Origin of the sequence: Streptomyces sp. NBC_01268, from assembly GCF_036240795.1 — a bacterium.
Lineage (GTDB): Bacteria > Actinomycetota > Actinomycetes > Streptomycetales > Streptomycetaceae > Streptomyces.
The window spans coordinates 1720444-1947620 of sequence record NZ_CP108454.1; the positions used below are offsets into that span (position 1 = coordinate 1720444).

General features: G+C 72.9%; 206 protein-coding genes, 1 tRNA gene and 2 pseudogenes (2 of these 209 only partly in view). 79 read left to right on the forward strand and 130 right to left on the reverse strand.

Features of this window, described 5'->3' with window-relative positions:
- From pheT to infC, 7 genes are all read right to left on the reverse strand, one after another.
- A protein-coding gene (pheT, locus tag OG309_RS07380; RefSeq protein WP_329419120.1) for a phenylalanine--tRNA ligase subunit beta crosses the window boundary here: on the reverse strand, positions 1 to 86 show its 5' portion. 2446 nt of this gene lie to the left of the window's left edge; 86 of the gene's 2532 nt are visible here — the first part of the coding sequence; the start codon lies at positions 84 to 86; its stop codon lies beyond the left edge, outside the window.
- The gene (pheS, locus tag OG309_RS07385) at positions 86 to 1228 is read right to left on the reverse strand and encodes a phenylalanine--tRNA ligase subunit alpha (protein WP_329419122.1); all 1143 of its coding nucleotides are present in this window, start codon (positions 1226 to 1228) and stop codon (positions 86 to 88) included. Before pheS ends, pheT begins: the two co-directional genes overlap by 1 nt.
- 167 nt (positions 1229 to 1395) lie before the next feature.
- Entirely contained in the window at positions 1396 to 2634 is a 1239-nt protein-coding gene (locus tag OG309_RS07390) for a sensor histidine kinase (protein WP_329428195.1), read from the reverse strand.
- Between the two features lie 81 nt (positions 2635 to 2715).
- The gene (locus OG309_RS07395; protein WP_329419123.1) at positions 2716 to 3555 is read right to left on the reverse strand and encodes a TrmH family RNA methyltransferase; all 840 of its coding nucleotides are present in this window, start codon (positions 3553 to 3555) and stop codon (positions 2716 to 2718) included.
- A 124-nt stretch (positions 3556 to 3679) separates the two neighbouring features.
- Complete coding sequence (gene rplT, locus OG309_RS07400) at positions 3680 to 4066, reverse strand: 50S ribosomal protein L20 (protein ID WP_043227974.1); 387 nt, start codon at positions 4064 to 4066, stop codon at positions 3680 to 3682.
- 106 nt (positions 4067 to 4172) lie between these two features.
- On the reverse strand, positions 4173 to 4367 hold the full coding sequence (rpmI, locus tag OG309_RS07405; protein WP_041128339.1) for a 50S ribosomal protein L35: 195 nt from the start codon (positions 4365 to 4367) through the stop codon (positions 4173 to 4175).
- A 127-nt stretch (positions 4368 to 4494) separates the two neighbouring features.
- Entirely contained in the window at positions 4495 to 5196 is a 702-nt protein-coding gene (infC, locus tag OG309_RS07410) for a translation initiation factor IF-3 (RefSeq protein ID WP_329428197.1), read from the reverse strand.
- Between the two features lie 357 nt (positions 5197 to 5553).
- Here infC and OG309_RS07415 point away from each other — a divergent pair, with 357 nt between their 5' ends.
- Positions 5554 to 5922, forward strand: a complete 369-nt coding sequence (locus OG309_RS07415; RefSeq protein WP_132914599.1) for a DUF1844 domain-containing protein — start codon at positions 5554 to 5556, stop codon at positions 5920 to 5922.
- A gap of 36 nt (positions 5923 to 5958) precedes the next feature.
- On the opposite strand, the gene OG309_RS07420 is transcribed toward OG309_RS07415, so the two are convergent.
- From OG309_RS07420 to OG309_RS07430, 3 genes are read right to left on the reverse strand one after another with little or no spacing between them, the layout of a single operon-like run.
- On the reverse strand, positions 5959 to 6693 hold the full coding sequence (locus OG309_RS07420; RefSeq protein ID WP_329419129.1) for an SseB family protein: 735 nt from the start codon (positions 6691 to 6693) through the stop codon (positions 5959 to 5961).
- Positions 6694 to 6717: 24 nt separating this feature from the next.
- Entirely contained in the window at positions 6718 to 7884 is a 1167-nt protein-coding gene (mycP, locus tag OG309_RS07425; RefSeq protein ID WP_329428199.1) for a type VII secretion-associated serine protease mycosin, read from the reverse strand.
- The gene (locus OG309_RS07430; protein WP_329419131.1) at positions 7884 to 9083 is read right to left on the reverse strand and encodes a hypothetical protein; all 1200 of its coding nucleotides are present in this window, start codon (positions 9081 to 9083) and stop codon (positions 7884 to 7886) included. Before OG309_RS07430 ends, mycP begins: the two co-directional genes overlap by 1 nt.
- A gap of 122 nt (positions 9084 to 9205) precedes the next feature.
- Here OG309_RS07430 and OG309_RS07435 point away from each other — a divergent pair, with 122 nt between their 5' ends.
- Positions 9206 to 10408 (forward strand): amino acid deaminase/aldolase, encoded by a 1203-nt coding sequence (locus OG309_RS07435; protein ID WP_329419133.1) that lies wholly within the window; start codon positions 9206 to 9208, stop codon positions 10406 to 10408.
- 12 nt (positions 10409 to 10420) lie between these two features.
- Here OG309_RS07435 and OG309_RS07440 read toward each other — a convergent pair whose 3' ends face one another.
- The 4 genes from OG309_RS07440 to OG309_RS07455 all read right to left on the reverse strand — a co-directional run bounded on the left by OG309_RS07440 (position 10421) and on the right by OG309_RS07455 (position 15314).
- On the reverse strand, positions 10421 to 11689 hold the full coding sequence (locus tag OG309_RS07440; RefSeq protein WP_329419135.1) for a haloacid dehalogenase-like hydrolase: 1269 nt from the start codon (positions 11687 to 11689) through the stop codon (positions 10421 to 10423).
- A gap of 81 nt (positions 11690 to 11770) precedes the next feature.
- Positions 11771 to 12556: a 3-oxoacyl-ACP reductase gene (locus tag OG309_RS07445; RefSeq protein ID WP_329419137.1), complete on the reverse strand. Its 786-nt coding sequence runs from the start codon at positions 12554 to 12556 to the stop codon at positions 11771 to 11773.
- Positions 12553 to 13935, reverse strand: coding sequence for an aldehyde dehydrogenase family protein (locus tag OG309_RS07450; RefSeq protein WP_329419139.1), 1383 nt, complete (start codon positions 13933 to 13935; stop codon positions 12553 to 12555). Before OG309_RS07450 ends, OG309_RS07445 begins: the two co-directional genes overlap by 4 nt.
- 8 nt (positions 13936 to 13943) lie before the next feature.
- Complete coding sequence (locus OG309_RS07455; protein ID WP_329419141.1) at positions 13944 to 15314, reverse strand: glutamine synthetase family protein; 1371 nt, start codon at positions 15312 to 15314, stop codon at positions 13944 to 13946.
- A 78-nt stretch (positions 15315 to 15392) separates the two neighbouring features.
- On the opposite strand from OG309_RS07455, the gene OG309_RS07460 reads away from it, so the two are divergent.
- The 3 genes from OG309_RS07460 (at position 15393) to OG309_RS07470 (ending at position 18490) form a co-directional block, all read left to right on the forward strand.
- Complete coding sequence (locus OG309_RS07460; protein ID WP_329419143.1) at positions 15393 to 16121, forward strand: FadR/GntR family transcriptional regulator; 729 nt, start codon at positions 15393 to 15395, stop codon at positions 16119 to 16121.
- A gap of 125 nt (positions 16122 to 16246) precedes the next feature.
- The gene (gene eat, locus OG309_RS07465; RefSeq protein ID WP_329419144.1) at positions 16247 to 17722 is read left to right on the forward strand and encodes an ethanolamine permease; all 1476 of its coding nucleotides are present in this window, start codon (positions 16247 to 16249) and stop codon (positions 17720 to 17722) included.
- Positions 17723 to 17797: 75 nt separating this feature from the next.
- Positions 17798 to 18490: a gamma-glutamyl-gamma-aminobutyrate hydrolase family protein gene (locus tag OG309_RS07470; protein ID WP_329419145.1), complete on the forward strand. Its 693-nt coding sequence runs from the start codon at positions 17798 to 17800 to the stop codon at positions 18488 to 18490.
- On the opposite strand, the gene OG309_RS07475 is transcribed toward OG309_RS07470, so the two are convergent.
- Positions 18474 to 19949 (reverse strand): purine-cytosine permease family protein, encoded by a 1476-nt coding sequence (locus OG309_RS07475; RefSeq protein ID WP_329419147.1) that lies wholly within the window; start codon positions 19947 to 19949, stop codon positions 18474 to 18476. The genes OG309_RS07470 and OG309_RS07475 overlap by 17 nt on opposite strands.
- Before the next feature lie 70 nt (positions 19950 to 20019).
- Here OG309_RS07475 and OG309_RS07480 point away from each other — a divergent pair, with 70 nt between their 5' ends.
- Both OG309_RS07480 and OG309_RS07485 read left to right on the forward strand, forming a co-directional pair.
- Positions 20020 to 20718, forward strand: coding sequence for a TetR/AcrR family transcriptional regulator (locus OG309_RS07480; RefSeq protein WP_329419148.1), 699 nt, complete (start codon positions 20020 to 20022; stop codon positions 20716 to 20718).
- A 169-nt stretch (positions 20719 to 20887) separates the two neighbouring features.
- The gene (locus tag OG309_RS07485; protein WP_329419150.1) at positions 20888 to 22519 is read left to right on the forward strand and encodes an amidohydrolase; all 1632 of its coding nucleotides are present in this window, start codon (positions 20888 to 20890) and stop codon (positions 22517 to 22519) included.
- A gap of 70 nt (positions 22520 to 22589) precedes the next feature.
- Here OG309_RS07485 and OG309_RS07490 read toward each other — a convergent pair whose 3' ends face one another.
- Positions 22590 to 23528, reverse strand: coding sequence for a LysR family transcriptional regulator (locus tag OG309_RS07490; protein WP_329419152.1), 939 nt, complete (start codon positions 23526 to 23528; stop codon positions 22590 to 22592).
- Positions 23529 to 23598: 70 nt separating this feature from the next.
- On the opposite strand from OG309_RS07490, the gene OG309_RS07495 reads away from it, so the two are divergent.
- The gene (locus tag OG309_RS07495; protein WP_329419154.1) at positions 23599 to 24744 is read left to right on the forward strand and encodes a TDT family transporter; all 1146 of its coding nucleotides are present in this window, start codon (positions 23599 to 23601) and stop codon (positions 24742 to 24744) included.
- On the opposite strand, the gene OG309_RS07500 is transcribed toward OG309_RS07495, so the two are convergent.
- The 4 genes from OG309_RS07500 to OG309_RS07515 all read right to left on the reverse strand — a co-directional run bounded on the left by OG309_RS07500 (position 24683) and on the right by OG309_RS07515 (position 28976).
- Positions 24683 to 25405: a helical backbone metal receptor gene (locus OG309_RS07500; RefSeq protein ID WP_329419156.1), complete on the reverse strand. Its 723-nt coding sequence runs from the start codon at positions 25403 to 25405 to the stop codon at positions 24683 to 24685. The genes OG309_RS07495 and OG309_RS07500 overlap by 62 nt on opposite strands.
- A complete protein-coding gene (locus tag OG309_RS07505; protein WP_329419158.1) occupies positions 25402 to 25953 on the reverse strand; it encodes a helix-turn-helix domain-containing protein in 552 nt (183 codons plus the stop codon). The genes OG309_RS07500 and OG309_RS07505 overlap by 4 nt, the downstream gene beginning before the upstream one ends.
- Positions 25954 to 26110: 157 nt before the next feature.
- Entirely contained in the window at positions 26111 to 27919 is a 1809-nt protein-coding gene (locus OG309_RS07510; RefSeq protein ID WP_329419160.1) for an ABC transporter permease/substrate binding protein, read from the reverse strand.
- Entirely contained in the window at positions 27912 to 28976 is a 1065-nt protein-coding gene (locus OG309_RS07515; protein WP_329419162.1) for a quaternary amine ABC transporter ATP-binding protein, read from the reverse strand. Before OG309_RS07515 ends, OG309_RS07510 begins: the two co-directional genes overlap by 8 nt.
- Before the next feature lie 299 nt (positions 28977 to 29275).
- Here OG309_RS07515 and OG309_RS07520 point away from each other — a divergent pair, with 299 nt between their 5' ends.
- Positions 29276 to 30187: a 5'-3' exonuclease gene (locus tag OG309_RS07520; protein WP_329428201.1), complete on the forward strand. Its 912-nt coding sequence runs from the start codon at positions 29276 to 29278 to the stop codon at positions 30185 to 30187.
- 81 nt (positions 30188 to 30268) lie between these two features.
- Positions 30269 to 31105 carry a siderophore-interacting protein gene (locus OG309_RS07525; RefSeq protein ID WP_329419164.1) on the forward strand — a complete coding sequence of 279 codons (837 nt, stop codon included), beginning with the start codon at positions 30269 to 30271 and terminating at the stop codon, positions 31103 to 31105.
- A gap of 84 nt (positions 31106 to 31189) precedes the next feature.
- Here the strand turns inward: OG309_RS07525 and OG309_RS07530 are convergent, their stop codons facing one another.
- On the reverse strand, positions 31190 to 31822 hold the full coding sequence (locus OG309_RS07530; protein WP_329419166.1) for a MerR family transcriptional regulator: 633 nt from the start codon (positions 31820 to 31822) through the stop codon (positions 31190 to 31192).
- 225 nt (positions 31823 to 32047) lie between these two features.
- Here OG309_RS07530 and OG309_RS07535 point away from each other — a divergent pair, with 225 nt between their 5' ends.
- The 3 genes and pseudogenes from OG309_RS07535 to OG309_RS07545 form a co-directional block, all read left to right on the forward strand.
- Positions 32048 to 32944 (forward strand): hypothetical protein, encoded by an 897-nt coding sequence (locus tag OG309_RS07535; RefSeq protein WP_329428203.1) that lies wholly within the window; start codon positions 32048 to 32050, stop codon positions 32942 to 32944.
- Entirely contained in the window at positions 32941 to 33381 is a 441-nt protein-coding gene (locus OG309_RS07540) for an ABA4-like family protein (RefSeq protein ID WP_329419167.1), read from the forward strand. Before OG309_RS07535 ends, OG309_RS07540 begins: the two co-directional genes overlap by 4 nt.
- 14 nt (positions 33382 to 33395) lie before the next feature.
- A pseudogene (locus OG309_RS07545) lies at positions 33396 to 33569 on the forward strand (ADP-ribosylglycohydrolase family protein); the annotation flags it as partial.
- A 106-nt stretch (positions 33570 to 33675) separates the two neighbouring features.
- On the opposite strand, the gene OG309_RS07550 reads toward OG309_RS07545, so the two are convergent.
- From OG309_RS07550 to OG309_RS07610, 13 genes are all read right to left on the reverse strand, one after another.
- On the reverse strand, positions 33676 to 35058 hold the full coding sequence (locus tag OG309_RS07550) for a cytochrome P450 (protein ID WP_329419169.1): 1383 nt from the start codon (positions 35056 to 35058) through the stop codon (positions 33676 to 33678).
- 168 nt (positions 35059 to 35226) lie between these two features.
- Complete coding sequence (locus OG309_RS07555) at positions 35227 to 38055, reverse strand: DEAD/DEAH box helicase (RefSeq protein ID WP_329419171.1); 2829 nt, start codon at positions 38053 to 38055, stop codon at positions 35227 to 35229.
- A 44-nt stretch (positions 38056 to 38099) separates the two neighbouring features.
- Positions 38100 to 39071 carry a diacylglycerol kinase gene (locus OG309_RS07560; protein ID WP_329419173.1) on the reverse strand — a complete coding sequence of 324 codons (972 nt, stop codon included), beginning with the start codon at positions 39069 to 39071 and terminating at the stop codon, positions 38100 to 38102.
- Positions 39072 to 39112: 41 nt separating this feature from the next.
- On the reverse strand, positions 39113 to 40015 hold the full coding sequence (gene tatC, locus OG309_RS07565) for a twin-arginine translocase subunit TatC (RefSeq protein WP_402545902.1): 903 nt from the start codon (positions 40013 to 40015) through the stop codon (positions 39113 to 39115).
- Between the two features lie 105 nt (positions 40016 to 40120).
- Complete coding sequence (gene tatA / locus OG309_RS07570; RefSeq protein WP_329419177.1) at positions 40121 to 40408, reverse strand: Sec-independent protein translocase subunit TatA; 288 nt, start codon at positions 40406 to 40408, stop codon at positions 40121 to 40123.
- A gap of 186 nt (positions 40409 to 40594) precedes the next feature.
- The gene (locus OG309_RS07575) at positions 40595 to 40792 is read right to left on the reverse strand and encodes a hypothetical protein (protein WP_046910663.1); all 198 of its coding nucleotides are present in this window, start codon (positions 40790 to 40792) and stop codon (positions 40595 to 40597) included.
- 34 nt (positions 40793 to 40826) lie between these two features.
- Entirely contained in the window at positions 40827 to 41090 is a 264-nt protein-coding gene (locus OG309_RS07580) for a hypothetical protein (protein WP_329419180.1), read from the reverse strand.
- Between the two features lie 87 nt (positions 41091 to 41177).
- On the reverse strand, positions 41178 to 42128 hold the full coding sequence (locus tag OG309_RS07585) for a helix-turn-helix transcriptional regulator (RefSeq protein ID WP_329419182.1): 951 nt from the start codon (positions 42126 to 42128) through the stop codon (positions 41178 to 41180).
- A gap of 13 nt (positions 42129 to 42141) precedes the next feature.
- Complete coding sequence (locus OG309_RS07590) at positions 42142 to 43098, reverse strand: helix-turn-helix transcriptional regulator (protein ID WP_329419183.1); 957 nt, start codon at positions 43096 to 43098, stop codon at positions 42142 to 42144.
- 129 nt (positions 43099 to 43227) lie between these two features.
- Positions 43228 to 43608: an FKBP-type peptidyl-prolyl cis-trans isomerase gene (locus tag OG309_RS07595; protein ID WP_329419184.1), complete on the reverse strand. Its 381-nt coding sequence runs from the start codon at positions 43606 to 43608 to the stop codon at positions 43228 to 43230.
- A 63-nt stretch (positions 43609 to 43671) separates the two neighbouring features.
- The gene (locus OG309_RS07600) at positions 43672 to 44610 is read right to left on the reverse strand and encodes an FKBP-type peptidyl-prolyl cis-trans isomerase (protein ID WP_329419185.1); all 939 of its coding nucleotides are present in this window, start codon (positions 44608 to 44610) and stop codon (positions 43672 to 43674) included.
- Between the two features lie 118 nt (positions 44611 to 44728).
- The gene (gene pafA, locus OG309_RS07605; protein WP_329419186.1) at positions 44729 to 46090 is read right to left on the reverse strand and encodes a Pup--protein ligase; all 1362 of its coding nucleotides are present in this window, start codon (positions 46088 to 46090) and stop codon (positions 44729 to 44731) included.
- A 9-nt stretch (positions 46091 to 46099) separates the two neighbouring features.
- Positions 46100 to 47440 carry an MFS transporter gene (locus tag OG309_RS07610; protein WP_329419188.1) on the reverse strand — a complete coding sequence of 447 codons (1341 nt, stop codon included), beginning with the start codon at positions 47438 to 47440 and terminating at the stop codon, positions 46100 to 46102.
- A gap of 124 nt (positions 47441 to 47564) precedes the next feature.
- Here OG309_RS07610 and OG309_RS07615 point away from each other — a divergent pair, with 124 nt between their 5' ends.
- Complete coding sequence (locus tag OG309_RS07615) at positions 47565 to 48584, forward strand: LacI family DNA-binding transcriptional regulator (protein ID WP_329419190.1); 1020 nt, start codon at positions 47565 to 47567, stop codon at positions 48582 to 48584.
- Positions 48585 to 48652: 68 nt separating this feature from the next.
- Here OG309_RS07615 and prcA read toward each other — a convergent pair whose 3' ends face one another.
- The 5 genes from prcA to arc all read right to left on the reverse strand — a co-directional run bounded on the left by prcA (position 48653) and on the right by arc (position 54303).
- Positions 48653 to 49423 (reverse strand): proteasome subunit alpha, encoded by a 771-nt coding sequence (prcA, locus tag OG309_RS07620; RefSeq protein ID WP_329419192.1) that lies wholly within the window; start codon positions 49421 to 49423, stop codon positions 48653 to 48655.
- 49 nt (positions 49424 to 49472) lie between these two features.
- Positions 49473 to 50312 carry a proteasome subunit beta gene (gene prcB, locus OG309_RS07625; protein WP_329419193.1) on the reverse strand — a complete coding sequence of 280 codons (840 nt, stop codon included), beginning with the start codon at positions 50310 to 50312 and terminating at the stop codon, positions 49473 to 49475.
- Between the two features lie 159 nt (positions 50313 to 50471).
- Positions 50472 to 50684 carry a ubiquitin-like protein Pup gene (locus OG309_RS07630; protein ID WP_015032443.1) on the reverse strand — a complete coding sequence of 71 codons (213 nt, stop codon included), beginning with the start codon at positions 50682 to 50684 and terminating at the stop codon, positions 50472 to 50474.
- A 176-nt stretch (positions 50685 to 50860) separates the two neighbouring features.
- On the reverse strand, positions 50861 to 52372 hold the full coding sequence (gene dop, locus OG309_RS07635; protein WP_329419196.1) for a depupylase/deamidase Dop: 1512 nt from the start codon (positions 52370 to 52372) through the stop codon (positions 50861 to 50863).
- A 164-nt stretch (positions 52373 to 52536) separates the two neighbouring features.
- Positions 52537 to 54303: a proteasome ATPase gene (gene arc, locus OG309_RS07640; protein ID WP_329419197.1), complete on the reverse strand. Its 1767-nt coding sequence runs from the start codon at positions 54301 to 54303 to the stop codon at positions 52537 to 52539.
- Between the two features lie 253 nt (positions 54304 to 54556).
- On the opposite strand from arc, the gene OG309_RS07645 reads away from it, so the two are divergent.
- Complete coding sequence (locus OG309_RS07645) at positions 54557 to 54868, forward strand: ferredoxin (protein WP_329419198.1); 312 nt, start codon at positions 54557 to 54559, stop codon at positions 54866 to 54868.
- A 33-nt stretch (positions 54869 to 54901) separates the two neighbouring features.
- Here OG309_RS07645 and OG309_RS07650 read toward each other — a convergent pair whose 3' ends face one another.
- The 3 genes from OG309_RS07650 to OG309_RS07660 all read right to left on the reverse strand — a co-directional run bounded on the left by OG309_RS07650 (position 54902) and on the right by OG309_RS07660 (position 57702).
- Positions 54902 to 55462, reverse strand: a complete 561-nt coding sequence (locus tag OG309_RS07650; protein ID WP_329419200.1) for a hypothetical protein — start codon at positions 55460 to 55462, stop codon at positions 54902 to 54904.
- Positions 55463 to 55662: 200 nt separating this feature from the next.
- A complete protein-coding gene (locus OG309_RS07655; protein WP_329419202.1) occupies positions 55663 to 56550 on the reverse strand; it encodes a tRNA (adenine-N1)-methyltransferase in 888 nt (295 codons plus the stop codon).
- A gap of 18 nt (positions 56551 to 56568) precedes the next feature.
- Entirely contained in the window at positions 56569 to 57702 is a 1134-nt protein-coding gene (locus tag OG309_RS07660; RefSeq protein ID WP_329428205.1) for a site-2 protease family protein, read from the reverse strand.
- A gap of 183 nt (positions 57703 to 57885) precedes the next feature.
- Between OG309_RS07660 and OG309_RS07665 the strand changes: the two genes are divergently transcribed.
- On the forward strand, positions 57886 to 58815 hold the full coding sequence (locus tag OG309_RS07665; RefSeq protein WP_329419203.1) for a RecB family exonuclease: 930 nt from the start codon (positions 57886 to 57888) through the stop codon (positions 58813 to 58815).
- An 11-nt stretch (positions 58816 to 58826) separates the two neighbouring features.
- A complete protein-coding gene (locus OG309_RS07670) occupies positions 58827 to 59498 on the forward strand; it encodes a response regulator transcription factor (protein ID WP_329419205.1) in 672 nt (223 codons plus the stop codon).
- Positions 59499 to 59571: 73 nt separating this feature from the next.
- Here the strand turns inward: OG309_RS07670 and OG309_RS07675 are convergent, their stop codons facing one another.
- The 4 genes from OG309_RS07675 to metH form a co-directional block, all read right to left on the reverse strand.
- Complete coding sequence (locus tag OG309_RS07675; protein ID WP_329419207.1) at positions 59572 to 61155, reverse strand: ABC transporter substrate-binding protein; 1584 nt, start codon at positions 61153 to 61155, stop codon at positions 59572 to 59574.
- A 68-nt stretch (positions 61156 to 61223) separates the two neighbouring features.
- Positions 61224 to 62813 carry an ABC transporter substrate-binding protein gene (locus tag OG309_RS07680; RefSeq protein ID WP_329419208.1) on the reverse strand — a complete coding sequence of 530 codons (1590 nt, stop codon included), beginning with the start codon at positions 62811 to 62813 and terminating at the stop codon, positions 61224 to 61226.
- Between the two features lie 474 nt (positions 62814 to 63287).
- Positions 63288 to 63995 carry an HAD family hydrolase gene (locus OG309_RS07685; protein ID WP_329419210.1) on the reverse strand — a complete coding sequence of 236 codons (708 nt, stop codon included), beginning with the start codon at positions 63993 to 63995 and terminating at the stop codon, positions 63288 to 63290.
- A 132-nt stretch (positions 63996 to 64127) separates the two neighbouring features.
- Complete coding sequence (gene metH, locus OG309_RS07690) at positions 64128 to 67646, reverse strand: methionine synthase (protein ID WP_329419212.1); 3519 nt, start codon at positions 67644 to 67646, stop codon at positions 64128 to 64130.
- Between the two features lie 242 nt (positions 67647 to 67888).
- On the opposite strand from metH, the gene OG309_RS07695 reads away from it, so the two are divergent.
- The 6 genes from OG309_RS07695 (at position 67889) to OG309_RS07720 (ending at position 75403) form a co-directional block, all read left to right on the forward strand.
- Positions 67889 to 68653: an IclR family transcriptional regulator gene (locus OG309_RS07695; RefSeq protein WP_329419214.1), complete on the forward strand. Its 765-nt coding sequence runs from the start codon at positions 67889 to 67891 to the stop codon at positions 68651 to 68653.
- Between the two features lie 267 nt (positions 68654 to 68920).
- Complete coding sequence (locus tag OG309_RS07700; RefSeq protein WP_329419215.1) at positions 68921 to 69706, forward strand: MIP/aquaporin family protein; 786 nt, start codon at positions 68921 to 68923, stop codon at positions 69704 to 69706.
- Between the two features lie 35 nt (positions 69707 to 69741).
- On the forward strand, positions 69742 to 71292 hold the full coding sequence (gene glpK / locus OG309_RS07705) for a glycerol kinase GlpK (protein ID WP_329419217.1): 1551 nt from the start codon (positions 69742 to 69744) through the stop codon (positions 71290 to 71292).
- 16 nt (positions 71293 to 71308) lie between these two features.
- Positions 71309 to 72913 (forward strand): glycerol-3-phosphate dehydrogenase/oxidase, encoded by a 1605-nt coding sequence (locus OG309_RS07710; protein WP_329419218.1) that lies wholly within the window; start codon positions 71309 to 71311, stop codon positions 72911 to 72913.
- Between the two features lie 118 nt (positions 72914 to 73031).
- A complete protein-coding gene (locus OG309_RS07715) occupies positions 73032 to 74093 on the forward strand; it encodes an LLM class flavin-dependent oxidoreductase (RefSeq protein ID WP_329419219.1) in 1062 nt (353 codons plus the stop codon).
- A 143-nt stretch (positions 74094 to 74236) separates the two neighbouring features.
- A complete protein-coding gene (locus tag OG309_RS07720) occupies positions 74237 to 75403 on the forward strand; it encodes a PAC2 family protein (protein ID WP_329419221.1) in 1167 nt (388 codons plus the stop codon).
- A 77-nt stretch (positions 75404 to 75480) separates the two neighbouring features.
- Here the strand turns inward: OG309_RS07720 and OG309_RS07725 are convergent, their stop codons facing one another.
- The 5 genes from OG309_RS07725 to OG309_RS07745 all read right to left on the reverse strand — a co-directional run bounded on the left by OG309_RS07725 (position 75481) and on the right by OG309_RS07745 (position 82240).
- A complete protein-coding gene (locus OG309_RS07725) occupies positions 75481 to 78555 on the reverse strand; it encodes an NPCBM/NEW2 domain-containing protein (RefSeq protein WP_329419222.1) in 3075 nt (1024 codons plus the stop codon).
- Between the two features lie 115 nt (positions 78556 to 78670).
- Positions 78671 to 79900: a cysteine--1-D-myo-inosityl 2-amino-2-deoxy-alpha-D-glucopyranoside ligase gene (gene mshC, locus OG309_RS07730; RefSeq protein WP_329419224.1), complete on the reverse strand. Its 1230-nt coding sequence runs from the start codon at positions 79898 to 79900 to the stop codon at positions 78671 to 78673.
- 158 nt (positions 79901 to 80058) lie between these two features.
- A complete protein-coding gene (locus tag OG309_RS07735) occupies positions 80059 to 80895 on the reverse strand; it encodes an SCO1664 family protein (RefSeq protein WP_443067628.1) in 837 nt (278 codons plus the stop codon).
- Positions 80859 to 81449, reverse strand: coding sequence for a DUF3090 domain-containing protein (locus tag OG309_RS07740; RefSeq protein ID WP_123955225.1), 591 nt, complete (start codon positions 81447 to 81449; stop codon positions 80859 to 80861). Before OG309_RS07740 ends, OG309_RS07735 begins: the two co-directional genes overlap by 37 nt.
- Positions 81450 to 81550: 101 nt before the next feature.
- Positions 81551 to 82240: a histidine phosphatase family protein gene (locus OG309_RS07745; RefSeq protein WP_329419229.1), complete on the reverse strand. Its 690-nt coding sequence runs from the start codon at positions 82238 to 82240 to the stop codon at positions 81551 to 81553.
- Positions 82241 to 82301: 61 nt separating this feature from the next.
- Here OG309_RS07745 and corA point away from each other — a divergent pair, with 61 nt between their 5' ends.
- Positions 82302 to 83294, forward strand: coding sequence for a magnesium/cobalt transporter CorA (gene corA, locus OG309_RS07750; RefSeq protein ID WP_329428206.1), 993 nt, complete (start codon positions 82302 to 82304; stop codon positions 83292 to 83294).
- 71 nt (positions 83295 to 83365) lie between these two features.
- Here corA and OG309_RS07755 read toward each other — a convergent pair whose 3' ends face one another.
- Positions 83366 to 84151 (reverse strand): ferritin-like domain-containing protein, encoded by a 786-nt coding sequence (locus OG309_RS07755; RefSeq protein WP_329419231.1) that lies wholly within the window; start codon positions 84149 to 84151, stop codon positions 83366 to 83368.
- A gap of 204 nt (positions 84152 to 84355) precedes the next feature.
- Positions 84356 to 85405: an LLM class F420-dependent oxidoreductase gene (locus tag OG309_RS07760; protein WP_132914659.1), complete on the reverse strand. Its 1050-nt coding sequence runs from the start codon at positions 85403 to 85405 to the stop codon at positions 84356 to 84358.
- Positions 85406 to 85578: 173 nt separating this feature from the next.
- On the opposite strand from OG309_RS07760, the gene OG309_RS07765 reads away from it, so the two are divergent.
- Entirely contained in the window at positions 85579 to 86556 is a 978-nt protein-coding gene (locus OG309_RS07765) for an aldo/keto reductase (RefSeq protein WP_329419234.1), read from the forward strand.
- Positions 86553 to 88943, forward strand: coding sequence for a helix-hairpin-helix domain-containing protein (locus OG309_RS07770; protein ID WP_329419235.1), 2391 nt, complete (start codon positions 86553 to 86555; stop codon positions 88941 to 88943). Before OG309_RS07765 ends, OG309_RS07770 begins: the two co-directional genes overlap by 4 nt.
- Before the next feature lie 113 nt (positions 88944 to 89056).
- Here the strand turns inward: OG309_RS07770 and OG309_RS07775 are convergent, their stop codons facing one another.
- The gene (locus OG309_RS07775) at positions 89057 to 89689 is read right to left on the reverse strand and encodes a hypothetical protein (protein WP_329419237.1); all 633 of its coding nucleotides are present in this window, start codon (positions 89687 to 89689) and stop codon (positions 89057 to 89059) included.
- Between the two features lie 47 nt (positions 89690 to 89736).
- Here OG309_RS07775 and OG309_RS07780 point away from each other — a divergent pair, with 47 nt between their 5' ends.
- The gene (locus OG309_RS07780) at positions 89737 to 89925 is read left to right on the forward strand and encodes a DUF5703 family protein (protein ID WP_125749393.1); all 189 of its coding nucleotides are present in this window, start codon (positions 89737 to 89739) and stop codon (positions 89923 to 89925) included.
- 49 nt (positions 89926 to 89974) lie between these two features.
- Here OG309_RS07780 and OG309_RS07785 read toward each other — a convergent pair whose 3' ends face one another.
- The 3 genes from OG309_RS07785 to OG309_RS07795 all read right to left on the reverse strand — a co-directional run bounded on the left by OG309_RS07785 (position 89975) and on the right by OG309_RS07795 (position 92707).
- On the reverse strand, positions 89975 to 90874 hold the full coding sequence (locus OG309_RS07785; protein ID WP_329419240.1) for a chaplin: 900 nt from the start codon (positions 90872 to 90874) through the stop codon (positions 89975 to 89977).
- Between the two features lie 120 nt (positions 90875 to 90994).
- On the reverse strand, positions 90995 to 91228 hold the full coding sequence (gene chpH, locus OG309_RS07790) for a chaplin ChpH (RefSeq protein ID WP_132914664.1): 234 nt from the start codon (positions 91226 to 91228) through the stop codon (positions 90995 to 90997).
- A gap of 153 nt (positions 91229 to 91381) precedes the next feature.
- Positions 91382 to 92707, reverse strand: a complete 1326-nt coding sequence (locus OG309_RS07795; protein ID WP_329419242.1) for a M20/M25/M40 family metallo-hydrolase — start codon at positions 92705 to 92707, stop codon at positions 91382 to 91384.
- A gap of 208 nt (positions 92708 to 92915) precedes the next feature.
- On the opposite strand from OG309_RS07795, the gene OG309_RS07800 reads away from it, so the two are divergent.
- Both OG309_RS07800 and OG309_RS07805 read left to right on the forward strand, forming a co-directional pair.
- Positions 92916 to 93003 (forward strand) — tRNA-Leu (locus tag OG309_RS07800).
- Between the two features lie 75 nt (positions 93004 to 93078).
- Positions 93079 to 94008 (forward strand): RluA family pseudouridine synthase, encoded by a 930-nt coding sequence (locus tag OG309_RS07805; protein WP_329419244.1) that lies wholly within the window; start codon positions 93079 to 93081, stop codon positions 94006 to 94008.
- Here OG309_RS07805 and OG309_RS07810 read toward each other — a convergent pair.
- Together OG309_RS07810 and OG309_RS07815 are read right to left on the reverse strand one after the other, a co-directional pair.
- The gene (locus tag OG309_RS07810) at positions 93992 to 94621 is read right to left on the reverse strand and encodes an MBL fold metallo-hydrolase (protein ID WP_329419245.1); all 630 of its coding nucleotides are present in this window, start codon (positions 94619 to 94621) and stop codon (positions 93992 to 93994) included. The genes OG309_RS07805 and OG309_RS07810 overlap by 17 nt on opposite strands.
- The gene (locus OG309_RS07815; protein WP_329419246.1) at positions 94621 to 95706 is read right to left on the reverse strand and encodes an S-(hydroxymethyl)mycothiol dehydrogenase; all 1086 of its coding nucleotides are present in this window, start codon (positions 95704 to 95706) and stop codon (positions 94621 to 94623) included. Before OG309_RS07815 ends, OG309_RS07810 begins: the two co-directional genes overlap by 1 nt.
- 141 nt (positions 95707 to 95847) lie before the next feature.
- Between OG309_RS07815 and phsA the strand changes: the two genes are divergently transcribed.
- A complete protein-coding gene (phsA, locus tag OG309_RS07820; protein WP_329419248.1) occupies positions 95848 to 97701 on the forward strand; it encodes an O-aminophenol oxidase PhsA in 1854 nt (617 codons plus the stop codon).
- 77 nt (positions 97702 to 97778) lie between these two features.
- On the opposite strand, the gene OG309_RS07825 is transcribed toward phsA, so the two are convergent.
- Positions 97779 to 99245, reverse strand: coding sequence for an amino acid permease (locus OG309_RS07825; RefSeq protein ID WP_329419250.1), 1467 nt, complete (start codon positions 99243 to 99245; stop codon positions 97779 to 97781).
- A 165-nt stretch (positions 99246 to 99410) separates the two neighbouring features.
- A complete protein-coding gene (locus OG309_RS07830; protein WP_329419252.1) occupies positions 99411 to 100112 on the reverse strand; it encodes a FadR/GntR family transcriptional regulator in 702 nt (233 codons plus the stop codon).
- A gap of 146 nt (positions 100113 to 100258) precedes the next feature.
- Here OG309_RS07830 and OG309_RS07835 point away from each other — a divergent pair, with 146 nt between their 5' ends.
- Positions 100259 to 100792, forward strand: a complete 534-nt coding sequence (locus OG309_RS07835; RefSeq protein ID WP_329419253.1) for a gluconokinase — start codon at positions 100259 to 100261, stop codon at positions 100790 to 100792.
- Positions 100793 to 100898: 106 nt separating this feature from the next.
- Positions 100899 to 102296 (forward strand): GntT/GntP/DsdX family permease, encoded by a 1398-nt coding sequence (locus OG309_RS07840; RefSeq protein ID WP_329419254.1) that lies wholly within the window; start codon positions 100899 to 100901, stop codon positions 102294 to 102296.
- Between the two features lie 190 nt (positions 102297 to 102486).
- Here OG309_RS07840 and OG309_RS07845 read toward each other — a convergent pair whose 3' ends face one another.
- Entirely contained in the window at positions 102487 to 104148 is a 1662-nt protein-coding gene (locus OG309_RS07845) for an FAD-binding dehydrogenase (RefSeq protein ID WP_329419256.1), read from the reverse strand.
- A 115-nt stretch (positions 104149 to 104263) separates the two neighbouring features.
- Here OG309_RS07845 and OG309_RS07850 point away from each other — a divergent pair, with 115 nt between their 5' ends.
- The 7 genes from OG309_RS07850 to OG309_RS07880 all read left to right on the forward strand — a co-directional run bounded on the left by OG309_RS07850 (position 104264) and on the right by OG309_RS07880 (position 108443).
- The gene (locus OG309_RS07850; RefSeq protein WP_329419257.1) at positions 104264 to 104926 is read left to right on the forward strand and encodes a TetR/AcrR family transcriptional regulator; all 663 of its coding nucleotides are present in this window, start codon (positions 104264 to 104266) and stop codon (positions 104924 to 104926) included.
- Entirely contained in the window at positions 104923 to 105711 is a 789-nt protein-coding gene (locus tag OG309_RS07855) for a glucose 1-dehydrogenase (RefSeq protein WP_329419259.1), read from the forward strand. The genes OG309_RS07850 and OG309_RS07855 overlap by 4 nt, the downstream gene beginning before the upstream one ends.
- A gap of 41 nt (positions 105712 to 105752) precedes the next feature.
- Positions 105753 to 106268 carry an NUDIX hydrolase gene (locus OG309_RS07860; protein ID WP_329419261.1) on the forward strand — a complete coding sequence of 172 codons (516 nt, stop codon included), beginning with the start codon at positions 105753 to 105755 and terminating at the stop codon, positions 106266 to 106268.
- Positions 106269 to 106330: 62 nt separating this feature from the next.
- Positions 106331 to 106726 (forward strand): YidH family protein, encoded by a 396-nt coding sequence (locus OG309_RS07865; protein WP_132914678.1) that lies wholly within the window; start codon positions 106331 to 106333, stop codon positions 106724 to 106726.
- Positions 106723 to 107055, forward strand: coding sequence for a DUF202 domain-containing protein (locus OG309_RS07870; RefSeq protein ID WP_329419263.1), 333 nt, complete (start codon positions 106723 to 106725; stop codon positions 107053 to 107055). Before OG309_RS07865 ends, OG309_RS07870 begins: the two co-directional genes overlap by 4 nt.
- An 83-nt stretch (positions 107056 to 107138) precedes the next feature.
- Positions 107139 to 107435 (forward strand): hypothetical protein, encoded by a 297-nt coding sequence (locus OG309_RS07875; protein WP_329419264.1) that lies wholly within the window; start codon positions 107139 to 107141, stop codon positions 107433 to 107435.
- 96 nt (positions 107436 to 107531) lie between these two features.
- Positions 107532 to 108443: an MBL fold metallo-hydrolase gene (locus OG309_RS07880; RefSeq protein ID WP_329419266.1), complete on the forward strand. Its 912-nt coding sequence runs from the start codon at positions 107532 to 107534 to the stop codon at positions 108441 to 108443.
- Positions 108444 to 108469: 26 nt separating this feature from the next.
- On the opposite strand, the gene OG309_RS07885 is transcribed toward OG309_RS07880, so the two are convergent.
- Positions 108470 to 109735 carry an enolase C-terminal domain-like protein gene (locus tag OG309_RS07885; protein WP_329419268.1) on the reverse strand — a complete coding sequence of 422 codons (1266 nt, stop codon included), beginning with the start codon at positions 109733 to 109735 and terminating at the stop codon, positions 108470 to 108472.
- A 132-nt stretch (positions 109736 to 109867) separates the two neighbouring features.
- Between OG309_RS07885 and OG309_RS07890 the strand changes: the two genes are divergently transcribed.
- Both OG309_RS07890 and OG309_RS07895 read left to right on the forward strand, forming a co-directional pair.
- Complete coding sequence (locus OG309_RS07890; RefSeq protein WP_329419270.1) at positions 109868 to 110905, forward strand: phosphotransferase family protein; 1038 nt, start codon at positions 109868 to 109870, stop codon at positions 110903 to 110905.
- A 6-nt stretch (positions 110906 to 110911) separates the two neighbouring features.
- On the forward strand, positions 110912 to 112126 hold the full coding sequence (locus tag OG309_RS07895; RefSeq protein WP_329419271.1) for an acyl-CoA dehydrogenase family protein: 1215 nt from the start codon (positions 110912 to 110914) through the stop codon (positions 112124 to 112126).
- 15 nt (positions 112127 to 112141) lie between these two features.
- On the opposite strand, the gene OG309_RS07900 is transcribed toward OG309_RS07895, so the two are convergent.
- From OG309_RS07900 to OG309_RS07910, 3 genes are read right to left on the reverse strand one after another with little or no spacing between them, the layout of a single operon-like run.
- Positions 112142 to 112735 (reverse strand): TetR/AcrR family transcriptional regulator, encoded by a 594-nt coding sequence (locus OG309_RS07900; RefSeq protein WP_329419273.1) that lies wholly within the window; start codon positions 112733 to 112735, stop codon positions 112142 to 112144.
- A 29-nt stretch (positions 112736 to 112764) separates the two neighbouring features.
- On the reverse strand, positions 112765 to 114474 hold the full coding sequence (locus OG309_RS07905; protein ID WP_329419275.1) for an AMP-binding protein: 1710 nt from the start codon (positions 114472 to 114474) through the stop codon (positions 112765 to 112767).
- A complete protein-coding gene (locus OG309_RS07910; protein WP_329419276.1) occupies positions 114471 to 115244 on the reverse strand; it encodes an SDR family oxidoreductase in 774 nt (257 codons plus the stop codon). The genes OG309_RS07905 and OG309_RS07910 overlap by 4 nt, the downstream gene beginning before the upstream one ends.
- Positions 115245 to 115397: 153 nt before the next feature.
- Here OG309_RS07910 and OG309_RS07915 point away from each other — a divergent pair, with 153 nt between their 5' ends.
- The 6 genes from OG309_RS07915 (at position 115398) to OG309_RS07940 (ending at position 122172) form a co-directional block, all read left to right on the forward strand.
- Entirely contained in the window at positions 115398 to 116672 is a 1275-nt protein-coding gene (locus tag OG309_RS07915) for an exo-beta-N-acetylmuramidase NamZ family protein (protein ID WP_329419277.1), read from the forward strand.
- Positions 116673 to 116749: 77 nt separating this feature from the next.
- Complete coding sequence (locus OG309_RS07920; RefSeq protein ID WP_329419279.1) at positions 116750 to 118114, forward strand: erythromycin esterase family protein; 1365 nt, start codon at positions 116750 to 116752, stop codon at positions 118112 to 118114.
- Between the two features lie 71 nt (positions 118115 to 118185).
- Positions 118186 to 119466 carry a serine-threonine protein kinase gene (locus tag OG309_RS07925; RefSeq protein WP_329419281.1) on the forward strand — a complete coding sequence of 427 codons (1281 nt, stop codon included), beginning with the start codon at positions 118186 to 118188 and terminating at the stop codon, positions 119464 to 119466.
- Between the two features lie 148 nt (positions 119467 to 119614).
- The gene (locus OG309_RS07930; RefSeq protein ID WP_329419282.1) at positions 119615 to 120226 is read left to right on the forward strand and encodes a hypothetical protein; all 612 of its coding nucleotides are present in this window, start codon (positions 119615 to 119617) and stop codon (positions 120224 to 120226) included.
- Positions 120226 to 120966 (forward strand): 3-keto-5-aminohexanoate cleavage protein, encoded by a 741-nt coding sequence (locus OG309_RS07935; protein ID WP_329419284.1) that lies wholly within the window; start codon positions 120226 to 120228, stop codon positions 120964 to 120966. The genes OG309_RS07930 and OG309_RS07935 overlap by 1 nt, the downstream gene beginning before the upstream one ends.
- Before the next feature lie 132 nt (positions 120967 to 121098).
- A complete protein-coding gene (locus tag OG309_RS07940) occupies positions 121099 to 122172 on the forward strand; it encodes an RNA ligase (ATP) (RefSeq protein ID WP_329419285.1) in 1074 nt (357 codons plus the stop codon).
- A 111-nt stretch (positions 122173 to 122283) separates the two neighbouring features.
- Here OG309_RS07940 and soxR read toward each other — a convergent pair whose 3' ends face one another.
- Positions 122284 to 122745 (reverse strand): redox-sensitive transcriptional activator SoxR, encoded by a 462-nt coding sequence (gene soxR / locus OG309_RS07945; protein ID WP_329419287.1) that lies wholly within the window; start codon positions 122743 to 122745, stop codon positions 122284 to 122286.
- Between the two features lie 139 nt (positions 122746 to 122884).
- On the opposite strand from soxR, the gene OG309_RS07950 reads away from it, so the two are divergent.
- A complete protein-coding gene (locus OG309_RS07950; RefSeq protein ID WP_329419288.1) occupies positions 122885 to 123346 on the forward strand; it encodes a MaoC family dehydratase in 462 nt (153 codons plus the stop codon).
- Here the strand turns inward: OG309_RS07950 and OG309_RS07955 are convergent.
- The 3 genes and pseudogenes from OG309_RS07955 to OG309_RS07965 all read right to left on the reverse strand — a co-directional run bounded on the left by OG309_RS07955 (position 123337) and on the right by OG309_RS07965 (position 125519).
- Positions 123337 to 123963 (reverse strand): TetR/AcrR family transcriptional regulator, encoded by a 627-nt coding sequence (locus OG309_RS07955; RefSeq protein WP_329419289.1) that lies wholly within the window; start codon positions 123961 to 123963, stop codon positions 123337 to 123339. The genes OG309_RS07950 and OG309_RS07955 overlap by 10 nt on opposite strands.
- Positions 123964 to 124039: 76 nt before the next feature.
- Positions 124040 to 124252, reverse strand: a pseudogene (locus OG309_RS07960) (YiaA/YiaB family inner membrane protein); the annotation flags it as partial.
- A 103-nt stretch (positions 124253 to 124355) separates the two neighbouring features.
- Positions 124356 to 125519 (reverse strand): acyl-CoA dehydrogenase family protein, encoded by a 1164-nt coding sequence (locus tag OG309_RS07965; protein ID WP_329419290.1) that lies wholly within the window; start codon positions 125517 to 125519, stop codon positions 124356 to 124358.
- 52 nt (positions 125520 to 125571) lie between these two features.
- Here OG309_RS07965 and OG309_RS07970 point away from each other — a divergent pair, with 52 nt between their 5' ends.
- From OG309_RS07970 to OG309_RS07980, 3 genes are all read left to right on the forward strand, one after another.
- Complete coding sequence (locus OG309_RS07970) at positions 125572 to 126228, forward strand: TetR/AcrR family transcriptional regulator (RefSeq protein ID WP_329419292.1); 657 nt, start codon at positions 125572 to 125574, stop codon at positions 126226 to 126228.
- Positions 126229 to 126377: 149 nt separating this feature from the next.
- Positions 126378 to 127073 (forward strand): ArsR/SmtB family transcription factor, encoded by a 696-nt coding sequence (locus OG309_RS07975; RefSeq protein ID WP_329419293.1) that lies wholly within the window; start codon positions 126378 to 126380, stop codon positions 127071 to 127073.
- 101 nt (positions 127074 to 127174) lie between these two features.
- A complete protein-coding gene (locus tag OG309_RS07980; protein ID WP_329419295.1) occupies positions 127175 to 128083 on the forward strand; it encodes a DMT family transporter in 909 nt (302 codons plus the stop codon).
- A 109-nt stretch (positions 128084 to 128192) separates the two neighbouring features.
- On the opposite strand, the gene OG309_RS07985 is transcribed toward OG309_RS07980, so the two are convergent.
- From OG309_RS07985 to OG309_RS08035, 11 genes are all read right to left on the reverse strand, one after another.
- Entirely contained in the window at positions 128193 to 129272 is a 1080-nt protein-coding gene (locus OG309_RS07985) for a Zn-dependent alcohol dehydrogenase (RefSeq protein WP_329419297.1), read from the reverse strand.
- 29 nt (positions 129273 to 129301) lie between these two features.
- Positions 129302 to 130693 (reverse strand): aldehyde dehydrogenase family protein, encoded by a 1392-nt coding sequence (locus OG309_RS07990; protein WP_329419299.1) that lies wholly within the window; start codon positions 130691 to 130693, stop codon positions 129302 to 129304.
- Between the two features lie 551 nt (positions 130694 to 131244).
- Positions 131245 to 131508 (reverse strand): hypothetical protein, encoded by a 264-nt coding sequence (locus OG309_RS07995; RefSeq protein ID WP_329419300.1) that lies wholly within the window; start codon positions 131506 to 131508, stop codon positions 131245 to 131247.
- Between the two features lie 130 nt (positions 131509 to 131638).
- Positions 131639 to 132298, reverse strand: a complete 660-nt coding sequence (locus OG309_RS08000) for a class F sortase (RefSeq protein ID WP_329419302.1) — start codon at positions 132296 to 132298, stop codon at positions 131639 to 131641.
- A 157-nt stretch (positions 132299 to 132455) separates the two neighbouring features.
- Positions 132456 to 133136, reverse strand: a complete 681-nt coding sequence (locus tag OG309_RS08005; RefSeq protein WP_329419303.1) for a hypothetical protein — start codon at positions 133134 to 133136, stop codon at positions 132456 to 132458.
- A 153-nt stretch (positions 133137 to 133289) separates the two neighbouring features.
- The gene (locus OG309_RS08010; RefSeq protein WP_329419304.1) at positions 133290 to 134747 is read right to left on the reverse strand and encodes a CitMHS family transporter; all 1458 of its coding nucleotides are present in this window, start codon (positions 134745 to 134747) and stop codon (positions 133290 to 133292) included.
- Positions 134748 to 134869: 122 nt separating this feature from the next.
- Entirely contained in the window at positions 134870 to 137083 is a 2214-nt protein-coding gene (locus OG309_RS08015) for a molybdopterin oxidoreductase family protein (RefSeq protein ID WP_329419305.1), read from the reverse strand.
- A gap of 102 nt (positions 137084 to 137185) precedes the next feature.
- Complete coding sequence (locus OG309_RS08020; protein ID WP_329428208.1) at positions 137186 to 137869, reverse strand: TetR/AcrR family transcriptional regulator; 684 nt, start codon at positions 137867 to 137869, stop codon at positions 137186 to 137188.
- 19 nt (positions 137870 to 137888) lie between these two features.
- Positions 137889 to 139163, reverse strand: a complete 1275-nt coding sequence (locus OG309_RS08025) for a hypothetical protein (RefSeq protein WP_329428210.1) — start codon at positions 139161 to 139163, stop codon at positions 137889 to 137891.
- Positions 139164 to 139252: 89 nt separating this feature from the next.
- The gene (locus tag OG309_RS08030; RefSeq protein ID WP_329419306.1) at positions 139253 to 140062 is read right to left on the reverse strand and encodes a hypothetical protein; all 810 of its coding nucleotides are present in this window, start codon (positions 140060 to 140062) and stop codon (positions 139253 to 139255) included.
- Positions 140059 to 142140, reverse strand: a complete 2082-nt coding sequence (locus OG309_RS08035) for a right-handed parallel beta-helix repeat-containing protein (protein ID WP_329419308.1) — start codon at positions 142138 to 142140, stop codon at positions 140059 to 140061. Before OG309_RS08035 ends, OG309_RS08030 begins: the two co-directional genes overlap by 4 nt.
- A gap of 150 nt (positions 142141 to 142290) precedes the next feature.
- Here OG309_RS08035 and hmgA point away from each other — a divergent pair, with 150 nt between their 5' ends.
- From hmgA to OG309_RS08050, 3 genes are read left to right on the forward strand one after another with little or no spacing between them, the layout of a single operon-like run.
- Complete coding sequence (hmgA, locus tag OG309_RS08040; RefSeq protein ID WP_329419309.1) at positions 142291 to 143604, forward strand: homogentisate 1,2-dioxygenase; 1314 nt, start codon at positions 142291 to 142293, stop codon at positions 143602 to 143604.
- 42 nt (positions 143605 to 143646) lie between these two features.
- Complete coding sequence (locus tag OG309_RS08045) at positions 143647 to 144396, forward strand: GntR family transcriptional regulator (RefSeq protein ID WP_329419311.1); 750 nt, start codon at positions 143647 to 143649, stop codon at positions 144394 to 144396.
- Between the two features lie 14 nt (positions 144397 to 144410).
- Positions 144411 to 145631 carry a type ISP restriction/modification enzyme gene (locus OG309_RS08050; RefSeq protein ID WP_329419313.1) on the forward strand — a complete coding sequence of 407 codons (1221 nt, stop codon included), beginning with the start codon at positions 144411 to 144413 and terminating at the stop codon, positions 145629 to 145631.
- A 110-nt stretch (positions 145632 to 145741) separates the two neighbouring features.
- Here the strand turns inward: OG309_RS08050 and OG309_RS08055 are convergent, their stop codons facing one another.
- Positions 145742 to 146461 carry a TetR/AcrR family transcriptional regulator gene (locus OG309_RS08055; RefSeq protein ID WP_329419315.1) on the reverse strand — a complete coding sequence of 240 codons (720 nt, stop codon included), beginning with the start codon at positions 146459 to 146461 and terminating at the stop codon, positions 145742 to 145744.
- Between the two features lie 87 nt (positions 146462 to 146548).
- On the opposite strand from OG309_RS08055, the gene OG309_RS08060 reads away from it, so the two are divergent.
- Positions 146549 to 147505, forward strand: a complete 957-nt coding sequence (locus tag OG309_RS08060) for an ATP-binding cassette domain-containing protein (protein WP_329419317.1) — start codon at positions 146549 to 146551, stop codon at positions 147503 to 147505.
- Positions 147502 to 148278, forward strand: a complete 777-nt coding sequence (locus OG309_RS08065; RefSeq protein WP_329419318.1) for an ABC transporter permease — start codon at positions 147502 to 147504, stop codon at positions 148276 to 148278. The genes OG309_RS08060 and OG309_RS08065 overlap by 4 nt, the downstream gene beginning before the upstream one ends.
- 159 nt (positions 148279 to 148437) lie before the next feature.
- Here the strand turns inward: OG309_RS08065 and OG309_RS08070 are convergent, their stop codons facing one another.
- A complete protein-coding gene (locus tag OG309_RS08070) occupies positions 148438 to 148704 on the reverse strand; it encodes a hypothetical protein (RefSeq protein ID WP_123955266.1) in 267 nt (88 codons plus the stop codon).
- Between the two features lie 276 nt (positions 148705 to 148980).
- On the opposite strand from OG309_RS08070, the gene OG309_RS08075 reads away from it, so the two are divergent.
- The gene (locus OG309_RS08075; RefSeq protein WP_329419321.1) at positions 148981 to 150621 is read left to right on the forward strand and encodes a serine/threonine-protein kinase; all 1641 of its coding nucleotides are present in this window, start codon (positions 148981 to 148983) and stop codon (positions 150619 to 150621) included.
- Here OG309_RS08075 and OG309_RS08080 read toward each other — a convergent pair.
- A complete protein-coding gene (locus OG309_RS08080) occupies positions 150605 to 151414 on the reverse strand; it encodes an SGNH/GDSL hydrolase family protein (RefSeq protein ID WP_329419323.1) in 810 nt (269 codons plus the stop codon). The two genes, OG309_RS08075 and OG309_RS08080, sit on opposite strands and share 17 nt — an antisense overlap.
- 209 nt (positions 151415 to 151623) lie before the next feature.
- Here OG309_RS08080 and OG309_RS08085 point away from each other — a divergent pair, with 209 nt between their 5' ends.
- Entirely contained in the window at positions 151624 to 152760 is a 1137-nt protein-coding gene (locus tag OG309_RS08085; RefSeq protein WP_329419325.1) for a DUF5925 domain-containing protein, read from the forward strand.
- A gap of 90 nt (positions 152761 to 152850) precedes the next feature.
- Here OG309_RS08085 and OG309_RS08090 read toward each other — a convergent pair whose 3' ends face one another.
- The gene (locus tag OG309_RS08090) at positions 152851 to 153225 is read right to left on the reverse strand and encodes a GntR family transcriptional regulator (protein ID WP_329419327.1); all 375 of its coding nucleotides are present in this window, start codon (positions 153223 to 153225) and stop codon (positions 152851 to 152853) included.
- Positions 153226 to 153299: 74 nt separating this feature from the next.
- On the opposite strand from OG309_RS08090, the gene OG309_RS08095 reads away from it, so the two are divergent.
- On the forward strand, positions 153300 to 154229 hold the full coding sequence (locus tag OG309_RS08095) for a GNAT family N-acetyltransferase (protein WP_329419329.1): 930 nt from the start codon (positions 153300 to 153302) through the stop codon (positions 154227 to 154229).
- Entirely contained in the window at positions 154210 to 154704 is a 495-nt protein-coding gene (locus tag OG309_RS08100) for a DUF402 domain-containing protein (RefSeq protein WP_329419331.1), read from the forward strand. The genes OG309_RS08095 and OG309_RS08100 overlap by 20 nt, the downstream gene beginning before the upstream one ends.
- A 76-nt stretch (positions 154705 to 154780) precedes the next feature.
- Here OG309_RS08100 and OG309_RS08105 read toward each other — a convergent pair whose 3' ends face one another.
- The 5 genes from OG309_RS08105 to OG309_RS08125 form a co-directional block, all read right to left on the reverse strand.
- Positions 154781 to 155197: a DUF6299 family protein gene (locus OG309_RS08105; protein WP_329419332.1), complete on the reverse strand. Its 417-nt coding sequence runs from the start codon at positions 155195 to 155197 to the stop codon at positions 154781 to 154783.
- 77 nt (positions 155198 to 155274) lie between these two features.
- A complete protein-coding gene (locus OG309_RS08110) occupies positions 155275 to 155802 on the reverse strand; it encodes a GNAT family N-acetyltransferase (RefSeq protein WP_329419333.1) in 528 nt (175 codons plus the stop codon).
- Positions 155799 to 157295, reverse strand: coding sequence for a tripartite tricarboxylate transporter permease (locus OG309_RS08115; RefSeq protein ID WP_329419335.1), 1497 nt, complete (start codon positions 157293 to 157295; stop codon positions 155799 to 155801). The genes OG309_RS08110 and OG309_RS08115 overlap by 4 nt, the downstream gene beginning before the upstream one ends.
- Positions 157296 to 157297: 2 nt before the next feature.
- Positions 157298 to 157843 carry a tripartite tricarboxylate transporter TctB family protein gene (locus tag OG309_RS08120; protein ID WP_329419337.1) on the reverse strand — a complete coding sequence of 182 codons (546 nt, stop codon included), beginning with the start codon at positions 157841 to 157843 and terminating at the stop codon, positions 157298 to 157300.
- Complete coding sequence (locus tag OG309_RS08125; protein ID WP_329419339.1) at positions 157840 to 158823, reverse strand: Bug family tripartite tricarboxylate transporter substrate binding protein; 984 nt, start codon at positions 158821 to 158823, stop codon at positions 157840 to 157842. The genes OG309_RS08120 and OG309_RS08125 overlap by 4 nt, the downstream gene beginning before the upstream one ends.
- 131 nt (positions 158824 to 158954) lie before the next feature.
- Between OG309_RS08125 and OG309_RS08130 the strand changes: the two genes are divergently transcribed.
- Together OG309_RS08130 and OG309_RS08135 are read left to right on the forward strand one after the other, a co-directional pair.
- Positions 158955 to 159629, forward strand: coding sequence for a response regulator (locus tag OG309_RS08130; protein WP_329419340.1), 675 nt, complete (start codon positions 158955 to 158957; stop codon positions 159627 to 159629).
- A gap of 148 nt (positions 159630 to 159777) precedes the next feature.
- Complete coding sequence (locus tag OG309_RS08135; RefSeq protein ID WP_329419341.1) at positions 159778 to 160740, forward strand: lytic polysaccharide monooxygenase; 963 nt, start codon at positions 159778 to 159780, stop codon at positions 160738 to 160740.
- On the opposite strand, the gene OG309_RS08140 is transcribed toward OG309_RS08135, so the two are convergent.
- From OG309_RS08140 to OG309_RS08150, 3 genes are all read right to left on the reverse strand, one after another.
- Positions 160737 to 161615, reverse strand: a complete 879-nt coding sequence (locus tag OG309_RS08140) for an esterase/lipase family protein (RefSeq protein WP_329419343.1) — start codon at positions 161613 to 161615, stop codon at positions 160737 to 160739. The genes OG309_RS08135 and OG309_RS08140 overlap by 4 nt on opposite strands.
- 229 nt (positions 161616 to 161844) lie before the next feature.
- Positions 161845 to 162804, reverse strand: a complete 960-nt coding sequence (locus OG309_RS08145; RefSeq protein ID WP_329419344.1) for a DNA polymerase Y family protein — start codon at positions 162802 to 162804, stop codon at positions 161845 to 161847.
- Positions 162801 to 166337 carry a DNA polymerase III subunit alpha gene (locus OG309_RS08150; RefSeq protein ID WP_329419346.1) on the reverse strand — a complete coding sequence of 1179 codons (3537 nt, stop codon included), beginning with the start codon at positions 166335 to 166337 and terminating at the stop codon, positions 162801 to 162803. Before OG309_RS08150 ends, OG309_RS08145 begins: the two co-directional genes overlap by 4 nt.
- Positions 166338 to 166478: 141 nt before the next feature.
- Between OG309_RS08150 and OG309_RS08155 the strand changes: the two genes are divergently transcribed.
- Entirely contained in the window at positions 166479 to 167516 is a 1038-nt protein-coding gene (locus OG309_RS08155; RefSeq protein WP_329419348.1) for a DUF3533 domain-containing protein, read from the forward strand.
- 112 nt (positions 167517 to 167628) lie between these two features.
- Here OG309_RS08155 and adhE read toward each other — a convergent pair whose 3' ends face one another.
- The 9 genes from adhE to OG309_RS08200 form a co-directional block, all read right to left on the reverse strand.
- On the reverse strand, positions 167629 to 170223 hold the full coding sequence (gene adhE, locus OG309_RS08160; RefSeq protein ID WP_443067548.1) for a bifunctional acetaldehyde-CoA/alcohol dehydrogenase: 2595 nt from the start codon (positions 170221 to 170223) through the stop codon (positions 167629 to 167631).
- 232 nt (positions 170224 to 170455) lie between these two features.
- A complete protein-coding gene (locus OG309_RS08165) occupies positions 170456 to 171355 on the reverse strand; it encodes a S1 family peptidase (RefSeq protein WP_329419350.1) in 900 nt (299 codons plus the stop codon).
- 173 nt (positions 171356 to 171528) lie between these two features.
- Positions 171529 to 172395 (reverse strand): S1 family peptidase, encoded by an 867-nt coding sequence (locus OG309_RS08170; protein WP_329419352.1) that lies wholly within the window; start codon positions 172393 to 172395, stop codon positions 171529 to 171531.
- A 204-nt stretch (positions 172396 to 172599) separates the two neighbouring features.
- A complete protein-coding gene (locus OG309_RS08175; protein ID WP_329419353.1) occupies positions 172600 to 173388 on the reverse strand; it encodes a DUF1684 domain-containing protein in 789 nt (262 codons plus the stop codon).
- 24 nt (positions 173389 to 173412) lie between these two features.
- Positions 173413 to 174396, reverse strand: a complete 984-nt coding sequence (locus OG309_RS08180) for an ABC transporter substrate-binding protein (RefSeq protein WP_329419355.1) — start codon at positions 174394 to 174396, stop codon at positions 173413 to 173415.
- Between the two features lie 152 nt (positions 174397 to 174548).
- Positions 174549 to 175340 carry an amino acid ABC transporter ATP-binding protein gene (locus tag OG309_RS08185; RefSeq protein WP_329419356.1) on the reverse strand — a complete coding sequence of 264 codons (792 nt, stop codon included), beginning with the start codon at positions 175338 to 175340 and terminating at the stop codon, positions 174549 to 174551.
- Complete coding sequence (locus tag OG309_RS08190; RefSeq protein ID WP_329419358.1) at positions 175337 to 176233, reverse strand: amino acid ABC transporter permease; 897 nt, start codon at positions 176231 to 176233, stop codon at positions 175337 to 175339. Before OG309_RS08190 ends, OG309_RS08185 begins: the two co-directional genes overlap by 4 nt.
- Positions 176234 to 176405: 172 nt before the next feature.
- Positions 176406 to 178250, reverse strand: coding sequence for an FAD/NAD(P)-binding protein (locus OG309_RS08195; protein ID WP_329419360.1), 1845 nt, complete (start codon positions 178248 to 178250; stop codon positions 176406 to 176408).
- Complete coding sequence (locus OG309_RS08200) at positions 178247 to 179098, reverse strand: amino acid ABC transporter permease (RefSeq protein ID WP_329419362.1); 852 nt, start codon at positions 179096 to 179098, stop codon at positions 178247 to 178249. The genes OG309_RS08195 and OG309_RS08200 overlap by 4 nt, the downstream gene beginning before the upstream one ends.
- A 414-nt stretch (positions 179099 to 179512) precedes the next feature.
- Between OG309_RS08200 and OG309_RS08205 the strand changes: the two genes are divergently transcribed.
- A complete protein-coding gene (locus tag OG309_RS08205; RefSeq protein WP_329419364.1) occupies positions 179513 to 179992 on the forward strand; it encodes a GNAT family N-acetyltransferase in 480 nt (159 codons plus the stop codon).
- Positions 179989 to 180972, forward strand: a complete 984-nt coding sequence (locus tag OG309_RS08210) for an ABC transporter substrate-binding protein (RefSeq protein ID WP_329419366.1) — start codon at positions 179989 to 179991, stop codon at positions 180970 to 180972. The genes OG309_RS08205 and OG309_RS08210 overlap by 4 nt, the downstream gene beginning before the upstream one ends.
- A 42-nt stretch (positions 180973 to 181014) precedes the next feature.
- On the opposite strand, the gene OG309_RS08215 is transcribed toward OG309_RS08210, so the two are convergent.
- A complete protein-coding gene (locus tag OG309_RS08215; protein WP_329419367.1) occupies positions 181015 to 182247 on the reverse strand; it encodes a DUF5685 family protein in 1233 nt (410 codons plus the stop codon).
- Positions 182248 to 182534: 287 nt separating this feature from the next.
- On the opposite strand from OG309_RS08215, the gene OG309_RS08220 reads away from it, so the two are divergent.
- Positions 182535 to 182972, forward strand: coding sequence for a cell division protein SepF (locus OG309_RS08220; protein WP_329419368.1), 438 nt, complete (start codon positions 182535 to 182537; stop codon positions 182970 to 182972).
- 40 nt (positions 182973 to 183012) lie between these two features.
- Here the strand turns inward: OG309_RS08220 and OG309_RS08225 are convergent, their stop codons facing one another.
- Positions 183013 to 184686, reverse strand: coding sequence for an MFS transporter (locus OG309_RS08225; protein WP_329419370.1), 1674 nt, complete (start codon positions 184684 to 184686; stop codon positions 183013 to 183015).
- A gap of 414 nt (positions 184687 to 185100) precedes the next feature.
- Here OG309_RS08225 and OG309_RS08230 point away from each other — a divergent pair, with 414 nt between their 5' ends.
- Positions 185101 to 186105, forward strand: a complete 1005-nt coding sequence (locus tag OG309_RS08230; RefSeq protein WP_329419372.1) for a phosphatase PAP2 family protein — start codon at positions 185101 to 185103, stop codon at positions 186103 to 186105.
- A 74-nt stretch (positions 186106 to 186179) separates the two neighbouring features.
- Here the strand turns inward: OG309_RS08230 and OG309_RS08235 are convergent, their stop codons facing one another.
- Entirely contained in the window at positions 186180 to 186371 is a 192-nt protein-coding gene (locus tag OG309_RS08235) for an I78 family peptidase inhibitor (RefSeq protein ID WP_329419374.1), read from the reverse strand.
- Positions 186372 to 186657: 286 nt separating this feature from the next.
- Between OG309_RS08235 and ctaD the strand changes: the two genes are divergently transcribed.
- The gene (gene ctaD, locus OG309_RS08240; protein ID WP_329419375.1) at positions 186658 to 188370 is read left to right on the forward strand and encodes an aa3-type cytochrome oxidase subunit I; all 1713 of its coding nucleotides are present in this window, start codon (positions 186658 to 186660) and stop codon (positions 188368 to 188370) included.
- A gap of 39 nt (positions 188371 to 188409) precedes the next feature.
- Here ctaD and OG309_RS08245 read toward each other — a convergent pair whose 3' ends face one another.
- The 3 genes from OG309_RS08245 to OG309_RS08255 form a co-directional block, all read right to left on the reverse strand.
- A complete protein-coding gene (locus OG309_RS08245; RefSeq protein WP_329419376.1) occupies positions 188410 to 189693 on the reverse strand; it encodes a glycosyltransferase in 1284 nt (427 codons plus the stop codon).
- A gap of 70 nt (positions 189694 to 189763) precedes the next feature.
- Positions 189764 to 191074, reverse strand: a complete 1311-nt coding sequence (locus OG309_RS08250; protein ID WP_329419378.1) for an ABC transporter substrate-binding protein — start codon at positions 191072 to 191074, stop codon at positions 189764 to 189766.
- Positions 191052 to 191546 carry a hypothetical protein gene (locus tag OG309_RS08255; RefSeq protein ID WP_329419379.1) on the reverse strand — a complete coding sequence of 165 codons (495 nt, stop codon included), beginning with the start codon at positions 191544 to 191546 and terminating at the stop codon, positions 191052 to 191054. The genes OG309_RS08250 and OG309_RS08255 overlap by 23 nt, the downstream gene beginning before the upstream one ends.
- Positions 191547 to 191681: 135 nt before the next feature.
- On the opposite strand from OG309_RS08255, the gene OG309_RS08260 reads away from it, so the two are divergent.
- The 3 genes from OG309_RS08260 to OG309_RS08270 are packed head-to-tail and all read left to right on the forward strand — an operon-like array spanning position 191682 to position 195420.
- Positions 191682 to 192083: a hypothetical protein gene (locus OG309_RS08260; RefSeq protein ID WP_329428213.1), complete on the forward strand. Its 402-nt coding sequence runs from the start codon at positions 191682 to 191684 to the stop codon at positions 192081 to 192083.
- Positions 192071 to 194752: an ABC transporter permease subunit gene (locus OG309_RS08265; protein WP_329419381.1), complete on the forward strand. Its 2682-nt coding sequence runs from the start codon at positions 192071 to 192073 to the stop codon at positions 194750 to 194752. Before OG309_RS08260 ends, OG309_RS08265 begins: the two co-directional genes overlap by 13 nt.
- Positions 194749 to 195420: an ATP-binding cassette domain-containing protein gene (locus OG309_RS08270; RefSeq protein WP_329419383.1), complete on the forward strand. Its 672-nt coding sequence runs from the start codon at positions 194749 to 194751 to the stop codon at positions 195418 to 195420. Before OG309_RS08265 ends, OG309_RS08270 begins: the two co-directional genes overlap by 4 nt.
- Here the strand turns inward: OG309_RS08270 and OG309_RS08275 are convergent.
- Positions 195417 to 195935, reverse strand: a complete 519-nt coding sequence (locus tag OG309_RS08275; RefSeq protein ID WP_329419384.1) for a LysM peptidoglycan-binding domain-containing protein — start codon at positions 195933 to 195935, stop codon at positions 195417 to 195419. The two genes, OG309_RS08270 and OG309_RS08275, sit on opposite strands and share 4 nt — an antisense overlap.
- A gap of 194 nt (positions 195936 to 196129) precedes the next feature.
- Here OG309_RS08275 and OG309_RS08280 point away from each other — a divergent pair, with 194 nt between their 5' ends.
- Both OG309_RS08280 and OG309_RS08285 read left to right on the forward strand, forming a co-directional pair.
- Entirely contained in the window at positions 196130 to 196912 is a 783-nt protein-coding gene (locus OG309_RS08280) for a hypothetical protein (RefSeq protein ID WP_329419386.1), read from the forward strand.
- A 173-nt stretch (positions 196913 to 197085) separates the two neighbouring features.
- Positions 197086 to 197328, forward strand: coding sequence for a hypothetical protein (locus tag OG309_RS08285; protein ID WP_329419388.1), 243 nt, complete (start codon positions 197086 to 197088; stop codon positions 197326 to 197328).
- Positions 197329 to 197474: 146 nt separating this feature from the next.
- Here the strand turns inward: OG309_RS08285 and der are convergent, their stop codons facing one another.
- The 6 genes from der to OG309_RS08315 form a co-directional block, all read right to left on the reverse strand.
- Entirely contained in the window at positions 197475 to 198923 is a 1449-nt protein-coding gene (gene der / locus OG309_RS08290; protein WP_329419389.1) for a ribosome biogenesis GTPase Der, read from the reverse strand.
- A gap of 70 nt (positions 198924 to 198993) precedes the next feature.
- Entirely contained in the window at positions 198994 to 199581 is a 588-nt protein-coding gene (locus OG309_RS08295; RefSeq protein WP_402545899.1) for a lysophospholipid acyltransferase family protein, read from the reverse strand.
- 53 nt (positions 199582 to 199634) lie between these two features.
- The gene (cmk, locus tag OG309_RS08300) at positions 199635 to 200354 is read right to left on the reverse strand and encodes a (d)CMP kinase (RefSeq protein WP_329419393.1); all 720 of its coding nucleotides are present in this window, start codon (positions 200352 to 200354) and stop codon (positions 199635 to 199637) included.
- Between the two features lie 89 nt (positions 200355 to 200443).
- Positions 200444 to 201532: a prephenate dehydrogenase gene (locus OG309_RS08305; protein ID WP_329419394.1), complete on the reverse strand. Its 1089-nt coding sequence runs from the start codon at positions 201530 to 201532 to the stop codon at positions 200444 to 200446.
- Positions 201529 to 201891, reverse strand: coding sequence for a chorismate mutase (gene aroH / locus OG309_RS08310; RefSeq protein WP_329419396.1), 363 nt, complete (start codon positions 201889 to 201891; stop codon positions 201529 to 201531). Before aroH ends, OG309_RS08305 begins: the two co-directional genes overlap by 4 nt.
- Before the next feature lie 123 nt (positions 201892 to 202014).
- The gene (locus tag OG309_RS08315) at positions 202015 to 202452 is read right to left on the reverse strand and encodes a YidB family protein (protein WP_329419397.1); all 438 of its coding nucleotides are present in this window, start codon (positions 202450 to 202452) and stop codon (positions 202015 to 202017) included.
- Between the two features lie 98 nt (positions 202453 to 202550).
- On the opposite strand from OG309_RS08315, the gene OG309_RS08320 reads away from it, so the two are divergent.
- The 3 genes from OG309_RS08320 to OG309_RS08330 are packed head-to-tail and all read left to right on the forward strand — an operon-like array spanning position 202551 to position 204036.
- The gene (locus OG309_RS08320) at positions 202551 to 202886 is read left to right on the forward strand and encodes a DUF952 domain-containing protein (protein ID WP_329419398.1); all 336 of its coding nucleotides are present in this window, start codon (positions 202551 to 202553) and stop codon (positions 202884 to 202886) included.
- Positions 202887 to 202931: 45 nt separating this feature from the next.
- Positions 202932 to 203348, forward strand: coding sequence for a Rieske (2Fe-2S) protein (locus tag OG309_RS08325; RefSeq protein ID WP_329419400.1), 417 nt, complete (start codon positions 202932 to 202934; stop codon positions 203346 to 203348).
- A 10-nt stretch (positions 203349 to 203358) separates the two neighbouring features.
- Entirely contained in the window at positions 203359 to 204036 is a 678-nt protein-coding gene (locus tag OG309_RS08330; RefSeq protein ID WP_329419402.1) for a nucleotidyltransferase domain-containing protein, read from the forward strand.
- Here OG309_RS08330 and OG309_RS08335 read toward each other — a convergent pair.
- The 12 genes from OG309_RS08335 to OG309_RS08390 form a co-directional block, all read right to left on the reverse strand.
- Positions 204033 to 205070: an ADP-ribosylglycohydrolase family protein gene (locus tag OG309_RS08335; protein ID WP_329419403.1), complete on the reverse strand. Its 1038-nt coding sequence runs from the start codon at positions 205068 to 205070 to the stop codon at positions 204033 to 204035. The genes OG309_RS08330 and OG309_RS08335 overlap by 4 nt on opposite strands.
- Positions 205067 to 205807, reverse strand: coding sequence for an NUDIX hydrolase (locus tag OG309_RS08340; protein WP_329419404.1), 741 nt, complete (start codon positions 205805 to 205807; stop codon positions 205067 to 205069). Before OG309_RS08340 ends, OG309_RS08335 begins: the two co-directional genes overlap by 4 nt.
- Positions 205804 to 206712 (reverse strand): AAA family ATPase, encoded by a 909-nt coding sequence (locus tag OG309_RS08345; RefSeq protein ID WP_329419406.1) that lies wholly within the window; start codon positions 206710 to 206712, stop codon positions 205804 to 205806. The genes OG309_RS08340 and OG309_RS08345 overlap by 4 nt, the downstream gene beginning before the upstream one ends.
- 141 nt (positions 206713 to 206853) lie before the next feature.
- Complete coding sequence (locus OG309_RS08350; RefSeq protein ID WP_329419409.1) at positions 206854 to 208089, reverse strand: pseudouridine synthase; 1236 nt, start codon at positions 208087 to 208089, stop codon at positions 206854 to 206856.
- A gap of 18 nt (positions 208090 to 208107) precedes the next feature.
- Positions 208108 to 208692: an SMC-Scp complex subunit ScpB gene (scpB, locus tag OG309_RS08355; RefSeq protein ID WP_329419410.1), complete on the reverse strand. Its 585-nt coding sequence runs from the start codon at positions 208690 to 208692 to the stop codon at positions 208108 to 208110.
- The gene (locus OG309_RS08360; protein ID WP_329419411.1) at positions 208689 to 210020 is read right to left on the reverse strand and encodes a segregation and condensation protein A; all 1332 of its coding nucleotides are present in this window, start codon (positions 210018 to 210020) and stop codon (positions 208689 to 208691) included. Before OG309_RS08360 ends, scpB begins: the two co-directional genes overlap by 4 nt.
- Before the next feature lie 44 nt (positions 210021 to 210064).
- Entirely contained in the window at positions 210065 to 210547 is a 483-nt protein-coding gene (locus tag OG309_RS08365; RefSeq protein ID WP_329428215.1) for a hypothetical protein, read from the reverse strand.
- Positions 210544 to 211569, reverse strand: coding sequence for a ParA family protein (locus OG309_RS08370; protein ID WP_046909525.1), 1026 nt, complete (start codon positions 211567 to 211569; stop codon positions 210544 to 210546). Before OG309_RS08370 ends, OG309_RS08365 begins: the two co-directional genes overlap by 4 nt.
- A 469-nt stretch (positions 211570 to 212038) precedes the next feature.
- Complete coding sequence (gene ald, locus OG309_RS08375; protein ID WP_329419415.1) at positions 212039 to 213154, reverse strand: alanine dehydrogenase; 1116 nt, start codon at positions 213152 to 213154, stop codon at positions 212039 to 212041.
- A 180-nt stretch (positions 213155 to 213334) separates the two neighbouring features.
- Positions 213335 to 215350, reverse strand: a complete 2016-nt coding sequence (locus OG309_RS08380; protein ID WP_329419417.1) for a tetratricopeptide repeat protein — start codon at positions 215348 to 215350, stop codon at positions 213335 to 213337.
- Positions 215351 to 215563: 213 nt separating this feature from the next.
- Positions 215564 to 216190, reverse strand: a complete 627-nt coding sequence (locus tag OG309_RS08385; RefSeq protein ID WP_329419419.1) for an NUDIX hydrolase — start codon at positions 216188 to 216190, stop codon at positions 215564 to 215566.
- Between the two features lie 97 nt (positions 216191 to 216287).
- Positions 216288 to 217946 (reverse strand): CTP synthase, encoded by a 1659-nt coding sequence (locus OG309_RS08390; protein WP_329428217.1) that lies wholly within the window; start codon positions 217944 to 217946, stop codon positions 216288 to 216290.
- Between the two features lie 485 nt (positions 217947 to 218431).
- Here OG309_RS08390 and OG309_RS08395 point away from each other — a divergent pair, with 485 nt between their 5' ends.
- Together OG309_RS08395 and OG309_RS08400 are read left to right on the forward strand one after the other, a co-directional pair.
- Complete coding sequence (locus OG309_RS08395) at positions 218432 to 220234, forward strand: glycoside hydrolase family 15 protein (protein ID WP_329419420.1); 1803 nt, start codon at positions 218432 to 218434, stop codon at positions 220232 to 220234.
- 86 nt (positions 220235 to 220320) lie between these two features.
- Positions 220321 to 221712 carry an FAD-binding oxidoreductase gene (locus tag OG309_RS08400; protein ID WP_329419422.1) on the forward strand — a complete coding sequence of 464 codons (1392 nt, stop codon included), beginning with the start codon at positions 220321 to 220323 and terminating at the stop codon, positions 221710 to 221712.
- Between the two features lie 4 nt (positions 221713 to 221716).
- Here OG309_RS08400 and OG309_RS08405 read toward each other — a convergent pair whose 3' ends face one another.
- Entirely contained in the window at positions 221717 to 223351 is a 1635-nt protein-coding gene (locus OG309_RS08405; RefSeq protein WP_329419424.1) for a flavin monoamine oxidase family protein, read from the reverse strand.
- 34 nt (positions 223352 to 223385) lie between these two features.
- Positions 223386 to 224903, reverse strand: coding sequence for an APC family permease (locus OG309_RS08410; protein ID WP_329419426.1), 1518 nt, complete (start codon positions 224901 to 224903; stop codon positions 223386 to 223388).
- Between the two features lie 161 nt (positions 224904 to 225064).
- On the opposite strand from OG309_RS08410, the gene OG309_RS08415 reads away from it, so the two are divergent.
- Positions 225065 to 226687 (forward strand): PucR family transcriptional regulator, encoded by a 1623-nt coding sequence (locus tag OG309_RS08415; protein ID WP_329419427.1) that lies wholly within the window; start codon positions 225065 to 225067, stop codon positions 226685 to 226687.
- Between the two features lie 342 nt (positions 226688 to 227029).
- On the opposite strand, the gene OG309_RS08420 is transcribed toward OG309_RS08415, so the two are convergent.
- Positions 227030 to 227177: the 3' end of a glycosyltransferase family 4 protein gene (locus OG309_RS08420; protein ID WP_329419428.1), read on the reverse strand. 935 nt of this gene lie beyond the right edge of the window; the window shows 148 of its 1083 coding nt (coding positions 936-1083); its start codon lies off the right edge, out of view; its stop codon occupies positions 227030 to 227032.

Below are 227177 nucleotides of genomic sequence, written 5' to 3' on the forward strand. Positions count from 1 at the left end.
GAAATGAGCTTGGCCTGCACGTCACGGCCGGTCTCCGTGACCGGCAGGTCGACGTACTCCCGCAGCCAAGAAAGCGGGACCCGCATCAGATCTCCATCCCGAACGGCCGGGTGAACCGGACGTCACCCTCGACCATGTCTCGCATGTCTTCGACGTTGTGGCGGAACATCAGCATCCGCTCGATGCCGAACCCGAAGGCGAATCCGCTGTACTTCTCGGGGTCCACGCCACAGGCGACGAGCACCTTCGGGTTGACCATGCCGCAGCCGCCGAGCTCGATCCAGCCCTCGCTGCCGCAGGTGCGGCAGGGCCGGTCCGGGTTGCCGACGGACTCGCCGCGGCAGACGTAGCAGAGCATGTCCATCTCGGCGGACGGCTCGGTGAAGGGGAAGAAGTTCGGGCGGAGCCGGGTCTTCATGTCGGCCCCGAAGAGCGCCTGGACCATGTGGTCCAGGGTGCCCTTGAGGTCGGCCATGGTCAGGCCCTCGTCGACGGCCAGCAGCTCGATCTGGTGGAAGACCGGGGTGTGCGTGGCGTCGAGCTCGTCGGTGCGGTAGACGCGGCCGGGGCACACCACGTAGACCGGGGGCTCCCGGTCGATGAGGGTGCGGGCCTGGACCGGCGAGGTGTGGGTACGGAGCACGACACCGGACTCGTCACCCGTGGTGACACCCGTTCCCTCCGGGGTGGTTCCCTGGACGAAGAAGGTGTCCTGCATCTGGCGCGCCGGGTGGTCCGGCACGAAGTTCAGGGCGTCGAAGTTGAACCACTCCGCCTCGACCTCGGGGCCCTCGGCGACCTCGTAGCCCATCGACACGAAGACGTCGGCGACGCGCTCCATGAGGGTGGTCAGCGGGTGGCGGGCGCCGCCGGGGACACGGTCGTACGGCAGGGTGACGTCGACGGCCTCCTCGACGAGGACCCGCGCGTCGCGGTCGGCCTCCAGCTCGGTCTGGCGGGTGGCCAGCGCCTTGGAGACGACGCCGCGGGCCTGGCCCACCAGCTTGCCGGCGGCGGCCTTGGCCTGCGGGGGCAGGGCGCCGATCTCGCGGTTGGCGAGCGCCAGCGGCGAGGTGCCGCCGGTGTGCGCGGTCTTCGCGTGGGCGAGCGCGTCGAGGTCGCCTGCGGCGGCGAAGGCGGCGAGCGCCTCGTCCCGCATGCGCTCGATCTCTTCCGGTTTCAAGGCCTCGACCTCGACCGGGTCGTACGACTTATTGGGTGCCGACATCTCTTCCCGTGCTTCCGTTGGCTGGCTGGGCGGCCCCGCTCGACGTCAAGGGCGCAAACGTGCCAAAGGACGAGTCTAACGGGGCGCGGGGACGCGAATGAGCCCGTGGGCGGCCCGGGCGGCTCCTGATTCCGTGCGATCTCGCCTGGTGAGACCGGACGGCGACCTCAGAGGAGGTGGGCCGGGGTGCCGACGGGCAGGATAAATCGGAACTCGGCCCCGCCCCGGGGGCCCCGTCCGACGGTGATCGTGCCGCCGTGGGCCTCGACGACGCCCTTGACGATGTAGAGGCCGAGTCCGGTGCCGCCGCGCTTGCTGCCCCGCCAGAAGCGGGTGAAGACGCGGCCCATCGACTCCTCGGGGATGCCGGGTCCTTCGTCGCTCACGGTGACCTCCGTCCCCTTCTCTCCGTCGGTGGTGTCCGTGGTGGGTGCCACCTCGATGGTGACGGTTCCCTCGCCGTGGCGCACCGCGTTTTCCAGGAGGTTGCCGAGGATCTGGTCGATCTTGTCGGGATCGGCCCACAGTTCGGGCAGGTCGGGGCGGACCCGGACGAAGAAACGGTCCGGGGACTGGCCGCCGGTCGTGTGGGCCTGGATGTGGCGGCCGACCGCGGCGGCGATGTCGACGGGCTGGCGGCGGACCTCCAGACGGCCGGAGTCGATCCGGGAGATGTCGAGGAGCTCGGCGATCAGCCGCTTGATGCGGCCGGCGTCGGCGTCGACCGTCTCCAGCATCAGCCGCTTCTGGTCGTCGGTGAACCGCTCCCACTTGTCGAGCAGGGTCGCGGTGAAGCCCTTGACGGAGGTGAGCGGCGAGCGGAGCTCGTGGGCGACGGTCGCGATGAGCTCGGCGTGGCTGCGCTCGCTGCGCCGCCGGGCCTCGGTGCCGCGCAGGGAGACGATCACCCGGCGGACGGGTCCGGTGGGGTGGGCGCGGAGGTAGCGGGCGGAGACCAGGACCTCGCGTCCTCCGGGCAGCAGCAGGTTGCGCTCGGGCTGGCCGCGGCGGGTGGCGAGCCCGCCGTACGGGTCGGTGAGCGCCCACCAGCGGCGGCCCTTGAGGTCCTCCAGGGGCAGCGCCTGGTCGAGCGGGCGGCCGAGGGCCTCGCGGCCGGGCAGGGCGGTGATACGGGCGGCGGCGGCGTTGAAGCAGACGATCCGGCCGGCTTCGTCGGCGACGACCAGGCCGTCGGGCAGGTCGTCGGGGTCGATGCCGAGCCCCCCGGCGATGCCGGTGGCCGTATCGGTACCGGGGCCCGCGCCGATGCCGGTGACCGCGTCGATGCCCGGGCCCTCCTCCATGCCGGTGGCCGCGTCGGTACCGGGGTCGGGCGGGGGCGGCGGTTGCGAGGCGTGCGGCGCGTTGCTCCGTGCCTGTGCGGGACTGTCCGTGCCGACCGTCATCCCCGTCATCCCACCCCTCCGTGTCACGCAGTGGGCCCCGAGTGCGTCACCCTACTAGGCGCGACGGCTCCGGTGGACCCCTCAGGCGGTGGTTCGGGGGCGCTGGGCGCGCGCGGAGGCGTAGAGGCACACCGCGGCGGCGGTCGCGAGGTTGAGGCTCTCGGCCTTGCCGTGGATCGGGACCCGGACGACGGCGTCGGCGAGCGCCCTGGTCTCCTCGGGCAGCCCCCAGGCCTCGTTGCCGAAGACCCAGGCGGTGGGGCCGCCCATGGTGCCGGCGTCGAGCTCGGCGTCGAGGTCGTCCTCGCCCGCCCCGTCGGCGGCGAGGATGCGCACGCCGACGCCCTTGAGGCCGGCGACGGCCTGCTCGACCGGGACGCCGACGGCGACCGGGAGGTGGAAGAGGGAGCCGACGGAGGCGCGGACGGACTTGGGGTTGTACAGGTCCACGGAGGCGTCGGTGAGGATCACCGCGTCGGCGCCGGCGGCGTCGGCGCAGCGGAGCACGGTGCCGGCGTTCCCGGGGTCGCGGACGTGCGCGAGGACGGCGACCAGCTTGGGCCGGGCGGCCAGGATGTCCTCGAAGGGGGAGTCGAGGAAGCGGCAGACGCCGACGATGCCCTGCGGGGTGACCGTCTGGGAGACCTCGGCGAGCACGGCGTCGGAGGCGTGGTGGACGCGGGCTCCGGAGGCGAGGGCGGCGTCGATGATCGGCGCGTAGCGCTCGGCGGCCTCGACGGTGGTGAAGAGCTCCACGAGGGTGGGCTGTCCGGTGGCGCCGCGGTGCTCGACGGCCTCGCGGACGGCCTGCGGGCCCTCGGCGATGAAGAGGCGGTCCTTGCCCCGGAAGTTGCGCTTGGCGAGCCGCCGGGCGGCGACGACGCGCGGGGAACGCGGGGAGATCAGCTCGGGGGTGGACATGGTGCCTGCGGCTCTCTGACTCGTCGGGCTCGGCGGCGGAAAGGCCGGGGGGAACGGGGGGCAACGCACCGGACCCGCAGGCGCGAGGCCTGCGGGTCCGGCGGAAGTACTGCGGCCTGGAAGATCAGGCGGCGGCCTTCGGGGCGTTGACGTCGGCCGGGAGGGCCTTCTGCGCGACCTCGACCAGCGCGGCGAACGCGTTGGAGTCGTTGACGGCCAGCTCGGCGAGGATCTTGCGGTCCACCTCGATGTTGGCGGCCTTCAGACCCTGGATGAGGCGGTTGTACGTCATGCCGTTCTGGCGGGCAGCGGCGTTGATGCGCTGGATCCACAGCTGACGGAAGTCGCCCTTGCGCTTCTTGCGGTCGTTGTAGTTGTAGACCAGCGAGTGGGTGACCTGCTCCTTGGCCTTGCGGTACAGGCGCGAACGCTGACCGCGGTAGCCGGAGGCCGCCTCGAGGATCGCCCGGCGCTTCTTGTGGGCGTTGACTGCCCGCTTGACGCGTGCCACTTCTTAACTCCTTGTAGCGGGGCCGTGGTGGTGCTCACACGACCCGGAAATCGGATGGGTCCCGGTCTCGACCGGAAGCCCTCGTCGCCGAGGGCGGGAGATCAGATCAGATGCCCAGCATCTTCTTGATCTTGGCGGAGTCACCCGGGGCCATCTCGGCGTTGCCGGTGAGGCGACGCGTCAGCTTGGACGACTTGTGCTCGAGCAGGTGGCGCTTGCCGGCGCGCTCGCGCAGGATCTTGCCGGAGCCGGTGACCTTGAAGCGCTTCTTGGCACCGGAGTGCGTCTTGTTCTTCGGCATAGCGCCGTTATCTCCTCGTCAGTGGCGCTCCCCCGGTGCGGGCACCGGACAACCGGGAGCGTCAATTCTTCGTTTGAGTGGTTCCGGGCGGAACCCCTGGGGCTGCCGGAGCGGCAGCCCCGCGGGATCACGCCTCGGCGTTCCCGGCCGACGTGTCGACCGGAGCCTGCTCGACCGGGGCCTCCTCGGCGGCGGGCGCCTCGGCCTCGACCGTCTCGGCCTCGACCGGAGCGGCCTCGACCGCGTCGGGCGAGATGCCCTGGCGCTCGGCCTTGCGCGCGGCCTGGGCCTCGCGGGCCTCGGCCATGGCCTCGGTCTTCTTCTTGTGCGGGCCCAGAACCATGATCATGTTCCGGCCGTCCTGCTTCGGGTTGGACTCGATGAAGCCAAGCTCCTGCACGTCCTCGGCAAGGCGCTGCAGCAGTCGGTACCCGAGCTCCGGGCGGGACTGCTCACGACCACGGAACATGATCGTGATCTTGACCTTGTCGCCCTGCTTGAGGAACCGGACGACGTGACCCTTCTTGGTGTCATAGTCGTGCGGGTCGATCTTCGGCCGGAGCTTCATCTCCTTGATGACCGTGTGCGCCTGGTTCTTGCGCGCCTCACGGGCCTTCATGGCCGACTCGTACTTGAACTTCCCGTAGTCCATGAGCTTGCACACGGGCGGACGGGCGTTCGCGGCGACCTCAACCAGGTCGAGGTCGTACTCCTGCGCGAGCTCCAGGGCCTTGGCAAGCGGCACAATGCCGACCTGCTCGCCACTGGGGCCGACAAGACGCACCTCGGGGACGCGAATCCGCTCGTTGATGCGGGGCTCGGCGCTGATGGATCCTCCTCGGTTAGCACCACGCGACCGCCTGGCGGACGGACACGTTCACGGTAGAACTGTTGAGACCAACCGAGCCGGTACGTGAAAAACGCCCCGGACGGGACACAGGCGGGGCTCCATGGAAAACCGGAACACCGCCGCGGTCAACCGCGGGGCGTGCATCGGGTGGCTTCCATCGTCCGTACGGAACGATGGGCGCCACCTGACCGGTGACCCGCCACCCGTGAGGGTGGTCAGGTGGGAGAACGGAGCCTCCACTTGTGGGCCGGGCACATAGGTGTCCGGCCGGTCGTTACACAAGGTTAGCAGGACCCGCCGGTCGGCGCGAACCGTACGTCCGCTTATCGTGTGGGCATGAGCGAAACGCCCGACACCGAGTCTCCCGAGACCCCCGACTTCGAAGCCATGACCCGCGACATCGCCGAGGTCCCCGCGGTGGAGGTCATCGTGACCGTCGCCGTCAACCTGATGAGCGCCGCCGCGGTGAAGCTGGGGCTCACCGAGGACGGCGACGAGCACAAGGACCTCGACGAGGCCCGCAAGCTGATCCACGCCCTCGCGGGCCTGCTGGACGCCGGCGTGACCGAGATCTCCTCGTTCCACGCGGCTCCGCTGCGGGACGGCCTGAAGTCCCTGCAGCTGGCCTTCCGCGAGGCCTCGTTCGTCCCGGACGAGCCGGGCCAGGGCCCGGGCGAGAAGTACACGGGGCCCGTGTACGGCTAGGGCGTCGGCCCGTCGGGGCCGAACGGCCGCGAGACGTCAGTTCTTTACGTAGAAGGGCTCGCCGGGAGGCGTGGCCGAGGCCGGCAGGAGTGCCAGGTCGAGGCCCCGCACCAGGCGGGCCCTCAGCGTTTCGTCGGCGGCCAGCAGGCGGGCGACGCGCTGGGCGGCCTCCGCGGGGGCCGCGTCGTCGGCGAGGACCAGGGCCAGGGTGCCGTCGGCGGTGCCGGGGCCCAGGTGGGCGCGGAGGACGGCGGGCTCGGCGGCGACGGCGGCTCGGACCGCGTCCCGGACCGCCGGGTCGTCGAGCGGGTCGGCGCTGCTGCGGCCCTCGGCGAGGGCGAGCAGGGCGGAGCCGGTCACCTGGTAGGGCACCGGCCCGGCCATGTCGAGGACGAGGGTGTCGGCCTTCTCGTGGGCGAGGGCCTGGAGCGCCTGGTGGAGGGGGACGGCGACCGGCCGGGCGGCCGGGTCCCACAGCGCCAGCGAGGCGATCGAGGTGAAGGCGGGCAGGGCCCGCCGGTCGCCCGCGGTCAGCGTCGGGACGGCCATGTCGCTGGTCTTCTCCTGCTTGAGCCCCGTCACGGGGTCCACCTCGACCTCGCCGAGGACGGCGACGACGGGGACGAGCAGCCGGGCGTCCTTGAGGGCGGTCAGGACCGGGCCGTGTGCGGTCCGGTCCTGGGCCCAGGCGGCCAGGGCCGCGCTGAGCCGCGGGTCGGCGGTGCCGTCGTCGTCGGAGAAACCGGGGTCCGGGATGTTCTTGAGCGCCACCCCACGAGCCTAACCGCCGGGCCGTCAGCGACTGCGGCTGCCCCGCCACAGGGTGACGGCGGCGGCGAGCAGCAGGACGCCGACGCCTCCGGCGATGGGGGCGAGCAGGCCGATGGGGCGGCTCTCCTCGGGCTCCGCCTGGGGCCCCGGGCCGAAGTACTGCCCGCGGTATCCGGCGACGGCGGCCTTGGGGTCGGCGCCCTTGAGCGCGCCGCCGGCCTCGATGGCGGCGGCCGGGTCGACCGTCCCGTACCCCTTCTGGTCGGTGCGGCCGGCCTTGGGGCGGTTGCGGGCGGTGTCGACGAGGAGCCGCTTGACCTGGGCCGGGGTGAGGTCGGGGTGGGCGCCGCGGACGAGGGCGACGGCACCGGAGACGAACGCGGCGGCGGCGCTGGTGCCCCAGCCCTCGTAGTAGCGCCGGTCGGGGTCGGCGATGACGATGTCGACGCCGGGGGCGCTGACGGTGGCGTACCAGCGGCTGGTGGAGAAGGCGGCGTGGGTGCCGTAGCGGTCGACGGCGGTCACGGCGATGACGCCGGGGTAGGCGGCGGGGTACGAGATGTGGTCGCCCTTCTCGCCGCCGTTTCCGGCGGAGGCGACGACGGAGACGCCCTTGGCGAGGGCGTACTGGACCGCTGCGTCCTCGCCCGCGTCGGGGTGGGCGGACTCGGAGTCGTCGCCGAGGGAGAGGTTGATGACGTCGGCGCCGTGGTCGGCGGCCCAGCGGATGCCTTCCGCGAGGGCGGTGCCGCGGGTCTTGCGGGCCTTGTCGCGGGCCTTGTCGGCGCCTTCCAGGATCACCCGCACGGGCAGGATCCGTACCTTCGGCGCGACGCCGAGGACGCCGTCCTGGGCGCCGGTCCCGTGGCCGTGTCCGGCGATGATGCCGGCCATGGCGGTGCCGTGGCGGGCCCAGGCGCGGTCGCCGCGGGAGGCGCCGAAGCCGACGAGGTCGGTGCCGGTGAGGACGGAGCCCTCCAGGTCGGGGTGGGTGGCGTCGACGCCGGTGTCGAGGACGGCGACGGTGACGCCCTCGCCGCGGGTGGTCTGCCAGGCGCGGGAGGTGTGCAGCGCGTCGAGGCCCCACTGGCGGGCGCGGATGGTGTCGGCGTACGCGGGGGTCGTGGTCGCGGGCAGGACGGCGAAGGCGGCGGCGAGGAGGGCGGCGGCCGCGGTGCGGGGGCGGCGGATCACCGGGCGCCTTCCTCGAGGGTGGCGGCGACGGCGGTGCGCAGGGCGCGTTCGACGCCGTCGCCGACGCCCTTCGCCTCGTGGCCGAGGCCGGCCTGGGCGACGGCGGTGGTGCGCTTGGCCGTCATGGCGCGGGGGGCGGGCTCGGCCTCGGCGACGGCACGGCCGTCGGCGAAGCCGGAGACGGAGGTGACGACGACGGGGAGGTCGGTCAGGACGTGCCGCCACCAGCTGGCCCGCTGGCGGTCGCCGAACCCGGCGGCGACGGTCGCGGGGGCGGCGAGGGCGGGCGGCGGGTCGTCGTCGGCGCGGGAGCCGAGGGTGCGCATGGTGGCGGGGTCGGCCTGGGTGAAGACGAGGGCCACGGTGGTGAGGTGGGAGGAGGTGGCGTCGGTGTACGTGGCGCGCAGCACGCGTTCGCAGCCGGGCACCTTCAGGGCGGTGAGCAGGCCCTTGGGGAGGACGGCCGCGGTGCAGGGCGTGTCGGGGGCGACGACGATCCGGGTCCAGGTGCGGGCCGCGCCGCCGGGGCCCGCGGTGGGGCCGGACAGGGTGCGCGGGAAGAGGGCGTCGACGGGGGCGTCGTGCCAGATGCCCTTGGCCTGGGCGTAGCCGGGCGGTTCGGCGGCCTCGCCCGCCCCGCTCTCGGCGAGGAGCGCGCCCGCGGCGGCGCCGCCGATGAGGCCGAGCCCGAGGACGGCGCAGCCGGCGGCGGCCAGGACCCGCCCGGGGCGCCGGTCCTGGACGGGCCGCAGCCGGGTGGTGGTCTCGGCGGGCGTCTCCGCGGGCACCTCGTCGGGCAGGGCCCAGCGGTCGACGCCGTACGGGTGCGGGGACACGACCGGGCGGGCGGGGGCCGGGAGGGGCCCGGCGTCACGGATCGGCCGCAGCCGGGTGGTGGTCTCGACGGCCGGGAGCGGCTGCGCGGAGGCGGCCGGGGAGCGCGGCGGAGCCGGGGGCGGTGCGGCGGCCGAGGGGCGCGGGGCGGCGGGGGCCGGGGAGCGCGGGGCGGACGCGGGCGCCTGGGAGCGCGATGCGGACGCGGGCGGCGCCGTGGGCGCCGACGGGCGCGGGGCGGCGGGCGCCTGGGGGCGGGCCGGGGGTGCGGTGGGGGCCGGGGGTGGCGGTGCGGTGGGTCGGTCCGGGGGCAGGAGGGCGTCGGTGATGCGGGACGCGGGACGCTGCGGCTCGGTGCTCATCCCCGTCCCCCTGGTCCCCCTGCTCGTTCCTCACAGCGATGGCGGCCACTCTACGGGCTGTTCCCCCTGGTGCGGGAACTCAGGGGCTACCCACCCGTAAACCCGTCTGGCAAGCTCGGCCCATGATTCCCCGTGCGGCCGACCGCGCCCGGTACGACCGGGCCACCGCCCTGCTCGACGCGCCCCTCGCCCTCGTCGACCTGGACGCCTTCGACGCCAACGCCGAGGACCTCGTGCGCCGGGCCGGCGGGAAGCCGGTCCGGGTGGCGAGCAAGTCGGTGCGGTGCCGGGCGCTGCTGGAGCGGGTGCTCGCGCGGGACGGTTTCGCCGGGGTCATGTCGTTCACGCTGGCCGAGTCGCTGTGGCTGGCCAGGGCCGGGGTCGAGGACGTGCTGCTCGCCTATCCGTCGGCGGACCGGGCGGGGTTCGGGGAGCTGGCGGGCGACGCGAAGCTGGCCGGGGCCGTGACGGTGATGGTCGACGACGTGGCGCAGCTCGATCTGATCGACGCGGCGCGGGCCGGCGGCACCGAGGAGGTGCGGGTCTGTCTGGAGCTGGACACCTCCCTGCGGCTGCTGGGCGGCCGGATACGGGTCGGTGCGCGCCGCTCGCCGCTGCGGCAGCCCGCCGAACTGGCCGAGCTGGCCCGGTCGGTGGCGCGCCGCCCCGGGTTCCGGCTGGTGGGTCTGATGGCGTACGAGGGGCATGTGGCGGGAGTCGGGGACGCGGTGGCCGGGCGGCCGCTGCGCTCGCGCGCGGTCCGGCTGATGCAGTCGGCGGCCCGCAAGGAGCTGGCGGCCCGCCGCGCGGCGGTGGTCCGGGCGGTGCGGGCGGTGGCGCCGGAGCTGGAGTTCGTCAACGGCGGCGGCACGGGCAGTGTGCAGCACACGGCGGCGGAGGAGGCGGTGACGGAGATCGCGGCGGGTTCGGGGCTGTTCCAGCCGCGCCTGTTCGACAACTACTCGTCGTTCTCGGGGCGCCCGGCGGCGCTGTTCGCCCTGCCGGTGGTGCGTCGTCCGGGCGTGGGTGTGGTGACGGTGCTCGGTGGCGGCTACCCGGCGTCGGGGGTCGCGGGCCCGGACCGGCTGCCCGTCCCGTACCTGCCGGAGGGGCTGCGCTACGACCCGCAGGAGGGTCCGGGCGAGGTGCAGACGCCGCTGCTCGGCTCGCCGGCCGACGATCTGCGGATCGGCGACAAGGTCTGGTTCCGGCACGCGAAGGCCGGCGAGCTGTGCGAGCGGTTCGACACCCTGCACCTGGTGGAGGGCGACCGGGTCACGGCCGCCGTCCCGACGTACCGGGGCGAGGGCCGGACCTTCCTCTGATCGGCCGGCCGGTCAGTACACGCTGTCCTGCTGGTCGGGCACGACGCTCCCGTCGGCGCGGCGGACCGGTTCGGCGGTGCCGTCGGGGGCGGTGTAGCCGGTGGTGGCGCAGGGGTACGCGCTCGACTTCTGCTTCTTCGGCTCGATGAACATCGGGTTGACGAGCCAGCGGCCGTCGCCGTTGTCGTAGGCGCGGCACATCAGTTCGTTCTTGTTGCGGTTGAGGACGAGCCGGAGGCCGGTGGCGTCGCGCAGGAAGGAGATGTCCGTGTCGGAGTCCCCGGCGGCGAGGACCTGGCGGCGGGCGGCGGGCTGGACGCGTTCGGCGGCCGGGCCGCGGACGCCGAAGATCTCCTGGTTGATCCAGCAGCGCTTGCCGTCGATGTAGGTGATCATCCGGTCCTCGCCGTCACGGACGCTCCCGCAGCCCTTGAGGTGGCTGGTGAGGCGCCCGTGCTCGGTGGTGTTGCGGATGCCGACGGCGTGGTCGGGGGCGACGCCGACGCCCCGGGCCCACACGTCGACGACGGGCTCGGGCGAGGCGGAGACGATCCACACGTCGAAGCCGGACGCCTTGAGGGCGCGGATCAGGTCGCGCTGCTGGGTGTAGTAGCGGACCCAGCCGGTGACCTTCGCGGTGCCGACCCGCTGGGTGGCGCCCTGCGGGGCGGCGAGGTTCTCGGCGCGGGCGGCGGCGGCGAAGGAGCTCACCTGGCGGGTGGTCCAGCCGTGCAGGAGCTGGGCGAGCCAGGCGTACTGGGGCTCGATGCGGCGGTGGTCGTACCCGTCGAACGCCTTCTTCCCGGCGGTGGTGGTGCCGTTGCCGTAGACGGAGAGCAGTTCGTCGGCGCAGCCCGTGTCCGTGGCGGTGGGCAGGGTGCGGACGTCGGCGGGGCAGGCCTCGCCGAGGGCGGCGGCGGCCTCGGGGGTGAGGTAGCGGCTGGTGGTGGACCAGTCGCCGTGGCGCGGGGGCCGGACGCGGTCGTTGCGGAGCAGCCAGTAGAAGGTGGCGTCGCCGACGTCGTTCTTGATGACGGTGTTGTCCCAGTCGAAGACGGCGACCGGCTTGTCGCCCTTCTGCCGGCAGTGGTCGGCCATCAGGCGTTCGAGGCGCGCCTTGTTGTCGCCGTACCAGCCCTCGGCGACGGTGAGGCCGGCGCAGTCGCGGGTCGGGCGGGGCTCGCGGGGGGTGGCCTGGGCGGTGCCCGCGGCGGGCAGCAGTCCGGTCGCGGCGAGGGCGAGGGCGGCCGCGACGGCGGGGGTGCGGAGCTTGTTGGTCATGAACACTCTCCTGGATGTACGCACGACAGCCGGGCGCCTCGCGACGCCCGGCTGTCGGGGGGATGGACGGGGGGTGAATGCTTAGAGCGGGGTCACGTACGCGCCGGAGATGCCGCCGTCGACGAGGAAGTCGGTGGCGTTGACGAAGGAGGAGTCGTCGCTGGCGAGGAAGGCGACCGCGGCCGCGATCTCCTCGGCCTCGGCGAAGCGGCCGACCGGGATGTGCACCAGGCGGCGCGCGGCGCGCTCCGGGTCCTTGGCGAACAGCTCCTGGAGCAGCGGGGTGTTGACGGGTCCCGGGCACAGCGCGTTGACGCGGATGCCCTCGCGGGCGAACTGGACGCCGAGTTCGCGGGACATCGCGAGCACGCCGCCCTTGGAGGCGGTGTACGAGATCTGGCTGGTGGCCGCGCCCATGATGGCGACGAAGGAGGCGGTGTTGATGATGGAGCCCTTGCCCTGGCGCCGCATGTACGGGAGGGCGGCCTTGCAGCAGAGGTAGACCGAGGTGAGGTTGACGTCCTGGACGCGCTTCCAGGCCTCCAGGCCGGTCTCCAGGATGGAGTCGTCGTCGGGGGGCGAGATGCCGGCGTTGTTGAAGGCGATGTCGACGGATCCGTAGGTGTCGAAGGCGGTCTTGAACAGCGCCTCGACCTCCTCGGGGTCGGTGACGTCGACCTTGACGAAGGTGCCGCCGACCTCTTCGGCGGCGGCCTTGCCGGCCCGCTCGTCGATGTCGCCGCAGACCACGTTCGCGCCCTCGGCGGCGAGGCGGCGGGCGGTGGCGAGGCCGATGCCGCTGCCGGCTCCGGTGATGACGGCGGTACGGCCGACGAGGCGGCGGCAGATGCTCTCTTCGGTGCTCACAGTGCGGGGCCCTCCGTGCTGATGAAGACGTTCTTGGTTTCGGTGAAGGCGGTCAGGGCGTCGGGTCCCAGTTCACGGCCGAGCCCGGACTGGCGGAAGCCGCCGAACGGGGTCCAGTAGCGGACGCTGGAGTGGGAGTTGACGGAGAGGTTGCCGGCCCGGACGGCGCGGGAGGCGCGCAGGGCGCGGCCGACGTCGCGGGTCCAGATCGAGCCGGACAGGCCGTACTCGGTGGCGTTGGCGAGGCGGATCGCGTCGGCCTCGTCCTCGAAGGGGAGGACGACGGCGACCGGGCCGAAGACCTCCTCGACGGCGCAGGGCGCGTCCTCGGGGAGGCCGGTGAGGACGGTGGGCGGGAACCAGAAGCCCGGGCCCTCGGGGGCCTTGCCGCGGATGACCTCGGCGTGCCCGGCGGCCCCGACCGCGCCTTCGACGTAGCCGCGTACCCGGTCGAGCTGGGCGCGGGAGATGAGCGGGCCCATCTGGGTGCGCTCGTCGAGGGGGTCGCCGACGACGATCTCCTCGATGGCGGGGGCCAGGAGCTCCAGGAAGCGGTCGTGGACGCTGCGCTGGACGAGGACGCGGGTGCGGGCGCAGCAGTCCTGGCCGCTGTTGTCGAGGAAGGACATCGGGGTGGCCGCCGCGGCGGCCTCCAGGTCCGCGTCGGCGAAGACGATGTTGGGGCTCTTGCCGCCGAGTTCGAGGGTGAGGCGCTTCACCTGGTCGGCGCAGCTGGCCATGATGGACTTGCCGACCCGGGTGGAGCCGGTGAAGACGATCTTGGCGATGCCGGGGTGTTGGACGAGCGCGTTCCCGGCGACCGGGCCCTCGCCCGGGAGGACCTGGAAGAGTCCTTCGGGGACGCCCGCCTCCAGGGCGAGTTCGGCGAGCCGCAGCGCGGTCAGCGGGGTGGTCTCGGCGGGCTTGAGGATCACGGCGTTGCCCGCGGCGAGGGCGGGGGCGGTGGCCCAGGCGGCGATCGGCATGGGGAAGTTCCAGGGCGCGATGACGCCGACGACCCCGAGGGGTTCGAGGATCGTGACGTCGAGGCCGCCGGGGACGGGGATCTGGCGCCCGTTCAGGCGCTCCACTCCCCCGGCCGCGTAGTCGAGCAGGTCGCGGACGTTGCCGGCCTCCCAGCGGGCGTTGCCGAGGGTGTGGCCGGCCTCGCGGACCTCCAGGAGGGCGAGTTCCTCGACGTGGGCGTCGACGGCGGAGGCGAAGCGGCGCAGGATCCGGGCCCGCTCGGCGGGGGCTGCGGCGGCCCAGGAGCGCTGGGCGGCGGTGGCGCGGGTGACGGCGGCGTCCACGTCGGCCGGGGTGGCGGCGGGGACGGTGGCGACGACCTCCTCGGTCGCCGGGTTCAGTACCTGGAGCAAGTCTTTCCTCACATGCGTTCGAAGGAGCGGCGCAGTTCCCAGTCGGTGATGGCGGCGTCGTACGCGTCGAGTTCGACGCGGGCCATGTTGCGGTAGTGGGCGACGACCTCCGGGCCGAAGGCGGCCTTGGCGATCGCGCTGTTCTCCCAGAGTTCGGCGGCCTCGCGCAGGGTGGAGGGGACGTGCTCGTAGTCGCCGGTGTACGCGTTGCCCGTACAGGCGTCCGGGAGCTCCAGGCCCTGCTCGATGCCGTGCAGTCCGGCGGCGATGAGTCCGGCGACGGCGAGGTAGGGGTTGACGTCGCCGCCGGGGAGGCGGTTCTCGAAGCGGGTGGAGCGGCCGTGGCCGACGACGCGCAGGGCGCAGGTGCGGTTGTCGTGGCCCCAGGCGACGGCGGTGGGGGCGAAGGAGCCCGGCTGGAACCGCTTGTAGGAGTTGATGTTGGGGGCGTAGAGGAGGGAGAAGTCGCGCAGGGCGGCGAGCTGTCCGGCGAGGAAGTGGCGCATCACCTCGGACATGCCGTCGGGTCCGTCGCCCGCCATGACGTTGCGGCCCGGCTCGTCGACGGCCTGGAGCGAGAGGTGGATGTGGCAGGAGTTGCCCTCGCGCTCGTTGTACTTGGCCATGAAGGTGAGCGAGCAGCCCTCCTGCGCGGCGATCTCCTTGGCGCCGGTCTTGTAGACGGCGTGCTGATCGCAGGTGACCAGGGCCTCGTCGTACTTGAAGGCGATCTCGTGCTGACCGGGGTTGCACTCGCCCTTGGCGGACTCGACGGTGAGTCCGGCGCCGGCCATCTCGTTGCGGATGCGGCGCAGGAGGGGTTCGACGCGGCCGGTGCCGAGGACGGAGTAGTCGATGTTGTACTGGTTGACCGGGGTGAGGCCGCGGTAGTTCGCGTCCCAGGCCTGCTCGTAGGTGTCCTTGAAGACGATGAACTCGAGCTCGGTTCCGACGTGGGCGGTGAAGCCGTGGGCGGCGAGGCGGTCGAGCTGGCGGCGGAGGATCTGCCGGGGGGCGGCGACGACCGGGCTGCGGTCGTTCCAGGCGAGGTCGGCCATGACCATCGCGGTGCCCTCGTTCCAGGGGACGCGGCGCAGGGTGGAGAGGTCGGGGTGCATGGCGAAGTCGCCGTAGCCGCGGTCCCAGGAGGACATCTCGTAGCCGTCGACGGTGTTCATTTCGGTGTCGACGGCCAGAAGATAGTTGCAGCCCTCGGTGCCGTGGCCGAGGACCTCGTCCAGGAAGAACGGTGCGGCGAACCGCTTGCCCTGGAGGCGTCCCTGCATGTCGGGGAAGGCCAGGACGACGGTGTCGATCTCGCCGCTCGCGACGAGGGCACGGAGCTCGTCGACGGCGAGCGGGGGTTTGCGGTCTGCCACGGGATTACTCCTCCTTGGGCCTGCCGGGAGCCATAAGGTATTGCTCAGGACCATTGCTTGGGAAGGGGAAACGGCGAGGTGGCGCAGACGAATGAATCCGCTGACCGGTTGACGCCGGTGCTGCGGCCGGTACGCGCGGGCAACGGCTTCGAGGAGGCGCTGGAGCAGATCCTGCAGATCGTCCGGCTCGGCCTGGTGCCCGGCGGGGAGCGCCTCCCGGCCGAGCGGGAGCTGGCGGACCGGATGGGGATCAGCCGGGTCACCCTGCGCGAGGTGCTGAAGGTGCTGCAGGAGCAGGGCCTGGTGGAGAGCCGGCGCGGGCGGTACGGCGGCACCTTCGTGCTCCAGCGCCCGCACACGGCGGACGAGGCGGAGCTGCGGCGCCGGATCGCGGCCGTCGACGTGGAGGACACGCTGCGCTTCCGGGAGGTCCTGGAGGTCGGCGCGGCCGGTCTCTGCGCGGCCCACGGCCTGGACGACGAGGGCGCCGAGCGGCTGCGCACGGCGCTGACCGCCACCCACGACGCCCCGCTCGACGCCTACCGGCGGCAGGACACGCTGCTCCACCTCACGCTCGCCGAGCTCTCCGGTTCGCCGACGCTGACGGCGCAGTACGCGGCGGTGCGCGCGACCGTCAACGACCTGCTCGACTGCATCCCGCTGCTCGTGCGCAACCTGGAGCACTCGCAGCACCAGCACACCGCACTGGTGGAGGCGGTGCTCGACGGGGACGCGGACGCGGCGCGCGAGGTGATGCGGGAGCACTGCGGGGGGACGGCGGCGCTGCTGCGGGGCTTCCTGACCTGACGACCCGCCGCGCCACCCCCTTCACGTAACCCGAAAGTAACGCAGAGGGCTTGCGCTGCCCATCCGGGCGACGCAAAGGTATGGGACCAATCCATTGGGACCCTTGCGGGGAGCTGACCGCTGCCATGACGTTGGACGACACCTCAGGCACTCCAGGCACCACCAGCACGACCGGCACCACAGGAAAGAACACCGCGCCCGACGACTACCTGGAGCGGCGCACCCTGCGCCGCGGCAGCGCCGGCTGGCTGCTGCTCACCGGGCTCGGCGTCGCCTACGTCGTCTCCGGCGACTTCTCCGGCTGGAACATCGGCCTGTCCAAGGGCGGCTTCGGCGGCCTCGCGATCGCGACCGTCCTGATGGGCGCGATGTACGCGTGCCTCGTCTTCTCGCTCGCCGAACTCTCCGCCATCCTGCCCACCGCCGGCGGCGGCTACGGCTTCGCCCGCCGGGCGCTCGGCACCTGGGGCGGCTTCCTCACCGGCACGGCCATCCTCATCGAGTACGTCCTGGCGCCCGCCGCCATCTCGATCTTCATCGGCGACTACGTCGAGTCCCTCGGGCTCTTCGGCCTGGAGTCGGGGTGGCCGGTCTACCTCGTCTGCTTCGCGCTCTTCATCGGCATCCACCTGTGGGGCGTCGGTGAGGCGCTGCGCTTCAGTCTGATCGTGACCGCGGTCGCGGTCGCGGCGCTGCTGGTCTTCGCGCTCGGCGCGCTCAGCGACTTCCACGTCGACGGCCTGAACGACATCCCCGTCGACAAGGGAGCCGTCGGCGCCTCCTCCTGGCTGCCGTTCGGGCTGCTCGGGATCTGGGCCGCGTTCCCCTTCGGCATGTGGTTCTTCCTCGGCGTCGAGGGCGTGCCGCTGGCCGCCGAGGAGGCCAAGGACCCGGTGCGCTCGATGCCGAGGGCGCTCGCCCTGTCGATGGGCATCCTGGTGCTGCTCGCGGTGGTGACCTTCTTCGCGGCCACCGGAGCGCGCGGCTCCGCCGCCATCCAGGAGGCGGGCAACCCGCTGGTGGTCGCGCTGCAGGGCGACGGGGAGCCGACCGCGCTCAGCCGCTTCGTCAACTACGCGGGGCTCGCGGGCCTGGTGGCCTCCTTCTTCTCGCTGATCTACGCGGGCTCCCGTCAGCTCTTCGCCCTGTCCCGGGCCGGCTACCTGCCCCGCTTCCTCTCCCTCACCAGCCGCCGCAAGTCGCCCTACCTGGGGCTGCTCATCCCGGGCGCCCTCGGCTTCGCGCTCGCCGCGGGCACCGGGAACGGGGCCCGGATGCTGAACATCGCGGTGTTCGGCGCCACCATCTCGTACGCCCTGATGGCGCTCTCGCACATCGTGCTGCGCCGCCGCGAACCGGGGCTCGCCCGGCCGTACCGCACCCCGGGCGGGGTGGTCACCTCCTCGGTGGCCTTCGTCCTGGCGCTCTCGGCGCTCGTGGCGACCTTCCTGGTCGACAAGGACGCGGCCCTCATCGCCCTCGGGGTCTATGTGATCGCCCTCGCCTACTTCGCGTTCTACAGTCGCCACCACCTGGTGGCGAAGGCGCCGGAGGAGGAGTTCGCCGCGCTCGCGGCGGCCGAGGCGGAACTCGAACGCTGAGGCGGCGGCAGCGGTCCCGGCCGTCGCCGGGGCCACTGCCGCCGCCACCTGGAATCCGTACCGGAGGAGAAGCCCATGCCCGCGCCCAAGCCGCTCATCGGTGTGACGACCTATCTGGACCAGGCCCGTTGGGGGGTGTGGGACCTGCCCGCCGCGCTGCTCCCGGCCGCGTACCCGCGGCTCGTCCAGGCGAGCGGCGGTCTCGCCGCGCTGCTGCCGCCGGACGATCCGGCGGCCGCGGCGGAGGCGGTGGCCCGGCTCGACGGCCTGGTGGTCGCGGGCGGCGCCGATGTGGAGCCGGTACGGTACGGGGCCGCGCCCGACCCCCGGACCGGGCCGCCCGCCCGGGCCCGGGACGGCTGGGAACTGGCCCTGATCGAGGCCGCCCTGGCCGCCGGCACCCCGGTGCTCGGCATCTGCCGGGGCATGCAGCTCCTCAACGTGGCCCTCGGCGGCACGCTCGTCCAGCACCTGGACGGGCACACGGAGGCGGTGGGCGTCATGGGCCGCCACCCGGTCGAGCCGGTCCCCGGCACGCTGTACGCGTCCCTCGTCCCCGAGCGGGCCGAGGTGCCGACCTACCACCACCAGTGCGTCGACGTCCTCGGCAAGGGCCTGACCGCCTCCGCGCACGCGCTGGACGGCACCGTCGAGGCGATCGAACTCGCCGGCCCCGCCTGGGCGCTCGGGGTGCAGTGGCACCCCGAGATGGGCGAGGACCTGCGGGTGACGCGGGCGCTGGTGGCGGCGGCTAGCCGGCGGGGGTGACGGCCCCGGCGGGTGTCCGGCCGCGCATGAGGACGCCGCGCATGAGGACGGCGCGCACGAGGACGGTGTAGAGGAGCGCCGACACCGCCATGCCGGCGGGCAGGGCCAGGTCCACTCCCCCGAGGGCGCGGGCGACGGGGCCGGTGTAGGCGGTGTCGACGCACAGCGCCGCCGCGGCGGCCCCGCCGACCACGGCCAGGGCGCCCGCCGGGTTGACGCCCGCCACGTACCAGAACGCGCTGTCCCGGGTCTCGTCCATGAGCGCGCGCCCGTCGTAGCGGTTGCGGCGCAGCAGGATGTCGGCCGCGTAGACGGTCATGGCGGGGCCGAGCAGGATGACGGTGAGCTCCAGGACGTTGCTGACGGTGTCCAGGAAGTTGGAGACGAGCAGCGCGTACAGGGTGAGGGCGACCGCGACGGTGCCGTCGGCGAGCACGCTGAGCGAGCGCCGGACGCGGAGCCCGACCGCCTGCAGGGCCAGGCCCGCGCTGTAGGCGGTCATGGCGTTGATGGCGATCGTGCCGAGGACCAGGGAGAGCAGGAACACCGGGGTGAACCAGCCCGGCAGCATGGCCTCCAGGGCGGTCTGCGGGTCGGTCATGTCGACGACCGTCGCGGCGAGGGCGCCGAGCGAACAGACCACGATGCTGGGCAGGAAGCCGCCGAGCGCGGTCCACCCGACGACCGCGCGCTTCGAGGTGCCGGCCGGCAGGTAGCGGGAGAAGTCGGCGCTGGTCGTGTACGAGAGCGGACCCGAGGCGATGAGGGTGACTCCCCCGAGCACGGTGGCCCACAGGTCGACGCCCGTCAGCGGGGCCTCGGGCGTGTAGCCGAAGTCGGCGTGCCGCAGCACCGCGTAGCCGACGACGCCGAAGGCGGCGGTCAGCGCGATGGTGATCGGCAGGTAGAGCCGGACGATGAGGGCGTGCCCGTAGACGCCGATGGTGAGCGTGGCGGCGGCGATGACCAGGACCACGACGACCTTGACGCCGGTGCTCGCGTGGAGGCCGGTCTTCTCGACGAGGGCGAAGGCGGCGCCGGCCGCGGCCGCCAGGTTCAGGGCGAAGTAGCAGACCGAGATCATCCAGCCGGTGACGGCGTTGTTCACGCGGTTGCCGCGCACGCCGTACATGGCCCGGGTGATGACCTCGCTGGGCGCTCCGGCGGCCGGTCCCGAGACCGCGAGCACCCCGGTGAGCAGCCAGAACAGATTGCCCACGACGATCACCGCGAGGGCCTGCCCGAGGCTGAGCCCCATCAGGACGAGGGCGCCGCCGACGACCAGGCTGAGGTAGTTCACGTTGGCCGCGGCCCAGACGGAGAAGAGCTCGCGGGGACGTCCGTGGCGCTCGTCGTCGGGGATGTGGTCGATGCCGTGGGACTCGATGCGGGTGGGCCGGTCCGTGGCCGGCCGCGCGGCGGGGGCGCTGGCGGCCGGGTCGGGGAACGTCGAAGCCATGCGGCCCTCCGATGAACGTGTCGTGCACACCTGGTTGCTTATTGGTCGCACACTCAATAGCATCGCCGGTATGTCGTCAAGCGTCCAGCGCAAACGAGTTCGCAAATCCCCGGAGGCCCGGCGGGCCGAGATCGTGGAGACCGCGGCCCGCGTGGCCCTGACCGAGGGCCTCGAATGCGTCACCCTGCGGCGCATCGCCGAGGAGCTCGCCGTACGGCCCGGCCTGATCAGCCACTACTTCCCCTCCGCGGAGGATCTGGTGGCCGAGGCCTTCGCGGTCGCGGCCCTCGGCGAGCTCGACTCCCTGCTGCCCGCCGACCGCCCCGACGGGTCGCCCACGGGGTACCTCGCGCGCTACTTCGCCCTCTCGACGGGCGAGGCCTACGACGACATCAGCCGCCTGTGGATCAACGCCCGCCACCTCAGCCGCTACCGCCCCGCCCTGCGCGACCGGGTCGCCGAGATGGAACTCGCCTCCGACGAGCGCCTGGAGACCCTCATCCGCGAGGGCGTCGAGCGCGGCGAGTTCCGCACGGACGACCCGCGGGCCACCGCCATCCAGATCCTGGTGGTCCTGGACGGCCTCGGCGCCCACGCCAACACCGACCGCACCGACCGCCCGGCGGCGGTGACCCGCATGGCCGTCACGACGGCGGAGCGGGAGCTCGGGCTGGAGCGGGGGGCGCTGGAACGGGAGGCGGAGGCCGAGGCGCTGGAGGCGGAGGCCGAGGCGCTGGAGCCGGAGGCTCAGGACGGGGAGGCGGGCTGACCCGGCCCGTCAGGCCGTCCGACCGCCGGCCGGCCCCGCGGGCCGGGTCCCCGGCCGCCCTCCAGCTGACTGTCCACACGCACACCCGTCCACACGCCCCCCGTCCCCCCGCCCCGCCCTCCCGGCCCTCCCGGCCGTCCCCTCCCCCCCTCCCCTCCCTGGAGCCCCTGTGCGCACCCGTCTCGTCCTGTCCTCCGCCCGGCTGCTCGACCCGGGCACCGGCACGTTCCTGCCGCAGACCGCGCTCGCCGTGGCGGAGGACGGACGGATCTCGGCGCTCGGCGACGACCAGGAGATCCGCGGCCTCGCGGACGCAGGGACCGAAGTGGTCGACCTGAAGGGCGCCGTGGTCACGGCCGGCCTCGTCGACGGACACCTGCACCCGGTCAGCGGAGCCGAACTGACCGACGGGCTCGACCTGTCGCGCTGCGCGGACGTGGCCGACGTGCGGGAGGCGCTCGCGGCGGCCGTACGCGCACTCGGACGCGGTGACTGGCTGTTCGGATGGGGCCTCGACCCGAACGTCTTCGGCGAGGTCCCCGTGGGCATCGCGCCGTTCGACGCCGTGCTCGACGGGATCCCGGCCTTCCTGCTGCTCTTCGACGCGCACTCGGCGCTGGCGAGCCGCCGGGCGCTGGAGCTCGCCGGGGTGGACGGACCGCGCGCGTTCGACCAGGCCTCCGCGGAGGTCGTCTGCGACGCGCAAGGGCGCCCCACCGGGCTCCTCCAGGAGGACGCCGCGTGCGAGCTGGTCGAGCGGGTCGCGCCGCAGCCCACGCGGGAGGAGCGGCGGGACCGGCTCGCGGCGGCGCTGCGCGCGATGGCGGCGACCGGGCTGACCGGCGGGCACGTGATGGACGCGAACGGCGAGAGCCTCGCGCTGCTGGCCGAGCTCGACGCGGCGGGCGAGCTGCCGCTGCGGCTGCGGGTGGCGCCGTGGTGCCAGCCGGGTACGGACGCGGAGGGCGTGCGGGAGCTGATCGCCCAGCAGGGGACGGGCGGTGCGCTGTGGCGGGTGGACGGCGTGAAGCTGTTCATGGACGGCACGATCGACAACGGCACGGCGTGGCTGGAACGTCCCGACTGCCACGGGGAGTCCACGCACGCGTTCTGGCCTGATCCGGCCGCGTACACGCACGTCATCGGCGAGCTGCACCGGGCCGGGGTGCCGACGGCGACGCACGCGATCGGCGACGCGGCGGTACGGCACGCGCTGGACGCGGTGGAGAAGGCGGCGGCCTCGGGCGGGCGGGCGGTGCGCCACCGCGTCGAGCACATCGAGACGGTGCCGGACGACACGCTGCACCGCTTCGCGGAGCTGGGCGTGCTGGCCTCGATGCAGCCCACGCACTGCTGCGACTTCACGCGGGCGGACCACACCGACAACTGGTCGCGGCGACTCGGCGAGGAGCGCGCGTCACGGGCGTGGCGCTGCCGCGACCTGTGGGACTCGGGGGCCACGGTCGTCCTGGGCTCGGACTGGCCGATCGCCCCGTTCCCCCCGCTGGGCGTGATGGCCGGCGCCCGCCACCGCCGCCCGAGCCGCGACCTGACCCAGCCCCCGCACGGCCCGGAGCAGGCGCTGACGGGGCTGGAGGCGCTGCGCGCGATGACGGTGAACCCTGCCTACGCGTCGAACGAGGAGCACGAGGCCGGCCGCCTCACGGTGGGCCACCGCGCCGACCTCACGGTCCTGGCGGCCGACCCCCTGACGACCGAGCCGACCGACCTGCCGGACCTGCCGGTGCTCCTGACGACGGTGGACGGGCGGGTGACCTTCCGGTCGGAGCAGGCGGGCTGAGGCGAAGCCGCCGAGCGCCCCGACGGACCACCCCGCCGAGCGCCGGGCCGACGGGCCGCCGCCGCGCCCCCTACCCCCCCGGCCGCGCCCGCGTCAGCGACAGCAGGTCCCGGGCCGGGCCCGTGGGGCGGTGGCCCGTGGGCCAGACGGCGCGGAGGTCGCGGCGGAGGAGGACGCCGGCGACGGGGATGGCGACCAGGCGGCGCGAGGCGAGTTCCTCGGTGAGGGCGAGTTCGCTCAGGACCGCGGGGCCCGCGCCCGAGACAGCCGCCGCCTTCACCGCGGTCGTGGAGGCGAGTTCGAGGAGCGGCTGGGCCAGGCCGCCGTGGCCGGCGAGGGCCGCGTCGAGGACCTGGCGGGTGCCGGAGCCGCGCTCGCGCAGCACGAGCGGGGTCACGGCGAGCTCCGCCGGGTCGAGGGCCTTGCGGCGCCGGGCCCACGGGTGGGAGGGCGCGGCGACGACGGTCAGCCGGTCGTGCGCGATGACCGCCCCGTCCAGGCCCTCCGGTATCGCCAGGCCCTCCACGAAGCCCAGGTCCGCCTCCCCCGAGAGCAGCTGCTCGGCGACGGCCGCGGAGTTGCCGGCCTGGAGGGACACGGCGGTGTCGGGCCGGTCGGCGCGCAGGGCGATGAGCCAGCCGGGCAGCAGGTACTCGGCGATCGTCATGGACGCGGCGACCCGCAGCCGCGAGTCCCGGCGCCCCCGCAGCGCCTGCACGCCCGCGTCGAAGGCCTCCGCCGCCTCGACGATCCGCCGCGCCCAGTCCGTCACGAGCGCCCCCGCGTCCGTGAGCCGCGACCCGCGCGGGGAACGGTCGACGAGCGCGACGCCGAGCTGGCGCTCCATCGAGCGGATGCGGCTGCTGGCGGCGGGCTGCGTGATGCCGACGTCCCGGGCGGCGCGGCCGAGGCTGCCGTGCCGGGCCACCGCGAGGAGCAGTTCGAGCGCGCCGAGGTCGGGGACCCGGTGGGACAGGGGGTGCGGGATGTCGCTCGGCTCGCTGCTCATAAAATCAGCTTATGGGCTCATAGTCACGATGTCCCTGGTGGGGGGCGTGCGCCGGGGGGAAGGTCGAGACATGGCAACAATCGCTCCCTCTCGGTCGGTCCCCACCGCCGCCACCCCCGGCACCCGGTGGACCTCGGTCCGTCACCTCGGCCCCAACTGGTACGCCGCGGTCATGGGCACCTCCATCGTCGGCACCGCGGGAGCGACCCTCCCGGTGGACGTCCCAGGGCTGCGGACCGTCTGCACCGCGGTGTGGGCGCTGTCCCTGGTGATGCTGGTGACGCTGCTCGGCGCCCGGACGCTGCACTGGATCCACCACCGCGACCAGGCCCGCGCCCACCTCCTCGACCCTGCCGTGGCCCCGTTCTACGGCTGCCTGTCGATGGCGCTGCTCGCGGTCGGCGGCGGCGCGCTCGTCGTCGGCAAGGACTGGACGGGGCTGACGGCGGCCGTCGCCCTCGACAGCGTGCTGTTCGTCGTCGGCACGGTGATCGGCCTGGCGGCCGCGGCGGGGATCCCCTACCTGATGGTCGCCCGTCATCGCATCGAGACCGCGTCGCCCGCCTGGCTGCTGCCCGTCGTCGCCCCCATGGTCTCGGCCGCCGTCGGCCCGCTGCTCGTGCCCCACGTGGCCACCGGGCAGGCCCAGGAGACCCTGCTGCTCCTCTGCTACGCGATGTTCGGCGTCAGCCTGCTGGCCACCCTGGTCATGCTGCCCCTGGTCTTCGGGCGGCTGGTCACCGGCGGTCCCCTGCCCCTGGCGCTGACCCCCACGCTGTTCCTGGTCCTCGGGCCCCTGGGCCAGTCGACGACCGCCGCGAACAAGTTCGCCGACGCCGCCCAGGGCGTGCTGCCCGCCTCGTACGCCCACGGCTTCACCGCCTTCGCGGTCCTGTACGGCGTCCCCGTGATGGGCTTCGCGCTGCTGTGGCTGGTGTTCGCGAGCGCTCTGGTGGCCCGGGCGCGGCGCCAGGGCATGGGCTTCGCGATGACCTTCTGGGCCTTCACCTTCCCCATCGGCACCTGCGTGACCGGCGCCGAGGGCCTGGCCCAGCACACCGGGCTGGCCCTCTTCCGCTGGCTGGCGGTCGGGCTGTACGTGCTCCTGGTCGCCGCCTGGCTGGTGGCCGCGACCCACACCCTGCGCGGGCTGTTCAGCGGAGCGCTGCTCGCAGCACCCGGGGCGCCTCGGCCAGTGACGGCCCGTACCAGGTGAGATGACGCCCGTCGACGAGCGCGGCGACGGCCCCGGGGAACGCCTCGGGACCGTCCTCGCGGGTGAAGCGGTACGGCTCGTCGGGCAGGACGACCAGCTCGGGCGCCAGGGCGTTCAGCTCGTCGACCGGAACGCGCGGGTAGCGCTCGGGGTGCCCGGCGCAGAGGTTGCGGACGCCGAGGCGGGCGAGGAGGTCGCCGGCGAAGGTGTCGCGGCCGAGCACCATCCAGGGGCGCCGCCAGATCGGCACGACGGCGGTGCGGGGCGGCCCGTCCGGGGTCACGGCGGCCCACGCGGCCTCGGCCGCGTCCAGCCAGCCGGGCCGGGTGCGCACCCCGCAGGCCACGAGGACCCGGTCGAGCTCGGCGAGGGCCTGGTCGAGGGTGCGGATCTCGGTGACGAGGACGTCGAGCCCGGCGGCGCGCAGGACGTCGAGGTCCTGGGCCCGGTTCTCCTCCTCGTTGGCGATCACCAGGTCGGGGCGCAGGGCGGCGACGGCGGCCGTGTCCGGGTTCTTGGTGCCGCCGATCCGCACGGCGCCGCCCAGGTCCGCGGGGTGCGTGCACCAGTCGGTGACGCCGGCCAGCGTGCCGGGCGGCGCGGAGACGGCGACGGCCTCGGTGAGCGAGGGGACGAGCGAGACCACCCGCGGCCCGCTCATGCCTCCGCGGCCTCGATGTGGTCGGCGACGGAGACGAAGACCAGCCGGGTGCCGGGAAGGGTGGCACGCCAGCGGTGGCGCACCCCGCCGGAGAGGTAGAGCGTGTCGCCGCGCCCCAGGCGGTAGGCGCGGCCCTCGGCCTCGATCTCGGCGGCGCCGTCGGCCACGTACAGCAACTCGTCGTTGCGGTGCAGGAATTCGCGGCCCGCGTCCTGCTCGCCGGTGAACTCCAGGGCCTGCAGCTGGTGTCGGCCGCGGACCAGCGGCCGGACGCCGGGCGGCATCTCCCACAGCTCCTCGTCGGAGCGGACGACGTCCACGGTACGGGCGGCCTCGGCGGCGGCGAGGAGCTCGGCGGCGGTGGTCTCCAGGGCCACGGCGACCAGCTGGAGCGAGCGGTCGCTGGGGCGGGCCCGCTCGTTCTCGACCTGGCTGAGGAAGGGTACGGACAGGCCGCTGCGCTGCGCGACGACGGCCAGCGTGAGCTGGAGCGCCCTGCGGCGCCTTTTGACGGCCGCGCCCACGCGCAGCGACTCCTTGTCGTCCATGTCGGCCCCCTCCCTCGTGTCTCGTGCCTTACGCGTACTGGTCGGTTAACTGAACCTTACGCAGCTTTGGGCCGGGGTTTCGCGTCGTGGCGAAAAGGGGTGGTCGCCGAACACACTCGGCGACCACCCCTTTTCGGACAGGAGTCGTTTCGGCGGGTTACTGCGGCGCGAGCCGCTGCGCGACACCCGGGTTCCGGTCGAGCCAGGTGCGCACGGCCTCCTGCTCCTTGCCCTTGCCGGTCTCCTGGATGACGGCCTCCAGGCCGGTGAGCTCCTTCTCGCTCAGCTTGAAGTTCTTCAGCCAGGCGGCGACCTCGGGGTTCTCCGCGCCGAAGCCCTTGCGGGCCAGGGTGTGGACGCCGTCACCCTTGCCCCAGGCACCCTGGGGGTCCTCGAGCTTCTTGAGGTCGTAGGTGGAGTAGGCCCAGTGCGGCGACCAGAGGGTGACCGCGATCGGCTCCTTCTTGGCGTACGCGCGCTTGAGTTCGGCCAGCATGCCGGACGTCGAGCCGTCGACGACCTTGTACTCGCCCTCCAGGCCGTACTGCTTGAGCACCTTGTCGTTGAGGATGCCCATCATTCCGGCGCTCGGCTCGATGCCGACGATCCGGCCCTTGAACCGGTCGCCCTTGCCCTTGAGATCGGCGAGGGAGTTCACGTCCTTCATGTACGACGGGACGGTGAGCTCCAGGGAGGTGGGGCCGTACCAGGAGCCGAGGTCCTCCAGCTTGTCGTGGTACTTCGCCCAGTACTGGGAGTGGGTCACGGGCAGCCAGGCGTCGGTCTGGAAGTCGATCTGGCCGCCGGCGAGGCCGGTGTAGAGCGCGCCGGCCTCCAGCTGCTTGGTGTCGACCTCGTAGCCGCGCCGCTCCAGGAGCTCCTTCCAGAGGAAGGTGGAGGCGATGCCCTCGTCCCACGGGATGTAGCCGAGGCTGATCTTCTTGCCGTGGCCGGTGTTCGCCCCGGACGCGGTGGTGGAGGAGGCGCCGCCGGAGCCGAGGAAGCCCATGCCGCCGGCGACGAGCGCGAGGACGACGACGCCGACGAGGGCGGTGACGGGCTGCGGGCGGTGGTCCCAGAGGCGGGCCCCGGCGCGGGCGGCGCTCGCGGCGCGGGCCTTGGCGAGGGCGCGGCGGCCCAGCGGGGAGACCTGGCGGCCCAGCGCGCCGGTCATCCGGTCGAGGTACATGGCCAGGATGACGATGGAGATGCCGGCCTCGAAGCCGAGACCGATGTCGACGTTGCCGATGGCCCGGTAGACGGCGCCGCCGAGCCCGCCGCCGCCGACCATGCCGGCGATGACGACCATGGACAGGCCGAGCATGATGACCTGGTTGACGCCGGCCATGATCGTGGGCAGCGCGAGCGGCAGCTGGACCCGCAGCAGCGTGTTGCGGGGGGTGGTGCCGAAGGCCTCGGCCGCCTCGACGAGCTCGCCGTCGACCTGGCGGATGCCGAGCTCGGTCATGCGGACGCCGGGCGGCAGCGCGAAGACGATGGTGGCGATGATGCCGGGGACGACGCCGACGCCGAAGAAGATGATGCCGGGGATGAGGTAGACCATCGCCGGCATGGTCTGCATGAAGTCCAGGACCGGACGCAGCACGGCGCTGACGGTCTTGGAGCGGGCCGCCCAGATGCCGAGCGGCACGGCGATCACGAGCGTGACGAGGGTGGCGACGAGCACCAGCGAGAGGGTCGACATGGCGTCGTCCCACAGCTCGATGGAGTCGACGAGGGCGAAGCCCGCGAAGGCGAGGGCGCCCGCGGTCAGCCCGCGCAGCCACCAGGCGACGATCGCGAGGATGCCCGCGAAGAGCAGCGGCTGGGGGGCCGAGAGGACGGCGTCGATGCCGTCGTAGAGACCGGTGACGACGGTGGTGACGGCGTCGAAGAGCCAGGACAGCTGGGCCTGGAGCCAGTCGACGGTGCTGTCGACCCACTCGCCGAGGGGGAGCCTAGGCATGGGCGGTCACCTCCTGACCGGTGAGGCTTCCCATGGCGGCGAGGAGCCGTTCCTGCCGTACGACTCCGAGGGCGTGGCCCTCGGCGTCCTCGACGACCACGGGGTGCGGGGCCAGCGCGGAGACGGCGCACAGGTCGGCGAGGAGCGTGTCGGGCGTCACGGCGCGGCAGGAGCAGTCGGCCGGGCAGTCGCCGGGGGCGAGGACGCCGTCGGTCATGACGGCGGAGGCGGTGAGCACCCGGGTGCGGTCGACGTCCTGGATGAAGGAGGCGACGTAGTCGTCGGAGGGGCGGACCAGGATGTCCTCGGCGGTGCCGAGCTGGACGATCCGGCCGTCGCGCATGACGGCGATGCGATCGCCGAGGCGCATGGCCTCGTTGAGGTCGTGGGTGATGAAGACGATGGTCTTCTTCAGCTTCTGCTGGAGCACGAGCAGCTGGTCCTGCATGTCGCGGCGGATCAGCGGGTCGAGCGCGCTGAACGACTCGTCCATGAGCAGCAGGTCGGCGTCGGTCGCGAGGGCGCGGGCCAGGCCGACGCGCTGCTGCATGCCGCCGGAGAGCTCGTCGGGCCAGGAGGTCTCCCAGCCGCCGAGCCCGCACAGTTCGAGGGCCTCGGCGGCGCGCTTCTCGCGCTCGGCGCGCGCGACGCCCTGGACCTCCAGGCCGTAGGCGGCGTTCTCGAGGACGCTGCGGTGCGGGAAGAGCGCGAAGTGCTGGAAGACCATGCTGATCTTCCTGGAGCGGACGGCGCGCAGCTCCCGGGGGGACAGCGCCGTCAGGTCGGCACCGTCGTACAGGACGCGGCCCGCGGTGGGTTCGAGCAGGCCGTTGAGCATGCGGAGGAGGGTGGACTTGCCCGACCCCGAAAGACCCATGACCACGAAGATCTGACCGGGTTCGACGACGAAGGAGGCGTCGACGACGGCAGCTGTGGTCCCGTCGGCACGCAGGGCCTCGCGGTCGGCGGCGCCCTCCGCGGCGGCCAGCTTGCGGACGGCTTCATCGGGTCGTCTGCCGAACACCTTGTACAGGTGGTCGGCTTGGAGCCTGGACACATACACCTCACGGGTAGCAACGAAAAACGGCCCGCCACCCCCGCAGCAGCCGGGCCGTGGAGCGGGGCGGGTTCTGTCCGCTCGGCCCGTCGCGTACGGCATCCGTCGCCTTGCGGCGTCGCATCCCGCACCGGGTCCGCTCCGGGCTCGCGCCTGCCCCGGCCTTCGGGGGGCAAACGCAAAGGTGACGGGGGTCACGCCGGGGTCCTGGAACCAGAGCACGGGGATGCCTGGGGCGGGGGCGGCGCCGGGGCGTTGTCGGTGGGGTGCGGCATGATCGGGGGGTGACGCGACGCCTGATGCTCCTCGACACCGCCAGCCTCTACTTCCGCGCGTACTTCGGCGTGCCGGACTCGGTCCGCGCGCCCGACGGGACGCCGGTCAACGCCGTGCGGGGGCTGCTCGACTTCATCACCCGGCTCGTCCAGGACCACCACCCGGACGACCTGGTGGCCTGCTGGGACGAGGACTGGCGGCCGCAGTGGCGGGTGGACCTCATCCCCTCCTACAAGGCGCACCGGGTGGCCGAGGTGACGGAGTCGGGGCCGGACGAGGAGGAGATCCCGGACACGCTGTCGCCGCAGGTCCCGGTGATCGAGGAGGTGCTCGCGGCGCTGGGCATCGCCCGGGTGGGCGCCGAGGGCTTCGAGGCCGACGACGTGATCGGCACGCTGACCGCGCGGGCCGAGGGCCCGGTGGACATCGTCACGGGCGACCGGGACCTGTTCCAGCTGGTCGACGACGGGCGCGGGGTGCGGGTCCTGTATCCGCGGAAGGGCGTCGGCGACTGCGACCTGGTGGACGACGAGCTGATCCTGACGAAGTACGGGGTGCGGGCCGGCCAGTACGCGGACTTCGCGGCGCTGCGCGGGGACGCGAGCGACGGACTGCCCGGAGTGAAGGGCATCGGCGAGAAGACGGCGGCGCAGCTGATCACGGAGTACGGCGACCTGGCGGGCGTCCGGGCGGCGGCGGCCGACCGGACCTCGAAGCTGACACCGGCGAAGCGGCGCGGCATCGTGGAGGCGGCGGAGTACCTGGACGTGGCGCCGACGGTGGTCCGGGTCGCGCAGGACGCCCCGCTGCCGGACTTCTCCCCCGCGCTGCCGTCCGCGCCGCGGGACCCGGCCGCGCTGGCCGCGCTGGTGGAGCGGTGGGGGCTGGGCGGGGCGGTGGGACGCCTGCTGCCGGTCCTGGCGGCGGGGCGCTGACGAAAGCCCCCTGGAGCGGGTCCGACCGGGGTGCTAACTTAGGCAAACCTAAGTTTTTGGATCGGGAACGGGGAGACCGTCGTGGCAGAACAGCCCGCACGCAAGGCACCGAAGGCCCACGAGGCCCAGGTGGTGCGCACCGAGCGGATCACCCCGCACATGGTGCGCCTGGTCCTCGGAGGCCCGGGGCTCGCCGCGTTCGAGCTCGGTGAGTACACCGACCACTATGTGAAGCTGCTCTTCGCACCGGAGGGCGTGAGCTACCCCGAGCCGTTCGACATGGAGCGGATCCGCGCGGAGTTCCCGCGCGAGCAGTGGCCGACGACGCGGACCTACACGGTACGGGCCTGGGACCCGGTGCAGCGCGAGCTCACCGTCGACTTCGTGGTCCACGGCGACGAGGGCCTGGCGGGCCCGTGGGCGGCGCGGGCGCAGACCGGCGACACGGTGCGCCTGCTCGGCCCCGGCGGCGGCTACGCTCCGGACGAGGCCGCCGACTGGCACCTGCTCGTCGGTGACGAGAGCGCCCTGCCGGCCGTGGCGGTGGCCCTGGAGCGGCTGCCCGAGGGCGCCGTGGTGCACGCCTTCCTGGAGGTCTCGGACGCCTCGGAGGAGCAGAAGTTCACGACCGCGGCGGGTGTCGAGGTCACCTGGCTGCACCGTGGCGAGCGCCCCACGGGCGAGGCCCTGCTGGCGGCCGTCCGCGGCCTCGACTTCCCGGCCGGCGACGTCCACGCCTTCGTGCACGGCGAGGCCGGCTTCGTGAAGGACCTGCGCCGCCACCTCCGCATGGACCGCGCGGTCCCGCGCGAGCGCCTCTCCATCTCGGGCTACTGGCGCATGGGCAAGACGGACGAGGCCTGGCGCGCGATCAAGCGCGACTGGAACGACCAGGTGGAGCGCGAGCAGGAAGACTGACGCGCACCGGATGACCACGCCGAAGGGGCGGGAGCCGAGAGCTCCCGCCCCTTCGGCGTGCCGCGGCACCCCCGGGCTCCGCGCCTACGTCCCCGAGCCGAAGACCCGCCCCGAGGCGTCCACATGGGCCATCCGGCGCAGGGCGGCGAACATGGCCTCCCCGAGCACGGTGCCGACGACCACGCTCTCGACGATCTCCTCGCGGACCACGTTGCGCGCGACGTAGTCGACGTCGACGCGGGCCACCTGCTCCGCCGCGTCGGCGTAGGCGTCGAGGACCTCGGCGAAGGCGCCGTGCCCGACGCTCTCCAGGGCGGCGAGGGCGACCGCGAGGGCCTCGGCGGCGGGGCCGCGGGCGTGGGTGCGCCAGCCCCGGCGGGCGATCAGGTCCGCGACCGCCGTGCGGGCGGCGTCCAGGTCGTCGTCCTGTTCGCCCTCGTAGCGCGGCACCAGCCGGTCCGCGGCCGCGCCGAGCACCTTGTGCACCGGCCGCTCGGGGTCGTCGATCGCCCCGATGACCTCCCGGATGCCCGCGACGGACAGCCCACCCACGTCCAGCAGCGCGCGGATCAGGCGGAGACGCTGGACGTGCGCCTCCTCGTACGAGGCCTGGTTCGGGCTCGTGAGCCGCCCGGCGGGCAGCAGCCCCTCCCGTACGTAGTACTTGATCGTCGGCACGGACACACCGGCCCTGCGACTCAACTCTCCAATGCGCACCGCGCGTTCACCTTCCAGATCGCACTCCGGCCTTGCCACCGGCCCCACCATCATAGATAGTGGCGCTATCGGATAGTGGAAAGCGCCACTATCCATTCCGTTTGCAACGGGGGATTCCACATGCCATCCACACCGACACGGATACCGACCTCGCCGGCCTCGCCCGCGAACTCGGCGCCACAGCTGCGCACCCTCCACCGCCCCCTGGTCTGGTTCACCGCCTCCATGGGCCTCCTGGCCCTCGTGTGCGTCGGCGGGCTCCTGTTCGACGAGCGGGTTCTCGTCGGTGCCCCGATATGGGCCAAGCCGTTCAAGTTCTCGGTCTCGTTCGTCGCGTACGGCCTGACGCTCGCCTGGATGCTCTCCCTGCTGCCGGGCCGCCGGGCCCACCGGGTCGGATGGTGGGCGGGGACCGTCCTCACCGTCGCGAGCCTCCTGGAGATGGTGCTCATCACGACGCAGGTCGTCCGGGGCGAGCAGAGCCACTTCAACCAGGCGACGCCCTTCGACGCCGCCCTCTTCCAGGTGATGGGCATGACGGTCGTCGTGCTCTGGCTGGCCGCGCTCGTCATCGCCGTCCTGCTGCTGCGCGCCCGGATCCTGGACCGTGCCACCGCCTGGGCGGTGCGGATCTCCTCGTTCGTCGCGCTCGCCGGTGCGGCCGTCGGCTTCGTGATGGTCCAGCCGACCCCCGAGCAGCTCGCCCAGGAGAACCCCGCGACGCAGGGCGCGCACAGCGTCGGCGTCCCGGACGGCGGGCCCGGCATGCCGGTGACCGGCTGGTCCACCACGGGCGGGGACCTGCGCATAGCGCACTTCTTCGGCATGCACGCGCTGCAGCTGATCCCGCTGGTCCTGCTGGTGCTCTCCGCGCTCGCCCCGCGCTTCGTCCGGCTCGCCGACGACCGGCTCCGGCTGCGGGTGGTGCTGGTGGCGTCGGTCGCGTACGTGGCGGCCTTCGCCGTACTGGTCTGGCAGGCGCTCCGCGGCCAGCCGCTCCTCTCCCCCGACGGCCCGACCCTCGCCGCGGCCGGCGCCATAGCGGCCTTCGCCCTGGCGGGCACCGCGCTGGCCCTCCGCACCCCGTCGTCACCCGCCCCGACCCAGGAGCTCGCGGCATGACCGGCTTCCTCTTCGAGCTGACCTTCGTGCTCGCGGCACCGGTCTGGCTGCTCATGATCGTCGCGCCGGGCCGGCGTCTCACCGAACGGGTGGCGGCCTCGCCCCTGACCGTGCTGCCCGTACTCGCGGTCTACCTGGTCCTCGTCGCCCCCGTGGTGCCCGAGCTCTGGGCGGCGGTCAGCTCGCCCGACCTCGACGTCTTCCGCGACCTGACGGCGTCACCGAACGGCGCGGCCACCGTGTGGGCCCAGATCATCGCCTGGGACCTCCTGCTCGGCCAGTGGATCTACCGCGAGGGCCGCCGCCTCGGCTTCTCCCCCTTCCTCATGAGCCCCCTCCTCGTCCTCACGATCCTGCTCTCGCCGATCGCCTTGCTGGTGTTCCTGCCGATCCGAGCCACCGCGCTCCACAAGCACCCCCGGGAACGGCCGGCCTGACGCCCATGCAGCGCGGCGACACCGACACCGTCGCCGCCGTCACGGGCACCCTCGCGCTCGCCGTCCACGGCCCCGACGCGATCCCCGCCCGCTGGACGTCCGCTCTTCACGTCCCGCTGCCGGGCTTCGGCGACCGCGCCCTCGGGGCCGCCGACCTCCGTGACCTCGCGACCGGGCCGGCCGCCTGAAGTCCTCGACGGGCCGGGCCCGGCAGTTCGCCGCCTTCCGACGGCCGCGCCGGACCGGCCCCGGCTGGGCACCGTCCGTCGGCCCCCGGTCCGACCGGACCCCCTGCTACCGCGCCCGCACCGTCGCCAGCACCTCGCGGTCGGGCTGGAGGGTCAGGCTCGGGACCGGGTGGATCTCGCCGGGGCCGAGGTCGACGCGGAAGCGGCGGGCCAGGACGGCGAGGACGAGGACGGCCTCGACCATCGCGAAGCGGGTACCGAGGCAGACGCGGGGGCCGCCGCCGAAGGGGTACCAGGCGTACTCGGGTATCTCCTCGGCCGCCTCGCCCTCCGCCGGGTCCAGCCAGCGCTCGGGGCGGAACTCCAACGGGTCCCCGTACCAGCGGGCGTCGCGGTGGGTGGCCCACTGGCTGCTCCACACGCGGGTGCCGGCGGGGACCGGGGCGCCGCCCAGCACGGCGCCCTCCTTGGCGATGCCGGTGAGCAGCCAGATGGTGGGGAAGAGGCGCAGCGTCTCCTTCACCACGGCCTGGGCGTAGGTGAGTTCGGCGTAGTCGTCGAAGCCGGGGTCCCGGTCGCCGAGGACGCGGTCGAGCTCGGCGGCGAGTGCCTCGGAGACACGGGGGTTGCGGGAGAGCAGGTACCAGGCCCAGACGAGGGTGGAGCTGGTGGTCTCGTGGCCGCCGATGTAGAGCGTGACGGTCTCGTCGCGGATCTCCCGGTCGGAGAGGCGGGCTCCGCTCTCGTCCCGGGCGGCGAGCAGGCGGCTGAGGAGGTCGGGCCGCTCGGTGTCGCCGTCGCGGTGGCGGGCGACGACCCGGGAGACCTCGGCGTCGATGACGGCCGTGGCCCGCTTGATCCTGGCCCGGCCCGGGGTCGGCACCCAGTCGGGCAGCAGGGCGCCGATGCCGCTGAACTCGGCGCCGATCTCCTGCTGGGCGATGTCCATGGCGCGGCCGATGGCCTCGGCGTCGGCCGCCGTGTCGACGCCGAAGATGGTGCGGACGGCGATGAGCTGGGTGAGGGCGGCCATCTCCTTCTTGACGTCCACCCGCTGTCCGTCGCTCCACCGCTCGGCCAGGTCGACGGCGCACTCGGCCATGGTGGCGGCGTAGGACTTGACCTGCCGGGGCCGGACGGAGGGCTGCACGAGCGAGCGCTTGCGCCGCCAGTCGGCTCCCTTGGCGACCACGACCCCGTCGCCGAGCAGGGTGCGGAAGGCGATGCCGAGGTCGGGCTGGTCGAAGGTCCGCTCGACCTCGGTGAGGAGTTCCCCGATGGTCTCCGGGTGGGCGATGAACAGGGCGGGGGTGTTCCCGAAGCGCCAGCGGACGAAGTCCCCGCGCTCACGCAGCCGTTCGAAGAAGGCGAGCGGGTCCTTGCCGAACTCCGGCAGGTTCCCGAGCAGGGGCACGCCGCGCGGCCCTGGCACTGTCTTCCGCCCGTCCGCCGTCGTGGCGACGGCGGACGGACCGGCTTGCGTGGTCACGTGCGTTTCCTTCCGCAGGAGTTGCGTGGTGGTGTGCCCCAAGTACTCGCTCTTCCGTACGAGTTCATGGAAGCGGAAGGAAGCACCCCTTCGCCACCCCTGTGGAAAACCCTTGTCAGTTCGCCGTCAGACCACGGTGGGCCGAGACCCTCGCGACGGCGCACCGGCTCAGCTCACCGAGCTGTAGGCCACGACTCCCCTCAGCAGCGACTCGACCGCCTTGCGGGCGTTCTTCGAGACGGTGCTGTTCTCCCGCGGCGCGGCCGCCGCGATCTGGCCCAGGACGTCGATGACCTGCTTGCACCAGCGGACGAAGTCGCCCGCCGGCATCTCGGCCTCGCGCAGCACCTCGTCCAGGCCCTTGTCGGAGGCCCACTGGTAGGCCGCCCAGGCGAAGCCGAGGTCCGGCTCGCGCTGCCCGACGCCTTCGGCCTGGTGCAGCTTGAACTCCTCCTCCAGCGAGTCGAGCCGCCCCCAGATCCGCACCATCTCGCCGAGCGCCGCCTTGGCCTTGCCGGTCGGCAGCTTCGGCGCGACGGCGTCGTCGGCCTGCCGGGCCTCGAAGACCAGGGCGGAGACGCACGCGGCGAGTTCGGCCGGGCTGAGCCCCTCCCACACGCCCTCGCGCAGGCACTCGCTGGCGAGCAGGTCGAGCTCGCCGTACAGCCGGGCGAGCCGCTTCCCGTTGTCGGTGACGTCGTCGCCGCGCAGGTAGTCGAGCTCGGTGAGGAGCGCGACGATCCGGTCGAAGGTGCGGGCGATGGTGTTGGTGCGGCCCTCGATGCGCCGCTCCAGCTGCTGGGTGTCGCGCTGCAGCCGGTGGAAGCGCTCGGCCCAGCGGGCGTGGTCCTCGCGCTCGTCGCAGCCGTGGCAGGGGTGGGCACGGATCTCGGTGCGCAGCCGGGCGATCTCACGGTCGTCCGCGGCGGCCGCGCGCTTCTTGTGGTGCCGCTCCGGGTTGATGTGCCCGGCCTTGGTGCGCAGCGCCGAGGCGAGGTCGCGGCGGGACTGCGGGGACCGCGGGTTGAAGGAGCGCGGGATCCGCATCCGGTCCAGTGCCTCGACCGGCACCGGGAAGTCGATCGACGCGAGCCGCTTGACCTGCCGCTCGGCGGTGAGCACCAGCGGGCGCGGCCCGTCGTGGTGCTCGAAGCCGCGGTGGCCGTTGGTCCGGCCGGCCGGCAGGCCGGGGTCGAGGACGAGGGCGAGTCCGGCGAACTTGCCGGTCGGGACGTGGATCACGTCGCCGGGCTTGAGCCGCTCCAGCGAGGCGGCGGCCTCCGCGCGGCGCTGGTTGGCGCCCTGCCGGGCCAGGTCCGTCTCGCGGTCCTTGAGGTCGCGGCGCAGCCGCGCGTACTCCTCGAAGTCGCCGAGGTGGCAGGTCATGCCCTCCCGGTAGCCCTCCAGGCCCTCCTCGTTCTTCTGGACCTGCTTGGAGATCCCGACGACCGAGCGGTCGGCCTGGAACTGCGCGAAGGAGGTCTCCAGGAGCTCACGCGAGCGGTGCCGGCCGAACTGGTCGACCAGGTTGACCGCCATGTTGTACGACGGCTTGAAGCTGGAGCGCAGCGGATAGGTGCGGGTGCCGGCGAGTCCGGCCAGGTGGGCCGGGTCGAGGCCGCGCTGCCACAGGACGACGGCGTGGCCCTCGACGTCGATGCCCCGGCGGCCGGCGCGGCCGGTGAGCTGGGTGTACTCGCCGGGGGTGATGTCGGCGTGCTGCTCGCCGTTCCACTTGACCAGCTTCTCCAAAATCACGGAGCGGGCCGGCATGTTGATGCCGAGGGCCAGGGTCTCGGTGGCGAAGACGGCCTTGACGAGGCCGCGGACGAAGAGCTCCTCGACGACCTCCTTGAAGGTCGGGAGCATGCCGGCGTGGTGGGCGGCGATGCCGCGCTCCAGCGCTTCCAGCCACTCGTAGTAGCCGAGGACGTGGAGGTCCTCGTTCGGGATGGCGGCGGTGCGCTCCTCGACGATCTCGCGGACGCGGCGGCGCCCGTCCTCGTCGTTGAGCCGCAGGCCCGCGTAGAGGCACTGCTGGACGGCGGCCTCGCAGCCGGCCCGGCTGAAGATGAAGGTGATGGCGGGCAGCAGGCCCTCGGCGTCGAGCCGCTCGATGACCTCGGGCCGGCCGGGGGTCCAGATCCGGGAGCGCTGGCGCCGCTCGCGCTCGCGGTCGGCCTCGCGGACCATCTTGCCGCGGCGCCGGTCGCGCGGGTTGTACGTGCGCGAGTTCTCGGTGCGGGCGAGGCGCAGCAGGTCGGGGTTGACCTCGCGGCGGGAGGCGCCGCGGCCGCCGTGGTCCGTCTCCTCCTCGAAGAGGTCGTACATCCGCCGGCCGGCCAGGACGTGCTGCCACAGCGGCACGGGGCGGCTCTCGGAGACGATCACCTCGGTGTCGCCGCGGACGGTGTCGAGCCAGTCGCCGAACTCCTCGGCGTTGGAGACGGTCGCGGAGAGCGACACCAGCGTCACGGACTCGGGGAGGTGGATGATCACTTCCTCCCAGACGGCGCCGCGGAAGCGGTCGGAGAGGTAGTGCACCTCGTCCATGACCACGTAGCCGAGGCCGGAGAGCGCCTGGGACCCCGCGTAGAGCATGTTGCGGAGGACCTCGGTGGTCATGACGACGATCGGGGCGTCGCCGTTGACACTGTTGTCGCCGGTGAGCAGGCCGACCTTGTCGTTGCCGTACCGCTTGACGAGGTCGGCGTACTTCTGGTTGGAGAGCGCCTTGATGGGCGTCGTGTAGAAGCACTTGCGCCCCTGGAGGAGCGCGAGGTGGACGGCGAACTCGCCGACGATGGTCTTGCCCGAGCCCGTGGGAGCGGCGACGAGCACGCCCTTGCCCGCCTCGAGGGCCTTGCACGCCTCGATCTGGAAGGGGTCCAGACCGAACTCGTACATCTCGCGGAAGGGGGCCAGCGCAGTGGCCTGCTCGACGTTGCGGGCGCGGGCGGCTGCGTACGCTTCGGCTGGTGTGAGGTCCTCTGTCATCTTGTCGTCGAGCCTACCCGCCACCTCCGACAGTGACGCGATCTTTATCGACGGGCTTGGGATCGCGGGGCTTCGGATCGAAGGTCGTCCGGCCTCGGCGCCAGCACCTTGAGCGCGCCGGGGACGCACCGGACGGTCAGCGGCAGCGGGCCGAGGGGCTCCCCGTCGGCGTACCCGGTGGTGTCCGGAGCGTCGAGGGTGACGGAGCGGACCCGGTGGACGGTGACCTTGGGGTGGTCGAGGTGGGTGCCCTTGTAGACCCGCGGGAAGACCTTGATCAGCTCGGCCCGGCCGCAGTCCCCCACGACGGTGACGTCGAGCAGCCCGTCGTCCATGACGGCGTCGGCGCAGATCCGCATCCCGCCCCCGTAGGAGGGGCCGTTGCCGACGGCGACCAGGGTGGCCTCGGTCTCCAGCGCCGTGCCGTCGTCGAGGACGAGCCGGTACGGGACGGGCCGGAAGGTGGCGAGCTCGGCGAGGATCGCGAGGTCGTACGTGAAGCGGCCGAGCGGCAGCCGCATCCGGTTGCCGCGGTCGTTGACCCGGGAGTCGAAGCCGGAGGCGAGGACCGTGCCGAACCAGCGCCCGTCGCCCTCCGCGCGGGTGCCGGGCGCCCCTGCGTCGACCCGGCCGAGGTCGAGCGGACGCCCTCCGGTGGCCGTGAGCGCCTCGGCGGCGACCCGGCCGGCCGCGGCGGGGTCGCGCAGGGGCAGTCCGAGGCTGCGGGCGAAGTCGTTGCCGGTGCCCTCCGCGATCACGCCGAGCGGGGTGCCGGTGCCGGCCACGGCCTGGAGGGCGAGGGAGACCATGCCGTCGCCGCCGACGGCGACAAGGGCCCCGGTGCCGCCCTCGACGGCCTCGCGGGCGCGCCGCAGGGCGTCGTCGGCGTCGTGGCCGAGGACGGTGCGGACGGAGAAGCCGGCGTCCCGGAACGCGCGAGCGGCCGGCTGCGCGGCGTGCGCGCCCCGGCCGCGTCCCGCGGTGGGATTGACGAAGAGCGTGATCTCGCTGGTCATGGCGGGTCCCCCCGGACGGAGTCTGGGGGGACCCTACAAGCTCAGGTGATGTCGTCGTAACCGTTCAGCCGCTGCGACCTGACGCCGTCCGACTCGCCGGTGGCCTGCTCGGGCAGGGCCCGGGCGGCTTCGACGGTCTCGGGCCCACGGACCGGCTCGGGGGTGAGGTCGAGCTGCGAGGCCTCGTCGTCGTCGAGCTCGGCGTCGGGGTTGTTGCGCGCCCGGCGCTTGTCGTTGAGGAGCGAGAAGCCGACGGCCGCCAGGTACAGGATGGTGATCGGTCCGGCGAGGGCCAGCATGCCGACCGGGTCGGTGGTCGGGGTGATGACGGCGCCGAAGACGAACACGCCCATGATCACGCCGCGCCACCAGCGGGCCATGCGGCGTCCGCTGAGGACACCGGTGAGGTTCAGCATCACCAGGACCAGCGGGAGCTCGAAGGCGAGGCCGAAGACCAGCACCATGCGCAGGGTGAAGTCGAGGACGTCGTTCAGCCCGAGGATGTTCGCGGAGCCGTCCGGCGTGAGGCTGATCAGCACCTTCACGCTCACGGGAAGGATGAGGTACGCGAGGTAGGCACCGGCCCCGAAGAGCGGGACCGCGGCGCCCACGAAGGCGTACGTGTACTTCTTCTCGTTCTTGTGCAGTCCCGGCGCGATGAAGGCCCAGAGCTGGTAGAGCCAGACGGGGCTCGCGACGACGAGACCCGCCGTGAGGGAGAGCTGGATCGTCGTGCTGAACGGCGCCATCAACGTGTTGAAGGAGACGATCGCGCAGTTTCCACCACTACTGGTGACGCCTTCGGCGCACGTGGGCACCGACTTCGTCAGGAACTGCATCAGGTCCTCGCTGTACACGAGGGCCACGACGGTGACCGCGGCGATGGCCAGGAGGCCCTTCGCGAGGCGGTTGCGAAGTTCACGCAGGTGCTCCACGAGGGGCATCCGGCCCTCGGGATCCTTCTCCTGCTTGCGGGCAGACTTGAGCAACCCACGTCCTCATCTCGTGCGGCAGCCGTCGCCCTAGTGCGACGGCCGCGGCGGACCGGGTCAGCGCTTGGTGGTGTCCGTGGGCTCGGTCACGGGACGCGAGCTGGTCACGTCGCCGGGCGCGGCCTGGATGGTGCGGGGCGCGGGCTGCTGGTCCTGGGCGCCGGCGTGGGGCGGGTCGGCGGGGGCGCTCTGCTGGTCCTCGGACTTCATGGCCTTGGCCTCGCTCTTGAGGATGCGGGCCGACTTGCCCAGCGAACGGGCCATGTCCGGCAGCTTCTTGGCGCCGAACAGCAGGATGATCACGACGAGGATGAGAATGATCTCGGTGGGGCCGAGCCTACCCATAGCTGTTTACCTTCTTCACCGAGGCGACATTGGAGTGCGTGCCCGGCGGGTCGGACATGCGTCCGGCCACCGCGCTGCAAGCGATCGTAACCCGCAGGAGTAAACGGGCGGCAATGCCTGTGCATACTCGCGATTTCCTCCCGCGGACCCGGTCCATGGAAGCTCTTCGCAGCGTACGGCACGGATTCAGCGCAGCGTCTCGCCGGTCCTCGCCAGATCGACGGCGGCCCGTTCGAGGTCCTCGGCGGCCTGGTTGATGCGCTGTGTGGTGTGGGCCACTTGACGGCCGAGGCGCTGGGCCTCCAGGAAGACCTTGATCCCGAGGACACCGAGGACGGCGATGCCGAGGAAGCCGAGGGCGATGGCGAGCATGGGCCAGAACATGTGCCGAGCCTAGACGCCCCGACGCCGGGGGACGTCAGCCGGTGGTGTGCAGCCGGAGGGTGTTCACGCCGCCGCCGGTGAGGAGTTCGATGATCCGCTCACCGGCCGGCTTGCGGACGGAGCTGCCGCACTCGGGGCAGGTGAAGGAGTAGAAGGTGGTGCGGCGGCTCGCGCCGATGGCGAGCCGCAGGGCGCCCGCGGAGAGTTCGAAGCGGGAACGGCACTCGGGGCAGGCCGCCTTGAAGTGGACCGGGGCGACCGTCGCCGCAAGACCGGACATCGCAGACATCGCGGACATTTCCCTCAACTCTCCCCACTGCGGTACGTGCGTGCGTCTCACTGGGAACAGCGCCCGGTCCCCCCGGAACGTCACGTCCCCCTGCTCTCAGCCCTCGTACGCGGCCAGTGCGGCAGCCGCCGCCGCCTGCGCGCTGTCCGCGAGCTCCTGCGGGGCGACGATCCGCCCGTCGCTGCCGAGCCGCAGCGCCAGCCGGCGCAGCGAGGCCGGGGCCGGGGTCCGCAGCGTGATCCGCAGACCGCCGTCGGGCAGTTCGTCCGCGCGGTCGTGCGGGTAGTACTCGGCGACCCAGCGCCCCCCGGGACCCACCTCGACCACGACCTCGGGGTCCTCGGCGGACGGCTGCACGAGCCCCTCCGACAGGTCCCGCAGCTCGATCTCCGGGGGCGCCGCGTGCTCGTCCAGGATCCGGATCTCGGCGACCCGGTCGAGGCGGAAGGTGCGGCGCGCCTCGGAGAGGCGGCACCACGCCTCCATGTACGTGTGGCCGACGGCGAAGAGCCGGATCGGGTCCACCTCGCGCTCGGTGAGCTCGTCGCGGGCCGGCGAGTAGTAGCGCAGCCACAGGCGCCGGCGCTCGGAGATCGCCCGGTCCACCTCGGCGAAGACCCCGCCCTCGGACTCGAAGGTCACCGAGAGCCGGGAGCTGGCACCGGCCACCTCGCCGGCCGCCGCCTCCAGCTTGGCCGTGGCGCGCAACAGCGCCTCGCGGTCGCCCTCGCGCAGGCCGGGCAGGGTGGCCACCGCCCGCGCGGCGACCAGCAGGGCGGTCGCCTCGTCGGCGGCCAGTCGCAGCGGCGCCGCGACGTCGTCGGGGTTGTGCCACCAGATCCGGTCGCCGTCGGTGTCGATGTCCAGCAGGTCGCCGCCGCGGAAGCTGGTCCCGCACATCGGCAGGACGTCGAGGTCGGAGATCAGCTCGTCCTCGGTGATCCCGAAGGCGCGGGCCACGTCGGCGACGTGCGCGCCGGGCCGCTCGCGGAGATAGGTGACGAGGGAGAGCATCCGCCTCGTCTGGTCGATCGCGTTCGCCGCCATGGTTCCTTCCCCCTCAGCCCTTGGCCACGGCGCGCAGCCGCTCCACCACGTCGGCCCGCAGATCGGCGGGCTCCAGCACGACCACGTCGGGGCCGAACTCCACGAGCCAGGCGTCGAGGCCGTGCCCGTACGGGATCTCCAGCTCGTCCCAGCCGTCCGGTCCCTCCTGCACGGACTGGGCGCGGGACCGCAGCGGGTAGCCCGCGCCGGCCCGCAGCCTGATCCGGGCCGAGCGGGTGGCGGTCTCCCCCGCCCAGCTCTCGACGGTCTCCCGGACGGTGACGACATCGGGCACCGGCGCGGTGAAGGCGCCGGCCCGGGAGCGGACCTTGCCGGTGATGCGGGAGAGGCGGAAGACCCGCTCGGCACCGCGGTCGCGGTCCCAGCCGGCCAGGTACCAGTGACCGCGCCAGCACTCCAGCGTCCACGGCTCGACGTGCCGGGTCTCGGGGCGGGCGGCGTTGGCCTTGCGGTAGTCGAAGACGACCGGGCGCCGGTCGCGGCAGGCCAGCATGAGCGGTTCGAAGGCGGCCTCGTGCACCGGGATGCGCGGCTCCAGGGCACTGGCCTGGGAGTCGTAGGAGTCCTCCGCCTCCGGCATGCCGGCGGCGCGCAGCTTCTGCAGGGCGCCGCTCGCGGCCCCGGCGAGGCGGGCCTGCTGCCAGACCTTGGCGGCGAGTCCGAGGGCGGCGGCCTCCTCGGCGTCGAGGGTGATCGCCGGCAGCCTGTTGGAGTCGCGGCGGGCCAGGTAGCCGGTGTCGCCGTCCAGGTTCTCGACGGTCTCGATGACCAGGCCGAGCTCGCGCAGGTCGTCCTTGTCGCGCTCGAACATGCGGTTGAAGGCGTCCTCGCCCGTGGCCTCCATGTACGCCTCGATGGAGCCCCGGAGCTCCCGCTTGCTCAGCGGGCGGCGGGTTCCGAGCAGGCACAGCGCTAGATTCATCAGCCGCTCGGCCTTGGCAATCGCCATCGACGCCCCGCACCTCTTCTGCCGGATCCACTTGTCGGACGTCCGACCGTACCGCCCCGGGGTGTCCGGACAAAAGCCGAGGGCCCCCGCCGTGGAGGCGGGGGCCCTGTGGTCGACCCGGTGTCCGGGTCAGCGCTTCGCGACGCCCACGAGGTCGCAGACGAAGATCAGCGTCTCGCCGGGGCCGATCTTGCCGCCGGCACCGCGGTCGCCGTAGGCGAGGTGCGCGGGGATGACCAGCTGGCGGCGGCCGCCGACCTTCATGCCCTGGACGCCCTTGTCCCAGCCCTCGATGACCTGGCGGACACCGAGCTGGAAGTCCAGCGGCGCGCCACGGTTCCAGGAGGCGTCGAACTCCTCGCCGGAGTCGAACGACACACCCACGTAGTGGACCTTGACGAAGTCGCCGGCCTCGGCGAGCTCGCCGTCGCCTTCCCAGATGTCCTTGATCTCCAGGTCGGCCGGCGGCTCGCCGCCCGGGAAGTCGACCTCGGGCTTCTCGATGCTCACTGCAGTGCGCTCCTCATACAAACGTGAACCACGCGGACGACGGTCCGCGCGAACAGGACAGTCTTACATCTTCGCCAGGATGTCGACGGCGAACACCAGGGTGGAGTTCTTCGGGATCCCCTGCTTCTCCTGGTCGCCGAAGGCCTCGGACGGCGGGGCCACGATCAGGACCCGGCTGCCGATCTTCTTGCCGGTGATGCCGTCCTTGAGGCCCTTGAGGGTCAGCTGGGACAGCGGGAAGTTGGCGGTCTTGCCCGAGGCGTACGTCGAGTCGAAGACCTTGCCGTCCTTCCACAGGGCGGCGACGTAGTTCACGACGACCGTGTCGGTGGCCGCCACGGCCTCGCCCTTGGACTCCAGGATGTAGTTGGAGACCAGCTTGGTCGGCGGGGCGACCTTGGGGACGGTCAGCGAGGGCTGTTTGCCGTCGGTGTTGGTGCCGACCTGCGGCAGGTTCTTGTCGTCCTGGGCGACCGGGGTGCCCTCGGCGGACTTCGGGATGGTGACGGCCTTCAGGATGTCGACCACGAAGACCAGGGTGGCGTTGGGCTTGATGTCGCCCTGGCCCTGCGGGCCGTAACCGAGCTCCGGCGGGATGCCGATCTCGACGCGGCTGCCGACCTTCTGCCCCTCCAGGCCCTGGTCCCAGCCCTTGATGACCTGGCCGGCGCCCAGCGTCAGGTCGAAGGGCTGCTTCCGGTCGAAGCTGTTGTCGAAGGGGGTGGTCTCGTCCCACTCCTGGCCCAGGTAGTTCACCTGGAGCGCGTCGCCCTTCTTCGTGACCGGGCCCTTGCCCTCGCTGATGACGTTGACCTTGAGGGCCTTCGGCGGGTCGCCCACGCCCTTGGCGAGGGTGGGCTTCTCCCCGAACTTCTCGCCCGCGGTGATGGCGGGAAGACCGTTCTTCATCGAACCGGAATCGGAGCCCTGGTCGTCACTGCCGCAGGCCGCTGTGGAGAGCAGCAGCAGCGGGACGACGAGCAGGCCGGCAAGTCGGCGCACTAGTTCCTCAGATCTCAGACGGCACAGTAGTTGTCCCGACACTCTAGGGGACCACCCTGTGATGCCGTCGGCCCCGCACGTGAAACGTGCGGGGCCGACGGGCACGTCAGGACCGGTGCTACATACCGGCGATCAGCTTTTCCACCCGGTCGTCGACCGAGCGGAACGGGTCCTTGCACAACACGGTGCGCTGCGCCTGGTCGTTGAGCTTGAGGTGCACCCAGTCGACCGTGAAGTCCCGGCGCTGTTCCTGGGCGCGACGGATGAAGTCGCCGCGCAGCCGGGCCCTGGTGGTCTGCGGGGGCACCGACTTGCCCTCGAAGATCTTGACGTCGTTGCAGATCCGGGCCGCCTGGCCGTTCTTCTGGAGCAGGTAGTACAGACCGCGGCGGCGGTGGATGTCGTGGTACGCGAGGTCTATCTGGGCGACCCGCGGGTGCGACATGGTCATGTTGTGCTTGGCCCGGTAGCGCTCGATGAGCCGGTACTTCATGACCCAGTCGATCTCGGTCTCGATGCGGTCGAGCTGCTCCTCCTCGATCGCGTCGAGCGTCCGGCCCCAGAGCTCCAGGACCTGGGCGACGACACCGCTGCGGATGCCCCGGCGGTCGACGAAGTCGGCGGCCTTCTCGTAGTACTCCCGCTGGACCTCCAGGGCGGAGGCCTCCCGGCCGCTGGCGAGGCGCACCTTGCGCTGGCCGGTGATGTCGTGGCTGACCTCGCGGATGGCCCGGATCGGGTTCTCCAGGGTCAGGTCGCGCATCACGGTGCCCGCCTCGATCATGCGGAGCACGAGGTCGGTGGCGCCGACCTTGAGCAGCATGGTCGTCTCGGACATGTTGGAGTCGCCCACGATGACGTGGAGCCTGCGGTAGCGCTCGGCGTCCGCGTGGGGTTCGTCGCGGGTGTTGATGATGGGGCGCGAGCGGGTGGTGGCGGAGCTGACGCCCTCCCAGATGTGCTCGGCCCGCTGGGAGACGCAGTAGACGGCACCGCGCGGGGTCTGCAGCACCTTTCCGGCGCCGCAGATCAGCTGGCGGGTGACGAGGAACGGAATGAGGATGTCCGCGAGCCGGGAGAACTCACCGTGCCGGGCGACCAGATAGTTCTCGTGGCAGCCGTAGGAGTTTCCCGCAGAGTCGGTGTTGTTCTTGAAGAGATAGACGTCGCCCGCGATTCCCTCCTCGTGCAGGCGGCGTTCCGCGTCGACGAGGAGTCCTTCGAGAATGCGCTCGCCTGCCTTGTCGTGCGTGACCAGTTCGACCACGTTGTCGCATTCGGGAGTTGCGTATTCCGGATGCGAACCCACGTCCAGGTACAGGCGGGCGCCGTTCCGCAGGAAGACATTGCTGCTGCGGCCCCATGACACGACACGGCGGAAGAGGTAGCGCGCCACTTCGTCAGGAGACAGTCGGCGCTGTCCCCTGAACGTGCACGTGACGCCGTACTCGTTCTCCAGCCCGAAAATGCGGCGGTCCATGTCTGAACATTACGCCTGATGGCCTGTGCTGAAACCGGGTTCGACAACCCCGTTTCGATCATTTTCCGATGAGCGCGTGTTGTTTTCGGCCTGTACGGCGTCGGGGCCGGCGTTCCCGGCGCCCCCGCTGACGGCGTGTCGCACCCGGGGCGCGGGCGGGTCGCCGCCGAGGACGCGGCCGGTGACGGCGAGGACCAGGAAGGCGACGAAGCCGCCGACGCCGGCCACCGCGAATCCGGCCGGGGTCCCGGCCAGTTCGACGACCGGTCCGGAGACGGCCGAGCCGAGGGCCGCGCCGACGCCGAAGGTGGTGACGAGCCAGGAGAAGGCCTCGGTGACCGTGCCGGCGGGCGCGTGGCGGTCCACCACGAGGAAGGCGCAGGCGAGGGCGGGGGCCAGGAAGACGCCGGAGAGGGCGGCCAGCGCGGTCATGGCGGCCGGGCCGGGCACCAGCATCAGCGGCAGGTAGCCGAGGGCCAGCAGCAGCACGAGGACCCGCAGCCGCCGCTCGGGCGGCCCGGCCCACTGGCGGGCGCCGTAGAAGACGCCGCCGATCAGGGCGCCGAGTCCGAGGGCGGCCATGAGCCAGCCGTAGACGGCCTCGTTGCCGCGGTCGTCCGCGTAGGCGACGCCGGCGACCGTGATGGAGCCGAGGGCGAGCCCGACGAAGAAGAACGAGGCGAGCAGCGCGAGCAGCCCCCGCGAGCGCAGCGCCCCGAGCCAGTGCGCCTCGCGGGGCTCGGAGCGCCAGCCGCGGGAGGGCTCGGAGAGGACCACCGACAGGGCGCCGAGCACGCCGAGCAGGTTGATGACGACCAGGGCGGCGGCGGGCGACCAGAGCGCGACCAGGAGGGTCAGCAGCAGCGGCCCGACGGTGAACATGACCTCCTGGGCCACGGCGTCCAGGGCGTACGCCCGGTGGACCCGGTCCTCGCGGCCCAGGACGCTCGGCCACAGGGCCCGCAGACCGCCCTCCAGGGGCGGCGTGAAGAGTCCGGCGACCAGGACGGCGGCGTAGGCCAGGAGGAGGTTGCCGATGCCGGTGACGGCCAGGGCCGCCATGCCGAGGGCGGATATCAGGGCGGCCGGGAGCTGGACGCGGGGCTGCCCCTTGAGGTCGACGGCGCGGCCCAGCAGCGGCTGACCGACGGCGGTGGCGAGGCCGTACGCGGCGATGAGGCCGCCGGCCAGGCTGTAGCTGCCGCCCTCCGCGCGCGTGAACACGGTGATGGCGATCGGCCCGGTGCCGTTGGGGAGCCGGCCGACCAGCGTGCCGGCCAGCAGGCGGGCCGCGTGCGGCGCCTTCAGGATGTCGAGATAGCCGCCGTTCGCCCCGGCCTCGGTGGCCATGTCGTCTCCCCTCCCCGGGCCGCAGCCCCAGGTTTTACGTATAACGTATCGGGTCATACGTACCATGACCGCAGCGCGCCGGTCCACCCCGCGTGCCGGACCACCAGCCGCCGCGGAGGCACGAGTGCAGAGCCCGGAACCCTTCAGCGGGAGCCGCCCCACCAGCCGGGACGTCGCCCGGGCGGCCGGGGTCTCCCAGGCCACCGTCTCCCTCGTGCTCGGCGACAAATGGCGCGGCCGTGTGTCCGAACGCACGGCGGGCGCGGTCCGCGAGGCCGCCTCCGCGCTCGGCTACCGCCCCAACCTCGCCGCCCGCAACCTGCGCCTGGGCAGCACCAGGACGGCCCTGCTGGTCGTGCCGGCCCTCACCAACGAGTTCTTCGCCCGGGTCTACACGGGCGCCGCGACCGTCGCCGCCCGGCACGGCTTCGGCGTGGTGCTCTACCCCTCCCCCGACGGCGTCGGCCCCGCGAGGGACCCCTTCGCCTCCGCCCGGGCCGCCCTGGACGGCGTCATCGCGTCCTCCATGGCCACCGACGCCCTCAAGGCCTTCCGGGGCACCGACCTGCCGCTGGTCATGCTCGACAGCGACCCCTCCGACGGCGGCGCCACCGCCCACGTGAACCTGGACGTCGCCGACGGCATGCGCCAGGTCACCGGCCACCTCCTGGCCCTCGGCCACCGCAGCTTCCTGCACCTGGCCTCGGCTGTGTCGTCCTGGACCTTCGACGTCCGGGCCGCCGCCCTCGCGGAGTCCCTGAGCGGCGCGTCGGTACGGACGGTCCGCGCCCCGCTCGACGTCCAGGGCGCCCGTGAGGCCGCCCAGCGGGCCCTCTCGGGGCCGGGGCCCCGGCCCACCGCCATCGTGTGCGACGACGACATCCTCGCCGCGGGAGCTTGCAAGGCGGCGCGGCGGCTCGGGCTGCGGGTGCCCGAGGACCTCTCCGTGACCGGCTTCGACGACCTGGCCCTGGCCACCGCCGTGGAACCCGAGCTCACCACCGTACGGCTGCCCGCCGAGCGCATCGGCGAACGGGGCATGGCCGCGCTGCTCGCCGTCCTGGACGGCCGCGAGCCGGAGCACGGCGACCTGCCCGTCACGCTGGCCACCCGGGCCTCCTCCGGCCCCGCACCGGCCCGCTGAGCCGCCCCCGGCACGCGCAGGGCCCCGGGACCGTGGCGGTCCCGGGGCCCTGCGCGTGTCCGGCGGTCCTACTCCTCGCCGCCCTCGGCGGCGTCGTCGACCTCGTCGGACGGGTCGTCCGTCTTCGCGACCGCCGCGTCGTCCGCGCCGAGCAGACGCACGAGCTGCCGGCCGACGATCCGCTTGAACTTGCGCTTCTGCGGGCGGGTACGGTCCAGGACCGCCACCTCCAGGCGCTCCGCGGGGATCTCCCGCTCGGTGCCGTTGGTGTCCCGGGAGAGCGCCTGCACGGCCAGCTTCAGCGCCTCGGCGAGGGACATCCCGTCGCGGTGCCGCTGGTCCAGGAAGGAGCTGATCTGCTCCGCGTTGCCGCCGACCGCGACCGAGCCGTGCTCGTCCACGATCGATCCGTCGTGCGGCAGCCGGTAGATCTGGTCGCCCTCGGGCTCCGCGCCGACCTCGGCGACCACCAGCTCCACCTCGTAGGGCTTCTCGCCCGCGCTGGAGAAGATGGTGCCCAGGGTCTGGGCGTAGACGTTGGCCAGACCGCGGGCCGTCACGTCGTCGCGGTCGTAGGTGTAGCCGCGCAGGTCCGCGTAGCGCACACCGCCGATCCGCAGGTTCTCGTACTCGTTGTACTTGCCGGCGGCGGCGAAGCCGATCCGGTCGTAGATCTCGCTGAACTTGTGCAGCGCGCGGGACGGGTTCTCGCCGACGAAGACGATGCCGTCGGCGTACTGGAGGACGACCAGGCTGCGGCCCCGGGCGATGCCCTTGCGGGCGTACTCCGCCCGGTCGGCCATGGCCTGCTGGGGTGAGACATAGAACGGCGTGGACACCGGCTATCCGTCCCTTTCTTCTGGGCTTCTACGGGGTGGCGACGCGTGGTCAGAGCAGGGCGGCACGCGGCCCGTCGGGCTGCTCCAGACGCCGCTCGGTGATCGCCCGGGCCAGCTCGGAGGACTCCGCCTCGGTGAGCCTGCGGAAGCCCTCGTCGGTGATCACGGTGACGATCGGGAAGATCCTGCGGGCCAGGTCGGGCCCACCGGTCGCCGAGTCGTCGTCCGCCGCGTCGTACAGCGCCTGGACGACGAGCGTGGTGGCCTGCTGCTCGGTCAGGTCGTCCCGGTAGAGCTTCTTCATCGAACCGCGGGCGAAGATCGAGCCCGAGCCGGTGGCCGCGAACCCGTGCTCCTCGGAACGGCCGCCGGTGACGTCGTAGGAGAAGATCCGGCCCTTCTCCCTGCCCTCGTCCCAGCCGGCGAAGAGCGGGACGACGGCGAGGCCCTGCATGGCCATGCCGAGGTTGCCGCGGATCATCGTGGACAGGCGGTTGGCCTTGCCCTCCAGGGAGAGGGTCGCGCCCTCCACCTTCTCGAAGTGCTCCAGCTCCAGCTGGAACAGCTTCACCATCTCCACCGCGAGCCCCGCCGTACCGGCGATGCCGACCGCGGAGTACTCGTCTGCCGGGAACACCTTCTCGATGTCCCGCTGCGCGATCATGTTCCCCATCGTCGCCCGCCGGTCACCGGCGAGCACCACGCCGCCCGGGAAGGTGGCGGCGACGATGGTCGTGCCGTGGGGCGCCTCGACGATCCCCTCGGGAAGCCTCCGGTTGCCCGGGAGCAGCTCCGGCGAGTGGTCGGCGAGGAAGTCGATGAACGAGGACGAGCCCGGCGTCAGGAAGGCCGCCGGCAGACGCCCGATACTACGAGGGTTGGCTTCCACGCGATTCCTTCCGGTGGGGACGACGGCCCGCCGTGGGACGCTCGGGCCGATCTTGCTTGCTGTGCACGGACCTTACCCGTGCCCGTGCCCGTCATCCGTCCCCGGGCCCACGGCTTTTCCGGGGCTCCGGGGACGGAGGCGACAGGCTCGCCGGAGCGGCTACTCGCCGCCCTTCTGCACGAAGGACCGCACGAAGTCCTCGGCGTTCTCTTCCAGCACGTCGTCGATTTCGTCGAGGACGGAATCCACGTCGTCGGAGAGCTTCTCCTGGCGTTCCTTGAGGTCGGAGCTCGCCTCCGTGGTGGTCTCCTCGACCTCCTCGGTGGAACGCGTCGCCTTCTGCTGTCCGCCGCCGGTGTCCTTGGTCGCCATAAACCTCACCCCGCTCGAATCGGCCCGCTCGTTCGGATCCCTACAAGATCAGACCCTACAAGCCGGGACTGACATCGGCCCCGCAGTTTCTACAACGTCCGGGCACTGCTCCCATGATTCCCAGTCCCCGGGCATTTCAGCCGCGCCCGGGGAATCCGGAAATCGCGTCCGCTTTCTCAGCCGCCGGACAGGACGCGGACCAGTTCCTCCGCCGTGCGGCAGCGGTCCAGGAGGTCCTTCACGTGTTCCCGGGTACCCCGCAGGGGTTCCAGGGTCGGGACCCGCTGGAGCGAGTCGCGCCCGGGCAGGTCGAAGATGACCGAGTCCCACGAGGCCGCGGCCACGTCGTCCGCGTACTGCTCCAGGCAGCGGCCGCGGAAATAGGCCCTGGTGTCCTCGGGAGGGCTCGTCTCCGCCCGTTCCACCGCGGGCTCGTCCAGCAGGCGCTTCATGCGCCCACGGGCCGCCAGGCGGTTGTACAGGCCCTTCTCGGGGCGCACGTCGGCGTACTGGAGGTCGACCAGGTGCAGCCGGGCGGCGTCCCAGTCCAGGCCGTCCCTTCGCCGGTAGCCCTCCATGAGCTCCCGCTTGGCGATCCAGTCCAGCTCGCCGGCCAGGCTCATCGGATCGTTCTCCAGCCGGTTGAGCGTGTCCTCCCAGCGGACCAGGACGTCCTTGGTCTGCTCGTCGGCGTCCGCCCCGTACCGCTCCTCCACGTACTTGCGCGCCAGCTCGAAGTACTCCATCTGCAGCTGCACCGCGGTGAGCGTCCGGCCGCTGCGGAGCGTGACGAGGTACTGGAGCGTCGGGTCGTGCGAGACCTGGTGGAGGGTGCGCACAGGCTGGTCGACGGCGAGGTCGACGGTGATGAAGGAGTCCTCGATCATCGAGAGGACCAGCGCCGTCGTGCCCAGCTTCAGGTAGGTCGAGATCTCGGAGAGGTTGGCGTCGCCGATGATCACGTGGAGGCGGCGGTACCTCTCCGCGTCCGCGTGCGGCTCGTCGCGGGTGTTGATGATCGGGCGCTTGAGGGTGGTCTCCAGGCCGACCTCGACCTCGAAGTAGTCCGCCCGCTGGCTGATCTGGAAGCCGTCCTTGCGTCCGTCCTGGCCGATGCCGACCCGGCCGGCGCCGGTGACCACCTGGCGGGAGACGAAGAAGGGCGTCAGGTGGCGCACGATGTCCGAGAAGGGGGTCTCCCGCTTCATCAGGTAGTTCTCGTGCGTGCCGTAGGACGCGCCCTTGTTGTCGGTGTTGTTCTTGTAGAGGTGGATGGGCTGGGCGCCGGGGAGCTGGGCGGCCCGCTCGGCGGCCTCGGCCATGATCCGCTCGCCGGCCTTGTCCCACAGGACCGCGTCGCGGGGGTTGGTGACCTCGGGCGAGCTGTACTCGGGGTGGGCGTGGTCCACGTAGAGCCGCGCGCCGTTGGTCAGGATGACGTTGGCGAGGCCGATGTCCTCGTCGGTGAGCTGGCTGGAGTCGGCGGCCTCGCGGGCGAGGTCGAAGCCGCGGGCGTCCCGCAGCGGGTTCTCCTCCTCGAAGTCCCAGCGGGCGCGGCGCGCCCGGTGCATCGCCGCCGCGTAGGCGTTGACGATCTGGGACGAGGTGAGCATGGCATTGGCGTTGGGGTGCCCGGGGACGGAGATCCCGTACTCCGTCTCGATGCCCATTACTCGCCGTACGGTCATGCGGCCCTCCTTGCCCGGCACCGCTCCCCGCATCATGCGTGTCGCGGCGGTACCCACGAGCCTAGAGCGGCCTCGCGTGTACGGGGAGATCAGAAGCGGATCGGTGAGTGGAAAACGACGGCTGCGGACGTCCGGTTCCGGACACCCGCAGCCGGTGCGCGTTCCTACAGGTACTGACCGGTGTTCGCCACCGTGTCGATCGAGCGACCGGTGTCCGCGCCCTGCTTTCCGGTGACGAGGGTGCGGATGAAGACGATCCGCTCGCCCTTCTTTCCGGAGATCCGGGCCCAGTCGTCGGGGTTGGTGGTGTTGGGAAGGTCCTCGTTCTCCTTGAACTCGTCCACGCATGCCTGGAGGAGGTGGGAGACGCGAATGCCCTTCTGGTCGTGGTCGAGGAATGCCTTGATGGCCATCTTCTTGGCCCGGTCGACGATGTTCTGGATCATCGCTCCGGAGTTGAAGTCCTTGAAGTACAGGACTTCCTTGTCGCCATTGGCGTACGTGACCTCGAGGAAGCGGTTCTCCTCGCTTTCCGCGTACATCTGCTCGACCACGGACTGGATCATCGCGTGGGCGGCCGCCACCTTCGAGCCACTGTGCTCGGAGAGGTCGTCCGCGTGCAGCGGGAGGGTGGCGGTCAGGTACTTGGCGAAGATGTCCTTGGCCGCTTCCGCGTCCGGACGCTCGATCTTGATCTTCACGTCGAGCCGGCCGGGCCGCAGGATGGCGGGGTCGATCATGTCCTCGCGGTTGGAGGCGCCGATGACGATGACGTTCTCCAGGCCTTCCACACCGTCGATCTCGGCGAGCAGCTGGGGGACGATGGTGTTCTCCACGTCCGAGCTGACACCGGATCCGCGGGTGCGGAAGAGGGATTCCATCTCGTCGAAGAAGACGATGACGGGGGTGCCCTCGCTCGCCTTCTCCCGAGCACGCTGGAAGACGAGGCGGATGTGCCGCTCGGTCTCGCCGACGTACTTGTTGAGGAGCTCGGGGCCCTTGATGTTGAGGAAGTACGACTTCCCCGCGGGCTGGCCGGTCACCTCGGCGACCTTCTTGGCAAGGGAGTTGGCGACGGCCTTGGCGATGAGCGTCTTGCCGCAGCCGGGCGGGCCGTAGAGCAGGATGCCCTTCGGGGGCCGCAGTTCGTGCTCCTTGAAGAGGTCCGGGTAGAGGTACGGGAGCTCGACGGCGTCGCGGATCAGCTCGATCTGGTTGCCCAGGCCGCCGATCTTGTCGTAGTCGACGTCCGGGACCTCTTCGAGGACGAGCTCTTCGACCTCGCTCTTGGGGACCACCTCGTAGACGTAGCCCGACCTGGGTTCCAGGAGGAGGGCGTCGCCGGGACGGATGGTGATGTCGAGCAGCGGTTCGGCGAGCCGGACCACCCGCTCCTCGTCGGTGTGCCCGACGACCAGGGCCCGCTCGCCGTCCTCGAGGATCTCCTTGAGGGTGACGATGTCCCCGGCACGCTCGAATTCCATGGCCTCGACCACGTTGAGCGCCTCGTTGAGCATGACTTCCTGGCCCCGCCTGAGCTCCTCGAGCTCGACGCTGGGGCTGACGTTCACCCGGAGCTTGCGGCCCCCGGTGAAGATGTCGCACGTGCCGTCCTCGTTGGCCTGCAGGAAGACACCGAAGCCGGCCGGCGGCTGGGCGAGCCGGTCGACCTCCTCCTTGAGGGCCACGATCTGGTCGCGGGCCTCACGGAGCGTGTTGGCGAGCCGCTCGTTCTGCGCGGACACGCCGGCCAGGTTCGTCTGCAGCTCGACGATCCGCTCCTCGAGAATCCTCGTGTGTCGCGGAGAGTCGGCGAGCTTGCGGCGCAGGACGGCGATTTCCTGCTCGAGATAGGCAACCTGGCCGGCGGGGTCCTCAGACCCCCGCCCCGGCCGGATGCCGCGGTTGATGTCGTCGTCGTGGGCTGCCACGGTCCTCACCTCCTCCAAGGGGAGCTGGACGCTTCCTGACCCTACCTGGGTGGGTGATGATTGAAACCCCTAGATCAAAAAGACTCCGGGGTGTGTCCGATCTTCACCCTTGCGCTTCCCCTCACGCCAGGGGAATACCCACCGCCGGACAATGCAAAAGCGGTCGGTTGTATCGTCGTGGGTGGTCAACACCCGTCAGGCTTGACCGGACTTACTTGCGGCTCGCCCGCGCGACGCAGAAACGGCAGGAGATATGACCGTGCAGCACGAGGCCCCGGCCACGGCCGCCGACGAGGCGCTGGAGGTCTGGATCGACCAGGACCTGTGCACCGGGGACGGGATCTGCGCGCAGTACGCTCCCGAGGTCTTCGAGCTCGACATCGACGGGCTCGCTTATGTGAAGAGCGCGGACGACGAGCTGCTCCAGGCTCCGGGGGCGACGACCCCCGTTCCGCTGACGCTGCTGACCGACGTGGTGGACTCCGCGAAGGAGTGCCCGGGCGACTGCATCCACGTGCGGCGGGTCGCGGACGGCGTCGAGGTGTACGGCCCCGACGCCGAGTGACGGCTCCCTGAGGGCCCCTCGGGGCCCGGGAGGTCAGACCGCGCGCGGCTCGCTCCGGGCGGCGCGGACGAAGGCTCCGCCCTTCCAGCGCCAGGTCACCTGCTCGCTCTGGTCGGGGCAGCAGCTGGGGACGTCCGACGACGAGTAGCCGAGCAGCGTGGCGCGCACGGCTCCGTCCCGTACCGCGAGACCGCTCACGCTCTTCAGCTCCGAGGGCTCCACGAGGGTGGCCACGACGCGCGCGGCGGAGGCGCCGGCGCCCTTGCCGTGGGTGAGCACGTAGACGCCACTGGGCGGCGTTCCGGAGCCGGCTTCGCAGTGTACGACTGCGACGGTCTCGGGATTTCCGTCGCCGTCGAGGTCCCCGCTGGCACGCTGGGCGATCTTGCTGGGCCCTCCCCCGCACTGCAGCGGGTACCGAGCCGTGGCGGCGTCCGGAGCGGGCCTCGGCGCGGGGGCCGCGGTGGCTCCGGCGGCGCCGGGCTGGAGCAGGCCCGCGAGGGCGACGACTCCGGCCATCGCGGTCGCGGTGGCCAGCCAGTGCACCGGACGGGCGTGGGTGTGCGCGAGGTCCGGGACGGCGGAGGTCTGCACGCGAGAAGTCTCCTGTGAGGTGGCGCGGAAGGAGTTGCGGGCATCGTGCCACACGTCACAGGAGGGCGGAACAGGCGGGGTCGGCTGCCGCCCGGGCCCCGTCGACGCCCCGCGCGGGGAGCCGAACATGAAGGTGCCGCCGTCGACTTCCACGCCAGGAGGCGGGAAGTCGGCGGCGGCACGCCTGCGTTGTGGGGGCGTCAGCCCTTGTTGGGACCGTCGTAGTCCTCGCCGTACGCGCCCTTGGAGGGCCGACGGCGGCGCATCGGGGGCTCGACGCCGTCCGCCAGGCGGCGGGCGGTGACGAGGAAGCCGGTGTGGCCGATCATGCGGTGATCGGGGCGCACGGCCAGACCCTCGACGTGCCAGTTGCGGATCATGGACTCCCAGGGCTGCGGCTCGGCGTAGCAGCCGAACTCGCGGATGGACTCCACGGTGCGCGCGAGCTGCGTGGTGGTGGCCACGTAGCAGCAGAGGATGCCGCCGGGGACGAGCGCCTTGGAGACGGCCTCCAGGCACTCCCAGGGGGCGAGCATGTCGAGGATGACGCGGTCGACCTCGGTGTCGGACAGGTTGTCCTGGAGGTCGCCGACGGTCAGCTGCCACGCGGGGTGCGGACCGCCGAAGTAGCGCTCGACGTTGCCCTTGGCGATCTCGGCGAAGTCCTCGCGGCGCTCGTAGGAGTGCAGCATGCCGCTGTCACCGATGGCGCGCAGCAGGAAGGAGCTGAGCGAGCCGGAGCCCACACCGGCCTCGACGACACGCGCGCCGGGGAAGATGTCGGCGAAGGCCAGGATCTGCCCCGCGTCCTTGGGGTAGACCACGGCGGCGCCGCGGGGCATGGACAGGACGTAGTCGGGGAGCAGGGGGCGCAGCGCGAGGTAGGCGACGTTTCCCGTGGTACGGACAACACTGCCCTCGGGAGCACCGATCAGCTCGTCGTGGGGGAAAGAACCCTTGTGGGTGTGGAAGTTCTTCCCGGCCTCGAGCGTGAACGTGTAGTGGCGTCCCTTGGGGTCGGTGAGCTGGACCTGGTCCCCGACCTTGAAGGGCCCGCGACGGCGGGCGGCACCGGTCGGTTCGGACATGCGAACAGAGTACCGGGATTACGAGGAGGGTCGTGCCATGGCCTTGACGAAGGCCCGCTCCACGTCGGCCGTGGAGAGCACGCCGTAGATCTCGCCGCCGTCCTCGACGACCAGGTACTCGGTCGCGGGACTGGCCCGCAGGTGGTCCAGGAGGGGCTGGCCGGCGAGCTCGGCCGGGACCCTCATGCCCTCGGAGAGGTCCTGGGCGAGGGCGCTGACCGCGACCCAGGGGCGGCGGTGCTGGGGGACGCTCGCGATGGCGGTCTCGCGGACGATGCCGGTCGGGCCGCCGTGGCCGTCGACGACGACCAGGGCGCGGGCGCCGGCCTCGTTGGCGCGGCGCAGGGCCTCGGAGAGCGGGGTGGCGGACTCCACGGGGACGGCGCGCCGGGTGAGGGTGCGGGCGCGCAGCTCGGGGAGGTGTTCGCGGAGCCGGGCCATGCGCAGGCTGTTGCCGGCGCCGGTCCAGATGATCGCGGCGAGGATGGCGGCGAGCAGCGCGTCGGTGACGGTGGTGAAGCCGGAGATGTCCTCGGTGGAGTTGCCGAGCAGGCCGGTGCGGGTGAGCAGGGGCAGGCCGATGAGGACGGTGACGGCGAGGGCGCGCCCGATCCAGGCGGCGGCGACGGTGCCGGTCATGGCGTTGCCGGTGATCTTCCACACGACGGCGCGGAGCATCCGGCCGCCGTCGAGGGGCAGGCCGGGCAGCAGGTTGAAGACGGCGACGATCAGGTTGGAGATCATCAGGCCGCCGAGGAGGACGCCGGGGACGGTGCCGGGCTCGACGGCGTACAGGCTGAGGTAGAAGACCCCGGCGAGGACGAGGGAGAGCAGTGGGCCGACGAAGGCGAGGAGGAACTCGCGGCCGGGGGTCTCGGTCTCCTTCTCGATCTCGGAGACGCCGCCGAAGAACTGGAGCTGGATGCGCCGCACCGGCAGCTTGAAGCGGAGCGCGGCGAGGGTGTGGGCCAGCTCGTGCACGAGGACGGACGCGTAGAAGGCGATCGCGAAGAACAGCGAGACCAGGTAGCGCGCGGCGCCGAGCTCGGGCAGGACGCGTTCGATCTGGTCGCCGAAGACCCAGGTGATGAGGGCGGCGACCAGGAACCAGCTGGGCGCGACGTAGACCGGCACGCCGAAGGGCCGGCCCATGAGGATGCCGCCGCCCGGCTCCTCGGTCCGCTGCGGCTTGGACTCGTCCTGGTTCACGGGTTCCTTTCGTCGCCGAGCTGCATGGCCCGCGTCACTCGGTCACGGTTCGATCATGCAGTGCGACGGGGTCCTGAGTCGATGGTATTCCGCTCGCTGTCAGTGGCGGGTCGTAGGGTCTGGGTCATGAGTACGAGCGAGCAGCCGCCGACGGGGCCCCGGACGCCCACGTCGTTGTCGCCGTCGCGGGCGAGCGACTTCATGCAGTGTCCCCTGCTGTACCGGTTCCGGGTGATCGACCGGCTGCCGGAGAAGCCGAGCCCTGCGGCGACGCGCGGCACCCTGGTGCACGCGGTGCTGGAGCGTCTCTTCGACGCGCCGGCGGTGGAGCGGACCGCGCCGCGGGCGAAGGCGCTGATCCCCGGCCAGTGGGACCGGCTGCTCGGCTCGCGGCCCGAGCTGGGCGAGCTGTTCGCGCAGGACCCGGACGGCGAGCGGCTGGCGCAGTGGCTGACGGAGGCGGAGGCGCTGGTCGAGCGGTGGTTCACGCTGGAGGACCCGACGCGTCTGGAGCCGGCCGAGCGCGAGATGTTCGTGGAGACGGAGCTGGAGTCGGGGCTGCGGCTGCGCGGGGTGATCGACCGGATCGACGTGGCGCCGACGGGCGAGGTGCGGATCGTCGACTACAAGACCGGCAAGGCGCCGCGCCCGGAGTACAGCGAGGGCGCGCTGTTCCAGATGAAGTTCTACGCCCTGGTGATCTGGCGTCTGAAGGACGTGGTGCCGCGCCGACTGCAGCTGGTCTACCTGGGCAGCGGGGACGTGCTGACGTACGACCCGGTGGAGGCGGACCTGCTGCGGGTGGAGCGCAAGCTGCTCGCCCTGTGGGAGGCGATCCGGCTGGCGACGGAGTCGGGTGACTGGCGGCCCCGGCCGACGAAGCTGTGCGGCTGGTGCGACCACCAGGCGGTGTGCCCGGAGTTCGGGGGCACTCCCCCGGTGTATCCGCTGCCGGTGGTGCCCGCGCGGCCGGCCGAGTCGGGGACGTCCGACGAGGGCGGTCGGGCCGAGGAGGACGGTCAGGGCAGAATGGGTGCGGTCCAGCCCGCCCCGTGAAGGAGTTTCCCGTGGCCATCCGCGTCCTACTGGTCGACGACCAGCCCCTGCTGCGCACCGGTTTCCGGATGATCCTGGAGGCCGAGCAGGACATCGCGGTGGTGGGCGAGGCCGGTGACGGTCTCCAGGCGCAGGACCAGGTGCGGGCGCTGCAGCCCGACGTGGTGCTGATGGACATCCGGATGCCCCGGATGGACGGCGTGGAGGCGACCCGGCAGATCACCGGCCCGGGCCGGGACGGTCCGGCGAAGGTGCTGGTGCTGACCACCTTCGACCTCGACGAGTACGTGGTGGAGGCGCTGAAGGCGGGAGCCAGCGGCTTCCTCCTGAAGGACGCCCCGGCGACGGAGCTCGTGCAGGCGATCCGGGTGGTCGCGGCGGGCGAGGCGATGCTGGCCCCGTCGATCACGCGCCGGCTCCTCGACAAGTACTCGGCGCATCTGCCCTCGGGCGAGGAGCAGGTCCCGGACACGCTGAGCACGCTGACCGACCGTGAGGTCGAGGTCCTGAAGCTGGTGGCGCGCGGTCTGTCGAACGCGGAGATCGCGGCGGACCTGTTCGTCAGCGAGACGACCGTCAAGACCCACGTGGGCCATGTGCTGACCAAGCTGGGCCTGCGCGACCGGGTGCAGGCGGCGGTGTACGCGTACGAGAGCGGTCTGGTGCGCCCCGGGGCGCAGTGACGGCCCGCGGAGCACGACGAGGGGCCCGGCACGCGTCGCGCGTGCCGGGCCCCTCGTCGTACGGGTGACGGCGTCAGCTCTTCTTGATCTCCCAGAAGCGGAAGACGGTGGACGCGTCCAGGGTCCACTCCAGGCCGGTGACGTTGTCGCGGGCGACGGCGTACTGCTTGCCCTGCCAGAGCGGGAGCAGCGGCAGCTCGTCGGCGACGATGTCCTGCAGCTTGCCGAAGTCCTGGCCGGTGGCGGAGCGGTCCGCGGCGGCGGCGGTCTTCGGGATGAGGCCGCCGGTGATGGTGGCGTTCTCGTACCGGTTGCCGAGGACGTTGCCCTCGCCGAAGAACGGCGCGGTGAAGTTGTCGGCGTCGGGGTAGTCGGGGACCCAGCCCTTGACGTAGACGCCGTACTTGCCGGCGGCGATGTCCTTCTCGTACTGCTCGTACTCGACGGACTTGACGTCGGCGTCGAAGAGGCCGCTCTCGTTGAGCTGCCCGGCTATCGCCTTGAGCTCCTGGTCGGTGGCCGGGCCGAAGCGGCTGGGGGTGGACCAGAGGGTGAGCTTGACCTTGGCGGTGATGCCGGCCGAGCGCAGGGCCTTCTTGGCCTTCGCCGGGTCGGGGCTGCCGTAGGTGTCGAAGAAGGCCGTGTTGTGGCCCGCGATGCCCGCCGGGACGATCGAGTAGAGCGGCGTGGCGGTCGACTTGTAGACGTCCTGGACGAGCGCGTCGCGGTCGACGAGGTGGGCGATGGCCTTGCGGACGCCCAGCTTGCCGACGACCGGGTCCTTGACGTTGAAGACCAGGTGCTGGACCTCGGCGCTGCTGCCCTGGACGATCTCGATGCCCTTGTCGGCCGTGGTCTCGGAGGCTTCGAGGGCGGCGATGTCGTCGGCGGCGAGGCCTCGGTAGGCGACGTCGATCTCGTTGTCGGTGAGCGCCTTGGACAGGGCCGTGCGGTCGCCGCGGAACAGCTTGAGGGTGACGCCGTCGTTCTTGGCCTTGGCGTTGCCGTGGTAGCCGGGGTTGACCGAGAAGACGGCCTCGGTGTCGCTGATCGAGTCCAGCTTGTACGGGCCGGAGCCGATCGCCTTGCCGTCGGTCCGCAGCGAGCCGTCGGCGTACTCGCGGTGGTCGACGATGGAGCCGGCGCCGGAGGCGATCTTGCTCGGGAAGGTGGCGTCGGGGACCTTCAGCTTGAAGACGACGGTCCGCGCGTCGGGGGTCTCGATCGTGTCGATGGTCGAGAGCAGCGGCGCGGGGCCGGAGGGGTCGTCGATCTTCAGGGCGCGCTCGAAGGAGAACTTGACGTCCTCGGAGGTGAGCGGGTTCCCGTTGGAGAACTTGAGGCCCTCGCGGAGGGTGCAGGTGTAGACCCTGCTGCCGGCCGCGAAGCCGCACTTGTCGGCGGCCTCGGGCTCGGGCTCGGAGCCGCCCTTCGGGAAGGCGAGCAGGGACTGGAAGACGTTGTTGAACAGCAGCCAGGAGCCGGGGTCGTAACCGGCGGCGGGGTCGGTCGCCAGGATCTCGTCCGACATGCCGACGCGGACCGAGTCACCGGAGCCGCCGGCGCCGCCGCCCTGCTCGGTTCCGCAGCCGCTGAGCAGCGCGGCCGCGAGACCCGCGGCGAGCGGGGCCGTCAGCCACTTGTTGTGTGCCTTCACAGAACTTGCCTCTTGATCTCTTGCCAGGCCGGCCGCGCAACGGCTGCGCGGCCGGTACAACGAAGGGGTCAGGCGGTGCCGCGGCCGAGCTCCCACAGGAGGAGGTCGGAGGAGGTGTTCAGCGCCCACTCGACGCCGGTGACGTCGTCGCGCGCGGCGACGTACTGCTTGCCCTGCCACAGGGGCAGGACGGGGACGTCCTTGGCGACGATCTTCTGGATCTGCTCGAAGACGGGGGCCGCGGCGGTGCGGTCGGCCTGTCGGCGCGACTGCGGGATCAGCCGGTCACGGACGGACTGGTTGACGTAGGGGGTGTTGAGGAAGTTGTCGCTGTCGAGGAACGGAGCGATGTAGTTGTCCGGGTCCGGGTAGTCCGGGAACCAGCCGAGTCCGTAGACGGCGTAGTCGCCGCGCTTCTGGGCCGGGCGGAACTTGGACCACTCGGTGCCCTGGATCCGGGAGTCGAAGAGGTGCGTGGCGTTGAGCTGGCCGCGCAGGGCCTCGAACTCCTTGGCCGTCTCGGCGCCGTAGTGGTCGGTGGTGTAGTGCAGGGTCACCTTGACCGGCGTCTTGACGCCCGCGTCGCGCAGGATCTTGGCGGCCTTGGCGGTGTCCGGCTCGCCGTAGGTGTCGATGAACGAGGTGGCGTGGCCGGTGATGCTGGAGGGGATCAGCGAGTACAGCGGCTGGGCCGTGGGGCCGTAGACCTCGTTGACCAGGGCGCCGCGGTCGATGACGGAGGCCATGGCCTGTCGTACGGCCTTGTCCTCGACCGAGGGGGCCTTGGTGTTGAAGGCGAGGTAGCGGATCTCCAGACCGGGGACCTCGGTGAGCTCGATGCCGTCCTTGGGCTTCTCGGTCAGGTCCTTGATCTGCGGCTGCGACATGGTGCGGGCCATCATGTCGATCTCGTCCTTCTCCAGCGCCGTGTCCATGCTGGAGGCGTCGGAGAAGGGGCGCAGCTCGACCCGGTCGTTGCGCAGCGTGATGTCGCCCTTGTAGGCGGCGTTCTTGGTGAAGACGAACTTCGTCACCTTGTCGCCGTCGCGCTCGGTCTTCATCGTGTACGGGCCGGAGCCGTCGACGTCGAAGCCCGCGCGCAGCTGCTTGCCGTCGTACTTGTCCTTGCTGAGGATGCCGGCGACGGGGGTGGACAGCTTGTACGGGAAGGTCGCGTCGGGCGTCCTCAGGTGGAAGACCACCTCGCGGTCGCCCTTGGTCTCGACGGTGTCGATGTTGGCCAGGAGCGCGGCGGTGCCGTTGTCCGACTTGATGGCGAGCACGCGCTCGATGGAGAACTTGACGTCCTCGGCGGTGATCGCGGTGCCGTCGGCGAAGGTGAGGCCCTCGCGCAGCTTGCAGCGGAAGCTCTCGCTCTGCTTGTCGGAGAAACCGCAGCTCTCGGCGGCCTCGGGGACCGGCTGGCCGCTGCCGCGCGGGACGTGCATGAGGGTCTGCACGGTCTGGCGCAGGACGTTCCAGGCACCGGTGTCGTAGGCGAACGCCGGGTCGAGCGGGGCGGGGGCGTCCTCGGTCGCGACGAACTGGTCCGTGGTGCCCACGACGATCGCTCTGCTCTTGTCCCCTCCACCACAGGCGGCGAGCAGGGGGGTGAGCAGTGCGGCCACGACCGGCAGCACCAGGGTCTTGCGGTTCATCTGGGACGTTCTCCTCATCCGGCCCCGGGTGACGGCCGGCACTGGGTACAGCGGCATCGTTCACTCCGCCGGGCCGCCCGGTCGGGGCGGGGCGATCGGGCCGGGATGGGGTGCGATCGGTCCTGCGTGCGCGGCGAATTGGGTGAGCGCCGGGGCACGCGGAGGGTGCGGCGGAGTACTCGCGAAAGATTAGTGGGCCGAGCCGCCGCCGAAGGACGTCGGGGGGCCGCGCGATCACCGCACAGTGATCATGAATGCGATGGCATCGATAATCATGCGTCGGCATGATTCGTGCGTCATCGATCGAAACGGGACACATGGGCACGGGTGAATCGACATGTTCCGGACACACCCTGCCCGAGAATCGCCCCTCGTCCGGCACTCTGCGTGACCAAGGTCACGCAGGGCCCTTTTCGGACATTGAACCTCAAACAAAGCTCAGATCCGGCCCCCGGGGCCGGTCTCCGAGGAGCCTCAGGAAGCGACCGGGGAGGCGATCAGCGTCCGGAGGAACGGCACGTCGACCTCCTCCAGCGAACGCACCACGACCCGGCCCGCGGAGGGCGCGATCGGGGCGACCGAGGGCACCGCGACGACCCGGCAGCCCGCCGCCTCGGCCGCCGCGACACCGGTCGCCGTGTCCTCGATGACGGCGCACAGCGCCGGATCGGCGCCCACGCCGACGGCGGCGGTCAGATAGGGCTCGGGGTGCGGCTTGGTACGGCTCACCTCGTCGCCCGCGACCGTCAGCGCGAAGTGGTCGCGCCCCAGGGAGTGGAGCACCCGGTCGATGATCCTGCGGTGCGAGGCCGACACCAGAGCGGCCGGAATGTTGTGCCGGACCAGCTCGGCGAGCAGCCGCTCGGCGCCCGGCATCAACGGCACGCCGCGGCCGATGCGCTGCTCGAACTTCTCGTTGAGCAGCACGGTGAGCTCGTCCAGGGTGATGTCGGCGCCGGTCGCCTCGATGAGGTAGCCCGCGCTGCGGGTCATCGGGCCGCCGACGACGATCTCCTTCCAGGCGACGTCGAGCCGGTGCCCGAGGTCCGCGAAGACCTCCACCTCCGCGTCCCACCAGAAGCCCTCGGTGTCCACCAGGGTGCCGTCCATGTCGAGGAAGACCGCCTGCAGGGCGGAGCTGCCGTTGGCACGGAACAAGGACGCGGGGACCGTACTGGTCACGGCACACCTCCATCAAGGGACGAGAAGGCCGGCCGCCCACCCCGGTACGGGGGTAGGGCGACCGGCCTCTGCACTGGACCGACCAGTGTACGTCTCACTCACTCACGGCGCAGGTATTTACCCGCGTACCGGTTACCGAGCGTTGAAGTACGTCGCCTCGGGGTGATGGATGACGATCGCGTCCGTGGACTGCTCCGGGTGGAGCTGGAACTCCTCGGACAGGTGCACGCCGATCCGCTCCGGCTCCAGGAGCTCGGCGATCTTCGCGCGGTCCTCCAGGTCCGGGCAGGCGCCGTAGCCCAGCGAGAAGCGGGCGCCGCGGTACTTGAGGGCGAACATGTCCTCGACGGCCGACGGGTCCTCGCCGGCGAAGCCGAGCTCGGCGCGCACCCGGGCGTGCCAGTACTCGGCCAGCGCCTCGGCCAGCTGCACGGAGAGGCCGTGCAGCTCCAGGTAGTCGCGGTAGGAGTCGGACGCGAACAGCTTGGCCGTGGCCTCGCCGATCTTGGAGCCGACGGTGACGACCTGGAGGCCGACGACGTCGGTCTCGCCGGACTCCTCCGGGCGGAAGTAGTCCGCGAGGCACAGGCGCCGGCCGCGCCGCTGGCGCGGGAAGGTGAAGCGGGTGCGCTCGTTGCCGGCGTCGTCGAGGATGATCAGGTCGTCGCCCTTGGAGACGCAGGGGAAGTAGCCGTGCACGACGGCGGCCTCCAGCAGGTTCTCCGTGTGCAGGCGGTCCAGCCAGCCGCGCAGCCGCGGGCGGCCCTCGCTCTCCACCAGCTCCTCGTACGAGGGGCCGTCACCGGCCCGGTTCTGCTTCAGGCCCCACTGGCCCTTGAAGAGCGCGCCCTCGTCGAGCCAGCTCGCGTACTCCTTGAGCTGGATGCCCTTGACGACCCGGGTGCCCCAGAACGGCGGGGTCGGCACCGGGTTGTCGACGGCGACGTCCGAGCGGCCGCCGGGCTCCGGCTCGTCCACCTGGAGGGCGGCGGCGCCCTTGGCGACCCGGCGCTGCTTGAGCTCGGGCAGGGTCGCGCCGGGCACACCGCGCTTGACCGCGATGAGGGCGTCCATCAGGCGCAGGCCCTCGAAGGCGTCGCGGGCGTAGCGGACCTCGCCCTGGTAGACCTCGTGCAGGTCCTGCTCGACGTACGCCCGGGTGAGGGCCGCGCCGCCGAGGATCACCGGGTACTTGGCCGCCAGCTCGCGCTGGTTCAGCTCCTCCAGGTTCTCCTTCATGATCACGGTGGACTTGACCAGGAGGCCGGACATGCCGATGACGTCGGCGCGGTGTTCTTCGGCGGCCTCCAGGATCGCGGAGACCGGCTGCTTGATGCCGATGTTGACGACGTTGTAGCCGTTGTTGGAGAGGATGATGTCGACGAGGTTCTTGCCGATGTCGTGGACGTCGCCGCGCACGGTGGCGAGCACGATCGTGCCCTTCCCGTCGGCGTCCGTCTTCTCCATGTGCGGCTCCAGGTAGGCCACCGCGATCTTCATGACCTCGGCCGACTGGAGCACGAACGGCAGCTGCATCTGGCCGGAGCCGAACAGCTCGCCGACCGTCTTCATGCCGTCCAGGAGGATGTCGTTGACGATCTCCAGGGCCGGACGCTCCGCGAGCGCCGCGTCGAGGTCGGCCTCCAGGCCGTTCTTCTCGCCGTCGATGATGCGGCGCTTGAGGCGCTCCTCCAGCGGCAGCGCGAGCAGCTCCTCGGTCTTGCCGGCCTTGAGGGACTTGGTGGTGGCGCCCTCGAACAGCGCCATCAGCTTCTGCAGCGGGTCGTAGCCCTCGGCGCGCCGGTCGTAGATCAGGTCGAGCGCGGTGGTGACCTGCTCCTCGTCGAAACGGGCGATCGGCAGGATCTTCGAGGCGTGGACGATCGCCGAGTCGAGGCCGGCCTTGACGCACTCGTCGAGGAAGACCGAGTTCAGCAGGATGCGCGCGGCCGGGTTGAGGCCGAAGGAGATGTTGGACAGGCCGAGCGTGGTCTGCACGTCAGGGTGGCGCCGCTTCAGCTCGCGGATCGCCTCGATCGTCGCGATGCCGTCCTTGCGGGACTCCTCCTGACCGGTGCAGATGGTGAAGGTCAGGGTGTCGATGAGGATGTCCGACTCGAGGATGCCCCAGTTGCCGGTGAGGTCGTCGATCAGCCGCTCGGCGATGGCGACCTTGTGCTCGACGGTGCGGGCCTGGCCCTCCTCGTCGATGGTGAGGGCGATCAGCGCGGCACCGTGCTCCTGGGCCAGTCGGGTGACCTTGGCGAAGCGGGACTCGGGCCCGTCGCCGTCCTCGTAGTTGACCGAGTTGATGACGGCGCGGCCGCCCAGCTTCTCCAGGCCGGCCCGGATGACCTCGACCTCGGTGGAGTCCAGGACGATCGGCAGGGTGGAGGCCGTGGCGAAGCGCCCGGCCAGCTCCTCCATGTCGGCGACGCCGTCGCGGCCCACGTAGTCCACGCAGAGGTCGAGCATGTGCGCGCCCTCGCGGATCTGGTCGCGGGCCATCTCCACGCAGTCGTCCCAGCGGCCCTCCAGCATGGCCTCGCGGAACTTCTTGGAGCCGTTGGCGTTGGTGCGCTCGCCGATCGCCATGTACGAGGTGTCCTGGCGGAACGGGACGGTCTGGTACAGCGAGGCGGCGCCCGGCTCGGGCTGCGGCCGGCGGACCGGCGGCGTGAGGCCGCGGACCCGGTCGACGACCTGGCGCAGGTGCTCGGGGGTGGTGCCGCAGCAGCCGCCGACCAGGCTGAGGCCGTACTCGCCGACGAAGGTCTCGTGGGCGTCGGCCAGCTCCTCGGCCGAGAGCGGGTAGTAGGCGCCGTCCTTGGTCAGGACGGGCAGGCCGGCGTTGGGCATGCAGGAGAGGGCGATGCCGGAGTGCCGGGCGAGGTAGCGCAGGTGCTCGCTCATCTCGGCGGGGCCGGTGGCGCAGTTCATGCCGATCATGTCGATGCCGAGCGGCTCCAGCGCGGTGAGCGCCGCGCCGATCTCGGAGCCGAGCAGCATGGTGCCCGTGGTCTCGACGGTGACCGAGGTGATCAGCGGGACCCTGTAGCCGGCGACGTCCATCGCGCGGTGGGCGGCGATGATCGCGGCCTTGGTCTGCAGGAGGTCCTGGGTGGTCTCGACGAGCAGGGCGTCGGCGCCGCCCGCGAGGAGGCCCTCGGCGTTCTGCTGGTAGGCGTCGCGGATGGTCGCGTAGTCGACGTGACCCAGGGTGGGCAGCTTGGTGCCGGGGCCCATGGAGCCGAGCACCCAGCGCTGCTGCCCGGTGCTCTCGGTGTAGGCGTCAGCCGCCTCGCGGGCGATCCGGGCGCCTGCCTCGGAGAGCTCCTGGATGCGGTGGGCGATGTCGTACTCGCCGAGCGCGGAGAAGTTGCAGTTGAAGGTGTTGGTGCCGACGCAGTCGGTGCCGACCGCCAGATAGGCGTCGTGGACCGAACGGACGATGTCCGGGCGGGAGACGTTCAGGATCTCGTTACAGCCCTCGAGCTGCTGGAAGTCCTCGAGGGAGGGGTCCTGGGCCTGGAGCATGGTGCCCATCGCGCCGTCGGAGACGACGACCCGGGAGGCGAAGGCCTCGCGGAGGGCGTCGGCCCGCTGGGCGGCGGTCGCGGCTGCGGCGGAAGGGGTCGGCGACGAGGCCATGGATGAAGCTCCCTCAGATGCGACGGCTGTCGGCTTTGCACTCCCGGTGGAGAGCGCACGGGCCCAGACTAACCGTGCGGACGCCGGGGTGGACATCGGGTTTCACAAGGTGGACTGCATCCTTTGTTCGGGGACTCCCGGTCGGACCCGTCCGTGCACGACACTGTTCATGTGACACAAGGTCGGCATCGACCGATAGTGTTCAGCATTGTCGAACAGCATGTGAGGAGAAGGGCCGGGCGATGGCGAAGAACATCCAGTCGCTTGAACGGGCGGCGGCGATGCTGCGACTGCTCGCGGGCGGCGAGCGCCGGCTCGGCCTGTCCGACATCGCCTCCTCCCTCGGGCTGGCCAAGGGGACGGCGCACGGCATCCTGCGCACCCTCCAGGCCGAGGGCTTCGTGGAGCAGGACCCCGCCTCGGGGCGCTACCAGCTGGGCGCCGAGCTGCTGCGGCTCGGCAACAGCTATCTGGACGTGCACGAGCTGCGCGCGCGGGCCCTCGTCTGGACGGACGACCTGGCCCGCTCCAGCGGCGAGAGCGTCCATCTGGGCGTGCTGCACCAGCAGGGCGTCCTGATCGTGCACCACGTCTTCCGACCGGACGACAGCCGCCAGGTCCTGGAGGTGGGGGCCATGCAGCCGCTGCACTCCACGGCCCTGGGCAAGGTGCTGTCGGCGTACGACCCGGTGGCGCACAGCGAGGTCGTGGAGGTCGCCCGGGAGCCGTTCACGCCCCGTACGGTCACCGGCCTGGCGGACTTCGAGTCGCTGCTCGACCTGACCCGGGCGCGCGGCTGGGCGGCGGACGTGGAGGAGACCTGGGAGGGGGTGGCCTCGGTGGCGGCGCCGATCCACGACCGGCGCCGGATGCCGGTGGGTGCGGTGGCCATCACGGGCGCCGTGGAGCGGGTGTGCGCCGAGGGCGAGCTGCGCTCCGAACTGATCGCGGCGGTACGGGACTGCGCGCGGGCGGTCTCCCGGGACCTCGGGGCGGGCCGCTTCTGAGCCTGGGCCGCACAGCGTACGAACACGACTGAACCCGTCGGTAACGATCGCGTTATCGGCGGGTTTTTCGCGCCCGCAACCCTTGACGCGCTGTTAACCGTGGCGCAAAACTTCCGTTCATCGGTCGGCATTGTCGAACAGCTACCGGCAATACGCGCTAAGGTGTGACAGTGCCAAGGGCCGGCAAACGCCCTCACCACGAGGGCGCGGACCACCGGAGGGACCCGGGGTTCGCCTTCCCCTGGACGAAGGACAAAGGAGTCGCGGGTGTCCAGCTCCGACATCTTCATCGGCGAGACCATCGGTACCGCCGTTCTCATTCTGCTCGGCGGCGGCGTCTGCGCCGCCGTCACGCTCAAGAGCTCCAAGGCCCGCGGCGCGGGCTGGCTCGCGATCACCTTCGGGTGGGGCTTCGCCGTCATGACGGCCGTGTACATGACCGCTTCCCTCTCCGGGGCCCATCTGAACCCCGCGGTGACGGTCGGTATCGCGATCAAGGACGGGGACTGGAGCAACGTGCCGGTCTACATCGCCGGCCAGCTGCTGGGCGCGATGATCGGCGCGGCGCTCGTCTGGGTGGCCTACTACGGCCAGTTCCGGGCCCACCTCACCGACCCGGAGCTCATCTCCACGCCGCACGAGGAGGGGATGGTCGACCAGAAGGCCGCCCCGGACGCCGGCCCGGTGCTCGGCATCTTCTCCACCGGCCCCGAGATCCGTAACACCTGGCAGAACCTGGCCACCGAGATCATCGGCACCGTCGTGCTGGTCCTCGCCGTGCTCACCCAGGGCCTCAACGACAGCGGCAAGGGCCTCGGCGTCATCGGCGCCCTGATCACCGCCTTCGTCGTCGTCTCCATCGGCCTCTCGCTCGGCGGCCCGACCGGCTACGCGATCAACCCGGCCCGTGACCTCGGCCCGCGCATCGTGCACGCCCTGCTCCCGCTCCCGAACAAGGGCGGCTCCGACTGGAGCTACGCCTGGATCCCCGTGGCCGGTCCACTGATCGGTGGAGCCATCGCAGCGGGTATCTACAACATCGCGTTCGCCTGAGCCGTCCTTCTTCCAGACTTCCCTTGGAGTACACCGTGACCGACGCCCACACCCCCGGCACCTCCTCCCACGGGCACGGCCCGTTCATCGCCGCGATCGACCAGGGCACCACCTCCTCGCGCTGCATCGTCTTCGACAAGGACGGCCGGATCGTCTCCGTCGACCAGAAGGAGCACGAGCAGATCTTCCCGAAGCCGGGCTGGGTCGAGCACGACGCCACCGAGATCTGGGCCAACGTCCAGGAGGTCGTCGCCGGCGCCATCGCCAAGGCCGGGATCACCGCCGCGGACGTCAAGGCCGTCGGCATCACCAACCAGCGCGAGACCACCGTCCTGTGGGACAAGAAGACCGGCGAGCCGGTCCACAACGCACTGGTGTGGCAGGACACCCGGACCGACGCCCTGTGCAAGGAGCTCGGCCGCAACGTCGGCCAGGACCGCTTCCGCCGCGAGACCGGCCTGCCGCTGGCGAGCTACTTCGCCGGCCCGAAGGTCCGCTGGCTGCTCGACAACGTCGAGGGCCTGCGCGAGCGCGCCGAGGCGGGCGACATCCTCTTCGGCACCATGGACTCGTGGGTCATCTGGAACCTCACCGGCGGCGCCCAGGGCGGCGTGCACGTCACCGACGTCACCAACGCCTCGCGCACCATGCTGATGAACCTGCACACCCTGGCCTGGGACGAGAAGATCGCCGAGTCCATGGACGTCCCGCTCAACGTCCTCCCGGAGATCAAGTCCTCCGCCGAGGTCTACGGCCAGGTCAAGGACGGCATCCTCGCGGGCGTCCCGGTCGCCTCCGCGCTCGGCGACCAGCAGGCCGCCCTGTTCGGCCAGACCTGCTTCGCCGAGGGCGAGGCCAAGTCCACGTACGGCACCGGCACGTTCATGCTCATGAACACCGGCGACAAGATCATCAACTCCTACAGCGGCCTGCTGACCACGGTCGGCTACCAGATCGGCGACGCGAAGCCGGTCTACGCCCTGGAGGGCTCGATCGCCGTCACCGGCTCCCTGGTGCAGTGGATGCGCGACCAGATGGGCCTCATCAAGTCCGCCGCCGAGATCGAGACGCTGGCCTCCTCCGTCGAGGACAACGGCGGCGCCTACTTCGTGCCCGCCTTCTCCGGTCTCTTCGCCCCGTACTGGCGCTCCGACGCCCGCGGTGTGATCGCCGGCCTCACCCGGTACGTCACCAAGGCGCACATCGCCCGTGCCGTCCTGGAGGCCACCGCCTGGCAGACGCGCGAGATCACCGACGCCATGACCAAGGACTCCGGCGTCGAGCTGGCCGCGCTCAAGGTCGACGGCGGCATGACCTCCAACAACCTGCTGATGCAGACCCTCTCGGACTTCCTGGACGCCCCCGTCGTGCGCCCGATGGTCGCCGAGACCACCTGCCTCGGCGCCGCCTACGCCGCCGGCCTGGCCGTCGGCTTCTGGCCCGACACCGACGCGCTGCGCGCCAACTGGCGCCGGGCCGCCGAGTGGACCCCTCGTATGGACGCCGACAAGCGCGACAGCGAGTACAAGAACTGGCTCAAGGCCGTCGAGCGCTCCATGGGCTGGCTCGAAGCAGAAGAGAACTGACGAGGAGTAATTCGCGATGACCACCCTGCAGAGCCTCCCCTCCCTGGGGATGCACCCGGCCGCCGGTTCCCTTCCGACCCGCGCCGAGACCAGAGAGCAGCTGTCCAAGGCGACGTACGACCTCCTGGTGATCGGCGGCGGCATCCTGGGCATCTCCACCGCCTGGCACGCCGCGCAGTCCGGGCTGCGGGTGGCCCTGGTGGACGCCGGCGACTTCGCCGGCGCCACCTCCTCCGCCTCCTCCAAGCTGCTCCACGGCGGTCTGCGCTACCTGCAGACCGGCGCGGTGAAGCTGGTCGCGGAGAACCACTTCGAGCGGCGGGCGGTCTCCCGTCAGGTGGCCCCCCACCTGGCCAACCCGCTCACCTTCTACCTGCCCGTCTACAAGGGCGGCCCGCACGGCGCGGCCAAGCTGGGCGCCGGCGTCTTCGCCTACAGCGCCCTGTCCGCCTTCGGTGACGGCGTCGGCCACCTGCTGAGCCCCGCCAAGGCCGCCCAGGACGTGCCGGAGCTGCGCACGGACAACCTCAAGGCCGTCGCCGTCTACGGCGACGACCAGATGAACGACTCCCGCATGGCCCTGATGACGGTCCGCGCCGCGGTCGAGTCCGGCGCGGTCGTCCTCAACCACGCCGAGGTCACCGGACTGCGCTTCACCCGGGGCCGGGTCACCGGCGCCGAGCTCAGGGACCGGCTCGACGGCGAGGAGTTCGGCGTCAGCGCCCGCCTGGTGCTCAACGCCACCGGCCCGTGGGTGGACCACCTGCGCAAGATGGAGGACCCCAACGCGGCCCCCTCCATCCGCCTCTCCAAGGGCGCGCACCTCGTCCTCAAGCGCACCTCCCCGTGGAAGGCCGCGCTCGCCACGCCGATCGACAAGTACCGGATCACCTTCGCCCTGCCCTGGGAGGACATGCTCCTGCTCGGCACCACCGACGAGGAGTACGAGGGCGACCCGGGCGAGGTCGCGGTCAACGACAAGGACATCGCCCAGATCCTGGACGAGGCCGCCTTCTCCATCCGCGACCAGCAGCTCGACCGCTCGCTGATCACCTACGCCTTCGCCGGTCTGCGGGTGCTGCCGGGTGGTCCCGGCGACACCTCCAAGGCCAAGCGCGAGACGGTCGTCACCGAGGGCCGCGGCGGCATGCTGTCGGTGGCCGGCGGCAAGTGGACCACGTTCCGCCACATCGGCCGCACCATCATGAAGAAGCTGGAGGCCCTCCCGGGCCACCCGCTCGGCGACTCCTACGAGCCGGTGTCGACGCTGCCGAAGCGGCTCCCGCTGCCCGGCATAGCCAACCCGAACGCCGTCGCCCACCGGCTGCTCGTGGACGGACCGGCGCCCGGCCCGCGCATGTCCGCCGACACCGCCAAGCACCTGGCGACGCACTACGGCTCGCTCTCCTTCGACATCGCCCGCATGGCGAACGAGAACCCCGAGCTCGCCGAGCGCATCCACCCGGACGCGCCGGAGATCTGGGCCCAGGTCGCCTACGCCCGCGACCACGAGTGGGCGGAGACCGCCGACGACGTGCTGCGCCGCCGCACCACGCTGACCATCCGCGGCCTGGCCACGGACGAGATCCGCGGCAAGGTCGAGGACATGCTGGGCAAGTAGCCCTCGCCGAACGGATGTCGTAAGGGGCGGTCTCCCGGGAGACCGCCCCTTACGCGTGCCCCGGCGCCCGCCATGCCGCCGCCATACCACCGCAACACTGGGCGCGCAGAGTTGAACCATGAAGTTTCAGGTGCTCTCTCTCATCGGGCATGCCCCGCACCCCCTCACCGGTGAACTCGACCCCGCCGCCTCCCGGTTGGAGCAGGTCCTGACGGTCGGCGAGGCCGCCGAGCGGCTCGGCTTCGACGCGTACTCGATCGGCGAACGGCACGCCGGCCCCTTCCTGTCCTCCAGCCCCTCCGTGGTGCTCGGCGCGCTCGCGGCCCGCACCTCCCGGATCCGGCTCCTCACCGGCGTCACCGTCGTCGCGATCCTCGACCCGGTGCGCGTCGCCGAGGACTACGCCACGCTCGACCTGCTCTCCCGGGGCCGGATCGAACTCGTCGTCGGCAAGGGCGCGGAGGCCGGTCATTTCGACCTCTTCGGCCTCGACGAGCAGCGGCAGTGGGACCTGCAGCGGGAGAAGTACGAGCTGCTGCGCCGGCTGTGGACGGAGGAGGGCGTGGACTGGGAGGGCGAGTTCCGCCCCCCGCTGAAGAACGTGACCACCGTCCCCCGGCCGTACGCCGGCGCGCCGCGGATCTGGCACGGCTCGGCGACCAGCCTCGACTCCCCCGAGCTCGCGGCGAAGCACGGCGACCCGCTGTTCACCGCCAACGCCGTCCAGCCGCGCGAGGCCTACGCGAAGCTGATCGCCCACTACCGCGAGAGGTTCGAGGCGTACGGCCACGACCCGAAGGACGCGCGGGTGGCGGCGGGCTCCGGCGGGCTGCTCATCGCCGACAGCCACGAGCAGGCGGTCACCCGCTACAAGGAGCTGTACGAGGCGCGGACGCGGCAGAACTTCCGGCCGCACCTGGAGGGGAAGACGGGCTACAACACGCCCTTCCGCACCATCGAGGACGCCATCGCGGGCGGGCCGCAGCTGATCGGCTCCCCGCAGCAGATCATCGACAAGGTCCTCGGCTACCACGAGGTGTACCGCCAGGACCTGCAGTCGATCACCGTCGACGCGTTCGGGCAGTCCACGGGCGAGCAGATCGAGACCCTGGAGCGCTTCGCGGAGGAGATCGCCCCGGTGCTGCGGAAGGAGGCTCCGAGCACGCTCTGGGAGGAGTGAGCCGGCACGCGTGCCGACGGGAGTTCCTGGGTAGTCGATCAAGGCCGGGACGGCTGCGGGGCGGATCCGAGGGCTGCGGGCGGGCCGCCGGAAAGCCGTAAGGTTGGTCCGTACGACAGGAACTTCGACGAAGGAGGCGCTGGGTGATCGAGCTCGAGGGCGTTCCCGAGCTGATCGACCCGGTCATGGTGGCCGCGTTCGAGGGGTGGAACGACGCCGGTGACGCCGCCTCCGCGGCGGTCGCCCATCTGGACCGGGAGTGGAAGGGCGAGGTGTTCGCGGCGCTCGACGCCGAGGACTACTACGACTTCCAGGTCAACCGGCCCACGGTGTGGCTGGACGGCGGCGTCCGGAAGATCACCTGGCCCACGACCCGGCTCTCCGTGGTGCGGATCGGCGGCGACAAGCCCCGGGACCTGGTCCTGGTGCGCGGGATCGAGCCGTCGATGCGCTGGCGTTCGTTCTGCAACGAGCTCCTGGGCTTCGCCCACGAGCTGGGCGTGGAGATGGTGGTCATCCTGGGCGCGCTGCTCGGCGACACCCCGCACACCCGTCCGGTGCCGGTCAGCGGGGTGACCTCCGACCCCGATCTGGCGCGGACGATGGACCTGGAGGAGACCCGGTACGAGGGCCCGACGGGCATCGTGGGCATCCTCCAGGAGGCGTGCACGCACGCCGGGGTGCCGGCGGTCAGCCTGTGGGCGGCGGTGCCGCACTACGTGTCGCAGCCGCCGAACCCGAAGGCGACGCTCGCGCTCCTGAACCGTCTGGAGGACCTGATCGGCCTGCGCATCCCGCTGGGCGAGCTGGCCGAGGACGCGCGGGCCTGGCAGGTGGGCGTGGACCAGCTGGCAGCCGAGGACAGCGAGGTCGCCGAGTACGTCCAGACCCTGGAGGAGGCGCGGGACACGGCCGAGCTGCCGGAGGCCTCCGGCGAGGCCATCGCCCGCGAGTTCGAGCGCTATCTGCGGCGCCGGGAGCCGGGCTCCGGCCCTGGCCCGGTCGCGACGGAGGGCGGCGACACCTCGTACCTGCGCGACGGCTCCAGCGACCGGACCCGGCCGCCCAAGCCGCAGCAGCCGGGTCCGGAGGCGGTGCCGGGCACCGAGCCGGAGCCGTCGTCGGCCGACAGCGCCGGGGGCGCCGCCGAGGGACCGGAAGGCACTGCCGGCTCAGGCGAACCTGAGGGCACGGGCGAGCCCGGGAGCACGGACGGGCCGGAAGGCACAGACGGCTCCGGCAAGCCCGGTGCATCCGGCGCAGCCGACGAATCCGGCGACCCCGGCGACCCCGGATCCCCCGAGGCCTGACCGTTCGACACTGAGGGAGGGGTGGCATCGCCGCCCCTCCCTCAGGCGTCTCCGGACGCCTCCCTACCGCGTGCCGGTCAGGCGCAGTCGAACCGCGCGCCCGCCCAGTCGCCGTGGTCGCCGCTCTTGGATCCGTTGGTGTCGGTGACCTTCAGGTGCACATGGCGCGCACCGGTCAGGTCGACGGCCACGGGGACGGTCGCGGAGGCTCCCGTCACCTTGGGCGAGGTCCACAGCACCTTGCCGTCGGCCTCGACGGAGAAGGCGACCTCCCCGTAGCCGTTGATCTCGTCGTCGATGCCGACCTCGGCGGTGAGCGCGGTGCAGCGCCCGCCGAGGTAGAGCTCGACGTCGGAGTCGGCGTGCGCCCCGATGCCCTTCGCGTAGGTCGTGCCGGCCAGGGTGAGGGGGTGGCCGTCGGCGGCGCCGGACTCGCCGTTGGAGCGGTCGCGTTCCGGCGGGCCCCAGCCGTTGGTGGACGTGAGCCAGACCAGGTCGCTCGCCCAGGCGGGCGCGGTCGGCGGCGGGGGCATCACCCCGACGGCGAACCGCTGTTGCGCGGTGCGGTCGACACCCGCGGCCCGGTGCCGGACGGTCGCGGTGAGCGTGGCCTCGCCCGGTACGGCGTCCTTGGCGGGGGTCACCGACAGCTCGACGCGCCGGGTGGTGCCGGCGGGGACGCGGGCGATCGGCGCGGTCGGGGCGACCTGCCAGCCGGCCGGGACGGTGAGGCCGACGGCGACCCCGGTGGCGTCCTTGGCGCCGGCGGTGACGTCGACGGCGACGGTGCCGGGCACGCCCGCGCCCAGCTCCTGCGCGGGCGGGGCGGCGAGGACGGCGGCGGCGCCGGGGACGGCTCCGCCGACGGCGCTGGTGCCCTTCAGGACGAGGGTGAAGCCGCGGTCGGTGCGCTGGGCGGTGGTCTTGATCCGCACCACGCCGCCGCGGTCGTCCTTGTCGTACCACCAGCCCTGGTCTGCGGCCTCGAAGGCGGCCTTGGAGGCGAGCCCCTCCAGCGCGCGTCCGCCCAGCGTGACGGCGCCGGGGGCGTCGCCGGTGTGGACGGTGAAGGCGTACGGGCGGGAGGCGGCCTTGCCCGTGTAGGAGCCCTCGCTGGGGCCGACGCGCACGCTCACGTCACCGGCGCCGCGGCGGGGTGCCCGGACGTCGGCGCGCTGGGTGGCGTACCGCCCGTCGCGGTGCGCTCGGGTGACGCCGTCGTCCTCGTACAGGGTGAAGGACGAGTCGCCCTGCGGGTAGACGTCCCAGGCCAGCGGGGAGCCCGGGGTGCGCTGGGTGTACGAGCGGATGTCGCCCGGCCACATCGGGACGGTGGCCCCGGCGCGGACGAAGAGCGGCAGGGTGTCGAGCGGGGCGCTGTAGTCGTCCAGGGTGCGGGGGCCTTCGTAGACGCGCCCGTTCCAGTAGTCGATCCAGGTGCCCTTGGGCAGGTAGATGCCGTCGCGCTCGACGGCGTCCTTGTAGACGGGGGCGACGAGGAAGTCCCGGCCGCTGAGGAACTCGTACTTCGCGGCGTCCGAGGCGGCCACCGGGTCGTCGGGGTACTCCAGGGCCAGCGGCCGGGCGAGGCCGACGCCGGTCCGGGTGGCCTGGTGGGCGTGCGAGTAGATGTAGGGCAGCAGGGCCTCGTGCAGCTTGAGGTAGGCCCGGTTGACGGAGGTGTACGGCTCGCCGTACCGGAAGGGCTGCTTGTCCTGCGCGGCCCAGCCGTCCATGGTCATGGTGACCGGCAGGAACATCTTCCACTGCAGGTCACGGGTGTACGTCTTGGCGCTGCCGCCGAAGATGCCGTCGACGTCGCCGGTGGTGTAGGCGAGGCCGGACATGGAGGCGCCGGCGTAGGTGGGGATCTGCCAGCGGATGTACTCCCAGCTGCCGGACTGGTCGCCGGACCACTGGACGCCGCAGCGCTGGGCGCCGGCCCAGCTCTCGGGGGCCCAGGTGTAGCCGCGGGCGTCGCTGTTGGCCTCGATGCCGGCGTAGGCGCCCTTGCAGCCGTCGAGGGCGAACTTGTAGCCGTCGCCGACCCAGGCGACGTCCAGCTTGGCGACCCGCTGGCCGGCCTTCACCTGCTCGCCCAGCTTGTCGATGCCGTCCTCGGTCCACAGGCCGAGTCGGGTGCCGCGCTGCTGGAGGCCCTGGGCGGTCTCGGCGAGGTTCTCGTAGCCGCAGCCGTAGCCGTCGTTGACGAGCATCCAGCCGTTGGGCATGTCGTTCTGGACGTAGCCGTCGGCGACCTTCAGGGCGTCGAGGGTGTGCCGTTCGCCGCGGTTGGCGTTGTGGAGGTAGCAGTCGGCGTCGCCGATCTCCAGGCCGTAGACCGGCGGCAGGAACGGTCTTCCGGTGAGCCGGGTGTACTGGCCGATGACGTCCTTGAGGGCGCCGGGGCCGCTGCCCGCGAAGTAGTAGGCGTCGAAGCGCTGTTCGCGGGCGGTGGTGGTGACGGGCTCGTCGAAGACGTAGGTGTTGGGGGCGTAGGTGTTGCGGTAGACGCCGTAGCCGGCGGAGGAGAGGTAGAACGGGACGGAGTTGGGGTGGCCGCCGTCGTTCCAGTTGTAGTCGACGCCGACCTCGACGGTCTTGCCGCGGTGGGAGGTGTTGCCGCGCCCGTTCTGCATGCCGGCGCCGTAGAACTGCTCGTCGGCGCCGCGGGCCAGGGTCTGGGTGGTGCGGTCCTGGTTCCAGCTGAGGCCCTGGGTCTCGGACCACAGGGGGGTGCCGTCGGCGCGGACGGCGGCGAAGCGCAGCGGCGCCTTGTAGGCGCGCAGGGTCACCCGGGCGGTGCTGAGCTCGTAGCGGTCGCCGAGGTCGGACCAGCGGGTGGCGGGCGGCGGGCCCTGCGGCAGGACGATGTCCTGGCCGGTGGGGTCGGTGAACTTTCCGTCGGGTGCCAGCTCGATGCGGAAGGTCTCGTCGGAGACGAAGCTGACCCGGGCCTCCGCGTGCCCGGCGGTCAGCCGGTAGACGGGTCCGTCGGCGGTGAATCCGGTGAGATCCCCGACGGTGGTGTCGGTGGGGCCGGTGCTGTCCGTGGGCACGGCCGCCGCGCTGCCGCCGGGTCCGGCGAAGACGGCGAGCAGACCGAGAAGTGCACCGGCGACTGCAGCTCTCATGCGCATTGATGATTGCATGAGGTCTATTTAGCGCAGATTCGAGCACCGCGACAGGACAAAACGGAACCGCCCCCGGACTTCGCGAAGAAGTCCGAGGGCGGCCGTGTGCAAGGGAGTTGCGTGGCGGTGACCGCTACAGGGCGACGCCGAGGAGCGCGTCGACGGCACGGGAGACGAGCCCGGGGGCGGAGTCGTCGGCGCCGCCCTCGGCCTCCTGGAACGCGGCCCAGCGGTCGACCGCGGCGAGCGCGGTCGGGGTGTCCAGGTCGTCGGAGAGCGCCTCGCGGAGCTCCTCGACGAGGGCGTCGGCGGACGGGCCGTCGGGGCGCGAGACGGCGGCGCGCCAGCGGCCGAGGCGCTCGACGGCGTCCTTGAGGACCTGGTCGGTCCACTCCCAGTCGTCGCGGTAGCGGTGCGAGAGCAGGGCGAGCCGGATGGCGGCCGGGTCGACGCCCTCCCTGCGCAGCGCGGAGACGAAGACCAGGTTGCCCTTGGACTTGGACATCTTCTCGCCGTGCAGACCGACCATGCCGGCGTGGACGTACGCCTTGGCCATGGGGAACTCGCCCGTGAGGGACTGGGCGTGCGAGGCGCCCATCTCGTGGTGCGGGAAGATCAGGTCGGAGCCGCCGCCCTGCACGTCGAAGCCCATGCCGAGGTGGTCCAGGGCGATGGCGACGCACTCGATGTGCCAGCCCGGGCGACCGGCGCCGAGGCTGCCGCCGTCCCAGCTCGGCTCGCCCTCGCGGGCGGCCATCCACAGCATCGGGTCGAGCGGGTTCTTCTTGCCCGGGCGGTCCGGGTCGCCGCCGCGCTCGGCGGACAGGTGGCGCATCAGCTCGGTGTCGTAGTTCGACACCTGACCGAAGTGCGGGTCGGCCTCGACCGAGAAGTAGATGTCGCCCTCGAGCTCGTAGGCGGCACCGGAGTCCCGCAGCCGCTCGACGAGCGGCACGATGCCGGGTATCGCCTCGACGGCGCCGATGTAGTCCCGCGGGGGCAGCATGCGCAGCGCGGTCATGTCCTCGCGGAACAGGGCGGTCTCGCGCTCGGCGAGCCCCACCCAGTCGATGCCGTCGCGGATGGCCCGCTCCAGGAGCGGGTCGTCCACGTCGGTCACGTTCTGGACGTAGTGAACCTGCCGCTTGGTGTCGAGCCACACGCGCTGAACGAGGTCGAACGCGTTGTAGGTCGCCGCGTGACCCATGTGGGTCGCGTCGTACGGCGTGATGCCGCACACGTAGATGCGGGCGACGGGGCCGGGGGCGAGGGTGACTCGTCCGCCGGTCGCGGTGTCGTGAATCCGGAGGTCGCGGCCCTTGCCGGGCAGGGCGGGGACCTCAGAAGCGGGCCAGGCATGCATGTCCTGAGCGTAACCGGACAGGTGTTCCGGATACGAACCGCATCCGGGATCTTGACCGATTAGGCGGTCTTGCGGGGCGGGGGCATTCATGCATACCCCCCGGGGGTCTCACCCCGCCGGACACCTTGGCCGGAAACCATCGGCCGACCGTACGGTCCTCACACCGGTGGCCAGGGGATCGCCGGCCACTGCCCGGACGGTACGGGGTGCCGTCCCGTCCTGCGCAGCAGGGCCACCCGCTCCCGCAGGGCGTCCACCTCGGCCCCGGTGAGCAGCCCCGCGAGCCGTTCGGCCAGTGGAGTGCCTGGTGCGATCCGCCCGTCGAGCCGGTCGAGGACGGCGGCGGCCTCCTCGGTCAGCTCCTCCCCCGCCCAGCCCCACAGCAGGGTGCGCAGCTTGTCGTCCACGTGGAAGGAGACGCCGTGGTCGATCCCGTAGAGCCGTCCGTCCGGCACGGGCAGCAGATGCCCGCCCTTGCGGTCGCCGTTGTTGATGACGGCGTCCAGGACGGCCATGCGGCGCAGCTGCGGGGTGTCGGCGTGGACGAGCAGGGCGGTGCGGTCCTCGGCCACCTGGGCGGGTCCGACGGCCTTCCAGCCCTCGCCCGCCTCCTCGTCGTCCACGAGCGCGAGCAGGGCGGCCGAGGGGTCGGCCTCGACCCAGAGCTGGACCATGCCCTCGCCGTACGGTCCCTCGCGCAGCACGGTCGGCGGCACCAGGCCCCAGCCGGTGGCCTCGGAGAGCTCATAGGCGGCGACCTCGCGACGGGCCAGGTTTCCGTCGGGGAAGTCCCAGAGCGGGCGCTCCCCCATGACCGGCTTGTAGACGCAGTCCCTCTGCTCGCCCTCGTACGCGACGGAGCAGAACAGCACGGCGTTGGAGGCCTCGCGGACCTGGCCGCGGACGGTCAGCTCCCCCCGGCTGAGCAGGTCCACGACATCGGGGGTCCGGTCACCGCTCATGCGCCGCGCCGGTATCCGTTCTGGCGCGGGCAGACATGGCCCTCGGGGTCCAGCGGCAGGCTGCACAGGGGGCACGGCGGACGTCCGGCGTTGACGACGTCGAGGGCCCGCTTGGCGAAGGCCCTGGCCTGGGCTCCGCTGAGCCGGACGCGCAGCATCGGCGGGCCGTTCTCCTCGTCCTGGAGCAGCCGCTCCTCGGCCGCGGCGAGGTCCTCCTCGGAGTCCGCGTCGAGTTCGACGAGCGCCTGCGCCTCGACGATCATCCGCTGCTCCTCGCCGTCCCAGGCGAGCGCCATGGTGCCGACCCTGAACTCCTCCTCGACGGGGGTGTCCAGCGGCGCGGTGTCGGCGATCTCGGCCGGGGCGACGGCGGGGACGGGCGCGTTGCCCCCGGTGCGGCGGACGACCTCGTCGAGGAGCTCGTCGATGCGCTCGGCGAGGGCCGCCACCTGGGTCTTCTCCAGGGCGACGCTGGTGACGCGGCCGGCCGCGGACGCCTGGAGGAAGAACGTACGGCGGCCAGGCAGCCCGACCGTACCGGCCACGAAACGCTCCGGTGGGTCGTAGAGGAACACCTGACGGGACACGTTCCTGACTCCCTTGAGTCTCGACTGTGGTGCTGTCGTGGGCTGCTGTGGTGCCGCGCGGTGGTGCTACGGCGGCGCGTCCACCCTACTGCGCGGAAGGATCACGGTGCGCCCGCACCGCCCCCGACCTCCGCCGCCCCGCTGTCGCCGGGCGTCTCGCGCGGGGTGAGGGCGGCGAGGTCCCCGGTGTCGCCGAGGCGGACGAGGAAGGGGCGCAGCCGGGTGTAGCGGATGACCGTCAGGGAGCAGGGGTCGACGTGGATCCGCTGGAAGAGGTCGAGGTGGAGTCCGAGGGCGTCGGCCACGATCGACTTGATGATGTCGCCGTGCGAGCACATCGCGTAGACGGCGTCCTCGCCGTGCTCGGCCTCGATCCGGGCGTTCCAGTCGCGGACGGCGTCCACGGCGCGCGCCTGCATGCCGCGCATGGACTCGCCGCCGGGGAAGGCGGCGGCCGAGGCGTGCGCCTGGACGACCTCCATCAGCGGCTCGTCGGAGAGTTCGGCCAGCTTGCGGCCCGACCAGTCGCCGTAGTCGCACTCGCTGATCCGCTCCTCGGTGTGCAGGGCGAGTCCGGGGCGGGCGTCGAGGAGCGGCTGCACGGTCTCCCGGCAGCGCTGCAGCGGGCTGGAGACGACCGCGGCGAGCGGCACGCCCGTGAGGCGCCCGGGGAGCGCGGCGGCCTGCTCGGCGCCGCGTTCGTCGAGCGCGATGCCGGGCATCCGTCCGGCGAGCACCCCGGAGGTGTTGGCGGTGGAACGTCCGTGCCGGACGAGGATCAGCGTGGCCATGTCGGCCAGCGTACGGGCGCGGAAGGGAGGACGGGTGCGCGAAGCCCGACCTCGGGGGAGAATACGGCCCGTGATCGTGGATTCAGCCATCTACCGGGACGGGCGCAGGACGGACGGCCCCGCCGACCTGTCCGACGCGCTGGACGAGGCGCGGGCGGCCGGGGACGCGTTCCTGTGGGTGGGGCTGCACGAGCCGACGGAGGCGGAGTTCGACCATGTCTCCCGGGAGTTCGCGCTGCACCCGCTGGCCGTGGAGGACGCCCTGAAGGCACATCAGCGGCCCAAGCTGGAGGTCTACGACGACTCGCTGTTCGCGGTGCTCAAGCCCGTGGTGTACGAGCCGGAGAGCGACCGGGTCAGCACGGACGAGCTGATGGTCTTCATCGGCGACTCCTTCGTGGTGACCGTGCGGCACGGCGAGGGCGCCCCGCTGGCGGCGGTCCGCAAGCGCCTGGAGGCGGAGCCGGAGGTGCTCCGGCACGGGCCGACCGCGGTGCTCTACGCGATCAGCGACGCGGTCGTGGACCACTACCTCGACGTCGCCGCGGAGCTCCAGGTCGACCTGGAGGAGCTGGAGGCCGACGTCTTCGCGCCCGCGGGCGCGAGCCCGGCGCGGACGGCGGAGCGGATCTACACCGCCAAGCGGCAGGTCCTGGAGTTCCGCCGGGCCTCCGTGCCGCTGTCGGGCCCGATGGCCCGGCTCGCGACGGGCGCGGTGCCCTTCGTCCACGACAAGGCGGTGCCGTTCTTCCGGGACGTCAACGACCACCTGCTGCGCGCCAACGAGCTCGTGGAGGGCCTCGACCGGCTGCTCTCGGACGTGCTGTCCGCGCATCTGGCGCAGATGGGCGTGCGGCAGAACGACGACATGCGGAAGATCTCCGCGTGGGCGGCGATGGCCGCGGTGCCCACGATGGTCGCGGGCGTCTACGGCATGAACTTCGACCACATGCCGGAGCTGCACTGGGTGTGGTCCTACCCGGCGGTGCTCCTCCTGATGGCGGGGATCGTGGTGGGTCTGTACCGGCTGTTCAAGCGGCGCGGCTGGATGTGAGCCGGGGCCCCGGCGGTCCGCGGAGAGCCCCCGGGATCCTCCGCGCCCTGGGGGTGCGGCTCGTCCGTGGTTCAGAGGGCGGGGACCGGGACCATGGGGCCGCCGAGGGCGTCGCGGCGCTCCGGCATCCTGAGGTCGACCATCTTGTGCCACCCGGCGGCGCGCTCGTACGCGTAGACGCCGTGGATGCCGGCGGCGAGCGTGGCGGCCTTGGCCTTCGGCCAGCCCAGGATGCGCCCCATGTGCCGCATCACCGCGAGGCTGACGTCCCGGTAGACCTGGATCTCGGCGAGCGCGGACTCGCGCAGGATGCTCTGGATGAGCCGCCCGTGCCCCTCGTAGTTGAGGCGGAGCAGCTCCTCGTGGCAGTAGGCGAGGTGGTTGTCCTCGTCGTTGCAGATCATCCTGATCGCCTTGCCGAGGTCGGGGTGGTCCCCGAAGTAGCGGACGAGCAGCTGCATCTGGGCGGCCGCGCGTTCCTCGGTGACCCGGCTGTGCGCGAGGTAGACCACGATGTCCCGCTCCGTGAGGGGTTCGTCGCGGCGCAGCTTGTCGTGGGCGAGGCCGATGCCACGGCGTTCGAGCAGCATCGTGTAGTCGGTGTCGGGCGGTACGGGGACGGGGTCGAGGCCGCGCTTCCTCATCAACGCGTGGAAGATGCGGCCGTGCTTGTCCTCGTCGGCGCCGTGCCGGGTGATCTTGGGGGCCAGCTCCCGCATCCCGGGGGCGACGAGAGCCGCGATCCGCGCGTTCTCCCAGCCTCCCTGGGCCTCGCCGCTGGCGGCGATGGAGCAGAAGAGCTGGAAGGACTCGTCGTCGTCGATGATTTCCTGGAACAGGCTCTTGGCCGTCAGCATGGCTGCCACCTCCCGTGGAGTACGAGTCAAGTGGGCCGTGCGCGGTCGGGCAACAGGAGGGCCGCGGACGCTGGGCCGAACGACGTACACGAGAGGTGCCGCCGGGCGCGTAACCCCGGGCGCGCCCGCGCGTTGTGCTGCGTGACGGCCGTGGCGGGGAAGACCCCCCGAGCCCCCACCACGGCCGCAGACTTCCTTCCGGACCTACGCGAGTCCGGCCCGCTCCAGCGCCTCCACACCCGCCCGCAGCGCCGCCAGCCGCTCGTCGAGGGTGAAGCCGGCCGGAGCGAGGGTCAGGGTGGTGACCCCGGCGGCGGCGTAGGCCTTCATCCGGTCGGCGATCCGGTCGACGGATCCGAGCAGGGTGGTCTGGTCGATCAGCTGGCGGGGTACGGCCGCCGCGGCGCCGGCCTTGTCGCCGGCGAGGTACTTGTCCTGGATCTCGGCGGCGGCCTTCTCGTAGCCCATGCGCTGGGCGAGCTGGTTGTAGAAGTTCTGCTTCCGGCTGCCCATGCCGCCGACGTACAGCGCGGTGTACGGGCGGAAGATGTCGGCCAGCGCGTCGATGTCGTCGCCGAGGGCGAGCGGCAGCGTCGGGTGGACGTCGAAGCCCTCCATGGTGAGCCCGGCCTTCTCGCGTCCCGCGCGCAGGTGGCGCAGGGCCGTCTCCTCCAGGTGCTCGGCGGCCGGGAAGATCAGCAGGGCGCCGTCCGCGATCTCGCCGGTCTGCTCCAGGTTCTTCGGGCCGATGGCCGCGATGTAGAGCGGGATGTGCGGACGGGTCGGGTGCACCGTGAGCTTGATCGGCTTGCCCGGGCCGTCGGGCAGCGGCAGGGTCCAGTGCTCGCCCTCGTAGGTGAGGCGCTCGCGGGACATGGCCCTGCGGACGATCTCCACGTACTCGCGGGTGCGGGCCAGCGGCTTGTCGAACTTGACGCCGTACCAGCCCTCCGAGACCTGCGGTCCCGAGACGCCGAGGCCGAGCCGGAAACGGCCGCCGGAGAGGGAGTCGAGGGTGGCCGCGGTCATCGCGGTCATCGCGGGCTGGCGGGCCGGGATCTGCATGATCGCCGAACCGACGTCGATCCGCTCCGTCTTGGCGGCGACCCAGGACAGCACGGTGGGCGCGTCGGAGCCGTACGCCTCCGCCGCCCAGCAGACGTCGTAGCCGAGGCGGTCCGCCTCCTGGGCCACGGCGAGGTTGTCGCCGTCCATGCCCGCGCCCCAGTAGCCGAGGTTGATGCCGAGCCGCATGCCACGTACCCCTTACCCATCGGTAACGTCCCTGTGGTCGGGACTCTAGCGCGCACCCCCGGCATTCGTCAGGAGGCGATCGGGCACCGGTGGCGGAGCGACGCGGGCCCGCCTGTGGACAGGTTGTCCACAGGCTCTCTCCCCGTGGTGCCCTGGCCAGTACTCTCGCGGCCATGGAGCAGAGGCATCTCGGACGTACCGGCCTGCGCGTGTCCCGGCTCGGGCTCGGCACCCTCACCTGGGGCCGCGACACCGACGAGCACGACGCCGCCGAGCAGTTGAAGGCGTTCTGGGACGCGGGCGGCACCCTCGTCGACACGGCGGACGTGTACGGGGGCGGCGAGGCGGAGTACCTGCTCGGACAGCTCATGGAGGGCCTGGTGCCGCGGCGGGACCTGATCGTGTCGACCAAGGCCGGCAGCGTCCCCGACCCGGACCGGCGCACGGACGGCTCGCGCGGGCACCTGCTCGCCGCCCTCGACGCCTCCCTCGCCCGGCTCGGCACGGACTACGTGGACCTGTGGCAGCTGCACGCCTTCGACCCCCACACCCCGCTGGAGGAGTCGCTGCACGCCCTCGACATCGCCGTCCGCAGCGGCCGGGCCCGCTACGTCGGCGTGTCCGACTTCTGCGGCTGGCAGCTCGCCAAGGCCGGCACCTGGCAACTGAGCGGGGACCGGACCCGGCTCGCCGGCACGCAGATGGAGTACTCACTGCTCCAGCGGGGCGTCGAGCGGGAGGTGCTGCCCGCCGCCCTCGACCTCGGGATCGGGCTGCTGCCCTCCTCGCCGCTGGGGCGCGGGGTGCTCACCGGCAAGTACCGGCACGGCACCCCGGCGGACTCCCGCGGCGGCTCGGAGGCGCTGGCCCCCTTCGTGGAGCCGTATCTGGACGAGCCGGCGAGCCGCATCGTGGACGCGGTCGCGACGGCGGCCGACGGCCTCGCGGCCACCCCGCTCCAGGTGGCCCTGGCCTGGGTCCGCGACCGCCCCGGCGTGACCGCCCCGATCATCGGCGCGCGCAACGCGCAGCAGCTCACGGCCGCGTTGTCAGTGGAGAGCCTTAGTCTTCCTGACGAGATCTTCCGGGCCCTCGACGATGTGTCGGCGCCCGTGCACCACTATCCGGATCACGACTGGAGCACCTTGTGACCGAGCCTTCCGGGGAGACCCCGCCCGAGGCAGCCGCGCCCCCCGCCGACACGCAGGGAGCGACCTCCGCGTCACCGGGCGCCCCGGACACCCCCGGCCCCGCGCACGACGAGGGGACGGCCGGCCCGGACGCGGGCGAGGAGGCGACGGCCGGGGCGGAGAGCGCGGAGGACGCGGAGAGCGCGGAGAGCGCGGAGGACGCGGAGAGCGCGGAGGACGCGGAGAGCGCGGAGGACGCGGAGAGCGCGGAGAGCGCGGAGGACGCGGAGGACGCGGAGGACGCGGAGGACGCGGAGGACGCGGAGGACGCGGAGGACGCGGAGGACGCGGAGGACGCCTCCGAGGGAGACGGCGGCACCACGGCGGCGGCCCCGGCTCCCGGGGACGGCACCACGGCGGAGACCCCCGCTTCCGGCGAGGGCACCGCGGCCGAGCTCTCCGACGCGCAGGCCGAGCTCGCCGCGCAGCGGGAGCTGCGGGCGCGGATCGAGCAGCGCAAGGCCGAGCGGGCCGCGCCCGTCGAGGCCGGCGGCAAGCTCAGCGGGACGGCCGCCGACCTGCTCGCGGCGGTGCGGGCCGTGGAGAGCGGCGCGCAGCCCGTCGCTCCGCCCCGCCCCGAGGTCCCCGCGCCCTCGCGGCCCATGCCGGCGGCCGCGCCGGAGGCGACGGTGCGCCCGCTGGCACCCGCGGCCCCGGTGGTGACCGAGGAGACGACGTCCTCGGTGCGGCAGGTGCTCGCGCGGGGCGGGGCGCCCGAGGCGCTCGCCGGGCAGGTCGCCGCCGTGCTCGGCGAGGGCGCCGCCCGGGCGCTCGACGACGACCCCTGGCAGCTGCTCGCGGTGCCGGGGGTGCGCCCCGAACAGGCCGACGGCTTCGCGCGTGCCCTGCTCGGCTCCGCGTGCGGCCCCGGCGACGAGCGACGGGCCGTGGCGCTGACCGCCTGGCTCCTGGAGCAGGCCGCCCTGAAGGGCCACACGGCCCTGGAGATCGGCAGCGTGCGGGACGGGCTCGCCCGGCTGTCGGTGCCGGAGCCGGAGAAGGCGGTCGAGCACGCGGTCTCCGAGGCCGCGGTGCTGGTCTTCCAGGAGGAGGACCCCGAGGACACCGGGGACACCGGGGACACGGAAGAGGACGAGGACGCCGGGCAGGCCGAGGCACCCGTCGCCGAGGAGCGGCCGCAGCTGCCCGTGCTGCTCGGCCTGGAGCGGTACGCGCTCGCGGAGGAGAGCCTCGCCGACGGGCTGGCCCGCCTGATCCGCACGGTCGAGGCGGCCGACTGGGAGGGCCCCGAGCTGGTCCGCGCGGCCGGCACGCACGGCCTCGTGCTGCACACCGGCGGCGAAGCCGCCCGCGCCGAACCCGCCGCCCTCGCGGAGGCGGCCCGCGAGCGGGGCCTGCGGGTCGCCCTCGCGGCCCACACGGACCGGGACGGCGCCGTGCCGGTCGCCGCGCTCCTCTCCGGTGCGGCGGGTCCGGGCCGCGACGAGGAGGGGCTGCTCGCCCTGGACCTGCTGGTCGTCCTGGACGCGCCGCAGCTGGACGTCGAGACCGCCGCACTGCTCGTGGAGGCGCTGCCGGACGGCTGCCGGCTCGTCCTGGGCGGCGACCCGCTGGTCCTCGGCGCCGCGGGACCCGGCCGGGTCTTCGCCGACCTGCTGGCCGCCCGCGTCGCCCCGGCGATCGCCTCCCGCACGCCCGACCCGGGCCCGATCGGCGAGCTGGTCTCGGGCATCGGCATCGGTGAGCTCAACCAGGTCGAGGCGCCCGGCAAGGAGGTCGTGATCGTCCCCGTCCGGGACGCGGGCGAGGCGGTGCACCGCACGGTGCAGCTGGTCGCCGACTCCATCCCGCGCGCCCTCGGCCTGCCGGCCGACAGCACCCAGGTGATCACGGTCGGCCATGGCGGCGCCGCGGGCACCCGCGCGCTGAACGCGGCCCTCAAGCAGCGGCTCAACCCGGGCCCCGGCCGCTTCGGGGGCTACGACCCGGGCGACCGGGTCGCCCACTCCCCCGCGCCGGGCCGCACCGTGCCGGGCACGGTCGTCTCGGCCGACGCCGAGGGCCTGCACCTGGACTGCGCGGGCGAGCGGGTCGTCGTACCGAAGGAGCGGGTCGAGGGCGCGCTGCGGCACGGGTGGGCGCTGACCGCGCACCAGGCGGCCGGGGCACGCTGGCCGGCCGCGGTCGTGGTGCTGCCCGGCGACGCGGCGGCGGGCCTCAGCCGGGCCTGGGTGTACACCGCCTTCGGCCGCGCCGAGCGGCACCTCTCCGTCGTCCACGGCGTGGACCAGGCGCTGCCCCGCGCGGTGGCCGAGGGCCTCACCCCGGAGCGGACGACCCGGCTCCGCCCGCTGATCGAGGCGCTGCTCCACGAGGAAGAGGCGTAGGGGCGGCGCGCACGACGGAACGGGCGGAGACGCGGTCCGGCCGGCACCCGTCCCGCGAAACCGCGGGACGGATTGCCGGCCGGACTGTCGCTCCGAGGGGCTCAGGTGGGCTCTCAGGCCCCGTGGGCCTGTTCCTCCAGCTCCTCCTCGGCCTCGTCGTCGAAGACGGCGCTGATGTCGAAGCGGCAGACGATCCGCTCCGGGTCGGCGTGGTCGAAGGGCGTGTTCAGCCACTCCCCCGGTTCGGGCAGCTCGTCGGTCGCCTCGACCCAGAGGGTGGAGTCGCCCTCCTCCAGACCGAATTCCTTGTGACGGGACGCGATTTCGTCAGGTTCGTACTCGCCGAAGAGGGTTCCGAGGGCGGCATAGGTGCTGGCGGCGCCGTTCCCCTCGCGGTCGACGTCCACGATGCGCCTGGCCTGGGCGACGAGGCGCTTCGGTTCGACCACCGCGTAGTCGCGGCGGATGAGCACGCTGACGGCGTGCGGTTCCTCGGGCCCCGCGTAGGGCGGCAGGGAGTCGTCGGCGCCGGGGATCTCGAAGGGGGTGACCTCGTCGTACCGGTCGTAGAGGACCTCGTCGTACGCCTCCGCCGCCGCCGCGAGCGCGTTGAAGGCCTCGTAGACGGCAGGGTCGTCGTCCCCGGTGCGGCTCTCGACCGCCGCGAGGTGACGGTCCAGTGCGGTTTTGACCGCCTCGGCGGCGGCGCGTACCTCGGCAGCGGTGGACTGCGCAGCATCAGACATAGGACAGACGCTATCCGTACCGGGCCCTTGGCCGCACAATAGATGCGATGCCGGAATACGAATTTGTCGACGTGTACGTGCCGCGCGGCGTCTCCCGTAAGGAGGCGACGCGGCTTCTGACCGACCATGCCGAGTACGGGCACTGGGAGTTGGACCGACTGAGCCTGCATCGGGACGGCAGCCGCAGAGTGCGGCTGCGCCGGCGCATCATCCGTCAGATCCGCGCCACCTGGTGAGACGCAGAAGGGGCCCCGCTGTGCGGGGCCCCTGCCGTTTCCGTACGCCTCAGGCGGTGCGGCGCGACCGGCGGTAGATCACGGAACCGGCCAGCAGCAGGGCCGCGCCGGCCGGGACGGCCATCCCGACCGCTCCGGCACCGGTGTGCGCGAGCTCCTCGCTGGGCGGGCTCTGGACCCCCGTGTGCGTACCGGGGTTGTTCGGCCCGTGCGGGTGCCCGGGGGTACCGGGGTGCCCTCCACCCTCGGTGCCGGGGTTGCCGGGGGTGCCGGGCGTACCGGGAGTGCCCGGGGTTCCCGGATTGCCGGGCGTACCGGGGTTCCCCGGAGTACCCGGGTTCCCGGGGTTGCCCGGGTTCCCGGGGTTGCCCGGATTCCCAGGCGTCCCCGGGTTGCCGGGGTTGCCGGGGTTGCCGGGGTTGCCCGGATTCCCGGGGTTGCCCGGATTCCCGGGGTTACCCGGATTCCCCGGCTCACCGGGGTGCCCCGGTGTCGTCGGCTCGATGCCGTTGCCGCAGCCGTTGTTCGAGGCCGCGTTGCCGAGGCCGATGGCGTTGACGCTGTTGCCGCAGACGTTGATGGGGGCGTCCACCGGCACCTGGACGACGTTGCCGGAGCCGACGCCCGGCGAGTGCGAGGCGCTGCCCTGGGCGGAGGACCCGCCGGAGCCGCCGGAGTCCCCGTAACCGCCGGGGCTGCTCGCGTTGGCGCACTTGTTGCCGGACGCCGGGTTCATGAGACCGACGGCGTTGACCGTGTTGCCGCAGAGGTTCACCGGCGCGTGGACCGGGACCTGGACGTTGTTGCCGGACGCGACGCCCGGCGAGTGGGAGGCCGTACCGCTCGCGTTCGCGTCGGCGTGGGCGTAACCGCCGCCGAGGGCGATCATGCCGCCCGCCGCGGCGACGGTGACGATGCTCTTCCGGGTGATGCGTGTGACCTGTCGCATTGCTGTGTTCCCGCTTCCCTGCATGCTCGGCTCCGTGCGAAATGCCCACCGGCCCCGGAGTGCATGGCGTGCACTCCGGGGCCGGCGTTGGCTCAAACCCTCAGGGGGTGATGCTCAACGTCAGGCGTTGATGCAGGTGTTGCCGAAGGCGGGGTTCAGCAGACCGATCACGGAGACCGTGTTGCCGCACACGTTCACGGGGATGTGGATCGGCACCTGGACGACGTTGCCCGAGAGCACGCCGGGGGAACCGATGGCGGCACCCTGGGCACCCGCGTCGGCAACGGCCATGCCCGCACCCGCGAGAACGAGACCGCCGGTGGCAGCCGCAGCAGCGACGACCTTCTTGATCATTATTCCTCCTTGTTGGCAATGCGGTCCCAGCCGCGGACCGCACCACCTGTAACGAGGGGGAACCCAGGGGGCTACGAGCCCCTTGAGGCATTCACTCTTTCCGGTCATCCGCGCACGCGCGGTCGATTTGGGGAGCGTCTGCGGCGGACGTCCTCAGGAGGCGTCGATGAAGCGGTCCAGGACCCGGACGCCGAACTTCAGGCCGTCCACCGGCACCCGCTCGTCAACGCCGTGGAACATGCCGGCGAAGTCGAGCTCCGGCGGGAGCTGGAGCGGCGCGAAGCCGAAGCAGCGGATGCCGAGGTCGTCGAAGGACTTGGCGTCGGTGCCGCCGGAGAGCATGTACGGCACGGCACGGGCGATCGGGTCCTCGGCGCGCAGGGCCAGCTGCATGGCGTCGACCAGGGCGCCGTCGAAGCTGGTCTCCAGGGCCTTGTCGCCGTGCACGTCCTCGCGCTTGACCCGCGGGCCGAGGATCCGGTCGAGGTCGGCGAGGAACTCCTCCTCGTAGCCGGGCAGGAAGCGTCCGTCGACGTGGGCGGTGGCCTGGCCGGGGATGACGTTCACCTTGTAGCCGGCGCCGAGCATCGTCGGGGCGGCGGAGTTGCGCAGGGTGGCGCCGACCATCTTGGCGATGCCGCCCAGCTTGGCGAGCGTGGCCTCCATGTCCTCGGGGTCGAGCGGGGTGCCGAGGGCGTCCGAGAGCTCGTCGAGGAAGGACCGGACGGTCTTGGTGACCCTGACGGGCCACTGGTGGCGGCCGAGCCGGCCCACGGCCTCGCACAGCTCCGTGATGGCGTTGTCGTTGTTGGTCATCGAACCGTGGCCGGCCGTGCCCTCGACGGTCAGCCGCATCCAGTGCATGCCCTTCTGGGCGGTCTCGACCAGGTAGAGCCGGAGGTTCTCGTTGACGGTGAAGGAGAAGCCGCCGACCTCGCCGATCGCCTCGGTCACCCCGTCGAAGAGGCCGCGGTGCTTGTCGACCAGGTGGCGGGCGCCGTAGGTGCCGCCCGCCTCCTCGTCGGCGAGGAAGGCCAGGACGATGTCGCGCGGGGGCTTGCGGCCGCTGCGCATGCGGTCGCGGACGACCGCGAGGGTCATCGCGTCCATGTCCTTCATGTCGACGGCGCCGCGGCCCCAGACGCAGCCGTCCGCGACCTCGCCGGAGAAGGGGTGGTGGGTCCAGTCCTCGGCGTTGGCCGGGACGACGTCGGTGTGTCCGTGGATGAGGAGGGCCGGCCTGGACGGGTCCTCGCCCTCGATGCGGGCGACCGTGGAGGCCCGCCCCTTGTGCGACTCGATGATCTTCGGCTCGAGTCCGACCTCGGCCAGCTTCTCGGCGACGTACTCCGCCGCCGCCCGCTCGCCCGGGCCGGAGTGGTCGCCGTAGTTGCTGGTGTCGATGCGGATGAGGTCACGACAGAGGTCGACGACCTCGTCCTCGCCCGTGACGGTCCGGCCGGTGTTCGACTCGCTCACGCTGCTTCCTCCCACTACGTGCCTCAATGTGCTGGCTGGTGATCTCCCCATCCTCCCGCGTGCCCCCCTCGGGACCCAAGGGCGGCCACCGGCCGACATCCGCCCGTCACACGGCGGGGGGCGCAAGGGGTGGTGATCGGCCACCCCAGATGTTTGCTATGGTTTTCCTCGTCGGAAGGGCCCAGCGGCCAGGAAGACAAGATCACCTGTCCGGGTGGCGGAATGGCAGACGCGCTAGCTTGAGGTGCTAGTGCCCTTTATCGGGCGTGGGGGTTCAAGTCCCCCCTCGGACACCAGCGAAGGACCCCACGTCATGTGGGGTCCTTCTTGTATGGGGCCCCTGCCAGGGCTCGTCGAGGGCGGTGGGACCGGTGCGACGCAGGACCAGGGCCCCCGCCTCCCCGCTTCCCCAGCGCGACGGGATCGACGCCGTGCGCCTCCGGCTGCCGGAGGATCCGGAGCGGCTCTGGGGCACGGTGCGGGCGCACCTGCTGGACCGGTACGCGGGGGCCGTCGGGGCCGGGCGGATCGAGGCGATGCTGCGCGAGGGCCGGTTCGTCGGGGCGGACGGGACGGCGGCCGACGGGGACGAGCCGTACGCCGCGGGGCGCCACCTCTGGTTCCACCGGGACTTCCCCGCCGAGGAGCGGGTGCCCTTCGAGATCGACGTGGTGTACCGGGACGAGCGGATCGTGGTGGCGGACAAGCCGCACTTCCTGGCGACGATGCCGCGGGGCCGGCATGTCACGGAGACGGCGCTCGCGCGGCTGCGCCGGGAGCTGGGGCTGCCGTCGCTGCAGCCCGCGCACCGGCTGGACCGGCTGACGGCGGGGCTCGTGCTCTTCGTCGTACGGCCGGAGGACCGGGGGGCGTACCAGACGCTGTTCCGGGACCGGGCCGTGCACAAGGCGTACGAGGCGGTCGCGCCGTACGACCCGGCGGTGGAGCTGCCGGTGACCGTGCGGAGCCGGATCGAGAAGGAGCACGGGGTGCCGGCCGCCCGGGAGGTCCCGGGCGAGCCGAACGCCGAGAGCCGGATCGAGCTCCTCGCGCACGCGCGCGGGCTGGCCCGGTACCGGCTGGTGCCGGTGACCGGGCGGACCCATCAACTGCGGGTGCACATGAACGCGCTCGGGCTGCCGATCCTCCACGATCCGCTGTACCCGGTGGTCCGTGAGGACGGGCCGGAGGACTTCGGGCGACCGCTCCAGCTGCTCGCGCGGTCGCTGGCGTTCACCGACCCGGTCTCGGGCGAGCCGCGGCGCTTCATGAGCCGCCGCCCGCTCAATGGCCTCGGTTGATCCACTCCTCCAGGTGCGGGGCCTCCGCGCCGATGGTGGTGCTGTCGCCGTGGCCGGTGCGGACCACGGTCTCGGGCGGCAGGGTGAGCAGCCGGTCCCGGATCGAGTCGACGATCGTCGGGAAGTCCGAGTAGGACCGTCCGGTCGCGCCGGGCCCGCCCTGGAAGAGGGTGTCGCCGGTGAAGACGGTGCCCAGGTCGGGGGCGTGGAGGCAGACCGCGCCAGGGGAGTGGCCGGGGGTGTGCAGGACGTGCAGGTCGGTCCCGGCGATGGTGAGGACCTGGCCGTCGGCGAGGTCGCCGTCCGGGGTGTGGTCAGGATGGGTGAGCTTCCACAGCGGCTGGTCGGCGGGGTGGAGCAGGATCCGGGCGCCGGTGGCGGCGGCGAGGGCCGGGGCCGCGTCGATGTGGTCGTCGTGGGCGTGGGTGCAGACGATGGCGCGCAGGGCGCGCCCGTCGAGGGCGGCGAGGATGGCCTCGGCGTCGTGGGCGGCGTCGATGACGACGGCCTCGGTGTCGTCGCCGACGATCCAGACGTTGTTGTCCACCTCCCAGGTGCCGCCGTCGAGGCTGAAGGTGCCGGAGGTGACCAGGTGGTCGATGCGGGTGGTCATCAGAGGATCACCACCGAGCGCAGGACGTCGCCCTCGTGCATGCGCCCGAAGGCCTTCTCGACGTCGCCGAGTCCGATGGTCTCGGTGACGAAGGCGCCGAGGTCGATGCGGCCCTGCTGGTGCAGGTCGATCAGCATCGGGAAGTCGCGGGAGGGCAGGCAGTCCCCGTACCAGGAGGACTTGAGGGCGCCGCCGCGGCCGAAGACGTCGAGGAGGGGCAGTTCGAGCTTCATCTCGGGGGTGGGGACGCCGACGAGGACGACGGTGCCGGCGAGGTCGCGGGCGTAGAAGGCCTGGCGGTAGGTCTCGGGGTGGCCGACGGCCTCGATGACGACGTCGGCGCCGAAGCCGCCGGTGAGCTCGCGGATCGCCTCGACGGGGTCGCCGGTGCGCGAGTCGACGGTGTGGGTGGCGCCCATCTCGCGGGCCTTGGCCAGCTTGCGGTCGTCGATGTCGACGGCGATGATCCGGGCCGCTCCGGCGAGCCGGGCCCCGACGATCGCCGCGTCGCCGACGCCTCCGCAGCCGATGACGGCGACGGTGTCGCCGCGTCCGACGTCGCCGGTGTTGAGGGCGGCGCCGATGCCGGCCATCACGCCGCAGCCGAGGAGTCCCGCGACCTCGGGGGCGACGGCCGGGTCGACCTTGGTGCACTGGCCGGCGGCGACCAGGGTCTTCTCGGCGAAGGCGCCGATGCCGAGCGCCGGGGAGAGCTCCGTGCCGTCGAGCAGGGTCATCTTCTGCCGGGCGTTGTGGGTGTCGAAGCAGTACCAGGGGCGGCCGCGCAGGCAGGCCCGGCACTGGCCGCACACCGCGCGCCAGTTGAGGACGACGAAGTCGCCGGGGGCGACGTCGGTGACGCCCTCGCCGACGGACTCGACGACGCCCGCCGCCTCGTGGCCGAGGAGGAAGGGGAACTCGTCGTTGATCGCGCCCTGCTTGTAGTGGAGGTCGGTGTGACAGACGCCGCAGGCCTGGATCTTCACGACGGCCTCACCTGGCCCGGGGTCGGGGATGACGATCGTCTCGACCCGGACCGGCTCGTTCCTGCCGGGGGCGACGACCCCCTGGACCTGCTGCGCCATCGTGGACTTCCCTTCCACCGAAACGGTGACCCGCGTTACGGATGTGACGATATCGGCCAGGTTACGCGGAGGCCGCAACCTGCGTCCCGTCGCTCGCCGTCTCCTCCCCACGCAGGCATGACACAGCCTCAGGGGGAATCGATGACCAGTGAACTCGAACCGTATGCGGACCCGTTGACCGTTCCGCCGGTGATCCGGCCGGAGCAGGGCGACGACACGGCCGAGATCGAGATCGCGTTACGCCCGACGTGGGTGCGGATGCACCGGCAGCTGCCGCCCACGTTGATGTGGGGGTACGAGGGGAGCGTGCCGGGTCCGACCATCGAGGTGCGGCGGGGGCAGCGGGTCCGGGTGGCGTGGCACAACCGGATCCCGCAGGGCAGCGAGTACCCGGTGACCGTGGTCGAGGTGCCGCGGACCGAGGGGCGGCCGGATCCGCACAACCGGCCGGGCCGGGAGGGCGTGGAGCCGGTCCGCGAGGCGGCGGCGCTGCCCGCCTGGTCGGTGACGCACCTGCACGGGGCGCAGACAGGCGGCGGGAACGACGGGTGGACGGACAACGCGGTCGGCTTCGGCGGCGCGCAGCTGTCGGAGTACCCGAACGAGCACCAGGCGGTGCACTGGTGGTACCACGACCATGCCATGAACATCACCCGGTGGAACGTGTACGCGGGGCTGATGGGCACCTATCTCGTGCGGGACGAGGAGGAGGACGCGCTGGGTCTGCCCTCCGGTGAGCGGGAGCTGCCGCTGGTCCTGGCGGACCGCAATCTGGACACGGACGCGGACGGGGAGCTGAACGGGCGGCTGCTGCACAAGACGACGCGTCTGGTGGCCAGTCACCCGGAGACGGGGAAGCCGGTCGGGCTGCCGTTCCTCGGCCCGTACACGACGGTGAACGGCACGGTCTGGCCGTACCTGGAGGTGCTGGACGGCTGGTACCGCTTCCGGCTGGTGAACGCGTCGAACGCGCGGACCTACGACCTGGTCCTCGTCGACGAGGACGACCGGCCGGTACCGGGGGTGGTGCATCAGATCGGCAGTGACGGCGGGCTGCTGCCGCGCCCGGTGTCCTTCGGTTTCGAGGAGGGCGACGGGGGCGCGGAGAGCGTGGCGCCGCTGACGATCGCGCCGGCCGAGCGCTTCGACCTGTTGTTCGACTTCCGGGGCTGGGCGGGGCAGCGCCTGCGGCTGGTGAACAAGGCCGTGGGGCGGGAGCCCGGGGTCCCGGACGCGACGCTGAACGTGCCGTATCCGCAGGTGATGGAGTTCCGGGTGGGCGAGGGGGCCGAGGACGGCGGCTGCGACGGCTTCACGCTGCCGCCGGTGCTCTCGGGGTCCTTCCGGCGCTACGACCACGCGCACGTCGAGCACGGGCACCGGCTGGTGGTGCTCACGCCGCCGGGGACGGTCGGGGGCGGCGGGCATCCGGAGATGTGGGAGATGGAGGAGGTCCCGGAGGGCGAGGGGGCCAGGCTGCGGCTGCCGGCGAACGGGGTGATCCAGCTCCAGTCGGCGGACGGCAAGGTGCGCACGTACCGGCGGACGGCCCGGACGTTCAACGACGGGCTCGGGTTCACGATCGGCGAGGGCTCGTACGAGCAGTGGTCGTTCCTGAACCTGGCTCCGGGGCCGCTGATGCATCCGATGCACATCCACCTGGCGGACTTCCAGGTGATGGGGCGGGAGGCGTACACGACGGACGGCTTCGACGCGGCGGTGGGCGGTTCGCGCCGGCCGGTCAGGTTCGATCCGGCGCGGCCGGTGCCGGTGCCGGCGAACGAGGCCGGCTGGAAGGACGTGTTCCGGGTGCCGGGCGGGGAGCTGGTGCGGGTGCTCGGCCGGTTCGACGGGGCGTACGGCCGGTTCATGTACCACTGCCATCTGCTGGAGCACGAGGACATGGGGATGATGCGCCCGTTCGTGGTGGCGCCTCCCGAGGTGCTGCCCTTCGACCACGGCGCCGGGCACGGCCACGGGCACGGGGGCCACTGAGGGGCCGGACCGCGGGTGAGGAAGCGGGAGGCCCCCGCGAGCGGCGTGCTCGCGGGGGCCTCCTCCCGTGGGGGGTCTCAGTCCCGGGTGTGGCCCGCGGTCGCGCGGACCCGGCGGCGGACCAGGAACCAGCCGCCGACCAGGGCCGCCGCGATGAGCGGCAGACAGGCGACGGTGGTGCGGCCGACGCCGCCGTCCATCCACATGAGGACGAGGACGGTGGCCAGGAAGGCGAGCGTCACGAGCTGGGTGTACGGGGCCCAGGGCAGGTTGTAGCCGGGGCGGGTGACCTTGCCCTGGCGGGCGGCGCGCCAGAAGAGCAGCGAGCAGACCATGATCATCGCCCAGGTGCCGATGATGCCGATCGAGGCGAAGTTGAGGACCAGCTCGAAGGCCTCGCCGGGCATCACGTAGTTGAGGGCGACGCCGAGGACGCCGAAGCCCGCGGTGAGCAGGATGCCGCCGTAGGGCACGCCGCCCTTGTTCATGACCCCGGTGAACTTGGGCGCGGAGCCGGCCAGCGACATGGAGCGCAGGATGCGGCCGGTGGAGTACAGGCCCGAGTTGAGGCTGGACAGGGCGGCGGTGAGGACGACCAGGTTCATCACGCCGGCGGCGCCGGGGATGCCCAGCTTGTCGAAGACGGTGACGAAGGGGCTCTGGTCGCCGGAGTACGCGGTGTACGGGAGGATCAGCGCCAGCAGGACGACGGAGCCGACGTAGAAGAGGCCGACGCGCCACATGATCGAGTTGATCGCCTTCGGCATGATCTTCTCGGGGTTCTCGGTCTCGCCCGCCGCGACACCGCACAGCTCGACGGAGGCGTAGGCGAAGACGACGCCCTGGATGAGCAGCAGCATCGGCATCATGCCGTTGGGGAAGATGCCGCCGTTCTCGGTGACGTTGGCCAGGCCCGGGGTGTGGCCGCCGACCTCGTGCTGGGTGGCGACGAGGAAGATGCCGACAAGCATGAAGGCGACGAGTGCGGCGACCTTGACGATCGCGAACCAGAACTCCATCTCGCCGAAGTACTTCACCGAGATGAGGTTGGCGACGAGGACGACCGCGAGGGCGATCAGGGCGAGGATCCACTGCGGGACGTCGCTGAACATCGCCCAGAAGTGGGCGTAGGTGGCCGCGGCGGTGATGTCGGCGACGGCGGTGGTCGACCAGTTGAGGAAGTAGAGCCAGCCGGCCGTGTAGGCGCCCTTCTCGCCCATGAACTCCCGCGCGTAGGAGACGAAGGCGCCGGAGGAGGGGCGGTAGAGGACGAGCTCGCCGAGGGCCCGGACGACGAAGAAGGCGAAGACGCCGCAGACCGCGTACGCGATGAAGAGCGAGGGGCCGGCGCTGGCCATGCGGCCGCCGGCGCCGAGGAAGAGGCCGGTGCCGATGGCGCCGCCGATGGCGATCATGTTGATGTGCCGGGACTTGAGGTCCTTGCGGTATCCGGCGTCGCCGGCGTCGATGTGGGGGGACGCCGTGGAGCCGGCGGCCGCCGGGGCGGCGGTCTGCGGCTCGGCCGCGGTGACGCGGTCACTCATGGAGTTGGTCGCCTTCGTGAGGGGGAGGGTCGTGCGGTACCCGGGCGTGCCTCGTGGGGGTTCTCCCCGGCACGGCCCCGCACATCCTCACGGCAACCGGCGCCACTGACTGTGGCGGATGTCACTGAACGCCCGGATTTGAGCTAGTTCAGAGGTTGGGGCGGCTCAGGGCGCGAGCACGTCCAGCTCCTTGAGCGCGCCGACCGCGATCTCCCGGGTCAGCGCCTCGGCGCGGACCGCGTCCCGCTCCCGCACGGCCTCGGCGACCTGGACGTGGAGGGTGACGGCGGCCGGGTCGGGGTCCTCGAACATCACCTGGTGGCGGGTGCGCCCGCTGAGCACCTCGGCGACCACGTCCCCGAGCCGGGCGAACATCTCGTTGCCGGAGGCGTTGAGGACGACCCGGTGGAAGGCGATGTCGTGCACCAGGTACTCCTCCAGCCGGCGCCCGCGCGAGGTGGCGACCATGCCGAGGGCCTCCTCGGTGAGCTCGCGGCACTGCTCGGGGGTGGCGTTCAGGGCGGCGAGTCCGGCGGCGACCGGCTCGATCGCGGAGCGCAGCACGGTGAGCGAGCGGAGCTGGCGGGGGCGGTCGGTGCCGGCCAGGCGCCAGCGGATGACCTGGGGGTCGTACACGTTCCAACGCTCGGTCGGCAGCACGATGACGCCGACCCGGCGGCGGGACTCGACGAGGTGCATGGACTCCAGGACGCGCACGACCTCGCGCACGACGGTCCGGGAGACCTCGAAGCGCTCGGCGAGCTCGTCGCTGCGGAGCACGGCGCCGGGCGGGTACTCCCCCGCGGTGATCGCGAGGCCCAGGGCGTTGAGGACGTGCGGGTGGAGCCCCAGGGCCGTGGTCGTCATGGTGGCCAGCCTATGCGTGATCACACAGGTGATCACGCCGGGAAGAATAAGTACGACTTATTCGTCACAGCCTCTTGAATACGTCGTACCCAAACGGTTTCATGAGCGCGACGGATCGATGTCGAAGAAGACAGCGAGGCACCCCCATGAGCACCACTCCCCAGCCCGTCCCGGCCGGCCCCCCGGTCGTCGTCGTGATGGGCGTCGCCGGGACCGGCAAGACGACCGTCGGACCCCTGGTCGCCGAGGCGCTCGGCCTTCCGTACGCGGAGGGCGACGACTTCCACCCGGCGGCCAACGTGGCCAAGATGTCCGCCGGGACCCCCCTGGACGACACGGACCGGGAACCCTGGCTCGACGCCATCGGGCAGTGGGCGCACAGCCGGGCCGGACTCGGCGGGGTGGTGAGCAGCTCCGCGCTGAAGCGGATCTACCGGGACCGGCTGCGTGCCGCGGCCCCCGGCGTGGTCTTCCTCCATCTGACCGGCGACCGGGAGCTCATCGAGCAGCGGATGGCCGCGCGCAAGGGCCACTTCATGCCGACCGCGCTCCTCGACTCGCAGTTCGCCACCCTGCAGCCGCTCCGGGAGGACGAGGCGGGCGTCGCCGTCGACGTGTCCGGCAGCCCCGAGGAGATCGCCCGGCGGGCCGTCGTCGCACTGCGCCGACTGGCTCCCTGACCCTCGTACGCCTCCCCCCTTCTCCCGCCCGCACCCGCACCCCTCTTCGCCGCTCCCCCGTCCCCCGTCCCCCGTCCTGCTTCCCCTTCCCCTCAAGGACCCCACCGTGCCCAGTCTCAGCGTCGAGATCCTGGCAGCGGACGCCGCCGAGCCCATCACCTCGGCAGGCAACGCCCAGCTCGGCATCGCCGTCCTCGCCGGCATCGCCGTCATCGTCCTGCTCATCACCCAGTTCAAGATGCACGCGTTCCTGGCGCTGACCATCGGCTCGCTGGCGCTCGGCGCGTTCGCGGGTGCCCCGCTCGCGGCCACCATCAAGTCCTTCACGGTCGGACTCGGCAGCACCGTGGCCGGTGTGGGCGTGCTCATCGCGCTCGGCGCGATCCTCGGCAAGCTGCTCGCCGACTCCGGGGGCGCCGACCAGATCGTCGACACGATCCTGGCCAGGACCGGCCGGCGCGGCATGCCGTGGGCGATGGTGCTGATCGCCTCCGTGATCGGGCTGCCGCTCTTCTTCGAGGTCGGCATCGTGCTGCTGATCCCGGTGGTGCTGCTGGTCGCCAAGCGCGGCAACTACTCGCTGATGCGGATCGGCATCCCGGCGCTCGCCGGCCTGTCCGTCATGCACGGGCTCATCCCGCCGCACCCCGGCCCGCTCGTCGCGATCGACGCGGTCGGCGCCAACCTGGGCGTCACCCTCGCCCTGGGCCTGGTCGTCGCGATCCCGACCGTGATCATCGCCGGTCCGGTCTTCTCCCGGTTCGCCGCCCGCTGGGTGGACATCCCGGCCCCCGAGAAGATGATCCCCACGCGCCCCTCCGAGGAGCTGGAGAAGCGTCCCGGTTTCGGCGCCACGGTCGCCACCGTGCTGCTGCCGGTCGTCCTCATGCTGGTGAAGGCGCTCGTCGACATCGTCGTCGACGACCCGGAGAACGGCGTGCAGAAGGTCACCGACGTCATCGGCTCCCCTCTGATCGCCCTGCTCGCCGCCGTCATAGTGGGCATGTTCACCCTGGGCCGGGCGGCCGGGTTCAGCAAGGAGCGCCTCTCCTCCACCGTCGAGAAGTCGCTCGCCCCGATCGCGGGCGTGCTGCTGATCGTCGGCGCGGGCGGCGGTTTCAAGCAGACCCTCATCGACATCGGCGTCGGCCAGATGATCCTGGAATTCTCCGAGAACTGGTCGATCCCGGCCCTGCTGCTCGCCTGGCTGATCGCGGTCGCGATCCGGCTCGCGACCGGCTCGGCCACGGTGGCGACGATCTCGGCGGCCGGCCTGGTGGCCCCGCTGGCCGAGGGCATGTCGACGGGCGAGGTCTCGCTCCTCGTCCTCGCGATCGGCGCCGGCTCGCTCTTCTTCAGCCACGTCAACGACGCGGGCTTCTGGCTGGTGAAGGAGTACTTCGGGATGAGCGTCGGCCAGACGGTCAAGACCTGGTCGGTGATGGAGACCATCATCTCGGTGGTCGGCATCGTCTTCGTGCTGCTTCTGTCGCTGGTGATCTAGCGGCGGGCCGATGAGGTGGCGCAATCCCTCTTGTCGAGGCCCTGGAGCGCGGTGATCCGCACTCCAGGGCCTCGACCGTTCCCTCGGCCGGCCTCCGTCGGCCGGCCTCCGTCGGCCGTTCCCGTCGGCCGTTCCCGTCGACCGTTCCCGTCGACCGTTCCCGTCGACCGTTCCCGTCGACCGGCCTCCGTCAGCCGACCGCCTGGGCCGCCGCCCGGCCCGCCGCGCGTCCGGAGAAGAGGCAGCCGCCCAGGAAGGTGCCTTCGAGGGAGCGGTAGCCGTGCACCCCGCCGCCGCCGAAGCCCGCCGCCTCGCCCGCCGCGTACAGGCCGGGCAACGGCTCACCGGTCTCGGTGAGGACGCGGGAGGAGAGGTCGGTCTGCAGGCCGCCGAGGGACTTGCGGGTGAGGATGTTCAGGCGGACGGCGATCAGCGGCCCGGCCTTCGGGTCGAGCAGGCGGTGCGGGGCGGCCGTACGGATCAGGCGGTCGCCCAGGTACCTGCGGGCGCCCCGGATCGCCGTGACCTGGAGGTCCTTGGTGAAGGGGTTGGCGATCTCGCGGTCGCGGGCGGTGATCTCGCGGCGCAGCGCCGCCTCGTCGATCAGGTCCTCGCCGGTGATCCGGTTCATGCCGCGGACCAGGGCGGCCAGGTCGCGCTCGACGACGAAGTCGGCGCCCTTGTCCATGAAGGCCCTCACCGGGCCGGGCACGTCCGCGCGGGCGCGGCCGATGACGTCGCGGACCGACTTGCCGGTGAGGTCGGGGTTCTGCTCGGAGCCGGAGAGCGCGAACTCCTTGCCGATGATCTTCTGGTCGAGCACGAACCAGGTGTGGTCGTGGCCGGTCCGCATGATGTGTTCGAGGGTGCCGAGGGTGTCGAAGCCGGGGAAGAGCGGGACGGGCAGCCGCTTGCCGGTCGCGTCGAGCCAGAGCGAGGACGGGCCGGGCAGGATCCGGATGCCGTGCCGGGCCCAGATGGGGTTCCAGTTCTCGATGCCCTCGGTGTAGTGCCACATCCGGTCGCGGTTGACGTGGTGCGCGCCGGCCTTCTCGGCGATGCCGAGCATCAGGCCGTCGACGTGGGCGGGGACGCCGGAGAGCATGCGGGCGGGCGGGGTGCCGAGCCGCTCCGGCCACTGCGCGCGGACCAGGTCGTGGTTGCCGCCGATGCCGCCGGAGGTGACGATCACGGCCTGGGCGCGCAGGGTGAACGCGCCGGTGGGCTCGCGGTCGCTGGCGGTGCCGCGCGGGGCGTCGGAGGGGGCCAGGACCTCGCCGGTGACGGTGTCGAGGCTGCCCGCGGTGCGGGTCAGCCCGGTCACCCGGTGGCGGAAGCGGAAGCGGACCAGGCCGCGGGCCACGCCCTCGCGGACCCGGGCCTCGAAGGGGGCGACGAGGCCGGGTCCGGTGCCCCAGGTGATGTGGAAGCGGGGTACGGAGTTGCCGTGGCCGTTGGCGTCGTAGCCGCCGCGCTCGGCCCAGCCGACCACCGGGAAGAAGCGCACGCCGAGGCCGTGCAGCCAGGAGCGCTTCTCGCCGGCCGCGAAGTCGACGTACGCCTCGGCCCAGCGGCGCGGCCACTCGTCCTCGGGGCGGTCGAAGCCGGCGGTGCCGAACCAGTCCTGGAGGGCCAGGGCGTGGCTGTCGCGGATCCGCATCCGGCGCTGCTCGGGCGAGTCGACGAGGAAGAGGCCGCCGAAGGACCAGTGGGCCTGGCCACCGATCGACTGCTCGGGTTCCTGGTCGAGCAGGATCACGGACCGGCCGGCGTCGACCAGCTCGGCGGTGGCGACGAGGCCGGCGAGACCGGCTCCGATGACGATGACGTCGGCGTCGTAGGCAGGGGGCATGGACCGCATCTTGGATACACCGATGTATCGAGTCAACGGTTCGAGGCACTTTGCCCGGCACTTTTCGGAGGCGGCCTCCCTCCCGCTTTCTAATGTCGGGCATTAATATGGACGTATGGCAAGGACGTCAGGGCCCGAGACCCGGGAGAAACTGATCCGTGCGGCGGAGCAGGTCTTCGCCGCCCAGGGCGTCGACGGCGCCCAGCTGCGGGACATCGTGGCACTGGCCGGACAGGGCAATCCGTCCGCCGTCCAGTACCACTTCGGCTCCCGGGCCGGGCTGCTCGACACCGTGATGGCCGGCCGCCAGCTGCGCACCGAGCAGGTGCTCGCCCCGCTCCTCGCCGCCGCCCCCGACGAGCCGCACGAGCTGGTCGCCGCGCTGGTCACCGCCGAGTCGAGCGAGCTGCGCACCGACCGGGGCCGGCGCTGCCTGCGCATCTCCGCGCAGCTCAGCCACGAGAGCGGGATCCGCACCCGCTCCCCCCACCCCACCCTCGCGGGCACCGGCTACTGGCGCCTGATCGAGCGCCTGGAGACCTGTCTGGCCGCCGCCGGGCTGCCCGAGCCGCTGCGCCTGGAACGCCTCGACCTGGCGCTGACCGTCGTCGGCGCGGCGATGGCCGACCGCGCCCGGCAGTACCTCGACGGCACCGAACCGCTCACCGGAGAGGCGCTCTTCCTCGCCGATCTGGTCGAGACCACCACGGCGCTCCTCCTGGCCGCACAGCCCCGGAGCGGCGCCCACCCCCGAAGGCCCCGAAAGGACCCCGCATGAGCGAGAACACCCCCGCGCACCCGCACGACCTGACCGGCCGGACCGTCATCGTCACCGGCGGCGCCCGCGGCCTGGGCGCCGAGGCCGCCCGGCAGGCCGTGGCCGCCGGCGCCAACGTCGTGATCACCGACGTGCTCGACGAGGAGGGCAGGGCCACCGCCGCCGAGCTGGGCGAGCGGGCCCGCTTCCGCCACCACGACGTGACGTCGCAGGAGGAGTGGGCCGCGGCCGTCGCATACGCCGTCGAGGAGTTCGGCGGGCTGCACGGCCTGGTGAACAACGCCGGCATATCGACCGGCGCGCTCCTGGAGACCGAGTCGGTCGAGCACTTCCGCAAGGTCCTCGACATCAACCTGACCGGCGTCTTCATCGGCATGAAGGCCGCGATCCCCGCGATGCGGGAGGCGGGCGCCGGCTCGATCGTCAACATCTCCTCGGCCGCGGGCCTGATGGGCCTCGCGCTGACCGCCGGCTACGGCGCCTCCAAGTGGGGCGTACGCGGGCTGACGAAGATCGGCGCGGTGGAGCTCGGCACCTCGCGGATCCGCGTCAACTCCGTCCACCCGGGCATGACGTACACCCCGATGACCGCCTCCGTCGGCATCGAGAAGGGTGAGGGCAGGTACCCCAACACCCCGATGGGCCGGGTCGGCGAGGCGCACGAGATCGCGGGCGCGGTCGTCTTCCTGCTCTCGGACGCCGCGTCGTACGTGACGGGCGCGGAGCTGGCGGTGGACGGCGGCTGGACGACCGGTCCGACGGTGAAGTACGTGATGGGGCAGTGAACCTGCCCGCATGACCGCGGCCCGGTGCTTTCATGGGGCGCATGAGCGCTGCCGATGAAGTCCTCGACGTCGTCGACGAGAACGACCGGGTGGTCGGACGGGCCCCGCGCGGTGAGGTGTACGCGCGGGGCCTGATCCATCGCTGCACCTTCATCCGGGTGCGGGACGCCGAGGGACGGGTCTTCGTCCACCGCAGGACCCCGACGAAGCTGGTCTTCCCTTCGCTGTACGACATGTTCGTCGGCGGGGTCGTGGGCGCGGGCGAGTCCTACGACGACGCCGCCCTGCGGGAGGCCGAGGAGGAGCTGGGCGTGTCCGGGCTGCCCCGGCCCGTGCCGCTGTTCCGCTTCCTGTACGACTCCGGGGGCGTCGCCGGCACGTGGTGGTCGGCGGTGTACGAGGTGCGCTGCGAGCTGCCCGTACGGCCGCAGGTGGAGGAGGTCGCCTGGCACGCCTTCCTGTCGGAGGAGGAACTGGAGGCGCGGCTCGCCGACTGGGAGTGGGTGCCGGACGGCCTCGCCGCGTACGAGCGGCTGCGGGGGCTCCGGGCGGGGTGAGCCCGCCCGGGGTGCGGGGCCGCCGTCGAGCGGTGTGATCATCCGACGGATAGGGTGCCCGCGTGAGCGACTTCATACAGAGCCTGCGGTTGTGGTTCGCGCCGCAGCGCCTCCGGGAGGAGGGCGAGACCCCCGACTACCGCTTCTCCCTGGCCAACGAGCGGACCTTCCTCGCCTGGATCCGGACCGCGCTCGCGCTGATCGGCGGCGGCTTCGCCGTGGACCAGTTCCTGCCGGACCTGCGCTGGGGCGTCCGGGTCGGACTCGCGCTCGCGCTGCTCGCGGCCGGCGTGCTGTGCGCGCTGCGCGCCGTGAACCACTGGGTGCGCTGCGAGCGGGCCATGCGGCGCGGCGAGGATCTGCCGACCTCCCGCTTCCCGGCGGTGCTGAGCCTGGCGGTGGCGGTGGTCGCGGTCGCGATGGTGGTGGTCGTCGTCTTCGGCTGGGCCGGACGGTGACCGGTCCGGGCGACGGGGGCGGGCCGGCCCTCCGGGACCCGGGGCTCCAGCCCGAGCGCACCCGGCTGGCCTGGCGACGCACCACCCTGTCGTGCACGGTCGCGGCGGTGCTCGCGGGCAAGCAGGCGATCCACGACGGCGTGACGGCGACCGGCCTGCTCGCGGCGGGGCTCTCGGCCCTGGTGTGGATCGGCTTCCTCGCGGTGGCGCACCGCAGGATCCAGTCGCTCGGCCCGGCCCGGCCGCGGCCGCTGTCGCTGCGGAGCGCCTGGCTCACGGCGCTGTGCACGATCGCGTTCGCCGGGTTCGCGGTGGCGGTCCTGCTGTGAGGCGGGCGCGCCCACACATCTGAAGAAACGGACATGACGGACTAGCCTGAGGTGGTCAGCCGACCCCTCGCAGAGGCGGAGTCATGACCGTCACCCACCACGAGCACGCCACCCACGCCCACAGCCACGGCCCGTCCTGCGGTCACACCGCCGTCCCCCACCGGGACCACACGGACTACGCGCACGACGGGCACCTGCACCGTGAGCACGCCGGGCACTGGGACGAGTGCGAGTCCACCGCGCACGTGGCGCACACCCATCCCGACCACACGCACGGGCCGGACTGCGGGCACGCCGCCGTCCCGCACGGCGACCACGTCGACTACGCCCACGACGGGCACCGCCACGCGCAGCACGGCAACCACTGGGACGACCACTGACCCCGGCGCCGTCCGACGTGGCCCCGGCTTCCCCCGGACCCGGCCCGACTGGCACCCTTCCCCTGTCCAGTCGGGCTCTCATCCGGGGGAACTCCTTTGCCTGCCACCGATCCTTACGTGGTCGCGCTCGCGCCGAACGTCCACGCCTTCGTCCAGCCCGACGGCGGCTGGTGCCTGAACAACGCCGGTTTCCTCGGCGACGGCGGCGAGACGCTGCTCGTCGACACGGCCGCCACCGAGCGGCGGGCGCTGCTGCTGCGCGACGCGGTCCGCGAGGCCGGGCTCGCCGCGCCGCGCACGATCGTCTCCACGCACCACCACGGCGACCACACCTACGGCAACGGGGTGTTCCAGCCGGAGGCCCGGATCATCGGGCACGAGAACTGCCGGGCCGAGCAGCTCGCCGCCGGGCACCAGCTCCATCTGCTGTGGCCGCAGACCGACTTCGGCCGGGTCGAGATCCTGCCGCCGCACCTCACGTACCGGGACTCCCTCACGCTGTACGTCGGCGAGGTGGAGGTGCGGGTGATCCACCCGGGCCCGGCGCACACGACGGGCGACTCGATCGTCCATCTCCCCGGGCACGGCGTGGTCTTCACCGGCGACCTGGTCTTCCACGGCGGCACGCCCTTCCTGCCGATGGGCTCGCTCGCCGGTTCGCTGCGCGCGCTCGACCTGCTGCGCTCGCTCGACGCGCCCACGGTGGTGCCCGGGCACGGCCGGGTGACCGACCCCTCCGCGTACGACGCGACCGAGCGGTACCTGCTGTGGGTGCGGGAGCTGGCGCGGGAGGGCCGCGCGAAGGGGGCGACGCCGCTGGAGACGGCCCGGGGCGCGGAGCTCGGCGAGTTCGCCGCGTGGCGGGAGAGCGAGCGGCTGGTGGCGAACCTGCACCGGGCGTACGCGGAGCTGGACGGCCTGCCGGAAGGGCATCCGCTGGACCCGGTGGCGGTCTTCGGCGACATGGCCGCGATGAACGGCGGGGTCCCGGTGGCCTGCCACGCGTGACGGCGCCCACCACCGCCCGGCCCCGGTCAGCCCGCGCCCGCCCTGCGCAGGGCCGCCGCGTCGTCCCGGTCCCGTAGCGTCCCGTCGTCGTCCAGCCAGCGCCGGTGGAGGTCCGCCAGGCGGTCGCGGTCCAGGTCGACACCGAGGCCGGGTGCGTCGGAGACGGCGAGGCGGCCGGCCCGGAAGCGGGGCGGGACGGTGACGACGTCGTCGGTCTGCCACGGGTAGTGGGTGTCGCAGGCGTGGGTGAGCCGTGGCAGGGTCGCGGCGACCTGGGTCATGGCGGCGAGGCTGATGCCCAGGTGCGTGTTGGAGTGCATGGAGAGCCCGACCCCGTACGTGCGGCAGAGCGCGGCGAGTTCGCGGGTGCGGTGCAGGCCGCCCCAGTAGTGGTGGTCGCAGAGGACGATCCGTACCGCCCCGCGCGCGAAGGCCTCGGGCACCTCCTCGAAGGCGGTCACGCACATGTTGGTGGCCAGCGGCACCTCGGTGCGGGCGGCGACCTCGGCCATGGCGGGGGTGCCGGTGACCGGGTCCTCCAGGTACTCCAGCACGTCCCCGAGTTCGGCGGCGACGGCGAGGGCGGTGTCGACGGACCAGGCCCCGTTGGGGTCGAGGCGCAGCGGCCGCCCGGGGAACGCGTCGGCCAGGGCGCGGATCGCCGCGCTCTCGCGCCCGGGCGGGAGGACGCCGCCCTTCAGCTTGAACGAGCCGAAGCCGTGGGCGTCCACGAAGCGGCGGGCCTGCTCGACCACGCCGGCCGGGTCGAGGGCCTCGCCCCAGGCGTCGGGGGCGCTGCCCGGGTGGGCGGCCCACTTGTGGAAGAGGTACGCGCTGTACTCGACCTCGTCGCGGACCCGGCCGCCGAGCAGCGCGTGGACGGGGACGCCGAGGGTCCTGCCGAGGGCGTCCAGGCAGGCGGTCTCGAAGGCGGAGACGACGGAGAGGCGCAGCTTGTCGGCGGTCTGGGCGCCGCGCAGTCCGCCGGCGTCGACCCTGCCGTCCACGCCCGTGGCGGGCGCCGCGCCGCACACCTCCTCCGCCAGCCGGAACAAGCCGTTCACATCCGTGACCGACCGGCCGGGCAGCGCCTCGGCCAGCGGGCGCGCGAGGGCGAGGTACTTCGTGTCGCCGTACGTCTCGCCGAGGCCGGTGATCCCACCCCTGGTCTCGACCTCGACCACCAGGCGCGGGGTGAGGGGCTGATGGACGCCCTGGGTGTTGAGGAGGGGTGGGTCCGCGATGAGGACCGGGGTCAGCCGGACGGTGTCGACGCACAGCGCTGAATCCATATGTGAACTCTATTCAGCGTCAGGGACGGAAGGCCAGAGGCGTGCAGGCCCGTCCCGTCGCCCCCCCCCTGGACGACATACCGACTGGTCGGTCATCATGAACGCCGACGCCGATCCCGGAGGTATCCCCGTATGAGCTCCACCCCACCGCCCGGTTCCCCGCCGCCCGGTCTCGACCCCGAGCGGCTGCGCGGCTTCCTCGACCGCGAGCGTCCCGGGCTCGTCACCGGCCCCCTCACGGCCCGGCTGATCGAGGGCGGCCGGTCGAACCTCACGTACCGGGTGACCGACGGGACCGGCCGCTGGGTCGTGCGACGGCCGCCGCTCGGGCACGTGCTCGCCACCGCGCACGACATGAAGCGCGAGCACCGGGTCATCAGCGCCCTGCGGAGCACCGCCGTGCCGGTGCCGGAGACGGTCGTGCTCTGCGAGGACGAGTCGGTGCTCGGAGCGCCGTTCTACGTCATGGAGTTCGTGCCCGGCACGCCGTACCGCTCGGCGGCCGAGCTCGCCCCGCTCGGCGCCGCCCGCACCCGGGAGGCCGTCCTCGGGCTCGTCGACACCCTCGTCGACCTGCACGCCGTGGAGCCCGCCGCCGTAGGGCTCGACGACTTCGGGCGCCCCGAGGGCTTCCTCGACCGGCAACTGCGCCGCTGGGGCAAGCAGCTCGCCGCATCCCGGGGCCGTGAGCTGCCGGGCATCGACGAGCTGCACGCCGCCCTCGGCCGCGGCCTGCCCACCTCGCCCGCGCCCGCCGTCGTCCACGGCGACTACCGGCTCGACAACGTCCTCATCGGTGCGGACGACCGCATCAAGGCCGTCCTCGACTGGGAGATGTCCACCCTCGGCGACCCGCTCACCGACCTCGGGCTGCTCGTCATGTACAGCGCTCCCCTGGAGCTGCCGGACTCCCCCATCTCCACCACCGCGTCCGCCGCCGGTCACCCCGCGCCCGCCGAGCTGATCGAGCGCTACGCCGCCCGCTCCGGCCGGGACACGAGCGCCGTCTCCTGGTACACGGCCTTCGCCTGGTTCAAGCTGGCCGTGATCCTGGAGGGCATCCACTACCGCTACACCCTCGGGCAGACCGTCGGCGCCGGCTTCGACCGCATCGGCGAGCTCGTCCCCGTCTTCATCGAGCACGGCCTCACCACCCTCCAGGAAGGCTGACCCGTCATGGACTTCGCGTACGACGCCCGCACCGAGGAACTGCGGGCCAGGCTCCTCGCCTTCATGGACGAGCACGTGTACCCCGCCGAGGCCGTCGCCCACGAGCAGCGCACCCGGCTCGCCTCCCCCTGGGACACCCCGGCGGTCGTCGAGGAGCTGAAGGCCGAGGCCAGGCGCCAGGGGCTGTGGAACCTCTTCCTGCCCGACGAGGAGCACGGGGCGGGGCTCACCAACCTCCAGTACGCGCCGCTCGCCGAGATCACCGGCCGCAGCCCCCAGCTGGCCCCCACCGCCCTCAACTGCGCCGCCCCCGACACCGGGAACATGGAGGTGCTCGCCCAGTTCGGCGACGAGGCGCAGAAGAAGCAGTGGCTGGAGCCGCTGCTCGCGGGCGAGATCCGCTCGGCGTTCGCCATGACCGAGCCCGAGGTGGCCTCCTCCGACGCGACCAACATCGAGACCCGGATCCGGCGGGACGGCGACTCGTACGTGATCGACGGGCGCAAGTGGTACATCTCCGGGGCGATGAACCCCGACTGCCGGATCTTCATCGTCATGGGCAAGACCGACCCGGACGGCGCCGACCCGCGCCGCCAGCAGTCGATGATCCTGGTGCCGCGCGACACCCCCGGCGTCGAGGTGCGCCGCGCGATGCAGGTGTACGGCTACGAGGACCACTCCCACGGCGGCCACGCCGAGGTGCTCTTCGACGGCGCCCGGGTCCCGGCCTCGAACCTGATCGGCGAGGAGGGCGGCGGCTTCGCCATCGCCCAGGCCCGGCTCGGCCCCGGCCGGATCCACCACTGCATGCGGCTGATCGGCATGGCCGAGCGGGCGATCGAGCTGATGTGCCGGCGCGCGGTCTCCCGTACCGCGTTCGGCAAGGCCATCGCCCAGCAGGGGGTGGTGCAGAACTGGATCGCGGACGCCCGGGTGACGGTCGAACAGCTGCGGCTGCTCGTCCTCAAGACGGCCTGGCTGATGGACACCGTCGGCAACCGGGGCGCGCACACCGAGATCCAGGCGATCAAGATCGCCACCCCGCGCGCGGTGGTCGACATCATCGACAAGGCCGTCCAGGTGCACGGTGCCGGCGGGGTCTCCCAGGACTTCCCGCTGGCCGAACTGTGGGCCGGGGCCCGCACCCTGAAGCTGGCGGACGGCCCCGACGAGGTGCACCAGCGGTCACTGGCCCGCCGGGAGCTGAGGAAGTACCTCTGATCCCGCCGGACCGGACTACGGGCGCAGCGCCCGCAGCAGGAGGTCGGCCAGCTGGTCGGCCACCTGCTGCGGGGTGAGCGGGCCGTCGGGGCGGTACCAGGTGGACAGGTGGTGGACCGAGCCGAAGTGGTAGTCGACGACCAGGTCGGCGGGGGTCGCCGCGGAGAACACCCCGGCCTGCTGGCCCTCCTCGATCAGGGCGCGGAACCGCTCGTGGTAGCGGCGCCGCTCGGCCCGCACCTGCTTGTTCTTCTCCGGGCTGAGGTGGTGCATGGAGCGGAAGAAGATCGCGGCGTCGTCGAGGTTCTCGATCGTGGTGACGACGACGTCGGCGGCGGCGTCCCGCAGCCGCCGCTCCACCGGGGCGTCGGCGCCCGCGAAGGCGTCGAGCCGCTCCTGCTGGAGGCGGAGCACCCGGGAGTACACCTCCTGGAGCAGGTCCTCCTTGGAGCCGAAGTAGTGGTAGAGGGCGCCCTTGGTGACGCCCGCCGCCTCCACGATCTCCTGGACGGAGGTCCGGTCGTAGCCCTGCTCCGCGAAGAGCCGGGTGGCGGCGGCGAGCAGCCTCTGGGGGACGGGGACCCCGTTGCCGTCCGTCGTCCTGGCCATGCTCCGCCTTCTTTCGTCCATGCCGGTGCTCACTTCCGGGACCGCAGGTCCCGCCTGAGGATCTTCCCACTTGTCGTCTTGGGGAGCTCCGCCAGGATCTCGACCTCCCGCGGGTACTTGTACGCGGCGAGGCGCTGCTCACAGTAGGCGGAGAGCTCGGCGGACCCCGCATCGGCGCCCGGCCGCAGGCTCACGTACGCCTTGACCGTCTCGCCGCGGTACGCGTCGGGCACACCGACGACGGCGGCCTCGCGGACGGCCGGGTGGGTGTAGAGGACGTCCTCCACCTCGCGCGGCCAGACCTTGAACCCGGAGGCGTTGATCATGTCCTTCTTGCGGTCGACGACGTACAGCCAGCCGTCCGCGTCCATGAAGCCGATGTCGCCGGTGCGCAGCTCGCCGTCGGAGAAGGTCGCCGCGGTGGCCTCGGGGAGGCGCCAGTAGCCGGGGACGACCTGGGGGCCGCGGACGGCGATCTCGCCCTGCTCGCCGAAGGGGACCTCGGCGCCGGTCTCGTCGAGGATCCGCACGACGGTGTCGGGGCCGGGTACGCCCACCGAGAGGGTGCCGGAGGCCGGGTCGACGGGCGCCTCGGACTGCGGCGGCACGGAGGCGCAGGGGGCGGTGCACTCGGTGAGGCCGTAGCCGTTGCGCAGGTACGGGCCGAAGCCGGCGCGGAACTTCTCGACGAGCGCGGGCGGCACGGGCGCGCCGCCCGAGGACATCACCAGGAACGAGGAGAAGTGGCCGGGGGTGGCGGCCGGGTGGGCGGCGAGCGCCATGTAGGCGGTGGAGGGGCCGACGGTGTAGGCGGGCCGGTGCTCCAGGAAGGCGTCCAGGACGACGCCGGCCTCGAAGCGGTAGGCGAGGGCGAGGGTGCCGCCGTTGGCGAAGCAGGCGCCGAGTTCGCAGACGAGTCCGGTGATGTGGAAGAGCGGGGCGAGGGCGAAGTAGACGGCGCCCTCGGGGACGGGGTGGCCGGTGCGCTGGCGTTCGGCGTTGTGGACGATGCCCCGGTGCAGGTTGAGGGCGCCCTTGGGGGTGCCGCTGGTGCCGGAGGTGTAGCTGATCAGGGCGATGTCGTCGGTGCCCGGCTCGCGCCCTTCGGGGGCCGGGTGTCCCGCGCGGGCGACCGTGAGGAGGTCCTCCGCGCCCTGGAGGGCGTCGGCGGCGACCCGGTCGAAACCGAGGACGCGGGGGTCGTCGCGGGTCTGGAGCTCGCGTTCGAAGGCGGTGAGGGCGATCCGGACGCCGGCCTCGGCGGCCGTGTCGCGGAGGTAGGCGTCCCAGGCGCGGTCGGAGCAGACCAGGGCGGTGGCGCCGGAGTCCCGCAGGGCGTGGCCGACCTCGCCCGCCTTGTACATCGGGTTGAGCGGGACGACGGTGGCGCCCGCCTTCCAGGCGCCGAGGAGGGCGAGGACGAAGTGCGGGCTGTTCTGGAGCATCACCGCGACCCGGTCGCCGCGCCCGACGCCCCGGGCGGCCAGGTGTCCGGCGACGGAGTCGGAGAGGGCGTCGGTCTCCCGGTAGGAGACGCGGCCGTCGAAGTAGGCGAGGGCCGGGTGGTCCGGGGTGCGCGCGGCGGCGGCGCGGAAGGCGTGCAGGGTGGTGGGCGGCGGGCTGACGGGGGCCCGCTGGGCCGCGCTGAGACGCCCGAGCCAGGGCTTGGCGGCGTAGATCGAGCCCGTACCGCCGACGCCGTACGGCTCCGGCCCCTGCTGCTCCTGCTGTCGGCTCACGCGCCCGCCCCTTCCCACTTCCGCTGGATGTGGTTCATATTGCCCAGCCACCGTTCGGGCTCGGCCGCCCGGGCCCGGTAGTAGTCGGCGACCTCGGGGTGCGGCAGGACGAGGAAGCGGTCGGCGGCCATGGCGTCGAAGAGGGCGTCGGCGACGTCCTCGGGCTCGATGGCGGTGGGCGCGAGGACGAGGTCGCCGGCGCTTCCGGAGGCGGTGAGCATGTCCGTGCGCACCCCCTGCGGGCAGATGGCGTGGACCTTGAGGCCGCGGTGGCGGTAGGTCAGCGAGAGCCATTCGGCGAAGGCGTACGCGCCGTGCTTGGAGACGCTGTACGGGGCGGCGCCGATCATCGTGAGCAGTCCGGCGGCGGAGACGGTGGAGACGAAGCGGCCGGTGCCGCGCTCCAGCCAGCCGGGCAGCAGCGCGCGGGCGGCGCGGACGTGGGCCATGACGTTGACGTCCCAGGCGGCGGCCCAGACCTCCTCGTCGGCGAAGGCGTCACCCGGCGAGGCGAGTCCGGCGTTGGCGCACCAGACGTCCACGGTGCCGCCGAGCGCGGCGCGGGCCTCCTCGACGATCCCGGAGGCGTCCCCGGGCACGGCGAGGGCGCCGATCTCGTCGGCGACGGCCTTGGTGCGACCGGGGTCGAGGTCGTTGACGACGACCCGGGCCCCTTCGGCGGCGAACCTGCGGGCGAGTGCGGCGCCGATGCCGCCGCCCGCTCCCGTGACGACCACCGCAGCGCCCTCGACGCCTTGCACCGTACTCATCGCCGGTCCACCTCTCCGTAGCGGTTGTGCGGGCAGACTAACCGGTCGGTATGGAGCCGGGGAAGACTCCGGCGGTACGCCTCGTTCCGCGCGGGCCGGTGGAGCGCTAGCGTGCGTGGCCATGTCAGGGAAGGCGATCAAGGAGGTTTCCGCATGAGCCTGTCCAGACGTGGCCTGCTGGCCGCGGGCGGGGCGCTCGGCGCCGCCGCGGCGGCCGGCACGGGGTCGACGGCGGCGCACGCGGCCCCGGACGGCGCCGCCGGCCAGGGTGCCCGGGGCGGCCGGGTGCGCACCGGGTTCGACCGGCTTGCCGCCGACGGGTACGCGCGGCTGGCCGGGCAGCGGGTCGGCGTGGTCACCAACCCGACCGGCATCACCGCCGAGGCCCGGCACATCGTGGACGTGATGCACGCCGACGAGCGGGTCGACCTGGTCGCCGTCTTCGGCCCCGAGCACGGCTTCCGCGGCACGGCGCAGGCCGGCGGCTCCGAGGGGCGGTACGACGACCCGGCGACCGGGCTGCCGGTCTACGACACGTACCTGAAGAGCGGCGCGCCGCTCGCCGACGTGTTCACCGCCTCGGGCGTGGACACGGTCGTCTTCGACATCCAGGACGTCGGCGCCCGCTTCTACACGTACATCTGGACGCTCTACGACTGCATGGTGGCGGCCTCGCTCGCCGGGAAGCGCTTCGTGGTCCTGGACCGCCCGAACCCGGTGACCGGCCGGTCCGCGCTCGGCCCCGTACTGGACCGGGCGTACGCGACCTTCGTCGGGCGCGAGCCCATCGCACAGGCGCACGGGATGACGGTGGCCGAGCTGGCCCGCCTCTTCAACGGGGAGTTCCTGGAGCGGCCGGTGGAGCTGGAGACGGTGACGGCGACCGGCTGGCGGCGCGGGGAGTTCTTCGGCACCACGGGGCTGCCGTGGGTGCCGCCCAGCCCCAACATTCCGACGCCCGACACGGCGCTCGTCTACGCGGGCACCTGCCTCTTCGAGGGCACCAACCTCTCCGAGGGGCGCGGCACGACCCGCCCGTTCGAGCTGCTCGGCGCGGAGGGGATCGACGGCCGGTGGGCGGCGGCGGCGAACGCGCTGGACCTGCCCGGGGTGCGCTTCCGCGAGGCGTACTTCGCGCCGACCTTCTCCAAGTTCCAGGGGAAGACGGTGGGCGGGCTCCAGCTGATGGTGCACGACCCGGCGGCCTTCGACCCGGTGCGCACCGGGATCGCGCTGCTCGTCACCGCCCGCCGGAGCTGGAGCGGTTTCGCGTGGCGGCCGGACAACTGGATCGACAAGCTGACCGGTTCGAGCCGGGTGCGCACGCTGATCGACGCGGGCGCGAGTGCGGACGAGGTGGCGGCGGACTGGGAGGCGGGGCTGGCGGCGTTCCGCGCGGTCCGGCGGGAGTACCTGCTCTACCGCTGAGGGGGGGGCTGCCCCCCGGGCGGGCGCGGGTGCGGGCCGGATGTCCCGGCCCGCGCCCCGCGGGTTGACTGAGGGTCATGAGCACTTCCCTACGACGCCGACAGACGCGTCGACGCCCGCTGACCGTCCTGCTCGCCGCCCTGTGCGTGGGCCTCCTCGCCCCCACGGCCCCGGCCCTCGCCCACGCGTCCGCGACCCCCGACCCGGTGCGCGAACTCGCCTCCACCGCACGCCCGTTGACCGACACCCGGACTCTGGAGCGGATCGTCGGCAACGCGAAGGTCGTCGGCGTCGGCGAGGCGACGCACAGCTCGGGCGAGTTCTTCCGCGTCAAGCACCGGATCTTCGAACAGCTCGTGGAGCGCCAGGGGTTCACCACCTTCGCCCTGGAGGCGAACTGGAGCACCGGCCTGCTCGTCGACGACTACGTGCGCTTCGGCAAGGGCGACATCCGGAAGATCATGCGGGACGAGTTCCAGAACGCGTACGGCTTCTGGAACACCCAGGAGTACCTCGACCTGTTCACCTGGATGCGGCGGCACAACCAGCGCCACCCCGAGCACCCGGTGCGGTTCATGGGCAACGACCTCGGCTACGCGGGCCCCGAGCTCTTCGACCGGGTCACCGACTACGTCGCCCGGACCCGGCCGGCGCTGCTCCCCCGCGTCCGGGAGCTCTACCGCGGCTCCCGGCCGACCGGCACCGTCGACACCTGGATGAACGCCTACCTGGCCAGGCCGCTGGCCGAGCGCAGGGAGATGGCGGCGGACGTCGGCCGGGTCCTCGCCCTCCTGGAGGGGCAGCAGCCGGCCGGGAAGGACCGCGCGGCCCGCGAGGCGCACGCGTGGGCGGTGCAGCACGCCCGGGCCATCGCCCAGGTCGGCACGGAGTACGCGTACGACCTGACCGGCGAGACCGGCAAGGACGAGGCCGCGCAGGCGATGCTCCACCGTGACCGGGTCATGGCCGAGAACACCGTGTGGTGGCAGCGCCGCACCGGCGACCGGATGCTGCTGTCCGCGCACGACGGGCACGTCGGCTACGAGACCACCCGGCCCGAGCACTACCCGCGCCTCCAGGGCGCCTTCCTGCGGGACGCGCTCGGCAAGGGGTACGTGAGCATCGGCGCGACCTTCGGGCGGGGCTCGTTCAACGCGCACGACACGGGGACTCCGGGCGAACCCGTACGGGAGTTCACCGTCGGCCCGCTCGGCGCCGACAGCAACGCGCACGTCCTCGACCGGGTCTCTTCCCGACCCTTCCTGCTGGACCTGCGGACCGCGACCCCGGCCGCCCGGGAGTGGCTGTCGGTGGCCCGGCCGACGCGGTCGATCGGCACCGCTTTCCCCTGGGACGGCGACGTGGTGGGGGTGCGGCTCTCGACCGCGTACGACGCCGTCGTGCACTTCCCCGAGATCTCGGCGGCGCGGTACCTCGGCTGACGACTGCCCGTCCCTCCGCGGGGGAAGGATCCCGGTGCCGACGGCACACCTCGACGCGGAGGGACGGGGCCATGACCGGGATGAGTGTCGGGCCGTATCGCGAGATCACCTTCGACAAGGACGGCGACGGGCCCGGCGGGCCGGCCGGACAGGCGGCCCGGCTCGGGGAGCTCGCCCGCCAAGGCTGCACGGATCTGCTGGTGTTCGCCCACGGCTGGAACAACTCGCCGTCCGTGGCGACCCGTTTCTACTCGTCGTTCTTCGCGCCCTTCCCCGGCCTCGAAGGGCCGGGAGTGCGGCTCGGTTACGCGGGGGCGGTCTGGCCCTCGATGATGTTCTCCGACGAGCCCGTCCCCGACTTCGCCTCGCTCGCGGCCACGGTGCCCGGGAAGACGGCGGTGGTGGCGCGGCTCGCGGAGCTGACCGGCACGGAACCGGCGCGGGAGTCGGCGTTCGCCGAGTTCGCGGCGCTGCTGCGGGAACTGACGGACACGGACCGGGTGGGGCTGCTCGACCCGGCCGACGCCGATGTGCCGGCCTTCCTCGTCGCCGATCCGCTGACGACGTACGCGGCGTTCGCCGCCGCAGGCGAGGAGGACGGGCGGAGTGGAGGAGGCGGCTCGGGCGGCAGCGGCGGCTCGGGCGGCGACGCCGGCTCGCCGGAAGTCTCCGGTGCGGGCGGTGAGGCGCTGTTCGGCGGGGACCGGGTGAAGCGGCTGTGGAAGGGGGCGAAGGAGGCGCTGCGCCAGGCCACGTACTACACGATGAAGCGCCGCGCGGGCGTGGTCGGCGCCCGGGGCCTCGGCCCCGTACTCGGCGAACTCGCCCGTACCTCCCCGAATCTGCGCGTCCACCTCGCCGGGCACAGCTTCGGCGGCCGGCTGGTCGCGCACGCGCTGCCGGGACTGCCCGACGGCACCCGCACCGTGAAGTCGGTGACCCTCCTCCAGGGCGCCTTCTCGCACTACGCGTTCGCCGCCCGCCTCCCGCACGCCCCCGGCCGCGGCGGCTCCCTCCCGGACCTCCAGCACCGGGTGGACGGCCCCCTGGTGGCCTGCCACTCGCGGCACGACACCGCGCTGCGGGTCTTCTATCCGCTGGCCTCCCGGCTGTCGCGCGACGACGACGCGCTCCTCGGGCAGGACGGGCGCCGGTGGGGTGCCCTCGGCTACGACGGCATTCAGGCCGTTCCCGGGATGTCCGCCCGCACCCTGGGAACGGTGCTGCGGGACGGGCTGCCCGCGTCGGGGTGCGTGAGCGTGGACGCGGCCGAGGTGGTGTCGGAGCACAGCGACGTCTGCCACCCGGAGCTGGCCCGGGTGGTGGCGAGGGCGGGCCGGTTCGGCGGTTGAGGGACGGTTCCACGGGCCCGCGCGGGGGGTCGGTTCCGGCCGTCTGAGGGCCTCTGACGGCCGCCATCCGATTTTCGATGGAACACGAGACGGCTCTCGTTCGTCCCTCTCATATCGCCGAAGTGCCAGCGACGGAGGTGGGCAGACGATGGCCGGGTTCCGGAGTCTTGCGAGACAGGTCCGTGATCCAGGGAGCGACACGGCCTTGCGACGGTATTCGCTGCGCAAGTGCCTTGAGCGGTTCGCGCCCTACGGTCACCGGGCGACCTGGGACCATCTGTGCCGGAGCCACGGCTTCGGCCCGGAGGACCGGGAAGCCGATCCGGGGCGGCTGGTGGCCGCCCTGGACGAGCTGGAGCAGGCGCGGGCGGTGTGGCTCGCGTACGAGGCGGAGTTCGCCGAGCGCAGGCGGCGGGAGAAACACGGCGGGCTGCGCCGGCCGGGCGCGCTCGACGAGTGGCACCGCCGGATCTGGGGCGGCAACGGGGTGGCGCGCTGCGACGATCCCGCCCGCCATCCGCAGGAGCCGCTGCCCGAGGTGGTGGGGCGGCTGGTGGCCGCGTTGAAGCGGGGGCCGGGCGACCACTGTCCGGTCTGCGCGGGGCCGCACATCGAGTGGCGGGCGGAGCTGCGGGACGAGCCGTGGTTCGGGCCGGTGTGCGAGGACTGCGGGGTGCTGATACCCCGCGCCGTCCTCACGTCCCGGGCGCTCGCCCGGACCCGTGGGGACGCGCTGCCGCGCCTGGCGTCGGTGGCGTGATGCTCCAGGTCGCTCTCAACGGGGGCCACGGGCCCGGGGATTCGGCCGCGGTGCCGATGTCCCCGGTCGCGATGGCCGAGGCGGCGGCCGCCGCCGTCGCCGCGGGCGCCGACGACGTGCACGTGCACCCCAAGACCCCCTGCGGCGGCGACACGCTCTCGCCTCGGGTCCTCGCCGACACGCTGGCCGCGATCCGCGCGGCCGTGGACGTGCCGGTGGGCGTGACGACCGGGGTCCGCTCGGAGCGCGACCCGGTGCGCCGGCTCGCCCGGGTCCGCGCCTGGACGGCGCTGCCCGACCACGCCTGCGTCAACTGGCACGAGCCGGGGGCCGAGGCCCTCGCCGCCGCCCTGCTCGGCCGGGGCGTCGCCGTCGAGGCCTGTCTGCGGTCCGGCACGGACGGTCCGGCCCGATTCCTGCGCTCCTCGCTGGCCCCGCGCGTGCTGCGCGTCCACGCCGAGGTGACGGACCCCTCCCCCGTGACGGCCGAGTCCACGGCACGCGCCCTGCTGGCGGCCCTGGCCCGCTCCCCGCACTCCCGCCCGGTCCTGCTCCACGGTTCCGGCGCCACCGCCTGGCCGCTGCTGCGGCTGGCCCGGCAGCTCGGCCTGGGCACCCGTATCGGCCTGGAGGACACCCTGCTGCTGCCCGACGGCAGCCCGGCCCGCTCCAACGCCCAGCTGGTGTCGGCGGCGCTGGCGGCGCCGATCCCGGCCCGGACGGCGGGGACTTCGGCCTGACGGCGACCCGACTCCCGCCGCAAGGGAGCGACGCTAGCAGGCGGTAAACCGGTCGCCCAGCGAATTCCCCCGGGGCACAGTGTGCGGCGATGACCACACCATCGCACCCCACCGAGCGACCGGAGTCCTGACATGTCGACCCTGCGCGTCACCGCGGAGACCCTGACCGTGCACGAGCACCCGAACGCCGACGCGCTGGAGCTCGCGCAGGTCGGTCTGTACCGGGCCATCGTGGCGAAGGGCGGGTACCGGACCGGTGACGTGGCGCTCTACATCCCTGAGCAGGCGGTGCTTCCGCTCGCGCTCGTCGACGAGCTGGGACTCACGGGGCGGCTGGCCGGCAAGGCGGGCGACCGGGTCAAGGCGGTGCGGCTGCGCGGGGAGCTGTCGCAGGGGATCGTGTGCCGGCCCCAGGCGCTCGACGGGGTGGACCTGGCCCGCGCGGCCGCCGAGGGGACGGACTTCGCCGAGCTGCTCGGGATCGTCAAGTGGGCGCCGCCGGTGCCGCCGACGATGAGCGGGGACGTCGAGTCCGCGCCGGATCTGCTGCCGTGGGTGGAGATCGAGAACCTGCACCGCTTCCCGGACGTCTTCGCGCCGGGCGAGCCGGTGGTCCTGACGGAGAAGCTGCACGGCACGGCCTGCCTGGTGACCCACCTCGCCCAGGAGGACCGGACGCTCGTCTCGTCCAAGGGCTTCGGCGCGAAGGGCCTGGCCCTGCGGGAGGACCCGCGCAATCTGTACTGGCGCGCCGTGCTGGGGCACGGGCTCCCGGCCGTCGCGGCCCGGCTCGCCGAGCGGCTCGGGGCGCGCCGGATCGGCCTGTTCGGCGAGGTGTACGGGGCGGGGGTGCAGGACCTGGCCTACGGGGCGAACGCGCGCGCCGAGGACGGGCTCGGGTTCGCGCTCTTCGACCTGTGCGCCGAGATCGACGGCCACGTCCGGTGGCTGGACCCGGCGGAGGTGCTGGAGCCGGGCGAGCTGCCGCTCGTACCGCGGCTGTACTCCGGCCCGTACGACCTCGACACCGTCCTCGCGCTGGCGAGCGGCCGGGAGACGGTCTCCGGGCGGGAACTGCACCTGCGCGAGGGGGTCGTGATCCGCGCGGCGACCGAGCGGCACAGCCCGGTCGTCGGCGGGCGGGCGATCGCGAAGGCGGTCAGCCCGGCGTATCTGACCCGCAAGGGCGGCACCGAGTACGAGTGACCGCCCGCCACAGAGCCGAGCGGGGGCCCGCCCACGGGGGTGGCGGGTCCCCGCTCGTTCCTTTTTCCGGGGCCTCGCGCGGACCCTGGTCAGGCCTCGTGCGGACCCTCGTCAGGCCTTGCGCTCGGGCATCAGGCGCGAGCCGCTCAGCTGGTCTCCGAACACGTCGTCGGGGTTGGACAGGACGCACTTCTCCAGCGAGAGGCAGCCGCAGCCGATGCAGTCGCTCAGGTGGTCCCGCAGCCGCCCGAGCTGCTTGATCCGCTCGTCCAGCTCGGTCCGCCAGGCCGCCGAGAGCAGCGCCCAGTCCTCGTGGGTGGGCGTGCGTTCCTCGGGCAGCCGGGTGAGGGCGTCGCGGACGGTCGCGAGCGGGATGCCGACCCGCTGGGCCGCCCGGATGAAGGCCACGCGGCGCAGGGTGTCCCGGCCGTAGCGGCGCTGGTTGCCGCTGGTGCGGCGGCTGCTGATCAGGCCTTTGGACTCGTAGAAGTGGAGGGCCGAGACGGCCGCTCCGCTGCGCGCGGACAGCTGACCGACGGTGAGTTCGTGGATCTTCTCGGGAATCTGCGGCACCCGGTCGAGCCTACGCGAGGGGCGTTCCGGTCCGTTGACAGGAGGCCGTCCGCCCCCACATGCTGAGCAAGCGCTTAGACATCACGGGGCTTCACCGGGACAGCACCGGCACACCGCCGGGACGAGAGGGAGCGGGAACATGGCCGAGCCGAGGATCTTCACCTCCGCCGAGGAGCTGCGCGCCGGGATCGGCGAACAGCTGGGCCACAGCGACTGGCTGGAGATCGAGCAGAAGCGGATCGACCAGTTCGCCGACGCGACGGGCGACCACCAGTGGATCCACGTCGACCCGGAGCGCGCCGCCACCGGCCCGTTCGGGCGGACGATCGCGCACGGCTACCTGACGCTGTCGCTGCTGCCGACCCTGGTCCCGCAGATCATGCGCGTCGAGGGCATGCGGATGGGCCTGAACTACGGCACCGACAAGGTGCGCTTCCCCGCCCCCGTGCCGGTCGGCTCACGGCTGCGCGCCACCGCCGTGCTCACCGAGGTGACGGAGGCCGGCGGCGGGGTGCAGGTGACGGCGAAGGTGACCGTGGAGCGCGAGGGCGGCGACAAGCCGGTGTGCGTCGCCGAGTCGGTCTCCCGCTACTACTTCTGAACCCCCGCCATCCGCAGCACGAGGTCGGCGTAGAGCGCGCCGACCTCGTCCGGCGTCCGGCGCCCCTGGGTGTTGAACCAGCGCGAGACGTCGATGCAGAGGGAGAGCACCGCGACGGTGGTGCCGGCCACGTCGGGGACGTCGAACTCCCCGGCCGCCACGCCCTCGTCGAGGATCCGGCGCACGGTGGCGTCCGACTCGCGGCGCAGCGCCACGATCTCGGCGCGGTGCTCGGGGCCGAGGGCGTCGAGCTCGTACTGCACGACGCGGGCGGTGGTGTGCCGCTCGGCGTGCCAGCGGACGAAGGACCGTACGGCGTCGGCGAGCCGCTCGGCGGCCGTGCCCTGCCCGTCGGCGGCGTTCCGCAGGATCTCCAGGGCCTTGTCGTGGCCGATCCGGCTGATCCGGTGGAGCAGCTCTTCCTTGGTCTTGTAGTGGATGTAGAGCGCGGCCGGGCTCATGCCGGCCCGGCCCGCGATGTCACGGGTCGTGGTGGCGTGGTAGCCGCGCTCGGCGAACGCCTCGACGGCGGCGACCAGCAGCCGCCGGGCCGCTTCGGGCGTGACCTCGCCCCACGGCATGTCCTCGCCGCCGGGCGTCTCCTCCGTCACGCTCATCGCACTCTCCTCGTCGGGCCTTCGGGACGAACACCATACAACGAAGGTGAGCAAGCGCTTAGAGAGTGGCGGCTCAGCTTTCCTGCCGGTCGCGGACGACCTTGGCGAGCGTGAAGGCGGAGGTGGTGAGGTAGAGGACGGCGACGGCGAGGAAGCCTCGGACCCAGGCGCTGGCGTCGAGCTGGTAGATCCCGACCGTCACGGCCAGGAGCGCGACGCCGAAGGAGAGGATCGCCTGCACGTAGTAGGCGGGGGTGTTCTGCTGCTGCTTGACCGGGTGTTCGCTCATGCCGGACAGCATCGGGCGGATGTGGCCGGCGCCACATCCGCCCGGATACTCAGGCGGCGCCCCCGGGTACTCCCCGGGTACTCCCTGGATCCCGCCCGGATACTCAGAACGCCGAGACCCCTGTCAGCGCCCGCCCGATGATCAGCTTCTGGATCTGGCTGGTGCCCTCGTAGAGGGTCATCACGCGCGCGTCCCGCAGCAGCTTGCCGACCGGGTACTCGTCGATGTAGCCGTAGCCACCGAAGACCTGGAGGGCGTTGTTGGCCGCGCGGACGGCGGCCTCCGAGGCGAACAGCTTGGCCTTCGAGGCGGCCGTGGCGAACTCCTCGCCCCGGTCGACCAGGTCCGCGACCCGCCAGGTGAGCAGCCGGGCCGCGTCCACGTCGACCGCGATGTCGCTGATCAGCTCCTGCACCAGCTGGTACGAGGCGATGGGCTTGCCGAACTGCTCGCGCTCCCCCGCGTACCGCACCGCCGCGTCGAGCGCCGCCTGCGCGATGCCCACGCAGCCCGCTGCCACCGACATGCGGCCCTTGGCGAGCGCGGACATGGCGACGGAGAAGCCCTTGCCCTCGGGGCCGAGCATCGCGCTCGCCGGCACCCGGACGCCGTCGAGGACCAGCTCGGCGGTGGCCTGGCCGCGCAGGCCCAGCTTGCCGTGGATGGCACGGCGGGTGAGGCCGGGGGTGTCGGTGGGCACGAGGAACGCGGAGACGCCCTTGTGGCCGGGGGCGTCCCCGGTGCGGGCGAAGAGCAGCACGACATCCGCCCAGGTGCCGTTGGTGATGAACATCTTGCTGCCGTCGATCACGTACCCGTCGCCGTCGCGGACCGCCCGGGTGGCCAGGTTCCCGGCGTCGGAGCCGGTGCCGGGCTCGGTCAGGCCGAAGCAGCCGATCGCGTCACCGGACGCGAGCCGCGGCAGCCAGCTCCGCTTCTGCTCCTCGTCGCCCCAGGAGGAGATCGTCTTGGCGACCAGGCCGAGGGAGACCGAGACGATGCCGCGCACGGAGGAGTCGCCGCGACCCAGCTCCTCCGTCACCAGGCAGTACGCCAGGTGGTCGCCGCCCGAGCCGCCGTACTCCTCCGGGATGGTCAGGCCGAGGAAGCCGACCGCGCCCAGCTTCTTCACGATCGACCGGTCGACGTCCTCGGCCCGGTCCCACTCGACGACGTGCGGGGCGACCTCACGGGCGACGAAGTCCTCGGCGAGCCGTCGCACCGCCGTCTGTTCCTCGCTCAGCTCCAGATTCACCGCGCCACCCATCCTCTTTTAATTACCACTGCTAGTTTTCGTGGCCAGGCCTACTATGTGCGCCATGGCCCGACCGCGCAAGCCCCTCCTCAGCCGAGACCGCATCGTCGCGACGGCGGGAGCGCTCGTGGACGCCGAGGGGCTCGCCGCCCTCTCGACCAGGCGGCTCGCGGCCGAACTCGGCGTCAGCGGACCCTCGCTCTACAACCACTTCCGGACCAAGGACGAGATCCTCGACGCGGTCGCGGACGCGGTCAGCACCAAGATCGACCTGTCGATGTTCGCGGCCGACGACCCCCGCGACTGGCGCACCGCCCTGCACGACTGGGCGGTCTCCTACCGGGCCGCCCTCGCCGACCACCCGCACATCGTCCCGGTCCTCGCCCAGGGCCCCGGCCGCCGCCCGGCCGGCCTGAGGGTCGCCGACGCGGTCTTCGGCGCGATGGTCCGCGCGGGCTGGCCCCCCGCCCAGGCCACGTACATCGGCGCGCTGATGCGCTACTTCGTCACCGGCTCCGCCCTCGGCTCCTTCGCCCGCGGCTTCGTCGACGACGAGACCGCCTACGACCCCGCCGACTACCCGCACCTCGGCCAGGCCCACCTCCTCGCTGAGCGGCGCGAGAAGGTCGACGAGGGCGCCTTCGAGACGGGACTGCGGGCCCTGCTCGACGGACTCGGGACGCAGTACGCGCAGTACGCGGAGCCTGCGCAGCCCGGGTAGCCCGCGCCGTCCGGGCAGCCATCGCCGTCCGGGCAGCCATCGCCGTCCGCCCGATCCGCACAGCCCGTGCCGTCCGCCCGATCCGGGCCGGGCGTCCCGACCGCCATGGTTCGGCCATGGCCGAACCATGCCTGCGCCATGCTGGTGCCATGGCCCCCAAAGACCTCGCCTCGCTCGCCGCCCTCTTCGCCGACGAGACCCGCGCCGCCTTCCTGCTCGCCCTGCTCGACGGGCGCGCCTGGACCGCCGGGGAGCTGGCCCGCCACGCGCGGGTGGCCCCCTCGACCGCCAGCGAGCACCTGGGCAAGCTGGTCGCGGGCGGGGTGCTCGCCGAGGAGCGGCAGGGACGGCACCGGTACGTCCGGCTCGCCGACCCCGGCATCGCGCACCTCGTCGAGGACCTGGCCGCCCGCTCCGAACCCGCCGGGCCCCGGGCACCGCTCGGGCTGCGGGCGGCGAGCGCCGGGCAGGCCATGGCGCGCGGCCGGACCTGCTACGACCATCTCGCCGGGCGACTCGGCATCACCCTCACCGACGCCCTGACCGCCCGCGGACTGCTGCGCCAGGACACCGGGTTCGCGCTGACCGACCCGGGCATGGCCTGGTTCGAGGAGCTCGGCATCACCCTCGCGTCCAAGGGACGGCGGCCCGTCGCGCGCGGCTGCCTCGACTGGACCGAGCGCCGGCAGCACCTCGCCGGGCTCGCGGGGGCGGCACTGTGCCGGCACGCGATGGACGCCGGGTGGTGCGTACGGATCGGGTCGGAGCGCGCGGTGAAGGTGACACCGGAAGGAGAACGGGCGCTGCGCGCACGCCTGGGCATCGAGGCGGAGGCGCTGCGGTGAGGCGGTCGGCGCGGGAGGCGCCGCGGGGAGCCGCCCGGTCCGCGGCTGCGGCGCCCGATATTGCGGTGAGCGCCGAACGGTCCGCGCCGTACGGTCGGTCCATGCCGAACCGAACCTCACGTCTCGCGCTCGCCGCCGCCGGTGTCACCGTCGTCCTGTGGGCCTCCGCCTTCGTGTCCATCCGCAGCGCGGGCGCCGCCTACTCCCCCGGCGCCCTCGCCCTGGGCCGGCTCCTCGCCGGCTCCCTGGTGCTCGGCGCGGTCCTGCTGATACGCCGCGAAGGGCTTCCGCCGCGGGCCGCCTGGCGCGGGATCGGCGTGTCCGGGCTGCTGTGGTTCGGGGTGTACATGGTGGTGCTCAACTGGGGCGAGCAGGAGGTCGACGCGGGCACCGCGGCGATGGTCGTGAACATCGGCCCGATCCTGATCGCCCTGCTCGGCGCGCGCTTCCTCAAGGAGTCGCTGCCGCCCCGACTGCTCGCCGGCATGGCGGTGTCCTTCGCGGGCGCGGTGGCCGTCGGGCTCTCCATGTCCGGCGAGGGACACGCCTCGGTCCTCGGCGTCGCGCTCTGCCTGCTGGCGGCGATCGCGTACGCCGGGGGTGTCGTCGCCCAGAAGCCCGCGCTGGCGCACGGCAGCGCGCTCCAGGTGACGACCTTCGGGTGCCTGATCGGCGCGGCGGCCTGTCTGCCGTTCGCCGGGCAGCTCGTCGAGGAGGTGGGCCGGGCCCCGCTGTCGGCGACCCTCAACATGGTCTACCTCGGCGTGTTCCCGACCGCCCTCGCCTTCACCACCTGGGCCTACGCCCTGGCCCGTACGACCGCGGGCCGGATGGGCGCGACGACCTACGCCGTGCCGGCCCTGGTGGTGCTGCTGGCCTGGGTGTTCCTGGGCGAGCTGCCGGGGCTGCTCACGCTGGGCGGGGGCGCGCTGTGCCTGGCCGGCGTGGCGGTGTCCCGGTCGCGGCCGAAGCCCGTGGTGGCGGCTCCGGTCGGGACCGTACGGGGCTAGGACCGGTCCGCGGGAGTGCCGGGACCGGTCCGGAGGGGCCTGAAAGGACGCCGTGGAAGAGACGGGTCCGGAGGAGGCGGCCCGGAAGAGGCGGCCCGGAAGAGGCGGCCTAGAAGACGACCAGTGCCCGGCCGCCCTTGCCCGCGAGCATGTTCTCGAAGGCGCCGGGGATGCCCTCCAGGGTGATGCGTTCGGTGACCAGGGCGCTCAGGTCGAGGCGGCCGGCGCGGATGTGCTCGGCGAGGACCGGGAGGTCCTCGGCCGGGTTGGAGTTGCCGTAGACGCAGCCGGACAGGGTGCGGCCCCAGTGGAAGAGCTCCAGGGCGTTGAAGGTGACCTGCTGGTCCTTGCCGCCGATGCCGACGACGGTGGTGCGGCCGCCGCGCCGGGTGGCGTCCCAGGCGGTACGGATGGTGGCGGCGCGGCCGACGCACTCGACGGACACGTCGGCGCCGTGGCCGCCGGTCAGCTTCCGGATCTCCTTGGCGGTGGTGTCGGAGGCGACGACGTACTCGGTGGCCCCGGCGGCCCGGGCCAGCGCCTCCTTCTCGGGCGACACGTCGACCGCGACGATCGTCGAGGCACCGGCGATCCGGGCGGCCTGGAGGGTGGCGAGGCCGACGCCGCCGACGCCGAAGACGGCCACGCTCTCGCCCCGCCGGACCCGCGCGGAGTGGTGGATCGCGCCCCAGCCGGTGAGGACGGCGCAGCCGAGCAGGGCGGCGTCGGTGAGCGGGACGCCGTCCGGGACGGGCAGCACGCAGTTCGCGGCGACGACGGTCTCCTCGGCGAAGGCCGCCACGTTGAGCCCCGGGTGGAGCTCGGTGCCGTCCTGGGTGCGGGCGTACACGGCGGCGGCGCCGCTCAGCGCGTGCGCGCAGAGCCAGACCTCGCCGATCGAGCAGTGGTGGCAGGTGCCGCAGGACGGCGCCCAGTTGAGGACGACGCCGTCGCCGGGGGCGACGTGGGTGACGCCCTCGCCGACGGAGACGACCGTGCCGGCGCCCTCGTGACCGAGGACGGCGGGCACGGGTACCCGCATCGTCCCGTCGGACAGCGACAGGTCGGAGTGGCAGACCCCTGCGGCGGCGAGGCGGACCCGGACCTGTCCGGGGCCCGGCTCGGGCAGTTCGATGCCGGTGATCTCCAGGGGAGAGCCGATGGCGGGCAGGACGGCGGCGCGGATCACGGATGGGGCTCCTCGGGTGAGTACGGCGCTCAGAACTGCAGGGACTTGGTCTGGAGGTACTCGGCGAGCCCGTGCGCGCCGAGCTCGCGGCCGACACCCGACTGCTTCCAGCCGCCGAAGGGGGCCAGCGGGTTGAACCGGCCGCCGTTGATGTCGACCTGGCCGGTCTCCATGCGGCGGGCGAAGGCGACGGCCTCGTCCGGCTCTCCCCAGACGGCGCCGCCGAGCCCGTACACCGTGCCGTTGGCGATGGCGAGCGCGTCGGCCTCGTCCTCGTACCGGATGATCGAGACGACCGGGCCGAAGATCTCCTCCTGGGCGATGGTCATCCCGGGGGTGACGTCGGCGAAGACGGTCGGGGCGACGTAGTAGCCGGTCGGGCGCGGGGCCTCGGGGCCGCCCGCGACGAGCCGGGCGCCCTCCGCGACGCCCTTCTCGATGTAGTCGCGGACGCGGTCGCGCTGCCGGGCGCTGACGAGGGGGCCGAGACGCTCGCCGGGGACGTACTTGGCGACGGCCTCGGCGGCGAGCGCGACGGCCTCCTCGTACCGCTCGGCGGGGACCAGCATCCGGGTCCAGGCGCTGCACGTCTGGCCGGAGTTGGACATGACGTTGGCGACGCCGACGGCGACGGCCTTGCCGAGGTCGGCGCTGGGCAGGATCACGTTGGCCGACTTGCCGCCCAGTTCGAGGGCGACGCGCTTGACCGCGCCGCCGGCGAGGGCGCCGATCCGCCGGCCGACGGCGGTGGAGCCGGTGAAGGAGACGAGGTCCACGTCGGAGTGCTCGGCGAGGGCCTGCCCGGCGACCGCGCCGAGGCCGGTGACCAGGTTGAAGACACCGGCCGGCACCCCGGCGGCGTGGACGGCCTCGGCGAAGAGCTGGGCGGTCAGCGGGGTGTCCTCGGCGGGCTTGAGGACGACGGTGCAGCCGGCGGCGAGGGCGGGGGCGACCTTGGCGACGATCTGGTGGAGCGGGTAGTTCCACGGGGTGATCGCGGCGACGACGCCGACCGGCTCGGAGTAGACGGTCGAGTTGCCGACCTTCTCCTCGAAGGGGTGGGTGGCGGCGAGCTCGGCGTACGAACCGGCCACGGCGATGGGCAGTCCGGCGTGCACGGCGGCGGCGAGCTGCGGCGGGGCACCGAGCTCGGCGGTGACCGTGGCGGCGATCTCCTCGGCGCGGGCGGCGAGCGCGTCGCGCAGCGCGCCGATCCGGGCGGCCCGCTCGGCGGGCGGGGTGGCGGCCCAGCCGGGGAAGGCGGCACGGGCGGCGCGCACGGCGGCGTCGACGTCCTCTGCGGTCCCGGCCGGGACGTGGGCGATGACCCGCTCGTCGGCGGGGTCGATCACGGCGATCGTCTCCGCGGATGCCGCGGGACGCCACTCCCCGCCGATGTACATCGCGTCGTGGGCCTTCATCCGCTGTCTCCTCACACGTCGGGGCGGCGCGCTTGCTCGCGTGACCGGGACCCAAACTAGCGCTGTTAGTTTTCGGGCGCCAGGCCCCTTCCCGCCCCCGCGCCGATCCCCCGGGGCACACCGAGAGGCAACGCACCGGCGCCACCCGGCCGCCCTCCCGACACCGGGCGCCCGATGCCCGATCACCGATCACCGCTGCCCGATGCCCGATGCCCGATGCCCGATGCCCGATGCCCGATGCCCGATGCGATCCTCGCGTTCCGCTTCCCGCCCTGTCCACAGGCACCCCGGACAGCCCTACCGCCCGCGAACTGGGGGGTTCCGCCTTGCCGGGCCGGTCGGGTGCGGCACGCGGGCCGGCCGACGGGGGCCCCGGGTGCGCGGGGTGCGGGGTCTGGCGTGCGGGGCGCGGGCCAAGGGGGCGCGGGGGCGGGAAAGGAGGATGCGGACCCGTCGGCCGGTGTGGGAGCGGCCGGGAGGGGCGCAGGCCTGGACCCGGCGGCGGCACGGGCCTGCGTGCGGAGGGGAGGGAGGCGTGCGGCTCTACGGGCTCACGTCGCCGAGGCCCTGGACGGCTGGTCGGCGGACCGGCCGGCCACGGAGTGGTCCGCGCCGGGAGAGGAGTGTCCCGAACCGGCTTCTCCGCTGCCGCCCTTGGGCTGGGTCCGCCCGGAGGCGGGCGCGGTCCCGAGGAGGAGCGGGACCAGCCTGTTCCGGGCGACGGCGTGGCTGCTCGGCGCGTCGGGTGCGGAGCGGCCGTGATGCTGGTGCCGGACGATCTCCACGCGGCGGACGCGGGCTCTTTCCGGCTCCACGGCCATCTTGCGGGCCGGGCCCGCGGGTCCGGAAGGGGTTGGCGATGACTCGCCACCGTCCGCGTCCGACCGGCCGGGGCGAGCCGGTGGCGCGGGCAGGCCGGGGCGGCGCAGGGCCGCCCCGGCGGGGTCAGATCTGCCGGTCGACGCCCGTGAGGTGGGCGAAGACGACGATGTTCGACTCGTAGCCCGCCTTCCGGTCGAAGGTTCCGCCGCAGGTGAGCAGGCGCAGTTCGGGGCGGCCCGTGCTGCCGTAGACCTCCTTGTCGGGGAAGGCGGACTTGGCGTACGTGCGGACCCGGTCGACCGTGAAGACGGCGACACGGCCGTCGGCACGGGCGATCCGGACGGTGTTGCCAGGGGCGAGCGCGTTGAGGTTGAGGAAGATCGCCGGTCCGGTGCGGGTGTCGCGGTGGCCGACGACGACGGCGGTGCCGCGTTCGCCCGGAGCCGGGCCCTCGGCGTACCAGCCGACGATCCGGGGGTTGCCGATCGGCGGAGTGGCGAGTACGCCGGAGGCGTCGAGGCCCAGCTTGACGACCGGGGCCTCGATGGTGATGGCGGGGACGGCGAGGGTGGTGGGGCGGGACCGTCCCAGGGGTGCGGGGGGCGGCTGGGGTTTCGCCCCGGCTCGATCCGCTGCGCGGGGGAGACCCTTCGGCTTCGGGTCTCCCGGGGCCGCGGCCGGCTGGGCCACGCCGTGTGCGGCGGCGCCGGCGGCGAGGGCCGGCCCTTCCGGCTCACCGTCCTGGGCCCACCAGACGACGCCGACGACCAGGGTGAGGGTCACGGCGACGGTCCGCGCGAGCCTGAGGAGCCGGCGCCGCCGGCGGGTGGTGGGTCTGCGCGAGGCGGGCCCGCGCGGGTGGGTCCGGCGCGGGCTCCGCTCGCTCGGGGAGGCGGAGGGAGCCCGGCCGGTGGATACCGTCCTGCGCGGGGAGGGGGACCTACGCGGCGCCATCGTTGCGGCGGCGTGCACGACGGACGAGGATCAGGCCGGCGGTGCCGGCGAGACCGGCGGCGAGGGCGGATCCGACGCCGAAGGCGGAGCCGTCGTCAGAGGCGGTGGTGTCGGCGGAACCGCCGCCGCCCGCTCCGACGGGGCCGTGCGGCGGCTTGTGGTGGCCGTGCCCACCGTTGCCGCCGCCGTTGTCGCCGCCTCCGTTGGCGGGTGGCGGCGTGGTGGGAGGCGGCGTGGTCGGCGGGTTGGTGGGGTTGTCGCAGTCGACCCGGAAGACCTTGCTCTTCTTGGCGCCCTGCTGGCCCACCCACGTCACCTCGACCTTGTACATGCCATCGGGGAGCGTCATGTCGGGGCTGTAGCCGTTGTGCGCGGAGTCGAGGGCGATGTCGCCCGACCGCACGGCCGGCGGGGTACCCGGGGGCTGGTTGTAGATGTCCCAGTGGATCGTGTCGAGGTCGTTGAAGTTGAAGGCAGCGAAGTGGAACTCGCAGACCTGCGGTTGGTTGCTCTGGTCGGGTTCGACCGTGCCCGCACGGTGAACCTTGATGTCGCCGTCGTCTCCGGGGGCCGCGAAAGCGGCGGGAGCGCCCGCCAGGGTGGCGGCACCCAGGGTGAGGCCGACTACGGCGGCGGAGAGCAGGGGACGGACAGCCTGAGCGGTCATGCGGAGTTCCTCCAGTCGTACCGACATCGGATCAATGGACCGATAATCTGACTATTGGTCATCACATGACTACGGAGGGTGGCACCAGGCCGTGCCACCCTCCGACTTCCACCCGTCCGGCCGTGCGCCGGACCTCCGCCCGGCCCCGAACGCCTAGATGATCCCGAACAGGATCCCCGTCGCGAGCACCACCAGCGAGGTCAGCGCGGCCCACTTCACCGTGAACCGGGTGTGGTCGCCGAACTCCACCTTCGCCATGCCGACCAGCACGTACACCGCCGGGACCAGCGGGCTCGACATGTGCAGGGCCTGACCGACCAGCGAGGCACGGGCGATCTCCAACGGGGACACGCCGTGGGCGGCGCCGGCCTCGGCGAGCACCGGCAGGACGCCGAAGTAGAAGCCGTCGTTCGACATGAAGTAGGTGAGCGGGAGGCTCAGCACCCCGGTGACCAGGGCCATGTGCGGCCCCATGCCCTCGGGGATGGCACCGACCAGCCAGTCGGCCATGTGCTTGACCATGCCGGTGCCGGTGAGCACACCGGTGAAGACCGCGGCGGCGAAGACCATGCCGGCGACGTTGAGGACGTTGTCGGCGTGGGCGGCGATGCGGGCCTTCTGCTCGCCCATCTTCGGGAAGTTGACGGTGAGCGCGAGCGCGGCGCCGAGCAGGAACAGCACCGGGATCGGCAGCAGCTCCATGATCATCGCGGCGAGCAGCACGACGGTCAGTCCGGCGTTGAACCAGTACAGCTTGGGACGCAGGGTCGCGCGGTTCGGGTCGAGGCCCTGGAAGCCGCCGTCGGCCGCCTCCCCGGCGCCCGTTTCGGCGCTCTCGGGGAGGTCACCACCGGAACCGGCTCCCTTGGTGCCGTTCGCCCCCTTGCCGCCCTTGCCGCCCTTGCCGCCCTTGCTTCCCTTGCCGGCACCGCCGCCCGCCCCGACCAGGACGGTCTCGGTGTCGGCCTGCGCGACCAGCACCTCGTCCAGGCTGAGGTAGCCGATGCGCTTGCGCTCGCGGCGGCCCAGGACGTAGGCGAGGACGAAGACGAAGAGCAGTCCCATGGCGAGCGCCGGGATCATCGGGACGAAGATGTCGGCCGCGTCCAGCTTGAGCGCGGTGGCCGCGCGGGCGGTCGGGCCGCCCCAGGGGAGGGTGTTCATGACGCCGTTGGCGGTGGCGGCGACACCGGTCATGACGACCAGGCTCATGCCGAGCCGCTTGTAGAGCGGGTACATCGCCGAGACGGTGATCATGAAGGTGGTGGAGCCGTCGCCGTCCAGCGAGACGATCGCGGCGAGCACCGCCGTACCGACCACGACGCGCATCGGGTCGGCCTTGCAGAAGCGCAGGATGCCCCGGACGATCGGGTCGAACAGGCCGACGTCGATCATGACGCCGAAGTAGACGATCGCGAACATCAGCATCGCGGCCGTCGGAGCCAGCTTGCCGACGCCTTCGATGACGTAGTCGCCCAGCTGGGCCCCTTGTCCGACGGCGACGCAGAACAGCGCGGGAATCAGCACGAGCGCCGCGATCGGCGACATCTTCTTCATCATGATCAGGACCAGGAAGGTCGCGATCATGGCGAAGCCGAGGATGGTTAGCATGGGAGGGACACCTCACGTTCACCCTTGAACTCCCGCCAGAGCGGCGGTGCGGATGACGGTAGGTGGCCCGTTCCGGCGTTAACAAGATGTTGACGCGTGAGCAATACGAGCAAAACCCCAGGTCACGGCATGGGCGTCCCGCCCGGGGCGACCTGGACGGGGAAACCGTTGAGGACGGCGGTGCCCGACAGCGGGTCGAGCAGGGAGCCGTCGAGCAGCTGGTTGACGTTGACGCCGGGGCGGTCGGAGGCGACCGCGAGGCGGGTGCCCGGGCGGTCGTGGCCCCAGCCGTGCGGCAGGCTCACCACGCCCGGGCGCACGGTGTCGGTGATCTCGACCTCGGCCTCCAGTTCGCCACCGGCGCCCTTGACGCGCGCGAGGCCGCCGGCGGCGAGGTCCAGCCGGGCGGCGTCGTCCGGGTGGACCTGGAGGGTGCAGCGGTTGGAGCCGCCGGTGAGGGCGGGGACGTTGTGCAGCCAGCTGTTGTTGGAGCGCAGATGACGCCGCCCGACGAGCCGCAGCACGCCCGGGTCGGGTGCGTGGTCGAGCACCGCGCGGAGGCGGGGCAGGTCGGCCGCGAGGGGCGCGGGCAGCAGCTCGATCCGGCCGCTGCGGGTCTTCAGGAGGCCGGGCAGACGGGGTTCGAGGGGGCCGAGGTCGATGCCGTGCGGCGCCGCCCGGAGGGCGTCGAGGGTCAGCCCGTACGGCCCGAGGCGGAGCATCAGGTCGAGGCGCCGCTCGGGCCCGGTGGCCCCGGTGAGGCTCGCGGCCAGGGCTTTCGGGTCCTGGCCGTGAACGGGCGAGTGCTCCTGGGCGACGGCTCTGGCCAGGGCGGTGTCGACGGCGAGCTCGTCCACGGCCGCGTGCGGGGTGCCGTGGAGTCCGGAGACGGCCAGGATCAGCCGGGCGTGGATCTCGCACTCGTCCATGCGCCCCTCCCCCAGGGGCACGGCGGCGGGCGTGTAGCGGGCCTGGTTGCGCACCGCGAACTGGTTGAAGGCGAAGTCGAAGTGCGCGCTCTGCGAGGGCGGCGGCGGGGGCAGCACGACGTCGGCGTGACGCGTGGTCTCGTTGAGGTACGGGTCGACGCTGATCATCAGATCGAGGGAGCCGAGGGCGGCGTCGAGGCGGTGTCCGTCGGGTGCGGACAGGACGGGATTGGCGGCCACGGTGATCACCGCGCGGACGCGGCCCTCCCCCGGGGTGTCGATCTCCTCGGCGAGGGCGGCCATGGGGAGTTCGCCCTTGGCCTCGGGGTGGCCGGAGACCCTGCTGGCCCAGCGGCCGAGCGCGAAGCCCTTGCCCGGGCCCGCCGGGCGGGGCGCGGGGGCGGTCGCGGCGAGCGGGAAGAGGGCGCCGCCGGGCCGGTCGAGGTTGCCGGTGAGGACGTTGAGGACGTCGACGAGCCAGTTGCCGAGGGTGCCGTACGCGACGGTGGAGGAGCCCATCCGCCCGTAGACGGCGGCGGTGGGGGCGGCGGCCAGCTCGCGGGCGGTGGCGCGGATGGCGCCGGCGTCCAGGTCGCAGGCGGCGGCGACCGCCTCGGGGGTGAACGCGCGGACGGCCTCGCGGACTTCCGCCACGCCGTCGACGTGCGGCGCGAGGGCGCCCAGGCGGACGAGGTCCTCGGCGAAGAGGGTGTGGACGAGGGCGGCGAGGAAGAGGGCGTCGGTGCCGGGGCGGATGGCGAGGTGGCGGTCGGCGAGACGGGCGGTGCGGGTACGGCGGGGGTCGACGACGGTGAGGGTGCCGCCGCGCCCTCGGAGCGCCTTGAGCCGGCCGGGGAAGTCCGGGGCGGTGCACAGGCTGCCGTTGGAGTCGAGCGGGTTGGCTCCGAGCATCAGCAGGTGGTCGGTGCGGTCGAGGTCGGGCACGGGGACGGCGAAGGCGTCGCCGAAGAGCAGGCCGCTGGAGACGTGCTTGGGCATCTGGTCGAGGGTGGACGCGGTGAAGAGGTTGCGGGTGCGCAGGGCCCCGAGGAGCAGCGGCGGATAGAGGGCGCCGGCGATGGTGTGGACGTTGGGGTTGCCGAGGACGATGCCCACGGCGTTCGGCCCGTGCTCCTCGATCAGCGGCCGGACGCGGGCGGCTATGCGGTCGAAGGCCTCGTCCCAGGTGGCCTCGCGCAGCACCCCGTCGTCGCGGACGAGGGGGCCGGTGAGCCGGTCGGGATCGGCGTCGACCTCGGGGAAGGCAGCGCCCTTCGGGCAGAGGAAGCCCCGGCTGAAGACGTCGTCCCGGTCGCCCCGCGCGCCGGTGACCCGGTCGCCGTCCAGGGTGAGGGTGAGCCCGCAGGTCGCTTCGCACAGGGGGCAGATGCGCAGGGCGGTGGACATGGCGGTCTCCCTGGGGCGGCGGCGGTGGCACGCGGGCAGTCGCGAGCATACCGACCGGTAGGAAGGTGCGACAGGTCCTGACGCGGACCCCGCTCCGGCCGCTCAGCCGAGGGAGGGTGCGAGGTAGGCGCGGAGGAGGGCGCGGGTCTCGGCGATCAGGGCGGGGTCGCCGGACGGGTCGGCGCGGAAGGCGAGTTGGAGCAGGGCATCGGTGGCCTCGACGCCGACGAGCACCTGACGGCGCAGCGCCTCGTCGGCGGTGCGGCCGAGGGGGGCGGCCAGCAGGCCGCAGATCCGGTCGGCGACGAGCTGGTTGGGGGGCTCCTCGCCCGCCTCGCCGGGGGCGGGGATGCCGAAGTCGACGCGTGCGAAGCCGGGCACGGTCCGCTTCATCGCGAGGTACTCGTCGAGGACCGCGTCGACGAGGCCGAAGGCGGTGGCGGCGTGCTCCGCCTCGGCGCGCAGCGCGTCGAGGCGGACGGCGATGCGCGCGGCATAGCGGTCGAGGTTGCGGTGGGCGAGGGCGGTGGCCAGGGCGCGCTTGTTCGGGAAGAAGCGGTACACGGAGCCGATGGGGACGCCCGCCCGGGCGGCGACGGCGCGGGTGCTCAGCTGCTCGTAGCCGGTCTCGTCGAGGAGTTCGGCGCAGGCGTCGAGGATCCGGGCGAGGCGTTCGGCGCTGCGCTGCTGCACGGGGGCGCGGCGGAGCGCCGGAACGGTCTGCGCGGCCTGGGCGGCGTGTGGCGACGGCGGGGACTGCGGGTCGGGCTGGGGCACGGGGACCATCATGCCGTTCCGGCCGGGCTCAGGCGATCAGCAGCCCGATGCCGCCGAGGGTGTACGCGATCATCAGCGCGAACAGCGGGAGTTGTCCGGCCACGGCCCGGTCGGGCGGGAAGAGGCGGGCGGAGCGGTCGTGGGCGGCGATGACGCCGAGGACGTGACCGATGACGATCGAGGCGACCTGGAGGGTGGCGAGGCCGCCGGGGCCCAGTGGCGGAGCGGGCGAGGGGGCGTTGTCAGTGCCCGCTGCCATGATGACCGTACGTGGCCCTTCGGTGGCGAAGAGTGAGAAGTAGTGGGCGACGAGGTAGCCGAGGGCGATGGGCAGGAGCGAGTGGGCGAAGGAGGTGAGCGGAGTGGTGAGTGGGCGGTTCAGCAGACGCAGGGCGCCTGCGCAGAGTCCGTAGAGGAGGGCGACGAGGGCGACGGCGGCGAGCAGTCCGAGGGTGGCGGTGGGGGTGCGCCCGAGGGCCGAGGTCTGCAGGACGCCGATCCAGCGGGGGTTGTCGGAGAGGCCGTCGTAGGCGGTGGAGCCGAGGAGGACGCAGACGGAGGCGACGAGGCCGGGGACGGGCGGGGTGGCGTCGAGGCCGTTGAAGGGGGAGCGCACGACGAGGCGGCCGTCGGCGCGGCGGCCCAGGGGGGAGAGTCGGGCGAGGAGGGAGGAGTAGACCTCGAAGGGGTCGGCGTGGGCGAACCAGTCGGGTCCGTACCGGGCGGCGCCGAGGAGGTGGACGGCGGTGTGCGCGCCGAGGGCGGTGAGGAGGACGGCCGCGGAGGTGTTGTCGGGGGCGACGAGTTCGAGCCAGGTGAAGAGGAGGAGTCCGGCGGCGGCGGGCCGGATGCCGAGCCGGGCGGGCAGGGGGCGGGGTGGGCGCCCGGCGGGACGGAGGCGCCGGAGCAGGGCGTGGAGGGTGCGGAGCGGGTTGAGCAGGCGCCAGACGGGGCCGAGGAGGAGGGAGGCGGGGACGAGCCCGACCCAGAGCAGGACGTAGACGGCCCCCGGCGCCGGGTTGCGGTCGGGGTCGTCGGGGCCGAGGAGGAGGTGGAGGACGAGGAGGAGCGCGGCGGCCGCGCCGAGGGCCCGCAGCGCGGTGCGGGTGGCGGGGGCGTCGGCGAGGTGCTGGACGGCGGCGGGCAGGGGGCGGCCGGCCCGGTCGCCGCGGAAGCGGGAGGAGGACCAGAGCAGGCCGAGCGAGAGGAAGGAGACGAAGAGCGCGGCGAAGGCGCCCGCGTAGGCGTAGAAGGGCGAGAGGGGCAGGTCGTGCTGGGCGCCGACGCCGTGGGCGAGCGGCAGGGTGGCCGGGCCGGGGAGGGGCAGGCCGGCGGCGCGGAGTCCGGCGGCCGCCAGGCCGGTCGCGTGAGCGCCGGCCTCGGCGGGCCCCGTCATCGGACGACGAGTTGGGTCAGCACGAGTCCGGACTCGTGGGTCTCCACCTCGAAGAGACCGGTGCGGTCCACGGTGAAGGTGAGGGTGGCCGGTGTTCCGGCGGGAAGGGGGAGTTCGCGGTCGTAGCCGTGCACGTGGAGCGTGTCGGCGCGGTCGCTGGTGACGCGGAGGGTGAGGAGTTCGCCCTTCTTCAGTTCGACCCGGGACGGGGGTGGTTGTACGGAGTCGCCGGTGACGGTGACGGTGACGGTGAGGGTGCGGCCGGCCGGGGTGGCGGTCGGCGCGGGCGGGGTCGCGGCGGACGCGGTGCCGTCGGTGCCGGCGAGGCGGACGGTGGCCTCGACGGGGCGGCCGGCGACGGCCCAGGCGGTGTGGTCGTCGGCGTACAGCCGGACGGTGAGGGTGCGGGCGCCGGCCGGTACGTGGGCCCAGGGGCCGTAGGCGCGGGCGGTCTCGCGCCCGTCGAGGAGGAGCCGGGCGTGCCCTCGGCCGAGGAGGGCGGCGCCGCCGGTGCTCTCGGGGGTGAAGCGGAACCTCTCCACCAGCAGGTGGACGTTCCAGCCGCCCTCGCTGTCGGGCCGGAGCTCCGCGCGTACGCCGGGCGCCCCGGCTGCGGGCACCTCGCGCAGGCGGTGTCCGGTGGTGTCCTTGGCGGCGAGGAGGGTGCCGTTGCCGCCGGTGGCCTCCTGGTGGGTGGTGCCGGGCTTGTGGTGGGTGGTGGGACGGCCGCCGCATCCGGAGAGCAGCGCGACGCCGACGGCGAGGGCGAGCAGGGCGCGGGCGGCCCGGGCCGTGGGGGCGTTCACGCGGCGCCGCCCGCGGCCGCCGGGGTGGCGGGCACCGTCGGAGTGGTGGCCGGGGCGGGCCCGCGGGCGCCGGCGACGATCACGGCCCACAGCACCCAGACCACGGCGAGCAGTCCGCGCACCCAGGCGGGGCTGACGGGGATCCAGGGGATCATCAGGACCGCCTTGTCGAAGGCGTCGAGGAGGGTGAGGGCGCCGAGGGCGACGGTGGTCCAGGCGAAGACCGGGCGAGTGCCGCCGGCCCGGAGGGCGAGGCCGATGCCGGTCCACCACAGGCCGGTGAGGAGCAGGGCCAGGGCGGGGACGGAGGTCGGGGTGAGGGCGAGGGTGGAGCCGGCGACGTCGAGGACGAGGCCGGCCAGGCCCAGGGCGGTCGCGACGGCGGCGAGGCGGCTGCCGCGCAGACGGCGCCACCAGAGCAGGGTGCCGACCAGGGCGAGGACGGCGGCGACGCCCAGGGTGAGCTGGGTCTCGACGCGCTGGATGCCGCGCGCCCCGTACCAGTCGCAGCCCGCGGGCAGGCGGCGGGCCTGGACGTTGTAGTCGGCGCAGACGAGGAGTTGGGCAAGTTTGACGGGTTCGCCGGCGAGGCGGCGGGTGTTTCCGGAGACCTCGCCGCGGGCGGTGCCGCAGGCGGGGAGGGCGGCGGGGGTGCTCGCGGCGGAGTCGGACTGCCAGCAGTTGCCGCCGCCCTGGCCGTCCCACCAGACGTCGGTGCGGTTGGGGCGGGAGGCGCCGGAGCGGTCGACGCCCAGGTGGTTGCCGGCGTAGCGGTTGTGGTGCGAGGTGTCGGTCTGCTTGCCCCAGGCGGACTCGCCGCGGATGAAGGCGGGGACGGCGCTGAGGAAGAAGGCGGCGCGCTGGTGTCCGTACACCCAGTTGTCCTCGTAGAGGTTCCAGTTGCCGCCGGCGGTGATGATGCCGGTGCCGGGCGGCATGGAGATCTGGGGGCAGACGACGCCCTGTTCGTAGCCGCGCTCGACGGGCGGCTTGGCGCAGGTGCCGTCGGCGACGTGGCGGTAGTAGTTCTGGTTGTTGTCGTGGATCAGGTTCCGCTCGAAGCGGGCGTGGTTCTGCGGGAGTCCGGGGTGGCCGGGGAAGGCGGAGTCCATGGAGGCGCCGCCCATGTTGTGGTCGAACTCGTTGTCGTGGACGTAGACCGAGTCTCCGGCGGTGCCGCTGTAGCCGACCATGTTGTCGTGGCTGCGGCAGCCGGTGATCTCGATGGAGTAGCGGGGGACGTCGTAGCCGCGCCCGTCGTTGATGTTCGAGGCCGAGCCGGGGTAGATGCCGGAGTCGCCGTTGCCGTAGGACTCGCAGTTCTTGTAGAGGCCGTGGTCGGAGGCGAAGGTGAGGAAGCCGTACTCGTCGTTCCAGCGGGTGAGGACGTCGTCGATGACGAAGCCGTCTCCCGCGAGGATGTAGAGCGAGTTGAAGGTGGTGCGCTGGGCGGTGAAGTTGCGGAAGTAGATGCCGTCGGAGCCGTCGGCCCGGATCGCGTTGAGCTTGGCGTACTTGGCGTCGACGACGACGTCGAGGCGGGAGGCTCCGGTGCCTTCGACCTGGAGGTTCTTCTTGCCGAGGATGGCGACCAGGTTCTGGTTGTGCGGGCACTGCTTCTGCTGCTCGTAGCTGAGGATCTGGTAGCCGAGCGCCGAGCGGGGGGCCTTGATCGCGGCGCAGGCGCCGGTGGGCGCGGGCAGTGAGGGCTCCTCCTCGTAGAGCCCGGGCAGGATGGCGATGGTCATGCCGGGCCGCTGGACGGCGTCGACGGCCTGCTGGAGGTGGCGGAAGCCCTGGCGGGTGCCGGGGGCGGTGCAGCGCGCGTACAGGGCCCTGTTGCGGGCCTTGAGGGCGGCCGGGAAGGCGGCGATCCGGCGTTCGAAGTCCGCCCGGTCGGCCTTGCAGACGAGCAGGTCGGGCTCGCCGGTGCGCAGCACGGGCACGCTGCCGGAGCCGTCGGGCAGGGTGACGGGCCGTTCCTCGTGCGCCTGGGCGGCGGGCGCGGCGACGAGGGTGGCGGCGAGGGCCGCGAGTACGGCGGAGAGCGCGAGAACGAACCTTCGGGTCCACGACATGCGCGAGAGAGTAGAGCATTGTTCATCTTTTGGAACCCCCCATGCGCGCACCTCGTCCAAGAGCTCCGCAAAAGAGCCGTTGACGCGAGCGGGAGCGGAATCCTACGGTCATGCATAGGATTGTTGTGAGCGTCAGGACAGGAGCACGCGATGAACGCGGAACAGGCCGGCAAGACGGCCGCAGCGCTGAGCTACAGCACGGGGTTCGGCAACGAGCACGGATCCGAGGCCGTCCCCGGCGCCCTGCCGGAGGGCCGGAACTCGCCGCAGCGGGCGCCGCTCGGCCTGTACGCGGAGCAGCTCAGCGGCTCCGCGTTCACCGAGCCGCGGGCGCACAACCGGCGCTCCTGGCTCTACCGGATCCGGCCCTCGGCCGCGCACCCCCCGTTCACCCGGATCGACAACGGCGGCGTGCGCACCGCCCCCTTCACCGAGACCGTGCCCGACCCCAACCGGCTGCGCTGGAACCCGCTGCCGGAGCCGCCGGCCGGCACCGACTGGCTGGCCGGACTGTGGACCCTCGGCGGCAACGGCGACGCCACCGCGCGCAGCGGCATGGCCGTGCACCTCTACCACGCGAACGCGCCCATGGAGCGGGTCTTCAGCGACGCCGACGGCGAGCTGCTCATCGTCCCCGAGCACGGCGGGCTGCTGCTGCGCACCGAGCTCGGACTGCTCGCGGTGCGCCCCGGCGAGGTCGCCCTGATCCCGCGCGGGGTCCGGTTCCGGGTCGAGCTCCTGGACGCGGCCGCCCGCGGCTACGTCTGCGAGAACTACGGGGCGCCCTTCCAGCTTCCCGACCTCGGTCCGATCGGCGCCAACGGCCTGGCCAACGCCCGCGACTTCCGCGCCCCCGTCGCCGCCTACGAGGACGTCGAGGGCCCGGTCGAGGTCGTCAACAAGTACTGCGGCAACCTCTGGTCGGCGACCTACGGGCACTCCCCGCTCGACGTCGTCGCCTGGCACGGCAACCACACGCCGTACGTCTACGACCTGCGCCGCTTCAACGTGATCGGGACGATCTCCTACGACCACCCGGACCCGTCGATCTTCACGGTGCTCACCTCGCCGTCCGACACCCCCGGCCTCGCGGGCGTCGACTTCGTGGTCTTCGCGCCGCGCTGGCTGGTCGGCGAGGACACCTTCCGCCCGCCGTACTTCCACCGCAACGTGATGAGCGAGTACATGGGCCTGATCGAGGGCGCCTACGACGCCAAGGCGGAGGGCTTCGTGCCGGGCGGCGGCTCGCTGCACAACATGATGTCCGCGCACGGCCCCGACCGCGAGACCTTCGACCGGGCCAGCGCCGCCGAGCTCAAGCCGCACAAGGTCGACGACGGCCTCGCCTTCATGTTCGAGACCCGCTGGCCGATCACCGCCACCCCGCAGGCCGCCGGAGCCGACCACCTGCAGCGGGGTTACGACGACGTATGGCAGGGTCTTCAGCGCCACTTCCGGCCGTAAGGTCCTGGCCGGAAGTCTCGTAGTCGTCGTACGGAGAGAGCCGTGACCGCCTTCGCTCCCGACTCGCTGGTCCTGAACCGGAAGCTGCCGCTCTGGTACCAGGTCTCGCAGTCGCTGCGCGCCTCCATACTGGGCCGCACCCCTGACGCCTCGCTGCGGCTGCCCACCGAGGAGCAGCTCGCCGCCCACTACGGCGTGAGCGTGCTCACCATGCGCCAAGCCCTCAAGGAACTGGAGGAGGAGGGCCTGATCAGCAGGCACCGGCGGCGCGGCACCTTCATCGAGCCGGGCGCCCGGCGCTCCACCCCGCGCCGGCTGCTCGGCTCGATCGACGCGATCGTGGCCCAGCAGTCCGGCGAGCGGACCACCGTCCTCGGGCACGGCACCGAGCCGGTCCCCGGCGAACTCGCCGAGTACTTCCCCGAGGCCGCCGAGGTCGCGGTCTACCGGCGGCTGCGCGCCGACGGCGAGAGCGGCGAGCCCACCAACTGGGCGGAGAACGCGGTGCTCCCGGAGATCGCCGCCGGCATCGACCCGGCCGACCTGGAGCGCTGGCCCATGACGAAGGTGCTGAGGGACCTGGTCGGCGTCCGGATCAGCCGCATCACCGACACCGTCGAGGCCCGGCTCGCGGACCCCGAGACCGCCGCCCTGCTCCAGGTGCCGCTGCTCTCGCCGATCCTGCACTACACCGGTGTCACCTACGACGACGAGGGCCGGGTCGTCGACGTGGCCCGCATCCGGTACCGGGGCGACCGCTTCTCCTTCACCGTCACGGTGGAGGCGCACTGACCGGCGTCGTTAGCATGCGGGGCGTGACGGAGGACCTGCCGCTGCTCGACGCGCCCCTGCTCGACGACCTCATGCCGTGGTCCACGGCTCCGCTGCGGCTCGGCCGCTCCTGGATCGTCGCCCCCGATCCGCGCACCCTCAGGGCCCGCTGGGACCGGCTCGTGGCGGCGCGGGGCGCGGAGCGCGAGGCGCTGTTCCGGCCGAGCCGGGCACGGACGCAGGCGAGTTCGGTGGCCGCGCTGCCCGGGCAGCGGACCGGCACCGTCCGGTTCGCCCGGGAGGCGGGCCGCTGCCCCGAGCCGGTGCGGCTCGCGCACGGGCCGTTCGACGAGCAGTGGCTGCTCCCCGACCACCGGCTGATCGACACCGCCCGCCCGGAGCTGTGGCGGGTCGCCGACGCGCACCAGCTGTTCGTCGTCGAGCAGGGGCACGTGCCGGGCGCGGCCGGTCCCTCGCTGCTCGTGACGGCCGCGCTGCCCGACGGACGCTCCCCCGCCGGCCGCCCCGGCCGCATCCGCCCGCTCTTCCGCCGCCCCGGGGGCGCGGAGCCGAACCTGGCGCCGGGCCTGCTGCCGCTGCTGCGCGAGCGGTACGGCTCCGGGGTCACCGACCTGGACGTGCCGGCCTGGGCCGTGGCGGCGGGCGTGTCCTCCCCCGCGGGCTGCCGGGTGCCGCTGCCCGCGGACCCGGAGGTGTGGGCGGCGGGGGTGGCACTGGGCCGGGAGCTCATCGAGGTGCAGCTGCGCGGCGCCAGGGGCGGGGCGCGGCCACGCCTGCCGGGCGGCCGCAGGCCCTACGTACGGGCGGCCGTTCCGGCCCGGCCGACGGAGCTCGGGTACGACCCGGCGGAGGAGCTCCTGAGCCTGGGCGAGGGGCGGATCTCCCCGGTCCCCGCGGGCGCCTGGGAGTTCGAGGTGGGGGGCGTGCGCATGCTGGAGCAGTGGTTCGCGCACCGGACCGCGCCCGCCGAGCCGGGCAGCCTGGAGGCGATCGGGCCGGACGCCTGGCCGCAGGAGTGGACCTCGGAGCTGCTCGAACTGATCACGGTCCTCGCTCTGCTGGCCGGTCGTGCGCCGGAGCGCGCGGCGCTCACGGCGCGGGCGGTCCCGGGCGGAGTGACCCGGGACGCCCTGCGGGCGGCCGGGGTGCTGCCCGTACCGGAGGGGGCCCGGCGCCCGGCGTCCGTGCTGGACCACCAGGAGGAGGGCCCGGAGGGGCAGTTCATGCTCCTGTGACGGGCCGGCGGCGGAGGCCGTCGGTGCAGGCCGTCGGTGACGGGCCGGGGCGGGACCCCTCCTTGGCCCCCGCTCTCCCGCCAGGCCCCTCCCAGACCCCCAGGCCCCCGTCAGGCCCCCGGCGGCGCGAAGGAGTCGAGCAGCCGGGCGATGGTCTCCTCGAAGATCTCGTCGGCGTCGAGGGGGCCCGGGGCCGCGGCGAGCAGCGCGGCGAGGTGCGGGTAGGCGCCGGTCGCCACCTGGCCCATCAGATAGGCGCCGCGCACCGCCTGCTCCTCCTCCTCGGACCAGGGCAGTCCGCGGGAACGCTCAGCCATCGCCTGCTCGTTGCGGACGGTCGCCATGACGGTGCCGTTGATCATGGCGATGAGCTGCATCTTGAGGCCGGGATCCACGGGGAGGGGCTCCAGGCAGCCCAGGCACCACTCCAGGAAGCGCAGGGCGTGCGGGCTGAATCCGTAGGCCGTGGTCATCACGTGGGACAACCACGGATGCCGGTACATGATCGCGCGGGTCTGCCGGGCCATGACGGTCATGTCGGCCCGCCAGTCGCCGCTGGGCGGGTCGGGGAGCTCGTACTCCGCGCTCGCCGCGTCGACCATCAGCTCGTAGAGGTCCTCCTTGCGCGGCACGTAGTTGTACAGCGACATGGTGCCGCAGCCCAGTTCGGCGGCGATCCGGCGCATGGAGACCCCGTCGATGCCGTCGGCATCGGCGATGCGCACCGCCGCGGCCGCGATGTCGCTCCGGCTGTAGGCCGGCCTGGGGCCTCGGCCCGTGCGCTCGGGGCGCGCCCAGATCACTTCGGGTTCGGCCGCTCGGCCCGCCATCACTCACCACCTCGTCGGCCCCATCGTAATGACGCCCTCCACCCGAGCCCGTTACGTACAGCGTACGTAGTGCGCTATGGTCACCGCATGACAACTACGTACGCTGTACTTAGTGAGGGTCTGCAGAAGCGCTACGGCGAGGTCCACGCGCTGCGCGGGCTCGACCTGGCCGTGCCCGAGGGCACCGTCTGCGGGATGCTCGGCCCCAACGGGGCGGGCAAGACCACCGCGGTGCGGGTGCTCACCACCCTCACCGCCCCCGACGCCGGCAGCGCCCGGGTCGCCGGGCGGGACGTGGTCCGCGACCCCGCCGGGGTGCGCGAGCGCATCGCGGTCACCGGGCAGTACGCCTCCGTCGACGGCGACCTCACCGGCGCCGAGAACCTGCGCCTCTTCGCCCGCCTCCTGCGCGCCCCGCGCGCCCGCGCCGACGAGCTCCTGGAGCGGTTCGGCCTCGCCGAGGCCGCCGGGCGGCCCGCCCGCACCTACTCCGGGGGCATGCGGCGGCGGCTCGACCTGGCGGCGAGCCTGATCGTCCGGCCGCACGTGCTCTTCCTGGACGAGCCGACCACCGGGCTCGATCCGCACAGCCGGGGCGAGATCTGGGACGCCGTACGGGGGTTGGCGTCCCAGGGCACGACCGTGCTGCTCACCACGCAGTACCTGGAGGAGGCCGACCAGCTCGCCGACGAGGTCGTCGTGGTCGACGGGGGCCGGGCCGCCCACCGCGGCACCCCGGCCGAACTCAAGGCGCTGATCGGCAGCTACGCCGAGGTCGTCGTCGCCGACCCGGCGTCGCTGGAGGCCGCCGCCGGGGTGCTGGACCGGCTCACCGGCTCCGCGCCGGTCCTGGACGCCGAGCGGCGCGCCGTCGGCGCGGTCACCACGGACCGCACGCTCACCCTGCCCCGGATCGTGCGCGAGGCCGACGCCGCCGGGATCCACCTGGTCGACGCCTCGCTGCGGCCGCCCACCCTCGACGAGGTGTTCCTGCGCCTCACCGGCCGCGAGGCCCGTCCCGAGCCCCAGGAGGCCGTCGCATGAGCTCCCTCGTCCACGACGGCGGCGCACTCCTCGGCCGCCATCTCCAGCGGGTCCGGCACGCCCCGGCGATCACGGTCATGACGCAGACCATGCCGATCGTCTTCCTGCTGTTCTTCGGCTACGTCTTCGGCAGCGCGCTCGCCATGCCGGGCGCGGACTACCGGGCCTACCTGGTGCCGGGCCTGCTGGTGGCGACGGCGGCGAACGGCGTGATGACCGGCATGTTCCAGGCCGCCCAGGACACCCACCGGGGCGTGACGGACCGGTTGCGCACCCTGCCGATCAGCCGGGCCGCCGTGCCGCTCGGACAGGCGCTCGCGGATCTGGTGACGAGCGCGGTGGGCATGGTCCCGCTGCTCCTGGTCGGCCTCGCGATGGGCTGGCGGATCGAGGGCACCGCCCTGGAGGCGCTCGGCGCCCTGGGGCTGCTGCTGCTCTTCCGCTTCGCCACGACCTGGGTGGGCATCCTGCTCGGGCTCGCCTCGCGCAGCGAGGAGGCGGCCGGACAGCTGGGCAGCGCCACGTTCATGCTGCCGCTGCTGTCCAACGCGTACATCCCGACGGACGGGATGCCGGGCTGGCTGCGGACGATCGCCGAGTGGAACCCCATCTCGGCCGTGACGACGGCGGTACGGGAGCTGTTCGGGAACGCGTCCGTGCCGGCGGACGCGGCCTGGCCGGTGGCACACCCGGTGGCCGGGGCGCTGCTGTGGTCACTGGCGCTGCTCGCGCTCAGCGCTCCGGCGGCGGTCCGGCGCTACGCCCGCGCCTGAGGACCGCCGGGTCCGGGCGCGGACGGAGTGAGGCGCCGGACGGGCGGGGACACGTCCGGCGTGCGGTCGGGAACGAACGGTCGGAAGCGGGCCGAAGGCCGAACGGAGCGGGCGGGAGCGATGCGTCGGGGTACGCGGGAGCCCGGTCCGGACGGTCCGTCAGCTGTGGTTGCCGAAGAGGGAGCGGCGCAGTCGGCGCAGCGGAGCGAAGAGCGAGACCCGCGAGCTCCGGCTGCGGTGACCGTGCACCGGAACCTCACGCGCTGTCAGCTCACGCATCAGCAGCGTCGCCTCGGCCGCTTCGCGCTGGGGCACGGCGGGGCCGCCGAGCACCGCGAGATGGCGGTCGAGGCGCGAGCTCGTCGCGCTGCTCCCGCAGGTAATGGCAGGCACACGCGGCCTGCTGCGCATTGCTATCTGTTCCATGTCACTCCCCACCCGTACGAGGGCACCCGGCCCGGGCAGGTTAACCCTATCGCCCCGCTACGACACCCGTGTATTCCGGCCGCAGGATTCACCGCATGTGTACGGGGGTTGACGATCACTGTCCGAATCCGTCTGATTCCAGGGTGAGTTGGACAGCGGTCGAACGCCTGTCGAACCGTCACGAACCATCCTGCACGCGCTGCCCCCGGCAACGTGCATCCGGCCGGGTGTGATCTCCACCACCCGTGGGCGCGCGTGCTCGGCTACCGTGGAGGGATGACGGTGATCGCGGGTCGGTACCGGCTTCTGGACGTGCTCGGCGAGGGTGGGATGGGCACCGTCTGGCGCGCCCGGGACGAAGTCCTGGGCCGCGAGGTGGCGGTGAAGGAGGTGCGCGCCCCGGCGGGCCTTCCGGCCGAGGACCGGGAGCGGCTCTACGCCCGTCTGGAGCGCGAGGCGTGGGCCGCCGCGCGGGTCTCGCACCGCAGCGCCGTCACCGTGTACGACGTGGTCACCGAGGACGGCCGCCCCTGGATCGTGATGGAGCTGGTCCGCGGCCTCACCCTCGCCGAGACCCTGGAGGCCGAGGGTCCGCTGCCGCCCCGGCGGGCCGCTCAGGTCGGCGCCGACGTGCTCGCCGCGCTGCGCGCCGCGCACGGGGCGGGGGTGCTGCACCGGGACGTGAAGCCGGCCAACGTGCTGCTCGCCAACGACGGCCGGGTGGTGCTCACCGACTTCGGCATCGCGGCCGTCGCGGGCACCTCCCCGCTCACCATGACCGGTGAGCTGATCGGCTCCCCCGAATACCTCGCGCCCGAACGCGCGATGGGGCGCACGCCGGGGCTCGCGGCGGACCTCTGGTCGCTCGGAGTGCTTCTGTACGCCGCCGTCGAAGGGGCCTCTCCGTTCCGGCGGGACACCGCGCTCGACACCCTGCGGGCGGTCGTGGACGAGGAGCCCGTCCCGCCGGAGCGCGCGGGCCCGCTCGCGCCGGTGATCGAGGGGCTGCTGCGGAAGGACCCGGAGCAGCGGATGTCCGCGGAGGAGGCCGAGGAGCGGCTGCGCGTGATCGGCGCGGGCGGCACACCGGGCGCCGGGCCCACGCGGGCGGAGACGTACGGGCCGTTCCCGGCGCCGCTTCCCGGTGCCGGAGGTTCCGGCGGCGGGACCCGAGGTTCCGATGGACCGGGCGGCCCCTACGGCCCGTCGGGTCCCGGGGCCACCACTCCGCTGCCCGCGCCCGGTGGTCCACCGCCGGGCTCGGAGCCCGGGGAGCGGCGGCGCGGGCGTACGGCGCTCGTCGCGGGGATCGTCGCGCTCCTGCTCGTGGGCGGCGGGCTGACGTACGCGCTGCTGCGGGACGAGAACCCCACGCCCCCGCCCGCCCCGCCGGAGACGACGAGCGCGCCGGCCACGGAGACGACGACGCCCGAGCCGACGCCCACTACGGCCACCACTCCCCCGTCGACCCCGGCGAGCACTCCGGCGACCTCGGTGGTGGTGTCCGTACGGGCGGACCGCGCGCGGTACGAGGGGGCCTGCCCGCCTCCGCAGGATCAGGCGCCCGCCTTCACGGCGACGTTCACCGTGGGCGGGACGCCCGCCTCGGTGTCGTACCGCTGGATCACCGAGAGCGGGGAGGGCCAGGACGGCACGTGGCGGACGCTGGAGTTCGCGGCGGGCGGCCCGACCGAGCGGCAGGTGACCCGGATCCAGGCGGTGTACCGGCCGGACGGGACGCTGGAGGACCGGATCGGGGTGGAGGTGCGGTCGCCGGTCACCGTGCGGTCGGGCCTGGTGGCCTTCTCGGTGACGTGCGAGAAGGTGACCCCGACGGGCGGGGCCACCACTCCCACGAGTCCGCCGGCCACGAGCTCGGCCGGCACCCCCGCGCCGGGTCCTACACCGCGCCCTTGAAGCTGGGCAGGTAGCCGCCGGACTGACCGGCAGCGGTGGGGTGGTACGACTCCCCGATGTTGAGCCAGTTGACGCTGTGCAGCCACGCCGTGCCGGAGGCGCAGATCTCGTGCCCGGTGAAGGCGGGGACGACGCTCGCGAAGGTGAAGCCGTGGTTGGCGGCTCTCTTGGCGGTGGCCGCGTTGAGGTAGTCCGAGGCGTCGTTGATGGCGCGCCGCTCGTTCTCGCTCAGGCCGGCCACGCAGGATCCGCCGAGCTGGTAGAAGCGCGGGTAGCCGAGCACCACGACATGGGCGTTGGGCGCCTTGTTGTGGATCGCCGAGTACACCGAGTCGAGGTTTCCGGGCAGCGTGGAGTCGACGTAGGCCTTGGCCTGATTCACGCGGTTGATGCAGGTCGCCTCCGACTGGAGGACGCAGGTGGTCATGACGTCGGCGAAACCGGCGTCATTGCCGCCGATCGTGACGGAGACCAGGTCAGTGGCGGTGGAGAGCGGTCCGAGCTGATTGGCCGTGACATCACCCGTTCGGGCGCCCGAGCAAGCGGTGAACGCGAAGGACGAGGGGGCGTTCGCGTTCTTCCACAGGACCGGGTAGGCCTTCGTGGAGCGCTTGCAGTCGCCGCTCGCGCCGTCGTAACTCCCGGAGCCGACGCCCGAGGAGTACGAGTCGCCGAGCGCCACGTAGTCGAGTGCGGCGCTCTCGGCCGCCTGCGCGGTTCCCACCCCGGTGAGGGCGAGGACGGCACCGAGCAGGAGCGAAGAGGAGAAAGCCGTAAAACGGGACAGTTTCATGGGACCTCCTGTAGCAGGATCTCTGCGTTACCAGGTAGTAGCAGTGGATCCGGCGCGCTGGAAGTGTCCATGCCAAAAGTCGTGGCCGATTACCCCTGACTTACTTTCAGAAACCAGCAAAATCAAGCCATCTGAGGGCCGGTTGCCTCGCGGAACGTCCCGTTCAAAACCCCGTGCGCGGAATGCCCGGTTGCCGGATCATGGGCGCCATGTCTGCCAACGAAGGCCAGGGCGCGGCGGGGGAACCGTCCGGGACGCCGTCGAGACCCGAAGGGGCGCTGCCGATCCGGCTGAACGTCGACGACAGCGACTCGCCGTCGGACGTCGTCGACGCGCTGTTCCTCGGCCGCTTCACCACCGGGGAACAGCCGCACGCGCTGAGCACGACCCTCGACCGGGTGAAGCCCGCCGCCACGCTGCTGCCCGGCGGCGCGCGGCTGCTCCGCGCCACCAAGGACGACGACCGCAGCGCGCTGCTCGCCGAGGGCGAGGGCTGGACGCTGCTCGTCTCCCGCTGGAGCCGGGGCGCGGACGTCACGGTCACCGCGACCGACGCCGCGCTCGCCGAGCGCGTCCTCAAGGAAGCGACGGACGGTGCCAAGGACGAGCCCGAACCCCAGCCCGAGAACGTCTCCATGGGCTTCTGGTACGTGTCGCCCCGGCGCGGCCCGCACCGGACCACCCGGCAGATCGGCGCCGGCACCTGGGAGGAGATCCGGCCCAACTACACGGCGCCCGTCGCCGGGGCGATGGACCGGCTGATGGCCGTCACCCCCGAGGACATCACCGGCCGGCTGCTGCTGCTCCACGGCCCGCCCGGCACGGGCAAGACCTCCGCCCTGCGCACCCTCGCGCGGTCCTGGCGCGACTGGTGCCAGGTCGACTGCGTCCTCGACCCGGAGCGCCTCTTCAGCGACGTCGGCTATCTGATGGACATCGCGATCGGCGAGGACGAGGGCACCGCGAAGGGCCGTTGGCGACTGCTGCTCCTGGAGGACTGCGACGAGCTGATCCGCGGCGAGGCCAAGCACACCGCCGGCCAGGCGCTCTCCCGGCTGCTCAACCTGACGGACGGTCTGCTCGGCCAGGGCCGCAACGTCCTCGTCGGCGTCACCACCAACGAGGACCTGGAGCGTCTCCACCCCGCCGTGGTCCGCCCCGGCCGCTGCCTGGCCCGCATCGAGGTCGGCGCGCTGACCCGCGCCGAGTCGGTCGACTGGCTCGGGCGCGAGGAGGGCGTGGGGCAGGACGGCTCGACCCTGGCGGAGCTGTTCGCGCTACGGCGCGGAGCCTCGGCGGTGGGCATGCCGGAGCAGCGCCCCGCGGAGGCGGGGCTGTACTTGTAGCGGGGCCGCCGGTCGGTACGCCGCGCGCGGCGGCACGGCTCCGCCCTCGGGCCGTACGCCTCGCTCCGGCGCGGTCGTGGCCGCGGGGGCTCAGTCGTCGTACGTCGCCCGGATCGCCTCGGCGACCGCCGCCTCCGCCGCCTCCCGGTTCAGCCCCAGCCGTCGCGCCTCCGCCGCGTACGCCGCGGCGGCCGTGGCGGCGAGGCGGGAGGCCGCGTCGGAGGCCGCCGCGACGAAGGTGCCGTTGCGGCCGCGGGTCTCGATCACACCGTCCCCCTCCAGTGCCTTGTACGCCTTGGCGACCGTGTTCGCCGCGAGCCCGAGGTCCTCCGCGAGGCCCCGTACCGTCGGGAGCTTGTAGCCGACGGGCAGCTCCCCGGAGCGGGCGCTCTCCGAGATCTGGGCGCGGAGCTGTTCGTACGGAGCGGTGGTGGAGTGCTGGTCCACGCTGATTCGAAGCGTCACCCGCCCGATTGTGCACCCGGCCGACGGGAAAAGGGGAGGCGGTCGGACGCGCCCGCCGCATAGCGTGCGGGATCATGACTGTGATCGTCCGTGATGTACGGCCCGGGCTCCCCGAGGACGCCGAGGGCTTCGCCCGGGTCCGCCGCGCCGCCCTGCCCTTCCTGCTCGCCACCGGCCCTCAGGTGGCGTTCGACTGGGCGCACGCCCACCCCGACGCGCGCCACCGGCCGCTGGTCGCCGAGGCCGACGGGGAGATCGTCGGCACGGCGCAGGCCGCGCTGGCCCACGAGTCGCCCGAGCCGGGCATCGGCAACGTCAACGTCTACGTACACCCCGGGCACCGCGGGCGCGGCGCCGGCGCGCTGCTGCTGCGGGCCGCCGAGGAGCATCTGACCGAGGCCGGGGCGAGCAGGCTGTACAGCTGGGTCCTGGACGAACCGGCGAACCGCGCGTTCGCCGAGCGGCACGGGTACACCGCCAGCCGCTCCGCCTACTTCCTGCGCCTCGACCTGACCACCGCCGAACTGCCGCCGCTCCAGGAGCTGCCCGCCGGTGTCGAGCTGCGTCCGGCGACGGCCTTCGCCGCCGATCCGCGCCCGCTGTTCGAGCTGGACGCGCTGACCACGGCCGACGAGCCGGGCGACGTGAGCGCCGAACTCGACGACTACGAGCACTGGTTGGAGTCCACCTGGAACCATCCGCTGCTCGACCACGAGCTGACCCTGGTGGCGCTCGTCGACGGGCGGCCGGCCGCGTTCACCGCGGCCCGGACCGACGGGTTCGGGCGCTACGGGTCGGGGATGACGGGCACCGCACCGGAGTTCCGCGGGCGGGGGCTCGCCAAGCTGGCGAAGAACCACTCTCTGCACCGGGCGCGGGCGGCGGGCTGCACGGAGGCCCTCACGGGCAACGACACGGAGAACGGGCCGATGCTGGCCATCAACGAGTGGTTCGGGTACGAGATCGCCGCGAAGGAGTTGCGCCATGTCCGCACGTCGGGTTGAGATCGCTCTGGTGAAGGCGGGGCGGACCAAGATCCGTTACCCGGCGGAGCTGCTCGCCGACGACGGGGTCCGGCTGACCGTCCGGGCGCCGTGGGCCGCCGAGGGCGTACGGGACTTCGGCTTCGTGCGCTTCGAGCCGGGCGACGTCTTCACCGAGCACTACTGGCGGGACCGGTGGTACGCGGTGAAGGAGGTGCGGTCCGGCGACGGCGCGCTCAAGGGCTGGTACTGCGACGTGACCCGGCCCGCCGCGGTGGGCGCCGACGGGTCCGAGGTGCTGGTCGAGGACCTGGACCTCGACCTGTGGGTGTCGGCGGACGGCTCGGAGGTACTGCGGCTCGACGAGGACGAGTTCGCGGCGAGCGGCCTGGCCGCCGCCGACCCGGACGCGGCCGAGCGGGCCGTGCGCGCCCTCGACGAGCTGGACGCGCTGGGCCGCGACGGCCTGGTGGAGTTGCTCGCCGCGGGCGCGTGACGCCCCGGGGGGGGGCGGGCCGGGGCGGGAGCCGGGCGCCCGCCCCGGGCCCGGCCCGGAACCGGGCCCTCGTGCCCTACGCCCGCACGAGCTCGATGTCCCGGTCCTCCTCCGCCAGGAACTCCGGCAGCGGCAGGCCCAGCTCCCCGCCGGGGACGAGCTGCATCAGGGCGGCCTCCACCCTCGCGTCGCCCGGGCGGTAGGCGGGGTCCTTCACGACGGCGCTGTTGGTCCACGGGTGGACCTGTCCGTCGCAGACGGCCTGGGTGCCGCCGATCCCGGCGGACGTCGCGCCCTGGACGAGCGTGGAGCTGACGTAGACGGGGCCCGCGCTGTCGTCGGTGCAGCGGTAGGCGCCGGAGAGGCTGACCGTGCCGTCGGCGGCGATCGTTCCCTGCGCGTCGACGGTGACGACGTCCGCCGGTCCGGCGTGGGCGGTGGCGGCCGTGAGGGCGAGCAGGGTGCCGGTGGCGACGGCGAGACGAGCACGCATGGGTGGGGGTCCCTTCGGGGCGTGGGGGGAAAGCTGCCCGCCAGAGATACCGGATCAAGCCACCCACTGGCCGAAACTCACCCCATCGGGGGCGAGTTGAGTGTCGGGTCGACGCTCACGGACTTTCGGTAGTGAATACGGTCGTACGGTCCGTCAAGACGCCGCTCGACCACCTCGTAGCCGTACCGCTCGTACAGCTTCTGGTTCTCCCACATCATCGCGTTGGTGAGCAGCCGCACCTCGGGCAGTCCGAGGGCGCGGGCCCGGTCCTCGACCCAGCCCATCAGGACGCGGCCGAGGCCGGTGCCCTGGGCGTCGGGGTGGACGGCGATGGTGTCGAGGTAGAGGTGGTCCGCCTCCGGGACCACGACGACCAGGCCGGCCACCGGCTCGCCCGCGACGAAGACGCGCCCCGCCGCCACGTTCGCCGCGTGGTCCTCCTCCATCGGGGCCGGTACGACACCGATCCGCTCGATGTAGTGGTGGAAGGCCGCGTCGATCACGGCCTTCACGGCGGGCACGTCGGCGCGAGTGGCGGGACGGGGCACGTCCCGCGTCCGGGGGCCCTGCGTCACACGGTCATGCGTCACATGGTCATGCGTCATGCCGCCACAGTACGGCGGCGGGTGATCAGCTTCCGGACCAGCGGCCAGGCCAGCAGGAGCAGCACCACCGCGTACACGGTCACCGAGAACGGGGTGTCGACCAGGCCGGTGAGCGAGCCGTCGCTGATCTGCAGGGCGCGGCGCAGCTGCTGCTCGGCGGCCGGGCCGAGGATGACCCCGATCACGGCCGGCAGGACGGGCAGTCCGTAGCGCCGCATGCCGAACCCGATGAGGCCGATGACCAGCAGGATCACCAGGTCGAGGGCCTCGCCGCCGACCGCGTACGCGCCGACGGCGGCGAAGAACAGGATGCCGGCGTAGAGGTACGGGCGGGGGATGCGCAGCAGTTTGGCCCAGACCGGCGCGAGCGGCAGGTTGAGCGCCAGGAGCAGCACCATGCCGACGAAGAGCGAGGCGATCAGGCCCCAGACCAGCTCGGGTTCGCGTGCGAAGAGGAGCGGGCCGGGCTGGATGCCGTACTGCTGGAACGCGGCGAGCATCACGGCCGCGACCGCCGTCGTCGGCAGGCCGAGGGTGAGCATGGAGACGAGGGTGCCGGCGGCGGAGGCGGAGGCGGCGGACTCGGGGCCCGCGACGCCCTCGATGGCGCCCTTGCCGAACTCGTCCCTGTGCTTCGACAGGCGCTTCTCCGTCACGTACGCCAGGAAGGTCGGGATCTCGGCACCTCCGGCCGGGATCGCGCCGAACGGGAAGCCGATGAACGGGCCGCGCAGCCAGGACTTCCAGGTGCGGCGCACGTCGTCACGGCCGAGCCAGGGGCGTCCGACGGGGATCGCCTCGCCGGTGGTGCGGCGCAGGTGGGCGGCGACCCACAGGGCCTCGCCGATGGCGAAGAGGCCGACCGCGACGATGACGACGTCGATGCCGTCGGCGAGCTGGAGCGAGCCGAAGGTGAGGCGCTGCTGGCCGGTCATCTGGTCGAGGCCGACCAGGCCGAGGGTGAGGCCGATGAGGAGGGAGGCGAGACCGCGGATGCGGGAGGAGCCGAGGACGGAGGTCACCGCGATGAAGGCGAGGACCATGAGGGCGAAGTAGTCGGGGGCGCCGATGCCGACGGCGAGCGCGGCGACGGTCGGGGCGAGGAGCACGAGCAGGATCGTGCCGGTCATGCCGCCGGCGAAGTGCCCGATGGCGGCGGCCGCGAGGGCCTGCGCGCCGCGGCCCGACCTGGCCATCGGGTTGCCTTCGATGGCGGCGACGACGGCCGCGCTCTCGCCGGGGGTGTTGAGCAGGATGGAGGTGGTGGAGCCGCCGAACATGGCGCCGTAGTAGATGCCGGCGAACATGATGAACGCGCCGGTCGGCTCCAGGCCGTACGTCACGGGGAGGAGCAGGGCGACGGCCATGGCGGGCCCGATGCCGGGCAGGACGCCGATGGCGGTGCCGAGGAGGACGCCGAGGGCGGCCCACATCAGGTTGACGGGGGTCAGCGCGGTGCCGAAGCCGTCGAGCAGGGAGTTGAGCGAGTCCATGGTCAGAGCACTCCCATCAGCGGGCCGCCGGGCAGCGGGACGCCGAGCAGCTTGTCGAAGACGGCGTAGGTGAGCAGGGAGAGGGCGGCGGCGATCAGCGGGTCGCGGTGCAGGTGGCGGCTGCCGAGGGCGTAGGCCGCGCCCCAGAAGAGCAGGGCGCCGGCGACGGGGAAGCCGGCCGGGCCGATGAGGACGGCGAAGCCGAGGAAGACGCCGGCGAGGAGGAGCACGGTGCGCCAGTCGCCCGGTTCGGACAGGTCGACGTCCTCACCGCCCTCGGCCTCGCCGCGGCCGCCGCGCAGGACGTCGACGGTGAGGAGGACGGCGACGACGAGCAGGCCGGTGCCGACGACGAGGGGGACGGTGCGGGGGCCGACGGGGCCGCGCTGCCCGATGTCCAGGGGCATGGTGAGGGCGTCGGTGAGGACGAGGACGCCCAGGGCGAGCAGGATGAGGCCGACGCCGAGCTCGGAGTGCTCGCGCAGCCAGGAGGAGCGCTTGGCGGTGGCGGTGGCGGCGCCGGTGCCCGTGGGGGTCGTGGTGGTCACAGTCCGAGCTCCTTCAGTACGGAGGCGACACGGCGGTCCTGTTCGGTGAGGAAGGAGCCGAACCGGTCGCCGGGCAGGAAGGCGTCGTTCCAGCCGTGGGTCTTCAGGGACGCGCGCCACTGCGGGGACTCGTGGAGCTTGGTGACGAGGACGACCAGCTTGTCGCGTTCGGCGTCGGAGAGGCCGGGCGGGGCGACGATGCCGCGCCAGTTGATGAACTCGGTGTCGAGTCCGGCCTCGCGGAGGGTGGGCGCGTCGAGTCCCGGGACCCGCTCGGCGCCGGTGACGGCGAGCAGGCGCAGCTCGCCGGCCTTGATCTGGTCGAGGTACTCGCCGACGCCGGAGACGCCGAAGGCGACCTTCTCGCCGAGGATGGAGGCGAGGAGTTCGCCGCCGCCGTCGAAGGGGACGTAGTTGACGCTCTTCGGCGGGATGCCGGCGGCCTGCGCCATCAGCATGGGCGCGAGGTGGTCGGGGCCGCCGGGCGAGGAGCCGCCGCCGACGGGCAGCTTGCCGGGGTTCTTCTTCCAGGCGGCGAGCAGGTCCTGGATGGTCTCGTACGGGGAGTCCTTGCCGACCACGACGATGTCCTGCTCCATGGTGAGCCGGGCGATCGGGGTGGTGTCGGCGAGGGTCTTCGGGGTCTTGTTGGTGTGGACGGCGCCGACGACGCCGAGACCCATGGACATGGCGAGCCGGCCGTTGCCGTGTTCGCCGACGAGCCGGGTGAGTCCGACGGTGCCGCCCGCGCCGGGCAGGTTGAAGACCTCGATGTCGGTGGTGAGTCCGGCCTCCTCGGCGTTCTTGGCCGCGGTGCGGGCAGTGATGTCGTAGCCGCCGCCCGGTGTGTTGGGGACCATGAGCCGCAGGCCGGGTATCTGCGTGCCGGTGTCGGAGCCGCTGCCGGTGCTGAGCAGCGGGGGTCCCACGAGCACGAGCAGCGCCGCCCCGAACAGGGCGAGGGGAGTGCTGAGCCGCACGTGAGCCGCCTCTCGGTAGGGAGGGATGGGGGTGTGAGGTGGCCCACATGTTGCCCGCGCGTGAAGAAGCTGTCTCTCTTCCGCAACCAACGGACGTTGTGGTCCTTGTGGTCGCGCCCTACGTTGGCCGCGTGACGAAGGTGCTGGTGGTCGACGACGACTTCATGGTGGCCAAGCTGCACTGCCGCTTCGTGTCGGCGGTGCCGGGCTTCTCCGTCGTGGGCGTCGCCCACGGAGGCGCGGAGGCGCTGCGCGCGGCGCACGCGCTCCGCCCCGATCTGCTGCTGCTCGACATCTTCCTGCCGGACATGGACGGGATCTCGGTGCTGCGCGAGCTGCGGGCCGCGGGGCTGGCGACGGACGCGCTGTTCATCACGGCCGCGCGGGACGTGGACACGATCCGTGCGGCGCTGCGCGCCGGGGCCCTGCACTACCTCATCAAGCCGTTCAACCAGGCCGCCCTCCAGGAGCAGCTGCGCCACGTGGCCTCGCTCCGCAGCCGCCTCGCCGAACTGTCGGCGGCGGAGGCCCGCCAGGAGGACGTGGACCAGATCTTCGGCACCCGCCCGCGCGGCTCCCGCGAACTCCCCAAGGGCCTGGCCGCCCCCACCGCGGAGCTGGTCGACACCATCCTGCGCGCCCACCCGGAGGGCCTCTCCGCCACCGAATGCGCCGAGGCAGGCTCCCTCTCCCGCGTCAGCGCCCGCCGCTACCTGGAGTACTTCGCACAAACCGGCCGCGCCGAGATCACCCTCCGCTACGGCGGCACGGGACGCCCGGAACGGCGCTACCGGCGGGTGGGCTGACCCGTGCCTGTGGCCCCGCTTAGAGGCCCCTTAACACGACCATAAGGATCGCCTCCGACCCGCCGGAACCCCCGGATCCCCCTTCCCCGAGGGCTAGTTTGCTGGGCAACCCCCCGCATCCCCACCCTCGTGAAGGAGTTGTCCCCCCATGACCTCTCTCCGTACGGCCGTCGCTCCGGTCGTCACCGCCTCCGCCGTTCTGGTGCTGGCCGGGATCGGATCCGCGCCCGCTTTCGCGCACGGGTCGATGACCGATCCGGTGAGCCGGGTCGCGGCCTGTTACGCGGAGGGGCCGGAGAGTCCCGAGTCGGCGGCGTGCAAGGCGGTGGTGGCGGCCGGTGGGACGCAGCCGTTGTACGACTGGAACGGGGTGAACATCGGGGACGCCGGCGGGCGGAGCCGGGAGATCATTCCGGACGGGAAGCTGTGCAGCGCCGGGAACGACAAGTACCGGGGGCTCGACCTCGCGCGGGCCGACTGGCCGGCGAGCCGGATGACGGCCGGTGAGCACACGTTCCGGTATAAGGGGACCGCCCCGCACAAGGGGTCGTTCGCGCTGTACGTGACGAAGGACGGGTACGACCCGGCCAAGCCGCTGAAGTGGTCCGACCTGGAGGCGAAGCCGTTCGTCACGGTGACCGATCCCGGGATGACCGCCGGCGACTACGTGTTCAAGGGCACGGTGCCGAAGAAGTCCGGGCGGCACCTCATCTACTCGATCTGGCAGCGGTCCGACTCCCCGGAGGCGTTCTACACCTGCTCGGACGTCGTGTTCGGGGCGGATTCCGCCTCGTCGGGGGCGCCCGCGCCGACCGCCGCCGCGCCCACCGACGCGCCGCCCACGGCGGGGCATTCCGAGCACGCCGGGCACGGTGCGCAGGGCGGGCAGGGCGGGCAGGGGTCGGGCGGGGCATCGCCCGCGCCCGCCGCCTCCTCCGCGGCCGCCGCCCCGGCTCCCGCGCCCGCTTCCGCGGGCGGGGCCGGCGGCGACGCGCTGGCCGAGACCGGGGGCGACGCCGCCACCTCGTACCTGGCGGTGGGCGGCGCCGCCGTCCTGGGGCTCGGGGCGGTCGTGCTGTTCGCCACGGCCCGGCGTCGGTCGGTCCGTTAGCCGATCACGGAGAGGCAGGTGGTCGGGGTCGCGTGGGCCGGGTCGAGGGCGTTGTCCACCTCGTGGAAGACGATCCGGTCCACCGTCCCGATCGCCACGTGCTCCGACAGGTCGAGCGCGCACAGGTTCTGGAGCACGATGTTGTCGACGTTCGGCCCGTCGAGGAAGCCGGAGCGGTACGGGGTGACGACCTCGTCGTACTGGGTGGCGATGACCGTGTACTTCACGCCGGGCACGGTGTCGCCGCCCGCGTTCAGCTTGGTGAGGAGCGCGGAGCCGGCGATCTGGTCGGCGAGTCCCGGGGTCGACGCCGACAGCAGGTCCTCGGCGCCGGGGAAGTACGGCAGCAGCTTCGTGAGGCCGTTGAGCGTCGTGCCGTGGTTGTCCGGGGCGATGCCGACGAGCGCGTTGACCTTCTCCGCGCCGCCGAGGAACTTCAGGTAGTAGCGGGGCATCATGCCGCCCTGCGAGTGCCCGACGAGGTCCGCCTTCGGGGCGCCGGTGGCGGCGAGGACCCGGTCGACGTAGGTGTCGAGCTGCGCGGCGGACTTGTCGACGGGGCCGAGGCCGTGGAAGAGCGGCACGTTGGGCAGCTGCCCGTAGTCGAGCGAGAAGACGCAGTAGCCGCGGTCGACCAGGTACGGCGCCAGGCCCAGCCAGTTGTCGATGGCGTTGCCGAAGGTGCCGTGCACGAGGACGACCGGGCGGGGGTGGGCGGCCGAGGGCTTGCAGGAGAAGTCGTTCCAGCCCCGGCTCGGGGCGGTGCCGGCCTGGGCGGCGGCGGTGGGGGCGAGGGTGGCGGCGGCGGTCAGCAGGAGCACGGCCAGGGCTCTGACGGCGTGCTTCCAGGGGGTCCGGGGGGTCCGGGGCAGCATCGGGCGATCTCCTTGCGGCTCAAGGGAAGGGGGATGCAGTACGCCCTGCGGTCCGGACCACAAGTGGGGATGCGCTTCCGTCAAGCTACGCACGGGTAGCGTCGGCTGGGAAGTTACGCGGCGGTAAAAACTGGCGTGTCCTCGTCGGGTGCGCTTCGGGCGCACCGCGGGTGTCCCGTACCGCCTGGACTTCTCCTGAGGCGCCCGGCGCCCCTCGGCGCCGGGCGCCTCAGGCCGCCAGCGAGCCGGGCAGTACCGCCCGGGGGCCGTACTTCGCCCGGGCCCGGTCCGCCACCGCCTCGATCCGGCGGGCCTTGTCGTCCGTGGGGTCGAAGGTCAGTTGGTGCGCGGCGCCTTCGGCCGGTTCCAGTCCCTCGGCGCGGAGGGCGATGCCCCGTACCCGGGCGCGCTGGAGCGCGAAGGAGGTGTGGACCGCGTACGCGAGGGCGGTGAGTGCGGCCGAGTGGGCGGTCGGTTCGCGCAGGGTGCGGGTCCGGCCGGAGGTGCTGCGGTCGGCGTAGCGCACGGTGACGGTCAGGGAGCGGCACACCTGGCCCTCCGTCCGCATCCGGGCGCCCAGCTCCTCGGTGAGCGAGAGCAGCGCCCTGCGCTGTTCGGCCGGGTCCAGTTCGTCGTGCGGGAAGGCGCGTTCGGCGGCGAGCGACCGGGAGAGTTCGCCGGGGACGACGGGGGTGCGGTCGATGCCCCGGGCCCGCTCCCACAGGTCGCGGCCGGCCTTGGCGCCGACGAGCCGCTGGAGCACGGCGAGCGGCGCGTCCGCGACCCGGCCGACCGAGTCGAGGCCGTAGCCGCAGAGGGTACGGGCGGTGGCGCGGCCGACGCCGTCGAGCGCGACGACCGGGCGGTCCCGCAGGAAGTCCGCCGGGTCCTCGACGACCAGGGTGACGCCGGGGCGTGCCTCGCGGGCGGCCATCCTGGCCAGCATCGGGTTGGGGCCGGCGCCGATGACGCAGTCCACCCCGTACAGGGCGAGGGCCCTGACCCGGATCACCGAGGCGAGCTCGGCCGGGCTCCAGCCGAAGTAGCGCAGCGCGCCGCGCACGTCGGCGAGCGCCTCGCCGTGCGGGGACGCCTCGACCACCGGGGTGAACTCCGTGAGGAGGGTGACGAGTCGGGGGAGCATCACCTCCCCCAGGGGTTCGAGCCGGAACCGTACGCAGAGGATCATCCGGCGCTCCCGGGGCTGCTGTGCCACAGTTTCCGCGCCGGTGTCGCGGCGCCCTCCCCGGCGGGCCGGAGGTCGGCCCAGGGGTTCATCTCGTAGCCGGTGGACATCGTGATGCGCCGGCCGGTGTCCCCGGATCCGGCGGATCCGGCGGATCCGGCGGATCCGGTGGGGGAAGGGTCCCTCGGTTGTTCGGACAGGCGCTCCCCGACCGCCGGCAGGCCGCCGCTCGCCCGCAGCTCGGCCAGTTCGGCCAGGTTCCAGGCGGCGGAGCCGACCACGCTGAGGCTGCGCGGGCCGCGGCGCTGCACCACTCCCCGGACGAGCAGCAACCAGGAGTGGAAGACGGTGTGGGCGCAGCGTTCGTGGGAGTCGTCGAAGAAGGCGAGGTCGACGAGGCCGGTGCCGTCGTCGAGGGTGGTGAAGATGACCCGCTTGCCGGAGCGGATCGGCGGGGTCTGGGTGGCGGCCTTGGCGCCGGCGACCAGGACGGTCTGTCCGTGCGGGGCGGAGCGCAGCCGCTGGGCGGAGACGACGCCGAGTTCGCGCAGGAAGGTCCGCTGGTCGTCCATGAGGTGGCGGGAGGTGTCCATGCCGAGGATGCCGAGCTCGGCGCTGAGGCGTTCGGACTCGTCGAGGTCGGGCAGGCCGACGGGGGCGGTCCTGTTGCCCTGGGCGAGCGGGAGCTGTCCGCCGTAGGAGGCGGTTCCGCGCTGGAGGCGGTGGAGTTCGGTCAGGTGCAGGAGCAGGTCGCGGCGGTTGGCGCCGAAGGCGTCGAGCGCGCCGACCTGGGCGAGGCGTTCGGCGACGGGTTTGCGCGGACGGGCCCGTTCCCAGAAGTCGAGCAGGGAGGCGTAGGGGCGGCCGGTCTCGATGCGGGCGCCCTCGGCCTCGCTGATGCCGTGGACGTCGGTGAGGCCGAGCCGGAGGCCCCACACCGCCGGATCCTCGGACACCAGTTCGATACGGTGGGCGACCGCGGACCGGTTCACGTCCAGCGGCAGCACGGGCACCCCGCGCCGCCGGGCGTCCGCGAGCAGCAGCCGCTTCGGGTACATGCCGGGGTCGTGGGTGAGCAGCCCGGCGTAGAAGGCGGCCGGGTGGTGGGCCTTGAGCCAGGCCGACTGGTAGGTCGGCACGGCGAAGGCCACCGCGTGCGCCTTGCAGAAGCCGTACGAGCCGAAGGCCTCGACGATCTCCCAGGTGCGGGCGACCACCTCGGGGGCGTATCCCCGGCGCCCGGCCCGCTCGGCGAACCAGATCCTGATCCGCCCCTGCGACTCGGGGTGGGAGAGCCCGCGGCGCACCTGGTCGGCCTCGTCGCGGCCGCAGCCGGTCATGATGCTCACGATCTCGATGATCTGCTCGTGGAAGACGACGACGCCGTAGGTCTCCTTCAGCGTCCCCTCCAGGTCGGGGTGCGGGTAGCGGACGGGCGCACGGCCGTGCCGGGCCTCGACGAAGGGGCGGACCATGTCGGCGGCGACCGGGCCCGGCCGGAAGAGCGAGATGTCGACGACGAGGTCGTGGAAGGTCTCCGGCTGGAGCCGGCCCACCAGGTCGCGCTGGCCGGGCGATTCGATCTGGAAGCAGCCCAGGGTCTCGGTGGAGCGGATGAGCCGGTACGTGTCGGGGTCGCCGGGCGGGACGGCGTCGAGGTCCGGGCGGGTGCCGGTGGCGCGCCCGACCTCGGCGACGGCGTGCGCCATCGCGGACTGCATCCGCACCCCGAGGACGTCGAGTTTGAGCAGGCCGAGGTCCTCCACGTCCTCCTTGTCGAACTGGGCCATGGGCATGGGGGAACCTCCCACGTCCCCGGGGCCGTGGGGGATCTCGCCGCTGGTGGGGACGACGGGGGTACGGGTGAGCAGCGAGGCGTCCGAGAGGAGGACCCCACAGGGGTGCATGGCGATGCCGCGGGGCAGCGCGTCGAGCGCCTCGACCAGCGCCCAGAACCGTTCGCGGCCCCGGAGTTCGGCCTTGAGCTCGCGCAGCTCGGGCAGTTCGTCCAGGGCGGTGCGGGCGTCCCGGGCGCGGATGTGCGGGAAGGCCTTGGCGATCCGGTCGATGTCGGCCGGGTCCATGGACAGGGCGGCGCCCACGTCCCGTACCGCGTGGCGGACCCGGTAGGTCTCGGGCATGGCGACGGCGGCGACCCGTTCGGCGCCGAAGCGGTCGAGGATCGCCCGGTAGACCTCCAGGCGGCGGGCGGACTCCACGTCGATGTCGATGTCGGGCAGCGCGGTGCGGCGCTTGGAGAGGAAGCGCTCCATCAGCAGGCCGTGTTCGACCGGGTCGGCGTGGGCGATGCCGAGGAGGTGGTTGACGAGGGAGCCGGCGCCGGAGCCGCGGGCGGCCACCCGGATGCCCATCCCCCGTACGTCGTCCACGACCTGGGCGACCGTCAGGAAGTAGCTGGCGAAGCCGTGGTGGGCGATGACGTCGAGTTCCCGGTGCATCCGCTCCCAGTAGCCGTGCCGCTTCTCGTACCCCTTCAGGACCATGCCGGCGGCGGCCCGGGAGGCGAGCACGCGCTGGGCGGTGCGGTGGGCGGCGCCGACGAGCCGCGGCTCGGGGAAGTGGGCGGAGCCCATGCCGAGGTCGTCCTCGGGGTCGACCAGGCACGCGGCGGCGACGGCCGCGGTGTGCTCCAGGAGCCGGTACGCGGCCTCGCGGCGGAAGCCCGCGGCCTCGACGGTCCGCTCGGCGGCGGCCCGCATGGCGTCGGCGTCCTTGAGCCAGGCCTCCCCGCCGTCGAGCCCGGCGCCACGGGGGTCGACGGGGACGAGCCGGCGGGCGGAGTCGAGGACGTCGGCGACGGGGCCCTGACCGGGGTCGGCGTAGCGGACCTCGTTGCCGAGCACGGGCCGGACGCCCTGCTCGGCGGCGAAGCCGAGGGTGCGGGCGGCGAGCCGCAGCGAGCCGGGCCCGGTGCCGGGGAGCCCGTGCGGGACGACCTCCAGGCGCAGGGCGTCCCCGTACCGCTCGCGCCAGGGCACGAGCAGCCGGGCGGCCCGGTCGGGGCGGCCGGCGACGAGGGCGCGCCCGACGTCGGAGGCGGGCCCGAGCAGCACGAAGAGCACGTCGCCGGCGTCCGGACCGGAGGGCCCGGCGGCGGTCCAGGGCAGCACCGGCGGACCCTCCCCCGGCCGGGCGTGGGCGGCGGTGACGAGGGCGCAGAGCGCGGCCCAGCCCGCGCGGGAACGGGCGAGGAAGACGGCGCGGGGCGCGGACTCGTCGACGAAGGCTCCGCCCCGTACGGGCACCCGCCGCGCGGAGGTGCGGGCCGCGGCGGCGGTGGCGTCCGGCGGACCGGGGGCCGGTTCGTAGGCCAGGTCCGCGCCGAACAGCGGGCGTACGCCGGCCGTCGCGCAGGCCTTGGCGAAGCGGACGACCCCCGCGACCGTGTCGCGGTCGGTCAGGGCGAGGGCGTCCATGCCCCGCTCCGCGGCGCGCTCGGCCAGGCGGGCGGGGTGGGAGGCGCCGTAGCGCAGGGAGAAGCCCGACGCGGTGTGCAGATGCGTGAACCCCGGCATGCGCCACACCTCCGCATCAAATTCGTACGTACGTTCCCACCCCCTCGGTCCCAGCCTAGCTCATTTTCGAACGTTCGTACGATAACCCGTTCGGGCCTGTCCCACCTGCGATGACGCCCCGCTCCACCGAGCCTGGGGGGCATGAGCCTCGTCGACGAACTGAAGAGCGCCGTCACCCCCCGAGCAGCCCTGCTGGTCGTCGGCGTCTTCGCCCTCCAGCTGCTGTTCATCGCCTCGTACGTCGGGGCCCTGCACGACCCCAAGCCCAGGGACGTCCCCTTCGGCGTGGTCGCCCCGCAGCCGGTCACCGCCACCCTGATGGGGCGCCTGGAGAAGCTGCCCGGCGACCCGCTCGACCCGCGGACGGTCGCGAGCGCGGAGGCGGCCCGGGACCAGATCATGAACCGGGACATCGACGGGGCCCTGATCGTCGACCCGAGGGGCCGTACGGACACCCTGCTCGTCGCCTCCGGCGGCGGCACCGTGCTCTCCTCCACCCTGGAGAAGATGTTCACGGCGCTGGAAGCACCCCAGGGCCGCACGGTGAGGACCGTCGACGTGGCCCCGGCCTCCCCCAAGGACTTCGACGGGCTCTCCGCCTTCTACCTGGTCGTCGGCTGGTGCGTCGGCGGCTACATCTGCGCCGCGATCCTGGCGATCAGCGCCGGGTCGCGGCCCGCCAACCTGGAGCGGGCGATCATCCGGCTCGGGGTGCTCGCGCTCTACTCGGTCCTCGGCGGCCTCGGCGGCGCGATCATCGTCGGCCCCATCCTGGACGCCCTGCCCGGCAGCGTCGCCGCCCTGTGGGGCCTGGGCGCCCTGGTGGTCTTCGCCGTCGGCGCGACCACGCTGGCCCTGCAGTCGGTCTTCGGGATCGTCGGCATCGGCCTGGCGATCCTGCTCATCGTGGTCGCGGGGAATCCCAGCGCGGGCGGCGCCTTCCCGCTGCCGATGCTGCCACCGTTCTGGAACGCGATCGGCCCGGCCCTGCCACCGGGCGCGGGCACCTGGGTGGCCCGCTCCATCGCCTACTTCGAGGGCAACGACGTCACCGGCTCCCTGCTGATCCTCTCCTCCTGGGCGCTGGTCGGCTCGGTCGTCACGCTGGTGATGTCCACGCTGAAGCGCAAGCCCGAGGCGGATCCGATCGCCGGAGAGGTCGGCGCGGCACGCCCGTAGCGCGGACACGGCATACGGCATACGGCATACGGCATACGGCATACGGCATAGAACGGAAGGGGCCCCCGGTCACCACGACCGGGGGCCCCTTCCCCGCACCGGAACACCGGTGCTACTTCCCGTAGTACGCCCGGGTCATCAGCGCCTTCATGTCGTCGATCATCGGCATCCGCGGGTTGGCCGGCGCGCACTGGTCGGCGTAGGCGTTCATCGCCTGCTGGGGCAGGGCCTCCAGGAAGGCCGCCTCGTCGACGCCCTCCTCCTGGAAGGAGGCCGGGATGCCGCACTTCGCGCGCAGTTCCTCGACCGCGCGGGCGTAGGACTCCACGCCCTCCTCCGGGGTCGCGGCCGGCAGGCCGAGCGTCCGGGCGATCTCCTGGAACCGCTCCGGGGCGCGGTAGACCTCGGCCTTCGGCCACGGCACGGCCTTGTGGGTGACGGTGCCGTTGTACCGGATCACGTGCGGCAGCAGCAGGGCGTTGGTGCGCCCGTGGGCCACGTGGAAGGTGTTGCCGAGGGTGTGGGCCATGGCGTGCACCAGACCGAGGAAGGCGTTGGCGAAGGCCATGCCGGCGATGGTGGACGCGTTGTGCATCTTCTCGCGGGCCTCGGGCGCCCTGCCGCCCTCCGTCACGCAGGTCTCCAGGTTCTCGAAGATCAGCTTGACGGCCTGGAGGCACTGGCCGTCGGTGAAGTCGTTGGCGTAGGCCGAGACGTACGCCTCGGTGGCGTGGGTCAGGGCGTCGAAGCCGGAGTCGGCGGTCACCGTCGGCGGGAGGTTCAGCGGCAGCACCGGGTCGACGATGGCCACGTCCGGGGTGAGCGCGTAGTCGGCGAGCGGGTACTTCTGCGCCGCCTCGGGGTCGGAGATGACCGCGAACGGGGTGACCTCGCTGCCCGTGCCCGAGGTGGTCGGGACGGCAACCAGCTTCGCCTTCTCGCCCGGCTTCGGGAAGCGGTAGGCGCGCTTGCGGATGTCGAAGAACTTCTCCTTGGTGTCGGCGAACTCGACCTCGGGCCGCTCGTACATCAGCCACATGATCTTCGCCGCGTCCATCGGCGAACCGCCGCCGAGGGCCACGATGGTGTCCGGTCCGAAGTCCCGCATGGCGGCGGCGCCGGCCCGGACGGTGGCGAGCTCCGGGTTGGGCTCGACGTCGTCGATGACCTGGATCGTCACCGGCTCGGCGCGCCCGTCGAGGATGTCGGTGACCTTCCGGACGAAGCCGAGGGCGCCCATCGTCTTGTCGGTCACGATCGTGACCCGGCGGACGCCCTCCATCTCGCCGAGGTAGCGGATGGCGTTGCGCTCGAAGTAGATCTTCGGCGGGATCTTGTACCACTGCATGTTGGTGTTGCGCCGTCCGATCCGCTTGACGTTGATCAGGTTGACCGCGGTCACGTTGTCGGAGACCGAGTTGTGCCCGTACGAGCCGCAGCCGAGGGTGAGCGAGGGGAGGAAGGCGTTGTAGACGTCGCCGATGCCGCCGAAGGTGGAGGGGGCGTTGACGATGACCCGGATCGCCTTGACGCGCTTGCCGAACTCCTCGGCCAGCGCCTCGTCCTCGGTGTGGATGGCGGCGCTGTGCCCGAGGCCGTGGAACTCCACCATGCGGGCGGCCAGGTCGAGGCCGTGCCCGGTGGAGTCGGCCTTGAGGGCGGCCAGGATCGGGGAGAGCTTCTCGCGGGTGAGGGGCTCGCTCTCGCCGACCTCGGCGCACTCGGCGAGGAGGAGGGAGGTGCCCTCCGGGACCTCGAAGCCGGCCTGCTCGGCGATCCACCGCGGGGACTTGCCGACGACCGCCGCGTTGAGCTTGGCGCCGCCGCAGTCGGTGGAGTGGGCGGCGGCGCCGAAGACGTACTCCTCCAGCTTGGTCTTCTCGGCCGCGGTGACGACGTGGGCGCCGAGCCGCTCGAATTCGGCGATGCCCTGCTCGTACACCTCCCGGTCGAGGACGACGGCCTGCTCGGAGGCGCAGATCATGCCGTTGTCGAAGGCCTTGGAGAGCACGATGTCGTGGATCGCGCGCTGCAGCTTGGCGTCCTTGGCGACGTAGGCGGGCACGTTGCCGGCGCCGACGCCGAGGGCGGGCTTGCCGCACGAGTAGGCGGCCCTGACCATCGCGTTGCCGCCGGTGGCGAGGATGGTGGAGACGCCGTCGTGGCGCATCAGCTCACCGGTGGCCGCCATGGACGGCTCCTCGATCCACTGCACGCAGTCGGCGGGCGCGCCGGCCTCGACGGCGGCGTCGCGGACGATCCGGGCGGCCTCGGCCGAGCACTTCTGCGCCGAGGGGTGGAAGGCGAAGACGATGGGGTTACGGGTCTTCAGCGCGATCAGCGCCTTGAAGACCGTGGTCGAGGTCGGGTTGGTGACGGGGGTCATCGCGCAGACGACGCCGACGGGTTCGGCGATCTCGGTGATGCCGTTCAGCTCGTCGCGACGGATGACGCCCGCGGTCTTCAGCCCGGCCATCGAGTGGGTGACGTGCTCGCAGGCGAAGAGGTTCTTGACGGCCTTGTCCTCGAAGAGGCCGCGGCCGGTCTCCTCGACGGCGAGCCGGGCGAGCTCGCCGTGCGCGCTCAGGGCGGCGAGCGAGGCCTTCTTCACGATGTGGTCGACCTGCTCCTGGTCGAGGGTCGCGAACCGGTCGAGGGCGGCGAGGGCCGCCTGGACGAGTCCGTCCACCATCTCCTTGGCCTCCATGGCAGGCACTCCTTCTGGTCCCGTGCTTTTCCTTCACCTCCATTTGACACCTGCTGACCTGCGAAAAGACTGGATGAAAGACCCGTGGGACGGGGCCGGAAGTCCTTTTGTGAATGGATTCACAAGATCTTGGAAGGGGGTGCCCCCGACGCGTCCGCCGAGGGCACCGGAAGGACCGGAAGGACCGGAAGGACCGGAAGGGACCCGCGAGGGCCCCTGGGGGACCCGGGGCCTAGAAGACGCTGACCCCGTAGGCGCTCAGCGCCTCGGTCACCGGCTGGAAGAACGTGGTGCCACCGGAGCTGCAGTTGCCGCTGCCGCCCGAGGTGAGGCCGATGGCGCGGCTGCCGGAGTAGAGCGGCCCGCCGGAGTCGCCCGGCTCGGCGCAGACGTTGGTCTGGATCATGCCGTAGACGATGTCGCCGCCGCCGTAGTTCACGGTGGCGTTGAGACCGGTGACCGTGCCGCTGTGGATGCCGGTGGTGGAGCCGCGGCGGGTGACGGACATGCCGACCGTGGCGTTGGCGGCGCTGGTGATGTCGACGCTGCCGACCGTGCCGGACTTGGTCACCGAGGTGTTGGTGTAGCGCACGATCCCGTAGTCGTTGGTCGGGAAGCTGGACCCGGCCGTGCTGCCGAGGACGGTGGTGTGCGCGGAGTTGGACCACCAGGTGCTCGCGCCGTCGGTGCAGTGGCCGGCGGTGAGGAAGTAGTAGTTGCCCGCGCTGTCCTTGACGTTGAAGCCGAGCGAGCAGCGCCAGCTGCTCGCGTAGATGGCGTCGCCGCCCGAGATCAGCTTGTTGAACTTCCCTGCGGTGCGCTCGATGCGCAGCGCGCCCGCGTTGGTGCCGGCCTGGCGCTTGATCCTGGCTATGTCGGCCTGCGAGACGGTGGAGTCGGCGGTGACGACCACCGTCTTCGTGGCCGGGTCGACGCGCCAGGCGGTGCCCGCGACGTCGGCCGCGAGGACGGCGTCGCCCGCGGCGGTGAGCTGACCGGCGCTGGCGGCGCCCGTCGACACGGCGGAGTCGGCGTTGGCGGCGGGGACGGCGAACGCCGCGGCGGCGGCGAGACCGGTCGCGACGGCGAGCATCCGGATGTTTCTCGTGGGGGTGGTGCGCTTGATCCTCACTTTTCGTTCCTCCAGAGGGGAATCGGGGGCCCGCAGTGGGGTGTCGGACCCGTGAGGCGCGGCCCTGGGCCGGCGCTGTGGGGGAGTCTCGGTCCGTACGGCTTCACGCCGCAAGGGCGCCTTTCGGCCGTACATCCTTCAACTGCACTGTGGGACAAGGCAGTTGCGCGGCTTCAGTACAGGCTCACCTTGTACTTGGCGAGCGCCTCGGGCACCGGCTGGAAGAACGTGGTCCCGCCGGTCGAGCAGTTGCCGCTGCCACCGGAGGTGATGCCGAGGGCCTTGGTGCCGTCGAAGAGGGCGCCGCCGGAGTCGCCGGGCTCGGCGCAGACGTTGGTCTGGATCATGCCGCGCACGGTGCCGCCGCCCGAGTAGTGCACGGTGGCGTCGAGGCCGGTGACCGTGCCGCTCCGGGTGCCGGTGGTGGAGCCGGAGCGTTTGACGGACTCGCCCACGTAGGCGTCCGCCGCGGTGAAGCCGCCGGGATGGCTGAGCCCGGTGTTGTCGTAGCGGACCAGGGCGTAGTCGTTGCCCGGGAAGCTGGAGCCCACGGTGGCGCCGATCAGGGTGGACTGCGCCGAGTTGGCGTACCAGGTGCCGGCGACGTTGCCGCAGTGCCCGGCGGTGAGGAAGTAGTACGTGCCGCCGCTGACCACGTTGAAGCCGAGCGAGCAACGGTAGCCGCCGCCGTAGACGGCGTCACCGGCGGCGAGCAGGGGCTTGAAGACCCCGGGGGCGCGTTCGACGCGCAGCGCTCCTGCGTCCGCCCCCGCGGAGCTGCGGATCTTCGCGAGGCCCGCCTCGGAGACCGTGGAGTCGGCGGTGACGACGAGCCGGCCCGTGGCCCGGTCGACGTACCAGGCGGTGCCGCCGACATCCGCCCTGAGGACGGCGGCGTCGGCGCGGGCGAGCGCCGCGGCGCTCGCCGGACCGGGAGTGGGGGCCGCCTGGGCGCCGGGCAGGCCGAGGGCGGTCACGGCGGCGAGAGCCGCCGTGAGGGTGAGCAGCCGGCGGGGTGTGATGCGCGTAGATCTCCTCACAGGTCTCCTTCGAGAGAGAGAGGGGGACCCGGGGGTGGCGGGTCCCGACGACACAACTGGTGACGTGTCCCTGTCATGTCTTGTCAGCGATGGTGGCCTTCCCCGGCCGGACGCACAAGACCGCGTGCGCGGACGGGCGGCACCGGAGCACAAGCCCCGGATGCCGCCCGTCCGGCCCGGCCAGGACCCTCGGTCAGCCCGCGATCAGCCCTCGATCAGCCGCCGCTCCCCCGCCGCGACCGCCGTGTCCAGCGTGTTCCCCGGCGGCGGGAAGGGGCAGATGAAGTGCGCGGCGAACGCGCACGGCGGCAGCAGCGCCCGGTTGAGGTCCACCGTCACCGAGCCGTCCGCCGCCGGGGCCGGCGGCCGCAGGAAGCGGAAGCGGTAGCTGTCCCGGCCGCTGGTGGCGTCCGCGAAGACCGCCCAGAGCGTGCCGTCCTCCTCCACGGCCACCTGGAGGCGGTGCTCGGCTCCGTGCAGGTCGAAGACGAGCTCGCCGGCCAGACCGAGACCGCGCTCCTTGCCGTCCGCGTTCTCCACCCGCACATGACGGTCCTCGGGGTACGGGCGGAACACGCCCGGCCGCACCCACTCCTCGTCGTACGGGGTGGCCTCGATGCCCCGGAACGCGCTCCGCGCCCGCGACTCGGGGTCGAAGTCCCGTACCGCCCACTCCCCTTCGCGGCGCAGCACGACGAGCCGCCGGCCCGCCGACTCCGCCCGGGACTCGTGGATCGGGGCGTGGTCGGCGGAGAGCCGGACGCTGCCGATCAGCGGCTTGCCGTCCACCGTGACCGCGTCCTCGGCGCCGGCGGTCAGGACCACCTCGTCGCCCTCCGCCCGCCACTCACCGGGAACGGCCGGAATTCGCCCCTCCGGGAAGTCCGAGAGCCAGTACGTACCCGTCAGCGAGAGCGGCCCGTAGGTCGAGGCGACCGCCGCCTCGCGCCGCTCGTGCCAGTCCTGCCAGTCCTGCGATGCATCCGTGCTCATGGTGGGAAACCTTTCCATACCGGGTCAGTTCTTGGTCCTGGGCAGGCCGGGCGGGTTGATCTCCGAGGCGGACACGGCCTCGCTGCTCAGCCCCCAGCGCTTCAGGACCTGCGCGTAGGTGCCGTTCCGGATGACGTGGTCCAGCGCGGCGGCGTAGGCGGCGACGAGGCCGCTGTCCTTCTTGGTGGTGGCGGCGATCTTGCCCTGGAGGCCGGCACCGGCACCGGAGAACTTGCCGACGATCTCCGTCTGCCCGGCGGCGGCCACGTGGTACGCCGCGCTCGGGTTGGGCCCGAGGTAGGCGTCGATGCGGCCGGACTGGAGGGCCAGGTAGTAGTCGGAGACGTTCTGGAAGTACTTGATGTCGACCGGCTCGCGGCCCGCCTTCTCGTTCTCCTTGCTCCAGTCGACCAGGATCTTCTCCTGGTTGGTGCCGGAGCCGACCGCGATGGACTTGCCCGCCACGTCGGCCGCGCCCTTCACCTTCCAGCCGGTGCCCTTCTTCGCCTCGAAGGCCAGATCGTCCAGGCGGTAGGTGGCGAAGTCGTACTTGTCCTTGCGCTCCTCGGTCACGGTGACGTTGGAGAAGACGCCGTCGAACTTGCCGCTGTCCAGGCCGACGAAGAGGTTCTCCCAGGAGACGGCGTCGAACTCGGGCTTCACACCGAGGGTGTCGGCGACCAGGGTGGCGATGTCGAGCTCGACGCCGATGAGGGTTCTGTCGTCGGTGGCGTAGAAGCCGAGGGGCGGCGCGCTGCCGGTGGACACGCCCAGGGAGAGCGTGCCGCGCTTGCGCACGGCCTCGGGCAGCTTGGCGGCGATGGTGTCCACCTTGGCGGTGTGGACGCGCTTCTGGTCCGGGCCGAGGTTGATCGAACTGCCCGCACCCTTCCCGCCCTTGGGCGCGACCTGGTCGGTGGCGGCGTCACTGGCACCGCAGGCGGTGAGCGAGGCGAGGGCGGTGAGCGAGGCGAGCGCGACGGCGAGCGGACGGCGGCATACGGACATGACGGGACTCCTGGTGTCGAAGGAAGACTTCGCGAAGGGACTTCGGGACGGGAGGTACGAGAGGGAGGGGAGGTACGAGAGGGAGGGGAGGTACGAGAGGGAGGGCAGGTATGAAAGGGACGGCAGGTACGAGAGGTGCAGGAGGTACGGGGTCAGAGGACCTTGGAGAGGAAGGCGCGGGTGCGCTCGTGCCGGGGGTTCTCCAGCACCTCGGCCGGCGGGCCCTGTTCGACGATCCGGCCCTCGTCCATGAAGACGACGGTGTCGGCGACCTCACGGGCGAAGCCGATCTCGTGGGTGACGACGATCATGGTGGTGCCGGAGGCGGCCAGGTCCTTGATCACGTCCAGCACCTCGCCGACCAGCTCCGGGTCGAGCGCGGAGGTCGGCTCGTCGAAGAGCAGCAGGCCCGGTTCGAGGGCGAGCGCGCGGGCGATGGCGACCCGCTGCTGCTGTCCGCCGGAGAGCTGCTTGGGGTAGGAGCGGGCCTTGTCGGCGAGCCCGACCCGTTCGAGCAGCGCCAGGGCGGCCGCCTCGGCGTCCTTGCGGGAGCGCTTGAGGGCGGAGACCGGCGCCTCGACGATGTTCTCCAGGACGGTGAGGTGCGGGAAGAGGTGGAAGTTCTGGAAGACGAAGCCGATCCGGGTGCGCTGGCGGAGGATCTCGCGCTCGCGCAGCTCGTACAGCTTGTCGCCGGAGCGGCGGTAGCCGACCAGGGTGCCGTCGACGCTGATGGAGCCGCTGTCGACCTTCTCCAGGTGGTTGATGGTCCGCAGCAGGGTGGACTTGCCGGAGCCCGAGGGGCCGAGGATGACGGTGACCTCGCCGGGGCGCACGTCGAGGTCGATGCCGCGCAGGACCTCCAGGGCGCCGAAGCTCTTGCGTACGGAACGAATCCGGACCTTGCTCTCGGGTGCGGCGGTGCCGGGTGCGGCGGTGCTCATCGGGTGCTCCCCTTCGCGTAGTGACGTTCGACGTAGTGCTGGACGATGGAGAGCGCCGTGGTGAGGAGGATGTACCAGGCGGTGGCGACCATCAGGAGCGGGACGACCCGCCCGTTGCGGCCGTAGACGACCTGGACCTGGTAGAAGAGCTCGCCGATCGCCATCACGGAGACGATCGAGGTGCCCTTGAAGAGCGAGATGATCTCGTTGGCGGCGTTGGGCAGGATCGAGCGCATGGCCTGCGGCAGCACGATCCGCCGCAGTTGCCGCAGCCGCGGGATGCCGAGCGAGGCCGCGGCCTCCAGCTGGCCGCCGTCGACGGCGAGCACGCCGCCGCGGACGATCTCCGCCGCGTACGCGGCCTGGTGCAGCGCCAGGCCGAGGACGGCGGCGCTCATCGCGCCGACCAGGCCCATGGTGTCGAAGGAGAAGAGGCTCGGCCCGAACGGGATGCCGAAGCTGAGCTCCTTGTAGAGGTAGGCCAGGTTGAACCAGAACAGCAGCTGGACGATGAGCGGGATCGACCGGAAGGCCCAGATGTAGCCGAAGGCGACCGCCTTGAGGAAGGGGCTCGCGGACAGGCGCATGAACGCGAGCACGATCCCGAGGCCGAAGCCGAGGGCGGTGCCGTAGAAGGTGAGCTGGAGGGTGACCCAGACCGCCCTGAGGATGGCTTCGGCCGTGAAGAAGCGGGCGAAGACGTCCCACTCCCAGCCGGGGTTGGTGATCAGGCCGTTGAGGAACTGGGCGAGGACGACGGCGGTGGCGACGACCGCGACCCAGCGCCAGGGGTGCCGTACGGGCACCACCTTGAGGACGGCGGGGTCCGCGGGGTCGGCCGCGGCGGCCGGTCGCGGGGGCACGTCGACCGGTGGATCACTGGTGAGAGACATGGGCGTACCTCGGTACGAGAGGAGGGGCGGGGAGGTCCGCAGGAACGGACAGGGCCGCAGGAACGGGCAGGGCCGGCGGGTCGGGCGGGTCGGGCGGGGCCGACCGAGCGGACGGGGGCTGACGGAGCAGAGGGCGCGGACGGAGCAGAGGGAGCGGACGGGGGGCCGGCGCTCAGCGCGCGGGCACCGCCTCCGGCACCGCTTCGGGCTCCGGCGCGGGCGTCGTACAGGACAGGTCGCGCAGCAGCGCGAGCGCGGTCCGGGCGGTCCGGTCGTTCTGCCGGAAGGCGAAGCCTCCCGTGCGCGGCCGGGTGAAGGCGCCGCCCGCCCGCGCGGTGGTGTGCGGTCCGAGCGCGAAGTGCCGCGGGTGCGGCCGTCCGTCGCGCCCCAGGACCCTCCCGTCGTCCGGGTCGACGGCGAGCAGCCCGGCGTCGGTGGAGCGGGCGCCGTCCTCGTACAGGGCGCGCAGCAGCGGGCTGCCGGTGCGCTTCAGGGTGGGGTCGGGCAGCCGGGCCTCGACCAGGGCGCGGGCCTCGGTCCACTCCCCCGGCACGCTCGCGGAGGAGGCGCGGAAGACGCCCCGCTCCTCGTCGGTCTCGACGGTGACGTCCGCGCCGAGGAAGCGGACGAGTCCGGCGTCGGAGAGGGCGAGCAGCTGGCGCAGCCGGGGGCCGGGCGGGCCGGAGGCGAGGTAGCTGAAGAAGCCGTGCCACCAGTTGCCCGGGTCGCCGAGGTCGCCGAGGCGCAGCAGTTGCCCGTAGACGGAGAGCACGGCGTCGAAGACGGCCAGGTCCGGGCTGTGGGCGGGGTCGTGGCGGCGGTCGAGGTCGGCGGCTATGTAGCGGCGCAGCCCGTCCTGGAGGGCGTCGCCGGAGCTGTGCCGCACCCCGGCCAGCGGGTGGTCGAGGGCGTCCAGGTCGAGCCGGTCGGCCGGGTCGGGCACGGCGGCGGCGACCAGCACGTCGAGCTCGGGGGAGCCGGGGGCGGCGGCGGTGTACTTCTCCTCGAAGTCGGTCCAGGCGACGCCGGTCCGCTCGGGGTGGGCGGCGAACAGGCGGTGGTAGTGGGCCCAGCCGAGCTCCTTCTCGACGAGCGGCCGGACGTCGCGCCGGAAGTCGCGCGGGCCGGGCCGGCCGAGCAGCGCGTCGACCTCGGCGGGGCCGAAGAAGCGGGGCAGCGGCGGGTGTTCGCCGTCGAGCTCGTAGCCGATCTTGGAGTGGTACGGGACGCCCCGCCGCGATCCGACGTGGAGCACCGGCTCGCGGCCGGACGGGCGGTAGACGAGCCGGTCGTCCCGCTGTTCGTACGTGCCGCCGCGGCCCTCGGTGAGGAGCACCATGAGGTCGATGAAGGCGAGGCCGAAGCCGCGGACCAGGACGGGTTCGCCGGCGGGCAGTGCGGACAGGTCGGTGTCGGCGGTGAAGTCGGGCGGCAGGTGGACGAGGCCGTGGCGGGCGGCGAAGTCGCCGAGCTCGCGCTGGTGTTCGTCGGGGTGGGCGTCGAGGTGCCCGAGGGCGAGGACGACCAGGTCGGCGGTGAGCGGCACGGCGTGTCCGTCGAGCCACACGCGCTGGCGGCCGTCGCGGGGTCCGGTGACGCGCAGCGCGGTGGTGGGGTGCTCGTGGACGGTGACGGAGGCCGGGAGCGCGGCGCGGGCCCGCTCGTAGACCCAGCGCAGGTAGGCACCCTGCTGGGGGCGGCTGGGGAAGGTGCGGCCGTCGAGGCCGGCCCATTCGGCGAGGGTGGGTCCGGGCCGTACGGGGCCTTCGATGGTCACGGTCTCGTCGGTGAACATGGTGACGTCCTCGGCCTGGGAGTTCATCCAGAGCAGCGGGGACTGGGAGGTGCGCCAGATCCGGCCGCCGCCGGCCGGGTACGGGTCGACGAGGTGCAGGTCGAGGGGGTGGTCCCCGTACAGCTCGGGCAGGTTGGCGGCGAGCCGTTCGAGGAAGCCGGTGCCGCGGGGCCCGGCGCCGACGACCACGAGCGAGCGGCGTCCGGCGTCCGGCCGGCTCATCGGGCACCCGCCGTCCCGCGGGCGTAGTGCCGCTCGACGTAGTGCTGTCCGACGCTGAGGACGGAGGTGACCAGGACGTACCAGAGGGTGGCGACCACGAGCATCGGGATGACCTGGTAGGTGGCGTGGTAGACGAGCTGGACGGAGTAGAGGAGGTCCTGCACGGCGATGACGGAGACGATCGAGGTGCCCTTGAGGGTGCCGATGAGCATGTTCCCGGCGGGCGGGACGATGGCGCGCATCGCCTGCGGCAGCACGATGCGGGTGAGCCGGCGGCCGCGGCCGAGGCCGAGGGACTGGGCGGCCTCGATCTGCCCGCGGTCGACGGAGAGGATCCCGCCGCGGACGACCTCGGCGGCGTAGGCGGCCTCGTGGAGGGTGAGGCCGATGACGGCGACGGAGACGGGGCCGAGGAGGTTGACCGTGTGGACGCCGAGGATCGTCGGGTAGAGCACGCCGATGTTGAACCAGAACAGCAGCTGGACCAGGATCGGCGTGGAGCGGAAGAACCACACGTATCCCCAGCTCACCGCGCGCAGCACGGGGTTGTCGGAGAGCCGCATGACGGCGAGCAGGGTGCCGAGGACGAAGCCCAGGGCCATCACGAGGGCGGTGAGCCACAGGGTGAGGCCGAGTCCGCGCAGCACGGACGTGGAGGTGAAGTAGGCGCCGACCACGTCCCACTGGAAGGCGCGGTTGGTGGCGACGGAGACGAGGCCGAGCGCGACGAGGAGGAGGACGGCCGCGGCCGCGGTCCACTGGCCGGTGCGGCGGGCGGGGACGATGCGCGGCGCCGGTTCGGTGTCGGGCGGGGCGGTGACAGGGGTCTTGGTGAGGATCGCGGACATGGCGAAGGCTCCGTGGATGCCAGAGACGGATCGAACACGGGAGTGCGCCTTCACGCGCGGTGAGCCGCGGCCCGAGCCCCTCAGCACGGTCCGCCTCCTCAACGTAGTCGGCGGGCACGGAGTGCTGTCAAGTCCGTCCGGAGTGTGAGCCGTTCGTCTCATCACGGTTGACGGGGAAACGGATGCCTGTTCCACTTGGGCCATGTATTCGCAGCAGTGGCTGGTCACGCGCTCCCACATCGACTTCGGTCGCGTGTGGTCCTCTTCCTGTTGAGCCGACCCCCTGCTTCCTCCTGTCCGCGTGCTGTTCTCCCGCGGCGCCTTCACCTGCGCACGTCCGTGAGTGCCTGAGCTCGACTCCCCTCGTCCTGCCCCGCCTTTCACCTCCTTCCCTACTTGTTCCGTAGGAAATCCATGACCTTCGCGCTGTCCGTGCACCGGACCACGACCACCGACCCCTTGGCACGCCCGCTGCTCGACGAGCTGGCGTACGAGTACACGACCCGGTACGGCTCCTCGGAGGACCTGCGCCGCTACCCGGCGGAGGAGTTCGCCCCGCCTCGGGGGGCGTTCCTGCTGCTCCTGGAGCAGGGGCGGCCCGTCGCCGGCGGCGCCTACCGCCGCTACGACGAGCACACCGCCGAGCTGAAGCGGATCTGGACCCACTCGGCGCACCGCAGGCGCGGTCTCGCCCGCCGGGTCCTGACCGTGCTCGAACGGGAGGCCGCCGACCGCGGCTACACCCGGATCTACCTGACCACCGGCCCGCGCCAGCCCGAGGCCAAGGGCCTCTACCTGGCGACCGGATACCGCCCCCTCTTCGACGTCGCCGCCGATCCCGAGTCGATCGGGCCGCTGCCGTTCGAGAAGTACCTGGAGACCCCGAAGCCATGAGCACCACGCGTACCCAGCGCACCACGCGTACGAAGCGCACCACCGCCCTGCTCGCCCTGACCGCCGCGGCGGGCCTGGCCCTCACGGCGTGCGCCGGCGGGGAACCGGTGGCGGCCCCCGCCGGCGCGACGGGGAAGGGGGGCGCGCAGGGCGCGCTCCCGAAGGAGGACGTGGTGACGGGGGTGAAGAAGAACGAGGCCGCGGCGAAGCTGCTGCCGGCCGACGTGAGACGGCGCGGCGGTCTGACCCTCGCCACCTCGGTGGGCACCCCGCCCAGCTCGGCCTACCTGCCGGACGGGAAGACCGTCGCCGGCCTGGACGCCGACTTCGCGCAGGCCGTGGCGAAGGCGCTCGGCCTGGAGGTGAAGACCGAGGTCGCCGGCTTCGAGGCCATCCTGCCGGCGCTCGGCAGCGGCAAGTACGACATCGGCATGGGCAACTTCGGCGTGACGGAGGAGCGGCGCAAGACGATCGACTTCGTCACGTACATCAACGACGGGCAGGGCTTCGCGGCCCGCTCCGACGCGAAGCTGACGGACGTCACCGACCTCACGCAGCTCTGCGGCCTGAAGGTGGCCACCGGGGCGGGCACCACTTTCGAGCGGACCCTGGAGAAGAACAAGGAGCGGTGCGCGAAGGCCGGCAAGGAGCCGTACGAGGTGAACGTCTTCGCCGACACGTCGGCGGGCTGGCTGGCGCTCCAGCAGGGCCGCAGCGACGTGCTGATGAGCACCATCAACGGCATCCGGTACGCGGTGACCCAGCAGCCGGGCACGAAGTTCCTCAACGAGTACCGGCGCCTCGACGTCGGCTTCGCCTTCAAGAAGGGCTCGGCGCTCACGCCGGCCTTCCAGGCCGCGGTGAACGGCCTGAAGGCGGACGGGACCTACGACCGGATCCTGAAGAAGTGGGGCGTCTCCGCCTCGGGGATCGCCGAGTCGCGGATCTCCCCTCCGGAGATCCCGGCGCCGACGAGGTGACGACCGCCGCCGGGCCCCGCCGCACCGGGGCCCGGCGGCCCGTCAGCAGTCGCAGGGGCAGCAGCAGTCACAGCCGCCGCAGTCGCAGTTGCAGTTGCCGCAGTCGCCGTTGTGGCAACAGCCCTCGCGCTTCTTGCGGGACCAGGGGCCCTCGTACTTCTCGGCGCAGCAGATCTGGCAGGTGCAGAACAGCCAGGTGAAGGCGGCGCACCCGGCGAGGAAGCCGCGCGGCTCGGGCCGGTGCGGCCCGCCGCCACCGCCGCCGCCGCCGTGGAAGGGCGGCACCCCGCCCGGTCCTCCGGGGCCGCCCGGCTTGGCGAGCGGGTCGCCCGGTCCGTACGGGCCGGGCTGCGCGTACGGGTTCCCCGGCACCGGCCCGCCGTACGGCTGCCCCGGCCCCGGCGCCCCGTGGGCGCAGCTCGTCGTGCCGAAGGCCCGGTCGACGGAGGTGCGCAGCTCGTGGGCGAGGAGGACGTGGGCGAGCCGCCCGTCGGCGAACTCCGCGTCCTTCAGCGCGAGCCGGATGCCGTGCAGGGCGTCGTCGGCGAGCCTGCGCGCCTCGTCGCGGGAGGTCCCGGTCGCGGTGAGCGGGTTCCAGGACCCGGCGGCGGCGTCGGCGGCCTGGTCCTCGACGGCGTCGAGGAGGTGGGCGAGGCGCCCGAAGAGGCGTCCTGCCTCGGCGAGCGGCTCGGCGTTGCCGGGGCGGCCGGCGAGGACGGCGGTGTGCGCGAAGGCGGCGGCGGTCGCCGTCTCGGTGGGCTCGGTGACGGCGAGCAGCGGGGTGCCGGGCCCGGCGAGTGCCTCGATGCCGGTCTGCCGGTCGACGGCGTCGACCAGGACGGCGGTGTCGAAGCCGAGCTCCCGGCCGGTGCGGGCGCCCGCCCGGTCCCAGGAGCGGGCGATGCGGCGGGCCGCGGCGGCGACCGGCCGGCGGGCCAACAGCCCGTCGCGGTCGGCGACGTGGTCGCGAACCTTGGCGGAGGCCAGCACCAGGGAGACGGCGGCGGCGAGCCGCGCTCCCTCGCCCCGGGCGACGGGCGCGGTCCGCATCGCCCGGAGCGGGCAGGGGCCCGCGGTGCGGCGGCCCGCCTCGGTGGCGCCGGTCTGAGCCTCCGTCAGGACCGAGACGATCAGGCCGTCGTAGTTGGTGACCACCCGGGCGAGCTGCCCGTGGTCGGCGCGAAGTGCCAGGCAGAGGCCGCAGAGATGGGCCATCCACTCGGTCCTGAGCCCCTCGGTGAGGCGGTGCGTGCAGGGTCTGACGATTCCGAACAAGACATTCTCCCCCGTGGCTGCCCGGCGCGACGGTTCACCCGTACGCCCTCGTCGTCACCCTTCCGGCCCGACATTCATATTTTAAGTTGCGCTCCCCCGCCCGACCCCCCGTCAGCCCCGGCATACCGCAAGATCCCTGACGAATCGCCAGTTTTCGAACCTCACGTTCTGCACCAGTACCGTCACGAATCCCCTGCGCGCCGACTATCCACTTGGCGCGCGATCCGCATCATGGACGACGATAGGGATTGCGGAACCACAAGTGACCGCGCTGAAAGGAGGCGTCCATGGGATCGGTGCGCAAGGCGAGTGCCTGGCTGGGACTCGTCGAGGACAACGACGAGCGTTACTACGACGACGAGTACGCCGACGGTGCCGAGAACGGCAGCGACGCCTGGGTGACGGACCCGCGGGTACGGGTGGCGACCGACACGGCGCAGGAGCACGGCCGTCGGATCGCCACCGTCTCCCCCGACGGGTTCCGGGACGCCCGGGGCATCGGCGAGCTGTTCCGGGACGGCGTCCCGGTGATCGTGAACCTGACCGCGATGGAGCCGAACGACGCCAAGCGCGTGGTCGACTTCGCCGCCGGTCTCGCCTTCGGCCTGCGCGGCTCGATCGAGCGGGTCGCCACCCGGGTCTTCCTGCTGACCCCGGCCGACACGCAGATCGTCAGCGGCGAGTCCGCCGGACGGTCGCAGGGCGGATTCTTCAACCAGAGCTGACCCCCGCCGGGCTCGGCTCACCTCCGGCCCGGTCCTCCGTTCAGGACCGGGGCCGGGCCGAGCCGGCCGGCTCCGCGGGCTCACGCGCGCCGGGCACCTTCGGGACGCCGCCGCCTGCCCGCTCCACCGTCGGGGCGCCGCCGACGGGCTCCTGGCCCCCGACCGGCTCCGGATCGGTGGCGCACTCCATCACGCGCGGCAGCCGCAGCGCCATCAGCGCCCCGAGCAGCAACAGCCCGGCGCTCACGAACAGGGTCACGTGCAGGCCGTTCACGAAGGCGTGCCGGGCCGCCTGGTGCAGCGCCGTCCCCGCCGGGCCGCCGAGCCGCTCGGCCACCTGGTACGCCTCGCCGAGCGAGTTCCCCGCGGCCCGCGTGGCGGCCTCCGGCACTCCGGGCAGCCCGCTCAGACCGGGCGCGTAGGCCGCGTTCATGACACTGCCGAGCAGCGCGATGCCCATGCCCGCGCCGAGCTGGTACGAGGTCTCGCCGATCGCCGCGGCCCCGCCGGCGCTCTCCGGGGGCGCCTCGCTGAGCATCGACTCGTACGCCGAGAAGAGCGTGGTCTGCAGACCGAAACCGAGCAGCACGAAGCCGGCGGTGAGCAGCAGCGGCCGGTCGTGCTGCCCCATGAGGACGAGCAGGAGCACCGCGGCGGCGGTCAGCACGAAGCCCCAGCCGACCATCCGGCGCGGCCCGAGCCTGCGCAGCGTGTACGAGCCGGTGGCGCCGGCGGCCATGGCGGCGAAGGTCAGCGGCAGCAGCCGCAGCCCGGTCTCCAGGGGGCTGAGCCCGAGGATCAGCTGGAGGTACTGGACGGCGATCAGCTCCAGGCCGACCAGGGCCAGCATGCCCAGGACGATGCAGCCGACCGAGGTGGTGAAGGCCGGCCGGGAGAACAGCCGCATGTCTATCAGCGGGTGGGCACGCCGCTTCTGGCGCCGTACGAAGAGGACGAGCAGCGCGGCGCCGACGAGCAGCGGGCCCGCGGTGGCCAGGGAGAGCGGCGGGTCTCCGGCGCCGAGCCGCTTGACCCCGAGGACGGAGCCGAGCACACCGGCGGTCGCCATCAGGGCGCCGAGGACGTCCCAGGGGCCGTCGGCGCCGCCCTTGGACTCGGGCAGCAGCCAGCGTCCGAGCGGCAGGATCAGCGCCATCAGCGGAATGTTGATCAGGAAGACCGAGCCCCACCAGTAGTGCTCGACCAGGAAGCCGCCGAGCACCGGCCCGGTGGCGGCGCCGACGGCGGCGACCGCCGTCCAGATGCCGATGGCGGTGGCCCGCTCGCGCCGGTCCGGGAAGACCGCGCGGAGGATGGAGAGCGTGGCGGGCATGATCATCGCGCCGCCGACGCCGAGCAGGGCGCGCGCCCCGATCAGGACCCCGGGGGTGGTGGCGAGCGCGGCGACCGCGGAGGCGACGCCGAACAGCGCGTACCCGAGGAGCAGCACCCGTCTGCGGCCGACCCGGTCGCCGAGCGTGCCGAAGAGGATCAGCAGCGAGGCGCAGATCAGCGGATAGGCGTCGACGATCCACAGCAGCGCGGTGGAGCTGGGGCGCAGGTCCTCGGTGAGGGAGGGGACGGCGACGTGGAGCACGGTCGAGTCGAGTGCGACGAGCAGCAGACTCACGCAGAGGACGACGAGGACGACCCAGCGGTTGGCACCGCCGGCAGCGGTTCGGAGTCGCGCTCCGGCCGTGTTCGTCCGCGTCATGTACGTACCTCCCAGTGAAGCCCTCGCGCTCGGCGGGCACCTGCCGGGGACGGACCCCGGGGCGGCCCGGCATCGACGGGCGAGTGAGCCGTCAGCGTACGCGAGTTCAAGCCCCGAGCGCGTGGTGCAGCTCTCACCCCGGCGGGCCACTCGGTGTGGCGTACGCCACTCGGCCCGCACCGCGCGTCGCCTGGAATTCCGCGCGGAACGCCGTCGAGCCAATTGCTCCGGCATTCCCCGGAACCTCAAACAGACTTCCGGAAAGGTGCGCTCCGCAATAGGGCGGAAGGTCATCGGATTTTCCGACGGACGACGGGAACAAACGCCCGGCTGAGAGCAACTCCACATCACATCGTCATCACGAAGGCACCGGAACGACCAAGGTCGCTACTCACTCCCTGTAACGTCGATTGGGTGCGTACCGACATCTTTGCCCGGCTGGACCGGGAGCCGGAACCGCCGAAGATAGAGGTCCCGCGGATGACCCGCACGCGTCTCGCCCTCTTCGGCGGGACGTCGGCGTTCTATCTGGCCATCGTCGTCGCCGTACTGCTGTCGACCTGGCTGGTGACCCTCGACTGGAAGATCATGCTCTTCCGGCCCTATCAGCAATGGCCGGAGCTGCACGCCTTCCTCGACTACTACGTCGTCCTCGGCCAGCGCGGCCCCACGGCCGTCATGGTGGCGGCCTGGCTGGGCTGGCGCTCCTGGCGTCAGCACACGCTTCGCCCGCTGCTCTCCCTCGGCGCCGCGCTGCTCCTGCTCAACGTGACCGTCGGCGCGGTCAAGCTCGGACTGGGCCGGCTCGGCCCCCACTACGCGACGCAGGTCGGCTCCGCCGAGCTGTTCGGCGGCGGCGATATATTCCCGTCCGGGCACACCGCGAACGCGGTCGTGACCTGGGGCATCCTGGCCTACCTGGCGACCACTCCGAGGGCCCGGCGCTATCTGTCGGCCCTCTCGGCGGTGGTCGCCCTCGGGGTCGGCCTGACCACCGTCTACCTCGGCACCCACTGGCTCAGCGACGTGCTGCTCGGCTGGGCCGCGGGCCTGCTGATCCTGCTCGCACTGCCCTGGTGCGAGCCGGTGATCGCGGTGGCAGAGGCCTGGATCCTGGGGCTGCGGGACCGGCTGCGCGAGCAGCTGCGGGCCCGTCGGCGCCTGGTTCCGTCGCTGCCCGTGGCGACCGGCGGACCGGTGCCCGGGCTCTTCCCGCAGCGTCCGACGGGGGCCGAGGAGCCGGTCCGGGAGAAGGTCGGCGCCGGTTCCGGCCGGGCGGCCGCGGGCCGCGCGACCGGGCTCCCGACGCCGCCGCTCGCCCCGCCCCGCACCCACCACGCGGTGCGCTCGGAGCGCGGTCCGGTCGGTCCGGCCGGCAGCCGCCGCCCGCCGCACTCGCGTCCGGCCACCGGAGGCTGAGCCGTCGCACGACAGGACGGAGGGGCCCCGGCCGATCCCGGCCGGGGCCCCTCTGCGCTGTCCTCGTCACGCCGTCAGCCGAGCCAGGCGCGCGTGACGACCCCGTCCTCGACCTCGAAGTTGATGCGCCCGGCCAGGTACTCCATGGTCACGATCGAGCCCGGTGGCAGGGCCCGGACGACGCGCCAGCCCCTGTTCCGGGCGATGCGCTCGGCGTCGTCGGCGGCGAGCCCCACATACGTTTCGGGTGCGTGTTCGGGTGTCATACAGCTCACGTTAGTACCTTGCCGGTCACGCTTGTGTCACAGGTTCTCGACATATGTTTGACAGGGACGCGCTCGTTCGCACGGGCGGTTTCCGGCCGGTTCTCCGATATTTCTCGGCCCTTCCCCGGAATTCGGGTAAGGCTGCCGCCCGCCGGGAATTCCCGGGCATCCGCCCACATGCGCGGCTTTCACGTTTTCCGCGCACCGCGCACACACCGTCCGCCGACCGGACGACCTGTCGGTCCGCCTCCCCCGCTTCCCCCGCGGGGCGGAGCATCATCCAGGGATGGCTACCGAGACCGCGGCCGGAACCGTCGAATCCGCACGCCAGCGGCACGGGCGGGTGCTGATCGACTGGATCACCACCACCGACCACAAGAAGATCGGCCACCTCTATCTGGTGACCTCGTTCGTCTTCTTCCTGATCGCCGGGGCCCTCGCGATGGTGATGCGGGCCGAGCTGGCCCGGCCCGGGCTCCAGCTGGTGTCGAACCTGGAGTTCAACCAGGCGTTCACCCTGCACGGCACGATCATGCTGCTGCTCTTCGCGACCCCGACCTTCGCGGGCTTCGCCAACGAGCTGGTGCCGCTGCAGATCGGCGCTCCCGACGTCGCCTTCCCGCGGCTCAACATGTTCTCGTACTGGCTGTTCCTCTTCGGCGGGCTCATGGTGCTCGGCTCCGCCCTCTCCCCCGGCGGCCCGGCGGCCTTCGGGTGGACCGCCTACGCCCCGCTGAACAGCCTGCTGCGGTCGCCGGGCGTCGGCGTCGACCTGTGGATCATGGGGCTCGCGCTCTCCGGCTTCGGCACGATCCTCACCTCGGTGAACTTCCTGGCCACCATCATCGGGATGCGGGCCCCCGGGATGACCATGTTCCGGATGCCGATCTTCACCTGGAACATCCTCTTCACCACGATCCTCGTGCTGATGGCCTTCCCCGTGCTCGCCGCGGCCCTCCTCGTCCTGGAGTCCGACCGGCGGCTCGGCTCGGTGGTCTTCCAGCCGCAGAACGGCGGCGCACTGCTGTGGCAGCACCTGTTCTGGTTCTTCGGGCACCCCGAGGTCTACATCATCGCCCTGCCGTTCTTCGGCATCGTCAGCGAGATCATCCCGGTCTTCTCCCGCAAGCCGATCTTCGGCTACACCACCCTCGTGGCCGCCACGATGACCATCACCGGCCTGTCGGTGGTCGTGTGGGCCCACCACATGTTCGCCACCGGGGCGGTGCTGCTGCCCTTCTTCTCGATGCTGTCCTTCCTGATCGCGGTGCCCACCGGGGTGAAGTTCTTCAACTGGACCGGCACCATGCTGGGCGGCTCGCTCTCCTTCGAGACCCCGATGCTGTGGGCCACCGGCTTCCTGGTGTCGTTCCTGTTCGGCGGACTCACCGGCGTGATCCTCGCCTCGCCGCCGATGGACTTCGCCGTCACCGACTCGTACTTCGTGGTCGCCCACTTCCACTACACGGTCTTCGGCACGGTCGTCTTCGCGACCTTCGCGGGCTTCTACTTCTGGTGGCCCAAGTTCACCGGCCGGATGCTCGACGAGCGGCTCGGGAAGATGCACTTCTGGACGCTCTTCGTCGGCTTCCACACGACGTTCCTCGTCCAGCACTGGCTCGGCGCCGAGGGCATGCCCCGGCGGTACGCCGACTACCTCGAAGCCGACGGCTTCACCGCCCTCAACACGGTCTCGACCATCGGCGCCTTCCTGCTGGGCGCCTCCACCCTGCCGTTCCTCTACAACGTGTGGCGGACCTGGCGGTACGGCGAGAAGGTCGACGTCGACGACCCGTGGGGCTACGGCCGCTCGCTGGAGTGGGCGACGTCCTGCCCGCCGCCCCGCCACAACTTCGTCGCGGTGCCCCGGATCCGCTCCGAGTCCCCCGCCTTCGACCTGCACCACCCGGAGTTCGCGGACTACGAGCGGATGCGGCTCACGAGCCCCCCGCCGGAGCGCCGACCGGTGCGGCGGGGCGGGGGGACCACCGGTCCCTGAGGCACGGGCCCGCCCCGGCGCCCTGTGCGGGCCGGGGCGTCAGCGGAAGCGGCGGACCAGGACGCCCGCCTTCGCCTTCACCGCGTAGCCGGCGTCGAGGAGCGTGCCGACCGCGCGGTGGACGGCCGCGCGGGCCCGCCCGTGGCTCCGGACGCGAGGGCGGGATGCGGTCCCGGCGGCGAGTTCGGACCAGATCGTCTCGTGGCGGGCGGCGATCCGGACCGGGTCGAAACGCTCGGACGCGACGAGCGCCGCCTTCGCCGCCCTGGCCCGCCCCTCGTCGTCGTTGATGAGGGCGAGCAGGGCCGCGCCGACCGCCGCGGTGTCGTCGACCGGGACGAGCCGGCCGTCGACGCCGTCCTCGATGATCTCGCCCGGCCCGTACGGGCAGTCGGTGGAGACCACCGGAAGACCGCAGCGCATCGCCTCGACGATGGTCATGCCGAAGGACTCGCGCCGCGAGGTGACGGCGGCCAGCGAGCCCTTGGCCCACTCGGGCTCCATCGGGTGCGCGGTGCCCATGAGGAAGACGTTCTCGCCGAGGGAGCGCCGCTCGATCTGCCGGGCCAGCGTCTTCTTCAGGTTGTCGGAGGCGTCGCCGGTGCCGTAGATGCGCAGCTTCCAGTCGGGGCGGGCCGCGGCCACGTCGGCGAAGGCGTCGATCAGCAGGTCGTACCGCTTGACCGGGGTGAGCCGGCCGGCCGCGACGACGACCTTCGCGGCCGGGTCGGCCGGCGGCACGCTCGGCGCGGGCACGCTGTTGGGCACGGCGTCGACGCGGACGCCGGGCAGCGCAAGCGCCCGGTAGGCGCGGGCGTCGGCCTCGGTGACGGTGGTGACGGCGTCCAGCAGCGCGTACTCGTGGGCGATGTCGCGGCGCAGCCGGAAGCTGTGACCGTCGAGGATCAGGTGCTCCTGGCCGACCAGGACCGGCCCGCGCGGGGCCTGCCGGGCCAGCTGCACGTTGAGGCCGGGGCGGGTGGCCACCACCACGTCCGCCTCGACGGAGGCCAGATGGGCGCCGATCCGGGCGTCGGTGAGCGCGCTGTACTGCTTCCAGCGCCCGTCGCCGCGCGGGAAGACCCGGGCCGGGCGCCCGAAGTCGGGGTGGGCGCCGTCGTAACCCGGGCTGTCCTTCCGCAGGTCGACGAGGTGACGCAGGGTCACTCCGCCGGGGACGCCGAGGATCGGGTCGTCGCGGTGGCGGAACACCGAGACGATCTCGACCTCGTGACGTTCCGCCAGCTCCGCGGCGAGGGTGAAGGTCGTCCGGATCGTGCCGCCGATGTGGTAGCCGTTGTGGAGCAGGAAGGAGATGCGCATGACGCTTACCGGTTCCCCCCGGTGAGGTGCGTGGTCGGGGCGACTGTACTGCGCCCGGCGAAGCCGTCGTTCACGGCCGGTACGGCAGTTGGGGCACGGTGGCGCAGTCCGTGTCCATGTCGCCCTGCGACACCCAGCCGCGCCCGTCCTGCCAACGGGCCACGGACAGACAGGTGTACCGGGTCTCCGGCGGCCGCGCGAGACGCTCGAACCGTACGGGCAGCAACAGACCGTGCGCGGTGTACGGCTCCGCCCGGTTGACGAACCCCTCGACGCACGCGCGGGTCGGGCGCGCCCCGCAGGACCGCACCGCGTCCGTGAACCACATGGCCGCCGCCCAGCCCTCCAGCTGCCACTGGGAGAGCGGCCGGTCCCCCATCGCCGCCCGGAACTCCCGTACCGCGGGCTGCCCGACGGAGGTGTCGTCGTAGTTGCGGCTGGAGCCGGTGACGTAGAGCACGGCACGGCAGCCGGGCGCGCCGGCGTAGTCGCGGGGCACGCTGGAGGACCAGTTCTGCACGTTGGTGACCTTGGCCTCGACGTGGACGCCGAGCTCCTCCATCGCCTCGCACAGCCGGGCGTTGCCGTGCGTGTCCAGGGCGTCGAGGACGAGGTCCGCACGCTGCGCCCGCAGATCGGCGGCGACGGCGCGGAAGTTGGGCAGCACGAAGTCGACCTGCTCGTCGACGACCCGGTAGCCCTCGGCGCGCAGCCCCTCGGAGACCAGCCGGGCGTACGAGGCGGAGGCGGCCTGGTTGTAGGAGACGACGGCGGCGGTGCGGGCGCCCAGGTGCTGCCGGAACCAGCGATAGACCTCGGTGCCGCCGTACAGCGTCCCGTTCCAGCCGGGCGCGCGTCCGGTGCGCGGGGCGGAGCTGCCGTAGATCCCGTACAGGTGCGGGTAGGTGTCGTAGGCGGGGGTCAGCGGCTGGCCGCCGATGTCGGGGACGCCGGCCCGGGAGACCAGTGGGGCGCCCGCGTAGTCCAGGGCGGTGGTGGCGACCAGGGCGAAGACCTTCCGCTCGTCGACCAGCTCGTGCACGCACGCGTTGTTCCCGACGCCGCTGCCGCCGTCGTCGCAGGTGACGACCTCGACCCTGCGGCCGTCGATGCCGCCGCGCGCGTTGAGGGCGTCGAAGTAGGCGCGGGCGCCGTCGCGCGGGCCGGTGAACGTGTCGCCGCCGACCGGGCTGGTGGCGCTGGTGATGATGCCGACGCGGAGCGGCTCACCGCCGGAGGGGTTGGCGGTGGGCCGCGTCTCGAAGGCGCGCTCCGGGAGCCGGCTGCCGCAGCCCGCCAGCAGCAGGGCGAGCACGGCGAGCAGGGCCGCCACGGCGGCGCGCAGCGCCGGGGCCGCCTCAGCAGCCGGGGACCTGCGCACCGCTGAGCTGGACCAGGCCGCAGAGGGTCTTCACGGAGACCTTCCAGGTGTCGTTCTGCAGGACGGAGGTGCCCTTGGCGTCGGGCAGGGCGGGACTGCCGCCGACGAGCAGGTCGTAGGTCACCTCGGCCCCGGAGGGCGAGGTGAACGCGATGGACTTGACCTGGGCGGAGGCCCTGCCCGCGGTCTTGTCCGCGGCGAACGCCCCGAGCACGGGCGCCATCGTCTCGCCGTTCTCCAGGAGCTCGATCCTCTCGCTCGTCGGGGTCTTCGGGTCGAAGAAGGCCGTCCAGTTCTTGGTGATCTGCGCCTTGGCGGCGACCGGGTCGGCGGGTCCGTGCACCGAGGCGGGTGCGGGGGTGCCGGTCTGCCCGGAGCCGGAGCCGCCGTCGTCCGAACAGCCCGCGAGGGCCGGGGCCAGCAGCAGCACCGCGGCGGCCGCGAGGGGGGCGGCGCGTCGTCCGAGAACCATCTGGCTCACCACCGGATGTCCGTCCAGGCCGGGCGGCCTGATGATTCCAGGGTGTGCCGAACAGGGACATAGTGCAAGAAAGAACACCTTCTCCAGGAGGCAAGGGAGGATCCCGTGCCGTCGTCGACACCCCGGATGCTGCTGTGGGGCGGTCTCGCGACGGCCGCCGGGGGCGCGGTGCTGTGCGTGCTCGGCTGGTACGGGATCTCGGGCGAGCGCTTCGCGGAACGGCAGCTGCCGTATCTGGCGTCGTGCACGGTGCCGGGAGCGGCGCTGATCGTCTCGGGAGCGGTCCTGCTGGCGACGGGCGCGCGGCGGGCCCCCGACGGCTCGCCCGCCCCGGAGTCCGCCCCGGAGTCCGCCCCGGAGCCCCTGCCCCCCGCCCCGCCCTCCTCTCCCGGCCCCCCGCTCCGCGTCCCCGGCGGGACGCTCGCCCACCGGCCGGACTGCCCGCTGGTGGCGGCACGGCCCGAGGCGGTGCCGGTGGGGGACGCGGAGCTGGCCCCGTGCCCGGTGTGTGAACCGTGGCCTCGCTGACGTACGAGCTGACGCTGGCCGGACTGGCGGTCGGCAGCGCGGCGGCGCTCACCGGCATCGGTCTGATCGTCACCTACCGGGCGACCGGCGTGCTGAACCTGGCCCACGGCGCGATCGCGATGGTCTGCGCGTACGTCCTGCGCCGGCTGGTGGTGGAGTGGTCCTGGCCGCTCCTGCCGGCGGCGCTCGTCACCCTCCTGCTCTTCGCCCCGGCCGTCGGGCTCCTCCTCGACCGGGCGGTGTTCCGCCCGCTCGCGCTGCGCGGCTCGAACCCGGCGCAGACCCTGGTGGCCTCCATCGGCGTGTTCGTCCTCCTCGTCGGCACGGCGGCGCTGGTCTGGGGCACGGACGCCCGCGCGGACGCGCCCGTCCTGCTGGGCGACGACCCGTGGGTACAGCTGGCGGTGGTCGTGGCGCTGGCCTGCCTGGTCGGGGCGGTGACCCGGTGGACCCGCTTCGGCCGGGAGCTGCGGGCGGTGGTGGACAACCGGCCGCTCGCGACGGTCTCCGGGATCGCCGCGGACCGGGTGTCGGCGGCGGGCTGGGCCTTCGGCTCGTTCACGGCGGGCCTCACCGGTGTGCTCCTCGCGCCGTACGTGCGGCTCGACCCGTACGGGATGCCGCTGCTCGTCGTCGAGGTGATCGCGGTCGCGGTGGTGGCGCGGATGCGGAGCCTGCCGGTCGCGGTGCTGACCGGGCTCGCGCTGGGCGTGGCCCAGGCCCAGCTCACCCGGCTGCACCCGGAGGGCTGGGCCGGGCCGCTGGTCCAGGCGGTCGGGGCGAACCTCTTCGTGGTGGCGCTCCTGGTGGCGGCGCTGGTGCTGCCGGGGGTGGGCGGCGCGGACACGCTCCCGCCGGCGCTCACCGCGGGCCGCACCCCGCCGGGCCTGTGGCTGACGGCCGGCGTCCTGCTGCTCCTGCCGCTGGGCTTCGGCGGCACCGACCTGACGACCGCGGTCCAGGTCCCGGCCCTCGCGGTGATCCTGCTCTCGCTGGTGGTCGTCTCGGGCCGGGCCGGCCAGATCGCGCTGGGCCAGACGGCGTACGCGGGCCTGGGCGCCCTCTTCGCGGCCCTGCTGGCGGCGGCCGGCCTGCCGGAGTTGGTGGCACTCGGGACGGCGGTGCTGTGCGTGGCCCCGCTGGGCCTGCTGACGGGCTGGCCCGCGATCCGCCGCCACGGCCTGGCGCTCGCCCTGGCCACCCTGGCGGTCGGCGTCGCGGTCAGCCGCTTCGTCCTCACCCAGCCGTACGCCACGGCGGGCCTGACGGTCTCCCGCCCGGCCGCCTTCACGGACGACCGCGCCTACTACGTCCTGGAACTCCTCGTGCTGGCCGCCTGCCTCCTCCTGGTGGCGGCCCTGCGCCGGGGCCGCACGGGGCGCGCGCTCGCCGCCCTGCGCGACCACGAGCCCGGCGCGGAGGCCGCGGGCGTCCGCGTGGCCGCCCTCAAGCTGCTCGCGTTCGTCCTGGGCGCCGCCCTGGCCGCCTTGGGCGGCGGCCTCCTGACCATGGGCCAACGCGCCTTCGACCCCGCCGCGTACGACCCGGTCCGCGGCCTCCTCTGGTTCGCCGCCGTCCTGGTCCTGGGCCCCGACACCCTCCTCACCCCCCTCCTGGCCGCTGCCCTCCTCGTCACCCTCGACACCAGCACCCACGCGGGCGTGGCGGCGGCGACGATCGGCATCCTGGCGGCCCTGGTGGGACGGGTACCACCGCTGCTGGGGAGGCTGGGGGCCGGTGCGGTGGACGGGGCGGGTGCGAGGGGAAGGGCGGGTGCGGGAGCCGGGGCGGGCGCGACGGACAGGGCGGGTGCGAGGGACAGGGCGGGCGCGACGGACAGGGCGGGTGCGACGGACAGGGCGGGCGCGAGGGGCACAGCCGGCACGCCCCACCCGGCGGGCGCGGCACCCGTGCCTCGCGTGCCGAGCGCGCCCAGCGCACCGCCCCCCACCTCACCCACGTCGAAGGCACCGCCGCCATCCGCCGCCGCCCCCCACCGGCCCGCGGCGGCCCGCGAAGTCGCCGCCGCCCTCCGCGCCGACCGCCTCACCCTCACCTACCCCGGCGGCCTCACCGCCCTCCACGGCGTCACCCTCACCCTCCGCCCCGCCCAGATCACCGCCCTCGTCGGCCCCAACGGCGCCGGCAAGAGCACCCTGTTCGACTGTCTCGCGGGGACCCTGCGGCCCACCGCCGGGCGGGTCGCCCTCGGCCACGCCGACATCACCGGACGCCCCGCGCACGCCCGCGCCCGGATGGGGATCGGCCGGACGTTCCAGCAACTCGCCGTGTTCCCGTCGCTCACCGTGGAGGAGAACGTCCGCGTCGGTGCCGAGCAGGGCCGTACGGCCGCCCCGGGGGCCGTGGAGCAGGCGCTGCGCCTGGTGGGGCTCGCGGGGCCCGTGCGGCACCGCGCGGCGGCCGGGCTGCCGACCGGGACGCTGCGCCGGGTCGAGCTGGCCCGGGCGCTGGCGGCCGGACCGCACACGCTGCTGCTCGACGAGCCGGCCGCCGGCCTGGACGCGGACGAGACCGCGGCACTCGCCCGGATCCTCGCCGCCCTGGCCGCCGACGGCCTCACCGTGCTGGTCGTCGAGCACGACCCGGACCTGGTCGCCGGCATCGCCCGTACCGTCCACACCATGGAAGGCGGCCGGATCGTGTCATGAGCGTCGAGATCGCCCTGCGCGCGGCCCGGGTCCGCTACGGCCCCCTGGAGGCCCTGCACGGGCTCGACCTGCCGCTGCCCGCCGCCACGGTCACCGTGCTGCTCGGCCGCAACGGCGCCGGCCGCAGCTCCGCGCTGCGCGCCCTCGCCGGGACGGTGCCGCTCGCGGCGGGGCGGGTGGAGTGGCGGGGTGCCGACGTCACCCGGCTGCCCGCCCACGAGCGGGCCCGCCGCGGCCTGTGCTTCGTACCGGACCTGCGGGCCGTGTACGCGACCCTCACCGTCGCCGAGAACCTGGACCTCGCGGCACCGGGCCGCCAGGACGCCGCCCTCGCCGCGTACCCCGAGCTGGCGCCGCTGCTCGCGCACCGCGCCGGAACGCTGTCCGGCGGCGAGCGCCGGATGCTCGCGCTCACCCGCGCCGTGCTGTCGGACGCCCGGGTGGTGCTGGTCGACGAGCCGTCGCTCGGCCTGTCGAGGGCGGTGGCCGACCGGACGTACGGGCTGCTCGCGGGAGTCGCGCGCACCGGCGGCGCGGCCGTCGTCCTGGCCGAGCAGCGGGTGCCGCCCGGGCTGCCGCCGGGCTCGGTCGCCTTCGAGCTGCGCCGCGGCTCGCTCGCGTCCGGCGGCGAGATCCTGGCCGGGGGGAGCGGTCCGGCGCGCCGTTAGGGCAGCCGCAGCATCGTGCCCACCATCAGCCGGTTCGGGTCCGGCCCGATCGCGGCGCGGTTCGCCGCGTACAGCGCCTCCCAGCCGCCCTTCACGGAGAAGCGGCGGGCGACCTTGCCGAGCGTGTCGCCGGCCTGGACGACATGGGCGCGGCCGCTCAGCCCGTACCGCTTGGAGCAGGCCGGCCAGGCGCCCCAGCCCTGGACGCGCAGGACGTCCTCCGCGACGGCGATCTGCTGGGCCCGGGTCGCGAGGTCGGCGCGCCGGGCGTACGTGAGGCCGCCGAACTCGCTCCAGGTCGGCGGCCAGAACTGGAGCCCGCCGTAGAAGCCGTTGCCGGTGTCCGCCGCCCACCGCCCACCGCTCTCGCAGTCGGCGACGCACCCCCACGGCCACTGGTCCTTCACGCAGGCCTCGACGGGCGAGGGGGCCGCGACGGCGTCGGCGACCGCTCCCGGGGCGAGGAGCGCGGCGACCAGGACGGCACCGGCCGTCGCATATCGGATCTTCGACATCGGCGCAGGCTAGGCAGCCACCGCGGGCGCCCGGCCCGTGCCGCGCGGAACACCGTTCACATGCCACCCGGTCGGCGTCACACAAGTTGTCGGGTGCCCACGCGTGACCCCGGCCGAGCCTTGCCCGTTGAACTCGGCATGAGACGCCCGGGAACCGCCCGGTCGTCGCACGCACCGAGTCCAGGGAGCCCCCCGTGCCGCGCATGCTCGACGTCAGCGAGGACGTACGCGCCGAGATCGGCGACGAAGAAGCCGACCGGCTCCTCGCCGGCGACAACGCCCCGGGCAGCTACGACTGCACCTCCTGCCGGACGCCGGGCGATTCCGAGCACGAGCGCACCAGCACGGTGCTGTTCGTCGGCGACGAGACCGCCGTCCTCGCCTTCGCCCACGCCAGCTGCATCCCGTCCCAGGTCGTCCGGGTCGAGGAGGCGCAGCTCCAGGGCGCCGTGGCCTCCATCGCGGCGGCGGACGCGGCCGACTCCCTCGCGGTGTCGCACCCGGAGCAGGCGGTGCTCGGCGTCACGAGCGGTCTGGTGCTGATCGACGGCGAGCTGCACCCGGCGCTCGTGGTGGAGCCGACCGCCCCGGTCGCCCGGCCGGGCTCGGAGGGACTGGTGGACGAGTTCCTGCCGCTGCTGGCGGAGCAGGGCTTCCAGCCGGTGACGGACATGAACCGGAAGCCGGCCCCGCTGCCGGGCTGGTCGGTCCTGGTCGCCATGGGCCAGCTGCACTCCGTGCTCCAGCCGGGCGCGGGCGGCGTCGGCCAGGCCGCCTGGTGGCAGGCGCACCAGCCGCTCCAGGTCACCGAGGGCTGGCGGGCCGCGGCGAACAAGTCGCACACGGTGCTGGTGTTCGCCGCCCCCGTCGGCTCCATCGGCCAGCAGCCGCGCGAGGACCTGCTCCGCGACGCCCTGGAGAAGGCCGCGGCCAACGGACGCCTGGTCGCCGCCGCGATGCCGCTGGCCGGTACGTGAGGGCGGACGGGCCCGGCATAGGGCCGGCGCGCGTCCCGGGGGTTCCGACGGTGCCGCGCCCCCGGGTTCCACTTTCCGAGGGCCGCCCGCATCTCGCGGACGGCGGGGTCGTTGGCACCTACGTGCACCCATACGACCCGTTCCGTCAGCAGTATCCGAGTCCGATCCCGTCCATGCGCCCGGCGCAGGAGGTGTCGGCGGGCCCTTCGGCGACGCCGATCTACGACGCCCTGTACTCCGAGTACCGCCGGTCGTTCCGCACGCTGCCGGGCGACCGCAGCGGCGAGGAGGAGCTGAGCTTCCGGTCCTTCGGGGCGGGGACGCACCGGCACGCGGCGCACGGACAGGGGCCGGGGCAGCGGCAGGCGGGCTGGTCGGCGTACGCGCTGCCGCCGGGGCCGCGGACGAGCCCGTGAGGACGTAGGCCCGCCGTACGTGCGGGGCGGGGACGAGGCGGAGGGCCGGGGCGATCACACCGCCCCGGCCCTCCGCCGTATGCCTGCCGCGCGTGCCCGTACGCGCCCGCACGTCTCCGTACGTGCCCGTACGCGCGGGGCGCGCCCTACTTCTTCTTGCCGCGCTTCTCGCGCACCCGCACCGAGATGTGGATCGGGGTGCCCTCGAAGCCGAACTCCTCGCGCAGGCGGCGCTCGACGAAGCGGCGGTAGCCGTGCTCCAGGAAGCCGGAGGCGAAGAGCACGAAGCGCGGCGGCTTGGTGCCCGCCTGCGTGCCGAAGAGGATGCGGGGCTGCTTGCCGCCGCGGATCGGGTGCGGGTGGGCGGCGACGATCTCGCCCAGGAACGCGTTCAGCCGGCCGGTGGGGACACGGGTCTCCCAGCCGGCGATGGCGGTCTCGATGGCCGGGACCAGCTTGTCCATGTGGCGGCCGGTCTTGGCGGAGACGTTGACCCGGGGCGCCCAGGCGACCTGCTGCATCTCGGTCTCGATCTCGCGCTCGAGGTAGTAGCGGCGCTCCTCGTCGAGCTCGTCCCACTTGTTGTAGGCGATGACGACGGCGCGGCCCGACTCGACCGCCATCGTGATGATGCGCTGGTCCTGGACGGAGATGTTGTCGGTGGTGTCGATGAGGATGACGGCCACCTCGGCCTTCTCGACGGCGGCGGCCGTGCGCAGGGAGGCGTAGTAGTCCGCGCCCTCCTGGAGGTGCACCTTCTTGCGGATGCCGGCCGTGTCGACGAACTTCCAGGTCTTGCCGCCGAGCACGATCAGCTCGTCGACCGGGTCGCGGGTGGTGCCCGCGAGCTCGTTGACGACGACACGGTCCTCGCCGGCGACCTTGTTGAGCAGGGAGGACTTGCCGACGTTCGGGCGGCCGATCAGCGCGATGCGGCGCGGGCCGCCGAGGGCGTTGCCGAAGCGCTGCTCGGGCGCCTCGGGCAGGGCCTCCAGGACGGCGTCGAGGAGGTCGCCGGTGCCGCGGCCGTGCAGCGAGGAGACCGGGTACGGCTCGCCGAGGCCGAGCGACCACAGGGCGGTGGCGTCGGCCTCGCCGGACTGGCCGTCGACCTTGTTGGCGGCGAGGACGACCGGCTTCCCGGCGCGGCGCAGCAGCTTGACGACGGCCTCGTCGGTGTCGGTGGCGCCGACGGTGGCGTCGACGACGAAGAGGCAGGCGTCGGAGGCCTCGATGGCGTACTCGGCCTGGGCGGCGACGGAGGCGTCGATGCCGAGGACGTCCTGCTCCCAGCCGCCGGTGTCGACGACCTTGAAGCGGCGGCCGGCCCACTCGGCCTCGTAGGTGACGCGGTCGCGGGTGACGCCCGGCTTGTCCTCGACGACGGCCTCGCGGCGGCCGATGATCCGGTTGACCAGGGTCGACTTGCCGACATTGGGACGACCGACGACGGCGAGGACGGGGAGCGGGCCGTGCCCGGCCTCCTCGATCGCGCCCTCGACGTCCTCGATGTCGAAGCCCTCTTCCGCGGCGAGCTCCATGAACTCCGCGTACTCGGCGTCGCCAAGTGCCCCGTGGTCGTGCTGGTCGTTCATGAAGTCCGTTCCTTGATCATTCGTGGTCGGTGGGTCCCCGGGCCGCGGGGCCCACTACTGGGAGTGTCGCTCAGCGCCCGGTGAGGCGCCTGGCGTTTTTCAGGTGGTCGGTGAGGCGTTCCTGAATGCGGAAGGTCGCCTCGTCGAGCGCCTTGCGGGTGCGCCGGCCGCTGCCGTCGCCCGCGTCGAAGGCGTCGCCGAAGACGACGTCCACCCGGCTGCGGAGCCGGGGCAGCGCCTTGACGAGCCGCCCGGGCTTGTCGGTGCTGCCGAGCACGGCGACCGGGACGATCGGGGCGCCGCTGCGGACGGCGAAGTAGGCGAGTCCGGCGCGCAGCGAGGCGAAGTCGCCCTCGCCGCGGGTGCCCTCGGGGAAGATCCCGAGGACGCCGCCCTGCTCCAGGACGCCGAGCGCGTTGCCGATGGCGGTGCGGTCGGTGCTGTCCCGGTCGACCTTCACCTGGCCGATGCCTTCGAGGAAGCTGCCCAGCGGTCCGACGAACGCTTCCTTCTTGATGAGGAAGTGCACGGGCCGCGGGGCGGTGCCCATGAGCATGGGGCCGTCGAGGTTGTGGGCGTGGTTGACGGCGAGGATGACGGGACCGGAGGCCGGTACCCGCCAGGCGCCGAGGACACGCGGTCTCCAGAGGCCGTACATCAGCCCGATGCCGATGCCCCGGCCGACGGCGGCGCCCCTCTCGGAGGGCTGGGTCACTTGGCGGCCGTCCTCTTCTCGTCCACCAGGGTGACGACGCACTCGATGACCTGGTCGAGGGTGAGCTCGGTGGTGTCGACCTCGACGGCGTCGCCGGCCTTGGCGAGCGGGGAGGTCTTGCGGCTGGAGTCGGCCGCGTCCCGCTTGATCAGGGCTTCCTTGGTGGCGTGCACGTCGGCGCCCTTGACCTCGCCGGAGCGGCGGGCGGCGCGGGCCTCGGGGGAGGCGGTGAGGAAGATCTTGAGGTCGGCGTCGGGCAGCACGGTGGTGCCGATGTCCCGGCCCTCGACGACGATGCCCTGCTCGGCGCTCTTGGCGATGGACCGCTGGAGCTCCGTGATCAGGGCGCGCACCTCGGGGACGGCGCTGACGGCGCTGACCTTGGAGGTGACCTCCTCGGTACGGATGGGCCCGGCCGCGTCGAGGCCGTCGACGGTGATGGTGGGCCTGGCCGGGTCGGTGCCGGAGACGATGACGGGCTTGGCGGCGGCGTTGGCGACGGCCTCGGCGTCCTGGACGTCGACGCCGTTGCTGATCATCCACCACGTGATGGCCCGGTACTGGGCGCCGGTGTCGAGGTAGCTCAGCCCCAGCTTGGCGGCCACCGCCTTCGAGGTGCTCGACTTGCCCGTGCCGGAGGGGCCGTCGATGGCGACGATCACGGTTTCCACGGTGGGGAACGCCTTCCTGGGTGAGCGGGAGCCCCCGGCGGACATGCGGGGACCCCCACAAGGTTACCGAGTCCCCCGCCCCCGTTCGGCCCAGCGGGCCCCGGACCCCGCGTCGGGGGCTCCGGGACCCCGGCTCAGCCGGTGCGCAGCGCCCAGCCCCGCTCGCGCAGGGCCTCCGCCAGGGCGGGGGCCGTCGAGGGGTCGACCATCAGCTGGACCAGGCCGGCCTGCTGCCCGGTCGCGTGCTCGATGCGGACGTCCTCGACGTTGACGCCCGCGCGGCCGGCGTCGGCGAAGATGCGGGCCAGCTCGCCGGGCTGGTCGCTGATGAGGACGGCGACCGTCTCGTACGCGGTGGGGGCGGCGCCGTGCTTGCCGGGGACGCGGGCCCGGCCGGCGTTGCCGCGGCGCAGGACGTCCTCGACGCCGGAGGCGCCGGCGCGGCGCTTGGCGTCGTCGCCGGACTCCAGGGAGCGCAGTGCGCGGACCGTCTCGTCGAGGTCGGCGGCCACGCCCGCCAGGACGTCGGCGACGGGTCCGGGGTTGGCGGAGAGGATCTCGACCCACATGCGGGGGTCGGAGGCGGCGATCCGGGTGACGTCGCGGATGCCCTGGCCGCAGAGGCGCACCGCGGTCTCGTCGGCCTGCTCCAGGCGGGCGGCGACCATCGAGGACACGAGCTGCGGGGTGTGCGAGACGAGCGCGACCGCGCGGTCGTGGGCGTCGGCGTCCATGACGACGGGGACGGCCCGGCAGAGCGCGACGAGTTCGAGGGCGAGGTTGAGGACCTCGGTGTCGGTGTCCCGGCCGGGGGTCAGCACCCAGGGGCGGCCCTCGAAGAGGTCGGCGGTGGCGGCGAGCGGTCCGGAGCGCTCCTTGCCGGACATCGGGTGGGTGCCGATGTACGTGGTGAGGTCGAGGCCCAGCTCCTCCAGCTCGCGCTTGGGGCCGCCCTTGACGCTGGCCACGTCGATGTAGCCGCGCCCGAGCCCGGCCCGCATGGCCTCGGCGAGGGTGCCGGCGACGTGCGCGGGCGGTACGGCGACGACGACGAGGTCCACGGGGCCCTCGGGCGTCTCCTCCGTGCCCGCGCCGAGCGCGGCGGCGGTGCGGGCGCGGGCGGGGTCGTGGTCGCGCAGATGGACGCCGATGCCGCGCCCGGCGAGGGCGAGCGCCGCCGAGGTGCCGATCAGGCCGGTTCCGATGACGAGCGCGGTTCTCACTGGGCGATGTCCTTGCGCAGGGCGGCCGCGGCACCGAGGTAGACGTGCGCGATCCGGGACTTGGGCAGGTCCGACTCGATGTGCGCGAGGAGTCGTACGACCCTCGGCATGGCACCCTCGACGTCGAGCTCCTGGGCGCAGATCAGGGGGACGTCCACGATGCCGACGCGGCGGGCCGCGGCGGCGGGGAAGTCGCTGTGCAGGTCGGGCGTGGCCGTGAACCAGATGCTGATGAGGTCGTCGGCGGTCAGCCCGTTGCGTTCGAGCACGGCGGCGAGGAGCTCCTCGACCTGCTCGTGCATGTGTCCGGCCTCGTCCCGCTCCAGCTGGACGGCGCCTCGGACCGCTCGTACCGCCACCTCGTGCTCCTTCCGCGCGTCAGTGCTCCGGCCAAGCCTAGTCAGCCGTTCGGACGCGCCGTCGGGGCGCCCGCCCTCCGAGACGGCGGAGCGGCGGGCGCGGCAGGGCGGCAGGGCGGCAGGTCAGAGGTTCTGCTGGCGGATCAGGTCCTCCAGCGAGACCCCGCTCTGCGGGGCGGCGCCCTGGGGGGTCAGCTTGTCGACGGCCTGCGGGAGGTGACGGGCGATCTCGTCGGCGACGGTCTCGGGGCTCACCCCGGCGTCGTCGGCGACCTTCCGGAGGGTGTCGTCGGGCAGGGCCTCGGCGATCTGGGCGCCGCTGACGGGCTGGTTGTCGCCGCTGCCGACCCAGGACTGGGCCTGGTCGGCGAGGCCGGACCTGGACAGCATGTCGAGGAGGCCGCCGAGCGGGTTGGAGGCGCCGCTGCCCTGGGCTCCGCCGAGTGCGCCGAGCAGGGCGCCGAGGATGTTGCCGGCCCCGCCGGCGCCGCCGCCCGGGCTGCCCTGGCCGCCGCCTCCGAGGAGGCCGCCGAGCAGACTGCCGAGATCGTTTCCCGCCATGGAGGTGCCTTTCGTTCGATGGGGAACACGGACAATCTCACTCAGACAAGGGCGTTCCGCCACTCGGGGTAGCGGGCCGAGGGGGTACAACTGTCGGCATGCTGCTGCACGTCGTACCCCTGGACGAATGGTCCGCCGATCCCGGTCTGCCCTACGCACCTCCCTCCCTGGCCGCCGAGGGCTTCGTCCACTGCTCCCCGGACGAGACCGCCGCCCTGGCCATCGCCGACGGCCACTACCGGACCGCGGCCGGCCCGCTCCTGGTCCTGGTGATCGACGAGTCGCTGCTCTCCGGCGAGGTCCGCTGGGAGGGGTCCGAGGACCTGCTCTTCCCGCACGTGTACGGGCCGATCGAGCGCGCGGCGGTGACGGGCCTGCTGGAGGTGCGGCGGGACGGGGACGGCCGTGCGAGGGAGCTGACGCCCTGGACGTAGGCGTGTCGCGGCGCCGCCGCGGACGCCCCGGCCAAGCTGGGCGGCATGACTGCTGACGCCCTCCCCCGTCGTACGGCGCTCCTCGCCGGTGGTGCCGCCCTGGTCTCCGGCTGCGGAGGAGGGTCGGGCGGCACCGACAGCACGGACGGCACGCGGACGAGCGGCACGCCCTCGCCCACGGCGCTCGCCCGGACCTCCGACATCCCGGTCGGCGGCGGCACGGTCTTCAAGGACGAGAAGGTCGTGGTCACCCAGCCCGTGGCGGACGAGTTCAAGGCCTTCTCGGCGGTCTGCACGCACCAGGGCTGTCTCGTGGACAAGGTCGCCGACGGCACGATCGACTGCCCCTGCCACGGCTCGAAGTACCGCATCGCCGACGGCACGGTGGCGGCGGGACCGGCGCCCCGCCGGCTCCCGGAGGAGCGGATTAATGTGTCGGACGGAAACATCACCCTGGCCTAGCCTGGCGCGCATGACTCCCGAAGAGCTGGTCCGCGACCACACGATCTACTCCTGCGTCATGGGGTCGCGCGCGTTCGGTCTGGCGACCGAGGACAGCGACACCGACCGCCGGGGCGTCTATCTGGCCCCGACCCCGCTGTTCTGGCGCTTCGACAAGCCGCCGGCCCATGTGGAGGGCCCCGCGGAGGAGCAGTTCAGCTGGGAGCTGGAACGCTTCTGCGAGCTCGCCCTGCGCAACAACCCGAACATCCTGGAGTGCCTGCACTCCCCCGTCGTCGAGCACGTCGACGCCACCGGCCGCGAACTGCTCGCGCTGCGCGGGGCGTTCCTGTCCCGCCAGGCGCACACCACCTTCGTCCGCTACGCGCAGGGCCAGGGCCGCAAGCTGGAGGCGGACGTCCGGCAGTACGGGGCCCCGCGCTGGAAGCACGCCATGCACCTGCTGCGCCTGCTGACCAGCTGCCGTGATCTGCTGCGCAGCGGCGAGCTCCGCGTCGACGTGGGCGAGGAGCGCGAGCGCCTGCTCGCGGTGAAGCGCGGCGAGGTGTCCTGGCAGGAGGTCGAGAGCTGGATGGCCCGGCTCCAGGACGAGGCCGACCGGGCCCGTGACACGAGCCCGCTGCCCTCCGCCCCGGACCGGGCCCGCGTCGAGGACTTCCTGGTCAGGGCCCGGAAGACGGCGCTCTAGGCGTCCCAGGCCGCCCCGAAGGCCAGCAGTTCGTCCCGGTGCTCGATCCGCTCCACCCACGGAGCGGGCCAGGCGTCCGCGCCGAGGTGGGCGCCCGCGAAGGCGCCCGTGAGGCAGGCGATCGAGTCGGAGTCGCCGCGGGTGCAGGCGGCGCGGCGGAGCGCGGTGAGCGGCTCCTCGGGGAAGAGCAGGAAGCAGAGCAGGCCGGTGGCGAGGGCCTCCTCGGCGATCCAGCCGTCGCCGGTGTACGTGCAGGGGTCGAGCTCCGGGTCGGCGGTGCGCTGCACGGCGTCGAGCCGTTCGAGGACGGCCAGGCACTCGTCCCAGCCGCGTTCGGCGAAGTGGCGCGGCGACGGGTCCTGCGAGCGGGTCCAGAGGTCGCCGAGCCAGCGCTCGTCGTAGGCGGAGCGCTTCTCGTACGCGTAGGAGCGCAGCCGGCCGACGAGTCCCGCGGGGTCCACGCCCTGCGCGAGCAGGTGCACGGCCCGGGCGGTGAGGTCGGAGGCGGCGAGGGCGGTGGGGTGCCCGTGGGTGAGGGCGGACTGGAGCTGGGCGGCGCCCGCGCGCTGCCCGTCGTCGAGGCCGGGCACGAGGCCGATCGGGGCGACGCGCATGTTGGCGCCGCAGCCCTTGGAGTGGATCTGGCTCGCGTCCTGCCAGGGCCGGTCGGAGTCGAGCAGCCGGCACGCCTTCAGGCAGGTGTTGCCGGGGGCCCGGTTGTTCTCGGGCGAGTGGTACCAGTCGACGAACTCGTCGCGGACCGGCCGGGCGAGCCGGAGCGGGGTGAGGGCGCCCCGGTCCAGGGCGGTGCGCACACCGCGCGCGAGGGCCAGGGTCATCTGGGTGTCGTCGGTGATGTAGGAGAGCCCGCCGCGAACGGGCTGGTCCATCGTCCGCCACGGCCCGGTCTTCGCGAGGATCGCGGGCACGTCGTTGAACTCGGTCGGGAAGCCCAGCGCGTCACCGAGCGCGAGGCCGAGCAGTGCCCCGGTCGCGGCCCGCTTGACGGGGCGGCCCGTCACTCCGTTCGTCATTCCGTTCGTCCTTCCGGTCGCAGCAGCGGCGGGTGCAGCGCGGTGGCCTCGCCCGCCCGGTAGAGAGCGGCCGGTTTCCCCCGTCCGCCGGTGCGGCGCGGCGGTGCCTCGACCGGCCGGACGAAGCCGGGGGTGGCGAGGACCTTGCGCCGGAAGTTGGGGCGGTCGAGCGGGACGCCCCAGACCGTCTCGTACACCTGGCGCAGCTCGCCGAGGGTGAACTCGGGCGGGCAGAAGGCGGTGGCGAGGCAGGTGTACTCCAGCTTGGCGCCGACGCGTTCGCGGGCGTCGGCGAGGATGCGGTCGTGGTCGAAGGCGAGCCCGCGGGCCGTCTCGTACGGGAGCCAGCGGGCCTGGGCCGCGTCCCCGCCGCCGCGGGGCTCGGGCAGGTCGGGCACGAGCGCGGCGAACGCGACGGAGACGACCCGCATCCGGGGGTCGCGGTCCGGGTCGCTGTAGGTGCGCAGCTGTTCCAGGTGGAGCCGGGCGGTGGTGGCGCCGGACAGGCCGGTCTCCTCGGCGAGTTCGCGGCGGGCGGCCCGATCGGCGGACTCGTGGGGCAGCACGAAACCGCCGGGCAGGGCCCAGCTGCCGGCATAGGGCTCCTGGCCTCGTTCGACGAGCAGGACGTGCAGCCGGCCCTCGCGGACGGTGAGGACGGCGAGGTCGGCGGTGACCGCGAAGGGCTCGAAGGCCCGCGGGTCGTAGCCCTCCAGGGCCGGGTGGGTGGTGGTCATCGGCGCTCCAGGGGCGTGGCGAGCAGGGCGTCCACGGCGGCCACGGCCGCGGCGAGCCGTTCCTCGTGCGGTCCGGTGAGGACGGCGGTGCGACGCCCGGTGCGGGTGAGCTGGGTGAGCAGCCGGGCGGTGGCCCAGGGCCGCAGCCGGGCGGCGCCCTCGGGGTCCCCTGGGCCCTCGGGGCCGTCGGGGTGCCCGGGAGCCGCTATGCCGCGGTGGTCGGTGAGCAGCCACAGATGGTGGCGGGCGCGGGCGGCGATCTCGCCGGTGTCGGCGCTGCGGGTGCCCACGTGCCGCTCGTGGCGGATGGTGACGGTGAAGGCGTCGGTGTCGCAGACCAGGACCGGCGAGCCGTCCCGCGCGCTCTCCTCCTCGCGCTCGGCCTGTCCCAGGGCGATGAGCGGGAAGTCCCCGGAGCGCAGCGGCGCGCCGTCGCGGGCGGCGCGGTACTCGGGGACGTAGCGGGTGCGCGCCCAGACGCCGCCGCGGCCGCGGTAGTGGGCGGCGAGGGCGCGGGCCAGGGTGGTGGTGCCGGTGTGGCCGGCCCCGAGGACGACCACCCGTCGGGTGAGGGCGGCCCGTACGGGTGCCTCCAGGAGGTGCCAGTGGGCGGCGGGGTCGGCGAGGACGTCCTCGGCCGGGGAGCCGGGGGTGAAGACGGCGTCCACGGGCTCGCGGAGGGCGCCGAGGGGGTTGTCGCCGGTGGTGCCGGTGACGAGGGCCTCGGGGTGGATCTCCCGCATCCAGGCGACCCGCTCGGCGAGCGGCAGCGGGTCGTCGGGGCAGCCGCGGACCAGGACGGTGAGCCGCTCGCAGCGCGCGTGGGCGGTGCGGACGAGCCGGTGGTGGGCGGCGTGCGGCGGGCAGAACGCGCCGAGGACCAGGCCGTGCCCGTAACGCTTCATGCGGTCGCCTCCCCACCCCGTACCCTTTAAAAGTCACTCTGACTATAAAGCGGGGGCCGTTCGCACACAAGGACGAAAACGCACGGAGGCCCGTGACCGCGGGGCGGTCACGGGCCTCTCGTGGGGCTGGGGCAGCGGGTCCTAGAGACCGACTTCCTTCATCAGCATGCCGACCTCGGTGTTGCTGAGGCGGCGCAGCCAGCCCGACTTCTGGTCACCCAGGGTGATCGGGCCGAAGGCGGTGCGGACCAGCTTCTCGACCGGGAAACCGGCCTCGGCGAGCATCCGTCGCACGATGTGCTTGCGGCCCTCGTGCAGCACGACCTCGACCAGGTAGTTCTTGCCGGTCTGCTCGACGACCCGGAAGTGGTCGGCGCGCGCGTAGCCGTCCTCCAGCTCGATGCCGTCCTTCAGCCGCTTGCCGACCTCGCGGGGCAGCGGGCCGGTGATGGCGGCCAGGTAGGTCTTCTTCACGCCGTACTTGGGGTGGGTGAGACGGTGGGCCAGCTCGCCGTGGTTGGTGAGCAGGATGATGCCCTCGGTCTCGGTGTCGAGCCGGCCGACGTGGAAGAGCCGCGTCTCGCGGTTGGTGACGTAGTCACCGAGGCACTGGCGCCCGTCGGGGTCCTCCATGGTGGAGACGACACCGGCCGGCTTGTTCAGCGCGAAGAACTGGTACGACTGGGTGGCGACCGTCAGGCCGTCGACCCTGATCTCGTCCTTGTCCGCCACGCGCAGACCCTGCTCCAGCACGATCTCGCCGTTGACCTCGACGCGGGCCTGCTCGATCAGCTCCTCGCAGGCACGGCGCGAGCCGTAGCCGGCGCGGGCGAGCACCTTCTGCAGCCGCTCACCCTCCTGCTCGGCGCCCGGGAAGGTCTTGGGCGTCTTGATCTCGGGCTTGTTGGCGTACCGCTCCCGGTTGCGCTCCTCCGCGCGGGCGTCGTACTCGCGCGAGCGCGACGGGGCCGTACGGCCGCCGCCCCGGTTCGGGGACTGCTTCGGGCCGCCCTTGGCACCGCCGCGGGCGGCGTCGCCGCGCCCGCGCCTCGGGCCGTCGGAGGGACGGCCGGCGAGGCCGTCGACGTCGTAGCTCCGGTCCTCGGGACGGGGCCGACGCGGGCTGCTCGCGCGCTTCTGGTCGTCACGGCCGCCGCCCTGGTAGCCGCCGCCACCGCTGCTGCCGCCACGACCGCCACCACCACCGCTGCCGCCACCCCGGTAGCCGCCGCCACCGCCGGAGCCGCTGCCCCCTCGGTAGCCGCCGGAGCCGCTGCCGCCTCGGCCGCCACCGCTGCTGCCGCCGCGGCCGCCGCTGTTGCCACCACGGCTCCCGCCGTTGTTTCCGCTGCTGTTCCTGCCGCTGCTGCTTCGCATCAATCTTCCGTAGTCTCGTCAGTCTCTGTCTTCGTCCGGATCGAAGGAGGGCACGCCCTCCAAGGAGTCCGGCTCCACCGCTTCCGCCTCGGGCAGGAAGGGTGCCAGCTCCGGGAGCTCGTCCAGGCCGCGCAGGCCCATCCGCTCCAGGAAGTAGTTCGTCGTCCTGTACAGGATCGCACCTGTTTCGGGTTCCGCGCCCGCCTCCTCCACCAGACCGCGCTGGAGCAGGGTGCGCATGACGCCGTCGCAGTTCACCCCGCGGACCGCGGAGACCCGCGAGCGGCTGACCGGCTGGCGGTACGCGACGACCGCCAGCGTCTCCAGGGCCGCCTGGGTGAGGCGGGCCTGCTGCCCGTCCAGGACGAAGGCCTCGACGGCCGGGGCGTACGCGGCGCGGGTGTAGAACCGCCAGCCCCCGGCGACCAGCCGGAGCTCGAAGCCGCGGCCCTGGACCGTGTACTCGTCCGCGAGCTCGCGCAGGGCGTCGGCGACCTCGCGGGGGGTGCGGTCGAGGACCTTGGCGAGGTGGGCCTCGGTGGCGGGCTCGTCGACGACCATGAGGACGGCTTCGAGCGCGGGCTTGAGAGCGAGCTCACTCACGAGACGGCCTCCTGACGTTCCCGGACTTCCCGGTGCTCCTGGTCTTCCCGGTCTTCCCGGTCTTCCTGATCGAATTCGTCGGTGACGGCCCCCGCGGCGTCCGCCTCCCCGCCCGTCCAGGAGACCGTGAGGTCCCCCAGGGCGGTCTCCTGGTCGAGGGCGACGGCCTTCTCCCGGTAGAGCTCCAGAAGCGCGAGGAAGCGCGCGACGACGGTGAGGGTGTCGCCGGCGCCCTCGGCGAGCTCCCGGAAGCTCAGCACCCCGCGCTCGCGCAGCAGGGCGACGACGATCCCCGCCTGCTCGCGGACGCTGACGAGGGGCGCGTGGATGTGGTCCACGTACACCTGCGGCTTCGCCTTCGGCTGCATGGCCTTGACCGCGAGGGCGGCGAAGCCCTCGGCGCCGATGGAGATGACCACCTCGGGCAGCAGCTCCGCGTGGTGCGCCTCCAGGCCGACGGTGCGGGGGTACCGGCGCCCCTCGCTCTCCCAGCGCTCCGCGAAGATCTCGGCGATCCGCTTGTACGCGCGGTACTGCAGCAGCCGCGCGAACAGCAGGTCCCGCGCTTCCAGGAGCGCCAGATCGGCCTCGTCCTCCACCTCGGCGACGGGCAGCAGCCGGGCGGCCTTGAGGTCGAGCAGCGTGGCGGCGACGACCAGGAACTCGGTGGTCTGGTCGAGGTCCCAGTCGGGGCCCATCGCGCGGATGTGCCCCATGAACTCGTCGGTCACCTTGGAGAGGGCGACCTCGGTGACGTCGAGCCGGTGCTTCGCGATGAGCTGCAAGAGCAGGTCGAACGGCCCCTCGAAGTTCGCGAGCCGCACGGTGAACCGGCCGTCGGCGGGGGCGGGGACGCCGGGGGGCGCCGCCTCGACGCCGGGGAGCTCGCCGGACGCGCGGTCGGCGGCGAGGGACTCGGTGCGCGTCCGCTCGGCAGCAAGAGGGCCCGCGGGCGCGGCCACGGCGGCGGAAGGCGCGTCCAGCGCTGCTGTGGCCGCGGTGGGCGCGTCGGGGGCCTCCCCGGCGCCCTGCGGCCCCGGGAGCTCCGTGAGTGCGCCTCCCGCGCTCCCGGCGCTCTCACGCCCTGCTGTCGCCTCTTCCGCGCCCCCAGGCCCCGTAAGGGCCCTCTCTGCGCCGTAAGGCGCCCCGTGCGCCCCCTCGGCGCCGTACGCCGCCTCCAGGACGCCCGGCGGCGTCCCAGGGCCGGCCGGTTCGTCCGTCAGGGCCGCCTCGTCCGCCCCCGAGGGCCGCGGTGCGGCCGACCCCGGGCCGCGGCCCAGGAGGCGGCGGTGGGGCGGGCGGGACGTTTCGTCAGGGGGGTGGGGCATCGGGGTCCTGGTGGAGCGGGGGTGCGGGAGCCCGCAGGGTACCGTCAGCGGCCGCGCAGGCGACGGACGAGGATGCTCGCGTCGCCGCGGGACTCCAGGTCCGCCAGGACCACGGCGACCGCCTCGCGGACGATCCGGCCGCGGTCGACCGCCAGGCCGTGCTCGCCGCGCAGCACCAGGCGCGCGTGCTCCAGGTCCATCAGCTCCTCGGCGGAGACGTAGACCGTGATCTTCTCGTCGTGGCGCTCACGCCCACTGGGGCGCCGGTTGGCGGCGCGGCTCCGCCGCCGGGCAGCCTGGGCGGAGGCGGCGGCCTTCGACGGCGCGGGGGCCGGGGCCTCCGCCTCCGTCGCGCGGGCGCGCGGCTCGGCGGGCTCGGAGTCGGCGGAGGCGTGCTCCGCCCCGCCCTCCGCGGCCGCCGTGTCGCTCTCGCCCGCCGGTGCCGGGACGGGGCGGCGCGGCGAGGACGCCTGCAGCGCCATCCCCCCGGTCGTACGGAACAGTTCGTCGGCGCCGGGCAGACTCACTCGGCGTGACACCGGGCGAGCACCTCCCTGGCGAGCTGACGGTAGGCGGCGGCACCCACGGAGTTGGAGGCGTACGTGGTGATGGGCTCTCCGGCGACCGTGGTCTCCGGGAAGCGCACGGTACGGCCGATCACCGTGTGGTACACGTGGTCGTCGAAGGCCTCGACGACGCGCGCGAGCACCTCGCGCGAGTGCACCGTCCGCGAGTCGTACATCGTGGCGAGGATGCCGTCGAGCTCCAGGTCGGGGTTGAGCCGCTCCTGGACCTTCTCGATCGTCTCGGTCAGCAGGGCCACGCCGCGCAGTGCGAAGAACTCGCATTCCAGCGGCACGATGACCTTGTGAGCGGCCGTCAGGGCGTTCACGGTCAGCAGGCCGAGCGAGGGCTGACAGTCGATCACGATGTAGTCGTAGTCGTTCATCAGCGGCTTGAGGGCACGCTGCAGCGTGGACTCGCGCGCGACCTCGGAGACCAGCTGCACCTCGGCGGCGGAGAGGTCGATGTTGCTCGGGAGCAGGTCCATGTTGGGGACCGCGGTCTTGAGCAGCACCTCGTCCGCCGACATGCCCCGCTCCATGAGCAGGTTGTAGACGGTGAGGTCGAGCTCCATCGGGTTCACGCCGAGGCCGACCGACAGGGCTCCCTGCGGGTCGAAGTCGACGAGCAGCACCCGTCGTCCGTACTCGGCGAGCGCGGCGCCCAGGTTGATGGTCGACGTGGTCTTGCCGACGCCGCCCTTCTGGTTGCACATCGCGATGATCTTCGCGGGACCGTGGTCGGTCAGCGGGCCCGGGATCGGGAAGTACGGCAGGGGCCGTCCGGTGGGGCCGATCCGCTCGCGGCGCTGGCGGGCAGCGTCGGGTGCGAGGGTGGCCGCGTACTCCGGGTCGGGCTCGTACTCGGCGTCGGGGTCGTAGAAGTGCCCCTCGGGCACCTCGTCAAAGGCGGCGAAGTGGGTGGACTCTCGGCCCATCTCGTTGCCGGCCGTGGCGTTCACGTGTAGGCCGTCCGTCATCTTCATCGTATGGGCTGGCGTCAGGGGCTGGTGCGTCGCGAAGGTCCGCACCGCGACGGAGCCGATCGGGGCTCCTGGCTCCGCACCCCCGGGAGTAAATGTCGACTCATTCACAAGTCGTCTTACCTCCTTGGATGTGACCAGGAACATTTATCGATAGGTCAGCGTGGCACCATGCCGACGGTTGGCGACTCTATGGCGTGTCACCGCTCCGCAGCAACACAATCCGCCGGACCCGGCCCGATGTGTCGGCAACCGAACACCCCTCTGTCAAGGGTGCGCAGGCATGGAACCGCACGTTTCAGGGGTGCGCGAAACGGTTAAAGAGTTACGTTCGAGGCGAGTTGACCAGGCATCGGAACGTGGCCGGACACACATCGGGCCGGACCTTGCTCGACAAGGTCCGGCCCGATGCGTGAGGTTGACGGACGGCGTTGACCGACCGTTTCTCCTCTTGTCTGGAGCGAGCTGAGGGTCAGCCCAGGAGGGTGCTCAGCTCGAGGTGCTCGAGGCCGTGCGCCTCGGCGACCTCCTTGTAGACGACCTTGCCGTCGTGGGTGTTGAGGCCCTTGGCGAGCGCGGCGTCACGGCGCAGCGCCTCGACCCAGCCGTTGTTCGCCAGCGACACGATGTAGGGCAGCGTGGCGTTGGTGAGGGCGTAGGTGGAGGTGTTCGGAACCGCGCCCGGCATGTTGGCGACGCAGTAGAAGACCGAGTTGTGGACCTGGAAGGTCGGCTCGGCGTGGGTGGTCGGGTGGGAGTCCTCGAAGCAGCCGCCCTGGTCGATGGCGATGTCGACAAGGACACTTCCGGGCTTCATCTTGGCGACGAGCTCGTTGGTGACCAGCTTCGGGGCCTTGGCGCCCGGGATGAGGACGGCACCGACGACGAGGTCGGCCTCGATGACGGCCTTCTCCAGCTCGAAGGCGTTGGAGACGATCGTCTTGACCTTCGTGCCGAAGATCTTGTCGGCCTCGCGCAGCTTGTTGATGTCGCGGTCGAGCAGGGTCACGTGGAAGCCCAGGCCGATGGCGATCTGCACGGCGTTCCAGCCGGAGACGCCGCCGCCGATGACCACGCACTCGCCGGCGTGGGTGCCGGGGACGCCACCGGGGAGCACGCCGCGGCCGCCGGCCGAGCGCATCAGGTGGTAGGCGCCGACCTGCGGGGCCAGGCGGCCCGCGACCTCGGACATCGGGGCGAGCAGCGGGAGCGCGCGGGTCGCGGTCTCGACCGTCTCGTAGGCGATGGCGGTGGTGCCGGACTCCAGGAGGGCGTCCGTGCACTCCTTGGAGGCGGCGAGGTGCAGGTAGGTGAAGAGGGTCTGGTCCTTGCGGAGGCGGTGGTACTCCTCCGCGATGGGCTCCTTGACCTTGAGCAGAAGGTCGGCGGTGGCCCAGACCTCGTCGGCGGTGGCGAGGATCTCGGCGCCGGCGCCGACGTACTCCGCGTCCGTGATCGAGGAGCCGACACCGGCGTTCTGCTCGACGAAGACCTGGTGGCCGTTGCGGACGAGCTCGTGGACACCGGCAGGGGTGATGGCCACGCGGAACTCGTTGTTCTTGACCTCGCGGGGGATGCCGACCTTCATCGTCGATCACGGTCCTTGAATCAGTGGGATAAGCGGGGGTGACTGCGGTGTGACCGCACCGGGAAAGCCCGGCATAGCCATACATACCCGGATGCACTGCGGCACACCGGCACAGACCGCGACCGAACGCGGCTCACCCAGTCTAATGAAGGAGTTCCTACTGTCTAGCCTTTCAAAGTACTAATCTTCGACAGAAGCACTACGGATTTCGTAGGCGGAACGCTCGCTTCCCAGCAGTCTTTCCGCCGCCGACCTGTGCAGTCGCGCCGCCGCCGGGTCGCCGAGCCGGTCCAGGGTGTCGGCGAGCCGGAGCTGCAGCGCCGCCTGGAGCCGCACGTCCTTGGCGCGCCGGGCCCACTCGACCGCCTCCTCACAGCTGCGCAGGCACTCCTCGGGGCGCCCCGCGTACTCCTGGACCCGGGCGGCCTCGCTCAACGCCCGTGCGTAGCCCGGGAGATCGTCGAGCCTGCGGTAGCCGGCCGCGGCCGCCCGCCAGCTGCGCAGGGCCTCGCCGTAGCGGCCCGCGTAGGTGTGCACCGTGCCGAGCCGGCCGTAGAGGCGCGCCTGGTCGGCCCGCTCGTCACGGGCCAGCCGCTGGGCCAGCGCCCTGCCGTACCAGTCGCCGGCCCGGTGCCAGTCTCCCAGCTCCTGATAGGCGCCACCTACGGATTCCATTGCGCGACCCACCGCGTACGGGTCATTTGCTTCCCTGCCGGCCTCCAATGCCGACCGATATCGCAGCAATGCGTCCTGAGTCCTGCCGGTCCTCGCATCCAGGTCCGCCAGGTTCAGCAGCGCCGCGGCCCGCTCCCGGTGCAGCCCGCGCCGCTCGGCGACGTCCAGCACGAGCCGGTGCAGCCCGTAGAGGTCGGGGGCCGCCGCCTCGGCGCCCCGGTGCGCGGCCAGCGCCCGGACGAGTGCGGCGATCAGCCGGCGCGCCAGGGTGTCGAGCTCCCCGTCGGCGACGGCGAGCCGGGCCGCGGCCAGCAGCACGGGCCGGCGGCTGTCCAGCCATGCGGCGGCGGTGACGGCGTTCGGGAAGCGCAGGGCGCGGGGCATCCCCGCCAGCTTGCGGCGGGCCGGGGAGCCCTCCGGTTCGGTGACCGCGCGGCCGGACTGGAGGAGCCGGACGGTCCGCTCCAGCATCCGGGCCCGGGCGAGCTGCGTCTCGGCGGGCCGGTCGCACTCCTCCAGCTGGGCGCGCAGCAGCGGGACGAGGTGCGCGGCCGGCTCGTACTGCCCGTCGCCGCCCGGGACCTCCCGTACGAGTCCGAGCGCGGCGAAGTCGGCGAGGGTGGTGGCCGCCGCGGAGACCGAACAGCCGGCCAGGGCGGAGGCGGTGTGGGCGTCGGCCCGGCCCAGCGGGGCGAGGCAGAGGTGGCGCAGTATCCGGGCGGCCGGCTGCGGCAGCGACGCGTGGACGAGGGTGAAGGCGCGGGTGATCGGGTCGCCGGTGAGGGCGCGCAGCCGCTTGGCGAGGTCGGCGACGGAGGCCTTGGGCCGGGCGGCGAGCCAGCCGCCGGCCAGGACGAGCGCGCCGGGCAGTCCGCCGCACTCCTCGGCCAGGGTCTCGGCGGCCTGCGGGTCGACGGTGACGCGGACCGAACCGGTGAAGGCGGTGAGCAGTTCGATGGCCGACTTGGGGTCGAGGCCGCCGAGGGTGCAGGGCCGGACGTCCGGGATGCCGGTGAGCGGACCGCGGGCGACGCCGACGACGAGGCTGGCGGGGTTGTCGGGGAGCAGTGGGTCGACCTGCTCGGCGTCGACGGCGTCGTCGAGGAGCAGCAGGGCCCGGCGGTCGGCGAAGGCGGTCCGGACCAGGGCGGCGAGCTCGTCCTCGGCGGCGCCGGGGGGCTCGGCCACGCCGAGCGCGGAGAGCAGTTCCTGGGCGGCGCGGCCGGTGGGGACGGGGTCGCCGCCGGGTTCGGTGAGCCGGACCCGGAACACCCCGTCGGGGTAGTCGGCGGCGAGTCCTGCGACCAGTTCCTCGGCGAGGGCGGTGCGTCCGGAGCCGGGCTTGCCGGCGATCAGCAGGACCCGTGCGCGGGGTGCCTTGCGGCCGGTGAGAGTGTCGAGGCCGGTGCGTTCGATGTCGGCGCGCAGGGCCTTCAACTCCCGCTGGCGACCGTAGAACTGCGCGGCGCCGACCTCCCCCGGACTTCGTCCGGGGGTACCCCCAACCGCCTGATCCGTCACGGGCCACGCTCCCGTCCACCTGCGCACGAGCCGATCCCGCGGGGGGTCCGCACGGGCGCTTCCGAGCGTAGTTCAGGGCACCGCGCGGACCCGGCGGAGCGCGGCGGACAAATCCCCCGATCGGATCACTGGATTGTCCGACCGGAGGAGGGAGGGGCTCCCCCGCGCGGCGCGGTCACCGCGCCGCGCGGCCGCCCCCGCCCCGCCCCGGCGTCATGCCTCGAAGGGGCGCGCCGGCCAGGGCGCGTCGGCGGGCCGCAGCGCGTCCGGGCCGTCCCCGTTCAGCGCGGCCGCGAGCGCGAGGAGGCCCACCACCAGGCAGGTGTTGTGCAGCTCGCCGGCGAGGGCGCCGCGGACGAGCTCCGCGAGCGGGACCCGGGCCAGCTCCATGTCGGCCTCCTCGTCGGAGACCTCGTACCGCTCGCCCTCCGCCTCGGACAGGCCGCGCGCGAGGAAGATCCGCACGGCCTCGTCGGAGCCGCCGGGGCTGGGGTAGACGTCCGCGAGGACCCGCCACTCCTCGGCCTTGACGTGCGCCTCCTCGTACAGCTCGCGCTGCGCCGCGTGCAGCGGGTTCTCGCCGACCACGTCGAGCAGCCCGGCCGGGACCTCCCACAGCTTCCCGCGCACCGGGTGCCGGTACTGCTTGATCAGCAGGACCCGGTCCTGCTCGTCCAGGGCGACGACCGCGACCGAGCCGGGGTGGACCTGGTAGTCGCGGCGGGCGACCGAGCCGTCCGGCATGACCACGTCGTCCGTGCGGACACTCGTCTTGGCTCCCTTGAAGGGGGTCGTCGTGGCGACGACCCGCCACTCCTCCGGGGTGTCCTGCACCTGCATCAGCTGTCCTCCCACATGAACGCACATGGCCGCATACGAAAACCGGGGTACGCGCCCCGGAAGGGACCCGTACCCCGGCAACGGTAACGCCAGGCGCCTACTGGGCCGTCTTGCCCGTCTTGCGCTCGACGGCCGCCTTCACCAGGCCCGCGAAGAGCGGGTGCGGGCGGGTCGGGCGGGACTTGAGCTCCGGGTGCGCCTGGGTGGCGACCAGGTAGGGGTGGATGTCCTTCGGGTACTCGACGAACTCCACCAGCTTGTTGTCCGGGGAGGTGCCGGAGAAGACCAGACCGGCCTTCTTCTCCAGCTCCGCGCGGTACGCGTTGTTCACCTCGTAGCGGTGACGGTGGCGCTCCTCGACGTACGGCTGGTCGTCGTAGGCCTCGCGGACGACGGAGCCCTCGGCCAGCTTGGCCGGGTAGAGGCCCAGGCGCATCGTTCCGCCCAGGTCGCCCGCGCCCTCGACGTACGCCAGCTGCTCCTCCATCGTCGAGACGACGGGGTGCGCGGTGGCCGGGTCGAACTCGGTGGAGTTGGCCTCGGGGATGTCGGCCAGGTTGCGCGCCGCCTCGATGACGATGCACTGCAGGCCGAGGCAGATGCCGAGCAGCGGCACCTTCTTCTCACGGGCGTACTGGATCGCGCCGACCTTGCCGCTCACGCCGCGGTCGCCGAAGCCGCCGGGGATGAGGATCGCGTCGCAGTCGCCGAGCTGCTTCTCGGCGTCGGCCTGGGTCTTGCAGTCGTCGGAGGTGACCCACTTGACCTTGACCCGGGCCTTGTTGGCGAAGCCGCCGGCCCGCATGGCCTCGGTGACCGAGAGGTAGGCGTCGGGCAGGTCGATGTACTTGCCGACGAGCGCGACGGTGACCTCGTGGTCGGGGTTGTGGACGCGGTCCAGGAGGTCCTCCCAGACGGTCCAGTCCACGTCGCGGAAGGGCAGGTCCAGCTTGCGGACGACGTAGGCGTCCAGGCCCTCGGAGTGCAGCACCTTCGGGATGTCGTAGATCGACTTGGCGTCGATCGCGGCGACCACGGCGGCCTCGTCGACGTCGCACATCAGCGAGATCTTGCGCTTGATGGCGGTCGGGACCTCGCGGTCGGCGCGCAGCACGATCGCGTCGGGCTGGATGCCGATGTTGCGCAGCGCGGCGACCGAGTGCTGGGTCGGCTTGGTCTTCAGCTCGCCGGAGGGGCCGATGTAGGGCAGCAGCGAGATGTGCACGACGAAGACGTTGTCGCGGCCGACCTCGTGGCGGACCTGACGGACGGTCTCCAGGAACGGGAGCGACTCGATGTCGCCGACGGTGCCGCCGACCTCGGTGATCACCACGTCGACGTCGTCCGTCGCCATGCGGCGGATGCGGGACTTGATCTCGTTGGTGATGTGCGGGATGACCTGCACGGTGTCGCCGAGGTACTCGCCGCGCCGCTCCTTGGCGATGACCTGCGAGTAGACCTGGCCGGTGGTGACGTTGGCCGAGCCGTCGAGGTCCACGTCGAGGAAGCGCTCGTAGTGGCCGATGTCCAGGTCGGTCTCGGCGCCGTCGTTGGTGACGAACACCTCGCCGTGCTGGAACGGGTTCATCGTGCCCGGGTCGACGTTGAGGTACGGGTCGAGCTTCTGCATCGTGACCCGCAGGCCCCGGGCCTTGAGGAGCGCACCCAGGCTGGAGGCGGTCAGGCCCTTGCCGAGGGAGGAGGCGACACCCCCGGTGACGAAGATGTGCTTGGTCGTCGTGGTGTTGGGCGGCATCGCCAAGAGGGGGCTCCCGTGGTCGCGTTCTGGAGGTGCGTACCGGCGTCCCCTCCGGAAGAATCGGGGGGTGCCGTCGCTGCGGTTGCGGGGTCCTCGGCTGTCGCCGTTTCCCACCGGTCCACGGGGTACCAGGGTATCAGCGACATCGGGAGACCGCTTCCGGCCACACGGGGCAGTCGGGTGCACACGTACCGCGACACGCCGTGGGTCGGGCGGCTCGGCCCGGGAGCTGCGGCGGGGGCACGGCCGGGACCCTGGACGGGGTCAAGAGCCGTTCACCCGATCGGAGCAGCGGTGTTACAAGATCGGCGCCGCCGGTCAGTAGGGTGCGTCGTATCCTGCTCGGACGCGCTGCCGAGCCGGACCGGCACGGCACCACCCCCGCCCTCCCCCGGACCAGAGCTCGTCAACGATCCCCTGACCGCTGACCTGTAGGACGTCGCCCCACGGGCGACGTGGCCGTTCGATCTGGAGTGGAGCACGTGGCCGGGCGCATCGAGGATTACGCACTCATCGGAGACATGCAGACCGCCGCACTGGTCTGCCGGGACGGCAGTGTCGACTGGCTCTGCCTGCCCCGCTTCGACTCGCACGCCGTCTTCGCGGGACTGCTCGGCACCGAGGAGCACGGCTTCTGGCGGGTCGGCCCCGCCGGACCCGAGGGCGCGTCGGCGCCACATGCCGACCGCCGCCGCTACGTCGGCGACTCGCTCGTCCTGGAGTCCGAGTGGGACACCCCGCGCGGCACGGTCCGGGTGACCGATTTCATGCCCCCGCGCGACGGGGCCCCGCAGCTGATCCGGGTCGTCGAGGGCGTCACCGGCCGGGTGCCGATGCGCTCCGTGCTGCGGATGCGGTTCAGCTACGGCCGGGTGGTGCCCTGGGTGCACAAGGTCGGCGAGCGCACGGTGGCCGTGGCGGGGCCCGACTCCGTGTGGCTGGACACCGACGCCGAGACCCACGGCAAGGACCTCACCACCTACTCCGAGTTCACCGTCACCCCCGGCGAACGGATCACCTTCACCCTCTCCTGGCAGCCCTCGCACAAGGAGCCGCCGCCGCTGCCGGACCCGGAGGGCTCGCTCGCGGCGACCGCCGAGTTCTGGCGCGACTGGGTCGACCACTGCACGTACCACGGCCCCTACCGGGAGGCCGTGGTCCGCTCCCTGATCACTCTGAAGGCGCTCACCTACGCGCCGACCGGCGGGATCGTCGCCGCGCCGACCACCTCCCTGCCGGAGGAGATCGGCGGGGTACGGAACTGGGACTACCGCTACACCTGGCTCAGGGACGCGGCGATCACCCTCTCCTCGATGCTGCGCACCGGCTACCGCGAGGAGGCCCGCGCCTGGCGGGACTGGCTGCTGCGCGCCGTCGCCGGCGACCCGGAGAACCTGCAGATCATGTACGGCATCGCCGGCGAGCGGGAGCTCGGCGAGGCGGAGCTGGACTGGCTGCCGGGGTACGAGAACTCCGGCCCGGTCCGGGTCGGCAACGGGGCCGCCAACCAGCTCCAGCTCGACGTGTACGGCGAGGTCACCGAGGCCCTGCACCTGGCGCACATGACCGGTCTGTCCCGCAACGACTACGCCTCGCTGCTCCAGCTGAAGCTGATCCACTACCTGGAGACCCACTGGGACCAGCCCGACGAGGGCATCTGGGAGGTGCGCGGCCCGCGCCGGCACTTCGTGCACTCCAAGGTGATGGCCTGGGTGGCGGTGGACCGCACGATCAAGCTGATCGAGTCCGGTGACGCCGACGGCCCGCTGGAGCGCTGGCGCGAGCTGCGCGACGACATCCACCGGGACGTCTGCGAGAAGGGCTACGACAAGGAACGCAACACGTTCACGCAGTCCTACGGCTCCAAGGAGCTGGACGCCTCGCTGCTGCTGATCCCGCAGATGGGCTTCCTGCCGCCGGACGACAAGCGGGTGATCGGCACGATCGAGGCGATCCAGCGGGAGCTGTCCACGGAGGACGGCTTCGTGCTGCGCTACCCGACCGCGGGCGACGAGGCGGGCGTGGACGGTCTGGAGGGCGACGAGGGCGCGTTCCTGGCCTGTTCGTTCTGGCTCGCCGACGACCTGGCGATGATCGGCCGGGTCGACGAGGCCCGCAAGCTGTTCGAGCGGCTGCTCTCGCTCCGCAACGACCTGGGGCTGCTCGCCGAGGAGTGGGACCCCCGGCTCCAGCGGCAGGTGGGCAACTTCCCGCAGGCCTTCAGCCACGTCCCGCTGATCGACACGGCGCTGCGGCTGACGGCCTCGGGCGCGTACGGGGGCTGACCCCACCCGCGAGCGCCGACACGCGGGGGACGGGCCACCGCCCTACGATGAAGGTGTCCTGTCCCCCCACGGAAGGGGGGCATCCCATGGCTCCCCACACCACCACCGTTCCGGACGGCGCCCTCGCGGGCCTGCGCGAGGACCTGGCGGGCGAGGTGTTCACACCCGGCGATCCCGGCTACGACGAGGCCAGGGTCGTCTTCAACGCGATGATCGACCGGAGTCCCGCCGTGATCGCCCAGTGCGCCACTCCGGAGGACGTCGCCAACGCGGTGCTGTTCGGCCGCGAGACGGGACTGCCGATCGCGGTGCGCGGCGGCGGCCACAGCGTCGCCGGTTCGGCGCTCAACGACGGCGGCCTCGTGGTGGACCTGCGGCGGATGCACGCGGTGGTGGCCGATCCCGAGCACATGACGGCCCGGGTGGCGGGCGGCGCCACGATGAGCCACCTCGACCGCGCCTGCCAGCCGTTCCAGGTGGCGGTGACCGGCGGCCGGGCGTCCACGACCGGGGTCGGCGGGTTCACGCTGGGCGGCGGCTCCGGCTGGCTGGAGCGGAAGTTCGGGCTCGCCTGCGACAACCTGCTCGCCGCGGAGCTGATCACCGCCGAGGGCAAGCACGTCCACACGGACGCCGAGGAGAACCCCGAGCTGTTCTGGGCGCTGCACGGCGGCGGCGGGAACTTCGGCGTGGTGACCTCGCTGACGCTGCGGGTGCACCCGCTGCCGGAGTTCGGCTTCGTGATGCTGCTCTTCCCGAGCGACGCCGGACCCGAGGTGATCCGGGCGTACCGGGACGTGCTGGCCGACGCGCCGGACGAGGCGGGCGGCGGCGGGATCTACCTCAACGCGCCGCCCGAGCCGTTCATCCCGGACGAGCTGCAGGGCACGCTGCTGGCCGGGGCGCTCGTGACGTACGCCGGGCCCGCGGAACGGGCGCGGGAGCTGGCGGCGCCGCTGTACGCGCTGAAGCCGTCGGTGGAGCTGCTGATGGACATGCCGTACGCCGACTTCCAGTGCATGCTCGACGACCCTCCGGGGATGCGGAACTACTGGTCGGCCGAGTATCTGACCGGCCTCCCCGACGAGGCCGTCGACGCCTTCTGCGCCCGCGCCGACGACATGATCGTGCCGTCCGGCATGCAGCACGTGCTGTTCCCGATGGGCGGGCGGCTGGCCGCGGGACCGGCGGACTACCCGATCCCGTGGCGTACCGCGAAGTGGGCGCTGCACCCGTTCGCCGTGTGGGAGGACCCGGCCGACGACGACCGGGCCGTCCGGTGGGTGCGGGACGTGCGGGCCGACGCGCAGCCGTGGTCGACCGGAGCCGTCTACCTCAACTTCACCGGCGACGAGGGCCGGCAGCGGGTGGTCGAGGGCTTCGGCGCCGACAACTACCGGCGGCTGGCCCGGGTCAAGGCCGACTACGACCCCGACAACGTCTTCCGCTTCAACCACAACATCGCGCCGGCCTCCTGACCGCTCACCGCAGGGCCGCGATCACCTCCTTCGCGGCCCGCTCGCCCTCGGTGGCCCCGCCCTCCATGAAGCCCTGGAAGTCGTACGAGCAGTGCTCGCCGCCGATGTGGATCCGGCCCTGGGCGACCCCCTCGTAGCCGGCGTAGCGGTGGAGGTAGCCCACCGGCCAGTACGAGTAGGCGCCCAGCGCGTACGGGTTGCGGTGCCAGGCGGAGAGCTGGGCGCGGCCCGTGTACGCCCGGGAGGTGCCGGGGAAGAAGGCGTCGATGCCCGCCAGGTGACGGGTGACCAGGCCGCGCACGTACGGGTCGGACTCGGTGGCGAAGGGCGTGGCCGGGGTGAGCGAGCGGGCCAGGCTGCCGCCGCCGTACTGGAGGAGGATGCCGCCGGTGCCGCCCTGGACCTTGGTGGTGTCCCAGGTCTGCTGGACCTCGGTGTCGGTGAAGCAGTCCCCGGCCGAGACCCCGGGCCAGGGGCCGGTGCCGCGCCAGGGGCGGGTGGCGAACTGCATGTTGAGCTTGGTGCAGTGGCCCATCCGGGCGTCCCGCAGCAGGTCGGTCATGAGCGGGTCGAAGCCGGCCCGGGTCAGGTCGAGGCGCTGGAGGACGGGCAGCGGCACGCACAGGACGGTGTGGTCGGCGGTGACGGTCCGGGTGGCGCCCGCCTCGGTGAAGGTGAGCGTCTGGGTCCCGTCGGCTTCGGCCCGTACGGCGTCGAGGGACCAGCCCATCCGCAGGGTGCCCGGGTTCAGGGCCCCGGCGACGGCGTGGGGGAGCCGGTCGTTGCCGCCGACGACGTGGTAGCGCTCGTTGGACAGGCCCCACACGTTGAAGTTGCCCGGATTGGTCTGGTAGCCCATCAGCAGGACCAGGGCGAGCGCGGACTGGTCGGTGGTGTCGGCCCCGTACTCGACGTTGTAGGCGACGTCGAGGAAGCGCCCGAGCGGCGCGGCGTGGCCGCCCGGCACGCGCCTCTCGATCCACTCGTACAGCGACATGTCGTCGAGCGCGGTGCCGGTGGGCGTGGTCCGGTTCCAGAACACCTCGCCCGCCTCCGACACGTCGCGGCGGAGCGCCTGGTAGACGGCGTTGAAGTCGGCGTCGGCCTGGGCGCGCGGGTAGTAGGCGCCGCCGAACCACAGGACTTCCTCGGCCCCGTTGGGTCCGCCGCCGAGGAAGTCCTCGGTGGCCAGGCCGAAGCGGCGGCAGAGCTCCAGGATCTTCTTGTGGCCGGTGTCGATGAGCTCGCCGCCGATCTCGGAGGTCTGCCCGTACGCCCAGTGCGCGCGCTGGGTCCACATCCGGCCGCCGACGCGGTCGGGGTTGGCCTCGTAGAGGACGGGGGCGAGGCCCGCGTCCTGGAGGGTGAGGGCCGCGGTGAGTCCGGCGATGCCGGCGCCGACCACGGCCACACGGGCGCCGTCCCTGACCGGCGGGCTCGGCGTGGCGGCCGCGGCGGGCAGGGCCGTACCGGCGGAGACGGCGAGTCCGGCGGCGGCCGCGTACTTCAGGAGGGTGCGCCGGCCGGGGCCGTCGGCCCGCAGGCCGCGCAGCTCGTCGACGGGGAGGCCGAGGCGCCGGGCCGCGGCGTGTTCGGCGGCCAGGGTCTTCAGGAGGTGCATCGGGTTGGTGCGTGCCATGGGGCGCTCCTGGTGATCGTCCGGGTGGGAGGGATCAGCTCTGCGGTACGGCGGCGGGGACGGGCCCGGTGGTGTCGTCGGCGCGCTCGGCGGCGTCCTCCAGGACGATCCGGCCGATGATCTCGTAGCGCTCGGGGCGCCGGGCCTTGAGGTAGAGGCCGAGGCCCAGGCCGCCGAGGAAGACGACGCCGACGATCCACGGGATGGCCTCGAAGAAGAGGGAGTCGGCGGCGAGGCCGGCCGCCGTCTGCATGTTCATCACGAGCAGGACGACGACGGCGGTCATGCCGATGCCGCCGAGGAGCGGGGCGGTCAGCGTCCTGAACCAGTGCCGGTCCTCGGGGTGGTTCTTGCGGAAGTAGCCGATGACGGCGAAGGAGCAGAGGGTCTGCACGATGAGGATCGCCATCGTGCCGAGGATGGCGAGCAGCGTGTAGAGGTGGATGTAGGGGTCCTGGCCGGTGAGCCAGAAGGCGCCGACGAGGGCGACGGCGATGACGCTCTGCACGAAGGAGGCGATGTACGGCGAGCCGTGCCGGGCGTGGGTGCGGCCGAGCGCCGGGTGGAGGAAGCCCTCGCGGCCGATGGCGTACAGGTAGCGGGAGGCGCACTGGTGGAAGGCCATGCCGCAGGCGAAGGAGCCGGTGAGCAGCAGCCACTGGAAGGCGTCGACGGCCCAGGCGCCGATGAAGGACTGGGTCGGCGCGAAGAACAGGTCGAGGGGGCTGGCGGAGGCGGACAGCTTGACCGAACCGGCCAGACCGTTGCCGGCGATCGTCATCCAGGAGACGTAGATGTAGAAGAGCCCGACGCCGACGACGGAGATCAGCGTCGCCCTGGGGATCACCCGCTTGGGGTCGCGGGACTCCTCCCCGTACATCGCGGTCGACTCGAAGCCCACCCACGACCAGAAGGCGAAGAAGAGGCCGAGCCCGGCGGACGCGCCGGTGAAGGCGTTCTTCGGGTTGACCGGCTCCAGCGGGATGCCGTCCGGGCCCCCGCCGGCGATCAGGACGGCGGTGGCGACGGCGAACAGCACCGCTATCTCGGCCACCAGCATCACGCCGAGCGCCTTGGCGGTGAGGTTGATGTCGAAGTACGAGAGGACGGCGGTGATCGCGAGCATCACCGCCGCGTAGCCGACCCACGGCAGGTCCACGCCGAGCTGGTCCGCCACCGTCGTCTGGGCGAAGTAGGCGAAGACGCCGACGATCGAGGCCTCGAAGACGATGTACGCGAGGACGGCGAGCATGCCGGAGGCCATGCCGGCGATCCGGCCGAGGCCGTGCGAGATGAAGCCGTAGAAGGCGCCGGCGGCGGTGATCCGCTTCGCCATGGCCACGTATCCGACCGAGAAGACGGTCAGGACGACGGTCGCGAAGAGATAGCCGGCCGGGGCGCCGACGCCGTTGCCGAAACCGACGGCGATGGGGAGGTTGCCGGTCATCGCCGTGATCGGGGCCGCCGTGGCGACCGCCATGAAGACGACTCCGACGAGACCGACCGAGTCCGCCTTGAGCCGGTGGACCTCTGGGGTGGGGTTCTCTGCCATGCCGCGAGAGCATCCTCCCGAGTGATGTAGGCCACAATCGACAGGCGGTCGCGCAAATCCCGCCATGGAGCGACGAGTTGTCGCCCTGGTGGGCGATGCGTCGGTTCCGGTAACGCCCCGGTGATGTCCCCGGAACCCGTACGCGGGTAGCGTCCGGCCCCATGGACAATCAGGGCGGGATCACCGTGCAGCGGGCCCTCGAACTGCCGGGCCTGCGCAGCGGGCTCCCGGAGGTCGTCGCCGGCGCCGACCGGCTGCACCGCACCGTGCGCTGGGTGCACGCCGGCGAGGTGCCGAACATCGCCTCGCTGCTCAAGGGCGGCGAGCTGCTGCTCACCACGGGGCTCGGGCTCGGCACCCGGCCGGCCGAGCAGCGCGCCTTCGTGCGGCGGCTCGCCGAGCGGGGCATCGCGGCCCTCGTCGTCGAGCTCGGCCCGCGCTTCGCCCGGCTCCCGGCGACGATAGTGGAGACCGCCCGGGCGACCGGGCTCCCCCTGGTCCAGCTGCACCGCGAGGTCCCCTTCGTCGCCGTCACGGAGGAGATCCACACCGAGATCGTCAACGGCCACTACGCGCTCGAGCGCCAGGCCGAGGAGGTCCACCGGCAGTGCACCGAGGCGCTGCTCGGCGGCGGCGGGGTGCCGCAGGTGCTGCGGATCCTCGCCGACTTCTCCGTCAACCCGGTGTTCCTGGAGACCGCCGACGGACAGCTCCTGTACGCGGCGGGCACCGAGTCCGAGCCCGCGGACCCGCTCCAGGTCTGGGACGGGCTGCGCGGACAGCGGGCGGCCCGCGAGTCCGGGCCGCCGGTCGGCTCCGTCCTGGTCGACGTGCCCGGCGGAGGCCCCGGCTCGGGCAGCGTGCGGGCCCGCCTGGTCCTGCTCGCCGTCTCCAGCCCGCTCGCCCCCGTGCACCGGATGGCCGCCGAGCGGGCCGCCGGGCTGCTCGCGGTCGTCCTGATGCAGGCCCGGCAGGAGGAGGAGCTCGCGGCCCGCGGCCGCGGCGACTTCCTGACCGACCTCGCCGAGGGGCGCATCTCGGCCGAGGACGCCCCCGCGCAGGCCCGGGTCCTCGGCTTCAAGCCCGGCGACGGCCCGCTGCTGCCGGTGGTCATGCGGCTGGCCTCCGAGCTGTCCGCGTCCGGCAACTGGGCGCTGCTCGCCCGGGCCGTCCTGGAGGAGCTCTCCTCCGTCGGCGTCCCCGTCCTGCTGGGCGTCCGCCCGGTGGAGGGCCGGGTGCCGCTCCTCCTCGGCCTGCGCTCGGAGTCGGAGCGCACCGCGGTCGCCGACCGGGTCGCGGCGGCGCTGCGGGCGGGCGTGGAGCGGGCCGGCCTGGAGCGGTCCGGCGTGCACCCGCCGGTCGTCGTGGTGGGCGTCGCGGGCGGCTGGGCCGCCGCGTCGGCGGGCCTGCGGCACGCGGCGGAGACGGCGACGGCGGCGCAGGGCCTGTCGGAGCTGCCCTGGTACGACGCCCGGCGGCTCGACACCGACCTGCTGCTGTGGCGCCTGCGGGACCATCCGGACCTGGCGGCCTTCGTGGACCGGGCGATCGGGCCCCTCCGCGACCACGACCGGACGTCCCGGCCGCCGCTCCTCCCCACCCTGGAGACCTACCTGGCCCACGCGGGCCGCAAGGCGGAGACGGCCCGCGAGCTCCACCTCAACCGCCAGACCCTCTACAACCGCCTGGCCCGCATCTCCGAACTCCTGGGCACGGACCTGGACGACCCCCAGACGGTCCTGGCCCTCTCCCTGGCCCTCCGCGCCCGCCGCCACACGACGTAGCCGCGGTTTCCGGCCACCCCCCGTTGTGGGCACAACGGAACGGCGCCCCCTGCCGAGCCTGGGCTTCCGCGCCTGCAGCCCCGCCCCCTGTGCGGCGCGCTGGGGTGCGGGCCAAGGCACTGGGAGCGGAGGCGCCGCTGAGGGCGCCGTCCCGTGTGCCCACCCGTCCCGCCCTGCGGGACGATTGCCCACACGGGGGGTGGGGGTGGAGGGGGCGCGGGCCGGAGCCACCAGGCGGGGCGGAGGCCCACGGCGGTACGCGGCAGGCGGCACGCAGGGCGCAGCACGCAGGGCGCGGCACGCGGCACGCGGCACGCGGCACGCGGCACGCGGCAGCGTGGGCTATCGCCCCGAGAGTTCGTCGTACACGCTCAGGACGTGCGCGATCGTCTCGTCCTCCGTCGGCCACGTCCGCGCCTGCACCCGCCCCGCCGCCGCCAGGTCCATCCGTCGCTCGGCGTCGTCCAGGAGCTCCCGGACGACGCCGGCC

Coding starts and splice junctions, on each gene's coding strand:
- OG309_RS07665 (WP_329419203.1), top strand. CDS start 57,886: ATGAGTACGAGCGAGCAGCCGCCGACGGGGCCCCGGACGCCCACGTCG.
- OG309_RS07475 (WP_329419147.1), bottom strand. CDS start 19,949: ATGGCTTCGACGTTCCCCGACCCGGCCGCCAGCGCCCCCGCCGCGCGG.
- OG309_RS07575 (WP_046910663.1), bottom strand. CDS start 40,792: ATGTTCTGGCCCATGCTCGCCATCGCCCTCGGCTTCCTCGGCATCGCC.
- OG309_RS07745 (WP_329419229.1), bottom strand. CDS start 82,240: ATGGCCACGCTGATCCTCGTCCGGCACGGACGTTCCACCGCCAACACC.
- OG309_RS07785 (WP_329419240.1), bottom strand. CDS start 90,874: ATGCGACAGGTCACACGCATCACCCGGAAGAGCATCGTCACCGTCGCC.
- cmk (WP_329419393.1), bottom strand. CDS start 200,354: ATGTCCGCCGGGGGCTCCCGCTCACCCAGGAAGGCGTTCCCCACCGTG.
- OG309_RS08320 (WP_329419398.1), top strand. CDS start 202,551: ATGCTGCTGCACGTCGTACCCCTGGACGAATGGTCCGCCGATCCCGGT.
- OG309_RS08325 (WP_329419400.1), top strand. CDS start 202,932: ATGACTGCTGACGCCCTCCCCCGTCGTACGGCGCTCCTCGCCGGTGGT.
- pafA (WP_329419186.1), bottom strand. CDS start 46,090: ATGGACCGCCGCATTTTCGGGCTGGAGAACGAGTACGGCGTCACGTGC.
- OG309_RS08050 (WP_329419313.1), top strand. CDS start 144,411: ATGCGGGGCGTGACGGAGGACCTGCCGCTGCTCGACGCGCCCCTGCTC.
- OG309_RS07490 (WP_329419152.1), bottom strand. CDS start 23,528: ATGAGCAGCGAGCCGAGCGACATCCCGCACCCCCTGTCCCACCGGGTC.
- OG309_RS08180 (WP_329419355.1), bottom strand. CDS start 174,396: ATGTCCGTATGCCGCCGTCCGCTCGCCGTCGCGCTCGCCTCGCTCACC.
- OG309_RS07590 (WP_329419183.1), bottom strand. CDS start 43,098: ATGGCGATTGCCAAGGCCGAGCGGCTGATGAATCTAGCGCTGTGCCTG.
- OG309_RS08400 (WP_329419422.1), top strand. CDS start 220,321: ATGGCTCCCCACACCACCACCGTTCCGGACGGCGCCCTCGCGGGCCTG.
- tatC (WP_402545902.1), bottom strand. CDS start 40,015: ATGCCCCTCGTGGAGCACCTGCGTGAACTTCGCAACCGCCTCGCGAAG.
- OG309_RS07560 (WP_329419173.1), bottom strand. CDS start 39,071: ATGACCAGCGAGATCACGCTCTTCGTCAATCCCACCGCGGGACGCGGC.
- OG309_RS07725 (WP_329419222.1), bottom strand. CDS start 78,555: ATGCAATCATCAATGCGCATGAGAGCTGCAGTCGCCGGTGCACTTCTC.
- OG309_RS07660 (WP_329428205.1), bottom strand. CDS start 57,702: ATGGGCCGGCCCTTCGGCGTGCCGGTCTACGTCGCGCCCAGCTGGTTC.
- OG309_RS07435 (WP_329419133.1), top strand. CDS start 9,206: ATGATTCCCCGTGCGGCCGACCGCGCCCGGTACGACCGGGCCACCGCC.
- OG309_RS07755 (WP_329419231.1), bottom strand. CDS start 84,151: ATGCTGACGGCCAAGAGCCTGTTCCAGGAAATCATCGACGACGACGAG.
- OG309_RS08330 (WP_329419402.1), top strand. CDS start 203,359: ATGACTCCCGAAGAGCTGGTCCGCGACCACACGATCTACTCCTGCGTC.
- OG309_RS07835 (WP_329419253.1), top strand. CDS start 100,259: ATGAGCACCACTCCCCAGCCCGTCCCGGCCGGCCCCCCGGTCGTCGTC.
- OG309_RS07715 (WP_329419219.1), top strand. CDS start 73,032: ATGAAGTTTCAGGTGCTCTCTCTCATCGGGCATGCCCCGCACCCCCTC.
- OG309_RS08270 (WP_329419383.1), top strand. CDS start 194,749: ATGAGCGTCGAGATCGCCCTGCGCGCGGCCCGGGTCCGCTACGGCCCC.
- OG309_RS07990 (WP_329419299.1), bottom strand. CDS start 130,693: ATGAAGGCCCACGACGCGATGTACATCGGCGGGGAGTGGCGTCCCGCG.
- OG309_RS07910 (WP_329419276.1), bottom strand. CDS start 115,244: ATGAGTACGGTGCAAGGCGTCGAGGGCGCTGCGGTGGTCGTCACGGGA.
- OG309_RS08035 (WP_329419308.1), bottom strand. CDS start 142,140: ATGTCGTGGACCCGAAGGTTCGTTCTCGCGCTCTCCGCCGTACTCGCG.
- OG309_RS08075 (WP_329419321.1), top strand. CDS start 148,981: ATGACGGTGATCGCGGGTCGGTACCGGCTTCTGGACGTGCTCGGCGAG.
- OG309_RS08210 (WP_329419366.1), top strand. CDS start 179,989: ATGAGCACCACGCGTACCCAGCGCACCACGCGTACGAAGCGCACCACC.
- OG309_RS07520 (WP_329428201.1), top strand. CDS start 29,276: ATGCTCCTCGACACCGCCAGCCTCTACTTCCGCGCGTACTTCGGCGTG.
- OG309_RS07850 (WP_329419257.1), top strand. CDS start 104,264: ATGGCAAGGACGTCAGGGCCCGAGACCCGGGAGAAACTGATCCGTGCG.
- mshC (WP_329419224.1), bottom strand. CDS start 79,900: ATGCATGCCTGGCCCGCTTCTGAGGTCCCCGCCCTGCCCGGCAAGGGC.
- OG309_RS07540 (WP_329419167.1), top strand. CDS start 32,941: ATGACCGGCTTCCTCTTCGAGCTGACCTTCGTGCTCGCGGCACCGGTC.
- OG309_RS07510 (WP_329419160.1), bottom strand. CDS start 27,919: ATGCCTAGGCTCCCCCTCGGCGAGTGGGTCGACAGCACCGTCGACTGG.
- OG309_RS07610 (WP_329419188.1), bottom strand. CDS start 47,440: ATGGCCACCGAGGCCGGGGCGAACGGCGGCTATCTCGACATCCTGAAG.
- OG309_RS07935 (WP_329419284.1), top strand. CDS start 120,226: ATGCTCCAGGTCGCTCTCAACGGGGGCCACGGGCCCGGGGATTCGGCC.
- OG309_RS08060 (WP_329419317.1), top strand. CDS start 146,549: ATGACAACTACGTACGCTGTACTTAGTGAGGGTCTGCAGAAGCGCTAC.
- OG309_RS07900 (WP_329419273.1), bottom strand. CDS start 112,735: ATGGCCAGGACGACGGACGGCAACGGGGTCCCCGTCCCCCAGAGGCTG.
- OG309_RS07830 (WP_329419252.1), bottom strand. CDS start 100,112: ATGACGACCACGGCCCTGGGGCTCCACCCGCACGTCCTCAACGCCCTG.
- OG309_RS08010 (WP_329419304.1), bottom strand. CDS start 134,747: ATGCTAACCATCCTCGGCTTCGCCATGATCGCGACCTTCCTGGTCCTG.
- OG309_RS08065 (WP_329419318.1), top strand. CDS start 147,502: ATGAGCTCCCTCGTCCACGACGGCGGCGCACTCCTCGGCCGCCATCTC.
- OG309_RS07775 (WP_329419237.1), bottom strand. CDS start 89,689: ATGTCTGATGCTGCGCAGTCCACCGCTGCCGAGGTACGCGCCGCCGCC.
- dop (WP_329419196.1), bottom strand. CDS start 52,372: ATGACCGTACGGCGAGTAATGGGCATCGAGACGGAGTACGGGATCTCC.
- OG309_RS08070 (WP_123955266.1), bottom strand. CDS start 148,704: ATGGAACAGATAGCAATGCGCAGCAGGCCGCGTGTGCCTGCCATTACC.
- OG309_RS08335 (WP_329419403.1), bottom strand. CDS start 205,070: ATGACGAACGGAGTGACGGGCCGCCCCGTCAAGCGGGCCGCGACCGGG.
- OG309_RS07495 (WP_329419154.1), top strand. CDS start 23,599: ATGGCAACAATCGCTCCCTCTCGGTCGGTCCCCACCGCCGCCACCCCC.
- OG309_RS08155 (WP_329419348.1), top strand. CDS start 166,479: ATGAGCCTCGTCGACGAACTGAAGAGCGCCGTCACCCCCCGAGCAGCC.
- OG309_RS08275 (WP_329419384.1), bottom strand. CDS start 195,935: ATGTCGAAGATCCGATATGCGACGGCCGGTGCCGTCCTGGTCGCCGCG.
- OG309_RS07555 (WP_329419171.1), bottom strand. CDS start 38,055: ATGACAGAGGACCTCACACCAGCCGAAGCGTACGCAGCCGCCCGCGCC.
- chpH (WP_132914664.1), bottom strand. CDS start 91,228: ATGATCAAGAAGGTCGTCGCTGCTGCGGCTGCCACCGGCGGTCTCGTT.
- OG309_RS07430 (WP_329419131.1), bottom strand. CDS start 9,083: ATGAGCACCGAGCCGCAGCGTCCCGCGTCCCGCATCACCGACGCCCTC.
- OG309_RS08220 (WP_329419368.1), top strand. CDS start 182,535: ATGGGATCGGTGCGCAAGGCGAGTGCCTGGCTGGGACTCGTCGAGGAC.
- OG309_RS07980 (WP_329419295.1), top strand. CDS start 127,175: ATGCCGAACCGAACCTCACGTCTCGCGCTCGCCGCCGCCGGTGTCACC.
- OG309_RS07825 (WP_329419250.1), bottom strand. CDS start 99,245: ATGAGTGACCGCGTCACCGCGGCCGAGCCGCAGACCGCCGCCCCGGCG.
- OG309_RS07970 (WP_329419292.1), top strand. CDS start 125,572: ATGGCCCGACCGCGCAAGCCCCTCCTCAGCCGAGACCGCATCGTCGCG.
- OG309_RS08095 (WP_329419329.1), top strand. CDS start 153,300: ATGACTGTGATCGTCCGTGATGTACGGCCCGGGCTCCCCGAGGACGCC.
- eat (WP_329419144.1), top strand. CDS start 16,247: ATGACGTTGGACGACACCTCAGGCACTCCAGGCACCACCAGCACGACC.
- OG309_RS07915 (WP_329419277.1), top strand. CDS start 115,398: ATGAGCCTGTCCAGACGTGGCCTGCTGGCCGCGGGCGGGGCGCTCGGC.
- OG309_RS08405 (WP_329419424.1), bottom strand. CDS start 223,351: ATGGCACGCACCAACCCGATGCACCTCCTGAAGACCCTGGCCGCCGAA.
- OG309_RS08195 (WP_329419360.1), bottom strand. CDS start 178,250: ATGAGCCGGCCGGACGCCGGACGCCGCTCGCTCGTGGTCGTCGGCGCC.
- OG309_RS07480 (WP_329419148.1), top strand. CDS start 20,020: ATGTCGTCAAGCGTCCAGCGCAAACGAGTTCGCAAATCCCCGGAGGCC.
- OG309_RS08185 (WP_329419356.1), bottom strand. CDS start 175,340: ATGAGCACCGCCGCACCCGGCACCGCCGCACCCGAGAGCAAGGTCCGG.
- OG309_RS08385 (WP_329419419.1), bottom strand. CDS start 216,190: ATGCAGGTGCAGGACACCCCGGAGGAGTGGCGGGTCGTCGCCACGACG.
- OG309_RS08350 (WP_329419409.1), bottom strand. CDS start 208,089: ATGCGAAGCAGCAGCGGCAGGAACAGCAGCGGAAACAACGGCGGGAGC.
- OG309_RS08085 (WP_329419325.1), top strand. CDS start 151,624: ATGTCTGCCAACGAAGGCCAGGGCGCGGCGGGGGAACCGTCCGGGACG.
- OG309_RS07815 (WP_329419246.1), bottom strand. CDS start 95,706: ATGGCGCAGCAGGTCCAGGGGGTCGTCGCCCCCGGCAGGAACGAGCCG.
- OG309_RS07580 (WP_329419180.1), bottom strand. CDS start 41,090: ATGTCCGCGATGTCTGCGATGTCCGGTCTTGCGGCGACGGTCGCCCCG.
- rpmI (WP_041128339.1), bottom strand. CDS start 4,367: ATGCCGAAGAACAAGACGCACTCCGGTGCCAAGAAGCGCTTCAAGGTC.
- OG309_RS08285 (WP_329419388.1), top strand. CDS start 197,086: ATGCGCCCGGCGCAGGAGGTGTCGGCGGGCCCTTCGGCGACGCCGATC.
- OG309_RS07920 (WP_329419279.1), top strand. CDS start 116,750: ATGAGCACTTCCCTACGACGCCGACAGACGCGTCGACGCCCGCTGACC.
- OG309_RS07500 (WP_329419156.1), bottom strand. CDS start 25,405: ATGAGCGGGCCGCGGGTGGTCTCGCTCGTCCCCTCGCTCACCGAGGCC.
- OG309_RS07975 (WP_329419293.1), top strand. CDS start 126,378: ATGGCCCCCAAAGACCTCGCCTCGCTCGCCGCCCTCTTCGCCGACGAG.
- OG309_RS07925 (WP_329419281.1), top strand. CDS start 118,186: ATGACCGGGATGAGTGTCGGGCCGTATCGCGAGATCACCTTCGACAAG.
- OG309_RS08190 (WP_329419358.1), bottom strand. CDS start 176,233: ATGTCTCTCACCAGTGATCCACCGGTCGACGTGCCCCCGCGACCGGCC.
- OG309_RS08255 (WP_329419379.1), bottom strand. CDS start 191,546: ATGGTTCTCGGACGACGCGCCGCCCCCCTCGCGGCCGCCGCGGTGCTG.
- OG309_RS08140 (WP_329419343.1), bottom strand. CDS start 161,615: ATGCTGCCCCGGACCCCCCGGACCCCCTGGAAGCACGCCGTCAGAGCC.
- OG309_RS07655 (WP_329419202.1), bottom strand. CDS start 56,550: ATGTCCGAACCGACCGGTGCCGCCCGCCGTCGCGGGCCCTTCAAGGTC.
- OG309_RS08080 (WP_329419323.1), bottom strand. CDS start 151,414: ATGAAACTGTCCCGTTTTACGGCTTTCTCCTCTTCGCTCCTGCTCGGT.
- tatA (WP_329419177.1), bottom strand. CDS start 40,408: ATGGGTAGGCTCGGCCCCACCGAGATCATTCTCATCCTCGTCGTGATC.
- OG309_RS07680 (WP_329419208.1), bottom strand. CDS start 62,813: ATGAACCGCAAGACCCTGGTGCTGCCGGTCGTGGCCGCACTGCTCACC.
- OG309_RS08145 (WP_329419344.1), bottom strand. CDS start 162,804: ATGATCCTCTGCGTACGGTTCCGGCTCGAACCCCTGGGGGAGGTGATG.
- OG309_RS07845 (WP_329419256.1), bottom strand. CDS start 104,148: ATGCCCCCTGCCTACGACGCCGACGTCATCGTCATCGGAGCCGGTCTC.
- OG309_RS08295 (WP_402545899.1), bottom strand. CDS start 199,581: ATGTACGGCCTCTGGAGACCGCGTGTCCTCGGCGCCTGGCGGGTACCG.
- OG309_RS07940 (WP_329419285.1), top strand. CDS start 121,099: ATGTCGACCCTGCGCGTCACCGCGGAGACCCTGACCGTGCACGAGCAC.
- OG309_RS07760 (WP_132914659.1), bottom strand. CDS start 85,405: ATGCGGCTCGGCATCAACCTCGGCTACTGGGGCGCGGGCATGGACGGC.
- OG309_RS08315 (WP_329419397.1), bottom strand. CDS start 202,452: ATGGCGGGAAACGATCTCGGCAGTCTGCTCGGCGGCCTCCTCGGAGGC.
- OG309_RS07955 (WP_329419289.1), bottom strand. CDS start 123,963: ATGAGCGTGACGGAGGAGACGCCCGGCGGCGAGGACATGCCGTGGGGC.
- OG309_RS07855 (WP_329419259.1), top strand. CDS start 104,923: ATGAGCGAGAACACCCCCGCGCACCCGCACGACCTGACCGGCCGGACC.
- ald (WP_329419415.1), bottom strand. CDS start 213,154: ATGAAGGTCGGCATCCCCCGCGAGGTCAAGAACAACGAGTTCCGCGTG.
- OG309_RS07780 (WP_125749393.1), top strand. CDS start 89,737: ATGCCGGAATACGAATTTGTCGACGTGTACGTGCCGCGCGGCGTCTCC.
- metH (WP_329419212.1), bottom strand. CDS start 67,646: ATGGCCTCGTCGCCGACCCCTTCCGCCGCAGCCGCGACCGCCGCCCAG.
- OG309_RS07415 (WP_132914599.1), top strand. CDS start 5,554: ATGAGCGAAACGCCCGACACCGAGTCTCCCGAGACCCCCGACTTCGAA.
- OG309_RS07395 (WP_329419123.1), bottom strand. CDS start 3,555: ATGTCCACCCCCGAGCTGATCTCCCCGCGTTCCCCGCGCGTCGTCGCC.
- der (WP_329419389.1), bottom strand. CDS start 198,923: ATGAACGACCAGCACGACCACGGGGCACTTGGCGACGCCGAGTACGCG.
- OG309_RS08260 (WP_329428213.1), top strand. CDS start 191,682: ATGCTGCTGTGGGGCGGTCTCGCGACGGCCGCCGGGGGCGCGGTGCTG.
- OG309_RS08340 (WP_329419404.1), bottom strand. CDS start 205,807: ATGACCACCACCCACCCGGCCCTGGAGGGCTACGACCCGCGGGCCTTC.
- OG309_RS08175 (WP_329419353.1), bottom strand. CDS start 173,388: ATGAGCACGGATGCATCGCAGGACTGGCAGGACTGGCACGAGCGGCGC.
- OG309_RS08135 (WP_329419341.1), top strand. CDS start 159,778: ATGACCTCTCTCCGTACGGCCGTCGCTCCGGTCGTCACCGCCTCCGCC.
- OG309_RS08150 (WP_329419346.1), bottom strand. CDS start 166,337: ATGCCGGGGTTCACGCATCTGCACACCGCGTCGGGCTTCTCCCTGCGC.
- OG309_RS07440 (WP_329419135.1), bottom strand. CDS start 11,689: ATGACCAACAAGCTCCGCACCCCCGCCGTCGCGGCCGCCCTCGCCCTC.
- OG309_RS07890 (WP_329419270.1), top strand. CDS start 109,868: ATGAGCTCCACCCCACCGCCCGGTTCCCCGCCGCCCGGTCTCGACCCC.
- OG309_RS07470 (WP_329419145.1), top strand. CDS start 17,798: ATGCCCGCGCCCAAGCCGCTCATCGGTGTGACGACCTATCTGGACCAG.
- OG309_RS07585 (WP_329419182.1), bottom strand. CDS start 42,128: ATGGCGGCGAACGCGATCGACCAGACGAGGCGGATGCTCTCCCTCGTC.
- OG309_RS08200 (WP_329419362.1), bottom strand. CDS start 179,098: ATGTCCGCGATCCTCACCAAGACCCCTGTCACCGCCCCGCCCGACACC.
- OG309_RS08360 (WP_329419411.1), bottom strand. CDS start 210,020: ATGCCCCACCCCCCTGACGAAACGTCCCGCCCGCCCCACCGCCGCCTC.
- OG309_RS07695 (WP_329419214.1), top strand. CDS start 67,889: ATGGCGAAGAACATCCAGTCGCTTGAACGGGCGGCGGCGATGCTGCGA.
- phsA (WP_329419248.1), top strand. CDS start 95,848: ATGACCAGTGAACTCGAACCGTATGCGGACCCGTTGACCGTTCCGCCG.
- OG309_RS08235 (WP_329419374.1), bottom strand. CDS start 186,371: ATGACACCCGAACACGCACCCGAAACGTATGTGGGGCTCGCCGCCGAC.
- OG309_RS08205 (WP_329419364.1), top strand. CDS start 179,513: ATGACCTTCGCGCTGTCCGTGCACCGGACCACGACCACCGACCCCTTG.
- OG309_RS08410 (WP_329419426.1), bottom strand. CDS start 224,903: ATGGCAGAGAACCCCACCCCAGAGGTCCACCGGCTCAAGGCGGACTCG.
- OG309_RS08245 (WP_329419376.1), bottom strand. CDS start 189,693: ATGCGCATCTCCTTCCTGCTCCACAACGGCTACCACATCGGCGGCACG.
- OG309_RS08225 (WP_329419370.1), bottom strand. CDS start 184,686: ATGACGCGGACGAACACGGCCGGAGCGCGACTCCGAACCGCTGCCGGC.
- hmgA (WP_329419309.1), top strand. CDS start 142,291: ATGAACGCGGAACAGGCCGGCAAGACGGCCGCAGCGCTGAGCTACAGC.
- OG309_RS08370 (WP_046909525.1), bottom strand. CDS start 211,569: ATGAAGATGACGGACGGCCTACACGTGAACGCCACGGCCGGCAACGAG.
- OG309_RS08100 (WP_329419331.1), top strand. CDS start 154,210: ATGTCCGCACGTCGGGTTGAGATCGCTCTGGTGAAGGCGGGGCGGACC.
- OG309_RS07645 (WP_329419198.1), top strand. CDS start 54,557: ATGACCGTGCAGCACGAGGCCCCGGCCACGGCCGCCGACGAGGCGCTG.
- OG309_RS07390 (WP_329428195.1), bottom strand. CDS start 2,634: ATGACGGTCGGCACGGACAGTCCCGCACAGGCACGGAGCAACGCGCCG.
- OG309_RS07885 (WP_329419268.1), bottom strand. CDS start 109,735: ATGGATTCAGCGCTGTGCGTCGACACCGTCCGGCTGACCCCGGTCCTC.
- OG309_RS08345 (WP_329419406.1), bottom strand. CDS start 206,712: ATGAAGCGTTACGGGCACGGCCTGGTCCTCGGCGCGTTCTGCCCGCCG.
- OG309_RS07765 (WP_329419234.1), top strand. CDS start 85,579: ATGGAGCAGAGGCATCTCGGACGTACCGGCCTGCGCGTGTCCCGGCTC.
- OG309_RS07505 (WP_329419158.1), bottom strand. CDS start 25,953: ATGGACGACAAGGAGTCGCTGCGCGTGGGCGCGGCCGTCAAAAGGCGC.
- OG309_RS08015 (WP_329419305.1), bottom strand. CDS start 137,083: ATGTCCACCGCCCTGCGCATCTGCCCCCTGTGCGAAGCGACCTGCGGG.
- OG309_RS08020 (WP_329428208.1), bottom strand. CDS start 137,869: ATGGTCCCCGTGCCCCAGCCCGACCCGCAGTCCCCGCCGTCGCCACAC.
- pheS (WP_329419122.1), bottom strand. CDS start 1,228: ATGTCGGCACCCAATAAGTCGTACGACCCGGTCGAGGTCGAGGCCTTG.
- ctaD (WP_329419375.1), top strand. CDS start 186,658: ATGGCTACCGAGACCGCGGCCGGAACCGTCGAATCCGCACGCCAGCGG.
- OG309_RS07895 (WP_329419271.1), top strand. CDS start 110,912: ATGGACTTCGCGTACGACGCCCGCACCGAGGAACTGCGGGCCAGGCTC.
- OG309_RS07630 (WP_015032443.1), bottom strand. CDS start 50,684: ATGGCGACCAAGGACACCGGCGGCGGACAGCAGAAGGCGACGCGTTCC.
- OG309_RS08110 (WP_329419333.1), bottom strand. CDS start 155,802: ATGACGCATGACCATGTGACGCATGACCGTGTGACGCAGGGCCCCCGG.
- adhE (WP_443067548.1), bottom strand. CDS start 170,223: ATGGAGGCCAAGGAGATGGTGGACGGACTCGTCCAGGCGGCCCTCGCC.
- OG309_RS08105 (WP_329419332.1), bottom strand. CDS start 155,197: ATGCGTGCTCGTCTCGCCGTCGCCACCGGCACCCTGCTCGCCCTCACG.
- OG309_RS07875 (WP_329419264.1), top strand. CDS start 107,139: ATGACCGTCACCCACCACGAGCACGCCACCCACGCCCACAGCCACGGC.
- OG309_RS07965 (WP_329419290.1), bottom strand. CDS start 125,519: ATGGGTGGCGCGGTGAATCTGGAGCTGAGCGAGGAACAGACGGCGGTG.
- OG309_RS08415 (WP_329419427.1), top strand. CDS start 225,065: ATGGACAATCAGGGCGGGATCACCGTGCAGCGGGCCCTCGAACTGCCG.
- OG309_RS07930 (WP_329419282.1), top strand. CDS start 119,615: ATGGCCGGGTTCCGGAGTCTTGCGAGACAGGTCCGTGATCCAGGGAGC.
- OG309_RS08055 (WP_329419315.1), bottom strand. CDS start 146,461: ATGGCGGGCCGAGCGGCCGAACCCGAAGTGATCTGGGCGCGCCCCGAG.
- OG309_RS08390 (WP_329428217.1), bottom strand. CDS start 217,946: ATGCCGCCCAACACCACGACGACCAAGCACATCTTCGTCACCGGGGGT.
- OG309_RS07860 (WP_329419261.1), top strand. CDS start 105,753: ATGAGCGCTGCCGATGAAGTCCTCGACGTCGTCGACGAGAACGACCGG.
- OG309_RS07950 (WP_329419288.1), top strand. CDS start 122,885: ATGGCCGAGCCGAGGATCTTCACCTCCGCCGAGGAGCTGCGCGCCGGG.
- OG309_RS07710 (WP_329419218.1), top strand. CDS start 71,309: ATGACCACCCTGCAGAGCCTCCCCTCCCTGGGGATGCACCCGGCCGCC.
- OG309_RS08115 (WP_329419335.1), bottom strand. CDS start 157,295: ATGGACTCGCTCAACTCCCTGCTCGACGGCTTCGGCACCGCGCTGACC.
- OG309_RS07535 (WP_329428203.1), top strand. CDS start 32,048: ATGGGCCTCCTGGCCCTCGTGTGCGTCGGCGGGCTCCTGTTCGACGAG.
- OG309_RS08005 (WP_329419303.1), bottom strand. CDS start 133,136: ATGACCGCTCAGGCTGTCCGTCCCCTGCTCTCCGCCGCCGTAGTCGGC.
- OG309_RS07810 (WP_329419245.1), bottom strand. CDS start 94,621: ATGACCACCCGCATCGACCACCTGGTCACCTCCGGCACCTTCAGCCTC.